Raw genomic sequence first — 227,861 nt, forward strand, 5'->3', positions numbered from 1 at the left:
CAACGGCCAGGCACTGAACTATCCGCGCAGCAGCACCGAGTATCAGGAAGTGCTGGCGTCGAACATGGAAGAGTTCGAACGGCTCAAGCGCATGGCCGAAAACCTGATGTTTCTCGCCCGCGCCGAGCAGGCCGAGCGAGCGCTCGATCTGCGCACGCTGGAACTGCACGAAATCGGCGATGAGTTGTGCGACTACTTCGAAGCCTTGGCCGATGACAGGGGAATTCGCCTGGAAAACACGTTCAGTGGAAAGTTGCTGGCGGATCAGCAACTGCTGCAACGCGCCTTGGGCAACCTGTTGGCCAACGCCGTGCGCCATGCCGACGCCGATTCGGTCATCAGCCTGTGCCGGCGCGATGAACCAGGCATGTGCTGGCTGCAAGTCCAAAACCTCGGCCCGGTCATCGCGGATGAACATCTGGGCAAACTGTTCGACCGCTTCTACCGCGTCGACCCGTCCCGCGCGGAACCGGGAGATTCCGGTGGGTTGGGGTTGGCGATCGTGCAGTCGATCATGCAGTTGCATGGGGGGCGGGTGCGGGTCAGCAGTGATGCAACGGGTACGGTTTTTGAGCTTGGATTTGCAGCGATCTGAATGGCCTCTTCGCGGGCAAGCCCGCTCCCACAGTAATCGAGGTGTGATACAGATTTTTGTACGCCCCAATCCTTGTGGGAGCGGGCTTGCCCGCGAAGAGGTCAGTTAATCCAACCCGAATTGCGGGTCAGTCAGCGCAACTGATCGCGAAACTGCCCCGGTGTCATCCCCGTCCAGCGTTTGAACGCGCGGCTGAAGCTGCTGGTGTCGGCAAATCCCAACAGGTAACTGACCTCGCTCAGCGAGCATTGCGGATCCCGCAGGTGCAGCAGCGCGAGGTTTTCGCGGCTTTCATTCAGCAGGGTGTCGAAGCGACAACCCTCGTCCGCGAGGTGCCGTTGCAGGCTGCGCAGGCTCAGGTGCAGGGCCTGGGCGATGCGTTCGGCGCTGGGTTCGCCTTCGGGCAGTTGTTCTTCGATGGCGTCGCGCACCTTGCGCTCCCAGGTCAGCGGTTGGAGCTGGGCGAGGGTGCGTTTGAGCACCGCTTCGTTGTGCTCGGCCAGTTCCGGGTTGGCGTCGTCGAGGTGGCTGTCAAAGTCGGTGAGGGCGAATTCGATCCGGTCTTCTTCGGCGCAAAAGTGCACCGGCGAGCGGAACACCTTGTGCCATTGATGCGCATCGGCCGGTTCCGGGCGGCGCAGGTACACCGCCAGTGGCGCGTAGTCGCGGCCCAGGCGATTGCGGCAAGTGCGCACGTAGATCGCGGCGAAGGCGTCGATGGCTTCGAAGGCGGGCGCCGGGTTGTCGGCCGGGATCTTCAGGCGAAATCGATAGCGGTCTTCGGTGCGGGTCAGCTCCAGTTCGAGCGCGTCGCTGACCACTTGGTGATAACGCACGATCCGCTCGAACACTTCCCGCAGGCTGCCGCTGGCCACCAATGCGTAGCCCAGCGCGTGAAAGGTCGTGGGGCTGACGAACCGCGACACCCGCAAGCCGATCGCCGGATCGCCGCTGACCTGTACCGCGATTTCCCACAGACGTGTGGTCGCGGACAACGGATAGCGGGCGTTCGGGTCGTCCATCAATTGCGGATCGAGCCCGGCCTGCTGACACAGGGCAGTGCTGTCCAGCCCCATCGCGTCGAGTTGCTTGCGCAGGGCACGGGTCCAGCTGGCGAGAGAAGTCGGTTCCTTCATGCTGATTGGCGCTTCCGGTCAACAGGTTGGCGTTCTCGGCTACCGCGTTTGGAGTCCGCGCGAGGCAGGATACGAACATCAATAACCAGAGGATGGAAGCATGGACCGTACTTCTGCAAGTCCCCAGCGACACAATGCTGCCCAGCGATCAGCGCATATTCGCGAAGTGGTGCTGGCCAAAGGCGTCGAGCTGCGCGAGCGCTACCCGATTCTCAAGCATCAGGATGCTCTTGGTGCGGGGATTCTGGCGTTCGCCCTGGTCGGGATGATCGGATCGGCGGCGCTCTACATCACTGGGCATATGGCGTGGTGGGCATGTCTGTTGCTCAACGCGTTTTTCGCTTCGCTGACCCACGAACTTGAGCATGACCTGATTCACAGCATGTATTTCCGCAAACAGCGGGTGCCGCACAACCTGATGATGGGCCTGGTGTGGCTGGCGCGGCCGAGCACGATCAACCCGTGGATCCGCCGCCATCTGCACCTCAATCACCACAAGGTGTCCGGCACCGAAACCGACATGGAAGAGCGGGCGATCACCAATGGCGAGCCTTGGGGGTTCGCGCGGTTGCTGATGGTCGGCGACAACGTGATGTCGGCGTTTATCCGCATGCTGCGGGCCAAGACCTGGGCGCACAAGTTCAGCATCATCAAACGCACCTTGAAGGTCTACGCACCGCTGGCGCTGGTGCATTGGGGGGCCTGGTATGTGTTTCTCGGGTTTCATGCCGCCAATGGCATCGCTTACTTGATGGGCTCGCCGATTGAATGGTCGGCGACCACGTTGTCGGTGATGCAGGTGATCGACATTGCCGCCGTGGTGATCATCGGCCCGAATGTGCTGCGCACGTTTTGCCTGCACTTCATCAGCTCGAACATGCATTACTACGGGGATGTGGAGCCGGGCAATGTGCTGCAGCAATGTCAGGTGTTGAACCCTTGGTGGCTGTGGCCGTTGCAGGCGTTCTGCTTCAATTTCGGCAGCAGCCACGGGATTCATCATTTTGTGGTGAAGGAGCCGTTTTACATTCGCCAGTTGACGGTGCCGGTGGCGCACAAGGTGATGCGGGAGATGGGGGTTCGGTTCAACGATTTCGGGACGTTTGGGCGGGCGAACAGGTTTGTTCGCAAGGAAGAAGTCCAGCAGAAAGAAGTGCAGACGGCTCAGGCTTGAAGGTATCTGAAGCTATCGCCGGCGAACCGGCGATAGCCCTGCATCAGCCACCCCTCAATCCGGCTGAAACGGCGACTCACTCAAAATCACCCCAGTCTCCTCCACATACCGCTGCCAATGCTCGATCAGCGCTTCAAGCTTCTGCGGCTGACTCGACGCCAGGTCATGAATCTCCCCCGGATCACTCCCCAGGTCGTAAAGCTGCCAGGTTGCCGGCCCCACTGGCCCGGGGATCCACACCGCCTTCCACTGACCCTGCCGGATCGCCCGGCGCCCGAACAATTCCCAACCGGTAACGGTGTGTTCGTCATGCACCTGCGCCGTCTCGCCAGACAAAAAGCCCAGCCACGACTTACCACGTAACGGCGCCACCGGTTTGCCGTGCCATTGCTTGCCGGGATGGCGCACGCCGGCCAGATCGAGGATGGTCGGCGTGATGTCCATCACCGTGCCGAAACCATGGCTGATCTGCCCCTTCAGCGGCAGCTGCGGATAGTGCAACAGTGCCGGAACGCGAATCCCGCCCTCGGTGGTGAACGCCTTGAACAGGCGCGACGGCGCGGTCGCCACCTGCGCCCAGTTCGGCCCGTACCAGACGTAGGAATTGGCGCGGCCGATGTTGTCGAGGCTGTTGTCGTAGTGCTGGCTCAGGTAGGTCACCAGTTCCGGACCGAATTTCGGGAAGGCTTCCAGCAGCGCTCCTTCGGCACCGTTGTCGGACATGAACAGGATGAAGGTGTTGTCGAGCTGGCCCTGCTGGCGCAGGTAATCGACGACGCGACCGATGTTCCAGTCCATGCGCTCGACCATCGCCGCGTAAACTTCCATCGCCCGGGCGGAAATCCGTTTTTGCTCATCGCTCAGCGCGTCCCATTGCGCGGTCAGCTGGATCAGTGGATGCGGTTCGACATCCGGTTCGATCAATCCCAGCGATTTGAGTTTTTCCAGACGCTCGAGGCGCAGCACTCCCGGCCCTGCGTCGTAGCGGCCACGGTATTTTTCGACGATGTCGGCGGGCGCCTGCAGCGGCCAGTGCGGCGCGGAAAACGGCAGATAGGCGAAGAACGGCCGGCTCTGGTCGCGCTCCTTGAGGTACTGCAACAGCTTGTCGCCGAAAGCGTCGGAGGAATAGAAATCCTTGGGCAATTCGTCGATGAACCTGTCGTCCTCGATGTACAGCGCCGGGGTGGATTTCAGCAGGCCGGGTGTGTGTTCGTCGTAGGTCGGTTCGAATCCGTAGTGGTTGGCCGCGCCGGGCAGCAGCGAGAACGAACGCTCGAAGCCTCGGGCGTGGGGCGCCAGTTCGGCGGTCAGGCCCAGATGCCATTTGCCGCTCATCAAGGTTTGGTAACCGGCCTCGCGCAGCAACTCCGGCAACGCGACGACACGATCGTTGAGATAGCCTTCGTAACCCGGTTTGCCGATCAGCTCCGGCGTCAGCGCTTCGGCCATGGTGCCGATGCCGGCGATGTGGTGATCGGTGCCGGTCAGCAGCATCGAGCGGGTCGGCGAGCAGGTTGGTGCAGTGTGGAAATCGGTCAGGCGCAGGCCATTGCTGGCCAGGGCATCGAGGTTCGGCGTGGCGATTTCGCCGCCGAAGGCTCCGATGTCGGAGAAGCCGAGGTCATCGGCCAGAATCACCAGAAAGTTGGGACGTTGCGGCATCGACAGGCTCCTGTTCAGCAGGCAATGAACGACAGCGGCAGATCGCGGATCTGTACCGGTGCGCTCGGTTGGTAATGGTCATCACTGGTCAGCTCGTGCAGCAGTTCTTCACGCAATTGGTGGAAGTCGAAACTGCTGCGCTGGCGCGGATGGGGCAGGGCGATGTCCACCACCTGTTTGATCCGGCCGGGGCGCGGTTCCATCACCACCACGCGGTCGGCGAGGAAAATCGCTTCCTCGACATCGTGGGTGACCAGAATCGTGGTGATCTTTGCCCGCTCGCGAATCGCCAGCAGTTCGTCCTGCATCTGCTGGCGGGTCAGAGCATCGAGGGCGCCGAAGGGTTCGTCGAGCAACAGAATTCGTGGGCTCGCCACCAGGCCGCGAGCAATCGCCACGCGCTGGGCCATGCCGCCGGAGAGTTGGTGCGGATAGGCGCGGGTGAAGTCGCGCAGGCCTACCAGTTCGATGAAATCGTTGACCCGCTGCTGCTTTTCGGAGGCCGCCAGCGGCTCGTTGACCAGGCCCAGGCCGATGTTGTCGGCCACCGTCAGCCACGGGAACAAACGGTGTTCCTGAAACACGATGCCGCGCTCGCCGCCGATGCCGTCGACGGCTTTGCCATCGACTGTGATCTGCCCGCGAAATTGCGTATCGAGGCCCACCAGCAAGCGCAGCAGGGTGGATTTGCCGCAGCCGCTGGAGCCGACGATGGCGACGAATTCGCCCTCCGCAATGTCGAGGTTGAATTCGCGAATCGCCTCCAGTTCGAAACCGTCGACGTCAAAGGATTTGCCTACATGGTTGAAGCTGACAATCGGTGCGTTCATGCGTGTCTCCAGCGGGTGGCGCGGATTTCCAGGCGTTGGCCAATGAGGTTGAGCAGGGCGCCGGTGAGACCGACCAGGAGCATCCCGGCCATGATCAGGTCCATGCGCAGCAGTTGTTGGGCGCCGATCATCTGGCTGCCGATGCCGCCGTTGGACGGCATGAAATATTCGGCGCCGATGGTGCCGAGCCAGGCGTAGATCAGGCTCAGGCGCAGGCCGGCGAAAATCCCCGGCGCGGCGCCCGGCAATACCAGTCGACGCAGCCGTTGAGCGAGGCTCAGTCGCAGGACCTGCGCGGCTTCGTTGAGTTGTGGCGAGAGGTTGGCGACGCTGCGTTGGGTCGCGACAAACAACGGAAAGAAAGCGGCGAGGGCGACGAACACCCATTTCGCGAGTTCGCCCAGACCGAACCACGCGGTGAGCAGCGGCACCCAGGCGAAAATCGCAATCTGGCGCAGGGCGGCGAGGGTCGGGCCGAGCACCCGTTCGCTGGTACGCGACAGACCCAGCAACAAGCCCAGAACGAGGCCGAGGCCGCCGCCAATCAACAAGCCGCCGAGGGTGCGGCCCAGGCTCAGGGCCATGCCCGAGATCAACGTGCCGTCGAGCAATCCGTTTTTCGTCGCCTCAAGCACCACCCACGGGCTGACCAGAATGTTGGCATCGATCCATTGCTGATCGACCGCCAGTTGCCACAGCGCAAACAGTGCCAGCGGCAGCAGCCACGGCTGCACGCGTTGCCAGCCTTCATAGCGTGGACCACGACGAATTTCCGCCGTGGCCGGGTGCGGCCAGTGCACCAGTTTTTTGTCCAGCAGACCGATGCTGCGATCCATCGCCACACCGATCAGGCCGATCACCACGATGCACACAAAGACAATGTCGAGCATGAACAGCTGACGCGCCCAGACCATCAGGTAACCGATGCCTTCGCTGGAGGCCAGCAGCTCGACGGCGAGCAACGAGGTCCAGCCAGCGGCCAGCGCCAGACGCACGCCAGCCATGAACGCCGGGAGGGCGGCGGGCAGCACCAGTCGGCGAATCAACAGGCGTGGCGGCAGGCGCAACACGGCGGCGGCTTCGCGCAGCTTTGGTTGCGCGTCACGCACGCCGACCAGCGTGTGCAGAGTCACCGGCACCACGATGGCCTTGACCAGTACCACCAGCTTCAGCGTTTCGCCGATGCCGAAAAACACCATGAACAGCGGAATCCACGCCAGCGTCGGCACTTGGGCCAGGCTGGCGAACGTCGGGAAGATCAGGCGTTCGAGACAACGGCTGAAACCCAGCGCCGCACCGAGTACCGCGCCGGCGGTAACGCCCGCCAGCAGACCCCAGAACAGCCGTTGCAGGCTGATCCACAAATGGCTCCACAATTCGCCCTGGGACAACTCGATCGCGCTGTTCCACACCAGCGATGGCGCCGGCAGGATCTGTTCGCTCATCCATTGATTGCGCGCCGCCACCCACCACAGGGCGAACAGTCCAAGCGGTAATATCCAGGGTAAAACGCGGTGGCTCAGGCTTGGCCAAGTACGCCGGCTTTTCAACGGCGGTGCGGCCAGTGGCAGGCTGAGCAGAGATTCACGGGCCATGGTGACCTCCGTTGTCGGGTTGGATCGAGTCAGCGGAATTAGCTAAAAACCAATGGCTATAAGCGAGCTATAAATTAATCATTTTGGAGATAAGCAGCGCCATTTAAGGCCTCCAGCCCTGCGCGCATCCAATGCATTCGAAGAATATTTTCGATGCTCTCCATGCATACGGCTCTGCATGTCCCGACTTTGCTGGCTTAGCTTGAAAAGCTATAAAAATGTGCTTTTTAAGTATTTAAGCGTTGATACGGATTGCGCCTACTTTCGGCTCCTCAATGCCCGCCGTGATCAGGAGCCGCACCCATGAACCTTCCCTTCAAACGTGTCATCAGTCTGTTTGCCGCGCCGGCACTGGCGGGTCTGCTGGCGTTCTCTGCCCAGGCCGACGAGTTCAAGGAAATCAGGATTGCCGTGCCTGATCTGAGCGCTGGTACTCAACACAGTGGCGGGGGCATCGTGGACGTGCTGCGCGATCAGCAGATCTTCGAAAAGGCTTTCGCCGATCAGGGCATCAAGATTCAGTGGAGCTTCTTCAAAGGCGCCGGGCCTGTGATCAACGAGGCATTCGCCAACGGCCAGGTGGATCTGGCCTACCTTGGAGATCTGGCGGCCATCATCGGCAAGTCCAACGGACTGGATACGCGCCTGCTCAGCGCCAGCGCCCGGGGCGTGAAGCAATATCTCGGTGTCGTGCCGGGTTCGGGGATCAAGACGCTGCAGGATCTCAAAGGCAAGCGCGTAGCGATCTTCCGGGGAACTGCGACCCAGTTGTCGTTCGATGCGGCGCTGGCCAGCGTCGGTTTGAGCGAGAAGGACGTGAAGGTGATCAACCTCGATTTCAACGCAGCGGTAGCGGCGCTGGCGGCGAAGCAGATCGATGCATCGTGGGGCAGTTCCGGGCTGACCGCGTTGCAGGCCAAAGGACTGGCTGAGCTGCCATTGAATACCAAGGATCTCGGTGGCGCCGGCAGTGTGCAGTCGGTGTTGGTGGGCACCGGCAAGTTTGTCGACGGGCATCCGGAAGCCGTAGCGAAGCTGCTCAAGGCGCAGCAGCAGGCGGTGGAGTGGTTGACGCAGGACAGCAACAAGGACGCCTATGTGCAGCTTGTGTCGGGGCTGGCGAGCTATCCACCGGTGATCCTCACCCAGGATCTGAAGGATCAGAACCTGAGCGAAGTCTTCCCTTCGACACTGGATCCGCTGTTCCTCGAAAACCTGCAGGGCAAGGTCGATCTGGCGGCGCAGCAGAAGCTGATTCGCAAGCCGTTCAAGGTGAACGAGTGGGTAGCGCCTGAGCTGGCGGCTGCAAAGCTCTGAGTCATGCGGTCATTCCCGCGCAAGGCGTGGGAATGACCCTCAAACCGCGACGCTGATCGCCTGTTTATCCACCGCCACCAGCGTCTCGATCATCGCCCGCGCTGCCGGTGACAGCCGGAATCCCGTGCGGCTGACAATCCCGCACCGTGCATTCATGCTCTCCAGGTTCTGCGGCAGATTGCGCCAGTGCAGCAGCGCCAGCGAGCCTTGGGCGATGTCCTCGACAAACGCCTCTTCGGTACCCACGCCGATCGCGTTGGATTGCAGCACCACTTTCACCAGCGCCGGAAAGTGCTCGGTCTCGATGGACGGTGAAAAATCGATCCGGCCGCTGAGATTCGCCAGCAGTTTGCGAATGCCCGGCGGGATCAGCGTGGTCGCCAGCGGATAGTCGAACATGTCGTTTGTCGACAGGCTTTCCTTGGCCAGCAGCGGATGCCCCGGCCGACAGAAAAACACCCCGCGCTTGGGCGTCAGCGGCTGGGTCTGGAAGTTCGGGTCGGACTCGAAATGGCGGATGTCGGCGATGAAGAATTCGATCTCCTCACGGCTCAGGGCACGGCTGAGTTTTTCCCAGTTATCCACCTGAAAACAGGTGCGCACTTTCGGGTGCGCATTGATGAATTGCGCCACCGCGTCCGGCACCAGTTTCACCGCTGGCGCCGGGCCGCAACCGAAGTGCAGTTCGCCGGCATCGAGCTTGGTCATCTGCGTCACTTCGGCGCTGAGCAATGCCGCGCCCTGCACCAGGCTCAGGGCGTGTTGCAGCACCACCTGACCTTCGGGTGTGGGGCGCAGATCCTTGTTGCCGCGATCCACCAGCACACAGCCGAACTCCTGCTCCAGCCCTTGAATGCTGCGGCTGAACGCCGGTTGAGTGATGCCCATGGCGTCGGCCGCGCGGACAAAACTGCGGTGTTCGTTGAGGGCGATGAAGTAGCGCAACTGGCGAAGATCCATATGCTTTTCCGGCATCCTAAAAATAGCTCGAAGGCATTTGCGACGAGGTTGCATGAGGTTTTAAATGCAAGCTCTTATTCCGTCAACGAAGCATGTGAATATCTATTAGATGTAAATGGAATATAGATAGAGCGTTGTTTCGCTGCCGTCCAACCGCAAGCAGTCGATGAGGGTCTACCCATGAGCAATGCCGCACTCGCTGTAAAACCCGCTGTCCACGCGCTGGATATTCATCCGGTGGCCGGCCGTATCGGCGCCGAAATCCGTGGCGTGCAGCTGTCCGGTGAGCTGGATGCCGCGACGGTTGAAGCCATTCAACAGGCGCTGATCCAGTACAAGGTCGTGTTCTTCCGCGAGCAGACCCAGCTCGACGATCAGCGTCAGGAAGCCTTCGCGCACCTGCTCGGCGAGCCCGTGGAGCATCCGACCGTGCCGTCCCGCGAGGGTACCCGTTACCTGCTGGAACTGGACGGCGCCGAAGGGCAACGCGCCAACTCCTGGCACACCGACGTGACCTTCGTCGATGCTTACCCGAAAGCCTCGATTCTGCGCTCGGTGGTGGCCCCGGCGTTCGGTGGCGACACGCTGTGGGCGAACACCGCGACGGCGTACAACGAACTGCCGACCGAGTTGCGCGAGCTGGTAGACAAATTGGTGGCCGTGCACAGCAACGAATACGACTACGCCGCCGTGAAGCCGGACGTGTCGGCGGAGAAGCTTGAGCGCTATCGCAAGATCTTCACCTCGACCGTTTACGAGACCGAGCACCCGGTGGTTCGCGTGCACCCGATCAGCGGTGAAAAGAGCTTGCTGCTGGGGCATTTCGTCAAACGCATCAAGGGCTATTCCCAAGCCGATTCGGCGCACCTGTTTGGCTTGCTGCAAAGTCATGTGATCCGCCAGGAGAACGTCGTGCGCTGGCGCTGGAAGGCCGGTGACGTGGCGATCTGGGATAACCGCTCGACTCAGCATTATGCGATTGATGATTACGGCACTCAGGATCGTGTGGTGCGTCGGGTGACGCTCAAGGGGGAAGTGCCGGTCGGGGCGAATGGGCAGCGTAGCCAGACCATTAAAGGGGCTGAGATCGTCGGCGTCTGATCGGGCCCCATCGCTGGCAAGCCAGCTCCTACAGAATGTGTGTACGCCGCAAACATGTGGGAGCTGGCTTGCCAGCGATGCTTTTAATCACCACACGCCGATCTGAACGAGCTTGTCGGTCTCGGGCTCCCCATAACGAAACCGCTGCCCACGCAAATCAATCTCCTGATGACTGATCGTCGTGCGCCGCTTCAACCCGCGCAGCCACTCGAACAGATACCCCGCATGCTCCTCGCGCACCGCCGCATACGCCGGGTCCGCACCCAGATCCTGCAGCTCTTGCGGGTCATTCAACAGATCGAAAAGCTGCGGCCGGAAGCCGTCGTACGCCAGGTATTTCCAGCGCTCGCTACGCACCATGGTCATGCGGCAACGGTCGATCGGCTGGCCCAGTCGCTCCCGCGCCGGGGCCTGGAAGGCGTAGTCGTATTCGCTGATCGCATAGCGGCGCCAGTCCGGGTTTTCACCGTGCAGCAGTGGAATCAACGAGCGACCTTCCAGGCGATGCTCCGCCCCCGTCACGCCCAGCGCTTCGAGAAAGGTCGGCACGCCGTCGATGGTTTCCGCCAGACGTTCGTCCACCGTGCCCCGGGTGACATCCGCCGCCGCACGCGGGTCGCGCACGATCAATGGCACGCCCACCGCCTGCTCCAGCAAAAACTCCTTCTCGCCCAGCCAGTGATCGCCCAGAAAGTCGCCGTGATCGCTGGTGAACATGATCAGCGTGTCTTCCCAGCGTCCGTTGCTTTGCAGGTAATCGAACAACCGCCCCAACTGATCATCGACCTGTTTGACCAGGCCCATGTACGTCGGGATCACGTTCATTCGTACCGGATCTTTGGAGAAATTCAGGCTTTCCTCATGCTGGCGAAAGGCCTGATAGACCGGGTGGTCGCTTGGAGAGGCATTACGTACCGGGTCGAGAATCGATTTCGTACTGTACAAAGTGTGGTACGGCGCCGGTACGATGTAGGGCCAGTGGGGTTTGATATAGGACAGGTGTAAAAACCACGGTTTTTCACCTTGCTCACCGATGAAGTCGATGGCCCGATTTGTAGTGTAGACAGTCTCTGAATGTTGCTCGGGAATTCGCGCGGGCAAATGGGCATTGCGCATTTTCCAGCCACTGAGGATTTCTCCGTTGTCGCCTTCGGCCGCGTTAGCCCAGTCATGCCAGGGGTTGCGTCCCTCGAAACCCTGCTCGCGCAGGTAATGGGTGTATGGCGCCGATTCGCGTTTGTCATCGAACAACGGGTCGTCGGGGAAGATGCCGTCGTGACGAAAGTACGGCTCGAAGCCGACTTCGTTCAGCACTTCGGCCTGGGCGTTTTCAGGGTTGATCGCCAGCCGCTGCAAGGCGTCCACGTTGGCCGTGGCGTGGGTCTTGCCGACCAGCGCGGTACGAATGCCGTGGGGGCGCAGGTAATCGCCGATGGTCAGTTCTTCCAGCGGCAGCGGCACGGCGTTCCACGCCACTTGATGGCTGCTGACATAGCGCCCGGTATAGGCCGACATCCGCGACGGCCCGCAGATCGTGCCCTGTGTGTAGGCGCGGCTGAAGCGCACGCCGGCGGCGGCCAGTCGATCGATGTTTGGCGTGTGCAAGTGCGGGTGGCCGTAGCAGGACAGGTAATCGCGGCGCAGTTGATCGCACATGATGTAAAGCACGTTGCGCACAGGGTTTTGCAAGTTGGACATAGGGTTCACCAGTCAGAAAGACAGGCGAGGTTTTTCGCTTTCGGCGAGGGTGTTCGGCAAGTGCATTCGGGGAATGCTTTATATGCAGCAAATGCATCGGCGCCTGTACTGACGTCATCGCTGGCAAGCCAGCTCCCACAGGAGTACGCGTTTCAAATGTGGGAGCGGGCTTGCTCGCGAAGGCTGTGCGTCAGACGGCAAAATTTTCCAGTGAACACACCTCCTCATCCACCGCATCAATCGCTTTGATCTGCTCGATCATCGCCTCGGCCAACGGCGACAGGCGATACCCGGCGCGGCTGACAATGCCGTAACGGGTGTAAAGCTCCTCGAGATCATCCGCCAAACCTTCGATCTTCAAGCAGACCAACTCACCCCGGGCCTGATGCAGTGCATCCGAATAGGCACCGACGATGCCGATCGCATCGGAGCGCAGCACCACGCCGAGCAGGCTGGCGCTGTTTTCACATTCCACATTCGGGACGAAATCCGGCCGGCCACTGAGGTCGACGATGACCTTGCGCAGATTCGGCGGGCGAATGCTGACGGCCAGTGGATAACTCATCAATTGCTCGGCGGTGACCCGCTCAAGAGTTGCTAGCGGATGCCCGGCGCGACAGCAGAAATGCCATTTGCGTGGCCGTAACCGGTGGGTCAGATAATCCGGGTCCGCCTCGAAGTGCCGAGTGTCGGCGACGAAGAATTCGAACTCCTCGCTCAGCAGTCTTTTGCTCAGGCTCTGCCAGTCATCGACCTGGTAGTGCACCCGCGCTTTCGGGTAGCGGCCGATGAAGCTGCCGATCGCGCGCGGGATCAATCCTGCCGCCGGCGCCGGGCCGCAACCGAAGCGTAACTCTCCTGCCTCGAGCCCGTTGAACTGGCTGATTTCGTTGGCCATCTGTTGCGCACCGCTGACCAGGCGCCGCGCGTGTTCAAGCAGCACCTGACCCTGTTTGGTCGGCGGCAATTCCTTGCGCCCGCGATCGACCAACTGGCAACCGACGCTGTGTTCCAGCGCCTGAATGCTGCGGCTGAATGCCGACTGCGACAGGTTCACCGCCTGCGCGCCGGCGACGAAGCTGCGTTGTTCGGCAAGGGCAATGAAGTGACGTAGCTGGCGCAAGTCGATATGCATTTTTCACATAAAAAATATCCGGGAAATGCATTGGATATGCATTAGGTCGACTCCTTATAAAGGCAATCTCTTATGCAGTAAATCTTTGTAAAAACATAAATAAATAACTTAAAAGAATATGCGGAACGGAAGATGTCTGCGTGTTTTTTGACCAGGAGCAGCCCCATGAGTCCGTTGAACCTCGCTTCACCGCCGCCGCCACGACGGCTCAAACGCCTGCCTCTGGCCCTGTTGCTGGCGGGGAGTGCCAGTTGGACCCACGGCTACGCTGCGGAAACCGAAACCCCTGTGTCTGCACCGGCAGGCAAGACCGCGACCGCCACTTCGCAACTGGAAACCGTGACCGTCACCACCCGCCGTCGCGAAGAAAGTTCTCAGGACGTGCCGACGCCCATGAGCGTGGTCAGCGGCCAGACTCTGGAGACGCAGCGGGTCTACCGGATCCAGGATCTGCAGCAACTGGTGCCCAGCGTCAACGTCGCCTACATGCATGCGCGCCAGTCCAGCGTGTCGATCCGGGGCCTGGGCAACAACCCGGCCAGTGACGGTCTGGAAGGCAGCGTCGGGCTGTACATCGACAACGTTTATCTGGGTCGCCCGGGGATGGCGGTGTTCGACCTGATGGACATCGAGCAGCTGGAAGTCCTGCGCGGGCCGCAGGGGACGTTGTTCGGCAAGAACACCACCGCCGGCGTGATCAACATCAGCACCCGCGCGCCGAGTTTCACCCCGGAGCGCAGCATCGAAACCTCGGTCGGCGAGGACGGCTATTTCCAGACCAAGGGCACGCTTTCCGGGCCGCTCAACGATCAGTTGGCCGGACGCATATCTGCCTATCGCACCCGCAGCGACGGCGACATCAAGAACGAATTCAATGGCCATGATCTGAACGGTGGTTCCCGCGACGGTTTCCGGGCGCAGTTGCTGTTCAAGCCCAACGAAAACTTCAATCTGCGCTGGATCGGTGACTACAACGAAGAGGATTCCAGCGCCGGCACCCGCGTGCTGTACAACACCGGGCCGACCATTAATGGCGTCAGTCTCTATCAGTCGCGGGCAAATGCCGCCGGCGCGACGCTGGTCAACGGCTCGCACCGCAAGGTCAATCTGGACAACGACCAGCACGTCACCGTGCATCAGGGCGGCACGTCGGTTGAGGCCAACTGGACCCTGCCGAGCGACTTCACCCTGACCTCGGTCAGCTCCTATCGCTTCTGGAATTTCACCCCGCGCAACGACGATGGCCTCAATGTGCCGGCGACCTACAACGCTGGCGTGTCGGTGGAGGACAAACAGTATTCCCAGGAATTTCGTCTGGCGTCGCCCAAAGGCGAGTTCTTCGATTACGTCCTCGGCGCCTACTATTTCGGCTCGGACCTGGACAACAAATCCTTCGCCTATTACGGCCCGCAGGCGGACATCTGGAACGGCACGCCACGGGGCGCGCTGGCCAACGTCAACAGCGTCGGCCGTGGCCATATCAAGACCGACAGTTTCGCGCTGTTCGCCCAAGGCACCTGGCACCTGACCCCGCGTCTGGATTTCACCGCCGGGGTGCGTGGCACCTATGAAGAGAAGAACGCCTGGGTCAATCGTGATGCGCCGGTCGGTGGTGCCGCTGTCACGGGTGCCGCAGCCACCGCGCGACGCGGCCGGACCGGCGCCTACGATTCCGGCGACCTGAACCAGTACAGCTCCAGCCCGTCCGGATTGCTCAACCTCAGCTATCGCTTCACCGATGATCTGCTCGGCTACGCTACGTTGTCTCACGGTGAAAAATCCGGTGGGGTCAACCTTGTGGTCGGCTCGGCCCCGACCGCTGGTGCCGACTCGTTGCTGATCGGCACCGAGCGCGCCAACAACGCCGAACTCGGCTTCAAGAGCACGTTGTGGGATCGGCGTTTGCAGCTCAACGCCAACGTGTTCTGGACCCAGGTCAACGCTTACCAGACCAACGCCTACGACGACGTCAACCGGGTGCAATACTTGACCAACGCCGGTTCAGTGCGCTCGCGCGGGGTGGAGTTCGAAAGCACCGTGATCCCGCTGCGCGGCCTGACCCTGAACTTCAACGGCTCGTACAACGACGTCAGTTACCTCTCGTACAAGGACGCACCGTGCCCGCCGGAAGTCAGCCAGGCACCGGGTGCTCCAGCCTCGTGCGACCTCAGCGGTCATCAGGTGGTCGGCGCCTCGAAATGGATCGGCAACGCCAACAGCAAGTACGAATGGAATCTGGATAACGGCCTGCAGCCTTACGTCACCGGCAGCTACGCGTTCCGCTCCAAAGCGGTGGGCACGGTCGAGGATTCCGACTACGGCCAGATCCCGAGTTACGCGGTGGTCAACCTCTCCACCGGCCTGCGCGGCGATTTCAATCAGGGTCAGTGGGACGTCTCGCTGTGGCTGAAAAACGCCTTCGACAAAACCTACTACACGACCCTGTGGACCGGCGGCAACGGCGGCTATGAAGGTTTGCTCGGAACGCCGCGCACCCTCGGCGTCACTGGTCGCTACGACTTCTGATCGATCCTTCAAGGAGCTGCATCATGTTGCGCATCAAAACCGCTTTACCGGTGTTGTTGTCCGGCGCAGTGCTCAGCGTCGGGGCGCTCGCCGCGCCCAGCGTCTACCCCACCGGCGTCACCCGTTACGACCCGGCCAAGGCCTTCAATCAATATGTGATCTTCAGCGGTGCCGACAAGCAGACGCACCTGATCGACATGAACGGCAACGAGGTCAAGAACTGGCCGCAGTCGGGTTTCCCGTCGGCGATCATCGACCCGCAACTGGTCGGTGGCGAGCGCGGTCATGTGTTGCTGCAACTGAGCGAAAAGGATCCGGGCAAGCTCGGTTCCGCCGGCAATGGCCTCGGCAATCAGAGCGTCGGTGAACTGGACTGGAATGGCAAAGTCGTCTGGCAGTGGGGCGACAAGGCCCCCGGTGGCGCCGCGCAACAGCATCACGATCAGCGTCGCCTGAGCAACGGCAACACCGTGGTGCTGGCGAACAAGGTGCACCAGGTCAAAGGCTTCAAAGTGCCCAAGGTGATCGACGATGTGATCTATGAAGTCAGCCCCGCCGGCGAGGTGAAATGGCAGTGGCTGGCGTCGGATCATTTGCATGAATTCGGCTTCACCGTCGAGCAGTTGAAGCTGGTTCGTGCCAGTGAAAATCCGGATTACCTGCACATCAACAACCTCAGCCTGGTCGGGCCGAACAAATGGTTCGATGCCGGCGACAAGCGCTTCAACCCGGACAACCTGCTGATCGATTCGCGCAACGCCAACTTCATCGCGATCATCGACAAACACAGCGGCAAGGTGGTCTGGCGTCTGGGGCCGAATCTGCCGTTGGCCAATCCGAAAACCGCGCAGAAAATCCCGCGCCCTGTGGACCAGTTCGTCGGCCAGCATGACGCGCACATCATCCCCGCCGGACTACTCGGCGCGGGCAATCTGCTGGTGTTCGACAACCAGGGTTCGGCGGGGTACCCGAACGTCACGCTGGGGCTGATTTCCGGTTCGCGGGTGCTGGAGATCGACCCGGTGAAAAATGAAATCGTCTGGCAGTACAGCGCGGCCAATTCGAAGCAGCCGGGGTGGGCGTTCTACAGCTCATTCATCAGCAGCGCGCGGCGCTTGCCCAACGGCAACACGCTGATCGACGAAGGCATGAACGGGCGGTTTTTCCAGGTAACGGCCAGCGGCGAAAACGTGTGGGAATACGTCAGCCCTTATCTGGGCAAGGCACCGGGCAGTGACGCGATCAGCAACTGGGTCTATCGAGCCCTTCCTGTAAGTTATGACTGGGTGCCGGCGGGCACGCCGCGTTCGGAGACAGCAGTGATTGCGCCGGCCATCGGTGTGCAACAGACCAATGCCAGTCGTTAGTTATCAAGATTGTTCACCGTCGAAACCAGAACCGTTGAGCTTGTGAAGCAATAAGAAATTCAGTCATCGAAGGCCGATGCATTAAACATGCACCGGCCTTTTTTGTTTGTTTATTTCCAAGATCCGATGCCTTGGATGAATACTTTTTATGCCGGGAAAGCATGTCGATTCTGACGAATCGCTGGAAGCCTTGCGGGGCGTGGCTTTGGCGGAAATGATCGCTTCTTATATTCCATAAATGTCTATTCATAACATGAAAGATTACTTTCGGAGATAAGCCGCTGGCTCAATGATGGACCCATCGATCACGCCGTGGGGGATTCAACAAACGGCGAATCGGCTACGCGAAAAAACACAAAGAGACCGCAGGGAGTAAATCAATGGGCAATGTCCAGACCGCCGCCAGTGCACAGGAGGTGCTGTGGCGCCAGGCGCCGAGCGGCGAGTTGGTCGATCTCGGCCGGCCCCATCGCGTGCCGTTGGGCCAGCTGCGTTTGCAGCGCGCGCCCAAGGGCATTTTGAGCCGCCGGGAAACGATTCTGCTCGGCGTTCTGGCGCTGGTGGTGCATGGCGCGGTGATCTACTGGATCAACCAGCATCCGACGCCGGCGCTGCCGATCGTGCCGCCGGAAATTCCACCGATGACCATCGAGTTTTCGCGCCCGGCGCCACCGGCACCACCTGTGGTTGTACCGCCGCCACCGGCACCAGTGGTCGAGCCTCCGCCCCCGGTGGAGGACGAACTGGCAACCAAGCCGCCACCGAAACCAAAGCCGATTCACAAACCGAAACCGGTCGCCAAACCCGTACCGAAACCGGCGCCAAAAGCGGTCGAGCAACCACCGGCTCCGCCACAACCGGCCGCCCCGGTCGCCGCGCCAGCGCCACCTGCACCACCGGCGCCTGCTCCGGTGACGCCGGCTTCGGCCAACGCCGCGTACCTGAAGAACCCGGCGCCGGAGTATCCGTCGCTGGCCCAGCGTCGCGGTTGGGAAGGCACGGTGTTGTTGCGGGTGCACGTGTTGGCCAGCGGCAAACCGGGCGAGATCCAGATTCAGAAAAGCAGTGGCCGGCAACAGCTCGACGACGCGGCGCTGGACGCCGTGAAGCGCTGGAGCTTCGTGCCGGCCAAGCAGGGTGATGTCGCCCAGGACGGCTGGGTCAGCGTACCCATCGATTTCAAGATTCATTAATTGGTAATCAGCCGGCTTTATTCTCGCGGTGTGTCTGTAAACGTCATCGCGAGCAAGCTCGGCTCCCACACACGAGGGAACACATCATGACGTTACTGGCATCTCCACTGGAATCCATCGAAAGCGCGGTGATCTGGCTGCTGGTGGTCTTCTCTGTCGCCACTTGGGGCCTGGCATTGCTCAAGGCGCTGCAGTTCGGCCGTTTGAAGGCGCAGGACCGCAAATTTCACAAGCGCTTCTGGGCGGCGTCGAGTCTGGACTCCGCCGCCGAGATGAGCGAAACCCAGCCCGGCGCCGCTGCGCGGGTGGCACAGGCCGGTTATGCGGCGATTCAGGTGGGTGAGACGCCGCAGGCCAATGACCTGAGCCAGGCGATCAACCATCAGGACCGTCTCGAACGTGCCTTGCGCCAGCAGATCGTCCGCGAGCGGCGTTCGCTGGAAACCGGTCTGGCGGTGGTCGCGAGTATTGGCAGCACCTCGCCGTTCATTGGTCTGTTCGGCACGGTGTGGGGAATCATGGAAGCGCTGAAAGGCATCAGCGCGGCAGGCTCGGCGAGCCTGGAAACGGTCGCCGGTCCCATCGGTGCGGCGCTGGTCGCCACCGGTGTGGGGATCGCGGTCGCGGTGCCGGCGGTGCTGGTTTACAACTACTTTTTGCGCCGTCTGAAACTGACGGCGGCGGACCTGGACGACTTTGCCCACGACTTCTACAGCCTGGCGCAAAAGAGTTCGTTCCGCGTGCTGATCCACCCGACCGCGCACAAGACTGCGGCCCAGGGCAACGCAACAAAAGTGAAGGAGGCGTCCTGATATGGCCTTCTCCACGCAAGACAGCGACGAGGTGCTGAGCGAGATCAACGTGACGCCGCTGGTGGACGTGATGCTGGTGCTGCTGGTGGTGTTCATCGTCACCGCGCCGCTTTTGACCAACGCGATACCGATCAACCTGCCGAAGACCGAAGCGGTGGCGCCGGTCGAGCAGAAAGACCCGTTGGTGGTGAGCATCGACGGTGCTGGAAAACTGTTTATCAACAAGGACGAAATCCAGCCGGATCTGCTGGAGTTCAACCTCAAGTCGGCCAAGGCCAAGGACCCGGAAGTGCGCGTGCAATTGCAGGCCGACGACGGGGTGAATTACGGCGAAGTGGCGCGAGCCATGGCTTCGATTGAGCGGGCAGGCATCACCAAGCTGTCGGTGATCACTGCACGATAAGGGTTTCACGTTTTTCCGGGGCCGTCTCCTTGGCAGGGTGCGGCCCCTTTTTTGTCTGCTGTTTAATATGCATTTCAGGTATTAATAAATAGCTTCTTATTCCTTAACGAATATAAATCCCGTCCCTATACTCGTTCAGGAACAGACACGACGCAGGAGAGCTCCCCCATGCGCAACGAATCAATCCGCTATCTGATTGTGCCGGGCTGGCAAGGATCGCCAGAAGATCATTGGCAAACCCACTGGCAGAACAGCCTGCCCAACAGCGCGCGGGTGGAGCAGGCCGACTGGCTGACGCCGCGTCGTGAAGACTGGGTCGCGGCGCTGGCCGAGGCGATTGCCGCCGACAGCTCGCCGGTGATTCTGATCGCGCACAGCCTGGGCTGCATCACCGTGGCGCACTGGGCGGCTACTGCGCCACTGCATCATTTGCGTCAAGTGCGCGGGGCGCTGCTGGTGGCGCCAGCGGATGTCGAGCGCCCGGCCTGCGTGCCGGCTCTGCGCAATTTCGCACCGATCCCGACCGATCTGCTGCCGTTCCCGAGCCAGGTCGTCAGCTCCGACAACGACGCCGCCGTCAGTGCGCCGCGTGCGCTGGAACTGGCGCGCAACTGGGGCGCCGAGGCGGGGATTCTCGCCGGCGCCGGCCATATCAACGTGAAGTCCGGGCATCAACGCTGGGAGCAGGGATTCGCTTATCTGTATCGCCTGCAAAATCGCATGGAACACCACGCCCGGCGCCGTGCCTGACCACTTTTATTTGTTCAACGCCCCCGTCTCCCGGCGATTTGGGGCGGGAGTCTGCCATGAGTCTTGAAACCTTCGGTCAGCCGTTGCTGACCTTTCCCGATGCGGAAAAAAGTCCCCTGAGCATTCGCGCCAAGGCGCTGGTGTTCGTCGATCCACGTTCGCGCCAGTTGCGCGAGGAAATGGCCCAACTCGCACCGCGCTCGATCTCGGTGTTGATTCGCGGCGAGACCGGCACCGGCAAGGAATTACTCGCTCGCCATATCCATCGCGCCAGTGATCGCAGCGGATTGTTTGTCTCGGTCAATTGCGGCGCGATCAGCCCGACCTACGCCGATGCCGAATTGTTCGGCTACGCCGCCGGCAGTTACAGCGGATCGGCCAGCAGTCGCGCCGGTTGGTTCGGTTCAGCCAACGGCGGCACCTTGTACCTGGACGAGATCGGCGATCTGCCGCTGCCGATCCAGATCAAGTTGCTTTCCGCACTGGAAAACCACGAAGTCACCCGCGTCGGTGCGCATCAACCAAGCCCGGTGGACGTGCGCCTGGTAGCGGCGACCAGCATCGATCTGGCGCAAGCGGTGGCGGCGGGGAAATTCCACGAGCGGCTTTATCACTATCTCAGCGAAGGCCATCTGGAACTGCCGGCATTGCGCGCGCGGGTTGGCGACATTCTGTCGTTGGCCGAGTACTTCCTCGGTATCTACAGCCAGCGCCTGGATCTGCCGGTGCCTTTGATCAGCGAAGCGGCGCAGCAGGTGCTGGAACAACACAGCTGGCCGGGCAACACCCGGGAGCTGGAAAACGTCATACATTTTGCGTTGCTGGTGAGCACCGGCGACGAAATCCTGCCGGAGCACCTGAACCTGCCCGAGGTGTCTGGGCCGCAGGTTCAGATCGAGCGTCAGGTGGCGAGCGCCAGCCTCAACGGCACCGTCGACGAACGTAAGGCATTGAAAGAATGGCTGTTGAGCCTGAGCGAGGCGTTGTAACGATTTTGTTCAACATGAACAAAATGGAATATGAAGCTGAATAAACGTTATTGTCCGGGAATAAAAAATCCCGGTATTGTCCGCTTCACGCCAGCAGTAGCACATCGCTGGCACACGTATTAATGCCGTCGTCGATGACGACCGATTTTCGATAAGGACACTGCATGAAAAAGGTTCTGTTGTTTACCGCATTGGCGGCTGCTCTGACGGCTTCCCTGGCCCAGGCCGGCGAGAAACTGGTGGTGGCCGCGACGCCGGTGCCGCACGCCGAGATCCTCGAGCTGATCAAGCCGACCCTCGCCAAAGAAGGCGTGGATCTGGAAATCAAGGTTTTCACCGACTACGTTCAGCCGAACGTACAGGTGGGCGAGAAGCGTCTGGATGCCAACTACTTCCAGACCAAGCCTTACCTGGACAGCTTCAACGCCGGCAAATACAAGGACGACAAGGCCAAGTACCTGGTGACCGTGCAAGGCGTTCACGTTGAACCGTTCGGTGGCTACTCGAGCAAGTACAAGACCCTGGCCGAACTGCCGGACGGCGCCACCATCGCCATTCCGAACGAAGGCAGCAACAGCGGTCGCGCTCTGATCCTGCTGCAGAAGGCTGGCCTGATCGAACTGAAAGATCCGAAGAACGCCCTGGCCACGCCAAAAGACATCGCCAAGAACCCGCACAACTTCAAGTTCAAGGAACTGGAGTCGGCCCTGCTGCCGCGTGTTCTGAAGGAAGTCGACCTGGACATGATCAACACCAACTACGCGCTGGAAGCCAAGTTGAACCCGACCAAGGATGCCCTGGTGATCGAAGGTGCGGATTCGCCTTACGTGAACTTCCTGGTCGCCCGTGAAGACAACAAGAACAGCGACGCCATCAAGAAACTGGCCGCTGCCCTGACCAGCCCTGAAGTCAAAGCGTTCATCGAGAAGAAGTACAACGGCGCGGTACTGCCGGCGTTCTGATCCGACGCAGCAGCAACCCCCTTCAAGGTTGAAAAAAAACGCCGATGACCAGTGATGGTCATCGGCGTTTTTTATTGCGTGTGGCTGACTCAGGCAGCGCTGGTTTTCAGCGCTCTGCGCAAGGCCACCAGCCATTTCACGAAATCCTGCGGGTCCGGTCGCTGCGGCACTTTTACGTCCATGTTCTCTTCCTTGTTATGGGGTTGGCCGGGGGAGTCTGGCCAAAAGCTGTTCGTCCTTGGAGGGCTTTCATGAAAAAAAGATCCGTCCTACAGCGAAAGGAAAAATAGCCTTCTTATTCTGTCGGGGCAAACCCGCAGGATAGTTTTTTGCGTGATATCAATATGCTTTAACGGTATTTAAATTCTTTTTCTTATGCATTTAAAGTCGGTGCCTGCCGGACAGTTACCCGCTGCCCATGGACTGCACCACCGTCGCTTACCGAGCGGCGTCAGGATGTTTCATGACCTTCGATTACGCATTTATCCTCAGCACCTTGCCGGCGTTTCTCAAGGCCGTGGGCGTGACGCTGCAGGTCGGTTTGATCGCCATTGGCACCTCGCTGCTGGTGGCGTTGCTCAATGCGACGATTCTGGTATTCCGCACGCCATATCTGCAAAAACTGGTCGGGCTGTATGTGGAGCTGGCGCGCAACACGCCGCTGCTGATCCAGCTGTTCTTCGTTTACTTCGCGTTGCCGGCACTGGGGATCAAGGTTTCCGGTTTCACTGCGGCGATCATCACCATGACGTTTCTCGGCGGCGCCTACCTCACCGAAGTGCTGCGCGCCGGCGTCGATGCGGTGCCTCAGGCGCAGCTGGAGTCGGGCCGCTCCATCGGTCTGTCCCACGGCCAGTTGCTGCGCTACGTGATCCTGCCGCAGGCCGGGATTCTCAGCCTGCCGTCGCTGTTCGCCAATTTCATTTTCCTGCTCAAGGAAACCACCGTGGTCTCGGCCGTGGCGGTGCCGGAGATTCTCTACACCACCAAAAGCTACATCGCGCTCTACTACAAGACCTACGAAATGCTCGCCGTGCTGACGCTGATCTGCGTGCTGTTGTTCCTGCCGCTGTCGCTGCTGTTGAGCCGTCTGGAAAGGAGGCTCCAGCATGGCCAGTTCGGGTCTTGAACTGCTCTGGGTGTCGTTGCCGCAACTGGCCAAAGGCGCCGGGCAAACCCTGTCGATCTCGTTCCTCAGTATCGCCATCAGCACCGTCGGCGGCGTGCTTTACGGTGTGCTGCGCACGCTCAACGTACGGTGGCTGAACGCGCTGCTGCGGATCTATCTGGAGCTGTTCCGGGCGATCCCGGTGCTGGTCTGGTTGTACCTGCTGTTTTTCGGCCTGCCGATTTTCTTCGGCCTGAGCCTGCCGAGCTTCTGGTGCGCGGTGCTGGTGCTGTCGCTGTGGGGCGCCAGTGAGGTGGGCGAAGTGGCGCGCGGTGCGCTGCATTCGTTGCCGCGCGGGCAACGTGAGGCGGGGTTGTCGATCGGCCTGAACGCGGCGCAACTCTACGGTTACGTGCTGCTGCCCCAGGCGCTGAAGCGCATGACGCCGCCGACCATCAACGTCTACACGCGGATCATCAAGACCAGTTCGCTGGCGGTGCTGATCGGTGTCGTCGATGTGATCAAGGTCGGCCAGCAGATCATCGAGCGCACCTACGAATCGGTGCTGGTCTACGGCGCGCTGTTTCTGTTTTTCTTTTTCATCTGCTACCCGCTGTCGGCCGCTTCGCGCGTGCTGGAGCGGCGCTGGACGCAAGCATGAGCGCATTGATCGAGTTTCAGGGCTTCAACAAATTCTTCGGTGAACAGCAGGTGCTCAAGGGCATCGACCTGCAAGTGAAATCCGGCGAAGTCATCGTCATCCTCGGCCCCAGCGGCTGCGGCAAAAGCACCCTGCTGCGTTGCCTGAATGGTCTGGAAACCGCCCACAGTGGCTCTCTGAAATTCGCCGGCCGCGAATTGCTGGACAAGGCCACCGACTGGCGCGAAGTGCGTCAGCAGATCGGCATGGTGTTCCAGAGTTATCACCTGTTTCCGCACATGAGCGTGCTCGACAATTTGCTGCTCGGCCCGCTCAAGGTGCAAAAACGCGAACGCCGCGAAGCACAGCAACAAGCCGAAGCGCTACTTGAACGCGTGGGCCTGGCGGACAAGCGCGACGCTTTCCCGCGCCAGCTCTCCGGCGGCCAGCAGCAACGCATCGCCATCGTCCGCTCGCTGTGCATGAACCCGCGGGTCATGCTCTTCGACGAAGTCACCGCCGCCCTTGACCCAGAGATGGTCAAGGAAGTGCTGGAAGTGATTCAGGGCCTGGCCCGCGAAGGCATGACTCTCTTGATCGTCACCCACGAAATGGCCTTCGCCCGCGCGGTGGCCGATCGCATCGTGTTCATGGATGGCGGGCGCATCCTTGAACAGAACCCGCCCGAGCTTTTCTTTACGAACCCGCAAACCGCACGCGCGCAGCAGTTCCTGGAGAAGTTCTCCTACGTCGAAGCGCTGACTTCAACGACTTCGCCCACAACGTCTCAAACCAAGGAACTGGAACTGCCATGAAAACTGCCAAAGCCCTGTTTGCATTACCGCTGATCAGCCTTGCGTTGCTGGCCGGCTGCAACAAGACCGAAGAACCGGCCAAGCCGAAAGTCGCCAGCGAAAGCACCGCACCGGCCGGTTACCTGGACAAGATCAAGGCCCGCGACAAGCTGATCGTCGGCGTATTCACCGACAAGCCGCCGTTCGGTTTCGTCAACGAAGCAGGGCGCTACGTCGGCTTCGATACCGACATCGGCCGTCAATTCGCCAAGGATCTGCTGGGCGACGAAAACAAGGTCGAGTTCGTGGCCGTGGAACCGGCGAGCCGCATTCCATTCCTGCAAAGCGACAAGGTCGACCTGATCCTCGCCAACATGACCGTGACCCCGGAGCGCAAGGAAGCGGTGGAATTCACCAACCCGAACCTCAAGGTCGCGGTGCAGGCGCTGGTGCCTCAGAACAGTGATGTGAAAAAGCTCGGTGATCTGGCGACCCGCACCACCATCGTCACCACCGGCACTACCGCCGATATCTGGCTGACCAAGAACCACCCGGACTGGAAACTGCTGAAGTTCGAGAAAAACTCCGAGTCCCTGCAGGCCCTGGCCAACGGCCGTGGCGATGCCTACGCGCAGGACAATCTGGTGCTGTTCAGCTGGGCCAAGCAGAACCCTGGCTACCGCGTCCTGGATGAAAAACTTGGCGCCGAAGCGCCGATTGCACCGGCAGTGAAGAAGGGCAATATCGAATTGCGCGATTGGGTGAATACGGAGTTGGCCAAGCTGGGGGAAGAGAAATACCTGCTCAAGCTGTATGACCAATATGTGCGCAAAGAGCTGAGCGATGACACCAGGCCTGAGAGTGTGATTGTCGAAGGCGGGAAGTGGCAGGGCTAATCAGGCCAATTCCACGCCGGCTCATCCAGAACCCTCTGCCCGACGATCCCGGTCTGGCCGAGGGTTTTTTCCAGCACGATGCAATTGCATTCCGGGTCTTCCTGCAACGCCGAAATCAATCGTCGGGCATGGGACACCACCCACACCTGACACTGCTCCGACACCCGGATAATCAGACGCGCCAGCGCCGGCAGCAGATCCGGATGCAGGCTGGTTTCCGGCTCGTTCAGGACCATCAGCGACGGCGGGCGTGGCGTCAGCAGCGCGGCGACCAGCAGCAGATAGCGCAACGTGCCATCTGACAATTCCGCCGCCGACAACGGCCGCAGCAATCCTTCCTGAAAAAACTCGATAGCGAAGCGTCCGCCCGCCAGCGGCGCAATATTCAGGCGTGCACCGGGAAACGCATCGCTGATCGCCGCCTGCAACGCCTCGGGATCGCCGATCTCGCGGATGGTCTGCAACGCCGCCGCCAGATCGCGCCCGTCGTGATGCAGCACCGGCGTGCGCGTGCCCAGTTGCGGCTGGCGCACTGGTGCGTCGGCGTCACTGCGAAAGTGATCGTAGAAGCGCCAGCGGCGGATGAACTCGCGCATCTGGAAAACCTCCGGCGAGGTGCGCAGGCTGCCGACCTGATCGAACAGGCTGTCGAAGTTTGGCGTGTGTTGGGCCAGCACGTCCCAGCTGCGACCGTCACGGGTGCGGATCATTGGCCCGTTGCGGTCCACCAGCAGGCTGGCCGGACGATAGAGCGGCCCGGCCCAGATGCATTCCTTTTTGATTTCCGGGTCGAGGGAAAAGTACGAGAGGCTCGGCTCAGGCAATCCCAGGGCGATCGAATAACTGAAATCCTCCCCGGCAAAGCCCAGGCGCAGGCGTTTCACACCCTGGCGCACGGTGGACTGGATCGGTACTTCACCGTTGCGCATGCGCCGACTGATGGTTTCCGGCCCGGCCCAGAACGTTGAGTCGAGCCCGCCCTCACGGGCCAGCGCATTGACCACGCCGCCCTGAGCGGTTTCCGCCAGCAGCCGCAGCGCCCGGTACAGGTTGGACTTGCCGCTGCCGTTGGGGCCGGTGATCAGGTTCAGACGGCCCAGCGGAATCACCAATTTATTGATCGAGCGGTAATTGGCCACCGCGAGGGTCTTGAGCATGAAAATCCTTCCTGGGTGCCCCGAAATCCGGATCAGGATACTCGCTGCACAGAAATGCATATATCGCCCGGACGAAGGTTGAACCCTGTTCTAAGCTCACAGTCGTATCGTCACTTGCACGTTCGTACACAGGAAGGAGTCTGCATGGCGAGTCCCGGATTGAAAACAGCGGTCATGCTCAGTCTGATGGCTTTTTTGAGCGCCTGCGGCGAGAAAAAGGCCCCTGCGGAATACCTGCCCCGGGTCTTCGTGCAGGAGGTGAAACCCGCCAATTACGCCGCCGCCGTGACCCTCACCGGCGATGTTCAGGCACGGGTGCAGACCGAACTGTCGTTCCGGGTCGGCGGCAAGATCATCCAGCGCATGGTCGATGTCGGTGACCGCGTCTCGGCCAAACAAGTGCTGGCCAAGCTCGATCCGAAGGATTTGCAGACCAACGTCGATTCCGCCCAGGCTCAGGTAGTGGCCGAGCAGGCGCGGGTCAAACAGAGCGCCGCCGCGTTCGTCCGCCAGCAGAAACTGTTGCCCAAGGGCTACACCAGCCAGAGCGAATACGATTCCGCGCAGGCTGCATTGCGCAGCAGCCAAAGTGCCTTGAGTGCCGCGCAGGCGCAGTTGGCCAACGCCAGAGATCAACTGAGTTACACCGCGCTGATCGCCGATGCGCCCGGCGTCATCACCGAGCGTCAGGCCGAAGTCGGCCAGGTGGTTCAGGCCACGGCACCGATTTTCAGCCTGGCCCGGGACGGCGACCGCGACGCCGTGTTCAACGTCTACGAATCCCTGCTGGCCGAACGGCCGGCGGAGCGTTCGATTGTCGTCAGCCTGCTCGACAACCCCGCCATCAAGACCACCGGCACCGTGCGCGAAATCACCCCGGCGGTGTCCGCGCAGTCCGGCACGGTGCAGGTCAAGGTCAGCCTCGACAGCCTGCCGCCGGGAATGCAACTGGGCTCGGTGGTGAGCGCCACGGCCAAGGGTACCGGCAAGTCGGCCGTTGAATTACCGTGGTCGGCGCTGACCAAGAACGTCAGCGATCCGGCGGTGTGGATGGTCGACGAAAAAGGTGAAGCGCAGTTGCACAACGTCACCGTCAGCCGTTACCTGATCGGCAAGGTCATCATCAGCGAGGGCCTCAAGGGTGGGGAAAAAGTCATTGTTGCGGGAGGGCAGTTGCTGCATCCGGGCATGAAGGTCGAAATTGCCGAGAACACCTACAAGGATCTGCAACCGGGAGCACAGCCATGAAGCGTCTGGGGCTGTTATCCATTGGCCTGTTGCTGGTCGCCTGCTCGAAAAGCGAGCCACCGCCGGAGCCGGTACGGCCGGTGTTGTCGGTCAAGGTCGAAGCGTTGAGCGAGGAAAACCTCGGGCGTTTCGCCGGCAGCATTCAGGCGCGCTATGAAAGCAATACCGGTTTTCGTGTCGGCGGGCGCATTGCCAGCCGCAACGTCGATGTCGGTACCGAGGTGCAGAAGGGCACGCTGCTCGCCACCCTCGATCCGACCGACCAGCAGAACCAGTTGCGTTCGGCCCAGGGCGACCTGGCGAGGGTTCAGGCACAACTGATCAACGCCCAGGCCAACGCCCGCCGTCAGCAAGCGCTGTTCGACCGTGGCGTGGGTGCGCAGGCGCAACTGGACATTGCCATGACGGATCTGAAGACCACTCAGGCCTCGCTGGATCAGGCGCGCGCGGCGGTCAACCAGAGCAAGGATCAACTCGATTACACCCAGCTACGCTCCGACCACAAGGCAGTGGTCACCGCGTGGAACGCCGAGGCCGGGCAGGTGGTGACGGCGGGCCAGCAGGTGGTGACCCTGGCGCAGCCGGACATCAAGGAAGCGGTGATCGATCTGCCGGACACTCTGGTCGATGAGATACCGTCCGACGTGGTGTTTCTGGTGGCCGGCCAGCTCGACCCGAGCATCAACACCACGGCCACCCTGCGCGAGATCGAACCCCAGGCACAAAGTGCGACGCGCACTCGCCGCGCACGGTTGACCCTGGCCAATACGCCTGACGGCTTCCGCCTCGGCACGGCGATCAGCGTCACCCTCAGCTCGGCGATCAAGCCACGTATCGAATTGCCAGCTACGGCCTTGCAGGAGGCCGATGGCAAACAGCGGATCTGGGTCATCGACACCCAAAGCAAAACCGTCAACCCGCGCGACGTCAGCGTGATCAGCCGCACCGACAGCAGCGTTGTACTTGCGGGTGGCGTGAAGAACGGCGAGCGCGTGGTCAGCGCCGGCGTCAACAGTCTCAAACCCGGACAATCCGTGAAACTTGACGAGGACAGTCAATGAAAGGCTCTTTCAATCTTTCCGAATGGGCCCTCAAGCATCAGTCTTTCGTCTGGTATCTGATGTTCGTCGCATTGCTCATGGGGGTGTTTTCCTACTTCAATCTGGGGCGCGAGGAAGACCCGTCGTTCACCATCAAGACTATGGTGATCCAGACCAAATGGCCGGGCGCGACCCAGGAGGAAACCCTCAAGCAGGTCACCGACCGCATCGAGAAAAAACTCGAAGAACTCGATTCCCTCGACTACGTGAAAAGCTACACGCGCCCCGGCGAATCGACGGTGTACGTGTACCTGCGCGACACCACCAGCGCCAAGGACATTCCGGAAATCTGGTACCAGGTGCGCAAGAAGATCGACGACATTCGCGGGCAGTTTCCTCAAGGCATTCAGGGGCCGGGATTCAACGACGAATTCGGTGACGTGTTCGGCTCGGTGTACGCCTTCACCGCCGACGGCCTGACCATGCGCCAGTTACGCGATTACGTGGAACAGGCGCGGGCCGAGATCCGCAATGTGCCGGGCCTGGGCAAGATCGAAATGATCGGCCAGCAGGACGAAGTGATTTACCTGAACTTCTCGACCCGCAAACTGGCGGCGCTGGGCATCGATCAGCGTCAGGTGGTGCAGAGCCTGCAATCGCAGAACGCCGTGACCCCGGCCGGTGTCATCGAGGCGGGGCCCGAGCGGATTTCCGTGCGGACTTCGGGGCAGTTCGCTTCGGAGAAAGACCTGGCCGAGGTCAATCTCAAGCTCAACGACCGTTTCTATCGCCTGGCAGACGTTGCCGACATCACTCGCGGTTACACCGATCCGGCGACGCCGGAATTCCGTTTCGACGGCAAACCGGCGATTGGCTTGGCGATTGCCATGCAGAAAGGCGGAAACGTTCAGGAGTTCGGCAAGGCCCTGCACAAACGCATCGATGAGCTGACGGCGGATCTGCCGGTTGGCGTGGGTGTGCACACGGTGTCCGATCAGGCCGTGGTGGTGGAGGAGGCCGTTGGCGGCTTCACCAGTGCCTTGTTCGAAGCGGTGGTGATCGTGCTGGTGGTCAGCTTCATCAGCCTCGGCGTGCGCGCCGGGCTGGTGGTGGCGTGCTCGATCCCGCTGGTGCTGGCGATGGTGTTCGTGTTCATGGAATACAGCGGCATCACCATGCAGCGGATTTCCCTCGGCGCTCTGATCATTGCCCTCGGCCTGTTGGTGGACGATGCGATGATCACCGTGGAAATGATGGTCACGCGCCTGGAAATGGGCGAGAGCAAGGAGGAGGCTGCGACGTTCGCCTACACCTCGACCGCGTTCCCGATGCTCACCGGTACGCTGGTGACGGTCGCCGGTTTCGTCCCCATCGGTCTCAACGCCAGTTCTGCCGGCGAGTACACCTACACGCTGTTTGCGGTGATTGCCGTGGCGATGATCGTGTCCTGGATTGTGGCGGTTTTTTTCGCCCCGGTGATCGGCGTACACATTCTGAGCACCAACGTGAAATCCCATGAGGCCGAACCGGGGCGTGTTGGTCGGGCGTTCAATGGCGGTTTGCTGTGGTGCATGCGCAATCGCTGGTGGGCCATCGGCATCACCGTCCTGTTGTTTGTGCTGGCAGTGTTCTGCATGCGGTTTGTGCAGAATCAGTTTTTCCCGTCTTCGGATCGACCGGAAATTCTGGTCGACCTCAACCTGCCGCAAAACGCCTCGATCGACGAAACCCGCAAGGCCGTCGACAAGCTCGAGGCCACGCTCAAGGGCGATGCGGACATCGTGCGCTGGAGCACCTACATCGGTCAGGGTGCGATCCGTTTCTACCTGCCACTCGACCAACAATTGCAGAACCCGTATTACGCGCAACTGGTGATCGTCAGCAAAGACTTCGAAGCCCGCGAGGCCCTGAGTCAGCGCCTGCGCGAACGTCTGCACAAGGACTTCGTCGGCATCGGCAGTTACGTGCAGGCGCTGGAAATGGGGCCGCCGGTGGGGCGCCCGATCCAGTACCGGATCAGCGGCAAGGACATCGACCAGGTGCGCAAGCATGCCATCGACCTGGCGACTGAACTGGACAAGAACCCGCACATCGGCGAGATCATTTACGACTGGAACGAGCCGGGCAAAGTCCTGCGCATCGACATCGCCCAGGACAAGGCGCGCCAGCTCGGGCTGTCGTCCGAAGACGTGGCGAACCTGATGAACAGTATCGTCAGCGGGGCGCCGCTGACCCAGGTCAACGACGACATTTACCTGATCAACGTGGTCGGTCGTGCGGTGAGTTCGGAACGCGGTACGCCGGAAACCCTGCAGAACCTGCAGATCGTCACGCCCAACGGCACGTCGATCCCCTTGCTGGCCTTCGCCACGGTTCGTTATGAGCTGGAGCAGCCGCTGGTGTGGCGTCGCGACCGCTTGCCGACCATCACCATCAAGGCGTCGGTGCGTGACGAGATTCAACCGACCGATCTGGTGAAAATCCTCAAGCCGTCCATTGATGCCTTCGCCGAAAAACTGCCTGTGGGCTACAAGGTCGCCACCGGCGGTACGGTCGAGGAAAGTGGCAAGGCGCAGGGACCGATTGCCAAGGTATTGCCGCTGATGCTGTTCCTGATGGCGACGTTCCTGATGATCCAGCTGCACAGCGTGCAGAAGCTGTTCCTGGTGGCCAGTGTTGCGCCGCTGGGGCTGATCGGCGTGGTGCTGGCGCTGGTGCCGACCGGTACGCCGATGGGCTTCGTGGCGATCCTCGGGATTCTGGCGTTGATCGGCATCATCATCCGCAACTCGGTGATCCTCGTGACCCAGATCGACGAGTTCGAGCGCAAAGGCTACGCGCCATGGGATGCGGTGGTGGAAGCCACTGAGCACCGGCGCCGGCCGATCCTGCTGACCGCCGCCGCGGCGAGCATGGGCATGATTCCGATCGCCCGGGAAGTGTTTTGGGGGCCGATGGCCTACGCGATGATCGGCGGGATCGTGATCGCGACTCTGCTGACGCTGCTGTTTCTGCCGGCGCTGTACGTGGCCTGGTACAAGATTCGCGAGCCGAAGAAAGAGGCGCAGTAAGACGCGCGCCTTGCGTTCATCGCCAACTACACGGCTTTGCGCCAGACACTCGCCAGCCAGGGCTGCTGCTCACGCGGCAGCCCCGCCGGCCGGTAGTAATGTTCCAGCTCGACGAACCCGGCAGCGGTCAACAATCCGCGCCAGGCCTCCAGATCGTGATACGAGCCATAACGCGGCCCGTTCCAGCCTTCGCGGTTATCCCCGCGCGGATTGGAGCTGAACAGCACGCCGCCCGGTTTCAATGTCCCGTGCAGTTGTTTCAGGACTCGGGGCAATTCCTGCAACGGCACATGAAACAGCACTGCGTTGGCGAAGATCCCGTCGAAGCGTTCGTCCGGCAGATCCAGTTTCAGAAAGTCCTGACACCACACCTCGCAACCACTGTCCTCGCGAGCCATCTGCGCGAATTTTTCCGCACCGTCGAGGCCGACGGCGACGTGTCCCATCCGGGTAAATGTCTGTAAGTCCCGCCCCGGCCCGCAGCCGAAATCGAGAAGGGAAAACGGCGCCTCACCCTGGATGTGCCGCAGCAGGGCGTCGATGTTCTGGCTGACATCGTGATCGCGGGTGCCTTCACGAAAATCCTCGGCCACCGCGTTGTAGTGGCCGAGGGTGGTAGAGGTGATCTGTTCCAGATCGATGGGTGTCTGTTTCATGGTCGGACTGCGGTGGCATTCGGGTTTGGTGAATATACGCCATACAGGTTCAGGCGGGTGCGCAGGCAATAACCCTGTACCGCACTGAGCAATCCCGAAACCGATGAAATAGCGCCTGTGCGACAGATGATTGTCGCGATGTCGCCCCGTCTTGGGGGACCTCTTCAGAAACAGGATTTCCTATGGTCATCGGTCGCAAGCCCCACGTCACGCCATCACCTGCCCGTTTTGCGCCGGATGCCACGCGGCCCCGTAAAAGGCCTGGCGATACCCTTTCCATCGAGGCCCCGGCAATCAAGGTTGCGCGAACCTCTCCAGCGCTGGAAAAAGATCCGGCGATGCCGGTTTCTGCTGACGCCGCGGTCACGATTACCGGGATGCCCCTGGCGGAAAATACTTCTATCCGGTCCGTAGTGATGTCGCTTGAAAATTATCGCCTCAGACTGCCGCGTGGCCTCCCGGCTGCCGATACCCAGGGCATCAGGCGTTTCAAGGGCCGCGAGTTTGTCGATATCGCTGCGGGTGAAATCGTGCAGGTCCGGCAGGACGTCGTAACGGGTGAATACCGTGCGACGCTCCCGTCGGAACAGTCCGCCTCGGGGCCGAGACTTGTTCTTGATCAGCGGACGATGATCTGGAAAGCCGAACAACTGTCGATTCTGGCTGACATCGGCAACGCCATGAGCGCGCGATCCGATTCCGAGCTTATCGACCTCAAGCCTTCAATCGGCAGGGATGCAATAGCTGCGCAGGGCCGACTGTATGAAGGCCGGGATGACCGGTTCGAGCGTCAAACCTCTCTCACCGTGACGATCGTTGCCCGTGGACTGAGTCAGTTTGAATCCCGGCACGCAGCCACCCTGCGAACCGAGTTGCACGCCACGCACCAGATATTCTCCGATGCTCGCAATGGGCTCGCGGCGAACTACGCCGAGGTCGCAGGTATTTTTCAGGGATTTTTCGGCACGCAGCATGCGCTGATCAAGGCGAAGTTCGCCGATTGCCTGTCGCGAGGCGAGGCGCTGTCAAAGGAGTATCAGGGGCCATGGGGGGTGGAAAAGTTCGTGGGTGTGGCGTTTGACCAGGATCGCCGGGCGTGGGTGTACCAGTTCGATTTTCATGGCCGTTTATTCATCAGTCTCAATCACCTGCAAACCGGGGATTTTGCGGCCGTTCTGGGTCATGAAATGCTGCACACGAACAGGGTCAACCGGTTCAAGAGCGTTGGGCCGGGCGCGCTGGATTTCTTTTATCTGGACGCGCGCATGGGAAATGCCCTAAGTCGTCCGGTGCCGGTTTACGACATGGCCGAGCGCGGTGTTTCGGAAGTCATCATGCAGGGCGGCATGACGGTGGCATACCTGGATGGGTTCACGAGCGACCACAGCCGTTTCACCGCCGGAGTCAGAGAGGCTCTGGGGCTGGCAGGGACGCTGGATGTCCAGACGGCCGTCGACCTGTTCAATGCCTACCCGACCGTTCGGACATCGCTAGCCTCAAGCAATGCCGACAGCATTATCTACGCCGCCATGAGTCTGCAGGCTCTGCATCTGGCCAGAGTCGCAGACAGCCAACTGCTGGAAAGCCTGTTGGGCCGTTGATGATTTCAGCGCTTGTTCAGCCCCCGTGCCAGACGATCTCCACCCAGCTGAATCAGCGCTACCAGCGCCACCAACAGTACGATGACGGTCAGCATGATTTGGCTGTCGAAGCGCTGATAGCCGTAGCGATAGGCGATGTCACCCAGACCGCCGGCGCCAATCGCTCCGGCCATGGCCGATGAGTTGATCATCGTCACCAGGGTGATGGTGAACCCGCCCACAATCCCCGGCAGGGCCTCGGGCAACAGCACGTGCCAGACGATGTGCCAGCGTCGGCAGCCCATGGCTTGCGCGGCCTCGATCAGGCCGTAGTCGACTTCACGCAGACTCACTTCGGCGATTCGCGCAAAGAACGGTGTGGCCGCGATGGTCAGCGGCACGACGGCTGCCCACACGCCGTAGGTGGTGCCGACGATCAGCCGGGTGAACGGGATCAGCGCGACCATCAGAATCAGGAACGGGATCGAACGAAACAGGTTCACGAAGGCACCCAGCGCACGGTTAAGAACCGGCGCTTCGTAGATCCCGCCCTTGTCGCTGGTGACCAGAATCACCGCCATCGGAATACCCGCCAGCAATGCGATCAGCGAGGACACGCCGACCATCACGAACGTGTCGATGAAACCCTGTAGCAAGCGATCAAACCACATAACCCAGCACCTCCGTGCGTTGTGCCCATTGCCCGGCTCGCTCACGCAATTGCTCGGCATTCAGCTGTGAGCCAGCGACCGCCAGCAGCAGTTGCCCGAGCGCGTGGCCCTGGATCCGTTCCACGCCGCCCTGGAGCAATTTCACCCGGCCACCGAGTGCGGCGAACAGCGCGGCCAGATCCGGCTCATCCTGCTGGCTGCCGGTGAACTGCAAACGCAGCACAACTGACGCATCGGACGACGACGGTTGTGCCTGCAAACGGCTCTGCAATTCTTCGGGCAAAGCGTGCTGCAACGGTGCGAGCAAGGTCTGGCTGACTCCGTGCTGCGGGTTACCGAACACTTCCCAGACCGGGCCCTGCTCGACGATGCGGCCATGTTCCAGTACGACGACGCGGTCGCAGATTTCCCGGATCACCGCCATCTCGTGGGTGATCAGCACGATGGTCAGGCCCAGGCGTTTGTTGATCTCGCGCAGCAGGCCGAGGATTGACTGGGTGGTTTCCGGATCGAGGGCCGAGGTGGCTTCATCACACAGCAGAATGTCCGGGTCGTGCACCAGCGCGCGGGCGATGCCGACCCGCTGTTTCTGCCCGCCGGACAGCTGCGCCGGATACGCCTTGTGCTTGGCTTGCAGGCCCACCAGCTCAAGCAGTTCGCGAACCTTGTTCTCCCTCTGTTCCTTCGGGACGCCAGCGACTTTCAGTGGCAGTTCGACGTTCTGCCACACCGTTTTCGCCGACATCAGGTTGAAGTGCTGGAAGATCATGCCGATCCGCCGGCGCAGGGCGACGAGGCGATCCTCGTCGTACTCGCCGATGTCCACCTGATCGATCAGCACCCGGCCCGAGGTCGGTTGTTCGAGGCGGTTGATGGTGCGGATCAGCGACGACTTGCCGGCGCCGCTGCGGCCGATGATGCCGAACACTTCACCGCGCTGGATCGCCAGGTCGATGCCTTGCAGCGCCGCGACCGGGCCTTGTTTGCCGTCGTAGGTTTTGCCGAGCCCGACGAAACGCACATGAGCGCGGTTCAGTTCCGGATGCAGTTCGGTGCGTTGCGCAAGCGCGGGTGGCTCTGGAAGATCCAGTCGCCGTTGATTGGCCGCAGGCATCCTCAGCTTTCCCAACCGGCCTGGTACAGCTTGCCGTGGGCCTTATCCAGCGCCGCGCGAACGGCCGGCGAATGCTGGTAGATGTCGACGAACTTGATCAGGCGCGGGTCGGTCTTGCTCTTCGGCTGGATCACGAACTGGATCACGTATTCCTTGTGGTCGAGACCGTCGAACAGCAGCGCGGAGCCGGCATCGAAAGTCTTCGCCAGACGGATGTAAGCCGGGTAGCCCTGCACCAGATCGGCGTCATCGTAGGCGCGCACCAGTTGTACCGCTTCGACCTGCAGGATCTTGATCTTCTTTGGATTGGCGACGATATCGTCTTCGGTGGCCTTGTAGCCGACGCCCGGCTTGAGGGTGATCAGGCCGGCCTTGGCCAGCAGTTGCAGGCCGCGTCCGCTGTTGATCGGGTCGTTGGCGATGGCGACGCTGGCGCCTTCCGGCAGTTCGTCGAAGCTTTTGTATTTCTTCGAGTACAGGCCGACGTTGTTGATGATGCCCGGCGCGAATGGCACCAGGTCGAAACCGGAGGCAGCCTTGGCGTTTTCCAGGAACGGAATGTGCTGGAAGTAGTTCACGTCGATGTCACCGGCGGCGAGGCTGACGTTCGGCGCTATCCAGTCGGTGAACTCCACCAGCTCGACTTTAAGACCCTGTTTGGAGGCCTCTTCGACGGCGGCTTCCAGTGGGATCGCGAAGGCGGCGGTAGTGCCGATTTTCAACGGCGCGTCGGCGGCGAAAACCGCCGAGCTGAACAGGCCGAAGGCCAGGGCCAGTGCTTTGACTGGGTGGGACAGGATTTTCTTGGTCATGGTGGTTTTCCAGTCAGTACATAAGGTTTGTGTTGTCTGGTTGGGCCTCATCGCTGGCAAGCCAGCTCTCACGAGGAGGTGTGGTGTTCACGCAACCTGTGGGAGCTGGCTTGCCAGCGATGCTTTTAGCGGCGGTATGAAGAGCCGGTGTGTTGCTGCGGCAGGTGCGCTTCGCCGTGAAACAGTTTTTCCCGCAGGCTGCCGCTGTCGTATGCGGTCTTGTACGAGCCGCGCCGTTGCAGTTCCGGAATCACCAGATCGATGAAATCCACATAGCTTTCCGGGGTGACGATGCGGGTCAGGTTGAAGCCGTCGAGGCCGGTTTCGGCGATCCACGATTCCAGTTCATCCGCCACTTGCTGCGGCGAACCGACCACGGTGATGTAGCGCCCGCCGAGGGCGTGCTGGTCGAGCAACTTGCGCCGGGTCCAGTCGTTGTTCTGCAAGTTCTTGGTGGCGGACTGGATCGCGTTGCTCTTCACGTACTGGATCGGCTCGTCGATTTCGTACTGGGAAAAATCGATCCCGGTGGAGGCCGAAAAATGCGCCACGCCCGCTTCGGCGCTGGCGTAGCTCAGGTATTCGGCGTGCTTGGCCCAGGCCGCTTCCTCGGTCTCGCCGACGATCACGTTGAGGCCCATGAACACCTTGATGTCCTCGGGATTGCGCCCGGCTTCGACGGCGCTGGCACGGACCTTGTCCACCTGCACTTTGGTTGATGGTTTGTTCTGGCCACTGATGAACACGCACTCGGCATGGCGCCCGGCGAACAGCAGACCACGATCCGAACTGCCGGCCTGAAACAGCACTGGCGTGCGCTGCGGTGACGGTTCGCACAGGTGATAACCCTCGACCTGGTAGAACTCGCCCTTGTGTTCGACCTTGTGCACCTTGTCTGGCTGCGCGTAGATCCGCTGCTGCGGATCGTTGAGTACCGCGCCGTTTTCCCAGCTGCCTTCCCAGAGTTTGTAGAGCACTTCGAGGTACTCGTCGGCCTGGTCGTAACGCCGGTCGTGCTCGACCTGTTCGCTCAGGCCCATGGCCTTGGCGGCGCTGTCCAGATAGCCGGTGACGATGTTCCAGCCCACCCGTCCACGGCTCAGGTGATCGAGGGTCGACATGCGTCGGGCGAACAGATACGGCGGCTCGTAGGTGAGGTTGGCGGTCAGGCCGAAACCGAGGTTTTTGGTCACCGCGGACATCGCCGACACCAGCAGCAGCGGGTCGTTGACCGGCAGCTGGATCGACTCTTTCAGCGTGACGTCCACCGAGTTCTGATAGACGTCGTACACGCCGACGATGTCGGCGATGAAAAGCCCGTCGAACAGCCCGCGCTCCAGCAACTGTGCCAGTTCGGTCCAGTATTCGAGGGTCTTGTACCGGGTCGAGGTGTCGCGTGGATGGGTCCACAACCCGTGGTTGATGTGGCCGATGCAGTTCATGTTGAACGCATTGAGCAGGATCTTTTTCTTGCTCATCAGATGGTCCCTCGCAGCGGCGGGTTTTCATCGTTGAGGTAGTAATTGCCCACCGCGTGGTACTTCCAGCGCACCGGGTCGTGCAGGGTGTGAACCCGGGCGTTGCGCCAGTGACGGTCTAGGCCGTGTTCGATCAGGGTGGCCTGGCTGCCGGCCAGTTCGAACAGAGTGCTGCCGGCGACCAGGGAGATTTCGGTGCTGATTGCCCGTGCTTCAGCGACGGCAATCGAGGCCGCCGCAACGGTCTCGGCGTTAGTCTCGGCCTGGGCGGCGTCGAGAAATTCGCCGGCACGTTCGAGCAGGGCTTCGGTGGCGTGCAGGCGAATGCTCAAGTGGCCGAAGCTCTTGAGGGTCAGCGGGTCTTCGGTGGCTTTGTCGTTGCCCGAATCGATCCATGGACGGGTCTTGCTGCGCACGAAGTGCAACGCGTCTTCGTAAGCGGCGCGGGCGATGCCGGTGTCGATGGCGGCGTGAAGGATCTGCGCCAACGGGCCGACCGGGGTCGGGCGCTCGAAAGCGCTCTGGAACGGGATGACATCTTCGGCGGCGACATACACGTCTTCGAACACCACCGAACCGCTGCCGGTGGTGCGCTGGCCGAAGCCGCTCCAGTCGTCGATCACGGTCAGGCCTTTGCTGTCGCGCGGGACGAAGGCCAGTTGCTGCACGCCGTTTTCATCGACCACGGACGTTGGAATCCGTTGGGCGTAAATGGCGCCGGTCGCATAGAACTTGCGACCGTTGATGCGATAACCGCTGCCGTCGCGCTTGAGGCTGGTGACACGGTCGTGGGCGGTCCTGGTGCCCAGTTCTGCCAGGGCATTGCCGAAGCGCTGGCCGGCGAGAACTTCGGCGTACAGACGTTGTTTCTGCTCGTGGCTGCCGTTCACCCGAAGCACTTCCAGGGCATAAAAATGGTTCTGTGGAATCTGCCCGAGCGAGCCATCGGCCTTGGCGATCAAAGCGATGACTCTGGCCAGGGTCACGTTGGACACGCCGGCGCCGCCGTACTCCTTGGGCACGCTGATGCCCCACAGGCCGGAGCGGGAAAACACGTCGAGTTCCGGCAGCGGCAGGCGGCGTTCGCGGTCGCGCAGGTTGCTGTCGCGCTGGAAATCTTCGGCCAGGTCGCTGGCGACGATCAGGGCTTGCTCGTCGCTGGTGATGAGCGCGACGGGATGGGAAAAAGTCATGTATTTCTCCAGAGATCTGGTCAAAAGTGTTCGGGTCGTCAGATCCAGGAATGGCGAGCCGGCAACTTGCCGTTGAGGCGATAAGCGCCGACCGCGTGGTACTTCCAGCGCACCGGGTCGTGCAGGGTGTGCACCCGGGCGTTGCGCCAGTGACGGTCGAGGTTGAATTCGGCGAGGGTCGCGCGGCTGCCGGCCAGTTCGAAGAGTTTTTCGCTGGCCAGCAGCGAGATCTCGGTGGTCAGCACCTTGGCTTCGGCCACGGCAATCGAGGCGCGGGCGGCGGACTCGGCGGTCAGTGGCGCGGCGTGCACCTGATCCAGCACCTGACCGGCCTTGCGCAGCAGCGCTTCGGCGGCGTGCAGTTCAATTTTCAGTTTGCCGATGTCGGCGATGACGTAGAGGTCATCGCTGGCGCGCTCGACGTTGGCGTCGATCCACGGCCGGGCGCGAGTCTTGACGAACTCGATGGCGTCATCGATGGCGCCACGGGCGATGCCGGCGTCGATCGCGGCCTGAATCAGCTGCGACATCGCGCCCTGGGTGTTGGGCTTTTCGTTGATCTTCCAGTTGTCCACCACGAGGCCAGCATCGACCCGCACGTTGTTCAACAGGATCGTGCCGCTGGCGGTGGTGCGCTGGCCGAAACCGGACCAGTCGTCGACGATGCGCAGGCCCGGTGTGCCCCGACGGACGAAGGCCAGGACTTGTTTGCCGTCATCGTTCAGCGCCTTGACCGCGACCCAGTGGGCGAACAGGGCGCCAGTGGAATAGAACTTTTGGCCATTGATCACGTAGTCATCGCCGTCGGCGGTGATGCGCGCTTTCAATTCCAGGGTGTTCCTGGTGCCACGCTCCGGCCCGGCATTACCGATGCGCCAGCCTTCGAGCACGCTCTGTAGCAAATGTTTTTTCTGCGGTTCGGTGGCGCTGCCGAGGATCAGGTTGATGATGCCGAACTGGTTCTGCGGGATCTGCCCCAATGCCGGGTCGGCTGCGGAAATGATCGCGAACACTTCGGCCAGGGTGACGAAGGAAACCTGCGGGCCACCGTACTCGCGCGGAATCGCGATGCTGCCGAGGCCGCTGCGGGTGAACTGTTCGATTTCCGACCATGGCAGCTTGCGCTGGCGATCACGTTTGGCGGCCTGCACGCGGGCGACCTGCGCCAACTCATGGGCGGCCTTGATGGCTTGAGCGTCGTTGCGCAGCACTTGTGCGGGCAACAACAACGGGGCGATGTCCAGGTCACTCTGGACGTTTGCGTCTGCCAGACTGGACATCAGTGCCGCTCCCTGGCTGCACGCAATGCCCTGGCGATCTGCACTGGGGTGATTGTGTTCCGGACCATGTTACCTACCTCACATCTCATGAAAAACGCCGCAAAAGTGCGGCGAACGAAAGAATGTCCGGTGGTCCGGTTCATATACCCTAAGCGCGTATAAAATTTAAATAAACTAACTTTTAGGAATATGTATAGAAGGGGGCGTGGTCCGTCTGGTTAAGCGTGCGGCGGCGAGGGAAGTCGTCCCTCACCGGCCGTCGATGCTCATTTTTTTTGCGGCTCTGCTGCCTTCAGCGTTTCCTTGAGCGGCACCTTGAGGTAGGGATTCACACAACCGATCTTCAGCGTTCGCGGCGGCGCCCAGCGCGAGTTGTTGCCGACCCGGTCGAGGATGCAGTAGGTCACATCCAGCCGCAGGTCTTCGCCGGCCTCGGTGATGATCGCCGGCGGCACCCAGACCTGAATCGGCTGGCCGACATCGGCCGGGGTGATGCGCGCCAGGTCCATCCGCACATCGCCCCAGCGCAGGGTGATGGCATCGCCTTCAGCCATGTTCAGGTACGGCTCGATGGTCAGTGGTACGCCACGCTTGATCTGGTTCGCGTTGACCCCCTGACGGCGAATGGTCTCGGGCAGGGTCACAGGGGCCAGTTGCTGGTTTTCGTCACCACACACCGCGGGGGGCTGCCCGCCGGGGCAGTCGAGTTTCACCGTGACGCGCGCCGCCGCCGACAGCGATGGCCCGTGACCCACCCGCATGACCCGGTAGTGAATGCGTGATGAGCCGCTGACGATAAAGCTCTCGGGCACCCGCAGACTCACCGGGGCTGATAGGTCTTGCGCTGTCAGCAGGTGAGAGGCGACATAGCAGTTGTTCCAGAACAGTTCGATCAGATCGCCGGTGTCCATGTCCGGGTAGGGCGGCACATCGACCAGCAAATGCGCCGCTGCTGCGAGATTGATGCCGTTGTTTTGCGAGGGCGCCACGCTCGGCGCGGTCAGTTCGGGGATAAGCGAAGTGCGGGTCATGAAATCCTCTCCTTGAAGCCTTGCAGCGAAATCCGTTTCTGAAAGTTCAAATGACCAGAATTGCCCGGTAATAAAAACCAGTACTTTCGGCCAATCGTTATAGGGTCTTTTTGATGTAGCGGCTTGCGATGAGTGACTAGATAAAAGTTCACTGAAAGGCATGTCAATGGATGCCGTTAGTTAATTGCAGAATTACGGACTTATCAGAATGCTCCTACGTCGATAAGGCACTCTACCTATCTGGAACGGCGAATTAAGCCACGTTTTTTCCGGGCTTTACCGGCTGTGGCGGCTATTGAACTGCGCAAAGGAGGACGAGTGAGAGGGCGCAATTCAATCATGTCCAGTGTGTTGCAGGACATGGATAAATAGCGCAATTGTTTGATTGAGTTGGTGTCGTGGAATGTTTAAACATAACTTCCATCCATGGAAGTTTGTATTCAGGAAAGTTTGCGGATCAGCCGTTGTTTCTGAACTTGCTGAGGAACTGTCGAGTGCGTTCTTCTTTCGGATTGGCGAACAACGCTTTCGCTTCACCTTGTTCGACGATCACGCCTTTATCGAAAAACACCACGCGGTTGGCTACGTCACGGGCGAATGCCATTTCGTGGGTGACGATCACCATGGTGCGTTTCTCCTCGGCGAGGCCGCGGATGGTCGCCAGCACTTCACCCACCAGTTCCGGATCGAGGGCCGAGGTCGGCTCGTCGAACAGGATCACTTCCGGCTCCATCGCCAGCGCCCGGGCAATCGCCACGCGCTGTTGCTGGCCACCGGACAGGCGCCGTGGGTAGGCGTCTTCCTTGCCCGCCAGGCCAACCTTGGCCAGCAGCTTCTTGCCCAGGGCAATGGCTGCATCGCGAGGCGTCTTCTTGACCACGATCGGGCCTTCGATGACGTTTTCCAGGGCGGTGCGGTGGGGGAACAGGTTGAAGTTCTGGAACACGAAGCCCACGTGCTGGCGCAGGTTGCGCACCAGGCTCTGCTGCTGGTTCAGCGGGCGACCGGTATCGATCTCGATCTCGCCGACCTTGATCCGGCCGCTGGTGGGTTCCTCAAGGAAGTTCAGGCAGCGCAGGAACGTGGTCTTGCCCGAGCCGCTGGGGCCGATGATTGCCACGACCTCGCCTTCCTTCACCTCCAGATCAATGCCGTTGAGCACGACTTGACCCTTGAACTGCTTTGTCAGTTTTTCCACGACAATCATGGGGTCAGGACTCCTGGTCGTGCCGATTGACCCGCTCTTCCAACTTGTTCTGGAAGTGCGACAGCACCGTGGCCAGAATCCAGTAGATCAGCGCGGCGGCAAGATACATGGTGAAGACTTCGAAAGTCCGGGCGGTAATCAGCTGTGCCTGACGGAACAGCTCCGGCACCTGAATGGTGGCGGCCAGTGCGGTGTCCTTGACCAGCGAAATGAAGCTGTTGCCCAGCGGCGGCAACGCCGTGCGCATCGCCTGCGGCAGGATGGCCCGGCGCAGGGTCTGCGCGCGGGTCATGCCGATGCTCGCAGCGGCTTCCCACTGGCCGCGCTCGATCGAACCGATCGCGGCACGCAGGATTTCACAGGCGTAGGCGGCCATGTTCAGCGAGAAGCCGATCAGCGCCGCCGGCAGCGGGTCGAGTTCCATGCCCAATTGCGGCAAGCCGTAATAGATCACGAACAGTTGCACCAGCAACGGGGTGCCGCGAAAGAACGACACGTAGATGCGGGCCAGCCAGCTGACCGACTTGAACCGCGACAGGCGCATCAACGCCAGGCCAAAGCCCAGCAGCAGGCCGAAAAACATGCCGCCGAGGCTGAGGATTACCGTGTAGTACGCGCCCTTCAACAGGAAGGGCGCGGAGTCCAGAGCGAGTTGGAAAGCTTCTTCCATTATTGGGTGACGTCAGCGTTGAAGTATTTCTTGGACAGCTTCTCAAGGGTGCCGTCGGCACGCAGTTCGTCGAGGGCCTTGTTCACGGCGGCCAGCAGTTCAGGTTCGCCTTTGCGCAGGGCCACACCGGCTTCCTGACGGGAGAATGCTTCACCGGCAGCGACGGTTTTTGGCGCTTTCTGGGCGTATTCCAGTGCAGCCAGTCGGTCGATCAGGATCGCGTCGGTACGGCCGTTGTTCAGGTCGGCGAACTTGGTCGGATCATCGTCGTAGGTGCGCACGTCGGCACCCGGCACGTTGGCGCGGACCCACTGTTCATAGTTGGTGCCCAGACCGACGCCGACTTTTTTGCCGGACAGGTCGGCGGCGGATTTGATGTTCAGCGCGGCGGCCTTGTCTTTCAGTACCAGTGCCTGAATCCCGGAAACGGTGTACGGCTCGGAGAAGTCGTACTTCTTCTTACGCTCTTCGGAGATGGTCACCTGATTGACCACCACGTCCAGACGCTTGGATTCCAGGGCCGCGAGGATGCCGTCCCATTTGGTCGGCTGAATCTTGGCCTTCACGCCCAGCTTCTTGGCCAGGGCTTCGGACAGTTCGACTTCGAAACCCGACAGCTTGCCGTCGGCATCGACGAAGCTGAACGGTGGGTAAGTGCCTTCCAGGCCGACGTTGATAACGCCTTTGTCCTTGATCTGTTGCAGTTGCTCACCGGCAACGGCGCTGCTGATCAGACCGGCGCTCAGTGCCAGGCCCAGCGAACCTACCAGCAGATTTCGACGTAGTGCGGAAAGAATCATGACAAGCCCCTGTGTTTTCTTATGGAAGACGCTTAAGGAAAGTTGGCGAATCCGGGAATTGGACGACAGCGCTATCCTGCCTTAAAGCAGCTTATGCGTCTCTCGCGAAATTCGCCTGCGGCGAGACTATAGGGTGGTTCTTTTAGAATGGAAAATAATGAATTTTCCATTTGTTATTCATCTGCGGAATATGTGTTTTTCGTATTCCGGGCTGTGTTCCCACGCAGAGCGTGGGAGCGAGCGCATCAGAGAAAATCCTTGTACGCGAACAACGCCGGAGCGCCGCCGGTGTGCAGGAAGATGATCGGGCCGTCGTCGAAACGCCCGCGACCGATACCGTCGAGCAATCCGGCCATGGCCTTGCCGGTGTAGACCGGATCGAGCAGCACGGCGTCCTGGTTGGCCAGCAGCTTCACCGCCGACAGGGTCCCGGCATTCGGCTCGCCATAGCGCGGGCCGAAGTATTCGTCCCACAACTCGACCTTGAAACTGTCCGGCAGTGCCACGCCCAGCAGGTCGGCGGTGCGTTCGGCGAGGCCCTGGACTTTCGGACGCTGATCTTCTTCGCTGCGCGATACCGTCACGCCAATCACCGGCAGTTGCGGCAGGGCTTCGCTCAAGGCCAGCGCCAGACCGCTGTGAGTGCCGGCACTGCCCGAGGCCAGAACCACGGCGGAAAATTGCAGGCCGGTGTCCTTGATCTGCTCTGCCAGCTCCAGACCGGCGCGCACATAACCCAGCGCACCGAGGGCGTTGGAGCCACCGATCGGCACCAGATACGGCTTCTTGCCGTTGCTGCGCAGGCGCACGGCAAGGGCGGCCAGTTGTTCGTCGGCGTTGTCGAGGTTATCGACCAGCTCGACCTTGGTGTCGAACAGGTCCAGCAGCAGGCGGTTGCCGTTGCCGGTGTAGTTGCTGTCGTCGGTGCCCAGTGGGTTTTCCAGCAGCGCCACGCAGCCCAGGCCCAGCTTCGCGGCCAGCGCGGCAGTCTGGCGAACGTGGTTCGATTGCAGTGCACCGGCGGTGATCAGGGTGTCCGCCCCTTGGGCGAGGGCGTCGGCGGCGAGGTATTCGAGCTTGCGCAGCTTGTTGCCGCCCATGGCCAAAGGCGTCAGGTCATCGCGTTTGATGTAGACATCGCGGCCGAGCCAGGTGGACAGGCGCTCGAGTTTTTCCAGTGGGGTCGGTTGGCCGAGCAGGTCGAGGCGGTTAAAGCGGTCCAGCTGTTGTTTGATCGGTTGTGTGGACATGGTTCCGTACTGATGCAAGGAGATGTCAGGACTATAGGCACGCCGATTTACCGGGGCAACTGCCAATCGCTTATAGCCAAATGTGCTTAGCCCAGCACTATCGGTTCTTAATTCGCCCCGGTGGGGTTGCCGTAAAGTAGTCGCCGTTGACGCGGCCAGACAGTCCGGCCGCCCGTGAGGAGTCTTTACCGTGAGCGAGCGTTCCAGCCATTGGCAATTGCAGACCATCGTCAGCCAGCTGCGTACCGCGCGGGATCAGTGGCGTGCGCAAAACGGGCGCGCGTCCGGCGAGCAGGGCGGGCGTGAATTGCCGTCCCGCGATGCGATGGCGCAGATCCTTGAAGCCCTGTGCGGCGCACTGTTTCCGATGCGACTGGGACCGGTGGATCTGCGTGAAGAGAGCGAGGATTTCTATGTCGGTCACACCCTCGACGTTGCGTTGAATGCATTGCTGGCTCAGGCACGACTCGAACTGCGTTACGTCGCCCGTCACAGCGCCCAGGCCGACACTGAGGTCGAGGCCGAAGCCATCCGGATCATCCAGGATTTCGCCCTCGCACTGCCGGGCCTGCGCAGCCTGCTCGACACCGATGTGCTGGCCGCCTACCACGGCGACCCGGCGGCGCGCAGCGTCGATGAAGTGCTGTTGTGCTATCCGGGGATTCTGGCGGTGATTCACCATCGTCTGGCCCACCATTTGTATCGTGCAGGCCTGCCGCTGCTGGCGCGGATCAGCTCGGAAATCGCCCACTCGGCGACCGGCATCGATATTCACCCGGGCGCGCAGATCGGCCGCAGCTTCTTCATCGACCACGGGACGGGTGTGGTGATCGGCGAGACCGCGATCATCGGCGAGCGCGTCAGGATTTATCAGGCGGTGACCCTCGGCGCCAAACGCTTCCCGGCGGACGAGGACGGCCAGTTGCAGAAAGGCCATCCACGCCATCCGATCGTCGAGGATGACGTGGTGATTTACGCCGGTGCGACGATTCTCGGCCGGATCACCATCGGCAAAGGTTCGACCATCGGCGGCAACGTGTGGCTGACTCGCAGCGTGCCGGCCGGGTGCAACCTGACCCAGGCCAATCTGCAGCATGATGACGGGACGCAGAAGTAATTTTTCTGTCTGATCGTTCCCGCGCAACGCGGGAACGATCGTCCTCGCCACAGCGTCATAACCCCTCTTGAGCTAGCGTACGAAAGGTACCGCTGAGCCCTGCGATTAGTCCTGAGCGTACTATCCATGTTTAACTTGAACGTTCATTCAAGTTAAACCGGCGGTTCGCTGCCCGCTCACAACAGGAGGCTTGCCTTTGCTGAGTCCGATCATTTCAGCCATTTTCCAGTCGTTAGAGGTGCACCGTTCATGAGTGCATCGTCCACCCCCGCCAGCGGTCTGGTACGCATGAATCCGCCGGTGTTCTGGTTCGCCGCGACGGTGATCCTGCTGTTCGGCCTGACGGTCATCGCCATGCCGGAACAGGCCGGCGCCTGGCTTCTCGAAGCGCAAAACTGGGCGGCCAATACGGTCGGCTGGTACTACATGCTCGCGATGACCCTGTATCTGGTCTTCGTGGTGGTCACCGCGTTATCGGGCTACGGCAAGATCAAACTCGGTGCCGACCACGACGAACCCGAATTCAGTTACCTGTCCTGGGCCGGCATGCTGTTCGCCGCCGGGATCAGCATCACGCTGTTTTTCTTCTGCGTGTCCGAACCGCTGACCCACATGCTCCAGCCGCCGCAAGGCGAGGCCGGCACGGCGGAGGCGGCGCGTCAGGCGATGCAGATTCTGTTTCTGCACTGGGGCCTGCACGGCTGGGGCGTGTTCGCCTTTGTCGGCATGGCGCTGGCGTATTTCGCTTATCGGCACAACCTGCCACTGGCCCTGCGTTCGGCGCTGTACCCGCTGATCGGCAAACGCATCAACGGCCCCATCGGCTACGCAGTGGACGGCTTCGGCATCATCGCCACGGTATTCGGCCTCGGTGCGGACATGGGCTTCGGCGTGCTCCATCTCAACTCCGGTCTGGACTATCTGTTCGGCATCGCCCACACCCAGTGGATTCAGGTCGGCCTGATCACGCTGATGATGGGCGCGGCGATCATCGTCGCCGTCTCCGGTGTGGATAAAGGCGTGCGGGTCATGTCCGACATCAACATGCTGCTGGCCTGTGCGCTGCTGCTGTTCGTGTTGTTCGCCGGCCCCACCCAGCATTTGCTCAACACCCTGATCCAGAACCTCGGCGACTACCTCGGCGCCTTGCCGATGAAGAGTTTCGACCTCTACGCCTACGACAAACCGAGCGACTGGCTCGGCGGCTGGACGGTGTTCTACTGGGCCTGGTGGATCGCATGGTCGCCGTTCGTGGGCCTGTTCATCGCACGGATTTCCCGTGGCCGGACCATCCGCGAATTCGTCTTCGGTGTGCTGCTGATTCCACTCGGTTTCACCCTGGCGTGGATGTCGATCTTCGGTAACAGCGCCATCGACCAAGTGCTCAACCACGGTATGTCGGCGCTGGGCATGTCGGCCCTCGACAACCCGTCGATGACCCTCTACCTGCTGCTGGAAACCTATCCGTGGAGCAAGACCGTCATCGCGGTGACGGTGTTCATCAGCTTCGTGTTCTTTGTCACCTCCGCCGACTCCGGCACCGTGGTGCTCTCGACCTTGTCGGCCAAGGGCGGCAACCCGGATGAAGACGGGCCGAAATGGCTGCGGGTGTTCTGGGGCGCGATGACCGCGCTGGTGACCAGCGCGCTGCTGTTCTCCGGCAGTATCGATGCGCTGAAGTCGGCGGTGGTGCTGACCTCGCTGCCGTTCTCGATGATTCTGCTGCTGATGATGTGGGGCCTGCACAAGGCGTTCTATCTGGAGTCGCAGAAGCAGATCGCGCAACTGCATTCGCTGGCGCCGGTCTCCGGTTCACGGCGTGGCAAGGGTGGTTGGCGACAGCGCCTGAGTCAGGCCGTGCACTTCCCGTCGCGGGACGAGGTGTACCGCTTCATGGACACCACGGTGAAGCCGGCCATCGAAGAAGTGACGGCCGTGTTCGCCGAGAAAGGCCTGAACGTGGTCACCCAACCGGATCCGGCGCACGACAGCGTCAGCCTGGAAATCGGTCACGGTGAACAGCATCCGTTCATCTATCAGGTGCAGATGCGCGGCTACTTCACGCCGTCGTTCGCCCGTGGTGGCATGGGTTCCAAGCAGCTCAACAATCGCCGCTACTACCGCGCTGAAGTGCACTTGAGCGAGGGCAGTCAGGACTACGATCTGGTCGGTTACACCAAAGAGCAGATCATCAACGACATCCTCGACCAGTACGAACGGCACATGCAGTTCCTGCATCTGGTGCGTTGATCGGGGCAGGGCGCCGGGACGATTCAGGTCTCGGCGCTCAGCACCATGAACAACACCATCGCCGCCAGCGGCACGCCATACACGGCGCTGCCGATCGCGATCTCCGACCCCAACGGCTGCCCGGCGTGCACCACGCCGACCGCACCATTGATCACCGTCAACGCCAGCCACAAAGCCGCGAAGCCGTAGGCCAGCGTCTGCCGACTGAAGCCGATGCGCTCGCCGATGTAGAACATCAATGCCAGCAGGATCAGGCCGAAGAAGATGATGATTGCGGTGTGCATGGTCGGGATCTGCCTGTGAATGAGTCGTCCTGGCTTTGCTCATGTTGAGCATAGGCCAGCTGTCAGCCTCATGTCGTTCGACACATCTCGGCACGTATCTATCTGTCTATGTGGGCCGCGTGCCAGGCGCGCTCACCGCCGATCTGGCCATTAAACACGTGTCTGCCTGGTAGGCTAATATTTGTCCAAGTGTGTATGGTGTGTATTTGGCGCAGCATCCAGCTCCTAAAGTACGCAGCTCTTGCTGTCGAACAGGACGAAGGAAATGCGTAGTCGGGAAATGATCAGGATGATCGAGGAGGATGGCTGGTATCTGGTCGCCGTCAAAGGCAGTCATCACCAATACAAACATCCGGGCAAGCCAGGGAGGGTGACGATCAAGCATCCGGATTCGGATCTTCCCAAGGGTACGATCAACAGCATCTTGAAACAGGCGGGTTTGAAATGAAGCCCGTGATTGGAAATGAAAGTCCGTTTATGGACATGTCAGAGGAAGGACTCACTTACATGAAATTCCCGGTCGTTCTGCACAAGGATGCCGACTCAGACTACGGAGTGATTATCCCGGATGTACCGGGGTGCTTCTCCGCAGGCACTACGGTAGCCGAAGCTTTTGACAACACTCAGGAGGCACTGGCCTTGCACTATGAGGGCTTGGTCGCTGATGGCGCGCCGTTGCCTCGGATCCAGGACATTGATGCCCATCTGGAGAATCCGGATTACGCTGGCGGTATCTGGGGTGTGGTCGAGTTTGATATCACTCCCTATTTCGGCAAGTCGGTGCGCTTCAACGCTACGCTGCCGGAGCAGTTGCTGGAGCGTATCGATCAGACGGTTCGGCGTGACCAGCGCTACAGTTCCCGCTCCGGATTTTTGGCCGCTGCTGCCTTGCGCGAGTTGTCGGCATAAGGCCGATTTACAGAGTTTTGGGTCAGGTACTTTCCCGCTCAATAACCGTGCACTTCAGCAGATTCAACCGCTGCACCTCATCGCTCGGCAACACGCCCAGGCTTTCCAGCACCCGCGTCGCCGCCAGTACGCCGATCTCCAGCGCCGGAGGTTTGATCGTGCTCAGGCTCGGCAGCAGCATCTCGGCGAACGGGTAGTCGCCGAAGCCGAGGACGGCGCAGTCTTCGGGGATCTTGAGGCCGGCGCGTTGCCCGGCGAGCAGGCCGCCGGCGGCGAGGTTGTCGTTGGCGAAGATGATGGCGTCCGGACGGGGTGAGGCGTTCATCAGCGCTTGCATCGCTTGCTTGCCGGCCTCGAACGGGGCGCGATCGGCGGCGGGTGCGAATACCCAGGGTTCAAGTCCTGACTCACGCACGGTCGCCGCATAACCGTCGCGGCGCTCCAGTGCGCTGAAGTCGCCGGGGGCGCTGTTCTGCACGAAGGCGATTCGCCGATAGCCTTTGTCATGCAGATAACGAGCGGCACTGACCCCCACTTCAAAGTGCGAAAAGCCGATCTGCATCGGTTCGCGATCCGGCTGGTAATCCCAGGTTTCGATCACCGGAATATCCGCTTCGGCGAGCATCTTTTCCGTGCCCACGCTGTGGAAGTGACTGGTGACCACCAGCGCCGCCGGCGACCAGCCGAGGAACGCCCGCACGGCGTTTTCTTCCTGCTCGGTGCTGAAGTAACTCGAGGCCAGCAACAGCTGATAACCGTGACGGCTGAGGGTGTCGCTGAAGCCCTGAATGGTGTTGGCAAAGATCGGCCCGGAAATATTCGGGATCACCATGCCGACGATTTTCCCCCGTGCAGAGGCGAGTCCGCCGGCCACCAGGTTCGGCACATAACCCAGTTCGGCGACCACCGCCGCGATCCGTTCGCGACGCTCGGGCGAGACCTGTTCCGGCTGGTTGAAATAGCGCGACACGGTGATCGCCGAAACACCGGCCTGGCGCGCCACCGCGTTGAGGGTCACGCGACCGGCGCCACGGCGTTTGCGGGGCTTTTCTTCGCTCAAGGCTCGATCCTTCTTAAAAACCAAAACGCATATAAAAGTAATTTTTCAGTATTGGACGGTCTATGTGCGGCTTGCCAATACTGGCGATGTTAGCGCTAACAATGCGCGTTGTCTGCTACTCGCTCGAGCGAATGCCCAAGACACCGAGACAGGCGCTGTCGTCGCAGAACGGCAGCGGTTCAGGGCAACTTTTCGAGCGGGCAAACATGCACAACTTTCCTGGGGCGACACACAAACTGGCGCAATCGATCCGCGCTGCGGGCTGGCTACTCACCGGGCTGGCCGCGCTGCCGCTGCCGGCCGCGTTCGCCGCCGACAGCACCGATCAGGAGCCGACACTCAAGTCCGTCACGGTCACCGCCACCCGCCGCGAAGAGTCGCTGCAAAAGGTGCCGGTGGCGGTGTCGGTGATCGACGGCGAGCAACTGGAACGCGACAACCGCAACAGCGTGGCGAGCATCGTCCAGCAAGTACCGTCGTTGAATTTCCGCACCGGCGCATCGAACAAGGACACCTCGTTGTTCGTGCGTGGCGTGGGGACGATTTCCACCTCGCCGGGCGTCGAGCCGACGGTGGCGACGGTGATTGATGGCGTGGTCTATGCCCGCCCCGGCCAGTCCACTCTGGATCTGCTGGACCTGGAACGCGTTGAAGTCTTGCGCGGCCCGCAAGGCACGCTGTTCGGCAAGAACGCTTCGGCCGGTGTGCTGAACATCACCAGCAAGGCGCCGACCGCCGAGACCCACGGCTACATCGATCAGTCGTACTACAGCGGCAACGAAAGCCGCACCCGTTTCGGCATTGGCGGCAGCCTGATTCCGGACACGCTCAAGGGCTCGATCAGTACCTTGTTCGGCACGTACGACGGCAACGTCGACAACCAGCACAACGGTCAGGAGGTCAACGGGTATAACCATCGCGGCGTGCGCGGCAAACTGGAATTCACCCCGAACGACGACATCACCTTCACCCTGATCGCCGACTACATGCAGTCCCACGATGACGGTCCCAACGGCGTCGTGACCAAGGCTCTGACCCCGGCCTTCGCGAATGCGTTGAGCCCGGTCGGCGCCACCAGCCACAACCGCGACATCAACACCGACACCCGTTCCCACGTCGAGGACACCAACAAGGGCCTGTCCGGCCAGCTCGATTGGCAACTGGGGGATTACACCCTGACCTCGATTACCGCGTGGCGTGGCTGGGACAACACTCAGTATCAGGATGGCGACCGCCTCGGCACAGTGACGGCTGCGTTCCCCGGCACGGCGGACAAGGGCGATCTGGCCTTCGATCAGTACTCGCAGGAGCTGCGGCTGGCGTCGCCGAAAGGCGAGTTCCTCGAATACGTCGGCGGCCTGTTCTACATGCACGGCAAGGACGACGAGACCTATCAGCGCACGCTGACCACCACCACACGAACTGATCGCGGCGTCGCCGATTACAGCACCACCAGCGACAGCTACGCGGTGTTCGGCGAGAGCACGCTGAATTTCACTTCGGATTTGCGTGGCATCGCCGGCCTGCGCTACACCCACGACGATCTGGAATACGATCACCGTCGCGTTTCCACGTCCGCCACCACCGTCAGCGGCATTCAACCGGCCACTCGCAGCTCCGGTTCGGTGGACGAGGACGGCTGGTCCGGTCGGCTCGGTTTGCAGTACGACCTGAGCGATACCGTCACCACCTACCTGACTTATTCGCGCGGCTACAAAGGCCCGGCCTACAACGTGTTCTTCAACATGCAGCCGCGCGATACCGAAGCCTTGAAACCGGAAACCTCCAACACCTGGGAGGCGGGGATCAAAGCCTCAAGCTGGAACAATCGCCTGACCACCAACCTCGCGGTTTTCCACAGCGACTACGACAACTACCAGGCGAACTTTTTCGACACCGTCGCCGGGCAAGTCGTAACGCGCCTGATCAACGCCGGCAGCGTCAGCACCGAGGGCGTGGAACTTGATTTCGCCCTGCAGGCGACCCAGCAACTGAAGTTCTCCGGCGCGCTGGCCTACACCCGCGCCCGCATCGACGAGTTCGCTTGCCCGGCGGGCGCCGCGGCGTCGTGCAACGTCAACGGCAAACCGCTGCCGTTTAGCCCGGACTGGAAAAGCTACGTGCGGGCCGACTACACGATCCCGCTGGATAACGGCCTGGACATCGAACTCGGCACCGACTACAGCTGGCAGAGCGAAGTGCAGTACGACATCAGCCAGAACGCCGACACCCAGCAGGGCGCCTACGGTCTCTGGAATGCCAGCGTGGCCCTGGCCGATTACACCAATGGCTGGCGCGTGGCGTTGCTCGGCAAGAACCTCACCGACAAGTCCTATTCGCCATTGCTCGCCAGCGGTGGCAACTACATCTACCGCGCCGTGCCCCGCGACGACGAGCGCTACTTCGGCGTGCAACTGCGCAAGGACTTCTGAGATGAGCAGACAGCTGAAACTCGGCGCGTTCCTCATGGCCACCGGGCACCACGTTGCCGCATGGCGTCATCCGGACGTACCGGCCAACGCCGGACTGGATTTCGCCCATTACAAACGCCTGGCGCAGATTGCCGAGGCAGCGAAGTTCGACACCTTGTTCGTCGCCGACAGCGTCGCCGCGCCGACCCAGGACATCGCCAGCCGCATGGCCCGTTCGGATCACTTCGAACCGCTGACGTTGCTCTCGGCATTGAGCGCGGTGACCGAACACATCGGCCTGATCGCCACCGCCACCACCAGCTACAACGAGCCGTACCACGTGGCGCGCAAGTTCGCTTCGCTCGATCACCTGTCCGGCGGGCGAGCGGGGTGGAATCTGGTGACCTCGGACAACGCCGCCGAAGCGCAGAATTTCGGCCGCGACGAACACATCGGCCATGCCGAACGCTACAGCCGCGCCCGGGAGTTTCATCAGGTGGTCACCGGTCTCTGGGACAGTTGGCAGGACGACGCCTTCATTCGCGACAAGGCCAGCGGCGCCTATTACGACCCGGAAAAACTGCACGTGCTGAACCACGTTGGCGAGCACTTCCGGGTCAAAGGCCCGCTGAATGTCGCGCGTTCGCCACAGGGTCAGCCGGTGATCGTGCAGGCCGGCTCGTCGGAAACCGGGCGTGAACTGGCGGCGCAGACGGCCGAAGTGGTGTTCACCGCGCAGACCTCGCTGGCCAGCGCCCAGGCCTTCTACGCCGACCTCAAGGGGCGCTTGCCGAAGTACGGACGCAGTGCCGATTCGCTGAAAATCATGCCCGGCGTGTTTGTCGTGGTGGGGCAGACGGAAGCCCAAGCACAGGAAAAATGTGAAACGTTTCAGCAATTGGTCGAACCCGAGGTGGGCATCGCCCTGCTTGGGCGTATGCTGGGCAACTTCGATCTGTCGAAGTACCCGCTGGACGGGCCGCTGCCGGAGTTGCCGCTGACTGACAGCGGCCAGCAAAGCCGACAGAAACTGCTGACCGAACTGGCCGGCCGCGAGCATCTGACTCTGGCCGAACTGGGCCGCAGAATCGCTGGCGGTCGCGGGCATTACAGCGTCGTCGGCACCCCGGCGCAGATTGCCGACCGTTTGCAGGAATGGTTCGAGCAGGGCGCGGCGGACGGCTTCAACGTGCTGGTGCCGCACCTGCCCGGCGGGCTCGAAGACTTCGCCAACAGCGTGGTCCCGGAACTGCAACGGCGCGGGCTGTTCAGAACCGAATACGAGGGCCGGACCTTGCGCCAGAACCTTGGCCTCGCCCGGCCCGGCAACAGATTTGCGTAGCAATCGACACCTGATTCAAGACCGACAAGAGAGGATTCGATGACTTACACCGCTGCCGAAAACCGCTATGACTCCATCCCTTACCGCCGCGTCGGACGCAGCGGCCTGGTGCTGCCGGCGCTGTCCCTGGGGCTGTGGCACAACTTCGGCGACAGCACGCCGATCGACACCCAGCGCTCGTTGCTGCGCACGGCGTTCGACCTGGGCATCAACCACTTCGACCTGGCCAACAACTATGGCCCGCCCTACGGCAGCGCCGAGATCAACTTCGGCCGTTTGCTGCGCGAAGACTTCAAGCAGTACCGCGATGAACTGATCATCTCCAGCAAGGCCGGTTGGGACATGTGGCCCGGCCCTTACGGCCAGGGCGGCGGTTCGCGCAAATACGTGCTGGCCAGCCTCGACCAGAGCCTGCAACGCCTGGGCCTGGACTATGTGGATATCTTCTATTCGCATCGCTTCGACCCGGACACCCCACTGGAAGAAACCGCCAGCGCCCTTGCCACGGCGGTGCAGCAGGGCAAGGCGCTGTACATCGGCATCTCGTCGTACTCCGGGGTGAAAACCCGCGAAATCGCCGCATTGCTCAAAGAGTGGAAAGTGCCGCTGCTGATTCACCAGCCAGCGTACAACCTGCTCAACCGCTGGGTGGAAAAGGACCTGCTCGACACCACCGACGAACTCGGCACCGGCGTGATTGCGTTCACCCCGCTGGCGCAAGGCCTGCTGACCGACAAGTACCTCAACGGCGTGCCGGCGGATGCGCGGGTCAATCGTCCGGGCGGTGGTTCGTTGCAGGCTTCGCATTTGTCCGAGGCGAACATTGCTCATGTGCGGGCGCTGAACGAGATTGCCAAGCGTCGTGGGCAGAGCCTGGCGCAACTGGCATTGGCGTGGACGCTGCGCGATCCGCGAGTGACCTCGGCGCTGATCGGTGCGAGCCGGCCGGAGCAGATTATCGAGAACGTTGGGGCGTTGAAGAATCTGAGCTTCAGTGCGGAGGAACTGGCAGAGATTGACCGGTTTGCCCAGGAAGGTGGGATCAATCTTTGGGAGAAGCCTTCGACAGCTGAATAAGTGACTGGCGCCGGGTTATTCGGCGCCTGCTCTGACGCTTTCGCGGGCAAGCCCGCTCCCACAGGTACTGTGGCGTTCACAGAGTTTGTGTACACCACCGATGCTGTGGGAGCGGGCTTGCCCGCGATGGGGCCGGAACATTCAATTTAAAACTGCGGGCTCAACGAAAAAACGGCACATCCCCCAACACCGTAGCCCGCTGCATCACCCGCCGCGCCGGACGGTAATCATCCACCGCGTAATGTTGCGTCACGCGGTTGTCCCAGAACGCAATGTCGTCCTTCTGCCAGCGCCAGCGAATGGTGAATTCCGGCCGCGTCGCGTGGGCGAACAGAAACTTCAAAATCGCTTCACTCTCGGTTTCCGACAGCTCATTGATCTTCGACGTGAACCCTTCGTTGACGAACAACGAACGCCGTCCGCTCACCGGGTGCGTGCGAATCACCGGATGCGACAGCGGTGGATTCTTGCGCCGCGCCTCTTCCCACTGCGCCAGTGCCTGCGGCGTGTTGCCATAGCGCTCCAGCGGAAACGAGCGGGTGAAGTCGTGAGTCGCGGTCAGCCCTTCGAGCAGCGCTTTCATCGGCGCCGAGAGCGCTTCGTACGCAGCGATCCCGCTGGCCCATAACGTGTCGCCACCAAACTCCGGCAACAGCTTGGCGCTGAGCACCGCACCCATGGCCGGGGTCGGCAGGAAGGTCACGTCGGTGTGCCAGATCGCGTTGTCGCGCACATCGGTGACGGCAGTGTCGAGGATCAGCACTTCCGGCTGTTCCGGCACGTTCGGGTAGATCGGATGAATGTGCAGGTCGCCGAAGTAGGCGGCGAAACGCGCCTGTTGCGGAGGTTCGATCGGCTGAGTGCGAAAGAACAGCACTTGATACTTGAGCAGCGCCTGCTCGATGGCGTCGCGCTGTTCCTGGTTCAGCGGCTGGCTGATGTCGACGCCGCTGATCTGTGCACCGAGGGCTGAGCTTAACGGGGTGATGTTCAGGCTGCTCATGGTGGTTCTCTTCAATTCCGGGGCCCCGAAACTGTCGGGGTAGTCAGTGCTGAAAAATCAGTGGGCCTGGCCGTGCCACGGCACCAGTTTGCGTTGCAGGGCGCGCAGGCCCATCTCCATCGCGAAGGCGATCAGGGCGATGACCAGAATCCCCAGCACCACCACATCGGTGACCAGGAATTGCGCGGCCGACTGCACCATGAAGCCCAGGCCGCTGGTGGCCGCGATCAGTTCGGCGGCGACCAGCGTCGACCAGCCGACACCGAGGCCAATGCGCACACCGGTCAGAATGTCCGGCAGGGCGCTCGGCAAAATCACGTGGCGGATCAATTGTGCGCGAGTGGCGCCCAGCGACTGGGCGGCGCGCAGTTTGGCCGGGTCGACGGTGCGCACGCCGGTGGCGGTGGCAATCGCGATCGGGGCGAAAATCGCCAGATAGATCAGCAGCACTTTCGACAGCTCGCCGATGCCGCACCAGATCACGATCAGCGGCAGATAAGCGAGTGGCGGAATCGGCCGGTAGAACTCGATCAGCGGATCGAGCACGCCACGGGCGATGCGGTTGGCGCCGATGGCAATGCCCACCGGCACGGCAGTCAGAATCGCAAAACCGAGGCCCAGACCTATGCGGCTCAGGCTCGCGCCCAAGTGCTGCCACAACGTCGAATCCATATAGCCCGTGGTCGCCAGCAACCAGCCTTTTTGCAGCACGGCAGACGGGGGCGGCAGAAACAGCGGTTCGATCAGGCCGGTGGCCGTCACCGCCCACCAGATCACCAGCAACGCGAACAGGGTCAGCAGGCTGATCCAGCGGGTGCTGAGGCGACGGCGCACGGGAATCACCACCGACGTGGCGGCGGGTTTCACGGCGGTGGCGGAAACGTCGTAACTGCTCATGCGCGCTCCTGCCGCTGAACGGCGCTGCGTTGCGAAAACACTTTGGCCAGCACGTGTTCGCGGGTTTCGATGAAGCGCGGATCGGACTTGATCGCCCGCGCCGATTCGCCGGCGGCGTAGCGCTGGCCAAAGTCGAGGTGCAGGCGCTCGACGATCTGCCCCGGATTCGGCGCCAGCAGAATCAGGTCAGTGGCGAGGAACACCGCTTCTTCAATGTCGTGGGTAATCAGGAACACCGGTTTGGCGGTGCGTTGCCAGACTTGCAGCAACAGCTCCTGCATCTGTTCGCGGGTGAAGGCATCGAGGGCGCCGAAGGGCTCGTCCATCAGCAACACACGCGGGTCCGCCGCGAGGGCGCGGGCCAGGCCGACACGCTGCTTCTGGCCGCCGGAAAGTTGCCAGATGCGACGGTGTTCAAAACCGGAAAGGTCGACGAGCGCGAGCATTTCCCGGGCGCGCTGTTCGCGTTTGTCCTTGGCCACACCGGCCAGTTCGAGACCGAAGGCAACGTTGGCCAGCACGTCCTGCCAGGGCAGCAGGGCGTCGTCCTGGAACACCACGCCGCGTTCGGCGCTCGGGCCTTTGACCGGTTCATTGTCGAGAGTGATGCGGCCGGCGCTCGGTTCGACGAAGCCGGCAATCAGGTTCAACAGCGAAGTCTTGCCACTGCCGGACGGGCCGAGGGCCACCAGCAATTGCTGAGGGCCGAGGGTCAGGGAAATGTCGGACAGTACCGGTTCCGGGCTGCCGGGATACTGTGCGCTGATGCGCTCCAGCTGTAGCAAGGCCATCGCGATTAACTCCCGATCAGTTGGTGATGTACTTGGCGCTGACGTACGGCGCGTAGTCCGGCAGTACCGCTTCGACCTTGCCTTGCTCCTTGAGGAACGCAGCGGTGTCGGTGATGGCTTTGGTGGTCGGTGCACCGAGGTCACTGACCTGATCCGCCGCCAGCGGGTAGACGTTACCTTGCAGCAGCAATGGGATGTCGCTGGCCTTGGCGCCGGAGAGCTTCACCAGCTTGTCGACGTTGCTCTGGTTGGCGAGCCAGGCTTTCGGATCCTTGCGGTAGTCGGCGTAGGCGTCGAGGGTGACCTTGGCGAACGCGGTGACGATTTCCGGGTGCTTCTCGGCGAAGTCCTTGCGTACGATCCAGGCGTCGAAGGTCGGCGCGCCGAACTTGGCCAGTTCACCAGACGTGATCAGCACTTTGCCGTTTTCCTTGGCCACACCCAGCGCCGGATCCCAAACGTAGGTAGCGTCGATGTCACCGCGTTTCCAGGCAGCAATGATCGCTGGCGGGGCGAGGTTGAGGACGGTGACTTTCGATGGATCGATGTTCCAGTGCTTCAGCGCGGCCAGCAGGCTGTAATGACCGGTGGACACGAACGGCACGGCGATTTTCTTGCCGACCAGATCCTGCGGCGTCTTGATGCCGGAGCCGTCGCGGGCGACCAGTGCTTCGGCGGCGCCGATCTGGGTGGCGATGAGGAAGGTTTCCACCGGAACCTTGCGGGTGATCGCAGCGGTCAGCGGGCTGGAACCGAGGTAACCGATCTGCACATCGCCGGAAGCGATGGCGGCAATGATGTCGGCACCGTTATCGAATTTGCGCCAGTTGATGTCGGCCTTGGTGGCTTTTTCATAGGCGCCGTCGGCCTGGGCGACTTTCGCCGGGTCAACGGTGGTCTGGTAGGCGACGGTGAGGTCGGCGGCCTGAGCCAGGAAACTCGCAGCAGCCAGAGAGGCCACGGCCAGTAGGCGAAGCGGGAAATTCAGTTTCATTCAAGAGCTCCATATCAGGCGACCGAGCGTCGGCGTGAAAGGAGACTAAATGATCTAAGAAACTAAAAATAAATAACTTTTTAGACTTAGCTTATGAGCGGAAAAATCTGAGGCTCGGAGGGATTGGGGGGCGTTTAAGTTTTGGGTATGGCTTGAGAACTTTTCCCCCTCACCCCAGCCCTCCCGAAACGTCGGACCGCCCCCAAGGGGGCGAGGGGAAAGGGAGCCGATTGGGGGCTTTTCAAATTCGGAGTTCGACTGGGAATTTCAGGTCGGCGTAACTCTGATAAACACTGCAGTCAGTCCCCTCTCCCTCCGGAAGGGGGCGAGGGGGAAAGGGAGCTGATTGGGGGGCTTTTCAGATCCTGAGTTCGGCTAGGTATTTCAGGCCGGCGTACCTTGCACCAACAACTTGATCAGTTCCCTCTCCCTCCGGGAGAGGGCTAGGGTGAGGGGCTGCGATCCAAAGCGATCAATCAGTTACTGATCGCCAGAATGCTTGCCTGATACGACCCGACAAACACGTCGAAATCGCCCACCTCGTTCTGCTCCAGCTCAGCCTGCTGCGCCAGCGAAGAGCGCGCCAGTTCTTCGAACTTCGCCTGTTCCTCAGCCGCCAAAGGCTCACTGCGGAAGAACTCGGCGTGGGCCTGGCTCTGACGCAGGGAGAATTGCGCGAAGCTTTCCTTGTGCGTGGCCATCGCCGCCAGCACCTGGGCCGAAGGTGTCAGGGACGAATCCTTGACCTTGGCCAGTTGCGCATCGAGCGCCTTGCTATGGGCATCGCCGCCATGGCTTTGATCCAGCAGCGCTGCCAGCGGAGCGATTTTTTCCAGCAGCTCGGCAGCCCATTCCTTCAGCTCGACCGGTTGGCCGTCGCGCTGCAATTGCAGGCCCGGACGGCGGCCTTCCTTGACCACGCTGAGGAAGTTGGAGGTGGCGTTGCCGCAGGAGTTGTTGGTCAGCAGCGGACTTTCGTTCAGCGCGCAGTACAGCAGGAATGCGTCGAGGAAGCGCGACTCGGTGAGGTCGATGCCCATTGGCAGGAACGGATTGATGTCCAGGCAGCGCACTTCGACGTACTGAATGCCACGGGCCATCAAGGCCTGGATCGGCCGCTCGCCGGTATAGGTCACGCGTTTCGGGCGGATGTTCGAGTAGTACTCGTTTTCGATCTGCAGGATGTTAGTGTTCAGTTGCACCCACTCGCCATCCTGGTGCGTGCCGACTTCGACGTACGGCGCGTACGGCGTGGCCACCGCTTTGCGCAGGCTGTCGGTGTAGCTCGCCAGGTCGTTGTAGCAAGGGGTCAGGCCGGCCTGGGCGTTGCTCTGGTAACCGAGGTCGCTCATGCGCAGGCTGGTGGCGTAGGGCAGGTACAGGGTGTCCGGATCCAGCTGTTCCAACTGATGCGCACGACCGCGCAGGAAACCGGCGTCCAGCGCCGGCGAGGCACCGAACAGGTACATCAGCAACCAGCTGTAGCGCCGGAAGTTGCGGATCAGCGCGATATAGGACGACGACTGGAAATCCCGGTCGGTGCCGACGAAGCCTTCGGCTTCTTTCAGCAGCGGCCAGAGCTTTTCCGGCAGGGAGAAGTTGTAGTGAATCCCGGCGATGCACTGCATGGTCTTGCCGTAACGCAGGGCAAGGCCCTTGCGGTAGACGTACTTGAGCTGACCGATGTTGGAGGTGCCGTAATAGGCGATCGGGATGTCTTCCTCGGCCGGCAACGGGCACGGCATCGATGGACTCCACAGGTACTCGTTGCCGAGCTTGCTGTAGGCAAAGCGATGAATCTTGTCCAGGCTCGCCAAGGTATCGGCAGGGTCTGGCAGGGCGGGCGTGATGAACTCCAGCAGCGACTCGGAATAGTCGGTGGTGATCTGTTCGTTGGTCAGCGCGGAACCCAGGGCTTCAGGGTGCGGCGTTTGGGCCAGGCGGCCTTCGCCGGTCACGCGCAGGCATTCACGTTCGATACCGTGAAGGCACTGCTCAAGCAGAGAGAGGTTAGCGCGCTCGCCGAGCAGAGCCAGGCGGCGGTTGAGAAGTTCGCTCAATTTGGATTCCTTCACGCGTCAGTCGCCCCAATATGGGGGTGGGCAGGACGGTCTACAAGGGTGAAGTTGAAACTGGCGTTTTCGCCTGGTTTTTCGGGCTCTGAAGCCCCCGTTGAAACGCCAACTTCATTCCCTGAATCTGGCCGATGCACGCGAAGATTACGCGGTCCCTGTGGGAGCGGGCTTGCCCGCGAAGGCGTCGTGTCAGGCGAACTGATGCTGCCTGACACTCCCTCTTCGCGGGCAAGCCCGCTCCCACAGAAAAGCTCGACGCTGCGATCACAGCGCCGAAATTAACTCAAAATGATGAACAACATCTACAGGACAGCGAACGTGCCTTGCGCTTTTGCGACCAGTTTGTCGCCCTGCATCACGTCGGCTTCGACCACCAGCGTGCGCCGGCCCGGGTGGATCACCCGCGCCGTGCACATCACCTCGCCTTCGGAGACGGCGCGGATGTAGTTGATCTTGCACTCGATGGTCGCGCTCTGCTGGTCGAAGCCGTGGGTGCTGGAACAGGCCAGCCCCATGGCGATATCCACCAGACTGAACAGAGCGCCACCGTGCAGCTTGCCGCCGCGGTTGCGCAGTTCGGGTTCCAGCGCCAGGGCGACTTGTGCCACCCCGGTTTCCAGACTGTGCAGGCGGCAGCCCAACAGTTTGAAAAACGCGCTCTCGACGAGCCCGGCCGGCATTTCCATCAGCGTTTCTTCAACTGCTTGGCGTTGGCGAACAGCGACGCCATGGCGTTATTGGCTGGAGCCGCCGGGGTGCTTTCCTTGCGCGGAGCCGAACCCTGCGACTGGCGTGGTGCCGAGCCCGGACGCGAGCCCCGGGCGCCGTCGATCTTCTCGCCCGGGGTGTCGCTCATGCGCATCGACAGGCCGACGCGTTTGCGCGGGATGTCGACTTCCATGACCTTCACTTTCACCACGTCACCGGCCTTCACCGCTTCGCGTGGGTCCTTGATGAATTTTTCCGACAGCGCCGAAATATGCACCAGACCGTCCTGATGCACGCCGATGTCGACGAACGCACCGAACGCGGTCACGTTGGTCACCACGCCTTCGAGGATCATCCCCAGTTGCAGGTCCTTCAGGTCCTCGACGCCTTCCTGGAACTCGGCGGTCTTGAACTCCGGACGCGGGTCGCGGCCCGGTTTTTCCAGCTCTTGCAAGATGTCGGTAACGGTTGGCAGACCGAAGGTCTCGTCGGTGAATTTCTTCGGATCCAGACGCTTGAGGAACGCGGCGTCGCCGATCAGCGAGCGAATGTCGCGGTCGGTTTCAGCGGCGATGCGTTGCACCAGTGGATAGGCTTCCGGGTGAACGGCTGAGGAATCCAGCGGGTTGTCGCCATTCATCACACGTAGGAAGCCGGCGGCCTGTTCGAAGGTTTTCTCGCCCAGACGCGCGACTTTCTTCAGCGCCGCGCGAGTCTTGAACGCACCGTGCTCGTCACGGTGGGCCACGATGTTCTGCGCCAGGGTCGCGTTGAGGCCGGAGATCCGCGCCAGCAGCGCCACGGAGGCAGTGTTCACGTCCACGCCCACGGCGTTCACGCAGTCTTCGACCACGGCGTCCAGACCGCGCGCCAGCTTCAGCTGCGACACGTCGTGCTGGTACTGGCCGACACCGATGGATTTCGGATCGATCTTCACCAGCTCGGCCAGTGGATCCTGCAGGCGACGGGCAATTGAAACCGCGCCACGGATCGATACGTCCAGATCCGGGAATTCCTTGGCCGCCAGTTCCGATGCCGAGTACACCGATGCGCCGGCCTCGGAGACCATGACCTTGGTCATTTTCATCGCTGGGTATTTTTTGATCAGTTCGATCGCCAGTTTGTCGGTCTCACGGCTGGCGGTGCCGTTGCCGATGGCGATCAGGTCGACCGAGTGTTTGGCGCACAGGGCGGCCAGAATGGCGATGGTCTGATCCCATTTGTTGTGCGGCACGTGCGGGTAAACCGTGGCGTGATCCAGCAGCTTGCCGGTGGAGTCGACCACCGCGACCTTGCAACCGGTACGCAGGCCCGGGTCCAGGCCCAGGGTGGCGCGCGGGCCAGCAGGGGCGGCCAGCAGCAGGTCGTGCAGGTTGTGGGCGAACACGTTGATCGCCTCGGTTTCTGCGCCGTCGCGCAGCTCGCCGAGCAGGTCGGTTTCCAGGTGGGTGTAGAGCTTGACCTTCCAGGTCCAGCGCACCACTTCGCTCAGCCACTTGTCGGCCGGACGGTTCTGGTTCTGGATGCCGACGTGCTGGCCGATCATGCCTTCGCACGGGTGCAGGGTGCCCGGCAGCTCTTCGCCGACTTTCAGCGCGGAGCTGAGAATGCCTTCGTTGCGGCCACGGAAAATGGCCAGCGCGCGGTGCGACGGCATGCTTTTCAGTGGTTCGTCGTGTTCGAAGTAGTCGCGGAACTTGGCGCCTTCCTCCTCCTTGCCGGCGATCACGCGGGCGCTGAGGGTGGCTTCCTGCTTCAGGTAGGTGCGCAGTTTTTCCAGCAGGTTGGCGTCTTCGGCGAAGCGCTCCATGAGGATGTACTTGGCGCCCTCCAGTGCTGCCTTGGCGTCGGCCACGCCTTTTTCGGCGTTGACGAAGCGCGCGGCTTCGGTTTCCGGGGTCAGCGTCGGGTCGTTGAACAGACCGTCGGCCAGTTCGCCGAGGCCGGCTTCCAGGGCGATCTGGCCCTTGGTGCGGCGCTTCTGCTTGTACGGCAGGTACAAGTCTTCGAGGCGGGTCTTGGTGTCGGCGAGTTTGATTTCGCGCTCCAGCTCAGGGGTGAGTTTGCCCTGCTCCTGGATGCTGGAAAGAATGCTGATGCGCCGTTCGTCGAGTTCTCGCAGGTAGCGCAGACGCTCTTCCAGATGACGCAGTTGAGTGTCATCGAGGCTGCCGGTCACTTCTTTCCGGTAACGGGCGATGAAGGGAACGGTAGAGCCTTCATCGAGTAGCGCGACGGCCGCTTCGACCTGTTGTGGGCGTACGCCGAGTTCCTCGGCGATGCGGCTGTTGATGCTGTCCATAAAACCACCTGACAAATTGTGAAAGCAGGCTCGCAGGCGCGTAAATAAAGGCCCGGAGTCTGGTGGGGCGGCTTGATGCTGGCCGCTGCCTGGGTCAAAAGGCATCCCATTGACCCGTGAAATCGAACAATTACTGCCGTGACCCGGAAAATAAAGGACGGCCACCTGCGGTAACGATTCAGACGTTGCCTGACACAAAAGGCCGCGCATTATAACCAGCGTTCTGTCATTCGGGGGCGACACAGTCTGTAGGCTCAAGCCCCGGTTTTCTGGCAGTGAAGGAAAAATCTGCTAACAATGCACACGGTGCGTATAACGGCAGCTACGCCATAATGCGCGCCGAGCTAAAAGGAGCATCCAATGAGCAGCACTGCACAAACTGCTGAAGGCGAAAAAATTCTCATCGTTGACGACGATCCGGGGCTGAGCAGCCTGCTGGAACGCTTTTTCGTCAGCAAGGGCTACCGTGCCCGCGCCGTACCGAATACCGAGCAGATGGATCGTCTGCTGTCGCGTGAAGTGTTCAACCTGGTCGTCCTCGACCTGATGCTGCCGGGCGAAGACGGCCTGACCGCTTGCCGCCGCCTGCGTGGCGCGAACAATCAGATTCCGATCATCATGCTCACTGCCAAGGGTGACGAGCTGAGCCGTATCAAGGGCCTGGAACTGGGCGCCGACGACTACCTGGCCAAGCCGTTCAACCCGGACGAGCTGATGGCTCGCGTCAAAGCCGTGCTGCGCCGTCAGGCCGCGCCGGTGCCGGGCGCGCCGGGCAGTGAAGAAGAAAACGTCACGTTCGGCGACTACGTGCTGTCCCTGGCCACCCGCGAACTCAAACGCGGCGACGAAGGGCACATGCTCACCACCGGCGAGTTTGCGGTACTTAAGGCCCTGGTGATGAACGCCCGTCAGCCGCTGACCCGCGACAAGCTGATGAACCTGGCCCGTGGCCGTGAGTGGGATGCCCTGGAGCGTTCCATCGACGTGCAGATTTCCCGTCTGCGCCGGATGATCGAGCCCGATCCGTCCAAGCCGCGTTACATCCAGACCGTCTGGGGTGTTGGCTATGTGTTCGTGCCGGATGGCAACTCCACCAAGTGATGGGTGATTTGTAGGAGCGAGTCTGCGGGGGACGGTCGGAAACGCCGTCCGCGCAGACTCGCAATCCGCAATATGCGAGCATTGCTCGCTCCTGCAAGTGTGTAGCGGTTATCCATGAAAACCCCCGTCTGGTTCCCCCAAAGTTTCTTCTCGCGCACCCTGTGGCTGGTGCTGATCGTCGTATTGTTTTCCAAGGCATTGACCCTGGTTTATCTGTTGATGAACGAGGACGTGCTGGTGGATCGGCAATACAGCCACGGCGTCGCCCTGACGCTGCGTGCCTACTGGGCCGCCGACGAAGAGAACCGCGCGAAAATCGCCGATGCCGCGACCTTGATCCGGGTGGTCGGTGCCGGTGTGCCGGAAGGCGAACAGCACTGGCCTTACAGCGAAATCTACCAGCGGCAGATGCAGGCTGAACTGGGTGCCGACACCGAAGTGCGCTTGCGCATGCACTCGCCGCCGGCCTTGTGGGTTCGTGCTCCGAGCCTCGGTGATGGCTGGCTGAAAGTGCCGTTGTATCCGCACCCGTTGCGTGGCCAGAAGATCTGGAACGTGCTCGGCTGGTTCCTGGCAATCGGCTTGCTTTCCACGGCGTCTGCCTGGATTTTCGTCAGTCAGCTCAATCAGCCATTGAAGCGTTTGGTTTACGCCGCCCGGCAACTCGGCCAGGGACGCAGCGTGCGCCTGCCGATCAGTGACACGCCCAGCGAGATGGCCGAGGTTTATCGCGCCTTCAACCAGATGGCCGAAGACGTCGAGCAGGCCGGTCGCGAGCGTGAGCTGATGCTGGCCGGGGTATCCCATGACTTGCGTACACCGCTGACCCGTCTGCGGCTATCACTGGAGTTGATGGGCGACCGCACCGATCTGACCGATGACATGGTGCGCGACATCGAAGACATGGACGCGATTCTCGATCAGTTCCTCGCGTTTATTCGTGATGGGCGGGACGAATCGGTGGAGGAGGTGGACCTCAGCGATCTGGTGCGTGAAGTGGCGGCGCCCTATAACCAGACCGAAGAGAAAGTGCGCCTGCGCCTGGAGCCGATCCAGCCGTTCCCGCTACGTCGGGTGTCGATGAAGCGTCTGCTGAACAACCTGATTGGCAACGCGTTGAATCATGCCGGCGGCAGCGTGGACGTCGCGGCTTACGTGTCCGGTGATACCAGCGCCCCGTACGTGGTGCTGAGCGTGATGGACCGTGGGGCAGGGATCGATCCTTCCGAGCTTGAGGCGATCTTCAACCCGTTCACCCGTGGAGATCGTGCGCGGGGCGGGAAGGGCACCGGGCTGGGCTTGGCGATCGTCAAGCGGATTGCGTCGATGCACGGCGGCAATGTCGAGCTGCGCAACCGATCCGGTGGCGGGCTGGAAGCGCGGGTTCGGTTGCCGCTGGGATTGATGCTGCCAAGAGATGCCGTTTAAGGGCAGCCTCAAGCGGCAAGCTTCAGGCTACAAGCAAAGGCGGCTTTACTCGCCACTTGCAGCTTGTAGCTCGCCGCTGTTTTTTATCCCTTGCCTTTTGTGCGGGTCATGTTCGGCCCGCCATTCTTCTCGAGATGCTCAATGATGATCCCCGCCACGTTCTTGCCCGTGGTGGTTTCGATCCCTTCCAGCCCCGGTGACGAGTTCACTTCCATCACCAGCGGGCCGTGGTTGGAACGCAAAATATCCACGCCCGCCACCGCCAGGCCCATGACCTTGGCTGCACGCAACGCAGTCATGCGCTCTTCCGGGGTGATCTTGATCAGGCTGGCGCTGCCGCCCCGGTGCAGGTTGGAGCGGAACTCGCCGGGCTTGGCCTGACGCTTCATCGCCGCGATCACCTTGTCGCCGACCACGAAGCAGCGGATGTCGGCGCCGCCGGCTTCCTTGATGTATTCCTGCACCATGATGTTCTGTTTCAGGCCCATGAACGCCTCGATCACCGACTCCGCCGCCGTCGCGGTTTCGCACAGCACCACGCCGATACCCTGAGTACCTTCCAGCACCTTGATCACCAGCGGCGCGCCGTTGACCATGTCGATCAGGTCGGGAATGTCGTCCGGCGAGTGGGCGAACCCGGTCACCGGCAAACCGATGCCTCGGCGTGACAGCAATTGCAATGAACGCAGTTTGTCTCGCGAGCGGGCGATGGCCACCGATTCGTTGAGCGGGAACACCCCCATCATTTCGAACTGGCGCAATACCGCGCAGCCATAAAACGTCACCGATGCGCCGATTCGTGGAATCACTGCGTCGAAACCCTCCAGCGGCTTGCCACGGTAATGGATCTGCGGCTTGTGGCTGGCAATGTTCATATAGGCGCGCAAGGTGTCGATCACCACCATTTCATGCCCGCGTTCGGTTCCGGCTTCGACCAGACGGCGGGTGGAATACAGACGCGGGTTCCGCGACAGCACAGCGATCTTCATGCAACACCTGTGGAGGAGGTAGATACCGGGAACACCGGCTTGTCTTGTACATATTTGATGCCCGGATTGACCACCAGCTGGCCGTCGATCAAGGCTTTGGAACCGAGCAACAGGCGATAGCGCATGGACTTGCGGCAAGCGAGGGTGAATTCGATCGGCCAGACCCGGTCACCCAGGGCCAGGGTGGTGCTGATCACGTAGCGCACCTGGGCCTGGCCGTTCGAACTCTTGATGGTCTTGCGGGCAACCAGCGGCGCTTCGCATCGCCGATGGCGCAACTGCACGACAGTGCCCAGGTGTGCGGTGAAACGCACCCACTTCTCGCCGTCGCGTTCGAACGGCTCGATGTCGGTGGCATGCAGGCTGGAGGTGCTGGCGCCGGTGTCGATTTTTGCCCGAAGGCCGGCGACTCCCAGATCCGGAAGCGCCACCCACTCGCGCAGACCGATAACGGTCAAATGGTCAAATGTCTTCAATGGAAAAAACCAACGATTAACGCGTCCACGCTTCAGGGGACACCTGGGCTAACGCTTTGAATGCGGGTCTGGCGAACCAGTAACCCTGCATCAGAAATATTCCGCAGTCCGCCAGGAAATCCCGTTCACCGGCACTCTCTATGCCTTCGGCGATGACTGTAACGCCCAACTCCGCACAGATTGTGACAATCCCCCGAACGATAGCCTGACGTACACGGTCATGGTCGATATCGCGAATCAGCGCCATATCGAGTTTGATCAGATCTGGCTGGAAATCGGCCAGCAGATTGAGCCCCGAATAACCGGCACCGAAATCGTCGATGGCCGTCTTGAAGCCGAATTCGCGGTATTCACGCAGAATATTGGTCAAATGGCGATAGTTATCTACGTGCTCGCTTTCCAGTGTTTCGAAAATCAGCCGGTCGACCGGGAAATTGTGTTTTTTTGCTGCTTCCAGCGTGCTCCGTATGCACAGCTCTGGACGATAGACGGCGTTGGGCATGAAGTTGATCGACAAGTGTGTCTGCATATTGAGTTCGGCCGCGCCTTCGATGGCGCGAGTCCGGCAGAGCTGGTCGAAACGGTAGCGGTTATCTTCTGTAACTTGATCCAGCACGGTTAACGCGCCTTCACCGGCCGTACCACGGACCAGTGCCTCGTAGGCGTACACCGACCTGTCCCGCAGATCCACGATGGGCTGATAGGCGAAGGAAAAATCGAAGCCCAACGGCTCGCTTTGCTGGCAGCCCTGGCACCCGGATTGGGGCGAGGTCAATGAAGACGGAAATTTGGTCACTCGATCACTCCATGCCGTTGAACCGGCGAAGATCACAGTTTATCTGGAGGGCCGAGTTCTTGCGCCCGACAGAATCGGTAGTACAGTTCCGACTACTGGCTGAACGAGGAATTCATATGGCACAAAAAAGCGAAGAAGACGACAAGGTTCGTCTCGACAAGTGGCTGTGGGCCGCGCGTTTTTTCAAGACTCGCGCTTTGGCCAAAACCGCCATCGAGAGTGGCAAGGTGCATTGTCGGGGAGAGCGCTGCAAGCCTGGCAAAGAACCACGCATTGGCGACGAATTCGAGATTCGCGCCGGCTTCGATGAGAAGACCGTGGTGGTTCGGGCCTTGTCGATCGTGCGTCGCGGCGCACCTGAGGCGCAGACGCTGTACGCCGAGACCGAGGCCAGCGTTGCCAAACGTGAAGCGGCTGCGGCGATGCGCAAGGCGGGCGCCTTGGGCGTGACCACCGACGGTAAACCGAGCAAGAAGCAGCGTCGGGATCTGTTTAAATTTCGTGGGAATAGTAGCGGCGAATAAAAAAACGCAGCCTGCCGGTCTGGGTTCAAGACCCGTCGGCGGCTGCGTTTTTTGTTCAGCAATCTTTGATTACTGCGCGGATACCACACTCATTCGCGAAACCACCGGCAGCTTGCCCAGCAGCCGGAACACCGGCGCCGTGACCTTCACCCAGAAATTCGCCGCGTGATAAGCAAACGGCGTGTAGTAACCCCAGCCCAGTGCCCAAATCGCCAGCAGCAGGCCGCCGATGTAATCGTCCTGGCCCCAATGTGCACCGGCGACCAGACGCGGCAACATGAACAGCAGCGCCAGACCCCAGATCACCAGGAACTGACCGACCGTACGGCTGAACACGCCCATGAAAAGAGCCCAGATCAGTAGCACCGAGGCGTGGTCACCGGGGAAGCTCTGGCTCGAGCGGTCCTTCAGCTCCCAGGTCTTTTCCAGATGCGGGAAGTAGTCGCTGATATGCACCGCGCCTTCGAGCACCATCGACGGACTGCTGTGCTGCCAGCCCATGTGATCGGAGAACTTGGAAAACAGCGTGCGGATCACCACCATCAACAGCAGGATCGAAAAAAAACCGAAAAATGCGCGGCGCACATCAATCGCCCTGAACACCCAGTCGCCCTTGATCAGCAGCATCAGCAGAATCACGCCGACGACAATGTCGAACGGTCGCAGACTTGCAATTGCCCAGATGTGGAGCCATATGGGGTTGCTGGCCAGCGGTGCGTTGAGTGAGCGGAACAGCCACTCGTCGAAAATCACACACAGCATCTGACCTGTAGGCCATAACCAGAAAGCCAGCAGTGCCAATGGCACAACGTTGCACAGAACCAGCCGGCCGAGGTTCCACCTTGATTGGAACAAACCCGGATTGTTCATAAAATGCCTCCCGTGGCTGAACATCGGCATCAAAAAGGATGCCAGAAGCGCGGGATTTTCATTCTTTGTAACCATTTTGTCATCACATTCAGATACCCAGACCTATGACCGATTTCCTCGATACCGATTACACCCAACGCTTCATCTTCGATGACAGCGACACGCGCGGCGAACTGGTGTCGCTGGAGCGCAGCTACGCCGAAGTGCTCGCCAAGCACCCGTACCCGGAACCGGTTGCGCAATTGCTGGGCGAACTGATGGCCGCCGCCTCGTTGCTGGTGGGCACCCTGAAATTCGATGGCTTGCTGATTCTGCAGGCCCGCTCCGAAGGCCCGATCCCGCTGCTGATGATCGAGTGCTCCAGCGAGCGCGAGATTCGTGGCCTGGCGCGCTACCACGCCGAGCAGATCCCGGCCGACGCAACCCTTGGCGACCTGATGCCGAACGGTGTCCTTGCCTTGACCGTCGACCCGATCGCCGGCCAGCGTTACCAGGGCATCGTCGACCTCGACGGCGAAACCCTGTCCGACTGCTTCACCAACTATTTCGTCATGTCCCAGCAGGTCGGCACCCGCTTCAAGCTCTGTGCCGACGGCCGCCGTGCCCGTGGTCTGCTGCTGCAACAGTTGCCGGCCGATCGCCTGAAAGACGAAGAAGAACGCGCCGCCAGCTGGCAGCACATCACCGCGCTGGGCAATACCCTGACCGCTGATGAACTGTTGAGCCTGGACAACGAAACGGTCCTGCATCGCCTCTACCATGAAGAGCAGGTTCGTCTGTTCGATGTGCAAAAACTGCGCTTTCACTGCAGCTGCTCCCGCGAGCGTTCGGGCAATGCACTGGTCAGTCTGGGTCTGGAAGATGCGCAGGCACTGGTGGCCGAGCAAGGTGGCCAGGTCGAGATCGATTGCCAGTTCTGCAACCAGCGCTACCTGTTCGACGCGGCGGATATCGCTCAATTGTTCGCTGGCGCGGGCGTCGAGACGCCGTCAGATACCCGGCACTAAAACGGTTCAGCGCAGGTAAATTCACTGCTCAACGACGGAATTACGCCGTTACGACGGGAGGGCCCTACTCTTTTTGGGCTTTTCTGGCATAATCCGGCCCACTTTTTTCGCGGTAGTAGTGCACGACTTTCTACTACAAAACGTTTGGAGCACACTCGGCCACTGGCCGACGGGGAACCTCATGACGCAAGCCAATAACGCCGTGTACACCGATCTGAGTGTTGATGATCTGGTAAAAGAAGCCCTGAACCGCGGTGAAGGCGAGCTTGCCGATACCGGCGCTCTGGTTGTTCGCACCGGTCACCGCACCGGCCGTTCGCCAGTCGACCGTTTCATCGTTGAAGAGCCTTCCACCCAGGCTGCCATCGCCTGGGGCCCGATCAACCGCAAGTTCCCAGCCGACAAGTTCGACGCGCTGTGGGCTCGTGTTGAAGCATTCAACAACGCGCAAGAGCATTTCGTTTCCCACGTGCATGTAGGCGCGGCCGAAGATCACTACCTGGCCGTGAAGATGACCACCCAGACTGCCTGGCAGAACCTGTTCGGTCGTTGCCTGTTCATCAACCCGGCCCAGTACAACCCGGCCGGTCGTGAAGAGTGGCAAGTGCTGAACGTCGCCAACTTCGAGTGCGTGCCTGAGCGTGACGGCACCAACTCCGATGGTTGCGTGATCATCAACTTCGCCCAGAAGAAAGTGCTGATCGCCGGCATGCGTTACGCCGGTGAAATGAAGAAAGCCATGTTCTCCGTGCAGAACTTCCTGCTGCCGGCCGCTGACGTGCTGCCGATGCACTGCGCTGCCAACATCGGCGAAGAAGGCGACGTGACCCTGTTCTTCGGTCTGTCTGGCACCGGCAAGACCACCCTGTCCGCCGACGAAAGCCGTTACCTGATCGGTGACGACGAACACGGCTGGGGCGAAGGCGTTGTCTTCAACATCGAAGGCGGCTGCTACGCCAAGTGCATCGACTTGTCCGAGAAGAACGAGCCGGTCATCTGGAAAGCCATCAAGCACGGCGCAGTGCTGGAAAACGTCGTGATCGACGATGCCAAGCACGCCGACTACGCCGATGTCAGCCTGACCCAGAACAGCCGCGCGGCCTACCCGCTGGAGCACGTTGCCAAGCGTTCCGAGAAGAACCTGGGCGGCGAGCCAAACGCTGTGATCTTCCTGACCTGCGACCTGACCGGCGTCCTGCCGCCAGTGTCGATCCTCAACGAAGAACAGGCGGCCTACCACTTCCTGTCCGGCTACACCGCTCTGGTGGGCTCGACTGAAATGGGCTCGGGCAGCGGTATCAAGTCGACCTTCTCCACCTGCTTCGGCGCACCGTTCTTCCCGCGTCCGGCCGGCGAATACGCTGAACTGCTGATCAAGCGCATCCGCGGCTTCGGCTCCAAGGTCTACCTGGTCAACACCGGCTGGACCGGCGGCGGCTACGGCGTCGGCAAACGCTTCAACATCCCGACCACCCGTGCGGTGATCGCAGCGATCCAGAGCGGCGCGCTGATCGGTGCAGCCACCGAACACCTGGACACCATCAACCTGGACGTGCCACTGGCCGTACCGGGCGTCGAAACCAACCTGCTCAACCCACGCAACACCTGGGCTGACAAGGCTGCGTACGACGAAGCTGCCAAAGCACTGGCCGGTCTGTTCATCGAGAACTTCAAGAAGTTCGAAGTGAGCGACGCGATCAAGGCTGCCGGGCCTAAGTTGTAAGACTGGGTTTTGGTGAATGAAAAAGCCGCCTCTTGAGGGCGGCTTTTTTGTGCGCATTCATTTTCTCAATGGGCCAATGCATTCAAAACATGAACCGGGTCGTTATGAATGGCCTTCAGCAGAGCTTTTGCCGGCCCGGTTGGCTCGCGACGACCCTGTTCCCAATTTCGTAGAGTGCCGAGTTGGACGTCGATCAGTGCCGCAAATTTGGTTTGGGTCAAACCGGTAGCTTTACGAATTTCTTTGACCTGCAATGCATCAACGTGGAATTCGCGAGAAGGTGCGCGCTCGCCTCGTATGATCTCGTCCATCTCTTGCACACTTTCCATCAGCTCATCAAAAAATTTGCTCATGGGCATCTCCATTTTTCGATCAAGACCTTGAGTGCTTTACGCTCATCGCTGGACAGATCGTGTTGTTCATTTTTAGGGTAGATCATCAATAACCCGATTTGTGACGCCGAAACGAAGTGGTAGTAGATCACCCGTGCTCCGCCTCGCTTGCCGTGTCCTTTCGCTGCGATTCGGGTTTTGCGGATCCCGCCTGTGCCTTCAATTACATCGCCAATCGAAGGACTTACAACCAGTTGCTTCTGAAAAGCGGCATACGTGTCATCGTCCAGCAGCTCTTTTACTCGACGGGTAAAGATCCGAGTCTCAACAAAAATCATCGTAAATGTACGCCATTGGCTTACCTTCCAGCAATGCTGAAGGGATTTGAGTAGATGACTGGTAAGTGATCGTTCTCATGTCGAACATGGGAACGATCTGATCACTCAACCTCAGACTGGAGCTTTCCAGTTGAGCATTCGTTGCTGGGCGACCTGCAACAGGTCAAACCCGTCTTTGGTCAGCAGGTAAAGGGCGTGGGTGATGTGGGGAATGTCTTCTACATCGGCGTGTTTGAAGCAGAGGCAGTAGAGGGTTTGCAGCAGGTCGCTTGAGGCGCGCAGGCGCTGGACGGCGCATTCGAGAATATCTTGCGGATTGGCATAGGTGTCGATGACCAATGGCTTGGTGTCGGTGAGGTTGGTATCAAGTGGGCTGTAGCGATCGTTGGGGAACTGGTTCCATGATTTCATTGGTTAGACTCTCTCAAGTATCCGAAGAACCGCCAACATCATGACCAAACGATAGGAGGCGGACTGTGTTCGGGTTGGTCAACCAGAGAGAGAGAACTCCAGGTACGCCGAAGCGTCCCAAACACAGCCGCCATAAAGCGTGCCGCGTGAATCAGGCGGCAAGCATACAAGGGCATGCGAAGTTTCTCTCTCATTTTCAGGTGACCAAACCCGAGTCGCTGATTTGGCAGCGACAGTCACGACTATAGATTTGAGCTAACAAACGGTGATAGCCGATAAGGCATCACTCCATGTAGGACGTGGATGAATATTTAATAGGGTCGTTCCTACGAATTCTTGCGTGTTCTCAACAGTTCACGTTTCGCTGCCATCAAGCGTCTCGACTCTTCATCGGGGATGCTTGGCCGTGGATCATCGATGCTTTTCTGAACTTGCCGAGTAACCCACTCTTTGTAGGTCTCTTCGTCGCAGTGAGGTTCAATTCCGTCAGTGGATCTATCCATCGTTCAATTCTCCCGTGATTGTGTTGACGTCTGTTACAAGTCCCGCCTCAACGAATCGCCCGATACGCCTCAACATCCAGCACACTCGTCGTCAACCCGGTCGCCGGGGTGTAGATCCCGCCTTTCACCGTCGAGAACGGCACGCCTTTGCTGCCCAGCGATACGTAGCGTTCGCCTTGATCCAGCTCGGTGAACCAGGTGTAGGAGCACTTCTCCATGGCTTTGTATTTCGCTGCCGCGTTGACGATGGCGGCGGTGTGGTTGCGAAGGTCGGCGTCGGTGAGGTTGAGGTTTTTGTCGAGTACGGTGCCCCAGCGTTTCAGGCAGACCTCGGCAAAGTGGCGGACGATGAGGCCGGGTTCGGCCAGCACTTTGGGACCACTGTTGCCATCGGCGGAGGCGTTACCGACCAGGGTGGCGTGACGGCCAGGCATCGGGAAGATGCTGGTCTTGGTGCCGGTCGCGGTTTGCGGGATGACGCAGCTGAAACCCTTGGAGCGCTCGTCCCGTGCATAAAAGCCCACGTATTCCTTTACGTTGTAATTGAGTTTAACCCTGTGCTCCTGAAAGTTACCGATACCGGGTACCGGATCAATGGCGAAGATATTAACCGGAATGTTTGTCAGCATGCTGTCATTGAACATGGCGTTGGCCAGCATATGGCAACTGATACCGCCACGGCTCCAGCCCACCAGATTGACTTTTGTTGGAATAACGCCGTCCTTGCGGAAGGTTTTAATGATTTGTTCCTGCAATTTCTGTTGGGTGACGCTGCGGTCGCCATAGTTATATTTGCGCCATAGCCAGGAACCTTCGACCTTTACATCTTCAATCGGGATACCGGCGGCTTTGAGGCGGTTGTATTCCGCTTCGGTCAATTGCTCGCGCTGCCAGTCACACTTGCCTTTGATGATGTTTATCGCGTGCTGGACGTTTTCCTCCCAGCCCTTGCCGAACAGGGTTCCGCTGAGGCCGTAGTCTTTTGATTGGGTGAACAGTTCATCGGCTTGCAGGTTACTGGTACCGGGGCCGTCGACCACGATCCATTCGGCGAACTCGCGACCCGCGTGATGTGAGGCGAGTGTGGATACCAATTCACCATTCCAATAATTTTCGTGGGCGTTATCAAACTTTGTCGAACCTGTACCGCAAAAGAAAATAGTTAACGTAGTCATGTTATTGCTCCTGGTTGATGTAAGAGCAAACAGGCTAGTTCTCAAATTTGCAGTAATGGAAGCGATGGGTTGTTGCGAACTTTGTAAGTTTTGGATCTGGCGTTAATTATTTATTCGTTGCCTGGCAACTTCCAGCAAGTCACAACCGTCTTGGGTCAATAAATAAAGCGCATTGACGATGTTGGGGATGTCTTTCACATCGGCCTGTTTGAAACACAAGCAGTAAAGAGTTTCCAGCAGATCGCTGGCGGCACGCAGACGTTGATCGGCGGCATTGAGCAGGTCTCCCGGTTCTGCCTCGGTGTCGATAACCAATACCGGTTTTTCCCTGTCGCAAGTCTTGAGAGGGCGAAAACGGGTATTCAGCGGTTTGTACATATTCATGATCAAGGTGTGTCCCTTACGGAGTCGCTTCGGTGAGCCGACACAGAGTTTTCAGTCGCGCCAGCCACTATAGAAGGGCGCTGACCGGAGGGACAAGACGGCCGCAATGGACAGATTTCGTAAGGGTTTTTTCCATGATATGAGCATTTGCCCTACATGTTTTTTCGGTTTTTCAAAGCCAAACCCTTATTGGCGAATTTTCCGACGTGATTATCAGGTGTTTCAGAGTAAACCTCTGTATGGTGCGCGCCAGAATCCGTAGGGCGTTTCCAAGCGTCCTGCACAGACTTAAAGGGAATTAGGTATGCGGTGGCTACGAATGGCCTCGATCGTTTTGCTGTGGGTTAGTGGTTGTCGTCTGGCGTTGGCCTCCGACGCGGGCAGCGGGTTGGTGCTTGCCAACCTGGAGCGCACCGGTTGGCCCGACGCGCTCGCCACTCAGGCCGACATCGACACGGCTGCCCGCGCGCAGGTGCTGGTTTTCGCCAAGGCTCTGCTGGCAAGCGAAACCCTGGACGAGCCGCAACTCACACAACGACTGGGCGTGCAGCAAATGCAGCTCAAGTCGATCAGACAAGTACGCGACGGACTGTGGGATCGCCTGCTCAACACCTACCGCAATGCCAGCACTCACTGCGACGAGCAAGCATTTTGCCCCCGTGTCCGCAGTATTGCCGACTTGCGTCAACTGGCGGCAGCCTTCACCGGCGATATCAGCCCGGCTCATGCACGATGGGCGAGCAAGAGCCTCGATGTGCATGAACGGGTACTGGATGAGCAACTGCGGGTAGCCGTATTGCGGCCCTGACACAGCGCTTGCGGGGGTTAAGTCGATGGCGCTTCGGTGACGGTCACAACGCTGGCCAGGATCGGCGGAAAGTCGTCTGGAGAGGGCGTGCAGCCTCCCAGCAGCAGGGAGGCAAAGATCAGGGCGAGAGGCAATTTCAAGTTGTTCGACATATTCACTCCTTGGTAAAAATCCATGCACATGGGCCGTCCTGGCTCAAGGCGTGACGGACATTACCCTCGGGTCGTTCCACACGGCGATGAACAAAGTGTTTCATTTGATTGATCCCTTGACCGAGCCGTCGACCCTGTATCATCCCGTTTCGATTTGACCCCCGACCTATTCTCGACTCGCTGCAATTGCCCGCTAGGCTGTTGGCATCACAGCGGTCAACGGAGTGACAGCGAATGCACAACACCCTGGAACAGGTTTTCGGTTATCCACAGTTTCGACCCGGCCAGGAAGCGGCGATCAGCGCTGTGCTCGCCGGGCGCTCGGCAGCCGCGATATTTCCCACCGGCTCCGGCAAATCCCTTTGTTACCAGGTCCCGGCACTCTTGCTGCCACACCTGACGCTGGTGGTCTCACCGTTGCTGGCGCTGATGCAGGATCAGCTCGAGTTCTTGCGCCGGCACGGGATATCCGCAGGCAGCATCGATTCGGCGCAGAGCCGCGAAGACGCCAACGATGTGATGGCCCGCGCCCGTTCGGGCGAACTGAAGATCCTGATGATTTCCGTGGAGCGTTTGAAGAACGAGCGCTTTCGCAACTTTTTGCAGCAGGTGCCGATCTCGCTGCTGGTGGTGGACGAGGCGCACTGCATCTCCGAATGGGGCCACAACTTTCGCCCTGACTACCTCAAGCTGCCGGACTACCAGCGTCAGTTCAACATCCCGCAAACCCTGCTGCTGACCGCCACGGCAACGCCGAAGGTCATCGCCGACATGCAGGCGAAATTCTCCATTGCTGAAGACGATGTGGTGACCACTGGTTTCTATCGGCCCAACCTTAATCTGCTGGTCGAGCCGGTGCGTGGACAGGACAAGCGCCGACGGCTGGTGGAGTGGATGAGCGCGCGCGCGGGTCAGCCGAGCATCGTCTACGTCACCCTGCAGAAAACTGCCGAGCAGATTGCCGAACATCTGGAGCGCAATGGCATTCAGGCCGAGGCTTACCACGCCGGGTTGCCCCATGAGCAACGGGACGCGATCCAGAAACGCTTCATGGGCGGGCAGTCCAATTGCATCGTCGCCACCATCGCCTTCGGCATGGGCATCGACAAGAGCGACATCCGCAACGTGGTGCATTTCGACCTGCCCAAATCCATCGAGAACTACAGCCAGGAAATCGGCCGTGCGGGGCGTGACGGGCAGCCGTCCGACTGCCTGGTACTGGCCAACCGCGACAGCCTCAACGTGCTGGAAAACTTCGTGTATGGCGACACGCCGGAACAGGACGGCATTCGCCATGTGCTGGACGAGATGCAGGCCGCCGCATCGGAGGGCCAATGGGAGTTTCTGCTCGGGCCGCTGGCGGATCAGAGCAACATTCGTGCATTGCCCTTGAAGACGCTGTTGGTGCAATTGGAGTTGCGAGGACTGATTGCCCCGCGCTACGCGTACTACGCCGAGTACCGTTTCAAATATCTGCTTGAGCCCGAGGCTTTGCTCGAGCGATTCGAAGGTGAGCGCAGGGATTTTGTCGCCGCAATCATACACACGTCGAGCCGCGCGCGCACTTGGGCCACAGTGAATTTCGAGGCGATGTACGAGCAGTATTCCGCCGATCGAAACCGGGTGGTGAAGGCACTGGATTATTTCCAGGAGAAGGGCTGGGTCGAGCTTGAGAGCAAGCAGATGACCGAGGTCTACAACGTCCTGCGTGGTGATTGCGACGGCCAGGCCTTGAGCGCTGAACTGCATGAGTACTTCTCCCGCCATGAGCAAACCGAAGTGGCGCGGATTCACGCCATGCTTGAGCTGTTCGCCACCGAGCGATGTCTCGGTTATCGGCTGGCCGAATATTTTGGCGATCACAATGCGCCTCAGCGGTGCGGACATTGTTCCGTGTGCCATGGGCAAGTCGCCCGGCTGCCGGCGCCGCCGGAATTGCCGGCGCTTGTGGATAAAAACTTTACGGAGTTGTGTGGGGAATTTATCCACAGGCATCAGCAGCACGCTGGCAGTGCTCCGTCGGCCGAGCGGCTGACCCGGTTCCTCTGCGGAATCAGTGTGCCGCTGTTTACCAAACTCAAGGCTCGGGCCATTTCCGGGTTTGCGGCACTGGAGGAGTATCCCTACGCCGAGGTTCGGGCCTGGGCTCAGGCGCATCTTTGAGGTCTCGAATCCATCTGCTGAATGTCGATCATCACGGCAATGAACTTCAAAAATGCCCGGCGGCTGACTATGGTGATGGCTGTCTTCGGATCGCCAACAAGAGAACAACATGAGCCAGACATCCTCCACTATTCAGCAGGCCGCCGTGATCGGCGCCGGAACCATGGGCCGCGGCATTGTCATGTGCCTGGCCAATGCCGGCGTGTCAGTGCAGTGGGTCGATAACAATCCACAGATGCTCGAGCAGGCGCTGTCCAGCGTGGCCGAGACTTATGCACACAACGTGCGGCAGGGACGGATCGATCAGGCCGAAGCCGATGCACGGATCGCCCGTGTCAGCACGGCGGCCGACTATGTGGCGATCCGCAACGTGGATCTGGTGATCGAAGCGGTGTACGAGAATCTTGAGCTCAAGCAGAAGATCTTCCGCGAGCTCGATGGCGTGCTGAAGCCCGAGGCGCTGTTGGCGAGCAATACTTCGGCGCTGGACATCGACGCCATTGCGGCCGCGACACGGCGGCCGACTCAAGTGCTGGGCCTGCATTTCTTCAGCCCGGCGCACATCATGAAGTTGCTGGAAATAGTCCGTGGCGCGCAGACCGCACCGGCTGTGCTGGAGGCTGCGCTGGACCTGGGCAAGCGCATGGGCAAGGTCAGCGTGGTATCGGGCAACTGCCACGGCTTTATCGGCAATCGCATGCTCCATCCGTACGTGCTCGAAGCGCGCAAGATGTTGCTCGAAGGGGCGTACCCGCATCAGGTCGATGCGGCGTTGCAGAGCTTCGGTTTTGCCATGGGGCCGTTTCGCATGTACGACGTGGTCGGCATCAATCTCGAGTGGCGTGCCCGTGAACTGGCGGGCAAGGGGCAGGACGCGCCAGAGGTTCAGGTGGATAACCGTTTGTGCGAACTGGGTCGGTTCGGTCAGAAGTCCGGCAACGGTTATTACCATTACGAGCCGGGCAGCCGTCAGGCCGAGCATGATCCCGAGGTCGATGCGCTGGTGTTGAGTGTCAGCGAAGGGTTGGGGTTTCATCGGCGGGATATCGGCTCGGAGGAGATCCTCGAGCGGTGTCTGCTGGCGTTGGTCAACGAGGGCGCGAAGATCCTGCAGGAAGGGATTGCCGAGTCGGCGCATGACATCGATCAGGTCTATCTGAATGGCTATGGCTTCCCGGCGGAGCGGGGCGGGCCGATGGCCTGGGCGGACGATCAGGGGCTGGCCGATATTCACAAGCGATTGCTGGCGCTGGAGACCCGGCAGGGCGATCACTGGCGGCCGGCGCCATTGATCGGCGAGCTGGCGGCGCGAGGCAAGGGTTTTTACCTTTAGACTGGGCAGATCACTCCAGGAATCAACACTGATGTCCAACCCGATGCCGCAACGCAGCGAATACCCGCATTTCCAGCCGATCACTACGCGCTGGCACGACAATGACGCCTACGGCCACGTCAACAACGTCACCTATTACAGCTTCTTCGACACGGCGGTGAACACCTACCTGATCCAGGTTGGAGGGTTGGATATTCATGACGGCGAGGTGGTGGGGTTTGTGGTGAGTTCGTCTTGCGACTACTTCGCGTCGATCGCTTTTCCGGATCGAATCGAGATTGGCCTGCGGGTCGGGAAACTGGGCAACAGTTCAGTGCAATACGAACTGGCGGTGTTCAAAGAGGGAGAACAGGAAGCCAGTGCCGCCGGGCGCTTCGTGCATGTATTCGTCGACCGGGCGTCCAATCAGCCGGTGTCGATCCCGGCCCCATTGCGTGAAGCGCTGGAGCGCCTGACGGTGTAACGGGCAAAAAAAATCGCAGCCCGGGGGAGCTGCGATCTGGGTGTATCGGCTAACGAGGCCAAGCCTCAGTCGCGATAGTAGCGGTGGTGCTTGCGATGGCCATAGGCATGACCACGACCTGGGTGACGGTCACGGTAATAGCGACGATCATCATGGCGACGATCGTAACGACGATCATCGTCATCGCTCTTGTTGCCCATGTAGTTGCCCAGCGCGCCACCCGCGCCGCCGCCGGCTGCTGCGCCGATCAGGCTGCCGGTGGTGCCGCCCATGCTGCGGCCGACCACGTTGCCGCCGGCTGCGCCCAGCGCACCGCCGATGGCTGCTTCGCCACGGCTGCGCTTGTCGGCGCCCACCGCACTACCACCCGCGCCGCCCAGGGCCGCGCCAATGGTTGAACCTGTACTGCCGCCTAAGGATTGACCGACGACCGAGCCAAGAACCCCGCCCAATGCGCCGCCCACACCTGCTTCGGTGGTGCCTCCGGCAGAAGCGAAGCCACTGACCAGGCCAAGGGACAACAAGAGAATCGAGGAGAACTTCATAGAGGAGCCTCAAAGGGATGACGGCGCGATCCTGAGGCTCTGCGATGGGCGTGACAATCGAAATCCGACGAATAGCACGACCTGTATACAATTCTGCAAGTTGCTGATTTTTGGGCGGAACTTAACGGTTTTTCGCCGGTCTTTAGCTACTTCGGACAGGCCGCTTTGATCACAAGGCGGCCTTTTTTGTGGGCGTTCGAAAAGTATCTGCGAGATGTATCGAGTCTGACTTTCGGACGCGGAGCGTCCACGGCTGCGCTCCCACGCAGAGCGTGGGAGCAATCAGAATCAGGCCGACTTGGCCATGATCAGCCCCGTCTCACTCGCCGCTTCCAGCCGGATAGCGATGAACTTCGACGTCGGCGTATGGCTGCCATCGCCGGTGCTTTCCAGCGGCACCAACGGGTTCACCTCAGGGTAATAAGCCGCCGCCTGCCCCGCAGGGATATCGAACGCCAGCAGCGTGAAGCCCTTCACCCGACGCTCGCGGCCATCGTCCCACAGCGACACGATGTCAGCCTTCTGCCCCGGCTTGAAGCCCAGGCGAATGATGTCCGCCTCGTTGGCGAACAGCACGTCACGCTGTCCCTTCACCCCGCGATAACGGTCGTCGAGACCGTAGATCGTGGTGTTGTACTGATCGTGAGAACGCATCGATTGCAGGATCAGGTCCGGCAGTTTGCCGGTGGCGCGGGTGCGTTCGTGGATCAAGTCTTTGGGCAGCAGGTTCGGCTTGAAGTTGGCCCGGCCGGATGTGGTGTTCCACTTGCGCGCGCCGGCGCTGTTGCCGAGGTAGAAGCCGCCCGGGTTCTTGACCTTCTCGTTGAAGTCCTTGAAGCCCGGAATGGTGTCGGCGATCAGTTCGCGGATGCGTCGGTAGTCGGCCACCAGCCAGTTCCAGTCCACCGGTTTGCTGCCCAGGGTCGCGGCGGCGATGCCGGCGATGATCGACGGCTCCGAGCGCATCTGGTTCGACAGCGGCTGCAACTGACCGTTGGAGGCGTGCACCATGCTGAACGAGTCTTCCACGGTGACGGCCTGCGGGCCTTCGGTCTGGATGTCGATGTCGGTACGGCCCAGGCACGGCAGGATCAGCGCGTCCTTGCCGTGGGCCAGGTGGCTGCGGTTGAGCTTGGTGCTGATCTGCACGGTCAGGTCACAGTTGCTCAGGGCCTGGAACGTGCGCGGGCTGTCCGGCGTGGCCTGGGCGAAGTTGCCACCCAGCCCGATGAACACCTTGGCCCGACCTTCGGCCATCGCGTGAATCGCCTCGACCACGTTGTGCCCGTTGTGGCGCGGCACCTTGAACTGGAAGCGACGCTCCAGAGAATCGAGGAACGCCACCGGCGGACGTTCGTTGATGCCCATGGTGCGGTCGCCCTGCACGTTACTGTGGCCACGCACCGGGCACAGACCGGCGCCGGGCTTGCCGATGTTGCCGCGCAGCAGCATCAGGTTGGCGATTTCCTGGATGGTCGGCACCGAGTGACGATGCTGAGTGATGCCCATCGCCCAGCACATGATCACGTTCTTGCCTTTGGCGTACATGCGCGCCGCCTGTTCGATTTCCACCAGGGTCAGGCCGGACTGCTCGACGATCTGCTCCCACGGCGTGTCATCGACGACGCCGAGGTATTCCAGCACGTTGACGCTGTGCTCATTGAGAAAGTCGTGATCGAACACCGCCGGCGCGCCAGCCTTCTGCGCATCGCGCTCCCATTGCAGCAGGAACTTGGCCATGCCGCGCAACACCGCCATGTCGCCGCCCAGTGCCGGGCGGAAATATGCGGTATTTGTCGGTTTGTCGCCGTTGGTGAGCATCTCCAGCGGATGCTGTGGATGCTGGAAACGCTCCAGACCGCGTTCTTTCAGCGGGTTGACACACACCACCTGGGCGCCGCGTTTGACTGCTTCACGCAGCGGTTCGAGCATGCGCGGGTGGTTGGTGCCAGGGTTCTGGCCCCAGACGAAAATCGCATCGGCGTGTTCGAAGTCGTCGAAGGTCACGGTGCCTTTGCCGACACCGACACTCTGCGCCAGCGCCACGCCGCTGGCCTCGTGGCACATGTTCGAGCAGTCGGGGAAGTTGTTGGTGCCAAAGGCGCGCACGAACAGTTGATACAGGTACGCCGCTTCGTTGCTGGCGCGGCCCGAAGTATAGAACTCGGCCTGATCCGGACTCGACAGCGCTTGAAGGTGTTTGCCGATCAGCGCGTAGGCATCGTCCCAGCTGATGGGTTTGTAGCGATCGGTTTCGGCGTCATACACCAGCGGTTCGGTCAGACGACCTTGATATTCAAGCCAGTAGTCGCTCTGCTCCAGCAGCGAGGTGACGCTGTGTTTGGCGAAGAATTTGCCATCGACCCGGCGCTTGGTCGCTTCCCAGTTCACCGCTTTGGCGCCGTTCTCGCAGAACTTGACCATGCCGCTTTCCGGCGAATCGCCCCAGGCGCAGCCCGGGCAGTCGAAGCCGCCGTTCTGGTTGGTCTTGAGCATCATGCGCAGATTTTTCAGCGCGTTGTCGCTGGTCAGCCAGGCCTGCGCCACGCTGATCAGTGCGCCCCAGCCACCGGCCGGGCCCTTGTAAGGCTTGTAGCGCGGAACGGGTTTCTGGTCGGCTTGATGATGTTGGCTCACGGGTGTTTCTCCATTTCTGGGCTATACACCCGCGGCGCGTTTTTCTGCGGCAGGTGGATGAGATTGAGGTTGTGGCGCCGGGCCCATTGCACGGCAAGGCCGGTGGGCGCGGACAGGCTGACCAGGGTCTGAATCCCGGCCCGCAAAACTTTCTGGATCAATTCGAGGCTGCAACGGCTGGTGACAATCGCCAGGCCACCGACTGTGGATATCTTTTGCCGGATCAGGCCGCCGATCAGTTTGTCGAGGGCGTTGTGCCGGCCGATGTCTTCGCGGCCCAGCAGCAATTCACCGCTGGCGTTCATGAACACCGCCGCGTGCACTGCGCCACAATGCTGGCCCAGCGGCTGGAACGCACCGATACGCTGGCGCAATCCATCGAGCCATTCGGCGGGCGGCAACGGTGCGCCGGGCAAAACCTTGAGCTCAGGCAGCGCCTGCTCCACCGCTTCCACGCCGCACAACCCGCAACCGCTGGTGCCGGCCAGTTGCCGGCGCTGCTGTTTAAGGTTCCAGAAGGCGCGGTTGGCGATGGTCACTTGCGCGTATTGCGCCGAGCCCGAACCGCTCAGTTGCAGATCGTAAATGTCCGAGGCGTCTTCGATGATGCCGCTGCCGAGGCTGAAGCCGACGATGAAGTCTTCAAGGTCGGTCGGCGTGACCAGCATGACGGCCTGGCTGATGCCGTTGTAGGCAATCGCCAACGCGACTTCTTCGGCCAGCGCGGTGCTGGCCGATTCCGCGAGGGGGAGATCGCTGTAGCTGTAGGTCTGACTGGCGGCAGGCGCGGGTGTTTCGAGAGCAGGCGCCGCGCAGGCCGGGCGCTTGGCGTTCATGGCATCACCGATGGATTGATCAACGTTAAGACTAGGCGCGGCAAGATGTCGCGTCTAATCGCTAGTGTCGATCCTTCGATAGATGCCGTCGATCAAGCGTCCGTGGGTGATTTTTGATAGAGCGCGAAACAGGCCTCGGCGAGCGCCGAGCGTGGGGCGCCGCGACGCATGATCAGGCCCAGGCGGGCGAGGGTCTGGGCGTTTTCGATGGGTTGCAGGCGCAGGTTATCCGTGAGGTTTTCCAGACCGCCGTCCAATGGCATCACCGCGCAGCACAGCCCGCCGTGCACAGCTTGCAACAATTGGTGAACGGCGTCGGTTTGCAGCAACGGTTGTGGCGTCAGGCCACGGCTGTGGAAGTTATGGTCGATGGATTGGCGAAAATGCATGCCGCTGGTGAGCATGCCCAGTGGCAGTTCGATCAGCGATTCCCAACTCAACGGTGCCTCACCAAAGTTGAAGAACCGCTGGTCGTAGAGCAGGCCCATCTGCGTTTCGCTGAAGGCCAGGGATTCAAACCGCTCGCCGTCGAGGCGGTCCAGGTAAGACACGCCAATGTCGATGCGGTTGTTCGCCAGTTGCTCCAGAACCTGTTCCGAGCTCAGCGAAGACAGTTCGAAGCGCAGGTTCGGGTGTTGCGCGTGCAGGCGTTGCATCAGGGGCAGCGCATCGAAACTCGACAACGGCACCACGCCCAGCCGCAGGGTGCCGATCAGATTGCCGCGACAGGCCGCCGCTTCCGCCTGCAGACCGTCATAGGCGGCCAGCACCGTGCGCGCCCAGGCCAGCACCCGTTCGCCTGGTGCGGTGAACCCTTCGAAGCGCTGGCCACGGTTGACCAGTGGCAGGTCGAGTTCTTCTTCGAGGCTGCGCAGGCGCATCGACAACGTCGGTTGGGTGATGTGGCAGCGGGCGGCGGCCTGGCCGAAATGGCGGGTTTCGTCGAGGGCGATGAGGAATTTCAGCTGCTTGATGTCCATCTTCGCTCCGGGGCGCTGGCAAGGGTGGGCGATTCTACCGCTTGCACGGGGGCAGGGTCATTGGTCGGGCCGCAACCGGGTTTGTCCGGCGTGGTCTAGGCTTGGGCGTCTGGAACTTTAATCAAGGAGTGTGCGCGATGAGTCTTTTGAGCTTTGTGAAAGAGGCCGGTGAGAAGTTGCTCGACCTGTTGACCCCCGGCAATGCCAATGCCAGCGAGCAATTGAAGGAACATATCAGCAAGGTCGGGTTGGGTAACCCCAATGTCCAGGCGACCGTGGACGGTGACAAGGTGACGGTTACCGGTGAGGTGGCGAGCCAGGAAGAAAAAGAGAAGATTCTGCTGGCGGTGGGCAACATTGCCGGCGTCGGCAGCGTCGACGATCAGATCACCGTGACCGGTCCGGTTGTGGCGGCGGCGCGTTTTGTGGTCGTGAAGAAGGGCGACACCCTCAGCGCGATTTCCCTGGCGGTGTATGGCAACGCCAACCAGTACAACAAGATTTTCGAGGCCAACAAGCCACTGCTTTCACACCCGGACAAGATCTATCCGGGGCAGACGCTGCGTATTCCCGAGTAACAACACGCCTGCGGGAGCAGCCTTTGGCGGCTCCCGCAGTCTTCAGAGTCCTGCTATCAAATCCCGATAATCCTCGACCGCTGCAAACTCCCCGGTGTCCTTCGGCCCTTTGCGGCTGTCCGGTTCCCTGACGGCCAACAGATGCGCCACGCCGAAATTTCGGGCACTGCGCAGGATCGGCAAGGTGTCGTCGATGAACAGGCTGCGCGCCGGGTCGAAGTCGATGTCGGCCTGCAACGCCTCCCAGAATTGCGGGTTCTCCTTGGGATAACCGTAATCGTGGGAACTGATCAGTCGCTCGAAGTACGGCGCCAGTTCGATGCGTTCGAGTTTCAGCGACAGGGAATCGCGGTGGGCGTTGGTGATCATCACCACCCGTTTGCCGGCGCGTTTGATCGCCCCCAGAAAAGTGTCGGCGTCCGGGCGCAAGGCGATCAGGTGGGCGGTTTCCAGTTTCAACTCACGCACCGACAGCTTCAGTTCCGCGCTCCAGAAGTCCAGGCAGTACCACTGCAACTGACCGGCATGGCGCTCGAACAACGGCTGCAGTTCCATTTCCGCCATCGCCCGGCTCACGCCGTGCAGTTCGGCGTAGCGCTGCGGCAGGTGTTCCAGCCAGAAGTGGTTGTCAAAATGCAGGTCGAGCAACGTGCCGTCCATGTCCAGCAGAACGGTATCGATGTCGGACCACGGTAATGAAGGCATGGCAACGTCTCGAACGGTAGAAAGATATCCGACGCAAACAATCGGAAAAGCCGCGTTATAGTAGCGCGTTCACGCCAAGGAGCTTTGCATGCGCCAGAAACCCACCGTACTTGCCCGCGAGATCGTCGCCACCAGCCGGCTGTTCTGCGTCGAAGAGCTGAAGCTGCGTTTCTCCAACGGCGTGGAACGTACCTACGAGCGACTGGTCGGCAAGGGCGCCGGCTATGGCGCGGTGATGATCGTGGCGATGCTCGATGCCGAGCACGCGGTGCTGGTCGAGGAATACTGCGGCGGCACCGACGAATATGAACTGTCGCTGCCCAAAGGCCTGATCGAACCCGGCGAAGACGTGCTGGCTGCCGCCGAACGCGAGCTCAAGGAAGAAGCCGGTTATGGCGCGCGACAACTGGAGCATCTGACCGAGCTGTCGTTGTCCCCCGGTTACATGAGCCAGAAGATCCAGGTGGTGCTGGCCACCGATTTGTACGAAGAACGCCTCGAAGGCGATGAGCCCGAGCCGATGCGTGTGGACAAGGTCAATCTGCGGGAGCTGTCGGCACTGGCGCAGAATCCGAACTTCAGTGAGGGACGCGCCCTGGCGGCGTTGTACCTGACCCGCGATTTGCTGACCCAGCGCGGATTTTTCCAGTCATGAGTGAGATGCCGATGAATTTTCCCCATCCGTTGATGGCGCCGGTGGTTGAGCTGGCATTGCGGGCCGGTGAGGCGATCCTGCCGTTCTGGCGTGCCGATGTGGCCGTCACCGCCAAGTCCGATGATTCGCCGGTGACGGCGGCGGACATGGCCGCGCATCACGTGATCGTGGCCGGCCTGACAGCGCTGGATCCGAGCATTCCGGTGCTGTCCGAAGAGGACGCCAATATTCCGCAAAGCGTGCGCGCCGGCTGGCAGCGCTGGTGGCTGGTGGATCCGCTGGATGGCACCAAGGAGTTCATCAGCGGCAGCGAAGAATTCACCGTCAATATCGCGTTGATCGAGAATGGCCGGGTGGTGTTCGGTGTGGTGTCGATGCCGACCAACGGACGGTTCTACGTTGGCGGCGCGGGACTCGGTGCCTGGCGCGGCGACACGGGCGGTTCGCCGGTAGCGATTCAGGTGCGTGATGTACCGGGTCCTGGCGAAGCGTTCACGGTGGTTGCCAGCCGCCGCCATTCGAGCCCGGAGCAGGAACGCTTGCTGTCCGGTCTGAGCGCCAGCCTTGGGGAGTTGCAACTGGCCAATATCGGCAGTTCGCTGAAGTTCTGTCTGCTGGCCGAAGGTGCTGCCGACTGTTACCCGCGTCTGGCGCCGACTTCGCAGTGGGACACCGCAGCCGCGCAGGGCGTTCTGGAAGGGGCGGGTGGCGAGGTGCTGGACCTGAGTGGCGAAGCGTTCTGTTACCCACCACGGGAGTCGTTGTTGAACGGTTTCTTCCTGGCGTTGCCGGCGAAAGCCGCATGGCGGACGAAGCTGCTCGAACTCGCCCGCTCGTAAGCGCGTTTTGTCTTCAGCGGTGCAGGACGTACTGCCCGCTGAACGTCACCGCATCTTCATTGCTTCCTGTATTGACGACTCGCGTATGCAGCGTCAGTCGCGCCCGTCCGTAGCGTTGATACATCGCCAGAAATTTCTTCCACACCGCCGCGCTCGGTGACGGGCAGATCGCAATGGCATCGCCGGTGACCGGCAGTGGATAACTGATCTGTCCTTCCTGAATCACGATGTGCCCGTCTTCGATGCCTTCTTCTTTCAAACGCAAATGCAGCCAGCCCCAACCCGCCAGCACCGCGCCGCAGTACAGGCTGCCGCCGAACATGGTGCTCTTGTGGTTGACGTTGGCGTCCAGCGGCAGGTGCAGACGCAATTGCTGCTCGTGCCAGTCGAGCACCTTGAGGCCCATGTCCCGTGTCAGCGGGATGTCGTGGTGAAGGACGGATTCCAGATAACGACTGTCGTGCTTCATGCCCGAACCTCTTGCGGCAGAAAGGTGTATTGAGTGAAGTTCATTCGGATTCGTCTGACTGGCCGCCGCTGCCGGCGAAATTCAGCCCGTGCTTGCGCAATTTGTCGTGCAGGGTCTTGCGCGGAATGCCCAGGGCTTCGGCGAGACTGCGCACGGAACTGTGAGAGCGGGCCAGTTCGGCGGCGATCAGGGATTTCTCGAAGTTTTCCACTTGTTCGCTGAGCCCTCCTGCAGTGATCTCGACGGTGGTGCCGGAGCTGCCATCGGGCTGTGTGTTGTCCAGCGCCAGCTCCAGACCGAGGGCAAAACGCTCCGCCGCGTTCTGCAATTCCCGCACATTGCCCGGCCATGAATGGCGCAACAGCAACGCCCGTTGTGCCGGTTGCAGTTCGTGAGGTGGCAGTCCGTGGCGGGCGCTGGCTTCGTCGGCGTAATGCTGGAACAACATCAACGCGTCTTCGCCCCGTTCGCGCAGTGGCGGAATGCGCAGCGGTGCCACGTTGAGGCGGTAATACAGGTCGGCACGGAAACGTCCCTGATCGGCAGCCTGGCGCAGGTCTTCCTTGGTGGCGGCGATGACGCGGATGTCCAGCGGGATCAACTGATTGCCGCCCAGTCGTTCGACCACGCGCTCCTGCAGCATGCGCAGCAGTTTGACCTGCACGTCCATGCTCATGCTCTCGATTTCGTCGAGGAACAGCGTGCCGCCATTGGCGAATTCGAACTTGCCGATCCGGCGCTTTTGCGCGCCGGTGAAGGCGCCGGGCTCATGGCCGAACAATTCGCTTTCGACCACCGATTCGGCCAGCGCGCCGGCGTTGATCGCCACGAACGGGCCGTTACGCCGACTCGACAGATCATGCAGGGCGCGGGCGACGACTTCTTTACCCGCGCCGGTTTCGCCGAGGATCAAGACATCGGCCTTGGTCGCCGCCAGTGCGCCGATCTGCTCGCGCAGGCGCAACATCGGCGCGGATTGACCGACCAGACGCGCGCTCAACTCGTTGCGATCGCTCAGGGCCATGCGCAGGCTGCGGTTGTCCAGCACCAGACGCCGCAGGGCCAGGGCGCGGCGCACGCTGTCGAGCAGGGCGTCGCTGGCGAAGGGTTTTTCCAGAAAGTCATAGGCACCGGCGCGCATGGCCTGCACGGCCAGTGGCACGTCGCCGTGGCCGGTGATCAGCAGCACCGGCAGTTCCGGATCCTGAGCGTGCAGTTCGCTCAACAGCTCCAGGCCATCCATGCCGGGCATGCGGATGTCGCTGACCACGACGCCCGGCCAGTCTCGCTCCAGTTGCGCGGCCAGGCCCTTGGCCTCGGACAGCGGAAGAATTTTCAGGCCGGCCAGATCCAGGGTCTGGCCGAGGGCCTGACGCAGGTGCGGATCGTCGTCGATCAGCACCACCTGGATGCGGTTGTCGATGGTCATGCGCTTCGATCCTCGGACGGTTGCAGGCTGACCCCGGGCGCGCCGGCGCGCAGCCGCAGGGTGATCAGGGCGCCACCTTGCTTGTGGTTGGCGAACGACAGTTCACCACCGAAGGCGCGCATCAGGGTTTCGCAAATGGCCAACCCCAGACCCAGGCCCTGAGTGCGGGTCTTGGTCGTGTAAAACGGTTCGCTGGCACGGCCCAGTGCTTCCATGCAGAAGCCCGGGCCATTGTCGCGAATGTACAGGTTGACGCCTTCGTCGGTGGATTCGGCACTCAGCCACAATTTACGCGGCGGGCCTTTTTCGGTCAGGGCGTCGAGGGCGTTGGCCAGCAGGTTGCCCAGCACCTGACGCAGACGGGTTTCCCCGGCCTCGACCCACAGGGTGGCGGCCGGCAGGTCGCGGATCAGTTCGACGTCCATGCTGCGGCGACGTTTGGCCAGCAACGCCAGGGCGTCGTCCAGCGCCGGTTGCAGGGCGACGCTTTCCGGGGCGTGGCGATCTCTGCGGGCGAAGGCGCGCAGGTGAGCGATGATCGAAGCCATGCGCCCGGTCAGCTCGCTGATCAGCTTGAGGTTACCTCGGGCATCTTCGGTGCGCTCGTGGTCGAGCAGCACTTCGGCGTTCTCGGCGTAGCTGCGGATCGCCGCCAGCGGCTGGTTGAGTTCGTGGCTGATGCTCGCTGACATGGTCCCCAGCGCCGAGAGTTTGCCGGCCTGTACCAGATCGTCCTGGGCCCGCACCAGTTCCTGCTGGGCCTGTTCGCGTTCAAGCACTTCCTGTTTCAGTCGGCGGTTGAGGCCTTCGAGATCACTGGTGCGCTCGGCAACCCGGCCTTCGAGTTCCCGCCGGGCCTTGGCTTCAAAGGCGATCCGTTCCAGGTAATGACGACGACGCTGCATCATCAGGCCCAGCAACAGCATCACCACCAGCAAGGTGGCGCCGCCGATTGCCACTACCGTGCGCACCGGTCGGTCGATCAACGTGCGCGGGGCGAGGATGCTGACGCTCCAGCCGGTTTCCGCGATCTCCTGTGTCTGCGGCAGCCACGCGGTCGGGCTCAGGTTCAGGGGGCGCGGCTCGCGGGTCGGGTAGGGCTGGATCGCGGTGATCGCCGCGCGTTCGGCCTCACTGAGGGTGCGGGTCGCGCGAAAGCGCCATTCCGGGCGCGAGGTGAGGATGACGACACCGTTGTGGTCGGTCACCAGCAGTTGTTCCGGGGTTTTGCCCCACAGGCTTTCGGTATGGTCGAGGTCAACCTTGATCACCAGCACGCCGATGATTTTTTCGCCGTTACGCACCGCCGCCGCAAAGAAATAACCGCGCTTGGCCGAAGTGGTGCCGAGGCCGAAGAAGCGTCCAAGGCGTCCGGCCATGGCCTCGCTGAAATACGGACGGAAAGCGAAATTGCGTCCGACGAAGCTGTCATGTTTGTCCCAGTTCGACGCCGCCAGGGTCTGTCCGCTGGTGTCCATCAGGTACATGACTTCGGCGCCGGTCTGCGCGGCAATGTTTTTCAACAGGCGGTTGGCGTTGCCCTGGGTCACGCCGTCGTCCGGCGCCCCGAGCACCGCGCGCAGGGCCGGCAGGTCGCCGAGGATTTGCGGCAGCACTTCATAGCGATGCAGCGTGCCCAGCAGGTTGGCGACGTAGAGGTCGAGGGTCTGACGGTTCTGGCCGGCCAGTTCGCTGCGGTAATAGCGCTCGGCCAGATGTTCCAGCGGCCACAGCAGCGGTGCCAGGCACAGGGCCAGCAGGGCGAGACTGCGCCAGCGGGGGCGGCGGGGTAGGGTCGGAGTCATGAGCATCGAGCGCCTGTGAGTACAGGCGCATTATGCCTAGGCTTGCCGGCGCAGTCTGCGCACCCGTGGCCGGGTCTGCAGCGGCGCTGAAGATTCACACAGGACTTCAGGAAAAGACGTCGGCGTCCTTGAGGAAGGCGGCTGCCTGATCCTTGGCCGACAGTTTTGGCGCTTCGTCCAGCTGCCAGTCGATGCCCAGATCCGGGTCGTCCCAACGAATGCTGCGCTCGGAAGACGGGTTGTAGTAGTCGGTGGTCTTGTAGAGGAATTCGGCGAACTCGCTCAGCACTACGAAACCGTGGGCGAAACCTTCCGGCACCCATAGTTGGCGATGGTTGTCGGCGGACAGACGCACGGCCACCCACTTGCCGAAATGCGGCGAGCTGCGACGGATATCCACGGCGACATCGAGGACTTCGCCGACGGTGACGCGGACCAGTTTGCCCTGGGTGTTTTCCAGTTGGTAATGCAGCCCGCGCAGAACGCCTTTCTGCGAGCGCGAATGGTTGTCCTGCACAAAATGCGTTTCGAGGCCGGTCGCGTCCTGAAAGGCCTTCGCATTGAAGCTTTCGTAAAAGAACCCGCGTTCGTCACCAAATACCTTGGGTTCGATGATCAAGACACCAGGCAGGTCGGTGTTGATTACATTCATGTAGATTTTCCAGTGGCAGGTGTGAATGGCCGACATTCTTGCGCAAAGCTTCGACAGGTGCGAGGGGCGCTTGCAAATCCGCCGGTCTCGCAGCGTGTCGGGGATGGATGGTCGGGGGTTGCTTATCGCCCGAAGCAATGGCGATATAGGCGCCTAATAAAATTTCAGGGGTCGTTCCATGTCGTTCGCCACGTTGATTCATCGCGCCAGTTTGCCCAGCCCGCAGGTTTCGGTGGAGCAGGCCCGGCATCTGCTGGTGCAGCATTACGGCTTGAACGGCACGTTGCAGGCCCTGGGCAGTCAGCAGGACCTCAATTACCGGATCGACAGCGAGCGTGGTCGGTTCGTGTTGAAGATCTGCCGGGGCGACTATGCGCTGGTTGAACTGCAAGCCCAGCATGCGGGCCTGAAATACCTGGCCGAGAAGGGTGGCGTTAAGGTTCCTCGGGTGATGGCGGCCACTAACGGCGCTGACCTGCTGACCCTGGACGTCGGTGGAGAATCGGTGCATGTGCGACTGCTCGATTACATCGACGGACAACCCCTGACGGCCCTCGATCACCTTGGCCACGAAGTCGTCGCCGGTTTTGGCCGGCTCTGCGGCGAGATGGATCTGGCCCTCGTCGGTTTCGACCATCCGGGGCTCGAACGCACGTTGCAATGGGACGCGCGCCACGCCAGCGCACTGATCGAGCACCTGCTGCCGGTGATCGAAGACGAACGCCAGCGCACGCTGATCGCCGAGGTTGCCGAGCAGGCCAGACTTCGTTTGCAGCCGCTGGTGGAAAAGCTACCGGTGCAGGCAATCCACATGGACATCACCGACGACAACGTGGTCTGGCAGCGTGACGCCCGGCGGCACTGGCAGTTGCAGGGCGTCATCGATTTCGGCGATCTGGTGCGCACCTGGCGCATCACCGATCTGTCGGTCACCTGTGCCGCGCTGCTGCATCACGCCGCCGGCGATCCGTTCGTGATCCTGCCGGCCGTGCAGGCCTATCACGCGGTCAATCCGCTGCAACACGAAGAACTGCTGGCGCTGTGGCCGCTGATCGTGGCGCGCGCGGCGGTGCTGGTGCTCAGTGGCGAGCAACAGGTCAGCATCGATCCGGGCAATACCTACAGCCGCGACAACCTGACCCACGAATGGGAGATCTTCCGGGTCGCCACCTCGGTGCCGCTGGCATTGATGGAGGCGGCGATTCTCACGGCGGTCGGCCAGACATTGCCGGACATCGACAGTGAAGGCTTTGCGCCGTTGCTGCCCGGCCTGGTCGGGCGCGAATTCGCGTTGATCGATCTGGGGGTGTTGAGCGCACACTTCGAGGCGGGCAACTGGGAGCAGCCAGGCATTGATCAGCGTCTGTTGAGCGAAGCCGCCGCCATCCATGGTCTGGCGGCCAGTCGATACGGGCAATACCGGTTGTCGCGTACCCGGCCTGACAGCGCCGATGAGCCAGAGACGTTCCCGCTGCACGTCGAATTGCATGTGCCGAAAGGTTCGGCGGTGGAAGCGCCGTTTGCTGGCGTACTGCACCTGTCGGCCGACGGCGCGCTGCGACTCGACGGCCCGCAACTGAGCCTGCGTTTGTGGGGTGTGAATCCCTCGCTGCACGGCGGCGCAGCGCTGGTCAAAGGCCAGGTGCTCGGTTCGGTGGACGGTCCGTTGATCGTGCAATTGATTCGCGGCGCACAGCTTGAAGCGCCGCTGTTCTGCACGCCGAGCCGTGCGGCGGCATGGCAGGCCTTGTCCCCATCACCGGCCGCACTGCTGGGCCTGGCCTGCGACGCCGAACCCGAGTTGGACGCAGCTACCCTGCTGGCGCGCCGTGACGCCAGTTTCGCCCGCACCCAGAAGCACTATTACGTCGACCCGCCGCGTATCGAGCGCGGTTGGCGCAATCACCTGATTGACATGCAGGGCCGTTCCTACCTCGACATGCTCAATAACGTCGCGGTGCTTGGCCACGGTCACCCGCGCATGGCAGCGGTGGCGAGCCGACAGTGGTCGCTGCTCAATACCAACTCGCGGTTCAACTATGCAGCAGTCGCCGAGTTTTCCGAACGCTTGCTGAAGCTGGCGCCGGAGGGCATGGATCGGGTGTTCCTGGTCAACAGCGGCAGCGAGGCCAATGACCTGGCGATTCGCCTGGCATGGGCCGCCAGCGGTGGGCGCGACATGATCAGCGTGCTGGAGGCCTATCACGGCTGGACGGTCGGCGCGGACGCGGTCTCGACCTCGATTGCCGATAACCCGCAGGCCCTGAGCAGTCGCCCGGACTGGGTGCACGCGGTGACGGCTCCCAACACCTATCGCGGCGAATTTCGCGGCGCGGATTCGGCCCCGGATTACGTGCGCAGCGTCGAGCAACATCTGGCGAAGCTTGATGAGCAGAAACGCCAACTGGCGGGGTTTATCTGCGAGCCGGTCTACGGCAACGCGGGCGGGATCTCACTGCCGCCGGGTTACCTGAAAAAAGTCTATGAAATGGTGCGTGCCCGTGGCGGCGTGTGCATCGCCGATGAGGTGCAGGTCGGTTACGGGCGCATGGGCCACTTCTTCTGGGGCTTTGAAGAGCAAGGCGTGGTGCCGGACATCATCACCATGGCCAAAGGCATGGGCAACGGCCAGCCGCTGGGCGCGGTGATCACCCGCCGGGAAATCGCCGAAGCGCTGGAAGCCGAGGGCTATTTCTTCTCGTCCGCCGGCGGCAGTCCGGTGAGCTGCCAGATCGGCATGGCGGTGCTCGATGTCATGGAAGAAGAAAAGCTCTGGGAAAACGCCCAGGTGGTCGGCGCCCACTTCAAGGCCCGGCTGGACGCGCTGATCGATCAATATCCGTTGGTCGGCGCGGTGCACGGTTCCGGGTTCTATCTGGGGGTCGAGCTGATCCGCAATCGGGCAACGCTGGAGCCGGCAACCGCGGAAACCACGCTGTTGTGTGATCGCCTGCGAGAGCTGGGGATTTTCATGCAGCCGACCGGCGATTACCTGAACGTCCTGAAGATCAAACCGCCGATGGTCACCTCGCGGCAGAGCGTGGATTTCTTCGTCGATATGCTGGCGAAGGTGTTGGAAGAAGGGCTTTAAAGCGATCCGCAACTGACAAATACCGATTTGTATCGGTATTTGTCCGGATAAATTGGGATTGTTTTTTCTTTATGGCTTCTAAAGCCGATATTTATCGTTTATAAAGTCGCCATAGTCCGTCGTCCAACCCTGTACGGCGCGTTGAACAACCTCGACGGTTCCCTGGAGTCCTGATCGACATGACCACATTGAAAAGCACACCACGCGCCGATGGCTTCTACATGCCGGCCGAATGGGCACCGCAAACCCAGATCTGGATGATCTGGCCCGAGCGTCCGGACAACTGGCGTCTGGGCGGCAAACCGGCGCAGGCCGCTCACGCCGCTGTGGCCAAGGCCATCGCGCGTTTCGAACCGGTGACCGTGGCGGTGTCCGCCGGCCAATACGAAAACGCCCGTGCTCGTCTCGACGTGCCGAATATCCGCGTGGTCGAGATGTCCAGCGATGACGCCTGGGTTCGCGATAGCGGCCCGACGTTTGTGATCAACAACAGCGGCGAAGTGCGCGGTGTGAACTGGGATTTCAACGCCTGGGGCGGTTTTGATGGCGGCCTGTATTCGCCGTGGAACCGTGATTCCCAGGTCGGTGGCAAGATCCTCGAGATCGAGCGCAGCCCGCGCTACCGCACCGAAGGCTTTGTGCTCGAAGGCGGCTCGATTCACGTCGACGGCGAAGGCACCCTGATTACCACCGAAGAATGCCTGCTCAACCGCAATCGCAACCCGCACCTGGGCCGCGAAGAAATCGAAGCGGTACTTAGCGAAAACCTGTCGGTGGACAAGATCATCTGGCTGCCGGACGGCCTGTTCAACGACGAAACCGACGGCCATGTGGATAACTTCTGCTGCTACGTGCGTCCGGGCGAAGTGCTGCTGGCCTGGACTGACGATCCGCAGGATCCGAACTACCCGCGCTGCCAGGCCGCGATGAAAGTGCTGGAAAGCAGCACTGACGCCAAGGGCCGCCCGTTCACGGTGCACAAGATGCCGATTCCGGGGCCGCTGTTTGCCACCGAAGAAGAATGCGCGGGCGTAGACCCGGTGGACGGCACCCAGGAGCGAAACCCGAGCGTGCGCCTGGCCGGTTCCTACGTGAACTTCCTGATCGTCAACGGCGGCATCATCGCGCCAAGCTTCGACGACCCGATGGACGCCCCGGCCCGCGAAATCCTGCAGAACCTGTTCCCGCAACACGAAGTGGTGATGGTGCCGGGTCGCGAACTGTTACTGGGGGGCGGCAATATTCACTGCCTTACCCAACAGCAACCCGCGCCGCACAAAGAGTGAGTGCGGATGTAACAGCTTGAGTTGATTGAAAAAACGACCGGGCAGTCATCTGTTGCCCTCGTATGAAGAGAAACCCGCAGCCCGTCAGGACTGCGGGTTTCTTTATATCCGCCTGTCGACAGTTTCCAGACATTGGCATAGCTCTTGTATCGCTCATGACGCACTAGGGAGGGGGGAGAACTTCAACAGTTCTGTCATAAACCTTGGATAACGTAGCCGCTCATGAACGGGGAGAGAGCGCTGAAATGAACGCCGAAGTGAACGTAATCAGCGAGCGGACGATGCATCCCATGGCTGTAAATAGTGAGTCGCTCCAGATTGTCGCGCACTGGTTGAAGTCCAATGGAACGCGTCAGATCAGGGAACCTGATCCGCGCCGGATGATGATCGAGCGTTACCCCGCTGGCCTGTTCAGCGAGGCCGAACTGGAAGCGCTCTGGGATGTGTTGGAAGGATAAGAAGAACAGACAGGGATTGTAAAAAGCGCTGCCCGGATGGCAGCGCTTTTTTTATGGGCGCGATATCAGAAGCTGTAGGTGCCAATGCCCACCAGGTTGTCTGCCTGATCTGGAAGTGGCGGCTGCCGGTCCCGATTTGACCGATTGCCGAAACACACTGAAAGCCATTCCGGCGTTTTTCCGCAACGACCGAGGGACTAATGTGCCGACATCATTCCCCCACCTTCCAGCCGGAGCATTTCGATGACCCTTCACTACATTTACGACCCGTTGTGCGGCTGGTGCTATGGCGCCAAACCACTGGTGCAGGCCGCGCAACAAGTGCTGCCGGTGATCGCCCACGCCGGCGGCATGATGACCGGTGCCAACCGCCAGAGCGTTTCGCCGCAACTGCGCAATTACGTAATGCCCCATGATCGCCGCATTGCCGAATACACCGGTCAGCCGTTTGGCGAAGCCTATTTCGAAGGCCTGTTGCGCGACCATACGGCGGTGTTTGATTCGGCACCGCCGATTGCCGCTGTGATGGCGGCGCAAAAAATCGACGGCCGTGGCCTGGAACTGCTAGGGCGTTTGCAGACGGCGCACTACGTCGAGGGGCGTCGAATTGCAGACCAAAGCGTGCTGTTGGAATTTGCCGTGGAGCAGGGCTACGACGCCGATACATTCTTGAATGCACTGCAATCAGTCGACACTCTGCAACATATAAAGAGCAGCCGCGCCTTATTGGCGAAACTCGGTGGCCAAGGTTTTCCGACCTTTGCGCTGGAGCAGGATGGTCAGTTCACCTTGGTGGATATCGGCCCTTGGCTCGGCAAACCAGAAGCCTTCGCCCAATGGTTGAGCGGGTCGTTTACGTCTGTGCCAGGGACTGAAACCCTGCCGGTCTGTGAACTCGGTAGTTGCGCGTAATCCGGCATCAAAATCCCTGATTGCGGGCAATTCCGTGCACGAACCCATCGCAAAATTTACTTTTTTTAGACGTTTTTCGCCTATTTAAAGACGATTCTTGAAATTGACACATTGTTGAGGGCGCGGCTACGATTCGGCCCAACGCCTGTGGCTAACCGCCATGACTCAAAATCAGGAGCAGGCCCGCCATGACATTGTCTTGAGCGGGTCTTTTTGTTTCGGGGTGAATAAAAGAGTGCAATAAGCGCCGTTTCAGCCGTTCGACACAGCGCGTTTCAACCCGTAATAAGGAAAACAAAATGTTGAACAAGCGAATCAGTTTGATCGCACTGGGGATGTTGAGTGCCACTTCGGCCATGGCTAACGACCAGGCCGAGTCCAAGGGTTTTGTAGAAGACAGCAGCCTCAAAGTGCTGCTGCGCAATGCCTACATCAATCGTGACTACAAAGATGGCAACCAGGACAAAGCCGAATGGGGCCAAGCGGCCATCGGTACGTTCTCGTCCGGTTTCACTCAAGGCACCGTCGGTGTCGGTGTGGATGCCTTCGGTCTGTACGCTCTGCGTCTGGACGGCGGCAAGGGCCGCAGCGGTGCCGGTGGTATCGACTTCTTCAAACAGGGTGACAGCGGCAACGCGGCTGACGACCTGTCGAAGGGTGGTGCGGCGGTCAAATTCCGTATCTCCAACACCGTACTGACTTACGGCGACCAGATGCCGGCCCTGCCGGTGCTGAGCTACGACAACGTGCGTCTGCTGCCGGAAAGCTACACCGGTACCTTGATCACTTCCAAAGAGATCAAAGGCCTGCAACTGGATGCCGGTCGTTTTACTGCCGAATCGCGCAAGAGCGCTGAAGGTCGTGACAGCGGTGGTCTGAAGTCGATCAACGTGTTGGGCGGTAGCTACCAGTTCACCGAACAGTTCAAGGCTGCGCTGTACGCTTCCGACGTCGAAGACGTGCTGAAAAAACAGTACGTGAACGCCAACTACGTGTTCCCGATTGACAAGGATCAGTCCCTGACCCTGGACTTCAACGGTTACCGCACCAAGCTGGACAACTCCTACGTCCGCGAAAACGGTGTGACCGGCGATGACAACAAGATCTGGAGCCTGGCAGCGACCTTCGCCACCGGCCCGCACTCGTTTACCGTGGCGCACCAGCGCTCCACCGGCGACAGCAACCTGGGTTACGCCTACGGCGGTTACCAGAAAGGTCAGGGGCGCGTGGGTGACGGTGGCAACACCATCTACCTGGCCAACTCCTACTGGTCCGACTTCAACGCTGAAGACGAGCGCAGCTGGCAGTTGGGCTACGGCCTGGACTTCAGCGCATTCGGCGTACCGGGTCTGAGCTACAACTTCGCGTACGTGCGTGGCGACAACATCACCACGTCCACCAGCGAAGGCGGCACCGAGCGCGAGATCTTCAACCAGTTCAAGTACGTCGTGCAAAGTGGCCCGGCCAAAGACCTGAGCATCAAGCTGCGCAGCTCGATCCTGCGTGTTTCGCAGAAATCCAGCGAGTACAACGTCAGCGGCAACGAACTGCGTGTGTTCGTGGACTACCCGATCAACATCTTCTGATAATCGGTTGACCCGCCAAACGCGTCAGAAAAACCCCGACTGGTTCGGGGTTTTTTTTTGACGTTTTTCGCGAAAACAGCATAAAAACCCGTGTTTTTGTCATTTGAAATGCACTTTCAAGCCGTTTCAAATCGCGTTTCAAACAGGGCTTTAAATGCCTGAAATTCTTTCTCATGGACGCAAATTCTCCACCTAATAGATTAGGCCGCTCAATGCAGCGGAGAATTTGGTAATGATCGTTTTAACCAGAGAAGTGGGCGAATCGCTACGGCGCGACAAGTACGCCAATGTGCAGGGTGCTGACTTCAATCTCTACGGTCATTTCGCCGACTTCGTCAGACTGACCAAAAGTTGGGAAAACATGGAGCCTGACAGTTACTACGGTCAGGCCGAAGCCGGCATGCGTTACCGTCGTTACAGCGACTTTGAATACAACCCCAAGACTCGCGAACTCAAGCAACTGGAACATCGCGCGTACGTACAGTCCAAGGCCAACAACAGCTATGTGGGCGGCGTGGTGCGGCACTTCCAGGACTTCTCGGACGAAGTCATCAGCTCGCCGGTGATGCGCAGCCTGATCGACACCGATTTCGAAGTGTACAAAAGCGTGTTGCCGGAAGAGCTGCACGATGAAATCTGGCAGTGCCAGATCCATCAGATCCGTATCGAGATCAAACCCGGCAAACAACTGGAAATCACTCCGGAAGGGATTCACTGCGACGGTTATCCGTTCAGCGGTGTGCACTTCTGGGGCCGCAACAATGTCGAGGGTGCCGAGAGTCGTCTGTACGACATTCACGAGCAGCAACTGGCGTCGACCACCTACCAGGAAATCCTCGACACCACCTACTTCCTCGACCGTGACATGCGTCACTACGTGACACCGGCACGCAACACTCACTCTCACGCCATGGCGTACCGGCAGATCCTGGCGATTTCCTTCTCGCGGCCCGGGACCGCTTTCGACATTGTTCGCTAATCAGATCACCCCAATCGACGGCGTCGAGTGCTCGACGCCGGTGGTGCTGCGGCGCGCGACGGCCAAGGACGCGCAGCGCATGGAGCGCTTCTTCCGCCAGTTCGACGAGGTGTCGTTCTGTGAATGGCAGGATGCCAAATGCCTGCGCGGCGTGCTGATCCAGAAAACCACCACGGCCTATCTCGCCTTCGACGTCGAAGGCGAGATCGTCGGCGCGGTGCTGGGCGGCATGCTCGGCAGTCGCGGCACGATCAACCATCTGGCGGTCAGCCTGCGCTATCGCAGCCAGGGCGTGGGCCAGCGGCTGGTGGAGGCGGCGTCGGCCGACATGAAACGGGTCGGTGTGCTGCGGATGTTCCTGTTCGTCGATGATGCTAACCTCGCGGGCAAGCGTTTCTGGACGGCCCAGGGTTTTTGCGAACCTCACGGCGAGCGGACATTTGAGAGGGATCTATGAATGAAACATCCGGCAGTGCGCCGCTGATGGTCGACCGTCAGCCGTCGCGCACCTTTGCCGAAGCCAGCCCGGTGGTGGCCGGTTACTTCACCGTGTCGTTCGTGTTCGGGCTGATGGCCGTCAACGCCGGGCTGCCGTTGTGGCTGCCGGTGGCGATGTGTCTGTTCGTGTATGCCGGGGCTTCGCAATTTGCGGCGCTGGCGCTGATCAGCAGTGGGGCGTCGCTGACCACCATCGTGCTGACCACGTTTCTGATCAACGCGCGGCACATGCTGATGTCGGTCTACATGGCGAAAGCCCTGCGGGCGCTGGGCCTGAGTCGCATGGAACGCTGGTGTTACGCCGGCGGCCTGACCGATGAATCGTTCGCCTTCCACAGCGTCAAACTGGGCACCGGGGCGCCGGTGAACGTCCGTTATCTGATTGGCTTCAACCTGTTCTGCCACACCTCGTGGGTGATCGGCGGATTGCTGGGCGCCCTGTGCGCGCAGTACGCCTCGCACCTGATCAAATACCAGCTCGACTATGCGCTGACCGCGATGATGCTCTACGTCCTGGTCTCACTGTGCAACACCCGCAACAAACTCATCGCCGCCCTGGCCGCAGTGGTCTGCATGGGCGCACTGAGCCTGGTGGGCAACTCGCCATTCAACGTTTTCATCGCCACGTTTGTGGGCTGCGGAGTGGGTGTATGCCTGACCAAACGTTCCTGATTCTGGTGGTCGCGCTGATGATGGCCGTGACCTTTCTGCCACGGGCCCTGCCGTTGCAGGTCAACACCGAGCACTGGCCGCCCTTCGTCGCGCGCGCGCTGGAATACCTGCCGGTGGCGATCGTCGCTGCGATCAGCCTGACACCCTTGTTGATCAAGGATCAGCACATACAGCTCGATCGCCCGGAATTCTATGCAGCGATTCCGACGCTGTTATGTGCGTATTTCAGCAAAAACCTCTTTCTCAGTGTGGCGGTTGGGACGGCTGCGTACATTGCGCTCGGCTCGCTCATGTAGCGGCAGATCGACCACGTCGTTCAACGCCTGGCCGGACAGATCCGGGTTGTTCACCGCCAGGCGCACTTCGAGGAAATCCTCGAACCCGGGGAAGATTGTCAGGCCGTTCTTCTGCGCAGCCTCGCGGGAGACCATGCCGACCGCATCCATCTGCGTGATGAGCGACAGGGTCAGCGTTTCGCTGCAGGAGTAGATCGTCCGCTGGCTGTTCTCGTGATTGCCCAGCCCGGCGTCGAGAAAACGCAAAAAGCTGTGGGAATACGGACAGTCTTCTGCGGGACGCACCTGAAACTTGTTGCCGAGCAACGTCAGCGGATCGTTCTCCTGACCGCAGTGCGCGCCGACCACCTGCACCTGCACTTCCGGCAGGACAATGCTCGGCAGACCTGGTCGTTGCGGGCCGATCAGCACCGCAAGGTCGAAGTCCTCGTTCTTCAGCTTGCTGAGGTTTTCCATCGACTCGGCGTAGCTGAATTCCATCTGGTAATCGGGAAACACCTCGATCAGGCGCCCGATCAATCGCCGGTTGAAATCCGGCGCCAGTGTGGTGTTCAACGCCACTTTCAACGTGCGCTGTCCCGGCACCTTCAAGGCTTCGACTTTCTCTTCCATTTGCCGCGTGGCAATCAGCACTCTGTCCATATAAGGCGTCAGCTCTGTGCCTTGCGGCGTCAGCGTCAGCCCCTTGTTGGATCGTCTAAACAAGCGGAAACCGAACTGCTCTTCGACCTTGTTCAGCTGTGCGGCCAGGGCCTGCACAGTCAGGCACGAATGCTCGGCTGCGGCCGACAACGAGCCGGTCTGCACGATGCGCATGAGGTTGCGTAAGGTTCTGCTATCCATGGGTAATGCCCTCTGAAGTGGGCTGGGTATTGTTGTGTACGTGACGACCTGAACGGCGCCATTTGCCGGCTATATTCCTGCACCTGAGCATAGTTGTCGCGCAATTAGTAGCGAATTGATGTCCCTGCCGATGGCTGGAGGCTGACACAGGATCGGGGTTTTTGGTGACGTGGGGGTGATTGGGGTCAAAAAAAGTGCCCGACTCGAAGGAGCCGGGCACTTTTTTTGTGCGGTGGGGGTTACAGCGGCTGGGACAATTTCGTACAGCCATCTCGCGCTGTTCAGCGTTGATGCCGGAAGCCTCCTATTGAAAGACAAGAACGGGCTGATTTATTACCGCAGCACAAGTGGCTGAAATATCAGGCAGTTAATTTCGGGACATTTTCCGTCCGAGGCCATTGGATATCCAGGCAATGCCGGCATCCTCAAAGCTAGCGAGAGGATGCCAATGAGTGTGCCTGGGAGCAGGGCGTTACCTGAACAAAAGAATTGGAAGGATCTTGGTTTACCGGACATTCGGGACATTGATCCCGAGTTGCTGACCTCTGCGATCAGAGAACGTCCGGGTGCCGAGAGTCTGGAGGCTGCATGGGCGCAAGTTGCCAAAGGCTTCGGGCTTCATGACGGCCTCAATTCAATTGTGATTGAGACATCCATTTGCCCAGTTCTGGTGAAGCGCGAGCACTTGTTGCACATTGTGGAAAAACGCCCGAATGCTCGGGAGCGCTTCACAGACTTCGCGCAAGACACCCTGAAAAAGCCGTTAGAGATTTGGAAGATTTCCTACGATGACGACTCTTTCCGGCTCTCATATATCGGTGCCTACAACACGAAATACCAGATGCTGGTCGTGATCCATATCGATCATGGCAACGTACTCTGGAACTTCATGAACTGTGACAAAAAGGGACTGAACAAGCATCGGCATGGAGAGCTGCTGTTCCAACGTTACCGATGGCCCAAACAAAAAGGGCAGCCTTAACAGGCTACCCTTCACGAAAAAGTTGCTTGATATTGTGCTCCCTCAAGCAGGGGAGAAGAGGTCTCACCCGAACGCTGATTTTCAGGTCATCAACGGGGTTCCTAACGCCGACTATCGCCACCTGATGGCAGTCGGTTTCGCGCTCTTGGGGCCGATTCTCGGCCACTGAATCTGATGTGTCAACCTACGACTTCTATGGGTACGCGGTAGTGACATAGGCGTATCAATTCATTACACCACCTCACAAATGAAGTACCCCACCCCTACTTTTTCCTCTCCTACCGCACGCCTACATTGAGCTCCAACACCTGACCATCATCCCGAGGCCAGGTCACTGGAGTCGTCGTCATGCCATTTGTCAGCGTACGCATCACCCGCGACGGTGTTACCCGTGAGCAGAAAGCTCAGGTGATCGCCGAAATTACTGAAACCCTGGAACGCGTCCTCAACAAACGCCCGGACCTGACCCACATCGTGATCGAAGAAGTCGACACCGATAACTGGGGCTACGCCGGCATCACCACCACCGAGTACCGCCGGCAACTGGCGGAGCGGGGCCAGTCATGACCCCGACCGTGACCATCGATTTCGTTTCCGACGTGGTGTGCCCCTGGTGCGCGCTCGGGGCGACAGCGCTGGAGCAGGCGATCGGCAATCTGGCCGGCGAGGTTTCGGTGGAGCTGACTTACAAGCCCTTCGAACTCAACCCGGACATGCCCGCCGAAGGTGAACCGGCTGTGCAGCACCTGATGCGCAAATACGGCCGCACCGCCGAAGACGTCGCCGCCGGCAAGAAGATGCAGATCGAGCGCGGCAAGGCCATCGGTTTCGAGTTCAACCTGGAGAAACGCACGCACTTCCACAACACCTTCGACGCCCATCGATTGCTGATGTTGGCAGCGCAGGAAGGGCGGCAAGTCGCACTGAAAAAGATCCTGCTGCGCGCTTACTTTCGCGACGGCGACAACCCCAACGATCACCCGACGCTGATCCGTCTGGCGACCGAAGCGGGACTGGATGCAGCGAGGGCCCGCAAGGTGCTGGCCAGTGACGAATTCGCCAGCGAAGTGCGGCAACTGCAAGCGTTCTACCGGCAGCACGGAATCAACTCGGTGCCCGCGCTGATCCTGAACGGCAAGCACCTCGTCTCCGGTTCGCAATCGGTCGAGTACTACGAACAAATGCTGAAACAACTGGCTGCGGCCTGATTCAACACCTACTTATTGATTGAGGATTTCATCATGAGCAATTCGAAAAAAACCGTCGTCATCACTGGCGCCTCCCAAGGTCTGGGCGAAGGCATGGTCAAGGCCTTCCGTGAGCTGGGCTACAACATCGTCGCCACCTCGCGTTCGATCAAACCGTCGAACGACCCGCAGATCCTGACCATCGCCGGCGACATCGGCGACCCCGCCACCGCACAGCGTGTGATCAGCGAAGGTGTGGCATGCTTCGGCCGCATCGACACCCTGGTCAACAACGCCGGCATCTTTGTCGCCAAACCGTTCACCGCCTATACCCCGGAAGACTACGCGGCGGTGCTGTCGGTCAACCTCAACGGCTTCTTCTACATCACCCAACTGGCCATCGCCGAGATGGAAAAACAGGGCAAGGGCCACGTGGTCAACATCACCACCAGCCTGACCGACCACGCGCTCGACGGCGTGCCCTCGGTCCTCGCCTCACTGACCAAGGGCGGCCTCAATGCCGCCACCAAATCCCTGGCCATCGAATACGCCAAACGCGGAATCCGGGTGAACGCGGTATCGCCGGGCATCATCAAGACGCCAATGCATGGCGAAGAGACTCACGCGGCACTGGGCGCGCTGCACCCGGTTGGGCACATGGGCGAGATCGACGACATTGCGCAGGCGGTGGTGTATCTCGATAACGCGAATTTTGTGACAGGCGAGATTCTGCATGTGGACGGCGGGCAGAGCGCTGGGCACTGATTGATCCGGTAACACAAAGCCCTCGCCGCGATGCGAGGGCTTTTTTGTGCGAGGTGGTTTTTGACGTATTTGCATACCCAAAATACAACCTTCTCCATATAGGAATTTACATCTTGAAAGAGAATTTTTCGGGAGTTCTGAGAAGGCGAACTACTGTTAGGAGTGGTGGCAATTGGTTACTCAGTTCTTTTGGGGATTTAAATGGAGCGATACAGAAACTTAGGTGGTGATTCGAATGTGGTCGCCTATGAGCTGGGTCAGGGTTCAATTACCGTTCAGTTCGCAACAGGCACTCATAGGACGTATGTATATGATTCGAATCGGCCGGGCGCTTTGGTCGTGGCAGAGATGCAGCGTTTGGCTGTAGCAGGGAGAGGTCTAAATAGTTATATCGGCCGAGTTGTGAGAGACAGCTATGCAAGCAAGCATTAAGGTCGGCGTCTAGAAACAACAAAGCCCCTGCATTTCTGCAGGGGCTTCGTTTTGTATGGTGCCGGCACCAGGAATCGAACCCGGGACCTACTGATTACAAGTCAGTTGCTCTACCATCTGAGCTATACCGGCGTGTGGGCGACGATTATAGCGACTCGGGGGCTTCTGTAAACCCCTGAATTCAGACTATTTTTGCGCCCTCTGCGAATCACGCCCGGCGCAGGACGTTGCGCAGTTTTTGTACAGCGCGCCAGGTGCGGCTGTTTTGCATGGCGCGCAGTTGGGCTTCGGCTTGTTCGGCGCGTTGCAGGGCGGTTTCCAGTGCCGGGTTTACCGGGTGGGCGAGGTTGTGGCCTTTGCACAGCTGGAAGTTGTCGAGATTGCACGGTGGCAGGTCGAACGCGGGCTTGAGGTTGATGTGTTCGTTGGCCAGGAAGAAGCTGTTGAGGCCGTCGAACAGGACGTTGGTGTAGCCGGCGTCGGTCACCAAGTGTTCCCAGGTGTGGTCGCGTTCCCATGGGGTTTCGATGAGGATGATCCAGGGGCGGAAGCGGCTGAAGTCCATGCCGCGCAGGACGGTTTCTTCGTGGCCCTCGACGTCGATTTTCAGGAAGTGGATCGGCCGCTCGGCGGCGTGTTCTTCGCAGATCGAGGTCAGTGTGCGTGCGTTGACGGTGAGGCTTTGCACGTCCATGCCGAGGTTTTTGCGTTCTTGCGCGACGCCCGGGTCAGCGGTGGACAGGCCGGTGTCGGGAATGCCGTAGAAAGTCAGTTCGCCCGGCTGGTCGCTGGCCACGCATTGCAGCGTGGTGTCGCGGGGGCGATACTGGCGGAGGGCGTCGTAGTAGTTCTGCATCGGTTCGACATTGATGCCCTGCCAGCCGCGATCGTAAAAGGCCTTGGTGACCGAGTCGTGGATCGGGTCATTGGCGCCGACGTCGATATAAAAACCGTTTTCAAAATACTGCAGGGCGCGCCAGAGGCGAACGTCCTCGAAATTCTGTGCGTAAGAAATGAACGTCACGGTCGCTTCCTGTCGGTCAGATTTTTCTTGTTCGGGTGCGCGCTACCTGCACGGCACAGGTCTGTATAGCAAGGGCGGATGGCGGGCGCAATTTTCCATTGCCCGCGTCCGCGATTCGGCGGTTATGTCCTTTTGGTCGAGGGCTTATGCACAACAGGCTTTGAAGAGGGCGGGCTTAGGCGGGTTTTTGTGGACGGGTTCTCATTTGAGTCGCAAATCTCTGTTTTGCCGGTTATTTATTTGTGTGAACAAAAAATGACCAGCGCTGTTAGTGGCCTGAGACAGCCGTGGATATTGGATCCACGATAAATCCATCAACAGAGTTATCCACAGGCTGCGAAAGATTAGACGCGTTCGGCCAGCAGCAGGAAATTGCGCGGTGTGAGCGGTGCCTCGCAGAAGGTGCCGAGACGTACGACGTATCCCTGTTCGGTGAGGAAAAGTGCCCGATCCAGATTCAGCCAAAGCTCCAGCGGCCGTCGGAACAGTCCACGCAGCAGTTCCAGGTTGCGAACTTCGGCCAATCGCTGCCAACCGGCGGCTTCCAGTGCTACCCAATCTGGCGAGCGGATTGTGGATAACTCTTTCAACGCTGCCAGATCGTGGCAGTAATCGGCGAACGGTTTGTCCAGCCAGACGCTCGGCAGGGACGGCGTCGGCAGGTATTCGTCGGTGCCGCGTACCTGCCGTTGCAGAAGATCGAAAGCGAGGCGGCGGGCCATGGATGTATCACGCTGACGTCGGACGCGGGCACCGGCGGTGACGGTTTCGCTCATCGGCAGGGACAGATCTTCCAGCGAGAGCTGTAGGACGGAGCGTGAACCTGCGGAGGACAACGCCTGATATTCGGTGCGACTGATCCGGTTGTAACAGCACGGTGCAATTGCCAGTTGTCGGCAGCCAGCGGCGGAGGCCAGTTGCATCAGCCGCACATGCAAATCACCGCAAGCGTGCAGGGCGACAGGGGTGTGTTCGGTGTTCAGCAATAAAGCCGTGTCCGCTGCGAGCACATCCTGCTCGACATGCAGCGCATGCAAGTGATGCCGCTGACTCAGCGCCTGACCGCTGGCAACCAGCGCCGGGTCGTATTCCAGACAGGTGAGTTGCTGATCGGCACCGAGCAGACGCCGGCCCAAATGGCCTTTGCCCGAACACCAATCCAGCCAGTGCTTCGGTTGCGCGGCAAACGACAAGCGGCTGGCGAAGGCCTCGATCTGCTGCCATTTGCGTCCCGGCACATCGACATTGAGACGATGCCCGGCGGCTTCCAGCGAATGTGCAGGCAACTCACCCACTGCACTCAGTTCAAGCGACAACGCCGCCAGTGAAGCAAAGGGCTCCGGCGCTTCCGAAAGATCGGCAGGGTGGTTATGGGCGTTTTCCGCATCTTCCAGCGAACGTCCGCGCAGCCACGAGGCCAGTTCCGGGTAGGACGCTTCCCAAGGCAGTTGCAGATGAGTGAAAGGGCGGGGTTTCCACAATCCCTGATGGGCCGTGAGAAATGCATCCAGTGCCGTGAAACGGGCGAGCAGGGCCTCGCCCGTCAGCACGCCGGAAGAATCAGCGCCCTTGGCACGCATCGACGCGCAACCACCGCTCCAGCTGCTTGAACGCCTGAACGAGCACAAACGACATCAGCAGGTAAATGACGCCTGCGGTGAAGAACATATCCACTGTCAGGTAGTTGCGGGCAATGATGGTGCGGGTGATGCCAGTGAGTTCGAGCAAGGTCACCGTGCTCGCCAGAGAACTGGCCTTCAGCATCAGAATAACTTCGTTGCTGTAGGCCGGCAGAGCGATGCGCGCGGCGCGGGGCAGGACGATATAGAACAATGCCTTGGCCTTGGACATGCCCAGTGCGCGTGCGGCTTCGATCTCACCCGGCGGGATGGCTTGGATGGCGCCACGCAGGATCTCGGCGATGTAAGCGGCTGTATGCAACGTCATCGTGGCGGTGGCACACCAGAATGGGTCGCGCAGGTACTGCCACATGAAGCTGCCGCGTACGGCGTCGAACTGAGCCAGGCCGTAGTAGACCAGGAACAGTTGCACGAGCAACGGAGTGCCACGGAAGAAAAAGATGTAAGCGTAAGGAAATGCGCGGACAAACCAGAGTTTGGAGGAACGAGCGATGCCCAGAGGAATCGCCAGCAACAACCCGAGAATAACGGCAATACCCACGAGTTCGAGTGTCAGCAGGGCGCCCTGAAAGAACTTCGGCAGCCACTTATAGATGACTTCCCATTCCATTACGTCGTCCTCACGAAGCCACGAGCGGCGCGTTTTTCCAGGAAGTGCATAGTGATCATCGCCAGTATGGTCAGGACCAGATACATGAAGGCTGCAACCAGATAGAAAGTGAATGGATGCTTGGCGAAGGTTACGGCGTTCTGCGCATTGCGCATGATTTCTTCCAGTCCTATGACCGACACCAGCGCGGTGTCTTTCATCAGAATCATGAACAGGTTGCCAAGGCCAGGCAGGGCGATACGCCACATCTGCGGCATGATCAGCCGGGTGAAGATCCGCCATTTTGACAGGCCCAGGGCCTGGCCGGCCTCACGGTGACCTTTGGGAATAGCCAGGAGCGCGCCACGAAAGACTTCCGTGGCATAGGCGCCGAAGCACAGTCCGAGGGCGGTTACGCCTGCCACGAAAGGGCTCAGTGCCAGGTCGGGATTACCAAAGTATTCGCCAATGGCATTCATCGTCTTGACGGTGCCGAGGTAGATCAGCAGAACCCATAGCAGTTCCGGCACACCGCGTACGAGGGTCGAGTAGGTTTCGCCAAGCCACTGCAGCGGCTTGTACGGGGAAGTCTTGGCCAAGGCACCGAGCAGACCGAGCACCAGCCCGACGCACAGGGCCGAGAGTGCCAGTTTGACGGTCATCAGCGCGCCGGCGAGTAGCACCGGGCCGAATCCGTGGAGATCGATAATCATGGATTTCTTTTCAAATCGCGGCAGGCAAGGTCGGGAGCCTGCACCGTCGGATCACGGCGCAGGTCCCGCAGGTCAGGATCAATAGATGCTGAACGGGAAGTACTTGTCGTTGATCTTTTTGTAGGTACCGTCGGCGACGATTTCCTTCAATGCGGCGTTCAGCTTCTCGCGCAATGGGTCACCTTTGCGCACGGCGATGCCGATCTTGTCGCTTTCCACGACCGGGTCACCCTTGAACTCGTAGTTCTTGCCGGCGTCGGTTTTCAGCCAGTCATAGTTGGCGTACTTGTCGGCGAGGATGGCATCGACACGACCGGAGGTCAGGTCCAGGTAGGCGTTTTCCTGGGTGTCATAAAGTTTGACCTGGATATCGCTACCGTAAGTGTCTTCAAGCCAGGTGCCTGCCAGGGTTGCGCGTTGCGTACCGATGATCTTGCCCTTGAGCGCGTCCTTGTCGGTTTTGAAATCGACGTTTTTCGGCGCGATGAACTGCAGTTTGTTCGAGTAGTACGGGTCGGTGAAGTCCACCGCGCCCTTGCGCTCGTCGGTGATCGACAGCGAGGAAATCAGGAAGTCGAACTTCTTGGCGTTCAGGGCCGGGATGATGCCGTCCCAGTCGGAGGTGACCACGGAGCATTCAACTTTCATCTTGGCGCACAGGGCGTCGCCGATGTCTTTGTCGAAGCCGACGACGTTGCCGCTGGCGTCTTTGTTGTTGAACGGCGGGTAAGCCGCTTCGATGCCCATCTTCAGGGTCTCGGCCATGGCACCGGCGCTGAACGCGAGGGTGACGGCGGCGGCCAGGAAGACCTTTTTGTAGTTCTGCATGCGGGTAGCTCCGTTAGCGGTTGCTGGACATGAATTGTTTGCAGCGCGCCGAAAGCGGGTTTTCGAACACCTGCTGTGGCGATCCTTGCTCTTCTACCAGGCCCTGGTGGAGGAACACCACTTCGCTGGAGACCTGACGGGCGAAGCCCATTTCATGGGTCACGAGCAGCATGGTGCGGCCTTCTTCGGCCAATGCGCGGATGACATTAAGTACTTCCTGGACCATTTCCGGGTCAAGGGCGGAGGTGGGCTCGTCGAACAGGATCACCTTGGGTTGCATCGCCAGCGTACGGGCAATCGCCGCGCGCTGTTGCTGGCCGCCGGACAGTTGCGCCGGGTAGGCGTGGCGCTTGTCGGCGATGCCGACCTTGGCCAGCAGCGCTTCGGCGACTTCGATGGCTTCGGCTTTGCTCTGGCCGAGCACGCGGCGTGGGGCTTCGATGATGTTGTCGAGCACGCTCATGTGCGGCCACAGATTAAAGTTTTGAAATACAAAACCAATCTCGGAGCGCAGGCGATTGATCTGCTTGCCGTCGGCGGCAACCAGTTCGCCATTCTTGGCGGCCTTGAGCTTGAGTTCTTCCCCGGCGACCAGGATCTGGCCCTGATGCGGGTTTTCCAACAGGTTGATGCAACGCAGGAACGTGGACTTGCCGGAACCGGAGGAACCCAGGATCGAGATCACATCGCCGTCGCGGGCGGTCAGCGAGATGCCTTTGAGCACCTCAAGCTGTCCGTAGCGTTTGTGCAAGTTGCGGATTTCAAGCGCGGGCGTGGCCTCAGCCATGTGCGTTCCTCATATATGTTGCGCTCCTGCTGTTGGCTGGCCTTCCTGGCGAGGCGGCCAAGCTAGCATAGCGTTTCAATGGCAGCCAACAGCGCTACGAGCGGTAAACGGATGGCCTGTGGCAGGTTGTCGCATCGGCGCAGCAGACTGTCGCCCCATCAACAACCGAACGGGTGTTTGAACGTGAATTCCCGTGGGTGTCGCGTAAAAAAAGGCGCGATGTTGCCACCTTTGGCGGGGTGTTGGAAGCGCTATCCGGCCGAACGTTCCTCATTCGCCCTTTTATTGTGCATCCCATGCTTTTTCAGTGTGTTTCTGGTGCGCCGATTCGTTTGAAAAGTGAGTCGCAGGGTAACGCTTTGGCGAAATGCCATTATTCTCAAGGACTTGCGATGACTGTCCGGTCGCGCTGAAAACCGCAGCCCAGAAGAGTTTGAAACATTTTGGCGCATTTATTGCGTGCAGAATCCGGAACGCCCCGTTGGATTCTTTTTACGAGAAGGAACACCAGACGGGCCGGACGCAATCGCTTTCCTCGCAAAGGTAGTTCCAATGAGCAGTACCCAAAGCTCCAATGGCCTCGAACAGGGGCTCAAACCGCGTCATGTGACCATGCTGTCGATCGCCGGGGTGATCGGTGCAGGTCTGTTCGTCGGCTCCGGCCACGCCATCGCCGCCGCAGGTCCCGCTGTTCTGCTGGCTTACGCTGCTGCTGGCGCGCTGGTTGTGCTGGTCATGCGCATGCTCGGCGAAATGGCGGTTGCCTCGCCTGACACTGGCTCCTTCTCGACTTACGCCGACCGCGCTATCGGTCACTGGGCCGGTTTCACCATCGGCTGGCTGTACTGGTGGTTCTGGGTCTTGGTGATTCCGCTGGAAGCCAACGCCGCCGCGACCATCCTGCACGCGTGGTTCCCGGGTGTGGAAATCTGGGCCTTCGCCCTGATCATCACCATGCTGCTGACCGTGACCAACCTGTTCAGCGTGAAAAACTACGGTGAGTTCGAATTCTGGTTCGCGCTGCTCAAAGTCGTGGCGATCATCGGTTTCATCATTCTTGGCGTCGCCGCCATTTTCGGTTTCCTGCCGAACAGCCAGGTCAGCGGCGTTTCGCACATCTTCGACACCCAGGGCTTCCTGCCAAACGGCATGGGCGCGGTGCTGGGCGCGATCCTGACCACCATGTTCTCCTTCATGGGTACCGAGATCGTGACCATCGCGGCCGCCGAATCGAAGAACCCGGGCAAGCAGATCTCCAAGGCCACCAACTCGGTGATCTGGCGGATCGGCCTGTTCTACCTCGTGTCGATCTTCATCGTAGTGGCACTGGTGCCATGGAACGACCCGGTTCTGGCCAGCCTCGGTTCCTACCAGACTGTGCTTGAGCGCATGGGCATCCCGAACGCCAAGATGATCGTCGATATCGTGGTTCTGGTTGCTGTAACCAGCTGCCTGAACTCGGCGCTGTACACCTCGTCGCGCATGCTGTTCTCCCTCGGCAAGCGCGGCGACGCCCCGGCCATGTCGACCCGCACCAACAAGAGCGGCACCCCTTACTGGGCGGTAATGCTGTCCACTGGCGCGGCCTTCCTGTGCACCTTCGCCAACTACGTGGCCCCGGCTGCGGTGTTCGAGTTCCTGCTGGCCAGCTCTGGCGCCATCGCGCTGCTGGTGTATCTGGTGATCGCGATTTCGCAACTGCGCATGCGTAAACAACGCATGGCTCGCGGCGAGAAAATCGTCTTCAGCATGTGGCTGTTCCCGGGCCTGACCTACGCCGTGATCGTATTTATCGTGGCGGCCCTGACCATCATGCTGTTCCAGGATGCCCACCGCGTGGAAATCCTCGCAACCGGTCTGCTGAGTCTGGTGGTTGTGGCGACCGGCCTGTTGGTGGCTCGTCGTCGGAAAATGGAAAACCGTGGTGCGGCAGTTCTGAACTGATCCACAACGCGTAATGCAAAACGGCCGCTGTCAGTGATGACAAGCGGCCGTTTTTGTTACTGCCAGCGATTATTCGCTCTTCTCTTCCTGCGCTTCCACCGACTGACCGTAGGTGTCCAGCGCAATCCCGAAATCGCTGATGAACTGCGGTTCGCTAAGCCAGGCCTGGGCGGTCTCGCGATCCATGCCGTCGGCCCACATGCGGTAGTCGATCAGCATGTCGGCGGCCAGGTGAGTGGCGGCCATGCCTTCGTTCTCGGCGTTTTCCATGTCCAGCAGTTCAGGATGATCGACGATGATGAACGCCAGCTCACGCAGCAGCGTCAGCAGCATTTCATTGCGGCTGACGGCTTCGGCGTCGCGCATCTTGCTGAACATCGCCAAGGTGTATTCCGGGATCGGCTCGGCCAGATGGCCAAGGTCATCGTCCTGCGCCAGGGGTTTGCGACCGACCATGCGGATCTGCTTGGCTTTGGCCTTGGCGCGTTTGGCGCGTTTCTGTTGCTTGTTCAGGGATGCCATGGGAACTCAGTTTTTCTGTTGGGTTTGTGCGGCGATTGCGTCGGACGCGGCCACATAGTCTTTCTGGAAATCCGGCGATTCGATCCACGCCAGAGCGCCAGCCTCGTCAGTCTCGGTGGACCACTGGCGGTACTCGATCAGCGCCGCGAGGATGAAATCCATCGCGCCCTCTTCGCCTTCCTGTTCGTACACCAGCTCCAGCAACGGGTCTTCGAGGAATGCCGTGCACATGGCCTGCTGGCTGATCTTCTCGGCGTCGATCATTTTCTTGAACAGTTCGGTCAGGTCTACCGACTCGAAATCGATGCGGTCGTCGTTCGGGTCCAGCTCGACCGGCGCTTCGGCACGTTTGGTGCGGTTCTGCTTGGCCTTGGTCTTGGCCCGGGCGGCGCGTTTTTGCTGCTTGTTGGCAGAAGCCATGGTGTGTGTTCCGTGGTGCGTTAAAGGGCTTGGCTGCGTGGGATCTTGCGCCCCGGTGTGTCGGAGGCCAGTTCGCCGGTCTGCAGCCAGGTCAGAGCGATGGGCCATAGTGTGGCTTGGTATGCGCTGCGAAAAAAGGCGAAATGTCCGACTTGCTGTTCGCCGATGTCCTGCGGCTCGATTCGCAGGTGGGTCTTTTGGGCGTTGTGGAAGTAAGCGAGCAGGCGTTCGATGGCGGGAATCGTGCCGTAGGGATCGTCACTGATGCTGATTGCCAAGGCTTTGGCCCGGACGTTGGCGAAGGGCAAGTCCGCCATCGTTCTCCCGCTCGGGCGCCGCTCATAACGTGCGGCTGGCGTGCTCCAGTCGCGCACCACGCCGGCGGGCGTGTCCTCCAGCCAGCCAAGTCGTTTGCCCGGAAAATATCCACAGAGCAACGTTACCAGCGGCATCAGCAGATGCCATTTGCCGAACATCCGCCATCGGTGCTCGGGCGCGTAATCGCGCCAGTAAGCGAATTGTGCGCCGACCGTCACCAGACGTCGGATTATCTTCCCGGACGCCACCAGGCCTGCTGCGCAGCCACCGAAGCTGTGCCCGACCACATCGATCGGCTGGCCGGGAAACTCCCGCTGCGCGCGTTTGAGCATCGCCTCGAAATCCAGCGCGCCCCAGTCCGTCCACGAAGCCTGCAAATGCTTCATCGACTTTGGCCGCGACTCACCAATGCCCCGGTAGTCGTAAATGATCACGTCGAAGCCGTTGGCGAACAGGTACGCCGCGAAGCGCGAGTAGTGACGGCAGCGCACGGACGTGGCGGCGTTGATGATGACCACCGGGCGTTGTGGATCGGGCGAAGCGTGGCGCCAGGTGAAGCCACCGAGCAGATAGCCGTCGGCGGCGGGCTCGTGGAAGGGCTCGCTTTCAATGTCGGATGCTTGGCCAAGTGGAGGTGGCGCACTTTGTAGGTTCATGGGTTTCGAGCCTGGCTAGGACGGGTCGAGAATGAACTTCAGGCGGGATGTAGCGCAATGATTTGGCACGCAGTGCATACCGGATGGAAGGTTCGATAAGGCGCTCGCCAATTCGTGACGCAGTGCGTCATGAATTGGCTGGGAAATACTTCAGTAGTCCTTTTCGCATTCAAAACAACTCCCAATTGTTCTAAAACCCACCCCGCAAGACAAAATCTAAAAAGAGGTAACGATTGGGTTCCGCGAGAGCCCGGGAGTCGTCCTCATGAAACGCGTTCTTTCATTCGTGCTGCCCGTTGCCGCTGCGGCGGTGCTGCTGTTTCCGATCATGGCGCAGGCTGCAAGCCTGGAGCCGATCGACAGTTCCGCCGTGCAGGTTCAGCAGCAAGAGCAAAACGGCGTTCGCTATCTGGCCGGCGGGATTGGTGAAGATGAGTCGAAAGCCATTCAGCAATCCGCGGGCTACAACCTGCACATGACGTTCGCCGTCGGCATGCAAAACCAATACACCGCCGATGTTGACGTGATGATTCAAAAAGTACCCGGCCAGACCGTGCTGACGCTGAATCAGACCGGGCCATTGGTCTACGTGCAGTTACCGCCCGGCAAATATACGGTCGTCGCGACCCGCAATGGTGAAACGCGCCGGGATGCGGCGGAAATTGGCGGCGGTGCTGCGCGCAATCTGGTGTTCCACTGGAACGACAACACCTAGCGCTGCTGACGGTCGCGCCGGGATGGCGCGACCGTTGCCGTGCGGCCCAGCCAGATCAATAACCACGAGGCGCCCGACAGGAAGAGGGCGAGGAGGCAATGCGCGGCGACGGCAAACCAGAAGCTGCTGGGTTGTGTGCTCAACGAATACACGGCGAAGCGTTTGCCGCGTGCCATGTTGCCGATGCGCCCCTGAATCAGGCCGTCCACGGTTTCATAGGCGATCAGGCCGATGCACAGGATCAGCACCAGGCCGAGCGCGATCATCATCCAGTCGGTGCGTTTTACGGGCGGCGCGGGATGGGGCAGGGGAACGCGGGTTCTTTTCTGGTTCATCGCGGGATGACCCTCTTCCATAAGGGTTGAGCAACGTATCGCGAATTCCGGCCTGCAAGAAGGGCGGATCCGGTCGCCATCAAATCGCAGGCATAAAAAAACCCTGAATCTTGCGATTCAGGGTTTTCGGTATTTGGTGCCCAGAGACGGAATCGAACCGCCGACACGGGGATTTTCAATCCCCTGCTCTACCGACTGAGCTATCTGGGCAACGGGGCGCATTAAAAGGGTTTTTCGGATTTACGTCAACGACTTTTTTAAAATTTCTTAAATTAATTCCGTCGCTTACGAAATCCGGGGGTTATTCGGCTGGCGGAACGTAGCCTTCGGCCTGAGCGTATTCCTCGCCGGAGAAGTACTTGTCCATTTCGCCCTGAAGAAATTTGCGGTCTTCGGCGTTCATCATGTTCAGGCGTTTTTCGTTGATCAGCAGGGTCTGGTGTTTCTGCCAGTCCGCCCAAGCCTTGGCCGAGACGTGTTCGAAAATATCCTGGCCCTTGGCGCCCGGGTACGGTGGGCGCTCCAGACCTTCGAGTTGTTCTTTGTACTTGCGGCACATTACGGTGCGGGTCATGTCGACTCTCCTGCATTCAAGACGGCGGCCGCGCGTTCGAGCAAGGTCTTGACCGGGGCGGCGAGGCCCAGGCGCGGCGGGGTGGCGAGGTTATACCAGAGCCAGTCGGCCTCGGCCACGTGACCGCCGGCCTCCTGCACCTGAACCAGCCAGGGTTCGATGGACAGCTGGAAGTGGCTGAAGGTGTGGACAAGGCTCGGCAGCGCCTGCTGCTCGCCCAGTTCCAGCGAGTGCTGCGCGGCGAGGTGTTGCAGGTCGTCGAGGTCGTCGAGTTCCGGCAGGCTCCACAAACCGCCCCACAATCCGCTGGACGGGCGGCGATAAAGCAAAATCGCGCCGTCCTCGTTGGCCAGCAGCGGCATCAGCGTGCGTTTCTGCGGGATGGCCTTGCGCGGTTTGGGAATCGGGTAGCGCGTCTCCAGGCCGAGCATGTGCGCTTCGCAACCCTTTTTCAGCGGACACAGCAAACAGCTCGGCTTGCTGCGGGTGCAGAGCGTGGCGCCCAGGTCCATCATCGCCTGGGTGTAGGCGTTGACCCGATCCTGCGGCGTGAAGCGCTCGGCGTTGGCCCACAGCTGTTTGGCGACCTTTGGCTCGCCGGGGTAGCCCTCCTGCGCGGTAAAGCGCGCCAGCACCCGTTTGACGTTGCCGTCGAGGATCGGCGCACGCAGGCCCATGCTGATGCTGGCGATCGCACCGGCGGTGGACAGGCCGATGCCCGGCAGCTCCGTGAGCTTCTCGACATCCCGGGGAAACTCGCCACCGTACTGGCTGACGACGATCTTCGCAGTCTTCTGCAGATTGCGCGCGCGGGTGTAGTAACCCAGGCCCGTCCACAGGTGCAGCACTTCGTCTTCCGGCGCTGCGGCCAGGGCTTCGACCGTCGGCAGTGCGGCCATGAACCGGTCGAAGTAAATGAGCACGGTGCTGACCTGAGTCTGCTGCAACATGATCTCGGACACCCACACCCGGTACGGGTTGATGTTCTGTTGCCAGGGCAAGTCATGGCGGCCGTGGCGGTCGAACCATTCCAGCACCGCCGTGGAAAACTGCTCCGCTCTCATCGCTTGAACAGCCCCTTCAATGCGTTTTTCAGTTCCGGGCTGACTTTGTCGCCCAGTTTTTCGTCGATCTTTTCGCTGAGCTTGTCGCCGGCCAGTTTGCTCGCGACCTGGCCCATGCGCTCGTTGTCCACGCGGCAGGCCTTGGCGCCCAGTTCCAGCGGGCCACGGCAACGCAGCGGCCATTCGATGCCGACGAATTTGTCGCCGACCTGGCAGGCCGGGTCCGGCATGGCACTGGTGTCGCCTTCGACGATGATGCCGACGCGGTAGTCCATGCCCAGCACCTTGAGGTCGATATCGCCGTCACCGTTGACGCTCATGCCGGGGATGCGCACTTTCAGGTCCGGGTTGCTGGCCACGCCGTTGCGGAAGGTCAGGTTGCCCTTGAGTTCCTGAAATGGTGTGTCCTTGCCCCGCGGCTCGCCGCTCAGGGATTTACGGTTGAGGGTGGCGATGCCCTTGCACAGTTGCTGCTCAAGGTTGGCGTTGAGCAGCACGCCGTTGTTGATCACGAAACTGGCGTTGCCGTTGAGGGTTTCGATCAGCGCCTGCTGACTGTTGCCACTGCCGGTGACGGTGCTGGTGAGATTGACCAGACCCTTGACCGGCGGATTCTTGCCCTGGCTTTCGAGGATTTTCTCCACTGGCACCCGGTTGATCCGGGTTTGCAGGTTCAGCACCGGCGTGGTCTGGCGCACATCCAGCGTCCCCTTGGCTTCAAAGTCGCCGTTGTACAGCTCGCCGCGCAGGTTCTCCAGAGTCAGCAGGCCGCCCTGGCCGGTCGCTTTCAGTGCGGCGTTCTGGATCGGCAATTTGTCGAGGGTCAACTGGCCGAAGGTCAGGTCAGCGTTCACGTCGAGCTTGCTCAGGCGCTCGACCGGGAACAGGCGCTCGGTGCTCCAGGCGCTTTTGCTCGGTTTTTCCGGCAGCGGCGTGCTGCCGGCACCCGCCATCGCATCGGCCTCGGTGCTGGCGACTTCGGCCTGGCGGACCTGGGTAGCGTTGTTGGCTTTTTCCGATTTCGGCGGCAGGTAACGGTCGACGTTGAAGGTGTCGGCCTTGAGGACCGCTCGCAGCGATTGCTTGGCGAAATCTTCGACGGCGATGCGGCCGCTGAAGCTGCTGTCGTCGAGTTTCAGGTTGATGTTGTCCAGCGCCACGCTGGTTGGCGTGGCGGCGACACGGCTGACCAGTTCAACCTTGCTCAGGCTGCCTTCGGCCATGGCCGGCAGAGTCTGGCCGATGCTGTCGACGAATTTCGCCAGGTCGAACTGGGCAACGGAAATCCCGCCGCTGATCTGTGGGGTCTTGTCCAGGTCGTTTGCCTTCAGCTCGCCGAGGGCACGCAACTGATTGACCGACAGTTTGATGCCGGTCCATTCGGCGACGTTGGCGGCCTTGTCCAGCAACAATTGGCCTTGGGCGGCAAAGGTTACGGTTTTGCCCTGCAGCGGATCGCCGGCGACTTCGCCGGACAGCTTCAGGTCTTCGAACTTGTAGCGTTGCAGGGCGCGCTCGAAGCGCAGCTCGCCGTTGAGCTCGGTGCGCACCCGCAGCACTGGCTGGTTGGTACCGAGGAACGCGGTGGCCTTGACCGGGATGTTGGTCGAATCGTGAACCGCGCCGGTACTCAGCTGGATGCTTTCGGCGCTGAATTGCTTGCCGGTCAGCTCGTCGTTGTATTCCACGCGGGCGTTGTTGACGGTCAGGCTGTCGATGTCCAGGCGGATCGGCTGGGCCGGTTTTTCCACCGGGGCCGGTGTTGCTGGAGACGCTTCCCCGGCGGTCGCAGGCGGTGTGCTGCCGGCGGGAGCCGGCACCTTGCCGATGTCTTCCCAGTTGCCATGACCATTCTTGTCACGGTTCAGACGCAGGTTCAGGCCTTCGACGCGCACGTCGCTCATCTGCACTTCGCGGCGCAGCAGCGGCAGCACGCGCACGGACAGGCCGAGCATCTGCAGGTCGGCGAACGGTTCGGCCGGCTTGGCCAGGGTCGCGACGCTGGCCTCGTGCAGTTCCAGGCCGAGCCACGGGAACAGGCTCCAGCCGATGTCGCCATTGAGCGTCAGCTCGATGTGGGCCTTGTCGCGGGCAATCTGACGGATCTCGTCTTTGTAGTCGTTGGGATCAAACAGGTGGGTCAGGGCGAAGCCCGCCGCCACAATGATCAGCAACAGCCCGAGAAGTACCAGACCCAGGATTTTGCCGAACGCTTTCATGGGCGAGTCCTTGTAAGTAGTCGATTTCGTAATTTAGCCGGGGAGTATAGCGCTGCATCAACCCTCGCTGTCGCGGTGCCCCGTGAAGGCTGTTGAACCGCGATGTACAGCGCTTCGACAACGGTCGGCATCGGGGTTCCCCGGCGTCATGAGATCAGATGACTCAAAAAAGGTGATATCAGTTTGGTTTTTCTGTCACGTGCAAATGGTAACCTTCGCCCGTTCGTCCGCCCATCTGCGACTTAACGTCGCGCTTTCAAGGAGCTTCACCCGCAAAAAACGGTCATGCCTGCGTGCATAAAGGCCGGGGTGGGCAGTGGCTGGCGAACCATACTAATAATTGGGGGATACACAATGAGCACGACCATTACGGCGGACGGCTTCAAAGCCGATCAGCCCGGGTTCCTGTCCAAGGAACGCATCATCGCCAAGCCCGGTTTCAACCGTTGGCTGGTTCCACCGGCCGCTCTGGCCATTCACCTGTGCATCGGCATGGCCTACGGCTTCTCGGTGTTCTGGTTGCCGCTGTCCAAGGCGCTGGGCGTGACCGCTCCGGTGGCTTGCGCACCGGACATGAGCTTCATCGCACAAGTCTTCTCGTCGCAATGCGACTGGCCGATCTCCATGCTCGGCTGGATCTACACCCTGTTCTTCATCTTCCTCGGCTGCTCGGCAGCGATCTGGGGTGGCTGGCTTGAACACGCAGGACCACGCAAGGCCGGCGTTGTATCGGCATTGTGCTGGTGCGGCGGTCTGCTGATTTCTGCGCTGGGTATCTATACCCACCAGATCTGGCTGATGTGGATCGGCTCCGGCGTGATCGGCGGTATCGGTCTGGGTCTGGGCTACATCTCGCCGGTCTCGACCCTGATCAAATGGTTCCCGGACAAGCGCGGCATGGCGACCGGCATGGCGATCATGGGCTTCGGTGGTGGCGCGATGGTTGGTGCACCACTGGCGACCGCTCTGATGAGCCATTTCGCTTCGCCGACTGGCGTGGGCGTGTGGCAGAGCTTCGTCGCCATGGCTGCGATCTACTTCGTGTTCATGATCGGTGGCGCGCTGGCTTACCGCGTACCGCCAACCGGCTGGAAGCCTGAAGGCTGGACCGCGCCAGCGAAAAAAGCGTCGAACGCGATGATCACCCACCGTCACGTTCACGTGAATGTGGCGTGGAAAACCCCGCAATTCCGCCTGGTGTGGCTGGTGCTGTGCCTGAACGTGTCGGCCGGTATCGGCATCCTCGGCATGGCTTCGCCACTGTTGCAGGAAGTGTTCGGTGGCAAGCTGCTGGGCAATGATCTGCCGTTCGGTCAGCTGGATGCCGGTCAACTGGCTTCCATCGCAGCGATTGCGGCCGGTTTCACCGGTCTGCTGAGCCTGTTCAACATCGGCGGTCGTTTCTTCTGGGCGTCGTTCTCGGACTACCTGGGCCGCAAGAACACTTACTTCGTGTTCTTCGCACTGGGCTTTGCGCTGTACGCACTGATCCCGAACCTTGGTCACCTGGGCAACGTTGCGCTGTTCGTGGCGGCGTTCTGCATCATCCTGTCGATGTACGGCGGTGGTTTCGCCACCGTTCCGGCGTATCTGGCCGACCTGTTCGGTACGCAAATGGTTGGCGCGATCCACGGTCGTCTGCTGACTGCCTGGGCTGCCGCTGGCGTGCTGGGTCCGGTACTGGTGAACTACCTGCGTGAGTATCAGCTGAGCATCGGCGTCGAACGCGCCGCCGCTTACGACATCACTCTGTACATCCTCGCCGGCCTGCTGGTGCTGGGTTTCCTGTGCAACCTGCTGGTACGCCCGGTGGCCGACAAGTACTTCATGACCGACGCTGAACTGGCAGCTGAACAGGCGCTGGGCCACGACAAGGGTGCTGACGGCAGCACCGTGCTGGAGTGGAAAGCCGCGCCGGGCAGCAAGCCATTGGCGATCGCTGCGTGGCTGGTGGTGGGGATTCCGTTGGCGTGGGGTGTGTGGGTGACCCTGCAGAAGACGGCGGTTCTGTTCCACTAAGTAACCGTTAAAACGCAGAACCCCTGTGGGAGCGGGCTTGCCCGCGATGGCGTCCGGTCAGTCGACATCACTGTTGGCTGACCCACCGCTTTCGCGAGCAAGCCCGCTCCCACATTTGTTTCCGGGTGCCTGTAATGGCTTGTATGGACATGTCTACCCGCGACAGCCGGGGCTTCTATCCGTCTGCCATATCACCTCTCGTGTTTCTGTTTCGGCCCCGCGCCCCTATAATGGCTGCCTTTTTCGCCCAATGATTTTGCGGAGCTGGTGATGGCCGAACGTAAGGCGTCTGTCGAGCGCGACACTCTGGAAACCCAGATCAAAGCCTCGATCAACCTTGATGGCACCGGAAAGGCCCGATTCGATATCGGTGTTCCTTTTCTTGAGCACATGCTGGATCAGATCGCCCGTCACGGGTTGATCGACCTGGATATCCAATGCAAGGGCGATCTGCATATCGACGACCACCATACGGTGGAAGACGTCGGTATCACCCTCGGCCAGGCCTTCGCGCAAGCCATTGGCGACAAGAAAGGCATCCGTCGCTACGGCCACGCCTACGTGCCGCTCGATGAAGCGCTGTCGCGCGTGGTGATCGACTTCTCCGGCCGCCCAGGCCTGCAGATGCACGTGCCGTACACCCGCGCCACCGTTGGCGGCTTCGACGTCGACCTGTTCCAGGAATTCTTCCAGGGCTTCGTCAACCACGCGCTGGTCAGCCTGCACATCGACAACCTGCGCGGCACCAACACTCACCACCAGATCGAAACCGTGTTCAAGGCTTTCGGCCGCGCGCTGCGCATGGCCGTCGAGCTGGACGAGCGCATGGCCGGCCAGATGCCTTCGACCAAGGGCGTCCTGTAATGCAGACGGTTGCAGTTATCGATTACGGCATGGGCAACCTGCACTCGGTGGCCAAGGCCCTCGAGCACGTCGGTGCCGGCAAGGTGCTGATCACCAGCGATGCGGCAGTGATCCGCGAAGCCGACCGCGTGGTGTTCCCCGGTGTCGGCGCGATTCGCGATTGCATGGCGGAGATCCGTCGCCTCGGTTTCGATTCGCTGGTGCGTGAAGTCAGCCAGGACCGTCCGTTTCTCGGCATCTGCGTCGGCATGCAAGCCTTGCTCGACTCCAGCGAAGAGAACGACGGCGTCGACTGCATCGGCCTGTTCCCGGGCGCGGTGAAGTTCTTCGGCAAAGACCTGCATGAAGACGGCGAGCACCTGAAAGTCCCGCACATGGGCTGGAACGAAGTGAAGCAGGCGGTGGATCATCCGCTGTGGCACAACATTCCGGACCTGGCGCGTTTCTACTTCGTGCACAGCTACTACATCGCCGCCGGCAACCCGCGGCAGGTGGTCGGCAGCGGTCATTACGGCGTCGATTTCGCCGCGGCGCTGGCCGAAGGTTCGCGTTTCGCCGTGCAGTTCCACCCGGAGAAGAGCCATACCCATGGCCTGCAATTGCTGCAGAACTTCGCGGCGTGGGACGGTCGCTGGTAAATGGCCGTCAAGAAATCCAAGCCGCCGATACTGACCCTCACTCCCGAGCAGGAGAGCGAGGCCAACCGCAAGATTCAGCGGTTCATGGAGGATCGTTTCGAACTGGACCTGGGTTCGTTCGAGGCGGCGGAAATTCTTGAGCTGTTTACCCGCGAAATTGCTCCGCACTATTACAACAGGGCGATTTTCGATGTGCAGACCCACCTCAAGGAGCGGTTTGAAAGCATCGAAAGCGACCTGTGGGCGCTCGAGAAGAATTAGGGCAGCGGCAAGCTTCAAGCTGCAAGCTGCAAGAAGTACACACGCGTGCGCGCTTGCAGCTTATGGCTTGCAGCTTGCAGCTCTTTTGACGAAGGAAAAAGCATGCTGATTATTCCCGCTATCGATCTTAAAGACGGTGCCTGCGTACGTCTGCGCCAGGGCCGCATGGAAGATTCCACAGTGTTCTCCGATGACCCGGTGAGCATGGCTGCCAAGTGGGTGGAGGGCGGCTGCCGTCGTCTGCATCTGGTCGATCTGAACGGCGCTTTCGAAGGCCAGCCGGTCAACGGCGAAGTGGTGACCGCGATCGCCAAGCGCTACCCGACCCTGCCGATCCAGATCGGCGGCGGCATTCGTTCGCTGGAAACCATCGAGCACTACGTCAAGGCCGGCGTCAGCTACGTGATCATCGGCACCAAAGCGGTGAAGGATCCGGCGTTCGTCGCTGAAGCCTGCCGCGCGTTCCCGGGCAAGATCATCGTCGGCCTCGACGCCAAGGACGGTTTTGTCGCCACCGATGGCTGGGCTGAGATCAGCACCGTGCAGGTCATCGACCTGGCCAAGCAGTTCGAAGCCGACGGCGTGTCCTCGATCGTTTATACCGACATCGCCAAAGACGGCATGATGCAGGGCTGCAACGTACCGTTCACCGCTGCGCTGGCGGCTGCCACGAAGATCCCGGTGATCGCCTCCGGCGGCATTCACAACCTCGGTGACATCAAGTCGCTGCTCGACGCCAAGGCGCCAGGCATCATCGGCGCCATCACAGGGCGCGCGATTTACGAGGGCACTCTGGATGTTGCAGAGGCTCAGGCTTTTTGTGATGGCTACGCGGCCAGCTCCAAGCCATAAGCTTCGAGCTGCAAGTCAGAAGCGCGACCGCAATCTGCTCTTTCTTGCAGCTAGCAGCTTGAAGCTTGCAACTCTTAATCGGAGATTAAGCCAATGGCGTTAGCCAAACGCATCATCCCTTGCCTGGACGTGGACAACGGCCGGGTCGTCAAAGGTGTGAAGTTCGAGAACATCCGTGACGCCGGCGACCCGGTGGAAATCGCCCGTCGCTACGACGAGCAGGGTGCCGACGAGATTACCTTTCTCGACATCACCGCCAGCGTCGATGGCCGTGACACCACGCTGCACACCGTCGAGCGCATGGCCAGCCAGGTGTTTATCCCGCTGACCGTCGGCGGTGGTGTGCGTACCGTGCAGGACATTCGCAACCTGCTCAATGCCGGTGCGGACAAGGTGTCGATCAACACCGCTGCCGTGTTCAACCCGGAGTTCGTCGGCGAAGCGGCGCAGCATTTCGGCTCGCAATGCATCGTCGTCGCCATCGACGCGAAGAAGGTCTCCGGCCCGGGCGAAACCCCGCGCTGGGAGATCTTCACCCACGGCGGCCGCAAGCCGACCGGCCTCGACGCAGTCGAGTGGGCGAAGAAAATGGAAGGCCTGGGTGCCGGTGAAATCCTCCTGACCAGCATGGATCAGGACGGCATGAAAAACGGTTTCGACCTCGGCGTGACCCGCGCCATCAGCGATGCGCTGGGCATTCCGGTGATCGCTTCCGGCGGCGTCGGCAACCTGCAGCATCTGGCTGACGGCATCCTTGAAGGCCACGCCAGTGCAGTACTGGCGGCGAGTATTTTCCACTTCGGCGAATACACCGTTCAGGAAGCCAAGGCCTACATGGCTCACCGCGGCATCGTAATGCGCTAAACATCCATACAGGCCAGTGGACAGCATGGCGTACCCAAGGCACTCTTGGGCACGCCATGGATTTCGGTAGCCCGACATGATCAAACGCCTGCTTCTCGCCCTCGCCAGTGCCTCCGTGTTGTTGATCAACACCGGCCACGCCGAGGAAAGTCCCGACACCGATCTGGTGCTCCTCACCGAAAACTTCCCGCCGTACAACATGGCGAAGAACGGCAAGAATTTCGCCCAGGATGAAAACATCAATGGCATCGCCACGGACATCGTGCGCGAGATGTTCAAGCGTGCCGGCATCACTTACAGCCTGACCCTGCGCTTCCCCTGGGAGCGGGTCTACAAGCTGGCGCTGGAGAATCCCGGTTACGGAGCGTTCGTCATGGCGCGGCTGCCGGATCGCGAAAAACTCTTCAAGTGGGTCGGCCCGATCGGCCCGGACGACTGGGTCATGCTGGCCAGGGCCGACAGCAAAATCACCCTCGAAACCCTAAATGACGCGCGCAAATACAAGATCGGCGCCTACAAGGGCGATGCGATTGCCGAGACGTTGACCAAACAGGGCCTGAAGCCGGTGGTGGTGCTGCGCGATCAGGACAACGCCAAAAAACTCGTCAGCGGTCAGATCGATCTGTGGGCCACCGGCGATCCTGCCGGCCGTTATCTGGCGCGGCAGGATGGGGTGACCGGGTTGAAAACCGTACTGCGCTTCAACAGTGCCGAACTGTATCTGGCACTGAACAAGGACGTGCCCGATGCAACGGTTGCCCGGTTGCAGGCCGAGCTGGATCAGATGCGCAAGGACGGTGTGGTCGACGAGATCATGGGACGGTATTTGTAGCGACTTCTTCCTCTGTCGTCGGCTGAGGGGCGAAATCGATATTGTCACTGTCTGAACGGCTTTCGCTTGCAGGTGGTTCTGTCGCCAGTTGCGGAGTGAAGGTCAGCGTGCTGTCGCTTTCTGGCGGATACTCGGTCAGGTAAAGGCTTTCATCATCGGTGTAACCCACGCTCACTGCTACATGAGTGCCGTCTGCGCGCCTCAACGTATAGATACTTTGTATTTGATAGATCGCCACGGCCTTGTGTTTGGCAGCCATGGCGACGATGTCCAGTGGGCGCGATTCATCCCAGCCGCTGGCTGATGTCTCGCAGTAGGTAAAGTCCTTGTACAGATGTGCCGAGAAACGGATGGCAGGGGGTGCGCTCGAAGGCAGCGCTGACCACGCTGTCGAGAACTCGATAGCGGTGAGGCGACTGAAAATCTGCTGCATCTGCGAGTTCTGGGCGCGAACCGCTTTCCATTTGAAAGGCCGCGGCAGATCAGTGGTGTTGTGGCCGTGCCCCACCAGGACATATTGATCCGAGCGTTCCAGACGGTAGAACGGGGAAGTGGACAACTGCTCGCCCGCAGACAGTTGATCGTTTACCGCGAACCATGGAATTCGCACGGTCTGTGTGACCTTGGCCGGTGCCAGTTCCGGAGGGGCTCCATACCCCGACAGTTCAGGCGCCTCGGGTGCAGGTATGGACTGTCGGGGAAGCTGCATTCGCAACGCATGGACGGTGGCATTCACAGGTTTGGAGTGGCTCTGGACTCCGAAGAACGTGCCCGCTGCAAAGTGGATTTCACCCGCAGCAGCCTGCGCAGGTTCAATGTCCCAGGCGCTGAAGTTCTGCCTGGCACCACTGCCTTTGTCATCCCAGATCAAATCGCCAACGGTTGCGGGCATGACCAGATCTTCGCGGATACAGCGGATCGCATTGAGTAATGGCTTGTCGCGACCATTGGAGCAGACAAACCCCATGGCCACATAGCCGGGAGGAGGGATCGGGCGCCATACCGTGCAGTCGGCGGCGGCTCCGGAGTTGGCGTCCTTCCAGACTCTTTCGTAGTCCGTGGGCGGGCTGAGTGCGTTGCTCCGGGAGGGGCCACCGCCTTGCGGCTCGCCTTCACGGACGACAGCCACGATTCTGTTTCCATTGACGTTTTCGTACCCGGTCACGGCCACATCCCCCAACGGGAAATACCCCGGTAGCAGATCGGGGGCGGGAGCCGGGCGCCAAAAACTGCCAACCGCGGAACCGGAGCCGCGGCTGTCCCAGATCCGGTGGAATTCGCTGGTGAAATTGATCAGCAGATTGCCGAACCGGATCGGTTCCATTCGCTGCGCAGATAATGTGTTGCTGTCGATGCCTGTCATAGTCAGTCCTGAAGTTTGCAAGGCGACCCACAAGAGTCGCTAACCATTACAGGGGTGACTATCCAGACGCGGGCGAGTCGTCAGGCAATAACTATGTGTAGCGGTTGTATCAGGGCATTTATCGGTAGACACCGTTTTTGCCGTGTGCGGCCGTGGCGCGATTGCTGCGCACGCTGATCATCTGCTTGATGTCGATCCACTCGATGCCTTGGGCTTTCAACTTTGGCAGCTCCCGTTCCAGCACCGCGAGTGTCTGTGGATAAGGGTGCCCGATCATCACGGCTGAACCCTGTTTGTGGGCCAGGCTGATTGCCGCCTGCAATTGAGTCAGGATCGCCGCTTCGGTGCGCTCGTCATCGAGAAATACATCCCGCGAAACACTTGCCAGATCGATCTTCTGTGCCTGCTGCGCGGCGACAGTCTGGGCGCTGGTCCGGCTGTCGACGAAGAACTTGTGGCGGCGCTGCAACTCGCCCATCAACCACGCCATGGCCACCGGCTGCGCAGTCATGCGACTGCCCATATGGTTGTTGATGCCGGCGGTGTAGGGGACCATTTTGAACGCGGCGTTCAGCCGTTTCTCGAGTTCTTCGATGGGCAGTTCGGGATGCCAGGCGAACGGGCCTGTGGCCGGGTCCATCGGCATGTGCAGGATCACGATCTTGCCGGCGCGATGGGCTTCGCGGGCGAATTCGGTGGCGTGCGGGGTGTCGGGCATGATCGCCGTGGTGACCGGCCCGGGCAGGGCCAGCACCCGGCGATCCCGGGGCAGGTTCTGCCCCAGGTCATCGATGATCAGTGTCAGGTAGGCTTTTTGAGGTGTGGGTCTGGCAGGTTCTGCGTGAGCAGCGCCCGCCAGACAGCACAGCAGGACAAAGACCAGACGCAAAGACATCCTCAACGGCCGGACGTGATGCTCAAGCCTTTGAGCAGGCTCAGTGCCTGGGCCAGCTGGTAATCGTCATCCTGCGGCATCGCCTTGGCCTTGCCGCCCGAGCCGGTCGGTTTGTCCGCGCCACCGTTGCCGTTGCCCAGGTGACCTTGCAGGTCCGCTTCCTTGAAGTAGTCGCCGTCCGCTTCGTTGGTGATCTTGGCCTTGCGTACTTCGATGTCCGGAACAATGCCCTGGGCCTGGATCGAGCGACCGTTCGGCGTGAAGTACAGTGCAGTGGTGATCTTCAGTGCGCGGTCGTTGTTCAGCGGCAGCACGGTCTGTACCGAGCCCTTGCCGAAACTGGTGGTGCCCATGACCACGGCGCGTTTCTGATCCTGCAGGGCGCCGGCGACGATTTCCGAGGCCGAGGCACTGCCACCGTTGATCAGCACGACCATCGGCACGGCTTCGCTTTCGTCCTTGCCGGTGGCGGAGAAGCGAAGTTCGGAGTTGGCGATCCGGCCCTTGGTGTAGACGATCAGGCCTTTGGTGATGAAGTGGTCGACCACCTCCACCGCCGCCTGCAGCACGCCGCCCGGGTTGTTGCGCAGGTCGAGGATGATGCCGTTGAGCTTCTTGCCATTGTCCTTGCGCAGCTTGGCCAGGGCCTTGGAGACCTCTTCGCCGGTCTTGACCTGGAACTGAGTGATGCGGATCAGGCCGTAGCCCGACTCCAGCAGTTGCGCCTTGACGCTCTTCACCTGGATCACGGCGCGAGCCAGGGTTACATCGAACGGCGTGCCGCCGTCGCGCACCAGGGTCAGGGTGATCTTCTGGCCGATCTTGCCGCGCATCTTGTCCACGGCTTCGGTCATGGTCTGGCCGCGGGTCGGTGCGCCGTTGATCTTGACGATGAAGTCGCCGGCCTGGATGCCGGCCTTCGACGCCGGAGTGTCATCGATCGGCGACACGACCTTGATGAAGCCGTCCTCGGCGCCGACTTCGATGCCCAGGCCACCGAATTCACCGCTGGTGCTTTCCTGCAACTCGGCAAAGTCTTCAGGGCCCAGGTAGGCGGAGTGCGGATCAAGGTTGCTGAGCATGCCCTTGATCGCGTTTTCCAGCAGGGTCTTGTCGTCCACGGGCTCGACATAGGCGGCCTTGATCCGGTCCATGACCTCGGCAAAGGTGCGCAGCTCTTCCAGCGGCAACGGCGCCTTGGAAGTCGCGGCAGTACCTGCCGGAGCGACGGCCGGAGCCGGTTGAGCGGCAAACGCCAGAGGCGCGCCGATCACCAGGGCGATCGTCAGGGCCAGCGAGGTAAGGCGGGACAAATGCAGCATGTCGAACGAACTCCTGAATTAGATGGCGTGCTTATCCTTGCGCACGGCACCATTGCGCCGGATCACTCGGGTGACCCTGCTGACGAATTGCGAAATACAGCGCTGGTGTGTCCTGGCCGCCACTGTTACCCACAGTGGAGATGGACTCACCGGCTTTTACCACGTCACCTGCGGACTTCAGTAGCGTCTGGTTGTGACCGTAAAGACTCAGAAAACCGTTGCCGTGATCGAGGATCACCAGCAGCCCGGCACCGCGCAGCCAGTCGGCAAACACCACGCGCCCACCGTGAACGGCATGCACCTGGCTGCCGGCGGAGGCGCTGATCATCACGCCATCCCACTTGGTGCGCGCATCGTCGCCACGGGTTTCGCCAAAGCGTGCCAGCAGTCGACCATCAACCGGCCATGGAAGTTTTCCCCGACTTGACGCAAAAGGGCCACCGAAGGTCTCGCCGCCGCTGGACACCAGGGCGCCAGGCGTCGATCTGACCGGTTTGCGTGGGGCGTCGGTGTTTTCCGCCTCGGCCTCACGCAAACGCTTTTTTTCGGCTTCCTGCTGGGCGATGAGCGCTTTCTGTCGCGCTTCTTCTGCCTCACGGGCCTGGCGGGCCAGGGTTTCTTCAATGGTTTTAAGGACTTTAGACAGGTCTGCCTGATCCTGCTCGCGGGCGGCCAGTTTCTGGTCCCGGGCTTTCACGTCTTCGTTCAACTTGGCGAGGGCCTGCTGGCGCTCCTTGCGGACCTTGTCGAGCGCTTCGCGCTGAGTGTCGAGATCACTTTGCTGCGCCAGCAACTGAGCCTGCTGCAAGCCGATGTCCTTTTCGACATTGGCCAACTGGCGCAGGGTTTCGTTGAAGCTCTTCAGCTGCTCCAGGCGGGCCTGGCTCAGGTAGTCGTAATAGGTGAGGGTGCGGGCGAATTTTTCGGGATTCTGCTGGTTGAGCAGCAGTTTGAGGTATTCCTGGCGACCGTTCTGGTAGGCGGCGCGGGCCTGGATGGCGATCAGTCGCTGCTGTTCAGTGCGCGCGCTCTGGAGTTTTTTTTTCTCCGCATCGAGCCGCTGAAGCTCGGATTCGCTCTTCTTCAGCTCTTTCTGCAAGGCTTCGACCTGCTTCTCGAGCTTGCCCATCTCGGTTTCGGTGCCCTTGAGCTCCTTTTGCACCCCGGATTTTTCTTCCTGGAGCTTGCCCAGCAGTTTTTTCAGCTCGGCAATGTCCTGGCGCGTGGCGTCCAGTTGCTGTTGGGTTTGCGCGCGCTCATCCGCGAAGGCCGGTTGGAGCAGGCATGTCAGAGCGAGGGCGATCAGGACGCGAAGCATAGAGGCGGGCGGCACCAGGGTAAGGGACGGCCTAGTATGCCCGCCCGACGCAGCAAAAAAAACGCCCAATTGGGACTGTGTGATAACTGGGGCAAGCGACAGGCCGAATTCCATTTCAAAATCTCCATAAACCACTGTGGGAGCTGGCTTGCCCGCGATGGCGTCTGAACATTCAACAGGGTTGTTGGCTGTCAGATTGCTATCGCTGGCAAGCCAGCTCCCACAGGGTTTTGCGGTGTTTTTGACGGGCGATCACACCAGAATCGAAGTGCCAGTCATTTCCGCCGGTTTTTCCAGACCCAGCAGTTTCAGCATGGTCGGCGCCACGTCCGCCAGCACGCCGCCTTCGCGGACTTTCAGGTCGCGCTTGCCGACATAGATGAACGGCACCGGCTCGGTGGTGTGTGCGGTGTGCGCCTGGCCGGTGGCTTCGTCAGCCATCTGCTCGACGTTGCCGTGGTCGGCGGTGATCAGCGCTTCGCCGCCGACTTTTTCCAGAGCGTCGATGATGCGGCCGACGCAGGTGTCCAGGCATTCCACGGCTTTGACCGCGGCTTCGAACACGCCGCTATGGCCGACCATGTCGCCATTGGCGTAGTTGACCACGATCACGTCGTAACGCTGGTTCTCGATGGCCTCGACGATGCGGTCGGTGACTTCCGGCGCGCTCATCTCCGGCTGCAAGTCATAGGTGGCGACTTTCGGCGACGGGATCAGGATGCGCTCTTCGCCCGGGAACGGCTCTTCGCGGCCACCGGAGAAGAAGAAGGTCACGTGGGCGTATTTCTCGGTTTCGGCGATGCGCAGCTGGGTCTTGCCGTTTTTCGCCAGGTAGTCGCCGAGCACGTTTTCCAGGCTGCCCGGCGCGAAGGCGGCGGGGGCCGGGATGCTGGCGGCGTACTGGGTCAGGCCCACGTACTGCACTTTTGGCTGGCGTGCGCGCTCGAACTCCTTGAAACCATCTTCTACAAATACGCGGCTCAGCTCGCGGGCGCGGTCGGCGCGGAAGTTCATGAACACCACGGCGTCGCCGTCTTCGACTTTTACCGGCTCGCCGATGCTGGTGGCTTTGACGAATTCGTCGCTCTCGCCACGGGCGTAGGCGGCTTCCAGACCTTCCTGGGCGGTGGCGGCGTTGAATTCGCCCTTGCCATCAACGATCAGGTTGTAGGCCTGGGCCACGCGATCCCAACGGTTGTCGCGATCCATGGCGTAGTAGCGACCAATCAGGCTGGCGATACGACCTTTGCCGAGGGCCTGGAAGGTCGCGTCGAGCAGTTCGATCGACGAGGCAGCGCTCTTCGGCGGGGTGTCACGGCCGTCGAGGAAGGCGTGCAGGTAGATTTTTTCGGCGCCGCGCTTGAAGGCCAGTTCGGCCATGGCGATCAGGTGATCCTGGTGGCTGTGAACGCCGCCGTCCGACAGCAGCCCCATGAAATGCACAGCCTTGCCGGCGGCCACTGCCTTGTCCACGGCGGCGCAGATGGTCGGGTTCTCGAAGAACTCGCCGTCGCGGATCGCTTTGGTCACACGGGTGAAGTCCTGATACACCACGCGCCCGGCGCCGAGGTTCATATGGCCGACTTCGGAGTTGCCCATCTGGCCGTCCGGCAGACCGACGTCCATGCCGCTGCCCGAGATCAAGCCGTTCGGCACGGTGGCCCACAGGCGATCCAGCACAGGCTTCTTGGCCGCATAGACGGCGTTGGACTCGGGGCTGTCGCTGTGACCGAAGCCGTCGAGAATCATCAGGACCAAAGGTTTAGGCGTGGTAGTCATGGAATCCACTCGTGGCTAATAAGAAGAGGGCGATGGAAAAGGGAGTTGGAGTTTAAAGCGAAGTTCCGGCGGCGTCACCGCCGGACGGGGTTTGGCCGACCATAGTGGCTGTGTATACTGGCCGACATTTTAACGCCCTGGAACCTCCTTCGATGGTTGCTCACCTGATTGAATTTGCCACTAACCACTACATTCTTGTCGGTATCTTCGTCGTACTGCTGGCTTTGCTGCTGGCGCATACGGTGCAGGGCGGCGGTAAAAGCCTGAGCACGGGCGAGCTGACCGCACTGGTCAACAAGGAAGCCGGCGTGGTGGTGGACATCCGTCCGAGCAAGGACTACGCCGCCGGTCACATCGTTGGTGCGGTGAACATTCCCCAGGACAAACTGGCCGCCCGCATCGGCGAGCTGGAAAAACACAAGGCCAAGACCATCATTCTGGTCGACGCCCTGGGCCAGACCGCCGGCACCCACGCCCGCGAGCTGATGAAGGCCGGCTTCACCGCCGCCAAGCTGTCCGGCGGGATTTCCAGCTGGAAAGGCGACAACCTGCCGTTGGTGAAGTGACATGAGCGACGTCATCGTCTACTCCAGCGATTACTGCCCTTACTGCTCGCGCGCCAAGTACCTGCTCGCGAACAAAGGCGTGGCCTTCGAAGAGATCAAGGTCGATGGCAAGCCGCAGGTGCGCGCCGCCATGGCCCAGAAGGCCGGACGCACGTCCGTGCCGCAGATCTGGATCGGCGACACCCACGTCGGCGGATGTGATGATTTGTATGCCCTGGAGCGTGCCGGCAAGCTCGACGCGCTGCTCAAGGCCTGACCTGCTGCACACGTAAAGAACCCTAAAAGACCCAAGATCAGAAAGGATCTGAGATGACTGACCAACAGAACACTGCAGCCAGCGAAGAAGAAACCGCACCGCAATTCTCCTTGCAGCGCATCTACGTACGCGACCTGTCCTTCGAAGCCCCGAAAAGCCCGGCGATCTTCCGCCAGCAGTGGGACCCGACCGTCGGTCTGGATCTGAACACCCGTCAGAAGGCGCTGGAAGGCGATTTCTACGAAGTCGTGCTGACCCTGTCCGTCACTGTGAAAAACGGTGAAGAAGTGGCCTTCATCGCTGAAGTGCAACAGGCTGGTATCTTCCTGATCAAGAACCTGGACGCGGCTTCGATGAGCCACACCCTGGGTGCGTTCTGCCCGAACATCCTGTTCCCTTACGCTCGCGAAACCCTGGACAGCCTGGTGACCCGCGGTTCGTTCCCGGCCCTGATGCTGGCCCCGGTGAACTTCGACGCCTTGTACGCGCAAGAGCTGCAGCGCATGCAGGAATCCGGCGAGACTCCGACCGTTCAGTAAGCGGTCGATGCAACAACGAAAAAAGCGCCGTTACCGGCGCTTTTTTCTTGGGCGATCGAATGGCGTTACTTGAAGTCGTTCTGCCGCCACGCTTCGTACACGGCCACCGCCACGGTGTTGGACAGGTTCAGGCTGCGGCAGCCTTCGCGCATCGGCATGCGCAGGCGCTGTTCGCCGGGCAGGGCATCGAGCACTTCCGGCGGCAGGCCACGGCTCTCCGGGCCGAAGATGAACGCATCGCCGGGGACGAACGCGGCGTCGTGAAACGGCCTCGAACCCTTGGTGGTGAAGGCGAACAGCCGTGGATGACCGAGGCTTTCCAGGCAACTGGCGAGGTCGGCGTGGCGCTGCAAAGTGGCATACTCGTGGTAGTCGAGACCGGCGCGGCGCAGGCGCTTGTCGTCCATCTCGAAACCCAGCGGTTCGATCAAATGCAGGTGGCAGCCGCTGTTGGCGCACAGCCTGATAACGTTGCCGGTGTTCGGCGGAATTTCCGGTTGAAAAAGGATGACGTGAAACATGCACGGCTCCGAAGGTAAAGATGACGCGCATTCTACGCCGCAAGCGGATCCGCGTTCGAAACTATTCCCGCGGGTGATGGCATCGCTGGCGATCGTCGGTGTGATGGTCGGGATGATGATCGGCCGTTTGACCACGCCTGACCCAACCGTCTTGCAGCAGGTCGATGTGATCGATGGCGGTCTGGCGGTCTGGTTCAACAACGAGCCGAAGCTGCACGGCGAGATCGTCGATGGCAGCGTTGCGCTGTTGTTCGGGGCTGAAGGCAAGGCGCAGAAAGGCCAGCTCAAGCTCAACGGCAAGGACGTGAACTGGCGGACGCGGTTGAGTGACGGGGGATTGTTGCTGACGCTGGTGGCGGCGCGGCCGCTGCAGGGCGACTGGGCCGGCCAGGCGGTCGATGACCGCTGGCGGCTGGAGATCCATCTCCGGGAGCAATAAAAGAGGGAATCCCCGGCCTGCCTGTACCAAGGTTCCCGAAACGGGCGGGCTCATCGCATCGCGTTCTGAGCCGGTGTAAAGAAGGAACCCCTGACCTGCCTGTATCAAGGGCCCCAAAAGGGTGGACTCGCTGAGTCCGGTGTAAAGAGGGGAATCCCCGGCCTGCCTGTACCAAGGCCCCCGAAAGGGTGGGTGAATCGAATCACCTGAAGGAGTTATTGCAGGGGGCGTGCCAGTTTTTCTCGTTTTGAAACAAAAAAGCCCGGCACAATGACGAAGGCCCCGTAATACGGGGCCTTCGTCTTTTTTCAGGATGGGATTTTTAGCGGTTTACAGTGCAAGCCTGAGCCAGTTGCCGTGCCCGATTAAGGGTCACGGTGCCTTGCGGCGGTGCAGGCTGGCGCTGAGTCTCAGCCTTCATCGCCCTCATCGTCATCCCCGCCATCGACCTTCATGCCGAGTTCCTTGATCTTGCGGGTCAAGGTGTTGCGGCCCCAGCCCAGCAGCACGGCCGCATCGCGACGACGTCCGGCGGTGTGCTTCAACGCGGTCTCGATCATGATTCGCTCGAACGCCGGCACCGCGCTGTCGAGCAGGCTCGACTGGCCGCGCGCCAGGGCCTGATCGGCCCACTGACGCAGCGCCTGTTCCCAGTTGGTCACTGGCGCCGAGTCCTGCGGCAGGCTCAGCAGTTCCGGCGGCAGGTCGCTGATGTGCACCTCGCGCCCGGACGCCATCACGGTAATCCAGCGGCAGGTGTTTTCCAGCTGCCGCACGTTGCCTGGCCACGGCAGGTTTTTCAGGTATTCCTCGGTCTCGCTTTTCAGCAGCTTCGGCTCAACCGCCAGCTCTTGCGCGGCGCGGCTGAGGAAGTGCTTGGCCAGGGTCGGGATGTCTTCGCGACGGTCCGACAGGCGCGGGATGTGGATGCGGATCACGTTGAGGCGGTGGAACAAGTCCTCACGGAATTTCCCGGCGTGAACCAGGGTTTCCAGATTCTGGTGAGTCGCGGCGATGATTCGTACATCAACCTTGACCGGCACGTGCCCGCCAACGCGATAGAACTCGCCATCGGCCAGCACCCGCAGCAGACGGGTCTGGGTGTCCGCCGGCATGTCGCCGATTTCATCGAGGAACAGCGTACCGCCGTCGGCCTGCTCGAAACGGCCGCGACGCAGGTTGGCCGCGCCGGTGAACGCGCCTTTCTCGTGGCCGAACAGCTCGGATTCCATCAGGTCTTTCGGGATCGCCGCCATGTTCAGCGCGATGAACGGCGAGGCCGCGCGCGGGCTGTGGCGGTGCAGGGCGTGGGCCACCAGTTCTTTACCGGTCCCGGATTCGCCGTTGATCAGCACGGTGATGTTGGAGTGGCTCAAGCGCCCGATGGCACGAAACACTTCCTGCATTGCCGGCGCTTCGCCGATGATTTCCGGGGTGCGGGTCAGGGTCGGGGCGACTTCCAGGCCTTGCTGTTCCTGGGCGTGCTGGTTGGCGCGCTTGACCAGCGACACCGCTTCGTCGACGTCGAACGGCTTGGGCAGGTACTCGAACGCGCCGCCCTGATAGGAGGCGACAGCGCTGTCCAGATCGGAGTGGGCGGTCATGATGATCACCGGCAGCCGCGGGTGCTGCTCGCGGATCCGCGCCAGCAGGTCCAGGCCGCTCGCACCTGGCATGCGGATGTCAGAGATGATCACGTCCGGCTGCTGGCGTGCGAGGCGGCTCATCACGCCATCGGCACTGTCGAAGCTCTGGGTGGTCATGCCTTCCTGTTGCAGGGCTTTTTCCAGAACCCAACGGATAGAACGGTCGTCATCGACGATCCACACGGTTTCACTACGGCTCATGTCGATGTGGCTCCTTGTTCCAGTGGCAGAAAGATCGAGAACGTGGTGTGGCCTGGATGGCTGTCACACTCGATCAGGCCCTGGTGCTGGCTGATGATGTTCTGGGTGATGGCCAGGCCCAGCCCGGTACCGTCCGGACGGCCGCTGACCATGGGAAAGAAGATGGTTTCCTGGAGCTCCGCCGGAATGCCCGGACCGTTGTCGATAATCTCGATCTTGGTCACCAGGCGATGGCGGACGTGGCCGATGGTGAACTGGCGCATGGCGCGGGTGCGCAGGCTGATGCGGCCCAGGCGCAGCTCGTTCTGGCTGCTGATGGCCTGCATCGCGTTGCGCACGATGTTCAGCACCGCCTGAATCATTTGTTCACGATCGATCAGGACGTCGGGAATGCTCGGGTCGTAATCGCGCACCAGCGTGATGCAGCCCTGGCTTTCGGCCTCGACCAGTTGGCAGACGCGCTCCAGCACTTCGTGGACGTTGCACAGGGCCAGCGACGGCAGTTTGTTCGAGCCGAGCATGCGGTCGACCAGATTGCGCAGGCGGTCGGCCTCTTCGATGATCACGTTGGTGTAGTCGCGCAGGCTGTCTTCCGGCAGTTCCCGGGCCAGCAACTGCGCGGCACCACGGATGCCGCCCAGCGGATTCTTGATCTCGTGGGCCAGACCGCGCACCAGCATCTTGCTGGTTTCCTGTTTCGACAGTTGCGCCTCTTCCTTGGTGATCCGCAGCAGGCGGTCACGGGGATGGACTTCCAGCAGGAGCAGGGTCGCGCCGTTGCTGAGAATCGGCGTCACCGCGTAATCCACGGTCAGGGTCTGGCCGGTGAGGGCGGTGAGCATCGCTTCGCGCTTGGTGAACGGGTGCGCCTGCTCCACCGCCTGGCGCAACGAGTTGAGCGCCTCGGTGGACTCGGTGAACAGCTCGCTGATGAACTGCCCATGGCTGCGCTGACCGCTGATGGCCAGCAGCATCTCCGCCGCCGGGTTCATGTACTCGAGGCGCAATTCGCTGTCGAGCAGGATGGTGGCGGTGGTCAGGTTGTCGAGTAGCAAGCGATGCAGTGCGTCACTGATGGTCATGAGGACCTCTTTTGGAGCATGGCGCGCGCAGGGATACAGCGCTGATGCGAGGAAAATGCAAAAACCAAACCAAGGCTCCGAAAAGAAGCGTTCAACCCCTGAAACGGGCGTTTGACGCTCGTTTGCGTGGCAGTCAAACCGCTCTGGCGGGTACTTTCGAACCAAAATGGGTTGGAATGTGAGTACGGTGCAGCGTATTGCACCAATATAGTGCGCAAAGCTGAACGGCGTCAGAAGAAACGCAGGAAAGGATTTTTCGGTTCGGCGGGTTTGTCTTTCAGCGGGCATTCCGGGCGCACGCCATAGTCGGCGCTGACGCACGGTTTGACCTGACGCTTCTGTGCCAGGGAAATGCGCTGCATGTGGAACGGCTGGTTCGCGGTTTTCTCCACGGTGCGGCCCTCGGCATCAAGGATCTCGACCGACAGGTTGTGGCTGCCACGATCGATGTTGCTCAGCGGGAACACCGGGCTCAGGCCGGGTTCGCCGACGGCCTGGCCATCCAGCAGCAGGCGATACCGATGACCTCTTTGCAGGCCCGGCTCGCTGGTGACGCTGACGATCAGCTCCCCGGCGCTGCTGCGAATGGTCGCGTCCGGCTCGGGGATTAGCACCCGCAGCATGTCGTAGTGGAACAGCGGCGGCTCTGCTGATTGCTTCGACGGCTTGACCGGTGCAGTGGCGGTCGGATTCGAGGCCATGCGATTGCTGGTGGCCAGCGGCACACGCTTGGCGTTGCCGCGCGGTTGATCGGTGTAGACGCGATTGCCTTGGGCGTCGATGTAAGTGAACACCTCGGCCGATGCGCCAAACGCGATCAGCGACAGGCACAAGGCAATCAATCCTCGCGTCATGGCTTGTGCACCCGCTGTACGGTGAACACCACCGCAGGACTCTGCTGAATGATCGTCTCGCCATTGATCACCTGCACCGCCAGCCGATGCTCACCCCGGTCGACGTTCACCAGCTGCAGGATCGGCACATTGCTCGGCTGGCCATAAGGCGCGTCGTCCAGCAGCAGGCGCAGTTGATGCGGCGGTTGCAGGCGCGGCTTGATCAGCACGCTGACCGTGAAGGTGCCGTTGTTGGCGCGCAGGGCCTCCTCGGTGGGCAGGCCGGTCAGCTCCAGCACTTCGTAGGCATTGCGCGCTGGCGCAGGGCTGGGGGTGTCTGAAGGAGGGGCGCTCGGTGCCTGAGGCTGGACGCTGTTGAGCGGCGGCAACTCCACCGGCTGCGCCCGCACGCCGTCCGGGGCGTGATCGCTGTACACCGTGTTGCCGCTGGCGTCGGTGTACTTGTAGATCTGCGCGTTGGCGGGCAGGGCGATCAGCAGCAGGATGTAGAAAAAGGCGCGAGCCATGAAATCGACCGATAAAGAAAGCGATGAGGTGCAGCATAGGACAGTCGCGGCGGTTGACCCAGCTCACTTCACATCCAGAGATGTATTCAAGCCCCACAAGCCCCTGTGGGAGCGGGCATGTGTGCGAGCGCGGTGGATCATTGGGGGGGACGGTGACTGATACGTAGTGCCAGTACCTTCAGCAGGTCGCTTTTGAGCAACAGCGCAGAGCCGGCCAGCAGTACCGCGTCCTTGAACAGAAACGATGTGGCGCCGCCCATGGCCGGAAAGCCACCCGCCGAGGCTTCCCAGTTGTCGGGCGTGGTGAAGATCAGGGTAAGGGTCGTCATATAGGTGACACAGGACGCCGCAGCGGCAATCACGCTGACCCGTGGCATCCAAGTCCCCAGTATCAACCCGAGTCCGATGGCCCATTCCGCCACGCCCAGTGCGTAACTGGCACCCTGAATGCCGAAGGTGGGGTACATCCAGGCAAACAGAGGGCTGTTGCTGAGCAGTGGCAGCAGCGCCTGGGCCTCGTAGGGGAACCACTTGCTATAGCCGAAAAGGACGAATATCAGCACCAGCGTCAAGCGCATGAATGCGATGTCGAAATCCTTGCGCAGAAAGTGCAGGACGGCGTGTGGGGGCATGGGGTGTTTCCTCTCGATAGATAGTCAGGCCTATCGAGTGCTGCACGGCGAGGCTGTTACAGGCGTTACGCCGCTTTACGTAACCAGAAAATACAAACGCCCCGGCAAGCCGGGGCGTTTGTATTCAGCCGGTGCGGGCGATGCAGGAGCACCGCCCGGTGGGGCTTAGCAGCTGTAGTACAGCTCATATTCCAGTGGGTGTACGAAGGTGCGGACCTTGATTTCTTCTTCGGATTTCAGCGCGATGTAAGCGTCGATGAAGTCGTCGGAGAACACGCCGCCCTTGGTCAGGAACGCACGGCCCTTGTCCAGCTCTTCCAGGGCTTCTTTCAGGCTGCCGCAAACTTGCGGGATTTCTTTCGCCTCTTCAGGCGGCAGGTCGTACAGGTTCTTGTCGGCAGCATCGCCTGGGTGGATCTTGTTCTGGATACCGTCCAGACCGGCCATCAGCAGCGCTGCGAAGGCCAGGTACGGGTTGGCAGCCGGATCCGGGAAGCGGGCTTCGATACGACGGCCTTTCGGGCTGTTGACGTAAGGAATACGGATCGAGGCGGAACGGTTGCGAGCCGAGTAGGCCAGCATGACCGGCGCTTCGAAGCCTGGCACCAGACGCTTGTAGGAGTTGGTGGCCGGGTTGGTGAAGCCGTTCAGGGCCTTACCGTGCTTGATGATGCCGCCGATGAAGTACAGGGCGGTGTCGGACAGGCCGGCATAACCTTCACCCGCGAAGGTGTTCTTGCCATCTTTGGAGATGGACATGTGAACGTGCATGCCCGACCCGTTGTCGCCGTACAGAGGCTTCGGCATGAAGGTCGCGGTACGGCCGTAAGCGTCGGCAACGTTGTGCACAACGTATTTCAGGGTCTGGGTTTCGTCGGCTTTCTTCACCAGGGTGTTGAACTTGACGCCGATTTCGTTCTGGCCGGCAGTTGCCACTTCGTGGTGGTGAACTTCAACGGTCAGGCCCATTTCTTCCAGTGCGTTGCACATGGAGGTACGGATTTCGTGGTCGTGGTCGAACGGCGGAACCGGGAAGTAGCCACCTTTCACGCCTGGACGGTGGCCTTTGTTGCCGCCTTCCACGTCCTGGTCGGACATCCACGAGCCTTGCTCGGAGTAGATCTTGAACATCGAACCGGAAATGTCGGACTTGAACTTCACTTCGTCGAAGATGAAGAACTCAGGCTCGGGACCTGCGAATACGGTGTCACCGATACCGGTAGTCTTCAGGTATTCCTCGGCGCGGCGGGCGATGGCGCGCGGGTCGCGATCGTATCCTTGCATGGTCGAAGGTTCGATGATGTCGCAGACCAGGATCAGGGTCGGCTCTTCGGTGAACGGGTCCAGAACGGCGGTTTCGTCGTCCGGCAGCAGGATCATGTCGGAGGCTTCGATGCCTTTCCAGCCAGCGATGGAGGAACCGTCGAACATCTTGCCAACTTCGAAGAAGTCGTCTTCCAGCGCATCGCGAGCCGGCATGGTCACGTGGTGCTGAGTGCCTTTGGTGTCCGTGAAGCGCAGATCAATCCACTTGACGTCATGATCTTTGATGAGTTGAACCGACTTCGACATAGTGTCCTCCGGGTGAATTAGGGCGGGTAGTGGATGCCCTTAATAGTGGTGATGCCGGCGCGAATACTCTGCCAAGGCAACCTGCCTCACAAGGGAGCAAATTGCATGCCAGTGCCCCAGCATGGGTTTTTTGCCCCAAATTCACGCTTCTGAAGGTCGAATGCGCCTTAAAGCTAGAAATCTCGCCCTTTAATGTAGCGCTCAAACTGAAAATTGACCCGTTTTGGTGCGCGCAAAACCTTCTGCACATTAACTGGTTAAACCTTGAGCAATTTCCGCTATAATCCGCGCCCCCCTTTTTCGGCTGGCCCTGCGCGCGCTGTTTTCATGAAACTAATCGTAAAAGTCTTCCCCGAGATCACCATCAAAAGCCGACCTGTCCGGACGAAATTCATCCGCCAGCTGGCCAAGAACATCCGCACCGTGCTCCGCGACCTGGACCCGGCCGTGGTGGTGAACGGTGTGTGGGACAACCTCGAGCTGGAAACCCGCGTCACCGACCCCAAGGCCCTGAAAGAGATGGGCGAACGCCTGACCTGCATGCCGGGCATCGCGCACTTTCTGCAGATCGACGAGTACCCGCTGGGCGACTTCGACGACATCACCGAGAAGTGCAAGCAGCACTACGGCGATGCGCTGGCCGGGAAGATCTTTTCGGTGCGCTGCAAGCGTGCGGGCAAGCATGCGTTCAGCTCGATGGACGTCGAAAAATACGTCGGCAGCAAGCTGCGCCGTGAGTGCGGTGCCGCCGGAATCGACCTGAAAGCGCCTGAAATCGAAGTCCGCATCGAAGTTCGCGACAAACGGTTGTTCGTAATCCACAGCCAGCACAATGGCATCGGCGGCTATCCGCTCGGTGCGCTGGAGCAGACGCTGGTGCTGATGTCCGGCGGGTTTGACTCGACGGTGGCCGCGTACCAGATCCTGCGTCGCGGCCTGATGACGCACTTCTGCTTCTTCAATCTGGGCGGTCGTGCCCACGAATTGGGCGTGATGGAAGTCGCGCATTTCATCTGGAAGAAGTACGGCAGCTCGCAACGCGTGCTATTTGTCAGTGTTCCGTTCGAAGAAGTGCTGGGCGAAATTCTCGGCAAGGTCGACGACAGTCATATGGGCGTCGTGTTGAAGCGTATGATGTTGCGCGCAGCGTCGAGCATTGCCGAACGCCTGCACATCGATGCGCTGGTCACCGGCGAAGCGATTTCCCAGGTATCGAGCCAGACGTTGCCGAACCTGTCGGTCATCGATTGCGTCACCGACAAACTGGTGCTGCGACCGCTGATCGTCGCCCACAAGCAGGACATCATCGACACGGCCGACCAGATCGGTACCGGTGACTTCGCCCGGCACATGCCGGAATACTGCGGCGTCATCTCGGTCAACCCGAAGACCGCCGCCAAGCGTGGCCGGGTCGAGCACGAAGAGCAGGAATTCGACATGGCGGTGCTCGAGCGTGCGCTCGCAAACGCCAGACTGGTGCCGATCGATCGGGTGATCGACGAATTGGGCCAGGATTTGCAGATCGAAGAAGTCAGCGAAGCGCTGGCCGGTCAGATCGTCATCGACATCCGTCACCCGGATGCCGCCGAGGATGACCCGCTGGAACTCGCCGGCATAGAGGTACAGACGATGCCGTTCTACGCAGTGAACGCTCGTTTCAAGGAACTGGACCCTACTCGCCAGTACCTGCTGTATTGCGACAAAGGCGTGATGAGTCGCCTGCATGCCCACCATTTGCTCAGTGAGGGGCATGCCAATGTGCGCGTTTATCGACCGAGCTAAGTGCCCGGGGCTGTTTGCCTGTGGCCTGCGTCACCGGCCCCCCGACACCGCCGTCAAGCTGTAACGGCCATGCCGGACACTACTGTCAATCGCTGCCAAGACTTGTCAGCAAACCGAATCCTCTGATCGAGATACACAAGTGATCGAAAATCTACGCAACATCGCCATCATTGCCCACGTTGACCATGGTAAGACCACCCTGGTAGACAAACTCCTGCGTCAATCCGGCACCCTGGAGCGCAACGAGCTCAATGACGAGCGCGTGATGGACTCCAACGACCAGGAAAAAGAGCGCGGCATTACCATTCTGGCGAAAAACACCGCCATCAACTGGAACGGCTACCACATCAACATCGTGGACACCCCGGGCCACGCCGACTTCGGCGGCGAAGTTGAGCGCGTTATGTCCATGGTTGACTCCGTGCTGCTGCTGGTCGACGCTCAAGACGGCCCTATGCCGCAAACCCGTTTCGTGACCAAGAAGGCTTTCGAAGCCGGCCTGCGTCCAATCGTGGTCATCAACAAGGTTGACCGTCCGGGCGCGCGTCCTGACTGGGTTCTGGACCAGATCTTCGATCTGTTCGACAACCTGGGCGCCACCGAAGAACAACTGGACTTCCAGGTTGTTTACGCTTCGGCCCTGAACGGCATCGCCGGTCTGGACCACACCGCCATGGGCGAAGACATGACCGCGCTGTACCAGGCGGTAGTCGACCACGTTCCGCCTCCGGCTGTTGACCGTGACGGCCCGTTCCAGATGCAGATCTCCGCTCTGGACTACAACAGCTTCCTGGGTGTTATCGGTGTTGGCCGTATCGCTCGTGGTCGCGTCAAGCCGAACACTCCGGTTGTCGCTATCAGCGCCGACGGCAAGCGCCGCAACGGTCGTATCCTGAAGCTGATGGGTCACCACGGTCTGCACCGCGTTGACGTTGAAGAAGCAGCGGCCGGCGACATCGTCTGCATCAGCGGTTTCGACGAGCTGTTCATCTCCGACACCCTGTGCGACATCAACAACGTCGAGGCGATGAAGCCTCTGACCGTTGACGAGCCAACCGTTTCCATGACCTTCCAGGTAAACGACTCGCCATTCTGCGGTAAAGAAGGCAAGTTCGTGACCTCCCGTAACATCAAGGATCGTCTGGACAAAGAGCTGCTGTACAACGTTGCACTGCGCGTTGAAGAAGGCGACTCGGCTGACAAGTTCAAGGTATCCGGCCGTGGTGAGCTGCACCTCTCGGTACTGATCGAAACCATGCGTCGCGAAGGCTTCGAGCTGGCCCTGGGCCGTCCTGAAGTGATCATCCGTGAAGTTGACGGCGTGAAGCAGGAACCGTTCGAAAACGTAACCATCGACATCCCTGAAGAATCCCAGGGCAAGGTCATGGAAGAAATGGGTCTGCGTAAAGGCGACCTGAGCAACATGGTGCCGGATGGCAAGGGCCGTGTTCGTCTGGAATACAACATCCCTGCTCGCGGTCTGATCGGTTTCCGTAACCAGTTCCTGACCCTGACCAACGGTGCTGGCATCCTGACCTCGATCTTCGACCGTTACGCTCCAGTGAAGTCGGGCCACATGTCCGGCCGTCAGAACGGCGTTCTGGTTTCGGTTGAAACCGGCAAGGCACTGACCTACTCCCTGGAAACCCTGCAGGCTCGTGGCAAGCTGTTCGTAGAACACGGCCAGGAGATCTACAACGGTCAGATCGTTGGTCAGAACTCCCGCGACAACGACCTGGGTGTGAACCCGACCAAAGGCAAGAAGCTCGACAACATGCGTGCTTCGGGTAAAGACGAAACCATCGCTCTGGTCCCACCTGTTCGCTTCACCCTGGAACAGGCTCTGGAATACATCCAGGAAGACGAGCTGTGCGAAGTTACTCCTAAGTCCATCCGTCTTCGCAAGAAGATCCTGGACGAAAGCGAGCGTACCCGCGCTGCCAAGAAAGCCAAGGCGTAAGATTTAGCCAAGGCTGAAAAAAAACGCCCCCGGTCGAGAGACCGGGGGCGTTTTTGTTTGTCCGGGATTTATGCGGTGTTTGTGCGGGCCCCATCGCTGGCAAGCCAGCTCCCACAGGGTTTTGGAAGGGAACACAAGTTACTTGATCACCAGTAACCTTTGTGGGAGCTGGCTTGCCAGCGAAGGCGGCCGATCAGCCGCCGAACATCTCAGGGCCGATCAGAACTTCTCGATCGACCGCGAATTCTGCACCCGTTCCACTTCCTTCGGCTTGTACGCGCAATAGCCAGGGCGCGGGCCGATTTTCGGGTGGTTGCGGCAGGTGTCCGGCCGCTTGTCATAAATGGTGCACAGGCGGCTCTTGCGATCCAGGTAGTAGCAATCGTTGTTGCTCATGCGCTGCAGGGTGAAGATCCCGGACTTCTGGTTGAAGCGCTCGACCAGCCCTTCCTTTTGCAGACGCTTGGCGATGTTCTTCGGCGGGTCGCCCAGTTCGAACTCGTCGACCACGCCGATGCGTACCAGGTCCTTGATCTTGACCTCGACCGGCAGCGTGCAGCAGCTGGAAACGCACGAGCCGCACATCGGGGCCGAATATTTGGCCCAGGTATCGAGACGGTCGATCTCGGCGGCGGCGATCAGGTTGGGCTTCATCATCGGTGTTTACCAGGCGTGTGCGTCAGGGCGCGCGATCATACCGGGACTGGTGGATTTTTGAACAACCTTTCGCCAGATTTTTTCTTCATGTACCCGCATCGTCCGACAATTCGGCACGGCCCCTGCATTCATTGAGGCATTCGCCAGAGTATTGCCGGTCGATCTCACACTCTCGGTAAAAACTGCCGAACCAGAGCCCTTACCGTCGGTCAGACCGTCTAGGCTCTGACAACTCCCCGCTCGCTCGAGGTCCTATCGATGACTCAAGAACCACTAGTTCGCGAAGCAGAGGTGGCCGCATTCCGCGACGCCGTCCTGACCAAACTCACCTACGCGGTGGGCAAAGACCCGGATCACGCCTTCGACCATGACTGGTTCGAAGCCATCGCCCTGGCGGCGCGCGATCACATGGTCGAGCACTGGATGGACCACACCCGGCAGATCTACCGCAAAGGCCAGAAGCGGGTGTATTACCTCTCGCTGGAATTTCTCATCGGCCGCTTGCTCTACGACAGTCTGAGCAACCTTGGTCTGCTGGACGTCGCCCGTGAAGCCTTGACCGAACTGGGCGTCGATCTGGAGCGCATCCGCATCCTGGAGCCGGATGCGGCGCTGGGCAACGGTGGCCTCGGACGGTTGGCGGCGTGCTTCATGGAAAGCATGTCGACCCTCGGCATCGCCGGCCACGGCTACGGTATTCGTTATGAACACGGGTTGTTCCGTCAGGCCATCGTCGACGGTTGGCAACAGGAGCAGACCGAGCACTGGCTGGATTTCGGCAACCCTTGGGAGTTCGAGCGGCCGGAGGTGGTCTATCCGATCGGCTTTGGCGGCAGCGTCGAGACCGTCACCGACGCCAATGGCAAGTCCCGGCAGGTCTGGCACCCGGCGGAAACCGTCCGGGCGATTGCCTACGACACCCCGGTTGTCGGCTGGCGCGGGGCGAGCGTCAACACCTTGCGCCTGTGGCGGGCCCGAGCGATGGAAGATTTGCACCTGGAGCGCTTCAACGCCGGTGACCACCTGGGCGCCGTCGCCGAAGTGGCCCGGGCCGAAAGTATCTCCCGCGTGCTCTACCCGGCGGACAGCACCGAAGCGGGCCAGGAACTGCGCCTGCGTCAGGAGTATTTCTTCGTCGCTGCCTCGCTGCAGGATTTGCTGCGCCGTCATCGCAACATGCACACCTCGGTGCTGACCCTCGGCGATCACGCGGCGATCCAGCTCAACGACACGCACCCCTCGATTGCCGTTGCCGAACTGATGCGCCAATTGGTCGATGTCTATGACGTGGCCTGGGATGCGGCGTGGCAAGTCACCGTCGATACGCTGTCGTACACCAACCACACGCTGCTGCCCGAAGCGCTGGAAACCTGGCCGGTGGGGCTGATGGAACGCATGCTGCCGCGGCACATGCAGATCATTTACTTGATCAACGCCCAGCACATCGATTCGCTGCGGGCCAAGGGCATCCACGATTTCGACGTGCTGCGCGCGGTGTCGCTGATCGAGGAAGACAACGGCCGACGGGTGCGCATGGGCAACCTCGCGTTCCTCGGCTCGCACAGCGTCAACGGCGTGTCCGGGCTGCACACGCAGCTGATGCGCAAAACCGTGTTCGCTGAACTGCACAAGCTGTATCCGGAGCGGATCAACAACAAGACCAACGGCATCACCTTCCGCCGCTGGCTGTACCAGGCCAACCCGGAACTGACGTCGATGCTGGTCGATGCCCTTGGCCCGGACGTTCTGGATAACCCCGAAGAGCGGCTGCTCGATCTTGAACCGTTCGCCGAGAAACCCGCCTTCCGTAAAGCCTTCGCCGAGCAGCGGCTGCACAGCAAAAAAGCCCTCGCCTATCTGATCCACGAACGGCTGGGGATCGCGGTCAACCCGGCGGCCATGTTCGACGTGCAGGTCAAACGAATCCACGAATACAAGCGACAGTTGCTCAACCTGATGCACACGGTCGCGCTGTATCAGGCGATCCGCGCCGAGCCGGAAATCGACTGGGTGCCACGGGTGAAAATCTTCGCCGGCAAAGCCGCGGCGAGTTATCACCAGGCCAAGCTGATCATCAAGTTGACCAACGACATCGCCCGGGTGGTGAACAACGACCCGACCGTGCGTGGCCTGCTCAAAGTGGTGTTCCTGCCCAACTACAACGTCAGCCTGGCGGAAAGCATCATTCCGGCGGCGGACCTGTCGGAGCAGATCTCCACCGCCGGTTTCGAGGCCTCGGGCACCAGCAACATGAAGTTCGGCCTGAACGGTGCGCTGACCATCGGCACCCTCGACGGTGCCAACGTGGAAATGTGCGAAAGCATCGGCGCCGAGCACATGTTCATCTTCGGCCTCAGTGCCCAGCAGGTCGAAGCGCGCAAGCAGAACCACGAGTTCAGCGCGGTGCCGGACATCGCGGCGTCCCATCGTTTGAACGATGTGTTGCAGGCGATCCGCAGCGGGGTGTTCTCGCCGGACGACACGTCGCGCTACACCGGGTTGATCGATTCGCTGGTGGACTACGACCGCTTCCTGGTCTGTGCCGATTTCGACTCCTACTGGGAGGCGCAAATGCGCGTCGATGCGCTCTGGCACGACGCCAATAACTGGTGGCGTTCGGCGGTGTTGAATACTTCGCGCATGGGCTGGTTCTCCTCCGACCGGACGATCCGCGAGTACGCCACGGATATCTGGAAGGCACTGGAGTAACTTTTAGCGACAAATGTGCGCCCGGCCCCACGCTTGTTGGGCCGGGCCGATATACTGAGCCTTGGTTCCGCCCCGTTCCGGGGCTGCTCAGGGATATCGACCATGCAATGGATGTTCATGTTGATCGGGCTGCTGCTCGGTTGGCTGCTCGACGAGTCGTTCAGCGATGCGCTGTTGGGCGCCTTGCTCGGGCTTGCCATCGGCCAGGCGATGCGTATCGCGCGGCTCGGTTCACAGGCTGCCGAGCAACAGCGTCAGCTGGATCACGCGAAGATTGCGTTGCAGGGCGTCGAACAGCGTCTGTTTCTTCTGGAGGGCGCTCCGACGCATTCGCCAGCGTCGCCGAGCGTCGCGCCGGTCAGCGAAACGATCGTTGAACCCGTCACGGTATTTGAACAACCCGCTGCCGCAGAACCCGAGCTGGTCTGGGAACTGCCTCCCGAACTCGAACCTGTTGCTGTCGCCGCCAGCGCATCCAGCCAGCCGCTGCCGGTCGATGTCTGGCGTCTGGACGCCGTTACGCCTGAACCTGAACCCCGACGCCCCGCCGAACCCCGTGGCCCGAACCTCATCGAGCGCGGTATCAGCGCTGCGCGCAACTGGCTGTTCGGTGGCAACACTGTGCTGCGGGTCGGCGTGGTGTTGTTGTTTTTCGGTCTGGCGTTCCTGCTGCGCTACGCCACCGAAGGCATGGTGGTGCCGATCGAATTGCGTTACGCCGGGGTTGCAGCGGCAGCGTTGGGCTTGCTGGCGCTGGGCTGGTGGTTGCGTCATCGCAACAACAGCTACGCCTTGATGCTGCAAGGCACCGGGATCGCGGTGTTGTACCTGACGGTGTTTGCGGCGATGCGTTTGCATCCGCTGCTCGATCCGTCTGCCGCGCTGGGCTTGCTGGTGGCAGTGACGGTGTTTTCGGCCATTCTGGCGATCACTCAGGACTCCCTGGCCCTGGCCTGTGTCGCCGCACTGGGCGGTTTCGCCGCGCCGATTCTGACCTCCACCGGCGCCGGCAACCATGTCGCGCTGTTCAGTTATTTCGCGCTGCTCAACGCCGGCATTCTGGCCATCGCCTGGTTCAAGGCCTGGCGTCTGCTCAACCTGATCGGCTTCGTTGGGACCTTCGGCATCGGTTTCGCCTGGGGCCTGCGTTCGTACACGCCGGAACTGCTGTGGAGCACCGAGCCGTTCCTGATGCTGTTCTTCCTGATGTACCTCGCCATCGGCCTGCTGTTCGCCCGACGCAAGTTGCTGGACATGCCGGACGCACCGGCAGAGAGCGATCGCGAGGCGTTGCTGCACTGGTCAGCGCGCAAGGGCGACTACGTCGACGGGACGATGCTGTTCGGCCCTCCGCTGGTGGGTTTCGGCCTGCAATTCGCGCTGGTCCAGCATCTGGAATTCGCTGCCGCGTTCAGTGCGCTGGCGCTGGGCATGATCTACATGGCCCTTGCAAAACTGCTGATGGGCGGCCGGGCGATGTTACTGGGCGAGACTTGCCTGGCGCTCGGGGTGATTTTCGCCAGCCTGGCGATTCCGCTGGGGCTGGATGCGCGCTGGACCTCCGCCGCTTGGGCGGTGGAGGGCGCGGGGATTTTCTGGCTCGGTTTGCGTCAGCAACGGCCGTTGGCCCGGGCCTTCGCATTGCTGCTGCAACTGGGTTCGGCGCTGGCGTTTATCAGCCAGTTGCGCGTTGGCGAAAGCAGCCTGCTCGACGCTGCGCCGCTGGGCGCATTGATGCTCGGCGTGGCGTTGCTGTTCAGCTTCTATCAATTGCGCAAGGCGTTACCGGAGCAAACCTCGCTGTGGGTGCGTCAGGGCTTGCCGGTGTTGGCGTGCCTGGGGCTGACCTTCCTGTATCTGCTGGCGCCGCTGTTCTTCTTCACTCAGGGCACGGCGATCAGTTGGGCATTGGCCGGGCTGGTGACGTTGTTCGTTGGCTTGCGCCTGCAATCGCACACGTTCCTGTTCACCGCGTTTGCCGTGCAGTTGCTTGGCGGGGTGTTGTTCTTGTTGCGCCTGCAAGGGGCGGGCGAGGATTCGGCGGCCGTGTTCAGCGCCGGCTGGAGCGGTTTGCTCAGCGCCTCGTTGATCGGTCTGGCGTTGATCGCCGGCATGCTGCTGGCAGCGCGTGACGAGATGGTGCGCAGCGATGTTCGTCTGCTGCGCGGTTTGTCAGTGGTGCTGCTGGCGGGTCTGGTGCTGATCAATCTGGCGGTGTTGTTCGTGCTGCCGTGGCAAACCGCGAGCGCCGTTTGGGCGACCAGTGGCTTGCTGATCATCTGGCTCAGTCTGTACCTCAAGCAGCGTGTGAGTTTTGTCTTCGGCCTGCTGTTGCAACTGATCGGCGGCGCAGCGTTTTTGCTCGCCGGCCCCGAGTTGCTCGGGCCGCTGGCCAGCGAAGGTCTGCGGCCACTGGCCCATGGCGGATTCTGGACGCCGCTGGTGCTGGGTCTGGCGGCGATGATCGGGGCGTGGCGCCTGCAACTGGGCAATCACGCTTCCGCGTTCGATGTGCTGAGTTTGCAGCGACTGTCCGACGTGTTGCTGGTGTGGGGCGCCGGTTGGTGGGCGTTGGCGTGGGTCAGCGAAGTGCTGCGGTTTGCGCCGCTGAACCTGCAGGCGACGCTGTTGCTGCTGGTCGCCGCGCTGAGCGTCGCATTGTGGGCGCTGTTGGCCTTGCGCCTGAAATGGCCGTCGCTCGGGCTGCTCTGCACCTTGCTGATTCCGGCAGCTGGACTGGTGTTGCTAGGCGCGTGGCACTCGCGTTATCACCCGGCGGCGGATTTCGGCTGGCTGGCGTGGGCGGCGGTGGTCGTTGTGCATTTCATCAGCCTGCGACGTCTGGCACCGATGCTGCCGGCGCGGGCCTTGAGCACGGCGCATGTGCTCGGTTGCTGGCTGCTGATCGGCGTGCTGGCGCTGGAGCTGCGCTACGGCCTGCTGCTGTTGTCCGAGCAGTACAACGCCTGGCGCTGGCTGGGCTGGGCGATTCTGCCGAGCGTGTATCTGTTGCTGATGGCGGCACCGCGTCAGTGGCCGTGGCCGGTGGCGGCGTTCCCTCGCGAATATCGCCTGTACGCGGCCGCGCCGCTGGCGGTATTGATGCTGGTCTGGTTCTGGCTGGCCAATGGCATCAGCGATGGCAATGCCGAGCCGTTGCCTTATGTGCCGCTGCTCAATCCGTTGGAGTTGGGACTGCTGTTTGCGCTGTTCGGTGTCTACGTCTGGTCGCGCAGCGCCGTCGCCGAGCTGTCGATCCGCCAGGATTACGCGGCTTACGCGACGCAGCTGATTGCCGGTGTTTCGCTGTTTGCGTTCTGCACTGCGCTGGTCACCCGTGCTGCGCACCATTGGGCGGGGATTCCGTTCGAGCTGGATCTGCTGCTCGAATCGATGCTGGTGCAGGCGGGGTTGTCGATCGTCTGGACGCTGATGGCGCTGGGGCTGATGATCGGCGGGCACCTGCGCCATCGCCGCGAAGTGTGGCTGATCGGCGCGGCGCTGATTGCGCTGGTGGTGGCCAAACTGATTTTTGTCGAATTGAGCAACCGTGGCGGACTGGCCCGGATTGTCTCGTTCATCGGCGTCGGCGTGTTGCTGCTGGTGGTGGGCTACTTCGCGCCGCTGCCGCCCAAACGCGTCGAAGCTGCACCGGCGGCGGACCAACCGGCCCCGGAAACCGAAGGAGTGTCGTCTTGAGTCGCAAGCTTAATCTCGGGTGGTTGTTGCTGGGCGTGGCCATGACGGCCGGCGCCCAGGAAAAACCGGCGGACTTCGCCGCGCAGGTGCCGTTGTCGGTCAGCGGCGCAGGCCCGTGGTATCGCCTTGAACTGCCGCTGAGCGTGCAGTTGCAGGCGCGGCAGACTGATCTCAGCGACCTGCGTGTGTTCAACGCCGCCGGAGAGCCGCAGGCCTATGCGCTGGCCCGGGAGTCGGCGCAGACCCGCGACGATGGCCAGTTGCATGAGGTGAAGTGGTTCCCGCTGTACAACTCGGCGGATGCCATCGAACGCGCGCCAAGCGTTCGCGTGCAATCCACCACTACGGGCACGCTGGTGGAAGTGCAGCCGTCCAGTCAGCTTGAAGCCGGTGAAGAAGTGCTGCGCGGCTGGCTGCTCGACGCCAGTGCGATCAAGGCGCCGTTGCAGCAACTGATCCTCGACTGGACCAGCGAGCGCGACGGCTTCCAGCGTTTCAGCATCGAGGCCAGCGATGATTTGCAGCACTGGCAACCCTGGGGTGAAGGTCAGGTCGCGCGCCTGACCTTTGCCGACGAACGGGTCGAGCAACATGAAGTCGCGCTGCCGGGGCATTCGGCGCGTTATCTGCGTCTGCTGTGGGATTCGCCGGCCTCGGCGCCGGTCCTGACGTCGGCGCAACTGAAAAGCAGCGACCCGCGCAACCTGCCGTTGCCACTGGTCTGGTCGTCAGCGCTGGCCGGCAGCAGCGGCAAGGCCGGGGAATACACCTGGCAGTTGCCGATGGGGCTGAACATCGAGCGGGTGCAGGTCGAACTGAAGCAGGCCAACAGCCTGGCGCCGGTGACCCTCTCGGGGCGTCGCGCCAGCAGTCTGCCTTGGCAACCGCTGAGCAGCGGCTTGCTTTATCGCCTGACCCAGAATGGCCAGGACGTGGTGCAGAACGAATTGCAGCTCTACGGGCAGACCGTGCAGCAGTTGAAACTCACGGTCGACGAACGCGGCGGCGGTCTCGGCGAGCAGGCACCGAGCGTGAAATACGCGGTGCGCGCCACCCAGGTCATTTTCCTCGCGCGCGGCGACGGGCCTTACAGCCTGGCGCTGGGCAATCCGACGGTGAAGACGGCGAACCTGCCGCTGACCACGCTGATCCCCGATTTCAAACCGGAGAAACTGGCCACGCTGGGCAAGGCCACGGTGCAAGGCGAAGCGCTGGCGACTCAGACCTCGACGGCCACCACCTCGGCAACGGCGGACACCAACTGGAAGAAGTTCGGCCTGTGGGCAGTGTTGCTGCTCAGTGTGCTGTTTCTGGCGGCGATGGCCTTCAGTCTGCTGCGCAAGCCGCCGGCCAAGTCCTGAATATGACGGGTGTGGCCTCTACACCCGTCGGGTTTGCAACTACGCTGAATCCGGTGCCTGAACTCTCTGGGTTCGATCACGTCTGATAGCAGGAATTGCACCCGACGCACGTTACCGGGCGTCATTGCTCGCTACGGTTTCAGACTCCCTGTAAACTGCGCGGGTTTTTAGCCCCCCATTCCACCGGAGCCGTCCATGTCCCGCGTTACCCTGAGTCGCTATTTGATTGAGCAGACCCGCAGCAACAACACTCCTGCCGATCTGCGCTTCCTGATCGAAGTGGTGGCGCGTGCCTGCAAGGAGATCAGCCACGCCGTGTCCAAAGGCGCCCTGGGCGGCGTTCTGGGCAGCATGGGCACAGAAAACGTGCAAGGCGAAGTGCAGAAGAAGCTCGACGTGCTGTCGAACGAAATCCTGCTCGAAGCCAACGAATGGGGCGGTCACCTGGCCGGCATGGCGTCCGAAGAAATGGACAACGCCTACCAGATCCCGGGCAAATACCCGAAAGGCGCCTACCTGCTGGTATTCGACCCGCTGGACGGTTCGTCGAACATCGACATCAACGCCCCGGTCGGCACCATCTTCTCCGTGCTGCGTTGCCCGAACGAATACCTGAGCCAGAACGAAGCGCTGGATGAGAAGGCCTTCCTGCAGCCAGGTACTCAGCAAGTTGCCGCCGGTTACGCCATCTACGGCCCGCAAACCATGCTGGTGCTGACCTTGGGCCACGGCGTCAAAGGTTTCACCCTGGACCGCGAAATGGGCAGCTTCGTCCTGACCCACGAAGACATCACCATTCCTGAATCCACCCAGGAATTCGCCATCAACATGTCCAACCAGCGTCACTGGGAAGCTCCGGTACAGCGCTACGTTTCGGAACTGCTGGCCGGTGAAGAAGGCCCGCTGAAAAAGAACTACAACATGCGCTGGGTCGCGGCGATGGTTGCCGACGTGCACCGCATCCTGACCCGTGGCGGTCTGTTCATGTACCCGCGCGACAGCCGCGAGCCGTCCAAGCCGGGCAAACTGCGCCTGATGTACGAAGCCAACCCGATGTCGTTCCTGGTGGAACAGGCGGGCGGCGCTTCCACCGACGGTCACCAGCGCATCCTCGACATCAAGCCTGAAGGCCTGCACCAGCGCGTAGCGGTGTTCCTCGGCTCGAAAGAAGAAGTCGCCCGCGCTACGGCCTACCACAAGGAATAAACCATGAACGCGCCCTGGCAGCCGTTGCTCGATTGGTGGTTCGGTCATGCCGAATCTGCCAGTGAAGTTTCGGCGCAACAGGGCAAGTTGTGGTTCGGCAAGAAAGACAGCCAGGACCTCGAAGCGCGTGAGCGTTTCGGGGTCTTTGTCGATCAGGCCCTCGCTGGCGAATTGACCGAGTGGACGCAACGTCCCGAAGGCTGGCTGGCGGTGGTGCTGTTGCTCGACCAACTCCCGCGAATGATCTTTCGCGATACGCCCAAGGCTTTTTCCGGTGATCTACGGGCCCAGAAGCTGGTCGCTCAGGGGATTGCCGCAGACTTCGATCGGCAGTTGAAACCGATCCAGCGCCTCTTCATCTACCTCGTCTTCGAACACTGCGAAAACCTCGCGGTGCAGAATGAAGCCGTCTCGCGATTCATCGAGCTGGTGGCTGAGCAGCCAGAGGCGGAGCGCGGGGTGTTTGCCGACAATCTGGATTATGCCGAGCGGCATCAGAAGGTGATTGCGCGGTTTGGACGGTTTCCGCATCGCAATGCGGTGTTGGGGCGGGAGTCTACGGTTGAGGAGCTGGAGTTTTTGAAAGAGCCGGGTTCGCGGTTTTAGGGCGATTTTCGGCAATCTCAAAAACCAGCCCTCACCCTAACCCTCTCCCGGAGGGAGAGGGGACTGACCGAGTTGGATGTTCGAGTTACGCTGACTTGAAATACCGAGTTGAACTCAGGTCTGGAAAGCGACAGAGATCGGCTCCCTTTCCCCTCGCCCCCTTGGGGGAGAGGGATGGGCGGGCGGCGTTCCGATGAGGGGGTTGCTCTTGATCTTCAGATTCTGAAGCTACCCACCAACTGCTTCAACCGCGCAGCCTGCTGCTCCAGATCCGCACAAGCCCGCAACGTCGCCTGCAGGTTCTCCACACCTTCCTGGTTCAGCGTGTTGATCTCGTTGATATCGACGTTGATCGACTCGACCACCGCTGTCTGTTCTTCCGTCGCGGTCGCTACCGACTGGTTCATGCCGTCGATCTCGCCGATGCGCTGGGTCACGCTACCCAGGCGTTCGCCGGCCTGGTTGGCGATGCCGACGCTGCTTTCGCTCTCACGCTGGCTCTCGGTCATGATGCCGACCGCCTGACGCGCGCCGACTTGCAGCTCTTCAATCATCTTCTGCACTTGCTGCGCCGAATCCTGGGTGCGGTGCGCCAGGTTGCGGACTTCGTCGGCCACCACGGCGAAACCACGACCAGCCTCACCGGCACGGGCCGCTTCGATGGCCGCATTGAGCGCCAGCAGGTTGGTCTGCTGGGAGATGCTGGTGATCACTTCCAGAATCTGCCCGATGTTCACGGTGTTGCTGTTCAGGGTTTCGATGTTGCCGCAGGAATCGCTGATCTTCGCCGACAGCTGTTGCATCGCGTGGATGGTTTTATCCACCACCTGCTGGCCGTCTTCGGCCAGGCTGCGCGCATCGCTTGAGTGCTGCGAGGCGAGGGCGGCGTTCTGGGCGATTTCCTGGGCGGCGGCGCCGAGCTGGTTGATCGCGGCGGCCACGCTGTTGGTGCGCGAGGCCTGCTGGTCGGAGTTGAACATCGACGAGTTCGACGCCGCGACCACGCGCAGGGCGACTTCGTTGACTTGCCCGGTGGCCGACGACACTTCGCGGATCGAGGTGTGGATGCGCTCGACGAAACGGTTGAACGACAGCCCCAGCGCGCCGAATTCATCGTGGCCGTGGATGGTCAGGCGTTTGGTCAGGTCACCTTCGCCTTCGGCGATGTCGTGCATGGCGCGGCCCATGGTCAGCAGCGGCTGCATCAACACGCGGATCAGCATGCCGAGCAGGGCAATGATGATCACCACGGCAATGACCATGGCGATCAGCGCCGAGGTGCGGAATTCGCTGAGCATCGAGAACGCAGTGTCCTTGTCCAGCACCAGCGCCACGTACCAATCGGCTGACGGCACGCCGTTGACGCGGGTGAAGGAAATCAACTGGGTCTTGCCGTCGGACTCGACTTCTTTCAGGCCTGGGGTGACTTTCGGAGCGCCGTTGGGGTAGGCCTCGGCCAGGGTCTTGAGCACCAGCTTGCTGTCCGGGTGGATCAGGATCTTGCCGTCGGCGCTGACGATGAACGCATGGCCGTGGCCGCCGAAGTTCAGCGAGTTGATGATCGCGCTGACGCTGGACAGATCAATGTCGGCGCCGGCCACACCGATCATCTGGCCCTGGCGCTGCACCGGGGTGGCGACCGTGATGACCAGTTTGCCCGACGAGGCGGCGATGTACGGTTCGGTGACGATGGTCTGTTGCGCAGCGTTGGCGGCCTTGTACCAGCCACGGGCGCGCGGGTCGTAATCCGGCGCGCGGTTGCCGGCCGGGACCGAGAACATCACACCGTCGGCGCCGCCGAAGTAGCTGAGCTGAAAATTGCCGGTGTAGGCGGGCAGGTCGATGATGCGTTTCAGGCTGGCCGGGGCGTTGCCGTCGGCGACAACCTGCTGCGCCATCGATTGCAGCAACTGGATGCGGCTTTCCAGCCAGGTCTGGATGTTGCTGGTGGTCAGGCTGCCCAGTTCCTGCATCGACGCTTCGGTGCTGCTTTGCAGGGCTTCGCGCTGGCGATAGTCGTTGAACAAAATGAAACAGGCGAACGCAATGGCCACCACGAGGGCGGCAGCCAACAAGATCTTGTGGCTGAATTTCATGTTTCTGGTCATTAAGTGAGCTACCGCGAAGGGGCTGGTCAAGAAAGGGCGGCAATTTGCCACACTCTGGGGCTTTGCGCTGCTCTTATTTCGACCGCCGCGCGCCAAAGATTAGGCGCCTTTTGCTAAAAGCGACGAAATGCTCGATAGCCTTACAAACTGTCTGATTTATCGGCAAAAGCCGGACGAGCGGGTTAACAAATAGCCAGGTTCCCAGGGAACCAGACAGGGGTTTTCTCTTCTAAGCTTCTGGTTGGCGCCATGCCATCCCCTTTCCGTTCCAGGAGTTACACCATGTCGCTGCGATCTATCGCCCTTCTGTCGTTTTGCGTGCTGTTGGCCGCATGCAGCAAGGTCAATCAGGAAAACTATTCGAAGCTCTCGGCCGGCATGGCCAAGGCCGAAGTCGAGACGCTGCTCGGCAAGCCTACCGATTGCTCGGGCGCGCTCGGCATGTCCAGTTGCACCTGGGGCGACAAGAACAGCTTTATCAGCGTGCAGTACGCCGGTGACAAAGTGCTGATGTTTTCCGGCCAAGGCCTGAAGTAAACCGGGGCCACGTGCCCACGGGAGAAAAACAATGAAGCGGTTATTGCTTATCCTTTTTGCCGGCCTGGTATTGGCCGGCTGCGCCACGTCCGGTGAAGATCCGCTGGCGCCGAAGACGGTCAACAGTGTCAATCTCAAGCGTTATCAGGGCACCTGGTACGAACTGGCGCGTCTACCGATGTATTTCCAGCGCAATTGCGCGCAATCCGAAGCCCGTTATTCCCTCAAGCCCGACGGTAATGTTGCGGTGTACAACCGCTGCCTGACGGAAGACTGGAAGTGGGAAGAGGTCAAAGGCACGGCTTATCCACAAGTGCCGGGCAAGACCGACAAGCTCTGGGTCGAGTTCGATACCTGGTTCTCGCGCCTGATTCCGGGTGTGGCGAAGGGTCAATACTGGGTGCTGTATGTCAGCGATGACTACAAGACCGCCCTCGTCGGTGACCCGAGTCGTCGCTACCTGTGGCTGTTGTCGCGCACGCCGACCGTCAACGGTGTGGTGCGTGAGGAACTGCTGAGCAAGGCGCGTCAGCAGGGTTACGACACCACACGCCTGATCTGGCGTACGTCGGATCAGCAGATGGCCAAGACGTCCAACTGACGCACAACAAAAAACCTGTGGAGGTTGCCCTCCACAGGTTTTTTTGTGTCAGCCCAAAAGCTCTCGCAGGACCTGGGTGAAGGCGCGATTGCTGTCCTCCTCCCCGGCATGTCGCCCCTCGCGCACGACCCACTGACCGTTGACCAGGACGTCGCGCACCTGACGGTCGCCACCGGCAAACAGCCAGCGATTGAGAATCCCGTCACCGTTGGCCGTGGCCAGATACGGATCGTTGCCATCGAGTACGATCCAGTCGGCACGCTTGCCGACTTCCAGCGCACCGATCGGCTGGCCCAGCGCCTGAGCACCACCGTCCAGCGCCGCGTCATACAGCGTACGGCCAACCATCGGCTGATCCGCGCCATACAAGCGGTTGCGCCGCTGATCGCGCAGACGCTGGCCGTATTCCAGCCAGCGCAATTCTTCCACCACGCTCAATGACACATGGCTGTCGGAGCCGATCCCCATGCGCCCGCCCTGAGCGAGGAAATCCACCGCCGGGAAAATCCCGTCGCCGAGGTTGGCCTCGGTGGTCAGGCACAGGCCGGCGATGGCTCGGCTCTTGGCCATCAGCGTGACTTCTTCCGGATTGGCGTGGGTCGCGTGGACCAGGCACCAGCGCTGATCGACTTCGGTGTTTTCGTACAGCCATTGCAGCGGACGGCGACCGCTCCAGCTCAGGCAGTCGTCGACTTCCTTCTGCTGCTCGGCAATGTGGATGTGCACCGGGCATTGCTGGTCGCTGGCCGCCAGTACTTCGCTGATCTGCTGTGGCGTGACTGCGCGCAACGAGTGGAAGCACAGGCCCAGCGACTGCACTTTTTGCTGTGCCAGCAGCGGTTGCAGACGTGATTGCAGCTTCAGGTAGTTTTCGGTGCTGTTGATGAAACGGCGCTGGCCTTCGTTCGGCGTCTGGCCACCGAAACCGCTGTGGCTGTAGAGCACAGGAAGCAAGGTCAGACCGATGCCGGCGGAACTGGCCGCCTGGCTGATGCGCAATGCCAGTTCCGCCGGATCGGCGTATGGCTGCCCGTTGTTATCGTGGTGGACGTAATGGAATTCGGCGACCGAGGTGTAACCGGCCTTGAGCATTTCGATGTACAGCTGACGGGCAATCACGCCGAGCTGGTCGGGGCTGATTTTTCCGACGAGCCGATACATCAGGTCGCGCCAGGTCCAGAAACTGTCGTTGGGATTGCCGGCCACTTCCGCCAGTCCCGCCATCGCTCGCTGGAACGCGTGGGAGTGCAGATTCGGCATCCCCGGCAGCAGCGGACCGCTCAGCCGTTCGGCGCCATCTGCGGTGGAATCGGCCTGGATTCGGGTCAACACGCCATCGGCGCTGACCTCGAGACGTACATGGTTGGCCCATCCGTTAGGCAGCAGCGCGCGTTCGGCAAAGAAGGCGGACATGGTTCAGCACCCCATCGTGTGTTATTTGTATATACATATACAGACGTTTGCCTGCCCGGTAAACTCCGGCAAGCTAGCAACTTTCATCCAATGAACAGGGATCCACCGTGCCGACTCCGCCTCCAGTCTCCCCGTTGGCCGCGAACATGGGCGACAGTCCGGCGCCCTTGTACGCCCGCGTCAAGCAGATGATCACCCAGCAGATCGACAGCGGTAACTGGCCGCCGCATTACCGCGTGCCGTCGGAAAGCGAGCTGGTCAGCCAGTTGGGCTTCAGCCGCATGACCATCAACCGCGCGTTGCGGGAAATGACCGCCGACGGTCTGCTGGTGCGCATGCAAGGCGTCGGCACGTTTGTCGCCGAACCGAAGAGCCAGTCCGCGCTGTTCGAAGTGCACAACATCGCCGATGAAATCGCCTCCCGTGGTCATCGCCACACCTGCCAGGTGATCACCCTGGAAGAAGAGGCCGCCGGCTCCGAGCGCGCGCTGGCGCTGGACATGCGCGAAGGGCAGAAGGTCTTTCACTCGCTGATCGTGCATTACGAAAACGATGTTCCGGTGCAAATCGAAGACCGTTTCGTCAATGCGCTGGTCGCCCCGGAATACCTCAAGCAGGACTTCACCCTGCAAACGCCTTACGCCTATCTGAACCAGGTGGCGCCGCTGACCGAAGGCGAGCACGTGGTCGAAGCGATCCTCGCCGAAGCGTCCGAATGCAAATTGCTGCAGATCGAAAAAGGCGAGCCTTGCCTGCTGATCCGCCGTCGTACGTGGTCGGGGCGTCAGCCGGTGACGGCGGCGCGCCTGATTCACCCCGGTTCTCGTCATCGTCTGGAAGGTCGGTTCCATAAATGAAAGAGTTGAAGGTATTACGCGCCGAAGGCTACCCGCGCATGCCGTGGAAGAACGGCGGCGGCAGCACCGAGGAAATCACCCGTGACGCCGGCGCCGGCCTCGACGGTTTTGGCTGGCGTCTGTCGATTGCCGACATCGCCGAATCCGGCGGTTTCTCGACCTTCGCCGGTTATCAGCGGGTGATCACGGTGTTGCAGGGCGACGGCATGACCCTGTGTGTCGACGGCGACGACACCCGGCCGTTGTTACCCCTCGACCCGTTTGCCTTCAGCGGCGAAAGCCAGGTGTCCTGCACCTTGCTCGGCGGCGCGATCCGCGACTTCAACCTGATCTACTCGCCCCAGCGTTACCGTGCGCGCCTGCAATGGCTGGACGGCGAACAGCGGTTTTTCAGTTCGGCGAGCACCGTACTGGTCTTCAGCGTCAGCGAACTGCTGAAGGTCACGGTCGGTGACAGTGCATCGCAACTCGGCCGCCATGACTGTCTGCAACTGGACGGTAACACCGGGCTGACCGAGATCGCCGTCAATGCCGGCTGCTGCGTGATCGAACTGTCCCCGCGCTGATTCCTTCACATGCTCTTCGTGGGAAACGATCAAAAACCGCTGCTTTGAAAGCAGCGGTTTTTTTTTCGTCCCGACGTTCCCGAAATGCGCACCAACTTGTTACCGAACGCCCCAGCGTGGCGCAAAACCACGCTTTCGTAACAACCTCTCGCTACCCTCAATTCACCCCGCGAAAAATTTCATGAGCGCCTGAACCCTTGATTCAGGCGCTTTGCAGCCCTGTCCGGGATTTTTGTTGAACGCTCCTCCAACAAGTTGGCCGCTTGATTGCATATGCTTGTATGTACAAGTAAAGACGTATGCGTATGAGTCGAACGAGACTCTCCGCAGCGTCCACTGATTCGCTTGTCGCGCACTGAGGCGCACAGGCTGCTTGCCCACTGCCAGGGTTGGTTTGAATTGATCGCTGAGGAGTCTTTTTCGTGACTGACAATAAGCCCACTAAGTACCGCAACGTCGAAATCCGCGCCGCCCGCGGCAACAAGCTGACCGCCAAGAGCTGGCTGACCGAAGCGCCGCTGCGCATGTTGATGAACAACCTCGACCCGGAAGTCGCCGAGAACCCGAAAGAGCTGGTGGTCTACGGTGGCATCGGCCGCGCGGCGCGTAACTGGGAGTGCTACGACAAGATCGTCGAGAGCCTGACCAACCTCAACGAAGACGAAACCCTGCTGGTGCAATCGGGCAAGCCGGTCGGCGTGTTCAAGACCCACAGCAACGCCCCGCGCGTACTGATCGCCAACTCCAACCTGGTGCCACACTGGGCGACCTGGGAACACTTCAACGAACTCGACGCCAAAGGCCTGGCCATGTACGGCCAGATGACCGCCGGCAGCTGGATCTACATCGGCAGCCAGGGCATCGTCCAGGGCACCTACGAAACCTTCGTTGAAGCCGGTCGCCAGCACTACAACGACAACCTCACCGGCAAGTGGGTCCTGACCGCCGGTCTCGGCGGCATGGGCGGCGCCCAGCCACTGGCCGCAACCCTCGCCGGTGCCTGCTCGCTGAACATCGAATGCCAGCAGATCAGCATCGATTTCCGCCTCAAGACCCGCTATGTCGACGAGCAGGCCAAAGACCTCGACGACGCGCTGGCCCGCATCGCCAAATACACCTCCGAAGGCAAGGCGGTTTCCATCGCCCTGTGCGGCAACGCCGCTGAAATCCTCCCGGAACTGGTCAAGCGCGGCGTGCGCCCGGACATGGTCACCGACCAGACCAGCGCCCACGACCCGCTCAACGGTTACCTGCCGGCCGGCTGGACCTGGGACGAATACCGCGCCCGCGCCAAGACCGAGCCAGCCGCTGTGGTCAAGGCCGCCAAGCAATCGATGGCCGTGCACGTCAAAGCCATGCTCGACTTCCAGAAAATGGGCGTGCCGACCTTCGACTACGGGAACAACATCCGTCAGATGGCTCAGGAAGAAGGCGTCGAAAACGCATTCGATTTCCCGGGCTTCGTACCGGCCTACATCCGTCCACTGTTCTGCCGTGGCATCGGCCCGTTCCGCTGGGCCGCGCTGTCCGGTGACCCGCAGGACATCTACAAGACCGACGCCAAAGTCAAAGAGCTGATCCCGGACGACGCCCACCTGCACAACTGGCTGGACATGGCGCGCGAGCGCATCAGCTTCCAGGGTCTGCCGGCGCGTATCTGCTGGGTCGGCCTGGGACTGCGCGCCAAGCTCGGTCTGGCGTTCAACGAAATGGTGCGCAGCGGCGAGCTCTCGGCCCCGATCGTGATCGGTCGCGACCACCTCGACTCCGGCTCCGTATCCAGCCCGAACCGTGAAACCGAATCGATGCAGGACGGTTCCGATGCCGTCTCCGACTGGCCGCTGCTCAACGCGCTGCTGAACACCGCGAGCGGTGCGACCTGGGTGTCCCTGCACCACGGCGGCGGCGTCGGCATGGGCTTCTCCCAGCACTCGGGCATGGTGATTGTCTGCGACGGTACTGACGAAGCGGCCGAGCGTATCGCTCGCGTGCTGCACAACGACCCGGGCACCGGTGTCATGCGTCACGCCGATGCCGGTTACCAGATCGCCATCGACTGCGCCAAGGAACAAGGGCTGAACCTGCCGATGATTACCGGCAAATAAAGAATCTGTGGGAGCTGGCTTGCCAGCGATGGCGGCGGCACTGCCGGAATTGATGTTGCAGGTGCCGACGTCATCGCGGGCAAGGCGAATCGTCGCACCGTCGCTCCCACAGGAATCGCGTAAACCGGACAGAGCAATTAAAACAATCCACAGAGGTTGAATCATGGCGGGCAACACCGATCGTGCAGGCAGTAAACCGTTGATCGAAAGGCGTTCGATCGACTACATCCCGGAAGCGGAAAGACACGGTCGTCTGTTCAGTCAGTTCACCCTGTGGATGGGTGCCAACCTGCAAATCACCGCGATTGTCACCGGGGCCCTGGCCGTGGTGCTGGGCGGCGATGTGTTCTGGTCGTTGATCGGTCTGTTGATCGGGCAACTGCTGGGCGGCGGGGTGATGGCGCTGCATGCGGCGCAAGGGCCCAAGCTTGGCCTGCCGCAGATGATTTCCAGCCGGGTGCAGTTCGGCGTCTACGGCGCGGCGATTCCGATCGTGCTGGTGTGCCTGATGTACCTCGGCTTCACCGCCACCGGAACCGTGTTGTCCGGTCAGGCACTGGGCCAGTTGTTCGGCGTCAGCGACACCGTCGGCATCCTGCTTTTCGCCAGCGTCATCGTGGTGGTCACGGTGCTCGGCTATCGGGTGATTCACTGGATCGGCCGGATCGCCAGTGCCATTGGCGTGATTGCTTTCGTGTACCTGTTCAGCCGTCTGATGAGCCAGGTGGACGTCGGCGCACTTCTGCAAATCCGCCACTTCAGCTGGAGCAGTTTCCTGCTGGCGGTGTCGCTCGCGGCCTCCTGGCAGATCGCTTTCGGCCCGTACGTGGCGGACTACTCGCGCTACCTGCCGAGCCAGGTGTCTTCGGTGAAAACCTTCTTCGCCGCCGGTGCCGGTTCGGTAATCGGTGCGCAGGTGGCGATGATCCTCGGTGTGTTCGCGGCCGCTTCGGCCAACGGGCAATTCGCCGGTCATGAAGTCGCCTACATCGTCGGTCTGGGCGGGACCGGTGCCACCGCCGCGCTGCTGTATTTCAGCATCGCGTTCGGCAAGGTCACTATCTCCACCCTGAACTCCTACGGCAGCTTCATGTGCATCGCGACCATCATCAGCGGCTTCCGTGGCCACCTGACGGTGACCCGCATGCAGCGTCTGGTGTTCGTGCTGGTGATCGTCGGCGCGGCGACCCTGATCGCGCTGCTCGGCCAGCACTCGTTCCTCGGTGCGTTCAAGTCCTTCATCCTGTTCCTGCTGGCGTTCTTCACGCCGTGGAGCGCGATCAACCTGGTCGACTACTACTGCATCACCCGCGAGCGCTACGACGTTCCGGCGCTGGCGGATCCGAACGGTCGCTACGGCCGCTGGAACCTCCTCGGTATCAGCATTTATGTGTTCGGGGTGCTGGTGCAACTGCCGTTCATTTCCACCAAGTTCTATACCGGCCCATTGGTAGCGGCCCTGGGGGATGTGGATATTTCCTGGATCATCGGTCTCGTGCTGCCCGCAGCGCTGTACTACGTCTGCGCGAAAAAATGGCACGGCACCGTACCCGATCGACTGATTCTGCCCGTCGAGCAGGACAGCGTTGTACAACCTAAAACAAGCGGGGCCGGTCGCGCTGCGGCGCAGGCCTGATTTGGACGTGGACAGGGCTGGATGCCTCTTGACTGCCGTAAGCCAATTCATGATTAGGAGCGTCACAACAATGAAATCGAACAAGACCCTGCTGACCACCTTGCTTTCCATGGGCCTGCTGGCCAGCGCCGGCGCGACCCAGGCCGCCGGCTGGTGCGAGTCCGGCAAACCGGTGAAATTCGCCGGACTGAACTGGGAAAGCGGCATGCTGCTGACCGACGTTCTGCAAGTGGTGCTGGAGAAAGGTTACGACTGCAAGACCGACAGCCTGCCGGGCAACTCCATCACCATGGAAAACGCCCTGAGCAGCAACGACATTCAGATATTCGCCGAAGAATGGGTCGGCCGCAGCGAGGTCTGGAACAAGGCCGAGAAGGCCGGCAAGGTCGTGGGTGTCGGCGCGCCGGTGGTCGGTGCGGTGGAAGGCTGGTACGTGCCGCGCTACGTGATCGAAGGCGACGCCAAACGCAAACTCGAAGCCAAGGCGCCAGACCTGAAAAACATCGCCGACCTGGGCAAATACGCCGCCGTCTTCAAGGACGCCGAAGAACCGTCCAAGGGCCGCTTCTACAACTGCCCGGCCGGCTGGACCTGCGAGCTGGACAACAGCGAAATGCTGAAAAGCTACGGTCTGGAAAACAGCTACACCAACTTCCGTCCGGGCACAGGTCCAGCGTTGGATGCGGCCGTGCTGTCGAGCTACAAACGTGGCGAGCCGATCCTGTTCTACTACTGGACGCCAACCCCGCTGATGGGCCAGATCGACGCAGTCAAACTGGAAGAGAAACCGGGCGTCGACAAGACCGTGACCATCAAGGTCGGTCTGTCCAAGGCCTTCCACGAGCAAGCGCCGGAACTGGTGGCCGTGCTGGAAAAGGTCAACCTGCCGATCGACCTGCTGAACCAGAACCTGGGCCGCATGGCGAAGGAACGTATCGAGTCGCCAAAACTGGCGAAAATCTTCCTCAAGGAACATCCTGAAGTCTGGCATGCGTGGGTGAGTGAAGACGCTGCCAAGAAAATCGACGCGGCGCTGTAGGTCGAATTCCTCCCGGCCAACCGAGAGGCTGGCCGGGGTGTTCGCCGCAATCGCTTGATTGAGTTTCCTGATTGAGAGCCGCTTATGTTTCCCGAGAGTTTTACCTTTTCCATCGCCGACTGGGTCAACGGTTGGGTCGATGCGCTGGTCACCAACTACGGCGACGTATTCCGCCATATCTCCGACACCCTGCTGTGGGCCATCGTCAATCTTGAAGGCCTGCTGCGCGCCGCGCCGTGGTGGTTGATGCTGGCCATCGTCGGCGTCGTGGCCTGGCATGCGACGCGCAAAGTCGTGACCACCGCCGTGATCGTCGGTCTGTTGTTCCTGGTCGGCGCCGTCGGCCTGTGGGACAAGTTGATGCAGACCCTCGCGCTGATGATGGTGGCGACGGTCATTTCGGTGCTGATCGGCGTACCGCTGGGGATTCTCTCGGCGCGCAGCAATCGCCTGCGTTCGGTGCTGATGCCGCTGCTCGACATCATGCAGACCATGCCCAGCTTCGTTTACCTGATTCCGGTGCTGATGCTGTTCGGCCTGGGCAAGGTGCCGGCGATTTTCGCCACCGTGATCTACGCCGCGCCGCCGCTGATCCGCCTGACCGATCTGGGCATCCGCCAGGTCGACGGCGAAGTGATGGAAGCGATCAACGCCTTCGGCGCCAACCGCTGGCAGCAACTGTTCGGCGTGCAGTTGCCGCTGGCCCTGCCGAGCATCATGGCCGGGATCAACCAGACCACCATGATGGCCCTGTCGATGGTGGTGATCGCCTCGATGATCGGCGCCCGTGGCCTGGGTGAAGATGTGCTGGTGGGCATTCAGACCCTCAACGTCGGACGCGGTCTCGAGGCCGGTCTGGCGATCGTGATTCTCGCAGTGGTCATCGACCGCATTACCCAGGCGTATGGTCGGCCACGGCATGAGGTGAGCAAATGAGCAATGCAACCGTGAGCAAGATCGAAGTCAAAAACGTCTTCAAGATTTTCGGCAACCGCGCCAAGGACGCTTTGGCGATGGTCGGCCAGGGCAAGACCAAGGATCAGGTGCTGAACGAAACCGGTTGCGTGGTCGGGGTCAACGACTTGTCCCTGAGCATCGGCACCGGCGAGATCTTCGTGATCATGGGCCTGTCCGGCTCCGGCAAATCGACGCTGGTGCGCCACTTCAACCGCCTGATCGACCCGACCAGCGGAGCGATCCTGGTGGACGGCGTGGACATCCTGCAATACGACATGGACGCCTTGCGCGAATTTCGTCGGCACAAGATCAGCATGGTGTTCCAGAGCTTCGGCCTGCTGCCGCACAAGACCGTGCTCGACAACGTCGCCTACGGCCTGAAAGTGCGCGGCGAGAGCAAGCAACTGTGCGCCGAACGCGCGCTGCACTGGATCAACACCGTGGGCCTCAAGGGCTACGAAAACAAATACCCGCACCAGCTCTCCGGCGGCATGCGCCAGCGTGTGGGCCTGGCCCGCGCCCTGGCGGCGGACACGGACATCATCCTGATGGACGAAGCCTTCAGTGCGCTGGATCCGCTGATCCGCGCCGAGATGCAGGACCAATTGCTGGAGCTGCAAAAGACTCTGCACAAGACCATCGTCTTCATCACCCACGACCTGGACGAGGCCGTGCGCATCGGCAACCGCATCGCGATCCTCAAGGACGGCCGCCTGATCCAGGTCGGCACGCCGAAAGAGATCCTGCATTCGCCGGCGGACGAATATGTCGACCGCTTCGTGCAGCGCCGGGCGGCGGTGGTCTGATCTGAGTTTTGCAGTGCACAGACTGGCCTCATCGCGGGCAAGCCCGCTCCCACAGGGATTGTGTGAGCAGCGGAGATTCTGTGGGAGCTGGCTTGCCAGCGATGAGGCCGGTGAAGCTGCATCAAAATTACGGTTGAGGTTAGTGATGTCCCAGGCTGAAAAAATCGTTATCGCCGACGCTCCGATGCGTTGGCAGGATGTGGTCGCAGTCGCCCGTCACGGCGCGCAGCTCGAGCTGTCGGCGCAGACCTGGGCGCGCATTGAAAACGCGCAGGGCATCGTCCAGCGCATTGTTGCCAGCGGCGAACGCGCCTACGGCGTGAACACCGGGCTCGGTGCGCTGTGCAACGTTTCACTGAAAGACGAACAGCTCAGCCAGCTGTCGCGCAATACTTTGCTCAGCCATGCCTGCGGCGTTGGTCCGGTCCTGGCCGATGAGCAGACGCGCGCGATCATGTGCTCGGCGATCCGCAACTACAGCCACGGCAAATCCGGCATTCATCGCCGGGTGGTCGAAGCGCTGCTGGCGCTGCTCAATCGCGGCATCACCCCGCAAGTGCCATCGCAGGGTTCGGTGGGTTACCTGACCCACATGGCGCACATCGGCATCGCGCTGCTGGGTGTGGGCAATGTCAGCTATCGCGGGCAAGTGGTTTGCGCGCAGCAGGCGCTGGCCGAAGAGGGCCTGCAACCGGTGCAGCTCGGGGCGAAGGACGGTCTGTGTCTGGTCAACGGTACGCCGTGCATGACCGGCCTCGGTTGCCTGGCGATTGCCGACGCCACGCGTCTGCTGCAATGGGCGGACGTGATCGGTGCCATGAGCTTCGAGGCCCAGCGTGGCCAGATCGCCGCCTTCGATGCCGAAATCATCGCGCTCAAGCCACATCCAGGCATGCAGCAGGTGGGCGTCAATTTGCGTGCGCTGCTCGATGGCAGTGAAGTGATCGCAGCGAGCAAAGGCATTCGCACTCAAGATGCCTTGAGCATCCGCTCGATCCCGCAGGTGCACGGTGCCGCCCGCGATCAACTGGAACACGCGATCAATCAGATCGAAACCGAACTCAACGGCTGCACCGACAACCCGTTGCTGCTGGGCACGCCGGACGATTTCCGGGTGATGTCCCAGGCCAACCCGCACGGGCAATCGGTGGCGCTGGCGGCGGATCTGCTGGCGATTGCCATGGCCGAAATCGGCTCGATTGCCGAGCGGCGCCTGGATCGCCTGATCAACCCGCACGTCAGCGGCCTGCCGGCATTTCTGGTGGCCAATCCTGGGGTGAACTCCGGGATGATGATCGTGCAATACGTCGCCGCGTCGCTGTGCGCGGAAAACCGCCAGTTGGCGCAACCGGCGGTGCTCGACAACTACGTCACCTCGGGCTTGCAGGAAGATCACTTGAGCATGGGCACCAACGCCGCGCTGAAGCTGCATCGCGCGCTGGAAAACTGCACGCAGATTCTCGCCATCGAGTACCTGCTGGCGGCCCAGGCGTTTGAATTTCTCAAGGAACAGCGCTTTGGCGCCGGCACCGATACCGCCTGGCGACTGCTGCGCGAAAAAGTCCCGGCCTACGATCAGGACCGCTGGCTGGCGCCGGATATCGCCGCTGCCGCAAGCGTTCTGAAAGACCCGGATCTGCTGCACAACGCATTACCGAATCTGCACTGACAACTACCCATACCAGCGTGCCAAGGCGCGGATCGTCCAAAAGACGAGAGGCGACGGATAACGGAATGCTCCGGAGCGACTGGTAGTTAATAACAATGCCTCAAAAGGAGCATTTAAATGACTGCGCTGAACCTGATCCCCGGCCAACTGAGCCTGGCCCAACTGCGTGACGTTTATCAGAACCCGGTCAAGCTGACCCTCGACAACAGCGCCAGTGCGCAGATCGAGGCCAGCGTGGCCTGCGTCGAGCAGATCCTCGCCGAGAACCGCACCGCCTACGGCATCAACACCGGTTTCGGCCTGCTGGCCTCGACCCGCATCGCCAGCGAAGACCTGGAAAACCTCCAGCGCTCGCTGGTGCTGTCCCACGCCGCCGGCGTCGGCCAGCCGATCAGCGATGAGCTGGTGCGCCTGATCATGGTGCTCAAGGTCAACAGCCTGAGCCGTGGTTTCTCCGGCATCCGACGCGTGGTGATCGATGCGCTGATCGCGCTGATCAATGCCGAGGTCTATCCGCACATCCCGTTGAAAGGTTCGGTCGGCGCTTCCGGCGACCTCGCACCATTGGCGCACATGTCGCTGGTACTGCTGGGCGAGGGCAAGGCGCGTTACAAGGGCGAGTGGATGGAAGCCACCGAGGCACTGAAAGTCGCCGGTCTGACCCCGCTGACACTGGCGGCGAAAGAAGGTCTGGCGCTGCTCAACGGTACTCAGGTGTCCACCGCATTCGCGCTGCGTGGTCTGTTCGAAGGTGAAGACCTGTTCGCCGGCGCACTGGCGCTGGGCGGTCTTACTGTTGAAGCAGTGCTCGGTTCGCGCTCGCCGTTCGACGCACGCATCCACGCTGCCCGTGGCCAGAAAGGCCAGATCGACGCCGCTGCCGCTTACCGCGATCTGCTGGGCGAGCGCAGCGAAGTCTCCGACTCGCACCAGAACTGCGAAAAGGTTCAGGATCCGTACTCGCTGCGTTGCCAGCCGCAAGTCATGGGCGCGTGTCTGACTCAGTTCCGCCAGGCCGCCGAGGTGCTGGCCATCGAAGCCAACGCCGTATCCGACAACCCGCTGGTGTTCGCGGCCGAAGGCGACGTGATTTCCGGCGGCAACTTCCACGCCGAGCCGGTGGCCATGGCCGCTGACAACATGGCGTTGGCCATTGCCGAAATCGGCTCCCTCAGCGAGCGTCGTATCTCGCTGATGATGGACAAGCACATGTCGCAACTGCCGCCGTTCCTGGTGGCCAACGGTGGCGTGAACTCCGGTTTCATGATCGCCCAAGTGACCGCTGCGGCCCTGGCCAGCGAAAACAAGGCGTTGTCCCATCCGCACTCGGTGGACAGCCTGCCGACTTCTGCCAACCAGGAAGACCACGTGTCGATGGCCCCGGCTGCCGGCAAGCGCCTGTGGGAAATGGCCGAGAACACCCGCGGGATCCTCGCGGTGGAATGGCTGGCGGCGGTGCAGGGGCTGGACCTGCGCAACGGCCTGAAGACCTCGGCGAAACTGGAACAGGCCCGGGGGATTCTGCGTCGCGAAGTGCCGTTCTACGAGAAGGACCGCTTCTTCGCGCCGGACATCAATGCGGCGACCGAACTGCTGGCTTCGCGGGTTCTGACTGAACTGGTTCCGGCGAAGTTGCTGCCTAGTTTGTAAGCGTTTTTTCAGGGGGATTTTTGTCGTCCGGGAAACCGTTCCCCCTCACCCCAGCCCTCTCCCCCAGGGGGAGAGGGGAAAGGGAGCCGATCTTCATCGTTTTCAGAACCTGAGTTCGACTCAGGAATTTCTGGTCGATGTACCTCGAAAGAACAACGCGGTCAGTCCCCTCTCCCTCTGGGGGAGGGTTAGGCGGGCGGCGTTCCGATGAGGGGGCTTTTGACGGCTCCCCACCAAATAGAATCCAACGGAGGCCTAAAGTGAAAACCCTCTGGCAACACTGCCACGTCGCAACCATGGCGCAAGGCGTCTACTCGATCATCGAGGATGCGGCCATCGTGACGTCCGGTGCACTCATCGAGTGGATCGGCCCGCGCAGCCAATTGCCGTCAGGCGAATACCCGGCGGTCAATGACCTGCAAGGCGCGTGGGTCACCCCCGGCCTGATCGATTGCCACACCCACACCGTGTTCGGCGGCAACCGCAGCGGCGAATTCGAGAAGCGCCTGCAAGGCGTCAGCTACGCCGAGATCGCAGCAGCCGGCGGCGGCATCGCCAGCACCGTGCGTGCCACGCGTGAGGCCTCGGAAGACGAGCTGTTCGCCAGCGCCGCCAAACGTCTGAAAAGCCTGATGCGCGACGGCGTGACCACGGTCGAAATGAAATCCGGCTACGGTCTCGATCTGGCCAGCGAGCGCAAGATCCTGCGGGTCATCCGTCGCCTCGCCGCCGAGCTGCCGATCAGCGTGCGCAGCACCTGCCTGGCCGCCCACGCCTTGCCGCCGGAATACAAGGATCGCGCCGACGCTTACATCGATCACATCTGTGCCGAGATGCTCCCGGCGCTGGCCGCCGAAGGGCTGGTGGATGCGGTGGATGCGTTCTGCGAATACTTGGCGTTTTCGCCGGAGCAGGTCGAGCGTGTGTTCATCGCCGCGCAAAAACTCGGTCTGCCGGTGAAGCTGCACGCCGAGCAATTGTCGTCGCTGCACGGCTCCAGCTTGGCCGCGCGCTACCACGCATTGTCCGCCGATCACCTGGAGTTCATGGACGAAGCCGACGCCATCGCCATGGCCGAATCCGACACCGTCGCGGTGTTGTTGCCGGGCGCGTTCTACTTCCTGCGCGAAACCCAGTTGCCGCCGATGGAAGCCCTGCGCAAACACAAAGTGAAAATCGCCATCGCCAGTGACCTCAACCCCGGCACCTCGCCAGCGCTGTCGTTGCGCTTGATGCTGAACATGGCCTGCACCTGCTTCCGCATGACCCCGGAAGAAGCCCTGGCTGGCGCCACGATTCATGCGGCACAAGCCCTGGGCATGGCCGAGACCCACGGTTCGCTGGAAGCCGGCAAGGTCGCGGATTTTGTCGCCTGGCAGATCGACCGCCCGGCGGATCTGGCGTACTGGCTGGGTGGTGAACTGGACAAACGCGTCGTGCGTCACGGCGTTGAATCAAGTCTGTAGGAGAGCGGTTGTGGATAAGGTTCTGAACTTCAAACAAGGTCGCGTGCCGCTGCTGATCAGCATGCCCCACGCCGGTGTGCGCCTGACCCCGGCGGTCGAGGCCGGATTGATCCCGGACGCGAAAAGCCTGCCGGACACCGACTGGCACATTCCGCAGCTTTACGACTTCGCCGCCGAACTGGGCGCCAGCACTCTGGCGGCCGAGTACTCCCGGTTTGTCATCGACCTGAACCGGCCGTCCGACGACAAACCGCTGTACGCCGGCGCCACCACCGGTCTGTACCCGGCGACGCTGTTCGATGGCATTCCGCTGTTCAAGGAAGGCCAGGAGCCATCGAAAGAAGAACGCGCGACGTACCTGGAGCAAATCTGGACGCCGTACCACCGCACCTTGCAGGAAGAGCTGGCGCGGCTGAAGGCCGAGTTCGGTTACGCGCTGCTGTTCGATGCGCACTCGATCCGTTCGGTGATCCCGCACCTGTTCGATGGCAAGCTGCCGGACTTCAACCTCGGCACCTTCAATGGCGCCAGTTGCGATCCACAGCTGGCCACGCAACTGGAAGCGATCTGCGCACGCCATGGCGATTACAGCCATGTGCTGAACGGACGCTTCAAGGGCGGCCACATTACCCGTCACTACGGCAACCCGGCCGAGAACATCCACGCCGTGCAACTGGAGCTGGGCCAGTGCACTTACATGGAAGAGTTCGAGCCGTTCCGCTATCGCGCCGATTTGGCGGAGCCGACGCGGGTGGTGTTGAAGGAACTGCTGCAAGGGCTGATTGCCTGGGGCAAAACCCGCTACACCGCATAAAACCCTGTGGGAGCGAGCTCGCTCCCACAGTTTTTGTGGTGACCACAGGATTGTGTACGGCTTGGGTCGCCCCTGTGCAAATCCCGGTCGCCACAGTTCGCTTTTCCCGCTCGTCCGCTGCGTAATGTTTCGACCACGGTGCAAGAAGACGCCGATCCGAACAATAACCCGCTGCCGCACGAGACGATCCCTCATGAAAAGACTGTTCACTCGTTGTGCGTTAATCCTTACCGGCAGTGCGCTGCTCAGCGCCGGCGCCATGGCTTCCGACGATGCCTCCTGCAAAACCGTGCGCATGGGCGTGGTCAACTGGACCGACGTGATCGCCACCAGCGGCATGGCCGACGTGCTGCTCAACGGCCTCGGCTACGAAAGCAAACAGACCAGCGCCGTGCAGCAAATCATCTTCGCCGGCATCCGCGACAAACGTCTGGATATCTTCCTCGGCTACTGGAAACCGGCGATGGACAAGAACATCGCGCCGTTCCTCGCCGCCAATCAGGTCAAGGTCATGGACAAGCCCAGCCTGGCCGACGCCCAGGCAACGCTGGCGGTTCCGGACTATGTAGCGGCGGCAGGGCTGAAGACCTTCGGCGACATCGCGAAATTCAAGGATCAGCTCGGCGGCAAGATCTACGGCATCGAGCCCGGCAGCGGCGCCAACACCACGATCAAGACGATGATCGAAACCAACCATTTCGGCCTGAAGGATTTCAAGATCATCGAATCCGGTGAGGCCGGCATGCTCGCCGCCGTGCAGCGGGCGGTGAACCGCAAAGAGTTCGTGGTGTTCGTCGGCTGGACCCCGCACCCGATGAACATCAACATGAAAATCACCTACCTGACCGGCAGCGAAGACGTCTACGGCCCTAACGAAGGCGCCGCCACCGTTTCCACGGTCACCGCGCCGGACTACGCCGAGCGCTGCCCGAACGTCCATCGACTGCTGGAAAATCTGACCTTCACCGCCGCCCAGGAAAGCCAGTTGATGGTGCCGATCATGGAGCGCAAGACACCGCAGGACGTGGCGAAAACCTGGCTGCGTGAACATCCCGAAGATCTGCAACGCTGGCTGGCGGGAGTCAGCAGTTTCGACGGCAAGGACGGCGTGGCCACGGTTCAGGCCAGCCTGAAAAACTGATGGGCACTTATCCACTCTCGCCGTCGATGGCGGCGTTCGTCGCCAGCACCGAAGGCTTTGCCAGCGATGACAGCAGCCTCGGCGGATTGCGCAAATCCTACGACGACATGTGCCGCGCCTTCACGCCCGAACGGCCGGCGGGTCTGGAAGTGGTGGATTTCCAGTTGAGCGGAGTGGCGGTGCGTTCGTATCGCCCGCCTGTCCGGCCATCGGCCAGTGGCTGGCCGTGCGTGTTGTATCTGCATGGCGGCGGTTGGGTGGTCGGCGGGCTGGATTCCCACGATTTCATCTGCTGCGAGCTGGCCATGGCGCTCGTGGCAATGGTGGTGGCGGTGGATTACCGGCTGGCGCCGGAACATCCGTTCCCGGCCGGTTTCGAGGATTGCCTGAGCGTCTGGCGCGCGTTGCGCAGCGGACCGTTCTGGTTCGATCCCGGACGGATGCTGGTGGCGGGCGACAGCGCCGGTGGCAATCTGGCGGCGGCGCTGTGCCTGGCGTTGCGCGATGCCGGCGAGCCGCTGCCGGGCGCGCAGGTTTTGATCTATCCGGGGCTTGGAGGCGACGAGAAGTTACCGTCACGCAGTGAATGTGCCGATGCGCCGCTGCTCGCCAGCAGCGATGTCGATTGTTATCACGCCCTGTACCTGCGTGGCACCGCGAAGCCGAACGCCTATGCGATGCCGTTGCTGGCCGGGGATTTCAGCGGTCTGCCCCCGGCCTGGATTGCCGTGGCGCAGTTCGATCCGTTGCGTGACGACGGCGTGTGCTACGCCGAACGGCTTAACGCGGCGGGCGTCGACGCGGCGCTGTATTACGGCGAAGGGCTGGTTCACGGCTGCCTGCGGGCGCGACATCAGGTCGCCGAGGTCGATCGTCTCTTTGAGAACTTGCTGGGGTTCATGGCTGACAAAATGTGACAGCGCGCGGGCATGCTCATTGACGTAAATCGGGTTTATGATGCCGGACGGCAGAATAATAGAAGTCCCCCCAGGGATGACCTCGACCCCTTACGGAGCGCGCAATGCAGACTTTGTTTCCGCAGATCAAACCTCACGCACGGCACGATCTGGCCGTCGATGACACCCATACGCTGTACGTCGACGAAAGCGGTTCACCGGAAGGTTTGCCGGTAGTGTTCATCCACGGAGGTCCCGGCGCCGGATGCGACGCCCAGAGTCGCCGTTATTTCGATCCGAACCTGTATCGCATTGTCACCTTCGACCAGCGCGGTTGCGGTCGCTCCACGCCCCACGCCAGTCTGGAAAACAACACCACCTGGGATCTGGTCGAAGACCTTGAGCGTATTCGTAAACACCTGGGCATCGACAAATGGGTGCTGTTCGGCGGTTCGTGGGGCTCGACCCTGGCGCTGGCCTACGCGCAGACCCACCCGGAGCGCGTGCACGGTCTGATCCTGCGCGGGATCTTTCTCTGCCGTCCGCAGGAAATCGAATGGTTCTACCAGGCCGGCGCCAGCCGTCTGTTCCCCGATTACTGGCAGGACTACCTCGCGCCGATCCCGCTGGACGAGCGCGACGACCTGCTCAGCGCTTTCCACAAACGCCTGACCGGCAACGACCAGATCGCCCAGATGCACGCGGCCAAGGCCTGGTCGACCTGGGAAGGGCGTACCGCGACCCTGCGGCCGAATCCGCTGGTGGTCGACCGTTTCTCCGAGCCGCAGCGCGCCTTGTCGATCGCGCGGATCGAATGCCACTACTTCACCAACAATGCATTCCTTGAGCCGAACCAGCTGATCCGCGACATGGGCAAGATCGCCCATCTGCCGGGCGTGATCATCCATGGCCGCTACGACGTGATCTGCCCGCTCGACAACGCCTGGGAACTGCATCAGGCCTGGCCGAACAGCGAGCTGCAGGTGATCCGCGATGCCGGCCACGCTGCGTCCGAACCGGGCATCACCGATGCACTGGTGCGCGCCGCCAGCAAAATGGCCCGGCGCCTGCTCGACCTGCCGCCCGAAGAAGCATGAAGGGGCTGTTGCAGCGCGTGAAAGGCGCGCGGGTCGAAGTGGCGGGCGAGGTGGTTGGCAGTGTCGATCAGGGTTTATTGGTGCTGGTGGCGGTAGAACCCGACGACACGCCGGCCAGCGCCGACAAACTTCTGCATAAGCTGCTTAACTATCGAGTGTTCAGTGACGCCGAGGGCAAGATGAATCTGTCCCTGGCGGAGGTGGGCGGCGGGTTGCTGCTGGTCTCTCAGTTCACCCTCGCTGCCGACACCAAAAGCGGGTTGCGCCCGAGTTTCTCGACCGCCGCCCCTCCGGCGCTGGGCGAAGAATTATTCGACTATCTATTAAGCAGAGCGAAACAGATGCATGGCACAGTGGCATCAGGTAGATTCGGCGCGGATATGCAGGTGCACCTGGTCAACGATGGCCCGGTAACCTTCCTGTTACAGACATGAAAGCGCTTGAAACATCTTTTTAAGGGCTTTTCGACTGAAAACAGGGAATTTTCGCGATAAATACTTTGTTACCCCTGATGCGTTGTCACGCGGGCTACTAGATAATCGCGCGCTACGGGGATCAGCGTTCGTTGGTCCATTTTGACTTAGGTAGAGACTTGTCCGGATCCGATTGGGGAATCATTTTGACCCAGCGGAGTCGGAACAATGCTCGCCAACTTGGCAAGGGTGTCCTGCAAGGTCGGTTTTTTTGTACCGAATTCCTCACAGGCACTTTATCTGGCCGTTGGTTTATTGATCTGTTTTCGGCGAGGGTTGCTCGTGATTGTTAGTCCCTGTAATGCAGCAAAATTGTCTGCCAAACGCTTGCGCAGCGCTCTGGTAGCGGGCTCGGCAGTACTCTGCCTGCTCAGCGCCGGCCAGCTCTGGGCATTCAATCTTGACGATGTGTCGGCCAAGGCCAAAGAGCTGGCCGGGCAGAAGTTCGAAGCCCCGCGCAGCAACCTGCCGAACGAATTCCGTGAAATGAAATTCGCGGACTATCAGAAGATTCGTTTCCGCACCGAAAAAGCCGAATGGGCCGACCAGAAGACCCCGTTCAAGCTGTCCTTCTATCACCAGGGCATGCACTTCGATACGCCGGTGAAAATCAACGAAATCACCGCGAACACCGTCGAAGAGATCAAATACGATCCAAGCCGTTTCGATTTCGGCGACCTGCAGTTCGATCCGAAGGCCACCGAACAACTGGGCTACGCCGGTTTCCGTGTCCTGTACCCGATCAACAAGGCGGACAAGCAAGACGAAATCATGACCATGCTGGGCGCGAGCTACTTCCGCGTGGTCGGCAAGGGTCACACCTATGGTCTGTCGGCCCGTGGTCTGGCAATCGACACCGCTTTGCCGTCCGGCGAAGAATTTCCGCGTTTTCGCGAGTTCTGGATTCAGCAGCCGAAGCCGGGCGACAAGCACCTGGTGATCTTCGCGTTGCTGGATTCGCCACGTGCGACCGGCGCCTACCGTCTGATCCTGCGTCCGGGCAGCGACACCATCGTCGACGTCAAGGGCCAGATGTACCTGCGTGACAAGGTCGGCAAGCTCGGCATCGCGCCGCTGACCAGCATGTTCCTGTTCGGCGCCAACCAGCCGTCGAAAGTGCTCAACTACCGTCGTGAACTGCACGACTCCAGCGGTCTGTCGATCCATGCCGGCAATGGCGAGTGGATCTGGCGTCCGCTGAACAACCCGAAACACTTGGCTGTCAGCCAGTTCAGTGTCGAGAACCCGCGTGGTTTCGGTCTGCTGCAACGTGGCCGTGACTTCAGCCACTACGAAGACCTCGACGACCGCTACGACAAGCGCCCAAGCGCCTGGATCGAGCCGAAGGGCGACTGGGGCAAGGGCACCGTCGATCTGGTCGAGATCCCGACCGCCGACGAAACCAACGACAACATCGTTGCGTTCTGGAACCCGGAAAAACTGCCGGAGCCAGGCCAGCCGCTGGACTTCGCCTACCGCATGCACTGGACCATCGACGAAGCCGCGCTGCACGCGCCGGACAGCGCCTGGGTCAACCAGACCCTGCGTTCGACCGGTGACGTCAAGCAATCGAACCTGGTCCGTCAGCCGGATGGCAGCGTTGCCTACCTGGTCGACTTCGAAGGCCCGTCCCTGGCCGCTTTGGCCCCGGATGCGGACGTTCGCAGCCAGGTCAGCGTCGGCGACAACGCCGAACTGGTCGAAAACAGCGTGCGCTACAACCCGGAAACCAAGGGCTGGCGCCTGACCCTGCGGATGAAGATCAAGGATCCGAGCAAGTCCACCGAGATGCGCGCGGCCCTGGTACAGCCAGTGGTCACCGCTGATCTGGCCAAATCTTCGGTGCCGACGTCCAACTCGTCGGTGGCCAAGGCCGACAAGGTTGCCGCCAAGCAACAAGAGAAAGCCGACAAGGAAGCCAAGGCCGCCGAGGCCAAGCAGGCCGACGCCAAGCCGGTTGCAGATGCCAAGGACAAGGCCAACAAAGACGCCAAGCAGCCAGCCGCTGCGGACGCGGCCCCAGCCACACCGGAATCGGCACCGACTGAAGAAGTCCTGACCGAGACCTGGAGCTATCAGTTGCCTGCCGATGAGTAACTCTCAAGTACAGCCAGAGACTCTGTCCGAGTACCTGGCGCATCTGCCGATGACCGACGAGCAGCGCGCGGAACTCGCGGGCTGCCAGTCCTTCAGCGAATTGCATGAACGCCTGTCGTCCAAGACCTTTGACGCGCCGACCGAAGCCGCCCAGGCTTCGGTGGGCCAGCGCCTGATCCTGAGCACCGCCGAAGAGCTGCAAGACGCGGAAATGCTGGTGCTGGATGCCAGCGGCCGGGTCAGCATGAAGGCCACGCCGCCGATCCGTCGGACCAAGGTCGTGCCGGAGCCGTGGCGCACCAACATTCTGGTGCGTGGCTGGCGCCGCCTGACCGGCCGGACCAACCCGCCGCAACCGCCGAAGGACGCGAACGTGTTGCCAGCGGCGCGCTGGCGCACGGTCGGTTCGATCCGTCGCTACATTCTGCTGGTACTGATGCTGGGCCAGACCATCGTCGCCGGCTGGTACATGAAAGGCATCATGCCGTACCAGGGCTGGTCGTTCGTCGATCTGGAAGAAGTCCTGCACCAACCGCTGCTGCAAACCGCCACGCAAGTGCTGCCGTATGCGCTGCAAACCAGCATCCTGATCATGTTCGGGATTCTGTTCTGCTGGGTGTCGGCCGGTTTCTGGACCGCGCTGATGGGCTTCCTCGAGTTGCTCACCGGCCACGATAAGTACCGGATCTCCGGTAAAAGTGCCGGTAACGAGCCGATTCCGAAAGACGCGCGCACCGCACTGGTAATGCCGATCTGCAACGAAGACGTGCCTCGGGTGTTCGCAGGTCTGCGTGCGACGTTCGAGTCGGTTGCGGCTACCGGTGACCTGGACCGTTTCGACTTCTTCGTCCTCAGCGACAGTAACGACACTGACATCTGCGTTGCCGAGCAGCAGGCCTGGCTGGACGTCTGCCGCGAAGCCAAGGGCTTCGGCAAGATCTTCTATCGCCGCCGTCGCCGTCGCGTCAAACGCAAGAGCGGCAACCTCGACGACTTCTGCCGTCGCTGGGGCGGTGACTACAAGTACATGGTCGTGCTCGACGCCGACTCGGTGATGAGCGGCGAGTGCCTGACCAGTCTGGTGCGCCTGATGGAGGCCACGCCGGACGCCGGCATCATCCAGACCGCGCCGCGCGCCTCGGGCATGGACACGCTGTATGCGCGCATGCAGCAGTTTGCCACCCGGGTTTACGGTCCGCTGTTCACGGCCGGTCTGCACTTCTGGCAGCTGGGTGAATCCCACTACTGGGGTCACAACGCGATCATCCGCATGAAGCCGTTCATCGACCACTGCGCCCTGGCGCCGTTGCCGGGCAAGGGTGCGTTCTCCGGTGCGATCCTCTCTCACGACTTCGTTGAAGCGGCGTTGATGCGTCGTGCCGGCTGGGGCGTGTGGATTGCCTACGATCTGCCGGGCAGCTACGAGGAACTGCCGCCGAACCTGCTCGACGAACTCAAGCGCGACCGTCGCTGGTGCCACGGCAACTTGATGAACTTCCGTCTGTTCCTGGTAAAAGGCATGCACCCGGTGCACCGTGCGGTGTTCCTGACCGGTGTGATGTCTTACCTGTCGGCGCCGCTGTGGTTCTTCTTCCTGGTGCTGTCGACCGCGCTGCTGGCGGTGAACACGCTGATGGAGCCGCAGTACTTCCTTGAACCGCGCCAGCTCTATCCGCTGTGGCCACAATGGCACCCGGACAAGGCGATCGCACTGTTCTCGACGACTATCGTGCTGCTGTTCCTGCCGAAGCTGTTGAGCATCATCCTGATCTGGGCCAAGGGCGCGAAAGAGTTCGGCGGCAAGTTCAAGGTGACCCTGTCCATGCTGCTGGAGATGCTGTTCTCCATGCTGCTGGCGCCGGTGCGGATGATTTTCCACACCCGTTTCGTTCTGGCCGCGTTCCTCGGCTGGGCCGCGACCTGGAACTCGCCGCAGCGTGACGATGACTCGACGCCATGGAGCGAAGCGGTCAAGCGTCACGGTCCGCAGACCCTGCTGGGCTTCTTCTGGGCGCTGCTGGTGATCTGGCTCAACCCGAGCTTCCTGTGGTGGCTGGTGCCGATCGTCGGTTCGCTGATGCTTTCGATTCCGGTGTCGGTGATTTCCAGCCGCGTCGGTCTGGGCCTCAAATCCCGTGACGAGAGCCTGTTCCTTATCCCCGAGGAATACAATCCGCCACAGGCGCTGCTGGCCACCGATCAGTACACCCACGAAAACCGCTGGCACGCGCTGAACCACGGCTTTGTCCGCGCCGTGGTCGATCCGCAGCAGAACGCCCTGGCGTGCTCGCTGGCGACCTCGCGTCACGGTCAGGCCGAGCCGATCGAATGGCTGCGCCAGGAACGTGTGCGTCACGCGATCAAGGTCGGCCCGGCTGGGCTGAACAACCATGATCGCCTGCAACTGCTGAGCGATCCGGTGGCCCTGGCCCGTCTGCACGAGCAGGTGTGGGCCGAAGGTCACGCCGAGTGGCTGGACGCCTGGCGGGCCTCGGTGAAAGCCGATCCCCACGCGCCGCTGCTGCCGCTCAAGCCGGTGAGCTTGCAGGCGCAACCGGCCTGATGAAGAAACCCCGCTTAGATAGCGGGGTTTTTTTGCCTGCTGAAAAGCCCCTCATCGGAACGCCGCCCGCCTAACCCTCTCCCAAAGGGAGAGGGGACTGACCGAGTTGGATGTTCGAGTTACGCCGACGTGAGATACCGAGTTGAACTCCAGCCTGGAAGACGACGGAGATCTGCTCCCTCTCCCTACGGGCGGTCCGACGTTTCGGGAGGGCTGGGGTGAGGGTCGGCCTTTGAATGTTAAACAAATCGTCCATTAAACCTTGTGCAAAAAATCGAGTGCGTTAGCATCCGTCCCCGAATTGGCGCACCCGGACAATCTTGTCCATTTCTGTCGGTTTTCGCGCCGCAAACGCAATGGTTTTGGGGACTTGAAGATGAAGAAGTATCTGTCGATGCTGCTGGTCGGCGTCACGGCACTGGTTGCAGTCAATGCGGCGCAGGCCGGCGCAATCGACGACGCGGTCAAGCGCGGCTCGTTGAAAGTCGGCATGGATCCGACCTACATGCCGTTCGAGATGACCAACAAGCGCGGCGAAATCATCGGTTTCGAAGTCGACATCCTCAAAGCCATGACCAAGGCCATGGGCGTCAAGCTGGAGCTGGTCTCCACCGGTTACGACGGGATCATCCCGGCGCTGATGACCGACAAGTTCGACATGATCGGCAGCGGCATGACCCTCACCCAGGAACGCAACCTGCGCCTGAACTTCAGCGAACCGTTCATCGTGGTCGGCCAGACCCTGCTGATCCGTAAAGAGCTGGAAGGCACCATCAAGTCCTACAAAGACCTGAACACCGCCGACTACCGCATCACCTCCAAGCTCGGCACCACCGGCGAGATGGTCGCCAAAAAGCTGATCTCCAAAGCCAAGTACCACGGCTACGACAACGAGCAGGAAGCCGTGCTCGACGTGGTCAACGGCAAGGCTGACGCCTTCATCTACGACGCGCCGTACAACGTGGTCGCGGTGAACAAGGTCGGCGCCGGCAAACTGGTGTTCCTCGACAAGCCGTTCACCTACGAGCCACTGGCGTTCGGTCTGAAAAAGGGTGACTACGACAGCCTCAACTTCATCAACAACTTCCTGCACCAGATCCACGAAGACGGCACCTACGATCGCATCCATGACAAGTGGTTCAAGAGCACCGAGTGGCTCAAGGACATGGAATAACTCGGTCATAAAGACCGAGTTGCCCCAATCGCTGGCAAGCCAGCTCCCACGTTGGAATGCGTTCCCCTGTGGGAGCTGGCTTGCCAGCGATGGCGGCCTCCCAGGCGACACAGAATTCGGAACCTGCAAATCCAATGAAACAGAAAAAAGCCCAATGGCCCTGGCACGTCCTGACCGTGCTGGTGCTGGTCGGCCTGGCTGGCGCGTTGTATTACGCCACGTCGCTGATGTCCTACGAATGGCGCTGGAACCGCGTGCCGCAGTACTTCGCCTATCAGGCCGAGGAAACCCAGCGCGCGACCGACATTTCCACCGTCAGCGAACTGGTGCGCAAGGGTGGCAGCGCGCAGGTCACCCTGCGCAACGATGCCGGTGACGAGCAGCACCTGACCGTCGACGAAAACAGCCTGCAATTCGCTCAGGGCGACGATGTGGCCGAAGGCGACGTCGTGGGCGTGACCCGGCATTGGGCGGCGGGCCCGCTGCTGTGGGGCCTGTGGACCACGCTTTGGCTGTCGGTGGTGTCCGGCGTGCTGGGCCTGCTGATCGGTCTGGCCACCGGGCTGTGCCGGCTGTCGAGCAACCCGACCCTGCGCGACCTGTCGACGATCTATGTCGAACTGGTGCGCGGTACGCCGCTGCTGGTGCAGATCTTTATTTTCTATTTCTTCATCGGCACGGTAATGAACCTGTCCCGGGAGTTCGCCGGGATCGCCGCGCTGTCGCTGTTCACTGGCGCCTACGTGGCGGAAATCATCCGTTCCGGTGTGCAGTCGATTGCCCGTGGCCAGAACGAAGCCGCCCGCTCGCTGGGCCTGAGCGCCGGCCAGTCGATGCGTCATGTGGTGCTGCCGCAAGCATTCAAGCGGGTGCTGCCACCGCTGGCCGGGCAGTTCATCAGTCTGGTCAAAGACACCTCGCTGGTGTCGGTGATCGCCATCACTGAGCTGCTGAAAAGCGGCCGTGAAGTCATCACCACGTCGTTCTCGCCGTTCGAGATCCTGTTCTGCGTCGCCGGCCTGTACCTGTTGATCAACCTGCCGCTGTCGAAAATCGCCAGCCGGCTTGAGCGGAGGCTCGCGCAAAGTGATTGAAGTCCGCGATCTGGTAAAAGTCTTCGACACCCGTGGGCAAGTGGTGCGCGCGGTAGATAACGTCAGCACGTCCGTGGCCAAGGGCGAAGTGCTGGTGGTGATCGGCCCGTCCGGTTCCGGCAAGTCGACGTTCCTGCGTTGCCTCAATGGTCTGGAAGAATTCGATTCCGGCTCGGTGAGCATCGACGGCCTGCAACTGGCCGACCCGAAAACCGACGTCAACGCCTACCGCCGCGAAGTCGGTATGGTGTTCCAGCATTTCAATCTGTTCCCGCACATGACCGTGCTGGAAAACCTCTGTCTGGCACAGAAAGTCGTGCGCAAGCGCGGCCAGAAGGAAAGCGAAGCCAAGGCTTTGGCATTGCTGGAGAAGGTCGGCATCGCCCAGAAGGCCCGCGAATATCCGTCGCGCCTGTCAGGTGGTCAGCAACAGCGGGTGGCGATTGCCCGGGCGCTGGCGATGGACCCCAAGGTCATGCTGTTCGACGAACCGACCTCGGCCCTCGACCCGGAAATGGTCGGTGAAGTGCTGGACGTGATGAAAAACCTGGCCGTGGAAGGCATGACCATGGTCTGCGTGACCCACGAAATGGGCTTCGCCCGGGAAGTGGCGGATCGGGTGCTGTTCTTCGATCACGGCAAACTGCTGGAAGACGCCTCGCCGTCAGAGTTCTTCGATGCACCGAAGGATCCGCGAGCTCAGGCGTTCCTTCGACAGGTTCTGTAACTGCGGCGTCCGCTCGGACGTCATCGCTGGCAAGCCAGCTCCCACAGTTAATGGGGCTGAACACAAACTTCGTGGTCGACTACAAACCCTGTGGGAGCTGCGGTGCGACGATTCGACTTGCCAGCGATAGCATCACCTCGGTCCCAAGCGAACCGAGGTGGGTGAATTACCTCAAACCTTGAACCGGCCCACCAGCGTTTGCAGATGAGTCCCCAGGCGCGCCAGCTCGACGCTGGAGGCCGCCGTCTCTTCACTGGCCGCCGAGGTCTGGTCCGAGACATCCCGCACGTTCAGCACGCTGCGGTTGATCTCTTCGGCCACGGCGCTCTGCTGTTCGGCCGCCGCGGCGATCTGCTGGTTCATCGCCTGAATCGCCGAGACGGTGCGGGTGATGCTTTCCAGCGAGCCACCGGCACGTCGGGTCAGCTCGACGCTGCTGTCGGTCAGGGTGCGGCTGTTGTCCATGATCGTCGCCACTTGTTGGGTGCCGTTCTGCAGACCCACGATCAGCTCTTCGATCTCTTCGGTGGACTTCTGGGTGCGCTGGGCCAGGCTGCGGACTTCATCGGCGACCACCGCGAAACCACGTCCGGCTTCACCGGCACGGGCGGCCTCGATGGCGGCGTTGAGGGCTAGCAGGTTGGTTTGCTGGGCCACGGACTTGATCACGTCGAGCACGCTGCCGATCTTGTCGCTTTCGCGCTTGAGCTCGCCCATGGCCTCGGTGGAATGGCCGACTTCAGCGGCCAGACGTTCGATCTGGGCAATGGCTTCGCCAACCACCTTGTCGCCTTCACGGGCCTGCTGGTCAGCAGCGACCGCGGCTTCCGAAGCTTCCTCGGCGTTGCGTGCGACTTCCTGCACGGTGGCGGCCATTTCGTTCATGGCGGTCGCGACCTGGTCGGTTTCGACTTTCTGATTGTTGACTCCGGCGCTGGTCTGCTCGGTCACCGCGGACAATTCTTCGGCGGCGCTGGCGATCTGGGTCACGCCGTCGCTGATCCCGCCGATCAATTCGCGCAGGCCCTGGGTCATGCTCTGCATCGAGCGTTGCAGTTGGCCAAGTTCGTCACGGCGCAGAGATACCAGATTGTGGGTCAGGTCACCGGCGGCCACGCGCTCGGCGACTTTCAGGGTCTGCTCCAGCGGGATGATGATCTGCCGGGTGATCGCCCAGGCCGCCAGCAGACCAAAGGCCAGGGCCAGCAGGGTGGCGATCATCAGCATGTTTTTGGCGTGCGCGGCATCGGTGTCGCGGACGATGGTCTGGGATTCGGTGAGCTTCTTGCTGACGTCGAGCAGGATGTCGCCCTGAGCGGTCATTCGCGCCATGGCCTTCGCGTTGTTCACTTGGGAGTCGCGGAACTGGCTGACGGCGGCGCGGTAAGCCTTCAGCGATTCGGTGGCCTGTTGCAGGTTGGCGATGTGTTGCTCGGGCAGTTTGCTCGGCAGGCTTTCCAGATTGTTCAGGGCGGCGGCGATGGCATCCAGCGCCGGTTGTTCGGCCTCGGCCTTGCCGCTGTAGGTGTAGCCGCGCACCTGATAGCGCGCCTGCTGCAGCAGTTTGCTCAGTTCGATCACGCTGTTGAATTGCGCAACGCTGTCGCCTTGCAGCAGGGATTTCTCGACTTCGCTGACCTTGGCCACGGCGTTATCGGCGCTGGCACCGAGTTTGCTGCGGGCGTCTTCACGCTGCACGGTGGCTTGGGTCATGTCGCCAAAGGCGCGTTTGTACTCGGCGACTGCCGCCAGTTGCTGATCGATCATGGCTACGTCGGACGGTTGCTCGATCATGCCGCGCGCGCTTTGCAGGCCGCTGTCGAGTTTGCCGAGCAGGTCGTTGACCGCGCCAGGGCCCTGTTCGCCACGGCGGGCTTCATAGTCCAGGCGTGCCAGGCGCAGGTCTTTGGTCAGCTCGTTGAGGCTGGAGATGAAGCCGAGCTTGTCGCCCCGGCTGATGATCCCGCTCATGCCGGTCCAGCCGGTGAAGGTGATCAACAGGGTCAGCAGCAGCACCAGGCCGAAACCGATTCCAAGCTTACGTTTGACGCTGACGTTTCCAAGACTCTCGGCTAACCAACGGTACATGCGACGACTCCCTCGGACCACTAATTGGACTTATGGGGAGGGTATCGGCCGCATGATGGCAATCTGTAACGCCTTTTGTCTGGCGAAGACTTCAGAACAGTCGGGCCAGCAGCGCGGTGACGGCCGTTTCGACCCGCAGAATGCGCTCGCCCAGTTGCACCGGTTGCAGCCCGGCCTTGGCCAGCAGATCGATTTCGTAAGGAATCCAGCCACCCTCGGGGCCGATGGCCAGGGTTACCGGTTCGCTGAGGGCGCGGGGGCAGGGCGGGAAGTTGCCCGGATGGCCGACCAGACCGAGGGTGCCGTTGGTGATGGCTGGCAGCCGATCTTCGACGAACGGCTTGAAGCGCTTCTCGATGATGATTTCCGGCAGCACGGTATCGCGGGCCTGTTCGAGGCCGAGGATCAATTGTTCGCGGATCGCGTCCGGTTCAAGGAATGGCGTCTGCCAGAAGCTTTTCTCGACCCGGTAGCTGTTGACCAGAATCACCTTCGACACGCCCATGGTCGCCACGGTCTGGAACACCCGGCGCAGCATCTTCGGGCGGGGCAGGGCGAGTACCAGGGTCAGCGGCAGTTTGGCCGGTGGCGGTTGATCGAGGGTGACCCGAAGCTCGGCTTCACCCGCGTCCAGGCGCAGCAGCTCGGCCGAGCCCATCAACCCGTTGATACGCCCGACCCGCAGGCTGTCGCCGACTTCCGAGCGATGGACTTCCTGCATGTGGGTCAGGCGCCGATCACGCAGCACGACGCGGTCGGCCGCGATGAAGTCGGCCTCTTCGAGCAGCAGCAGGTTCATGGCTGAGTCGCTGGCGGCTGGTCGTTGTGATCGTCGGCGGTTTCTTCCGGGCGCTCGCGCTTGCTGACCAGGCTGCCGAACAGGATGCCGACTTCAAACAGCATCCACATCGGCACGGCCAGCAGGGTCTGGGAGAAGATGTCCGGTGGGGTCAGGATCATGCCGACCACGAAGCAGCCGATGATCACGTACGGACGGATCTTCTTCAGGTATTTGACGTCGACCACGCCGATCCACACCAGCAGCACCACGGCCACCGGGATTTCGAACGCCACGCCGAAAGCGAAGAACAGGGTCATGACGAAATCGAGGTAACTGGTGATGTCGGTCATCATTTCCACGCCGGCCGGGGTGGCCGAGGCGAAGAACTTGAAGATCAGCGGGAACACAAAGAAGTAGGCGAACGCCATGCCGGTGTAGAACAGCAGGATGCTGGAAATCAGCAACGGCACCGCAACACGCTTCTCGTGCTTGTACAGGCCCGGTGCGATGAAGCCCCAGATCTGATGCAGGATCACCGGAATCGCCAGGAACAGTGAGACCATCATCGTCAGCTTCAGCGGCGTCAGGAACGGTGACGACACGTCGGTGGCGATCATCGTCGCGCCGGCCGGCAGGTATTCGCGCAACGGCGTCGAGACGAAGGTGTAGATCTGCTGGGTGAAGGCAAACAGCCCGGCGAAGATGATGAAGATCGCCGCGACGCAACGCAGCAGGCGGGTGCGCAACTCGGTGAGGTGCGAAACCAGCGGCATGTGCTGGTCGTTTTCGGGGAGATCGCTCATGGGGCTCGCGGCGGCTGAGTGGTGTCGTTTGGCGCTGGTGGAGTCGGCGCGGCGGTTGGGGCTACGTGTTCAACCGAGTTTTCTGCAACAGCGGGCACTGGCTGGGTTGGCGCTACGACAGGTGCTGGTGGCGTCGCGGCGGCAGGCGCATGAATCGTCTGCTCACCCACAGGCTCGACCGGCGTCGGTTCCTGCTGAACCGGCGTGAAAATCTTCCGCGCCTCCTGTTCCAGCGACAGGATGTGCTCGTTGTGCAGTTGCCGACGGATTTCGTCGGCACCGATTTCACGCTCAACTTCCTGTTTGATCGCGTTGAAGCTGCGCTTCAGCCGTCCGACCCACAGGCCGGCGGTGCGTGCAGCGCCCGGCAGACGCTCGGGGCCCAGCACCAGCAGGGCAACGAGGCCGACGAGCAGCAGTTCAGAGAAGCTGATACCAAACATTAGTCAGTGCTCACACGTCTTTGCGGATCGGCTCTTCGACTTTCTGCGCCTGCACGTCGATGGTGTGCGGCGGGTTGGCCTGAGCAGTGGCTTGCGGCTGTACCGGTGGCACCGGTTGCGCAGGCGTTACGGTCGGATCGGCCGGTTTTTCGTCGTCGTTCATGGCCTTGCGAAAGCCCTTGATCGACTCGCCGACATCGGTGCCGAGGTTTTTCAGTTTCTTGGTGCCGAATACCAGTACCACGACCACCAGGATGACGATCCAGTGTTTCCAGTCAAAAATGCCCATGTTGCTGTTCCTCTCTTGAAGTTGTTCAGGCGGACGGACGCGAGGCTTTCTCGACGTGTCCGGACAGGCCGAAGCGGCGATCCAGCTCATCCAGCACTGCCTGCGGATGCTGCCCCAGCTGGGCAAGCATGACCATGCTGTGGAACCACAGGTCGGCGGTCTCATAGATCACGTCGCTGCAGTCGCCGCTGACGGCGGCGTCCTTGGCGGCGATGATCGTTTCGACCGATTCTTCGCCGACTTTCTCCAGAATCTTGTTCAGACCCTTGTGATACAGGCTGGCGACATACGAGCTGTCGGCGGCTGCGCCTTTGCGCTCTTCCAGCACCTGAGCAAGGCGGGTCAGGGTGTCACTCATGTTTGTGTCCTGCGGAATAGATGGCGTGCGGGTCTTTCAGGACCGGGTCGACCGTTTTCCAGTCGCCGTTTTCGAAGACGCGGTAGAAGCAGCTTTGACGGCCGGTATGGCAAGCGATGTCGCCGATCTGTTCGACCATCAGGATGATGACGTCGGCGTCGCAGTCCAGACGCATCTCATGCAGCGTCTGTACGTGGCCGGACTCTTCGCCCTTGCGCCACAGCTTGCCACGGGAACGTGACCAATAGATGGCACGGTTTTCCGCCGCGGTCAGCTCCAGGGCTTCGCGGTTCATCCAGGCCATCATCAATACGCGTCCGGTCTTGTGATCCTGGGCAATCGCCGGCACCAGGCCATCGGCGTCCCACTTGATCTCGTCCAGCCAGTTTTTCATCTTCGACTCCGACAGCGAACCCACACTTCAATAGTCGGGCTCAGGCGTTGAAACAGTGTGCCAGCCGATCACGGAACTGGCTATCGGCGAACGACCAGATACAAGCCGACTGCCACCATGATTCCGGCGGGCCAATGCCCCAGTTCGTGCAACGGGCCCCCGGCGGCGAGGATCGTACCGCCCGCCAGATGGGCGCTGCCGAGCAGGCGCAGGAACCAGTCGTCCTTGCGCTTTTTCCACGGTGGCGGCGGGTCGTTGGCGTGGGGCTGGGACATGCGTTCGAGCAGATCGCGGGCCATGTTGGCCAGATGCGGCAGCTGCTCGAACTGGCTGTGGACGTTGCCGAGCAAGGCTTTCGGGCTGACGCGCTCGCGCATCCAGCGTTCGAGGAACGGCTGCGCGGTGTTCCACAGATCCAGATCCGGGTACAGCTGACGGCCCAGGCCTTCGATGTTCAGCAGGGTCTTTTGCAGCAATACGAGTTGCGGCTGCACTTCCATGTTGAAGCGGCGCGCGGTCTGGAACAGGCGCATCAGCACCTGGCCAAATGAAATATCTTTTAATGGTTTTTCGAAGATCGGCTCGCACACGGTACGGATCGCCGCTTCGAATTCGTTGAGCTTGGTTTCCGCCGGCACCCAGCCCGAATCGATGTGCAATTGCGCCACGCGGCGGTAGTCGCGCTTGAAGAAGGCGAACAGGTTGCGCGCCAGATAGTCCTGGTCTTCCGGGGTCAGGCTGCCGACGATGCCGCAGTCGATCGCGATGTACTGCGGGCTCCACGGATTGACGGTGCTGACGAAGATGTTGCCCGGGTGCATGTCGGCGTGGAAGAAGCTGTCGCGGAACACCTGGGTGAAGAAGATCTCCACGCCGCGTTCGGCGAGCATTTTCATGTCGGTGCGCTGGTCGGCGAGGGTTGCCAGATCCGTCACCTGGATCCCGTAGATGCGCTCCATCACCAGCACTTTCGGCCGGCACCAGTCCCAATAGACTTGTGGCACATACAACAGCGGCGAGCCCTCGAAGTTGCGCTTCAACTGGCTGGCGTTGGCCGCCTCGCGCAACAGGTCGAGTTCGTCGTAGATGGTTTTTTCGTAGTCGCTGACCACGTCCACCGGGTGCAGCAGGCGGGCGTCGGCGGAGACCTTTTCGGCGGCGCGGGCGAGGATGAACAGCCACGCCAGATCCTGGGCGATCACCGGTTTCAGGCCCGGGCGGATCACCTTGACCACCACTTCTTCGCCGGTCTTCAGTTGCGCGGCGTGTACCTGCGCCACCGATGCCGAGGCCAGCGGTTCGACGTCGAAGCGACTGAACACTTCGCTGATCTTCTTGCCCAGTTGCTCTTCGATCAGCTTGACCGACAGCTGCGAATCGAATGGCGGCACGCGGTCCTGCAACCGCATCAGCTCATCGGCGATGTCTTCCGGCAGCAGGTCGCGGCGGGTCGAGAGGATCTGCCCGAACTTGATGAAGATCGGTCCGAGGTCCTGCAGTGCCAGGCGCAGACGTGCGCCACGGCTGAGCTCCAGTGGCTTGCGCGGGAACCAGCGCCACGGCAGGACGTAGCGCAGCGCCAGCAGGAACCACGGCAAAGGCAGATCGAACAGCAGGTCATCGAGGCGGTAGCGGATCACGACGCGCTGGATGCGCAACAGACGGCGGACGGCGAGCAGCTTCATGCGTTATCGCTTGGGTCGAGGGATCGGGAAAGGCGCTCGAAGCGCGCCTCGAGACGTTCCAGATCGAGTTTGATCCGGTCCAGTTCGCTGAAACGGGCTTCGGCTTCGCGCTGCCCGACGAGGGTGCGCGATTCTTCGGCCAGGTATTCGGCGAGGTTCTGGTTGAGGCTGGCAAATCCTTGTTGATACCAGCGGGCGCGACTGCGCAGGTGACCGCCGACCAGTTGCGTGGCGACCGGGCCCAGCCAGCGCGAGAGTTCGTACTCCCAGTCCAGCTCGAGGTCCTGTAGTACGCCGGCCAGTTCCAGCAGCACGCCGCTGTCACCGTCGAGTTCGACTTCCGGCGCGTGCAGCACCGCGGTCTTGTCCTTGCTCAGGGCCAGTTTCACCAGGCTCGAGGCCGGGGCGCGCAGGGTGCAGTCGATGCCGGTTTCCCAGTGGGATGCGAGCATCAGGCCTTCATCGCTCGGCAGGATGAACAGTTGCAGCGCCGGGCTGCGGCAATCCACGGCAATCACTTTGCCGGTCAGATGCGCCAGTCGCGGCAGCGCCGTGCTGTCGAGACGCAGCACACGGTTGAGGCCGAGTTCGACGCTGGCGAGCAGCCCGGTCAGCAGCATCAGGGTTTGATGCCGCGGTGCAGGGCGACGATGCCTGCGGTCATGTTGTGATAGGTCACGCGGTCGAAACCGGCGTCGACCATCATCGACTTCAGGGTTTCCTGATTCGGGTGCATGCGGATCGATTCGGCCAGGTAGCGATAGCTTTCCGAGTCGTTGGTGATCAGCTTGCCCATCAGCGGCATGAAGGCGAACGAATAAGCGTCGTAGGCCTTGGACATCAGCGCGTTGGTCGGCTTGGAGAATTCCAGTACCAGCAGGCGACCGCCCGGCTTGAGGACGCGCAGCATCGAGCGCAGGGCGTCTTCCTTGTGCGTCACGTTGCGCAGGCCGAAGGCGATGGTCACGCAGTCGAAATGGTTGTCCGGGAACGGCAGTTTTTCAGCATCGGCCTGAACGAACTCGACGTTGCCTGACACACCGACATCCAGCAGGCGGTCACGGCCGACCTTGAGCATGGATTCGTTGATGTCGGCCAGCACCACCTGACCGGTCGGGCCGACCAGGTGCGAGAACTTCTTGGTCAGATCGCCCGTGCCACCGGCGATGTCCAGCACGCGGTTGCCGGTGCGCACGCCCGACAGTTCGATCGCGAAACGCTTCCACAGACGGTGCATGCCGCCCGACAGAAGGTCGTTCATCAGGTCGTACTTGGCGGCCACGGAGTGGAAAACCTCAGCGACTTTTTCCGCTTTCTGGCTTTCCGGAACGTTTTTGAAGCCGAAGTGAGTGGTGGGTTCGGCATCGCTGCCTTTGCGCTGATCAGTCATATCGCTGTCACCAAAAGAGAATGCGCGACATTCTAATCCCCAAGCCATGCTTTGTCTTGGAATGGCTAAAGGTAAGATGGGCAACCTTCGGGACGATTTGCCGCAGTGGCGGTCAAGATTCGTTGCAGGCATTCATAGCCCCTTTCAAAAAGCAGGAGTCATTCAATGGCCCATATCAGTGTTGAGCGTGCCCACAGCCTGGGCAAGGAAGCAGCCCGCGAGAAAGCCGACAAACTGGCGCAGAAACTCTCCGATCAATATGGCCTGGAGCCGCAGTGGTCGGGCGATGTCCTGAACCTCAAGCGTTCGGGCGTGAAGGGCGCGGTGCATGTGGCCGAGGATTCGATCCGGGTCGACGTCGAACTGGGCCTGATGATGTCGGCCATGAGCGGCATGATCAAAGCCGAGATCGAAAAGGCGCTGGATAAGGCGCTGGTCTGATCAGGACACAACGGGGAGCTTCGGGCTCCCCGTTTTTTTCCTGAGCACCTGCCTTTTATGTCAGTTGTTAGGGTGCCGTTTCTAATTTTTCTCCCTACTTTGTGCCTGAGCCCGACACTCGTCAGGGCAGTTCCTCAAACCTTCTGCGCGTGAGGTGCACCATGGCCAAAGTCATTTTGAAGAAAAAAATCGACGCTTCGACTTCCGCTCTGAGCGACGTCAAATCCTATGCCCGCAAGATCTGGCTGGCAGGCCTGGGTGCCTACACCAAGGTCGGTCAGGAGGGCAGCGAGTACTTTCAGGAGTTGATCAAGGCTGGTCAAACTGTTGAAAAGAAAGGCAAAAAAGCCGTCACCGAAAAACTCGAAGCCGCCAACGCCGAGATCGATGACGCCAAGAGCGAAGTCAGCTCTTTCAAAGGCCGGGTCGAAGTTCAGCTCGACAAGGTCGAGAAGGCGTTCGACACACGTGTCGCCAGTGCCTTGAATCGTATCGGCATTCCGTCTAAACATGACGTTGAGTCACTCTCTGCTAAGCTCGATGAGCTGACGGCATTGCTCGAACGCGTCGCGCGTAAATCTTAAGGAGAACGGGATGGCTGGTAAAAAGAACACCGATAAAGAAGGCAGCTCGTGGATCGGAAAAGTCGAAGACTATTCCCGCAAGATCTGGCTGGCTGGTTTAGGCGTGTACTCGAAGATCGACACTGACGGCAGCAAACTCTTCGATACATTGGTCAAAGACGGCGAGAAAGCCGAGAAGCTCACCAAGGCTGCAGTCGGCAAGAAAGTCGATGCTGCCAAGGACTCTGCGAGCTCGGCGAAATCGCGCATCAGCGGCGTGAAAGATCGCGCACTGGGCACCTGGGATCAGCTGGAAGGGGCTTTCGACAAGCGCCTGAACAGTGCGATTTCGCGCCTGGGCGTACCGAGCCGCAACGAGGTGAAGGATCTGCACAAGAAGGTCGATACCCTGACCAGGCAGATCGAAAAACTCACCGGCCTGAAAGCTCAGCCTGTCGCGGCCAAAACCGCAGCAGCCAAGCCTGCGGCCAAAACCGCAGCCAAGCCACTGGCTAAAGCCGCCGCCAAACCAGCCGCAAAAGCAGCAGCCAAAACCGCTGCCGCCAAGCCTGCAGCGAAAGCCGCGGCCAAACCGGTTGCCGCCAAGGCCGCCGCCAAGCCAGCTGCAAAAACGGCAGCAAAACCAGCTGCCAAACCGGCGGCCAAGCCAGCAGCGAAAACGGCTGCCGCCAAACCCGCTGCCAAGCCTGCCGCCAAGCCGGCTGCGGCGAAAAAGCCTGCAGTGAAAAAACCGGCCGCGGCGAAAGCCGCTGCGCCGAAAGCTGCAGCACCAAAACCGGTGACCACACCGCAAGCACTGGCAAGCACGTCGAACTCCGCCTCGGCTCCAACTCCGGCGCCTGCTCCGACTGCTGCATCGACGCCGTCGACGCCAACCAGTCAGTCCTGATTTTTCAGGGCTCAAAAAAACGCCCGGCCTGTGAAGGTCGGGCGTTTTTTATGTCTGATCCAAGAGCCCCTCACCCCAGCCCTCCCGAAACGTCGGACCGCCCGGAGGGAGAGGGGGCCGATTGGGGGATGCTTCAGTCTTACGTCGGCCTGAAAGTGAAGCATTGAATCCATAATCGATGAGGTCTTTCAGGTCGATGTCTAGCGTAAGACAACTCCGTAGGTTCCCTCTCCCTACGGGCGGTCCGACGTTTCGGGAGGGCTAGGGTGAGGGCAGCGATCTACCTGACTCACTCGTGATCTTCGAGGTACTGCAAAGCCATCCTCTCCGTCGCCACCTTCACCGGCGGCAACAGATGCGGCGCCACCAGCATCATGATCTGGTACACCACCAGCCGCACTTCCCCTTCGCGATCAAGAATCCGTTGATAGTCCAGCGAGAACAGCAAGGTCATGGTGATCTGCTCCACCAGTTGCCCCAGCGCCTGGGTGTCGCTGACCAGTTGCCCCGACGCTTTCAAGCGCGCCAGCAATGACGCGAGCGTACGCTTGAGCACGTTGAGGAACTGGCGAATGCCCTTGGCCAGTTTCGGCAGGCGCCCGGCCAGGTTCGACAGGTCCTGGAACAGGAAGCGGTACTGCGCCAGCCGTTCGACGATCAGATGCAGGAACAGCCAGTAATCCTCCGGCGCCAGTTCAACATCGGCGGGCGGGTCGAGCAATGGCGCGAGATCGTTCTGGAAGCGCTCGAACAGTCCGAGAATCAGCGGTTCCTTGCCGTGGAAGTGGTAGTAGAGGTTGCCGGGGCTGATCCCCATTTCATTGGCAACCTCCATGGTGGAGACGTTCGGCTCGCCCTTTTCATTGAACAACTGCAGGGCACATTCGAGGATCCGTTCGCTTGTTTTCATCCAGTCTTCTTAAAAGGGCTTGAGTCAGTCAGCGCACACGCACATAGGTGCCGGGTGCTGCTTCCATTGGTGGGTAATTGGCGTTGCCGAGGGGCATCCGGGTTTCGTGCAGGGTGCCGGAGCGCTGCTGCACCCACTCCAGCCATTGTGGCCACCAACTGCCGTCGACTTTCTTGGCGTCGTAGTACCAGGCGCGCGGATCGCTGCTGAGCTTTCCGTTCTCGACGTAATGGGCTTTCGGGTTGCCCGGCGGGTTGAGGATGCTCTGCACGTGGCCGCTGTTGGACAGCACGAAGCGCCGCTCGCCGCCCAGCAACAGTGTCGAGCGATACACCGCGTCCCACGGCGTGATGTGGTCGTTCATGCCGGCCACGCTGAAGCTGTCGACCGTGACCTTCTGCAGATCGATCGGCGTGCCGCACACTTCCAGCCCACCCGGATGGGTCAGCGGGTTGTGCTTGAAGAAGTCCAGAATGTCGCCGTGGAAGGCGGCGGGCAGGCGGGTGCTGTCGTTGTTCCAGTAGAGGATATCGAACGCCGGCGGCTCCTTGCCCAGCAGGTAGTTATTGACGAAATAACTCCAGATCAGATCGTTGGGGCGCATCCAGGCGAACACCTTGGCCATGTCGCGACCGTCCAGCACGCCTTTCTGATAGGAGCGCCGCTTGGCCGCTTCGAGCGTTTGCTCATCGGCGAACAGGGTGGCCGGGGTGTTCATTTCACTGTCGAGCAGGCTCACCAGATAGGTGGCGCTGGAGACCCGCCGTAACTGCCGCTTGGCCTGCAGATGCCCTTGCAGCGCGGCGATGGTCAGCCCGCCGGCGCAGGCGCCCATCAGGTTGACCTCACGGGCGCCGGTGATCGCCCGGCAGATGTTCATCGCTTCTTCCACGGCTTCGACGTAGGTCGAGAGGCCCCATTCGCGATGGCGCACATCCGGGTTGCGCCAGCTGATCATGAAGGTCTGCAAGCCGTTCTTCAGCGCAAACTGGACGAAGCTGTTACTCGGGCTGAGGTCGAAAATGTAGAACTTGTTGATTTGCGGCGGCACCACCAGCAACGGTTTCGAATACTGCTTTTCGCTCATCGGCCGGTACTGGATCAGCTCGAGCATTTCGTTGCGAAACACCACCGAGCCGGTGGTGGTGGCGACGGTCTTACCGACCTCGAAAGCTTGTTTGGTGACCTGGCGTGGCAGGCCGTCGTTGTGCAGCAGATCATCAATCAGATGGCTGAGACCGCGCACCAGACTGTGGCCGCCGGAGTTGAACAGCTCCTTGACCGCCAGCGGATTGAGCAGGGTGTTGGAAGGCGCCACGGCGTCGTTGAGCAGGGTGAAGGCGAAATGCGCGCGGGCGCGGTCGTCGTCACTCATGCTGCTCTCGTCGATCCAGCTCTTGACCTGTTTCTGCCAGGCCAGATAAGCCTGCAGGCTGCGCCGGTAGAACGGGTTCAGGCTCCACGCCGGATCGGCGAAGCGGCTGTCCTGCGGGTTGGTCGGGTGCAGGGTTTCGCCGAGCAGCACGCGTCCGAGCGCACCTCCCAGCTTCAAGGCGTGTTTTGCACTGTGGATCGGATTGCGCAAGCCGTGGGCTGCCACGCTGCGCAAGGTCGAGATCAGGTCGCGGCCACGCAGACCGGTCATGGCACTCTGTGCATTGATGAACACGGCGGGGCTGGGCACGACGCCCGTCGCTGGTTTGTCACGCATGACTCAACACTCCTTCGTCTTCAGGCCAAAAACAAACACACCGAACCAGAACACCATAGACGCTGTTGCGGGTTGCTGCCTGCGCGGCCTCCTGCCACGCACCTGTCCAGACGCGTTGCAAAACGCTGTCCAGAAATCCGTGCCGGGACGGTTATCCGCCCAGCGGTGTCGGGTGCGGATGCATCACCGCACGCTGACGTTCCTCCTGGAGGAATTTCATGATGATCGGCGCCACCGCCTCGGCCCGGGTAATCAGGAACAGATGGCCGTCGTCGATGATGTGCAGCTGCGCGTTGGGGATGCGCCAGGCGAGCATGCGCATGTTGATCAGCGGGATCAGCGGGTCGTCATCACCGGCCAGTACCAGCGTTGGCTGGTGGATCTTGTGCAGCCAGTGGATGCTGGTCCAGCCCAGGCCCGCGAACAGTTGCCAGTAGTAGCCGAGCTTGCCCGCCGAACGCACCTTGGCCGCATGGCTGGCGGCGAGTGTCGGGTCGCGGCGGAACGAGCCACCGTAAATCATCGGGGCGATGCGGATCACATGGGACGGCTGGATGTAGCGCCGTGGGCTGGCCATCATCCACAGCACTTTCGGTTTGCCCGGCACCATCACCGCACCGGCAGCGGTCGCCGCCAGCACCAGCTTCTTGCAGCGCTCGGGATAGTCGTAGGCGAACTGTTGCGCCAGCGCGCCACCCCAGGACACGCCGATCACGTTGACCTGTCCGTAGTCGAGGTAATCGAGCATCCGCGCGGTGAGTTTCGCCAGCCCCGGAAAGCGATACGGCCGGCTCGGCGTCGAGGAACCGCCGACACCGGGCACGTCGAAGGCGATCACTTCCAGGTCCGGATCCAGCGCCGCGACAAAAGGAAACACCAGCTCCAGGTTGGCGCCGATGCCGTTGAATATCAGCAAGGGCGTCAAGTGAGGCTTGCCGGGGCGGACTGCCGTGCGGATGGTCTGGCCATCCAGCTCGACGGTTCGAAAGATGAACGGGTGCGGCATGCTTCAAGGCCCTGTGGGTCGCAAATTCTATGTTCCACCTCGAACCCTGTGGGAGCGGGCTTGCCCGCGATGACGGTGGCAGCTTCAGCCAATGTGTCGACTGATATACCGCTATCGCGGCAAGTCGAATCGTCGAACCGCCGCTCCCACAGTTTCTTCAGGTGTCGGTTACCGCTCGTGTACGTAAGTGCCCGGTGAAGCTTCGCCTGCCGGATACGCTTTGTTGCCCAGCTTGGCTGGCGCTTTCTTCAATTCGCCCGACCGCGCGGCCTGCCACGCCTGCCAGTACAGCCACCAGGAGTCGGCGTGCTTGGTCGAGTTCTCCTGCCAGTCATCGGCATTGGCGGTCATTTCATCGCTGGTCATGTAGCGCGATTTCGGGTTGCCCGGCGGGTTCAGAATGCTCTGGATATGCCCGCTGCTCGACAGCACGAATTCCACCTTGCCACCGAACAGCTGCGCCGACTTGTAGCAGGACTTCCACGGGGTAATGTGGTCGTTGGTGCCAGCCAGCGAGAAGATGTCGGCGGTCACCTGCTTGAGGTCGATCGGCGTGCCGCACACTTCCAGTGCATTGGGGCGGATCAGTGGGTTGTTTTTGAACATCTCGATCAGGTCGCCGTGGAACGCGGCCGGCAGTCGAGTCGTATCGTTGTTCCAGAACAGGATGTCGAACACCGGCGGCTCGTTGCCGAGCAGGTAGTTGTTGACCCAGTAGTTCCAGATCAGATCGTTGGGGCGCATCCAGGCAAAGACCTTGGCCATGTCTTTGCCTTCGAGCACGCCGGCCTGATAGGAGTGTCGCTTGGCCATTTCCAGTGTCTGCTCGTCGACGAACAGTGCGACATCACTGTCGAGGGTGGTGTCGAGCACGCTGACCAGCAGGGTCAGGGCATTGACCTTGTTTTCGCCGGTGGCGGCGTAATGGCCGAGCAGGGCGGTGCAGGTGATGCCGCCGGAGCAGGCGCCGAGCATGTTGACGTCCTTGCTGCCGGTGATCGCAGTGACTACGTCGACCGCTTCCTTCAAGGCTTCGATGTAGGTCGAGAGGCCCCACTCGCGCTGTTCCTTGGTCGGGTTGCGCCAGCTGACGATGAAGGTCTGCACATTGTTGCGCAGGCAGAAACGCGCCAGGCTCTTGTCCGGGCTCAGGTCGAATACATAGAACTTGTTGATCTGCGGCGGCACCACCAGCAGCGGGCGCTCGTGCACTTGCTCGGTGATCGGCTTGTACTGGATCAGTTCCAGCACGTCGTTGCGAAACACCACCGCGCCTTCGGTCACGCCCAGGCTCTTGCCGACCTCGAACGCGCCCATGTTGACCTGGCTCGGCATGCCGCCGTTGTGCACCAGATCCTTGGCCAGGTGCGAGAGGCCGTCGAGCAGGCTCTTGCCGCCGGTCTCGAAGAAGCGTTTGACCGCCGCCGGGTTGGCCGCCGTGTTGGTCGGGGCCATGGCCTCGGTCATCAGGTTGATCACGAAGTGGCCGCGCGCGATGTCCTTGGGCGAGAGGCTGCTGTCGTCGATCCAGGCATGGAGTTCCTTGCGCCATGCCAGGTAGGTTTGCAGATAACGTTTGTACAGCGGGTTCTGACTCCACGCCGGATCGACGAAGCGACGGTCATCGCCCGCCGGTTGCAGGTCGGATTTGCCGAACAGCACGTTCGTCAGTTCGAGGCCGAACTGGGTGACGTGTTTGACACTATGGATCGGTTGTTTGATGGCCTGGGTCAGCACCATTCGAGCAGAGGCCAGCAGATCCTTTCCGCGTAGCCCAACGACAGGATTCAACCCCAGGGTGTTTTCCGAGGCCTGGTACTTCAAATCATCGTTATTCTTGTTACTCATCTACGACGCTCCATTGTCCTGAGACGAGTACCCGGTTTTCTGCTGTGCAGTTCCACAGCCAATGCCAGGTACTACTGCTCGGGTGACCGTTGATTCTGCATAGCTGCTTTACAGTCGTAGAGCACTGCAGGGAACTTGCCAGTTCCATTGGTTACCCGAGATTGATTTTTTTCGCAAGCAGCCGATCCCGGGCCGCTTCAGCGGAGCATTCAAACAGATGAATCTAGAAAATGCCCTCTAAACAGTCCGAGGCGCGGACTAGAGCATCAGCTTGACGACGGACTGGTCGGGGTCGCGGGTTTTGCCCGCGGCTTTGAGTTCGGCCAGATAATCGGCCCAGAGTGCGTCATGACGTCGCCCCAGCTCGTACAGGTAATCCCAGGTGAACAGACCGCTGTCGTGACCGTCGTCGAAGGTCAGTTTCAGTGCGTACTGACCGGCGGGTTCTACCTTGGTCAGGCCGACGTGCAGTTTGCCGAATTGCAGGATCGGCTTGCCGTGGCCCTGGACCTCGGCGGAGGGGGAATGCACGCGCAGGAATTCGGCGGGCAGGGTGTACTCCTCGCCGGACGCGTATTTGAGCGACAGGGTTTTCGAGGCTTTGTGCAGTTTGATGTCGGTGGGAAGCATAGAAAAAAGCCTTTAGCTGCAAGCTACAAGCGGCAAGCTTAACTCAGCTTGCCGCTTGTAGCTCGGAGCTGGCAGCTCTACAGAATATAACGGGACAGGTCTTCGTTCTGCGCCAGTTCGCCCAGGTGGCTGTTGACGTACTCGGCGTCGATCTGGATCGCCTTGTCGTCGTGGGCGCTGGCCAGATCGCCGGCACTGAACGACACCTCTTCCAGCAGACGCTCGAGCAGCGTGTGCAGGCGACGGGCACCGATGTTCTCGGTCTTCTCGTTGACCTGCCAGGCGATCTCCGCCAGACGCTTGATGCCTTCCGGCTGGAACTGGATGTTCAGGCCTTCGGTTTTCAGCAGCGCGCAGTATTGCTCGGTGAGCGAGGCATGCGGTTCGCTGAGGATGCGTTCGAAGTCCTGCGGGCTCAGGGCCTTGAGCTCAACGCGGATCGGCAGACGGCCTTGCAGTTCCGGCACCAGATCGCTCGGCTTGCTCAGGTGGAACGCACCGGAGGCGATGAACAGGATGTGGTCGGTCTTGACCATGCCCAGCTTGGTGTTGACGGTGCAGCCTTCGATCAGCGGCAGCAGGTCACGTTGCACGCCTTCGCGGGACACGTCAGCGCCGCCGACATTGCCGCGCTTGGCGACCTTGTCGATCTCGTCGATGAATACGATGCCGTGCTGCTCGACTGCTTCCAGGGCCTTGGCCTTCAACTCTTCTTCGTTGACCAGGCGACCGGCTTCTTCATCGCGTACCAGTTTCAGCGCTTCCTTGACCTTGAGCTTGCGGGCCTTCTTCTTGCCCTTGCCCATGTTGGCGAACAGGTTCTGCAACTGGTTGGTCATTTCTTCCATGCCCGGAGGCGTGGCGATTTCGATGCCGGCCATTTCGGCGACTTCGATCTCGATTTCCTTGTCGTCCAGCTGACCTTCGCGCAGGCGCTTGCGGAACAGTTGGCGAGTATTGGAATCCTGGGTCGGCGCTTCTTCATTGCTGAAACCCATGCGTGCCGGCGGCAGCAGAGCGTCGAGGATACGGTCTTCGGCGGCGTCTTCGGCACGGTGGCGCACGCGGGTCATTTCCTGCTCGCGCAGCATCTTGATCGCGGCATCGGCCAGATCGCGGATGATCGACTCGACGTCACGGCCGACGTAGCCGACCTCGGTGAACTTGGTCGCTTCGACCTTGATGAACGGTGCGTTGGCCAGCTTGGCCAGGCGACGGGCAATCTCGGTTTTACCGACACCGGTCGGGCCGATCATCAGGATGTTCTTCGGGGTCACTTCAACGCGCAGCTCTTCAGGCAGCTGCATGCGGCGCCAGCGGTTGCGCAGGGCAATCGCGACGGCGCGCTTGGCATCGTCCTGGCCGATGATGTGGCGGTTGAGTTCGTGGACGATTTCGCGGGGAGTCATGGACATAATAATTGACGGTCCTCAAGCAGAAACAAGCCGTGGCACAGGGGCCGCGTCAGGCTTATTCAGCGAGATCCTGCTCCTCAATGGTCTGGGTGTGGTTGGTGAATACACAGATGTCGCCGGCGATGCCGAGAGCGGTCTCGACGATTTCGCGGGCCGACAGGTCGGTTTTCTTCAGCAGGGCGCTGGCGGCGGCTTGCGCATAGGCGCCACCGGAACCCATGGCGATCAGGCCGTCTTCGGGTTCGACCACGTCACCGTTGCCGGTAATGATCAAGGATGCGTCCTTGTTGGCGACCGCGAGCATCGCTTCGAGGCGGCTCAGGGAACGGTCGGTGCGCCATTCTTTGGCGAGTTCGACGGCGGCGCGGATCAGGTGACCCTGGTGTTTTTCAAGCTGGCCTTCGAAACGTTCGAACAGGGTAAAGGCGTCGGCGGTGGCACCGGCGAAACCGGCGATGACTTCGCCGTGGTACAGGCGACGAACTTTCTTCGCGTTGCCTTTCATCACGGTATTGCCGAGAGAAACCTGGCCGTCGCCGCCCATGACGACTTTGCCGTGGCGGCGGACTGAAACGATGGTGGTCAAGGGAAGAGTCTCCACACTGCGGGGCGAAAATGCCTTATGCCCATTCATATGGGGGTGGTGGAGAGGATTTCAACTGCGGGGCGGGAGAGGGGACGAGCGGTGGTGTTGCGCTGATCCTCCCCGCACAGGGCGCGGGGAGGATCATTCGGGGAAAATCAGCGGCTCTGGCGTTGTTGTAACAACAGGTTGCTGAAGCCGGCGCCCGCCAGTTGTTTCTGGGCGGTGGTCAGCTGTTCACGGTTGCTGAAGGGGCCGACCAGTACGCGATACCAGGTTTCATCCTTCACTGTCCCGGACTCAACCGCGACCGCCTGGCCGAGCAGAATGATCTGCGCCCGTACCTTGTCGGCATCCGTCTCTTTGCGGAACGAGCCGGCTTGCAGGAAGAACTTGGTCACCGGTGCAGCCTTGGTCACCGGTGGCGCCGGCGGCGGGGTGATCCCGGCCAGTGCAGCCTGTGCGCGCGCCGTGTCGATCTTCGCCGCTTCGGCCGGGGTCACCGGCGTGGTCGGGATCGCCGGCACCTGTGGCGTCGGCAGGGTTTTCTCAGGCACCGCGTCCGGCGGCACGATCACTTCCGATTCAGGCAGCAGTGTGTAGAAGTCGTACTTCGGCTTCACCGGTTGTGTCGGGCTCGGCGGGGTCTTGTTGGCCTCGGCGATCTTGGTGGCTTTCTGTTGTTGCTGTTGCTCGACCTTCTCGCGCTTGACCGTGTCGCTGCCCTTGCCTGGCTCCAGTTTCATCAGAAACACGATGAACGCGCCGACCGTCAGGCCGATGGCCATCCACAGCCAGCCCGGGATCGGTTGCTTCGCTGGAGCTTGGTAACGGCTGGCGCCACGCTTGGGTGCAGGTTTTTTCTTGGCAGCCAACTTACATGCGCTCCAGGGTTTCCAGGCCGAGCAGTTCCAGGCCTTGCTTGAGGGTACGGCCGGTCAGCGCGGCAAGGCGCAGACGGCTTTGCATTTGTGCCGGGGTCTCGGCGGCGAGGATCGGGCAGTTCTCGTAGAAGCTGGAGAACAGGCCGGCAACGTCGTACAGGTAAGTGCACAGGGTGTGTGGCGTGCCCTTTTCCGCGACGTTGTTCAGCACTTCACCGAACTGTGCCAGTTTGGCCGCCAGTTCCTGCTCGTGCGCCGCTTCGAGGACGATCTGGCCGTCGACTTCGCTGAAGTCCTTGCCCAGTTTGCGGAACACGCCGGCCACGCGGGTGTAGGCGTACAGCAGGTATGGCGCGGTGTTGCCTTCGAAGTTGAGCATCAGGTCGAAGTTGAAGCTGTAGTCGCTGGTGCGGTGCTTCGACAGATCGGCGTATTTCACCGCGCCGATGCCCACAACTTTGGCGATGCTGCGCAGTTCGTCGTCGGCCAGTGTCGGGTTTTTCTCTTTTACCAATGCGTAGGCACGTTCCTGCGCTTCGGTCAGCAGGTCGATCAGCTTCACGGTGCCGCCGTCACGGGTCTTGAACGGACGGCCGTCGGCGCCGTTCATGGTGCCGAAACCCATGTGTTCCATCTCCATCGGATGGGTCACGAAGCCGGCCTTGCGCGCCACGGCGAACACTTGCTGGAAGTGCAGGGCCTGACGCTGGTCGACGAAGTACAACGCACGGTCGGCCTTCAGTTTGCCGCTGCGATAGCGCACGGCTGCCAGGTCGGTGGTGGCGTACAGGTAGCCGCCGTCGGCCTTGACGATGATCACCGGCAGCGGCTCGCCTTCGGCGTTCTTGAATTCGTCGAGGAACACGCACTGGGCGCCGTTGCTTTCGACCAGCATGCCGGCGGCTTTCAGGTCGTTGACCACGTTGATCAGGTCGTCGTTGTAGGCGCTTTCGCCCATCACGTCGGCCATGGTCAGTTTGACGTTGAGCAGTTCGTAGATCTTCTGGCAGTGCGACAGCGAGATGTCCTTGAACTTGGTCCACAGCGCCAGGCACTCGGCATCGCCGGCCTGCAACTTGACCACCAGACCACGGGCGCGATCGGCGAATTCCGGGGATTCGTCGAAGCGTTGCTTGGCGGCGCGGTAGAAGTTTTCCAGGTCCGACAGCTCGTCGCTGGTGATCGGGTTTTCCTGCAGGTACGCCATCAGCATGCCGAACTGGGTGCCCCAGTCACCCACATGGTTCTGGCGGATGACATCGTCGCCGAGGAATTCCAGGACCCGGGCCACACCGTCGCCAATGATGGTCGAGCGCAGGTGGCCGACGTGCATCTCTTTGGCCAGGTTCGGTGCCGACAGGTCGACCACGGTGCGTTGTGCCGGGCCGGCCTTGCGCACGCCGACGTGAGCGTCGGCCAGAGCCGCGTCGAGGCGCGAGGCCAGCGCCTGGGTGTTCTGGAAGAAATTGATGAAGCCAGGACCGGCGATTTCGGCCTTGGTGACGTTCTCGTCAGCCGGCAGGGCGGCGATGATTTTCTCCGCCAGGTCGCGTGGCTTCATGCCCGCAGGCTTGGCCAGCATCATCGCGATGTTGCTGGCGAAGTCGCCGTGGGTCTTGTCCCGGGCGTTTTCCACCTGGATCGCCGGCGTCAGGCCTTCAGGCAACACACCTTCGTTGACGAGTTGGGTGAGGGCTTGTTGGATCAGCTGGCGAATGGTGTCTTTCATGGTCTTCTCTTTCGACCGCAAGCGCGGCGGCGCATCGATGCGCGGGTGGAAAAACTGGGCATTATCCGTTGCGAAGACGGGCTTGCCAACCTTAGCAGGCAGGATGTGGATGTGTGGTGACAATTCGGCCGGTTTTGCCCGGTCAGTACAGATCCACCGGGTCGACATCCAGCGACCAGCGCACCGCCCGACCGCTCGGCATCTGTTCCAGCACCAGCAGCCAGCTCGCCAGCAATCGGTGCAGCGGCGCTCGGGCCGTGGCCTGCAACAGCAGCTGCGCACGGAAGCGTCCGGCCCGACGCTCCATCGGCGCCGGCACCGGTCCCAGCAGTTCGATGCCGGTCAGGTTCTGTTCGGCCAGCAAACGCTCGGCCTCGCTGCACGCTTCATCCAGAAAACCTTCGGCCTGTCCCGGTTTGTGCGCTTCGGCGCGCAGCAGGGCGAGATGGGCGAACGGCGGCAGGCCGGCGGCGCGGCGTTCGCTCAGGGCCTGTTCGGCGAAGGCGAAGTAACCCTGCTCGGTCAGTTGCACCAATAACGGATGGTCGGCCAGATGCGTCTGGATGATCACCTTGCCCGGTTCCTCCGCACGCCCGGCACGCCCGGCAACCTGCACGATCAGCTGCGCCATGCGCTCGCTGGCGCGGAAGTCGCCGGAGAACAAACCGCCGTCGGCATCGAGGATCGACACCAGCGTCACCCGAGGGAAGTGGTGCCCCTTGGCCAACATCTGGGTGCCGACCAGAATGCACGGCTGGCCTTTCTGAATCGTGGCGAACAACTGGTTCATCGCATCCTTGCGCGACGTGCTGTCCCGGTCGACGCGCAGCACCGGATAGTCCGGGAACAGAATCGCCAGCCGTTCTTCGGCCCGCTCGGTGCCGGCGCCCACCGGCCGCAGATCGACCTTGTTGCACTTCGGGCACTGGCGCGGCACGCGCTCGACGTAACCGCAGTGGTGGCAGCGCAGTTCGCCGTAGCGCTGGTGCACGGTCATCCGCGCATCGCAGCGCTGGCATTCGGACATCCAGCCGCAATCGTGGCACAGCAGCGTCGGGGCAAAACCCCGGCGGTTGAGGAACACCAATACCTGCTGGCCGGCGGCGAGGGTCTGGCCGATGGCTTGCTGCATCGGCCCGGAAATGCCGCTGTCCAGTGGACGACTTTTCACATCCAGGCGCAGGAAACGTGGCTGCTTGGCGCCACCGGCCCGTTCGGTCAGGCGTAGAAGCCCGTAGCGGCCGGTGTAGGCGTTGTGCAGGCTTTCCAGCGATGGGGTCGCGGAACCGAGCACGATCGGGATGTTTTCCTGCCGCGCCCGCACCAGCGCCAGATCCCGCGCGTGGTAGCGCAGGCCTTCCTGCTGTTTATAGGAGCCGTCGTGTTCTTCGTCGATGATGATCAGCCCCGGATTCTTCATCGGGGTGAACAGCGCCGAACGGGTGCCGATAATAATGTCGGCCTCGCCGTCACGGGCGGCGAGCCAGGCATCCAGACGATCACGGTCGTTGACCGCCGAGTGCAGCAGGGCGATGCGGGCGTTGAAGCGTTGTTCGAAGCGGGCGAGGGTCTGCGGGCCGAGATTGATCTCCGGAATCAGCACCAGCGCCTGTTTGCCGGCCTCGAGGGTTTCGCGGATCAGCTGCAAATAGACTTCGGTCTTGCCGCTGCCGGTGACCCCGGCCAGCAGGAACGCGTGATAACTGTCGAACCCGGCGCGAATCGCTTCATAGGCGGCGCGCTGCTCGCTGTTGAGCGGCAGTTCCGGCTGGGCCAGCCAGTGTTCATGGCGTGCGCCGGGGGCGTGGCGGCGCACTTCGACCTGCACCAGATCCTTGGCCAACAGCAGATCAAGGCTGTCCTTGCTCAGCATCAGTTTGCTCAGCAACTGATGGGCCACGCCGTGAGGGTGCTGGGCCAAAGTCGCCAGGGCTTCACGCTGGCGCGGGGCGCGGGCGATGCGCGGGTCATCGAGGCTGGCGCCGGGAGCGGCGGACCAGAAGCGTTCCTGCCGAACTTCGGCCAGTTCGCCCTGGCGCAACAGCACGGGCAACGCCCAGCTCAGAGTGTCGCCGAGGCTGTGCTGATAATACTGCGCAGTCCACAGGCACAGCTTGAACAGCGCCGGCGGTAGCGGAGCGGTGGCGTCGAGCAGCGCCAGTGCCGGTTTGAGCTTCTCCACCGGCACTTCGCTGGTGTCAGTGACCTCCACCAGAATCCCGATCATCTCCCGTCGGCCGAACGGCACCCGCAGGCGCATGCCCGGTTGCAACTGCGAACGCAGCACGCCGGCCGGGGCCCGATAGTCGAACAGGCGGCGCAGGGGCGAAGGCAGGGCGAGGCGCAGAATGGCGTCGGGCACGCGGGATCTCGATTAGAAGCTAACAAGCAGCGGGGATGATGTTTGGGCCGGGAGCCTAGCAGACGGTCGGTCTCAGTGACAGCTTGCGTGATTGGCATTGTCTGGTAGAATCCGCGGCCTAATTACGTGCGGTATTCAACAATCGTGTTGGATGGCGGCACGCCAGCTGAGGAAAACACCATGAAAGCCGATATCCACCCGAATTACCCAGAAGTTGCAGTAACCTGCAGCTGCGGCAACAAGTTCGAAACCCGTTCGACCTTCGGCAAAGCCCTGGCGATCGACGTTTGCAACGAGTGCCACCCGTTCTACACCGGTAAGCAGAAGACTCTGGACACCGGTGGTCGCGTTCAGAAGTTCGCCGACCGTTTCGGTGCTTTCGGCGCGAAAAAGGCCTAAGGCCCTTCATTCTGGAAAACCTCAGCGGCTTTTCCGGTTTGATGAAAAAGGCGTCCCTTGCGGGCGCCTTTTTTGTGTCCGCGATTTGGCTCTCCGCCGCCCAGGCCTTCTGCCCCGCGCCGGCCAGGCTGGACAGCGCCACGGTGCAGCGGGTGGTCGACGGCGACACCCTGCGCCTGAGCGACGGGCGCAATGTGCGGATGATCGGCCTCAATACGCCCGAACTCGGCAAGCAGGGTCGTAGCGACGAGCCGTTTGCGGTAGCGGCGCGCAAGCGTCTGGAAGCCCTGATCGCCGAGAGCGACGGGCGGGTTGGTCTGCGACTCGGCGCCGAGTCCAAGGACCGTTACGGCCGAACCCTGGCCCATGTGTTCAGCGCCAAGGGTGAGAACATCGAAGCGCAGATGCTCGCCGATGGCCTCGGTTTCCAGGTCGCGGTGGCGCCGAATGTCGATCTGGTCGATTGTCAGCAAGCCGCTGAACGCCGCGCGCGACAGGCCGGGCTCGGCCTGTGGAAGCGCTCACCTGTACTGAAAGCGGAGCAGATCGAGCGCTCGGGTTTCGCGCTGGTCAGCGGTCGTGTGAGCAAGGTTCAACGCAATCGCGGCGGAATCTGGATCGAGTTGCAGGACAAGCTTGTACTGCGCGTTGCACCCAATCTGCTGGACCGCTTCGACGCCGCCTCTCTGCAGGCGTTGAAGGGCAAGCAGATCGAGGCCCGTGGCTGGGTGGTCGACCGTTCCCGGCGCGGTGGACTGAAATCAGGTCAGGCGCGCTGGTTGTTGCCGCTGACCGATCCTTCGATGCTCCAGCCGTCCCGTTGAATAAAAAATTGTAGACATTTTTTCTGTCGATTGTGAACAGTCTAGCCCTTGTGCGCCGTGGCTCTTGGCCCAAAGTCGTAGGGCAGGGCGCTTGACAGGGGTGACCGGTCAGTCTTGTGGGGACTTTGCGAGGCGCGTATCCTCGCTGACCAGTCTGTCCAACAGTAAAAAGCGGAATGCCAAAATGTCTGATCTGAAAACTGCCGCTCTCGAATATCATGCCAATCCTCGTCCAGGAAAGCTGAGTGTCGAGCTCACCAAGGCCACTGCTACCGCCCGCGACCTGTCGCTGGCCTACAGCCCCGGCGTAGCTGAACCAGTGCGCGAGATCGCCCGCGATCCTGAACTGGCCTACAAGTACACCGGCAAGGGCAACCTGGTTGCAGTCATTTCCGATGGCACCGCGATTCTGGGCCTGGGTAACCTCGGCCCACTGGCTTCCAAACCAGTGATGGAAGGTAAAGGCGTGCTGTTCAAGCGCTTCGCCGGTATCGACGTCTTCGACATCGAAGTCGACTCCGAGAGCCCGCAAGCCTTCATCGACACCGTAAAACGCATTTCCATCACCTTCGGTGGCATCAACCTGGAAGACATCAAGGCACCTGAGTGCTTTGAGATCGAACGCGCTCTGATCGAGCAGTGCGACATTCCGGTTTTCCACGATGACCAGCACGGCACCGCGATCGTGACCGCTGCGGGCATGATCAACGCCCTGGAAATCGCTGGCAAAACCCTGGCCGACGCCAAGATCGTCTGCCTGGGCGCTGGTGCCGCCGCCATCTCCTGCATGAAATTGCTGGTGAGCATGGGCGCCAAGGTCGAGAACATCTTCATGGTTGACCGTACCGGCGTGATCCACGCTGGCCGTGACGACCTGAACCAGTACAAGGCTGTGTTCGCTCACCCTACCGAGAAACGCACCCTGGACGACGCCATCGAAGGCGCTGACGTATTCGTCGGCCTGTCGGGTCCGAACCTGCTGAGCGCCGAGCAACTCAAGCGCATGGCAGCCAACCCGATCGTCTTCGCCTGCTCCAACCCGGATCCGGAAATCTCCCCGGAGCTGGCTCATGCCACCCGTAACGACGTGATCATGGCCACCGGCCGTTCGGACTACCCGAACCAGGTTAACAACGTACTGGGCTTCCCGTTCATCTTCCGCGGTGCCCTGGACGTTCGCGCCAAGCGCATCAACGAAGAAATGAAGATCGCTGCCGCCAACGCCCTGCGCGAACTGGCCAAGCTGCCGGTTCCTCAGGAAGTGTGCGACGCCTACGGCGGTATCTCCCTGGAATTCGGTCGTGAGTACATCATTCCGAAGCCTATGGACCAGCGCCTGATCACCGTGATCTCCGACGCCGTGGCCAAGGCCGCGATCGAGACCGGTGTGGCGACCCTGCCGTATCCGAAGAACTACCCGCTGAAAAGCGTGGATGACGTGTTCAACGGCTAAGCCGTTGTAGCGCTTCAACCCAAAGCCCCGGCTCGTGAGAGTCGGGGCTTTTTTGTGTCTGTTGATTTTGGGGGTGATCTTAAGGGCCTCTTCGCGGGCAAGCCCGCGCCCACAGGGTTTTGTGGCGTTCACAAATGGAACGTACACCCGGTTACTGTGGGAGCGGGCTTGCCCGCGAAGAGGCCGGCTCAGAAAACACAAAATGAACAGGCAATAAAAAGCCCCGCACTTCAATCGAAGGCGGGGCTTTTTGGCGGATCAGGATCAGAACAAATCGATCGGCGCCTGCTCATCCGCCGGCAGCGGGCTGCCCGGCACGGCACCATTGCCGATCTCGTTGACCGACGGTGGCGTGTCTTCGGCCTTGAACAGCTCGAAGTACGCGCCCGGTGTGCTCGGCGATGCCGCGCGACCGCTGACCGGGTCCACCCGCAGGCTGAGGATGCCTTCCGGCTCCGGCTGGACATGCGGTGGCTTGTCCTTGAGCGCGGCGGCCATGTAATTCATCCAGATCGGCAGTGCTACGGTGCCCCCGAATTCCCGGCGACCGAGGCTTTCCGGCTGGTCGAAACCGGTCCACACGGTGGTCACGTAATCGGCGTTGTAGCCGGAGAACCAAGCGTCCTTGGATTCGTTGGTGGTACCGGTCTTGCCAGCGATGTCGCTGCGGCCCAGAGCCAGTGCGCGACGGCCTGTGCCGAGTTTGATCACGTCCTGCAGCATGCTGTTGAGGATGTAGGTGGTACGGCCATCGACGATGCGCTCGGCGACGGCTGGTGCTTGGGGCACGGCAGCGTTGCCCGGCGCTTCACCTGGAACCGGCGCTGCATTGACCGTGAACGCCTGGGTGGCGGGTGCGGCAATGCCGTCGGTAGCTGCGGCGCCCTGCGGTACGGTCGGCGGGTTGGCGACGAACAACGTGTCGCCGTTGCGACTTTCGATCTTGTCGATGATGTACGGGGTGATCTTGTAGCCGCCGTTGGCAAAGGTGCTCCATCCAGTGGCGATTTCCATCGGCGTCAGGGTCGCGGTGCCCAGCGCCAGCGACAGGTTTGGCGGCAGGTCCTGCTTGTTGAAGCCGAAGCGGGTGATGTAGTCGATGGTCTTGCCTACGCCCATCGCCTGCAACAGGCGGATCGATACCAGGTTGCGCGACTTGTACAGCGCCTCACGCAGGCGGATCGGGCCGAGGAAGGTGTTGGTGTCGTTCTTCGGACGCCAGACCTTGTCCAGGTACTCGTCGACAAACACGATCGGTGCGTCGTTGACCAGGCTGGCGGCGGTGTAGCCGTTATCCAGCGCGGCGCTGTAGACGAACGGCTTGAAGCTCGAGCCCGGCTGACGCTTGGCCTGCATCGCGCGGTTGTAGTTGCTTTGTTCGAAGGCGAAGCCGCCGACCAGCGAACGGATCGCGCCGTTCTGCGGATCCAGCGACACCAGCGCGCCCTGGGCCTGCGGAATCTGGCTGAACTTCAGCGAATTGTTCGGCTGGCGCTGCACGCGAATCAGGTCGCCGATCTGTGCCACATCCGACGGCTGACGCGGCGCGGCACCCATGCTGTTGGTATTGAGGAACGGTCGTGCCCATTTCATGGTGTCCCATGCCACGTGCTCTTCGCCGGTGCGGGTCAGCACTTGCAGGCCGTTCTTGTCGACCTGGGTGACGATGGCCGGTTCGAGGCTGCTGATGGTGCGTTGTTTGGTCAGTTCGGTGGCCCAGGCTTCGCGGGTCTTGCCCGGCAGGCGCGATTCAGGACCACGGTAGCCGTGACGCTGGTCGTAGGTCATCAGGCCTTCGTGCAGCGCGGTGTTGGCCATTTCCTGGAGGTTGCTCGGCACCGTGGTGGTAACGCGGAAACCTTCGGTATAGGCGTCGCTGCCGTAGCGGCCGACCATTTCCGCACGGGCCATCTCGGCGATGTACGGCGCGTTCACTTCCGGGGTCGGCACGTGATAGCTGGCATTCAGCGGCTCGTTGATCGCGGCGGTGTAGTCGGCTTCGGTGATCTTGCCGAGCTTGTACATGCGGCCAAGGATCCAGTCACGACGCTCCTTGCTGCGCGCCGGGTTGGCCAACGGGTTGAAGCGCGACGGGGCTTTCGGCAGGCCGGCGATCATCGCCATCTGCGCGAGGCTGACTTCGCGGATCGACTTGCCGTAATACACCTGCGCCGCCGCCTCGATCCCGTAGGCGCGGTTGCCCAGATAGATCTTGTTCACGTAGAGCTCAAGGATCTCGTCCTTGGTCAATTGCCGCTCGATCTGCAGGGCCAGCAGGATTTCCGTGGTCTTGCGCGAGAAGCTGCGTTCGCTGGTCAGGAAGAAGTTCTTCGCCACCTGCATGGTGATGGTGCTGCCGCCGGACTGGATGTGCCCGCTCTTGACCAGTTGGGTCGCGGCACGCATCAGGCTGCTCGGATCGACGCCGTAGTGGTTGGCGAAGTTGTCGTCTTCAGCACTTAGTAACGCATTGATGAAATTGGGGGGAATGTCGGCGAAACGGATCGGTGTGCGGCGCATTTCGCCAAATTCTGCGATCAACTTGTTGTCGCTGCTGTAGACCCGGAGCGGAATCTGCAACTGAATGCTTCTCAGCGCCTCCACAGATGGCAAACCCGGACTAAGGTAAAGAAACGCGCCGCTGAGACCTAAAAGCAGTCCGCAGAAAACGGCGACGATGGACCAACCGAAAAATTTCAGCAGACGAATCAAGGCTTTTGGACATCCACGGCAAAGAATGAATTGGGCGACAGGGTCCCGGCTAACACACAGAACGACCCGCGCCGGCAGTACAAAGCGGAAAAAATCGCTGGGCATTATAAGCACTTTTCCGCTGGGGGCGTCATTTGCGCTTCTGTCAAGACGGGGCGAGGGAACGCAATGCGCATTACAGAGTCCGTAACTCACGGAAAGTCATAGGGAATTGGTAGTGCTAGGACTCTTCAATAAAAAGGCCAATACGTTACTGGGGATCGACATCAGCTCCACGTCGGTGAAGCTGCTGGAGCTGAGCCGTCAGGGGGAGCGCTACCGGGTCGAGGCGTATGCGGTGGAGCCGTTGCCGGCGAACGCCGTGGTCGAAAAGAACATCGCCGAACTCGAGGGCGTCGGCCAGGCACTGTCCCGGGTGCTGGTCAAGGCGCGTACCGGGCTGAAAACCGTGGCGGTGGCGGTGGCTGGATCTGCGGTGATCACCAAGGTCATCGAGATGGACGCCGGACTGTCCGACGACGAGCTGGAAAACCAGCTCAAGATCGAAGCCGATCAATACATTCCCTATCCGCTGGACGAGGTCGCCATCGACTTCGAAGTCCAGGGCGTTTCGCCGCGCAACCCCGAGCGGGTCAACGTGCTGCTGGCCGCCTGTCGCAAGGAAAACGTCGAAGTCCGCGAAGCGGCGCTCGCTCTCGCCGGGCTGACCGCGCGGGTGGTGGATGTCGAAGCCTACGCACTGGAACGTTCGTTCGGCCTGCTGGCCACGCAACTGGCCGCGTCCCAGGATCGGTTGACGGTGGCGGTGGTCGACATCGGCGCCACCATGACCACCCTCAGCGTCCTGCACAATGGCCGGATCATCTATACCCGCGAACAACTGTTCGGCGGCCGACAGCTGACCGAGGAAATCCAGCGCCGTTACGGCCTGACCCTTGAGCAGGCGGGGCTCGCCAAGAAGCAGGGCGGCCTGCCGGACGACTACGTCAGCGAGGTGCTGCAACCGTTTCGCGAGGCGCTGGTGCAGCAGGTGTCGCGCTCCCTGCAGTTCTTTTTCGCCTCCGGCCAGTACAACGCCGTCGACCACATTCTGCTGGCCGGCGGCACGGCGTCGGTGCCCGGCCTCGACCGGCTGATCGAAGAGCGCCTGAACACTCCGACCCAGGTTGCCAACCCGTTTTCCGACATGGCCTTGAGCAGCAAGGTCAACGCCGGGGCCCTGGCGAGCGACGCGCCGGCCCTGATGATTGCCTGCGGGCTCGCGCTCAGGAGTTTCGACTGATGGCGCGGATCAACCTTTTACCCTGGCGCGAGGAGCGTCGCGAAGAACGGCGCAAACGCTTCCTGCTGGCCTTGACCGGTGTGGTGGTCGGTTCGGTGGGGGCGGTACTCATTGCCGACCAGATCATCAGCGCCGCCATCGCCCGGCAGGTCGCGCGCAATGACTACATCGGCAAGCAGATCGCCGTGGTCGACGAGCGGATCAAACAGATCAGCGAGCTCAAGGCCCATCGCCAGCAACTGGTGGAGCGCATGCGCATCATCCAGGACTTGCAGGGCAACCGGCAGATCAGCGGGCGGATCTTCGATCAGCTGGCGCGCACCTTGCCCGACGGGGTGTATTTCACCGACGTGAAAATGGTCGGCAAGACCCTGTCGATCAGCGGCGCGGCGGAGTCCAACAATCGGGTGTCCGACCTGATGCGCAACCTCGATGCCTCCGACTGGTTCGACGCGCCCAACCTCAATGAAGTGAAAGCCACCACCGCTGGCCAGGTGGATCAGGCCAACGTCTTTCAGCTGACCGTTCGCCAGACTCGACCCCGGCTCGAGGAGGACGACCAATGAAGCCGTCAGAGTGGCTGGACAGCCTGCGCAATGTCGATTTCAACGACCTCGACACCAGCAACATCGGCTCCTGGCCGCCAGTGGTCAAAGGTCTGGCCGGCGGGCTGTTGATGGTGCTGGTCCTGGCGCTTGGCTATAACTTTTACATCAGTGACCTGGAGAGCCAGCTCGAGCTCAAGCGTGAGGAGGAGGTCACCCTCAAGGAGCAATTCGCGAGCAAGGCGCACATGGCGGCCAATCTGGAGCTGTACACCCAGCAGATGAAAGAGATGGAAAACTCGTTCGGCGTGCTGTTGCGGCAACTGCCCAGTGACACCGAGGTGCCAGGGTTGCTGGAAGACATCACCCGTACCGGGTTGGGCAGCGGTCTTGAATTCGAAGAGATCAAACTGCTGCCGGAGGTCACCCAGCAGTTCTACATCGAGCTGCCCATCCAGATCACCGTGACCGGGGCCTATCACGACCTTGCCACCTTCGTCAGCGGCGTGGCCGGGCTGCCACGGATCGTCACCCTGCACGATTTCGAGCTGGCGCCGGCCAATCCCGAAGGCGGGCCGAAGTTGCGCATGAGCATTCTCGCCAAGACCTACCGCTATAACGACAAGGGGCTGCAGAAATGAGCCCGATCCGTTTTATCGCCTTGTCGGCATTGTTATTGGTGCTCGGTGGCTGCGGCGGCGATGACTTCAGCGACCTCGACGCCTACATGAATGAAGTGCGCCTGCGTCCACCGGGCAAGATCGAGCCGACTCCGACCTTCCGCTCCTACCCGACGTTCACCTACAGCGCCGCCAATCTGCGCAGTCCGTTTTCGCGCCAGTTGCGGGTCGATCTGGCCGGGCAGAAACACGGTTCGCGCGACGTGAAACCCGATCCCAACCGGGTCAAGCAATACCTCGAAGGTTTCAACATCGAGCAGTTTGAAATGGTCGGCACGATTGCCAACGCCTCCGGTTCCTTCGCTTTGCTGCGGGGGGCGGGCGGGGTTCATCGGCTCAAGGTTGGTGACTACCTGGGCCGCAACGACGGGCGCATCGTTGCAATCAGCGCTTCACAGGTCGATGTGGTGGAAATCGTTCCGGATGGCCAGGGCGCCTGGCTTGAGCGGCCGCGCACCATTCCTTTGAAAGAGCACTCATAAGTGGAAGTCGAACAATGAACAGGATTTTCTCCACCCTCGGTTTCTCGCTATGGATAGCGCTGCTTTCGCCGATGGTACAGGCAGCCAATCTGAAGGCGCTGGACGTCGCGGCGCTGCCGGGCGACCGGGTCGAGCTGAAGCTGTCGTTCGACGGCCCACCTCCGCAGCCCAAAGGCTACACCACCGATTCGCCGGCGCGGATCGCCCTCGATCTGCCGGGTGTTGCCAGTCAGCTGGCGAGCAAGACTCGTGACCTGGGCAGTGGCAATGCCCGTACGGCCACGGTGGTCGAGGCGAATAACCGGACGCGGCTGATCATCAGCCTGACGCAACTGGCGCCGTACGACACCCGGGTCGAAGGCAATACGGTGTTTGTGGTGGTCGGGCAGGGCAGCAAAATCGCGGCACCGCGTACGGCGGCTCGTGCACCGCGTGCGGCACCGGCGGCAGCGCCGGTCCGCACGTTTGCGCCGACCGCCAGAGCCATTCGCGGCGTGGATTTCCAGCGTGGCACGGCGGGTGAGGGCAATGTGGTCATCGACTTGTCCGACCCGGCTATCGCCCCGGACATTCAGGAGCACGACGGCAAGATCATCCTCAATTTCGCCCGTACCCAACTGCCCGAACCGCTGCGGGTGCGCCTTGATGTCAAGGATTTCGCCACCCCGGTGCAGTTCGTCAATGCCGGCGTCAGCGGTGATCGGGCGACGATCACCGTCGAACCCAGCGGTACGTTCGACTATTCCACCTACCAGACCGACAACAAGCTGACCGTCAGCATCCGGCCGTTGACCGTCGATGACCTGCAAAAGCGCAACGCCGACCGCAACAGCTATAACGGCGAAAAGCTCTCTCTCAACTTTCAGGACATCGATGTGCGTTCGGTGCTGCAACTGATCGCCGACTTCACCAACCTCAATCTGGTGGCCAGCGATACGGTGCAGGGCGGGATCACCTTGCGCCTGCAGAACGTGCCGTGGGATCAGGCGCTGGATCTGGTGCTCAAGACCAAAGGCCTGGACAAGCGCAAGGTCGGCAATGTGTTGCTGGTGGCGCCGGCCGATGAAATCGCCGCCCGCGAACGGCAGGAACTGGAATCGCAGAAACAGATCGCCGAACTGGCCCCGCTGCGCCGCGAGCTGCTGCAAGTGAACTACGCCAAGGCTGCGGACATCGCCAAGCTGTTCCAGTCGGTCACCAGTGCCGAGGCCAAGGTCGACGAGCGGGGTTCGATCACCGTCGATGAGCGGACCAACAACATCATTGCCTACCAGACTCAGGATCGCCTCGACGAACTGCGGCGGATTGTGGCGCAGCTGGATATTCCGGTGCGTCAGGTGATGATCGAGGCGCGGATCGTCGAGGCCAACGTCGATTACGACAAGAGCCTGGGCGTGCGCTGGGGCGGCTCGATCCAGAACAAGGGCAACTGGAACACTTCCGGGGTCAGCAACGGTTCCTCGACCACCATCGGCACGCCGGGCAGCACCAGCACCAACTCGCCGTTCGTCGACATGGGTACGGTCAACAACACCTCCGGGATCGGCATCGCGTTCATCACCGATAACGTCTTGCTCGACCTTGAGCTGACCGCGATGGAGAAGACCGGCAACGGCGAAATCGTCTCGCAGCCCAAGGTGGTCACCTCCGACAAGGAAACCGCGAAGATCCTCAAGGGCACCGAGATTCCGTATCAGGAAGCCAGCTCCAGCGGCGCTACGTCGGTGTCCTTCAAGGAGGCGTCGCTGTCGCTGGAAGTGACGCCACAGATCACCCCGGACAACCGCATCATCATGGAGGTCAAGGTCACCAAGGACGAACCGGACTACCTGAACAAAGTGCAGGATGTACCGCCGATCAAGAAAAACGAGGTCAATGCCAAGGTGCTGGTGAACGACGGCGAGACCATCGTGATCGGGGGCGTTTTCTCAAATACTCAAAGCAAGGTCGTAGATAAGGTGCCATTTCTTGGCGATGTGCCGTATCTTGGCCGCCTTTTCCGGCGTGATGTGGTTTCGGAGAAAAAATCCGAGCTGCTGGTATTTCTCACTCCGCGTATCATGAATAACCAGGCGATTGCTGTGAGTCGTTGATTCTGTGCGAAATTTGATTCTTGTAGGACCGATGGGGGCTGGAAAAAGCACCATCGGCCGATTACTGGCCAAAGAGCTGCGCCTGCCGTTCAAGGATTCCGACAAGGAAATTGAACTGCGCACGGGCGCCAATATTCCGTGGATCTTCGACAAGGAAGGCGAACCCGGCTTTCGTGACCGTGAGCAGGCGATGATCGCCGAGCTGTGCGCGTTCGACGGCGTGGTGCTGGCGACCGGCGGCGGCGCGGTGATGCGTGATGCCAACCGCAAGGCCCTGCACGAGGGCGGGCGGGTGGTGTATTTGCACGCCTCCGTCGAACAGCAAGTCGGCCGCACCTCTCGCGACCGCAACCGGCCGTTGCTGCGCACCGCCAATCCGGAAAAAACCTTGCGCGATCTGCTGGCGATCCGTGATCCGCTCTATCGGGAAATCGCCGATCTGGTGGTGGAAACCGACGAGCGGCCACCGCGCATGGTCGTGCTCGATATTCTCGACCGCCTGGCGCAGCTTCCGCCCCGTTAAAGCATCGCTCGAAATGCGCTATCCTCGGCGTCCTGTTACAGCCCGCCGAGGTTGTGGCGGATGGCGAGCGAGCGGCGTCATACCCGCTATAGGCCGCAGACAACCAATAATTCAGGGCAGGACGCCTGCTTCCATCTTCACTGTGGGGACACATGCAGACACTCAAGGTCGACCTAGGCGAGCGCAGCTACCCGATTCACATTGGCGAGGGACTGCTGGACCAGCCAGAACTGCTGGCCCCGCATATCCATGGGCGGCAAGTGGCAATCATCTCCAACGAGACCGTTGCGCCGCTCTACCTCGAACGTCTGACCCGCAGCCTGGCGCAGTTTTCGGTGGTTTCCGTGGTGCTACCCGACGGCGAAGCCTTCAAGAACTGGGAAACCCTGCAATTGATCTTCGACGGCCTGCTGACCGCCCGTCATGACCGCCGCACCACGGTGATCGCCCTCGGTGGCGGTGTGATCGGCGACATGGCCGGTTTCGCGGCCGCCTGCTACCAGCGCGGCGTCGATTTCATCCAGATCCCTACCACGCTGCTGTCCCAGGTCGATTCTTCGGTGGGCGGCAAGACCGGGATCAACCATCCGCTGGGCAAGAACATGGTTGGCGCGTTCTATCAGCCGAATGTGGTGCTGATCGATACCGCGTCCCTGAAAACCCTGCCATCGCGCGAGCTGTCGGCCGGCCTGGCGGAGGTCATCAAGTACGGTCTGATCTGCGATGAGCCGTTCCTGACCTGGCTCGAAGACAACGTCGACGCCCTGCGTGCGCTGGATCAAGCGGCCCTGACCTATGCCATCGAACGCTCCTGCGCCGCCAAGGCTGCGGTGGTCGGGGCCGACGAGAAGGAAACCGGCGTACGGGCCACGCTCAACCTCGGCCACACCTTTGGCCACGCCATCGAAACCCACATGGGCTATGGTGTCTGGTTGCATGGTGAAGCGGTCGCCGCTGGCACTGTGATGGCGCTGGAAATGTCCGCGCGCCTGGGCTGGATCAGTGAGCAGGAGCGTGATCGCGGCATCCGTCTTTTCCAGCGTGCCGGTCTGCCGGTGATTCCGCCGGAAGAGATGACCGAAGCCGATTTTCTTGAACACATGGCAATTGACAAAAAAGTGATCGACGGTCGCTTGCGCCTGGTGCTGCTGCGCCGGATGGGCGAAGCGGTGGTGACCGACGATTATCCGAAAGAGGTTCTACAGGCCACGCTGGGAGCGGATTACCGCGCTCTGGCTCAGCTTAAAGGTTAATAAGATTCCGATGACTAGTTTGCATGCCGACGAGGCGTTCCTCGGCCATTTCCAGTTAAGTCACGACCCTTTCGCACCGCGGGTGCCGGGCTTCAAATTCTTCCCGGCCCAGCGCAAGCCGGTGCTGGGTCAACTGCATCACTTGGCTCGTTACAGTCAGTTGCTGCTGGTGGTCACTGGCCCGCAGGGCAGCGGCAAGACCCTGCTGCGCCAGGCGCTGGTTGCCAGTACCAACAAGCAATCGGTGCAGAGCGTCGTCGTTTCCGCCCGTGGCGCCGGCGATGCAGCCGGTGTGCTGCGCCAGATCGCCCAGGCGCTGGACGTAGCGCAGGCCGAGGTCGGGGCGATCCTTGATCAGGTCGTACAGTTGGCGCTGACGGGGCAGGAAGTCTATCTGTTGGTGGACGATGCCGAGCAGCTCGACGAATCCGCGCTTGAAGCCCTGATGGCGCTGGGTGCCGGGGCGCCGGAGGGTCGTCCGCATGTGTTCCTGTTCGGTGAGTCGTCGCTGATCGCCCAGCTCGAGGCTTTGCACCTTGAGGAAGAGCGCTTCCACGTCATCGAATTGCAGCCGTACACCGAAGAAGAAACCCGCGAGTATCTCGACCAGCGGCTTGAAGGCGCCGGCCGGGGTGTCGAACTTTTCACCGCGGATCAGATCTCTGATATTCACGAAAGCTCCGAGGGTTGGCCGGGCAACATCAACCAGGTTGCTCGCGATGCTCTGATCGAAGTCATGATTGCCAGCCGCTCAGCGGTCAAGCGTCCAAGTATGGGGTTCAACATGCCGAAGAAACACGTATTGGCGATTTCCGCCGTCGTTGTGGTCGCGGTCGCTGCCGCCTGGCTGATGCCGGGTCGCAACAAGGCACCGACCACCGGTGCGCCGGCCAACGAGCAGGCGCAACTGCCCTTGGGCCAGGGTACGCCGCAGGCGGGGGGCGCGCCGTCCGTCGAATTCAACGGCAATACCCAGCCGATGCCGCTGCCGCTGGTCGGCAACTCGCAGCCGGTGATGCGCGGTCCGTTGGCTGAAGCCGCTGGGGGCATCACTGAAGGCGACGACGGTGTGCCGGTCGAAGGCTCCAGCAGCACGCCACCGACCGTAACCACTACCGCGCCACCCGCGGGCGTTCAGGCCGGTCCGGCTCCTACGCCAGTTCCGGTTCCTGTCCCGGCGGCCAAGCCGACCCCGGCGCCGACCCAGGTCGCTACCGCCAAGCCTGCTCCGGCAGCTCCAGCGGCCAAACCGGCTCCGGCGCCTGCCAAGCCTGTTGCCGCCGCCAAGCCGGCCGAGAAGCCGGTCACCGTCGCCAAGGCTGCCGGTGGCAGCTGGTACGCCGGTCAGCCGACCAGCAACTACGTGGTGCAGATCCTCGGTACCAGCTCCGAAGCGACCGCGCAAAACTTCGTCAAGGAGCAGGGCGGCGAGTACCGTTATTTCAAGAAAGTCCTCAACGGCAAGCCTCTCTACGTGATCACCTACGGCAACTTCGCCAATCGTGATGCAGCCGTTTCTGCCATCAAGGCCTTGCCAGCGAAGGTTCAGGCTGGTAAACCTTGGCCTCGCACTGTCGCCAGCGTCCAACAGGAACTGGCAACAACTCGCTGAAGATTCGGCGGCCTTACCCAGGCCGCCTCTCCAAGCACCTCAAAATTTCTACAAGTGCGCGCCGCCCTTACGGGCCGCGTGCCTTGTGGTGTCTGCGTCACAGTAGTCTTTGAGTCGTTGCGGTCAAAATTAAAAAAGTTTTGACTAGCACAGCAGATCGCTTTAAACCTTTCACAAATGCGACATGAATTTGCGACATTTCGTCGTCAAATTTGTGAGCCTCTGTGTCGCTGTGTACAATGACCACCCTTTTGCCCCCGCAAAGCCGGCGTACGTTCGGCGCGGCAAGCAAGTGGTTGAATTGAAAAGAAATTTGCCTCGGTAAGAGGCAGCCTGGTGAGAAAGTGTCTATGAAAGCAGGTCTGTACCAACCAGATGAATTCAAGGATAACTGCGGTTTCGGCCTGATAGCCCATATGCAGGGCGAGCCCAGTCATACCCTTTTGCAAACGGCCATCGAGGCCCTGACCTGCATGACCCACCGCGGTGGGATTAATGCCGACGGCAAGACCGGTGACGGTTGCGGTCTGCTGATTCAAAAGCCCGACGCGTTCCTGCGTGCCATTGCCCGGGAAACCTTCAGCGTCGAGCTGCCCAAGCAATATGCCGTGGGCATGGTCTTCTTCAATCAGGATCCGGCCAAGGCCGAAGCCGCTCGCGAGAACATGAACCGCGAGATCCTGGCCGAAGGCCTGCAACTGATCGGCTGGCGCAAAGTGCCGATCGACACCAGCGTCCTCGGCCGCCTGGCCCTTGAGCGCCTGCCGCAGATCGAGCAGGTGTACATCGGCGGCGAAGGCCTGAGCGATCAGGACATGGCGGTCAAGCTGTTCAGCGCCCGTCGTCGTTCGTCGGTGGCCAACGCCGCTGACACCGACCACTACATCTGCAGCTTTTCCCACAAGACCATCATCTATAAAGGCCTGATGATGCCGGCCGACCTGGCCGCGTTCTATCCGGACCTGGGTGACCAGCGCCTGCAAACCGCGATCTGCGTGTTCCACCAGCGCTTCTCCACCAACACCCTGCCGAAATGGCCGCTGGCTCAGCCATTCCGCTTCCTCGCCCACAACGGCGAGATCAACACCATCACCGGCAACCGCAACTGGGCCCAGGCCCGTCGGACCAAGTTCACCAACGATCTGATGGATCTGGAAGAGCTCGGCCCGCTGGTCAACCGTGTCGGTTCCGACTCCTCGAGCATGGACAACATGCTCGAACTGATGGTCACCGGCGGCATCGACCTGTTCCGTGGCGTGCGGATGATCATTCCGCCAGCGTGGCAGAACGTCGAAACCATGGACCCGGATCTGCGTGCGTTCTACGAGTACAACTCGATGCACATGGAGCCGTGGGACGGTCCGGCCGGCGTGGTCATGACCGACGGTCGCTACGCGGTGTGCCTGCTCGACCGTAACGGTCTGCGCCCGGCACGCTGGGTCACCACCAAGAACGGTTTCATCACCCTGGCGTCGGAAATCGGCGTCTGGAACTACCAGCCTGAAGACGTGATTGCCAAGGGCCGTGTCGGCCCGGGCCAGATCTTCGCCGTGGACACCGAAACCGGGCAGATCCTCGACACCGACGCGATCGACAACCGTCTCAAATCCCGTCATCCGTACAAGCAATGGCTGCGCAAGAATGCCCTGCGCATCCAGGCGACCATGGAAGACAACGATCACGGTTCGGCTTTCTACGACGTCGATCAGCTCAAGCAGTACATGAAGATGTATCAGGTCACGTTCGAAGAGCGCGATCAGGTACTGCGTCCGCTTGGCGAGCAAGGCTACGAAGCTGTTGGCTCGATGGGCGACGACACGCCGATGGCCGTGCTGTCCCAGCGCGTGCGCACGCCGTACGACTATTTCCGTCAGCAGTTCGCGCAGGTGACCAACCCGCCGATCGACCCGCTGCGTGAAGCGATCGTGATGTCGCTGGAGATCTGCCTCGGTGCCGAGCGCAACATCTTCCAGGAATCGCCGGAGCACGCTTCGCGCGTGATCCTCAGCTCGCCGGTCATTTCCCCGGCCAAGTGGCGTTCGCTGATGAACCTCGATCGCCCGGGTTTCGAGCGGCAGATCATCGACCTCAACTACGACGAAAGCGTCGGCCTCGAAGCGGCGATCCGCAACGTCGCCGATCAGGCTGAAGAAGCCGTGCGTGCCGGTCGTACCCAGATCGTCCTGAGCGACCGCCATATCGCCCCGGGCAAACTGCCGATCCACGCCTCGCTGGCCACCGGTGCGGTGCACCACCGCCTGACCGAAAAAGGCCTGCGCTGCGACTCCAACATCCTGGTGGAAACCGCCACCGCACGCGATCCGCATCACTTCGCGGTGCTGATCGGTTTCGGCGCCTCGGCGGTCTATCCGTTCCTGGCCTACGAAGTGCTGGGCGACCTGATCCGGACCGGTGAAGTGCTGGGCGACCTCTACGAGGTGTTCAAGAACTACCGCAAAGGCATCACCAAAGGTCTGTTGAAGATTCTGTCGAAGATGGGCATCTCGACCATCGCCTCGTACCGCGGTGCGCAACTGTTCGAAGCCATCGGCCTGTCCGAAGAAGTCTGCGACCTGAGCTTCCGCGGCGTGCCGAGCCGCATCAAGGGTGCGCGTTTCGTCGACATCGAAGCCGAACAGAAAGCCCTGGCCACCGAAGCCTGGAGTCCGCGCAAGCCGATCCAGCAGGGCGGTCTGCTGAAGTTCGTCCACGGTGGCGAATATCACGCGTACAACCCGGACGTGGTCAACACCCTGCAAGCCGCCGTGCAGCAGGGCGACTACGCCAAATTCAAGGAATACACCTCGCTGGTGGACAACCGTCCGGTGTCGATGATCCGCGACCTGTTCAAGGTCAAGACTCTCGACACGCCGCTGGACATCAGTGAAGTCGAGCCGCTGGAATCGGTGCTCAAGCGCTTCGACTCCG

General features: G+C 61.1%; 208 protein-coding genes and 2 tRNA genes (2 of these 210 cut by a window edge). 109 read left to right on the forward strand and 101 right to left on the reverse strand.

Annotated features, from left to right (window positions below; translation table 11 throughout):
• Nucleotides 1–595 carry the end of a heavy metal sensor histidine kinase gene (locus tag QLG12_RS26070; protein ID WP_282475475.1) on the forward strand. 791 nt of this gene lie to the left of the window's left edge, so the window shows 595 of its 1,386 coding nt (coding positions 792–1,386); the start codon falls outside the window, past its left edge; its stop codon occupies nt 593–595.
• Nucleotides 596–726: 131 nt separating this feature from the next.
• On the opposite strand, the gene QLG12_RS26075 is transcribed toward QLG12_RS26070, so the two are convergent.
• On the reverse strand, nt 727–1,731 hold the full coding sequence (locus tag QLG12_RS26075; protein ID WP_282475476.1) for an AraC family transcriptional regulator: 1,005 nt from the start codon (nt 1,729–1,731) through the stop codon (nt 727–729).
• Nucleotides 1,732–1,831: 100 nt separating this feature from the next.
• Here QLG12_RS26075 and QLG12_RS26080 point away from each other — a divergent pair, with 100 nt between their 5' ends.
• Nucleotides 1,832–2,905: a fatty acid desaturase gene (locus QLG12_RS26080; protein ID WP_197870207.1), complete on the forward strand. Its 1,074-nt coding sequence runs from the start codon at nt 1,832–1,834 to the stop codon at nt 2,903–2,905.
• A gap of 54 nt (nt 2,906–2,959) precedes the next feature.
• Here the strand turns inward: QLG12_RS26080 and QLG12_RS26085 are convergent, their stop codons facing one another.
• Genes QLG12_RS26085 through QLG12_RS26095 form a run of 3 tightly spaced genes read right to left on the reverse strand, consistent with a single transcriptional unit; the run spans nt 2,960 to nt 6,995 of the window.
• Nucleotides 2,960–4,570, reverse strand: coding sequence for an arylsulfatase (locus QLG12_RS26085; protein ID WP_197870205.1), 1,611 nt, complete (start codon nt 4,568–4,570; stop codon nt 2,960–2,962).
• A 14-nt stretch (nt 4,571–4,584) separates the two neighbouring features.
• A complete protein-coding gene (locus tag QLG12_RS26090) occupies nt 4,585–5,400 on the reverse strand; it encodes an ABC transporter ATP-binding protein (protein WP_197870203.1) in 816 nt (271 codons plus the stop codon).
• Entirely contained in the window at nt 5,397–6,995 is a 1,599-nt protein-coding gene (locus QLG12_RS26095; protein WP_282475477.1) for an ABC transporter permease, read from the reverse strand. The genes QLG12_RS26090 and QLG12_RS26095 overlap by 4 nt, the downstream gene beginning before the upstream one ends.
• 303 nt (nt 6,996–7,298) lie before the next feature.
• On the opposite strand from QLG12_RS26095, the gene QLG12_RS26100 reads away from it, so the two are divergent.
• Nucleotides 7,299–8,312 (forward strand): ABC transporter substrate-binding protein, encoded by a 1,014-nt coding sequence (locus QLG12_RS26100; protein ID WP_197870199.1) that lies wholly within the window; start codon nt 7,299–7,301, stop codon nt 8,310–8,312.
• Between the two features lie 39 nt (nt 8,313–8,351).
• Here the strand turns inward: QLG12_RS26100 and QLG12_RS26105 are convergent, their stop codons facing one another.
• The gene (locus QLG12_RS26105; RefSeq protein ID WP_236193007.1) at nt 8,352–9,272 is read right to left on the reverse strand and encodes a LysR family transcriptional regulator; all 921 of its coding nucleotides are present in this window, start codon (nt 9,270–9,272) and stop codon (nt 8,352–8,354) included.
• Between the two features lie 180 nt (nt 9,273–9,452).
• On the opposite strand from QLG12_RS26105, the gene QLG12_RS26110 reads away from it, so the two are divergent.
• Nucleotides 9,453–10,373: a TauD/TfdA family dioxygenase gene (locus tag QLG12_RS26110; RefSeq protein ID WP_282475478.1), complete on the forward strand. Its 921-nt coding sequence runs from the start codon at nt 9,453–9,455 to the stop codon at nt 10,371–10,373.
• 87 nt (nt 10,374–10,460) lie between these two features.
• Here QLG12_RS26110 and QLG12_RS26115 read toward each other — a convergent pair whose 3' ends face one another.
• The gene (locus QLG12_RS26115) at nt 10,461–12,071 is read right to left on the reverse strand and encodes an alkaline phosphatase family protein (RefSeq protein ID WP_282475479.1); all 1,611 of its coding nucleotides are present in this window, start codon (nt 12,069–12,071) and stop codon (nt 10,461–10,463) included.
• A 190-nt stretch (nt 12,072–12,261) separates the two neighbouring features.
• Nucleotides 12,262–13,206 (reverse strand): LysR family transcriptional regulator, encoded by a 945-nt coding sequence (locus QLG12_RS26120; protein WP_282475480.1) that lies wholly within the window; start codon nt 13,204–13,206, stop codon nt 12,262–12,264.
• Nucleotides 13,207–13,371: 165 nt separating this feature from the next.
• On the opposite strand from QLG12_RS26120, the gene QLG12_RS26125 reads away from it, so the two are divergent.
• The 12 genes from QLG12_RS26125 (at nt 13,372) to QLG12_RS26180 (ending at nt 25,646) form a co-directional block, all read left to right on the forward strand.
• Nucleotides 13,372–15,732, forward strand: a complete 2,361-nt coding sequence (locus QLG12_RS26125; protein ID WP_282475481.1) for a TonB-dependent receptor — start codon at nt 13,372–13,374, stop codon at nt 15,730–15,732.
• Between the two features lie 23 nt (nt 15,733–15,755).
• Nucleotides 15,756–17,099, forward strand: coding sequence for an aryl-sulfate sulfotransferase (locus QLG12_RS26130; protein ID WP_282475482.1), 1,344 nt, complete (start codon nt 15,756–15,758; stop codon nt 17,097–17,099).
• 380 nt (nt 17,100–17,479) lie between these two features.
• Nucleotides 17,480–18,292 carry an energy transducer TonB gene (locus QLG12_RS26135; RefSeq protein WP_282475483.1) on the forward strand — a complete coding sequence of 271 codons (813 nt, stop codon included), beginning with the start codon at nt 17,480–17,482 and terminating at the stop codon, nt 18,290–18,292.
• An 86-nt stretch (nt 18,293–18,378) separates the two neighbouring features.
• Nucleotides 18,379–19,104: a MotA/TolQ/ExbB proton channel family protein gene (locus QLG12_RS26140; protein WP_282475484.1), complete on the forward strand. Its 726-nt coding sequence runs from the start codon at nt 18,379–18,381 to the stop codon at nt 19,102–19,104.
• A 1-nt stretch (nt 19,105) separates the two neighbouring features.
• The gene (locus tag QLG12_RS26145) at nt 19,106–19,507 is read left to right on the forward strand and encodes a biopolymer transporter ExbD (protein ID WP_003220570.1); all 402 of its coding nucleotides are present in this window, start codon (nt 19,106–19,108) and stop codon (nt 19,505–19,507) included.
• 168 nt (nt 19,508–19,675) lie between these two features.
• Nucleotides 19,676–20,257, forward strand: coding sequence for an alpha/beta hydrolase (locus tag QLG12_RS26150; RefSeq protein ID WP_007952774.1), 582 nt, complete (start codon nt 19,676–19,678; stop codon nt 20,255–20,257).
• A 56-nt stretch (nt 20,258–20,313) separates the two neighbouring features.
• Nucleotides 20,314–21,246, forward strand: coding sequence for a sigma 54-interacting transcriptional regulator (locus QLG12_RS26155; RefSeq protein WP_236193014.1), 933 nt, complete (start codon nt 20,314–20,316; stop codon nt 21,244–21,246).
• Between the two features lie 164 nt (nt 21,247–21,410).
• Nucleotides 21,411–22,208, forward strand: a complete 798-nt coding sequence (locus QLG12_RS26160) for a MetQ/NlpA family ABC transporter substrate-binding protein (RefSeq protein WP_011331930.1) — start codon at nt 21,411–21,413, stop codon at nt 22,206–22,208.
• Nucleotides 22,209–22,671: 463 nt separating this feature from the next.
• Nucleotides 22,672–23,337: an amino acid ABC transporter permease gene (locus QLG12_RS26165; protein ID WP_007918712.1), complete on the forward strand. Its 666-nt coding sequence runs from the start codon at nt 22,672–22,674 to the stop codon at nt 23,335–23,337.
• Nucleotides 23,318–23,977, forward strand: coding sequence for an amino acid ABC transporter permease (locus QLG12_RS26170; RefSeq protein ID WP_282475485.1), 660 nt, complete (start codon nt 23,318–23,320; stop codon nt 23,975–23,977). The genes QLG12_RS26165 and QLG12_RS26170 overlap by 20 nt, the downstream gene beginning before the upstream one ends.
• Entirely contained in the window at nt 23,974–24,771 is a 798-nt protein-coding gene (locus tag QLG12_RS26175; protein ID WP_085684224.1) for an amino acid ABC transporter ATP-binding protein, read from the forward strand. Before QLG12_RS26170 ends, QLG12_RS26175 begins: the two co-directional genes overlap by 4 nt.
• The gene (locus tag QLG12_RS26180; protein ID WP_282475486.1) at nt 24,768–25,646 is read left to right on the forward strand and encodes a transporter substrate-binding domain-containing protein; all 879 of its coding nucleotides are present in this window, start codon (nt 24,768–24,770) and stop codon (nt 25,644–25,646) included. Before QLG12_RS26175 ends, QLG12_RS26180 begins: the two co-directional genes overlap by 4 nt.
• On the opposite strand, the gene QLG12_RS26185 is transcribed toward QLG12_RS26180, so the two are convergent.
• Nucleotides 25,643–26,803 (reverse strand): AAA family ATPase, encoded by a 1,161-nt coding sequence (locus tag QLG12_RS26185; protein ID WP_197870176.1) that lies wholly within the window; start codon nt 26,801–26,803, stop codon nt 25,643–25,645. The genes QLG12_RS26180 and QLG12_RS26185 overlap by 4 nt on opposite strands.
• Nucleotides 26,804–26,947: 144 nt before the next feature.
• Here QLG12_RS26185 and QLG12_RS26190 point away from each other — a divergent pair, with 144 nt between their 5' ends.
• The 3 genes from QLG12_RS26190 to QLG12_RS26200 are packed head-to-tail and all read left to right on the forward strand — an operon-like array spanning nt 26,948 to nt 32,162.
• Nucleotides 26,948–28,051 carry an efflux RND transporter periplasmic adaptor subunit gene (locus QLG12_RS26190; protein ID WP_236193018.1) on the forward strand — a complete coding sequence of 368 codons (1,104 nt, stop codon included), beginning with the start codon at nt 26,948–26,950 and terminating at the stop codon, nt 28,049–28,051.
• The gene (locus tag QLG12_RS26195; protein ID WP_236193019.1) at nt 28,048–29,112 is read left to right on the forward strand and encodes an efflux RND transporter periplasmic adaptor subunit; all 1,065 of its coding nucleotides are present in this window, start codon (nt 28,048–28,050) and stop codon (nt 29,110–29,112) included. Before QLG12_RS26190 ends, QLG12_RS26195 begins: the two co-directional genes overlap by 4 nt.
• Nucleotides 29,109–32,162 (forward strand): efflux RND transporter permease subunit, encoded by a 3,054-nt coding sequence (locus tag QLG12_RS26200; protein ID WP_197870170.1) that lies wholly within the window; start codon nt 29,109–29,111, stop codon nt 32,160–32,162. Before QLG12_RS26195 ends, QLG12_RS26200 begins: the two co-directional genes overlap by 4 nt.
• Before the next feature lie 26 nt (nt 32,163–32,188).
• Here QLG12_RS26200 and QLG12_RS26205 read toward each other — a convergent pair whose 3' ends face one another.
• A complete protein-coding gene (locus QLG12_RS26205) occupies nt 32,189–32,818 on the reverse strand; it encodes a class I SAM-dependent methyltransferase (protein ID WP_236193020.1) in 630 nt (209 codons plus the stop codon).
• A gap of 182 nt (nt 32,819–33,000) precedes the next feature.
• On the opposite strand from QLG12_RS26205, the gene QLG12_RS26210 reads away from it, so the two are divergent.
• A complete protein-coding gene (locus QLG12_RS26210; protein ID WP_282475487.1) occupies nt 33,001–34,419 on the forward strand; it encodes a hypothetical protein in 1,419 nt (472 codons plus the stop codon).
• Nucleotides 34,420–34,424: 5 nt separating this feature from the next.
• Here QLG12_RS26210 and QLG12_RS26215 read toward each other — a convergent pair whose 3' ends face one another.
• From QLG12_RS26215 to QLG12_RS26265, 11 genes are all read right to left on the reverse strand, one after another.
• The gene (locus tag QLG12_RS26215; protein ID WP_197870164.1) at nt 34,425–35,069 is read right to left on the reverse strand and encodes a methionine ABC transporter permease; all 645 of its coding nucleotides are present in this window, start codon (nt 35,067–35,069) and stop codon (nt 34,425–34,427) included.
• Nucleotides 35,059–36,183 carry an ATP-binding cassette domain-containing protein gene (locus QLG12_RS26220; RefSeq protein ID WP_282475488.1) on the reverse strand — a complete coding sequence of 375 codons (1,125 nt, stop codon included), beginning with the start codon at nt 36,181–36,183 and terminating at the stop codon, nt 35,059–35,061. The genes QLG12_RS26215 and QLG12_RS26220 overlap by 11 nt, the downstream gene beginning before the upstream one ends.
• A gap of 2 nt (nt 36,184–36,185) precedes the next feature.
• Entirely contained in the window at nt 36,186–36,995 is an 810-nt protein-coding gene (locus QLG12_RS26225; protein WP_102687484.1) for a MetQ/NlpA family ABC transporter substrate-binding protein, read from the reverse strand.
• A gap of 125 nt (nt 36,996–37,120) precedes the next feature.
• On the reverse strand, nt 37,121–38,473 hold the full coding sequence (locus tag QLG12_RS26230) for an LLM class flavin-dependent oxidoreductase (RefSeq protein ID WP_282475489.1): 1,353 nt from the start codon (nt 38,471–38,473) through the stop codon (nt 37,121–37,123).
• Nucleotides 38,473–39,666 (reverse strand): SfnB family sulfur acquisition oxidoreductase, encoded by a 1,194-nt coding sequence (locus QLG12_RS26235; protein ID WP_282475490.1) that lies wholly within the window; start codon nt 39,664–39,666, stop codon nt 38,473–38,475. The genes QLG12_RS26230 and QLG12_RS26235 overlap by 1 nt, the downstream gene beginning before the upstream one ends.
• Nucleotides 39,667–39,704: 38 nt before the next feature.
• Complete coding sequence (locus tag QLG12_RS26240) at nt 39,705–40,946, reverse strand: SfnB family sulfur acquisition oxidoreductase (RefSeq protein ID WP_282475491.1); 1,242 nt, start codon at nt 40,944–40,946, stop codon at nt 39,705–39,707.
• Nucleotides 40,947–41,212: 266 nt separating this feature from the next.
• A complete protein-coding gene (locus QLG12_RS26245; protein WP_282475492.1) occupies nt 41,213–41,977 on the reverse strand; it encodes a hypothetical protein in 765 nt (254 codons plus the stop codon).
• Nucleotides 41,978–42,434: 457 nt separating this feature from the next.
• Nucleotides 42,435–43,184, reverse strand: coding sequence for an L-cystine ABC transporter ATP-binding protein TcyN (gene tcyN, locus QLG12_RS26250; RefSeq protein ID WP_197870143.1), 750 nt, complete (start codon nt 43,182–43,184; stop codon nt 42,435–42,437).
• A 4-nt stretch (nt 43,185–43,188) separates the two neighbouring features.
• A complete protein-coding gene (tcyL, locus tag QLG12_RS26255) occupies nt 43,189–43,854 on the reverse strand; it encodes a cystine ABC transporter permease (RefSeq protein ID WP_011331947.1) in 666 nt (221 codons plus the stop codon).
• A complete protein-coding gene (tcyJ, locus tag QLG12_RS26260; RefSeq protein ID WP_197870142.1) occupies nt 43,854–44,654 on the reverse strand; it encodes a cystine ABC transporter substrate-binding protein in 801 nt (266 codons plus the stop codon). The genes tcyL and tcyJ overlap by 1 nt, the downstream gene beginning before the upstream one ends.
• Nucleotides 44,655–44,899: 245 nt before the next feature.
• The gene (locus QLG12_RS26265; RefSeq protein WP_197870141.1) at nt 44,900–45,904 is read right to left on the reverse strand and encodes a D-cysteine desulfhydrase; all 1,005 of its coding nucleotides are present in this window, start codon (nt 45,902–45,904) and stop codon (nt 44,900–44,902) included.
• A 190-nt stretch (nt 45,905–46,094) separates the two neighbouring features.
• Between QLG12_RS26265 and epsC the strand changes: the two genes are divergently transcribed.
• Both epsC and betT read left to right on the forward strand, forming a co-directional pair.
• Entirely contained in the window at nt 46,095–47,021 is a 927-nt protein-coding gene (epsC, locus tag QLG12_RS26270) for a serine O-acetyltransferase EpsC (protein WP_064382732.1), read from the forward strand.
• Between the two features lie 288 nt (nt 47,022–47,309).
• Complete coding sequence (gene betT, locus QLG12_RS26275) at nt 47,310–49,271, forward strand: choline BCCT transporter BetT (protein WP_197870331.1); 1,962 nt, start codon at nt 47,310–47,312, stop codon at nt 49,269–49,271.
• 23 nt (nt 49,272–49,294) lie between these two features.
• On the opposite strand, the gene QLG12_RS26280 is transcribed toward betT, so the two are convergent.
• Nucleotides 49,295–49,555, reverse strand: a complete 261-nt coding sequence (locus QLG12_RS26280; RefSeq protein WP_007952727.1) for a hypothetical protein — start codon at nt 49,553–49,555, stop codon at nt 49,295–49,297.
• A gap of 265 nt (nt 49,556–49,820) precedes the next feature.
• On the opposite strand from QLG12_RS26280, the gene QLG12_RS26285 reads away from it, so the two are divergent.
• Complete coding sequence (locus tag QLG12_RS26285; protein WP_065261145.1) at nt 49,821–50,003, forward strand: type II toxin-antitoxin system HicA family toxin; 183 nt, start codon at nt 49,821–49,823, stop codon at nt 50,001–50,003.
• Between the two features lie 59 nt (nt 50,004–50,062).
• Nucleotides 50,063–50,464 (forward strand): type II toxin-antitoxin system HicB family antitoxin, encoded by a 402-nt coding sequence (locus QLG12_RS26290; protein WP_065261166.1) that lies wholly within the window; start codon nt 50,063–50,065, stop codon nt 50,462–50,464.
• 22 nt (nt 50,465–50,486) lie between these two features.
• Here the strand turns inward: QLG12_RS26290 and QLG12_RS26295 are convergent, their stop codons facing one another.
• The gene (locus tag QLG12_RS26295; RefSeq protein WP_282475493.1) at nt 50,487–51,524 is read right to left on the reverse strand and encodes a LacI family DNA-binding transcriptional regulator; all 1,038 of its coding nucleotides are present in this window, start codon (nt 51,522–51,524) and stop codon (nt 50,487–50,489) included.
• A gap of 206 nt (nt 51,525–51,730) precedes the next feature.
• On the opposite strand from QLG12_RS26295, the gene QLG12_RS26300 reads away from it, so the two are divergent.
• The 3 genes from QLG12_RS26300 to mgrA are packed head-to-tail and all read left to right on the forward strand — an operon-like array spanning nt 51,731 to nt 56,354.
• Nucleotides 51,731–53,956 carry a TonB-dependent receptor gene (locus QLG12_RS26300; RefSeq protein WP_282475494.1) on the forward strand — a complete coding sequence of 742 codons (2,226 nt, stop codon included), beginning with the start codon at nt 51,731–51,733 and terminating at the stop codon, nt 53,954–53,956.
• Nucleotide 53,957: 1 nt separating this feature from the next.
• The gene (locus QLG12_RS26305) at nt 53,958–55,277 is read left to right on the forward strand and encodes an LLM class flavin-dependent oxidoreductase (RefSeq protein WP_282475495.1); all 1,320 of its coding nucleotides are present in this window, start codon (nt 53,958–53,960) and stop codon (nt 55,275–55,277) included.
• Between the two features lie 39 nt (nt 55,278–55,316).
• Nucleotides 55,317–56,354, forward strand: a complete 1,038-nt coding sequence (mgrA, locus tag QLG12_RS26310) for an L-glyceraldehyde 3-phosphate reductase (protein WP_008087334.1) — start codon at nt 55,317–55,319, stop codon at nt 56,352–56,354.
• 160 nt (nt 56,355–56,514) lie between these two features.
• Here mgrA and tauD read toward each other — a convergent pair whose 3' ends face one another.
• The 7 genes from tauD to QLG12_RS26345 all read right to left on the reverse strand — a co-directional run bounded on the left by tauD (nt 56,515) and on the right by QLG12_RS26345 (nt 65,124).
• Nucleotides 56,515–57,357 carry a taurine dioxygenase gene (tauD, locus tag QLG12_RS26315; RefSeq protein ID WP_282475496.1) on the reverse strand — a complete coding sequence of 281 codons (843 nt, stop codon included), beginning with the start codon at nt 57,355–57,357 and terminating at the stop codon, nt 56,515–56,517.
• Nucleotides 57,358–57,414: 57 nt separating this feature from the next.
• Nucleotides 57,415–58,254, reverse strand: coding sequence for a taurine ABC transporter permease TauC (tauC, locus tag QLG12_RS26320; RefSeq protein ID WP_085647943.1), 840 nt, complete (start codon nt 58,252–58,254; stop codon nt 57,415–57,417).
• A complete protein-coding gene (tauB, locus tag QLG12_RS26325) occupies nt 58,251–59,045 on the reverse strand; it encodes a taurine ABC transporter ATP-binding subunit (protein WP_197870136.1) in 795 nt (264 codons plus the stop codon). Before tauB ends, tauC begins: the two co-directional genes overlap by 4 nt.
• A gap of 16 nt (nt 59,046–59,061) precedes the next feature.
• Nucleotides 59,062–60,039, reverse strand: coding sequence for a taurine ABC transporter substrate-binding protein (tauA, locus tag QLG12_RS26330; RefSeq protein ID WP_007952702.1), 978 nt, complete (start codon nt 60,037–60,039; stop codon nt 59,062–59,064).
• Between the two features lie 476 nt (nt 60,040–60,515).
• On the reverse strand, nt 60,516–62,099 hold the full coding sequence (gene gshA, locus QLG12_RS26335; RefSeq protein ID WP_115076177.1) for a glutamate--cysteine ligase: 1,584 nt from the start codon (nt 62,097–62,099) through the stop codon (nt 60,516–60,518).
• 317 nt (nt 62,100–62,416) lie between these two features.
• Nucleotides 62,417–62,800, reverse strand: coding sequence for a PaaI family thioesterase (locus QLG12_RS26340; protein WP_064382742.1), 384 nt, complete (start codon nt 62,798–62,800; stop codon nt 62,417–62,419).
• A complete protein-coding gene (locus QLG12_RS26345; RefSeq protein WP_282475497.1) occupies nt 62,800–65,124 on the reverse strand; it encodes a Tex family protein in 2,325 nt (774 codons plus the stop codon). The genes QLG12_RS26340 and QLG12_RS26345 overlap by 1 nt, the downstream gene beginning before the upstream one ends.
• A gap of 360 nt (nt 65,125–65,484) precedes the next feature.
• Between QLG12_RS26345 and ompR the strand changes: the two genes are divergently transcribed.
• On the forward strand, nt 65,485–66,225 hold the full coding sequence (gene ompR, locus QLG12_RS26350) for a two-component system response regulator OmpR (protein ID WP_197870134.1): 741 nt from the start codon (nt 65,485–65,487) through the stop codon (nt 66,223–66,225).
• A 114-nt stretch (nt 66,226–66,339) separates the two neighbouring features.
• Nucleotides 66,340–67,653, forward strand: coding sequence for an ATP-binding protein (locus QLG12_RS26355; RefSeq protein ID WP_007952691.1), 1,314 nt, complete (start codon nt 66,340–66,342; stop codon nt 67,651–67,653).
• A gap of 83 nt (nt 67,654–67,736) precedes the next feature.
• Here the strand turns inward: QLG12_RS26355 and rimK are convergent, their stop codons facing one another.
• Genes rimK through QLG12_RS26370 form a run of 3 tightly spaced genes read right to left on the reverse strand, consistent with a single transcriptional unit; the run spans nt 67,737 to nt 69,914 of the window.
• A complete protein-coding gene (gene rimK, locus QLG12_RS26360; RefSeq protein ID WP_007949201.1) occupies nt 67,737–68,642 on the reverse strand; it encodes a 30S ribosomal protein S6--L-glutamate ligase in 906 nt (301 codons plus the stop codon).
• Nucleotides 68,639–69,085 (reverse strand): ATP-dependent zinc protease, encoded by a 447-nt coding sequence (locus tag QLG12_RS26365; protein ID WP_170844915.1) that lies wholly within the window; start codon nt 69,083–69,085, stop codon nt 68,639–68,641. Before QLG12_RS26365 ends, rimK begins: the two co-directional genes overlap by 4 nt.
• A 49-nt stretch (nt 69,086–69,134) precedes the next feature.
• Complete coding sequence (locus QLG12_RS26370) at nt 69,135–69,914, reverse strand: EAL domain-containing protein (RefSeq protein ID WP_197870133.1); 780 nt, start codon at nt 69,912–69,914, stop codon at nt 69,135–69,137.
• Between the two features lie 116 nt (nt 69,915–70,030).
• Between QLG12_RS26370 and QLG12_RS26375 the strand changes: the two genes are divergently transcribed.
• On the forward strand, nt 70,031–70,438 hold the full coding sequence (locus tag QLG12_RS26375) for a S4 domain-containing protein (RefSeq protein WP_282475498.1): 408 nt from the start codon (nt 70,031–70,033) through the stop codon (nt 70,436–70,438).
• A 69-nt stretch (nt 70,439–70,507) separates the two neighbouring features.
• On the opposite strand, the gene QLG12_RS26380 is transcribed toward QLG12_RS26375, so the two are convergent.
• Nucleotides 70,508–71,308, reverse strand: coding sequence for a phosphatase PAP2 family protein (locus QLG12_RS26380; RefSeq protein ID WP_197870131.1), 801 nt, complete (start codon nt 71,306–71,308; stop codon nt 70,508–70,510).
• Nucleotides 71,309–71,412: 104 nt separating this feature from the next.
• Between QLG12_RS26380 and hslO the strand changes: the two genes are divergently transcribed.
• Together hslO and QLG12_RS26390 are read left to right on the forward strand one after the other, a co-directional pair.
• The gene (gene hslO, locus QLG12_RS26385; protein ID WP_011331968.1) at nt 71,413–72,315 is read left to right on the forward strand and encodes an Hsp33 family molecular chaperone HslO; all 903 of its coding nucleotides are present in this window, start codon (nt 71,413–71,415) and stop codon (nt 72,313–72,315) included.
• Nucleotides 72,316–72,496: 181 nt separating this feature from the next.
• The gene (locus QLG12_RS26390) at nt 72,497–74,038 is read left to right on the forward strand and encodes a phosphoenolpyruvate carboxykinase (RefSeq protein ID WP_007952682.1); all 1,542 of its coding nucleotides are present in this window, start codon (nt 72,497–72,499) and stop codon (nt 74,036–74,038) included.
• Between the two features lie 65 nt (nt 74,039–74,103).
• Here QLG12_RS26390 and nadS read toward each other — a convergent pair whose 3' ends face one another.
• The 6 genes from nadS to QLG12_RS26415 all read right to left on the reverse strand — a co-directional run bounded on the left by nadS (nt 74,104) and on the right by QLG12_RS26415 (nt 77,181).
• Nucleotides 74,104–74,391 carry a NadS family protein gene (gene nadS, locus QLG12_RS26395; protein ID WP_197870130.1) on the reverse strand — a complete coding sequence of 96 codons (288 nt, stop codon included), beginning with the start codon at nt 74,389–74,391 and terminating at the stop codon, nt 74,104–74,106.
• On the reverse strand, nt 74,388–74,708 hold the full coding sequence (locus QLG12_RS26400; protein ID WP_197870129.1) for a type II toxin-antitoxin system RelE/ParE family toxin: 321 nt from the start codon (nt 74,706–74,708) through the stop codon (nt 74,388–74,390). The genes nadS and QLG12_RS26400 overlap by 4 nt, the downstream gene beginning before the upstream one ends.
• Before the next feature lie 111 nt (nt 74,709–74,819).
• Nucleotides 74,820–75,119: a hypothetical protein gene (locus QLG12_RS26405; protein WP_197870128.1), complete on the reverse strand. Its 300-nt coding sequence runs from the start codon at nt 75,117–75,119 to the stop codon at nt 74,820–74,822.
• 326 nt (nt 75,120–75,445) lie between these two features.
• A complete protein-coding gene (locus QLG12_RS28705) occupies nt 75,446–75,622 on the reverse strand; it encodes a hypothetical protein (protein WP_332264226.1) in 177 nt (58 codons plus the stop codon).
• A gap of 47 nt (nt 75,623–75,669) precedes the next feature.
• Nucleotides 75,670–76,797, reverse strand: a complete 1,128-nt coding sequence (locus tag QLG12_RS26410; protein WP_197870127.1) for a hypothetical protein — start codon at nt 76,795–76,797, stop codon at nt 75,670–75,672.
• 102 nt (nt 76,798–76,899) lie between these two features.
• The gene (locus tag QLG12_RS26415) at nt 76,900–77,181 is read right to left on the reverse strand and encodes a hypothetical protein (RefSeq protein WP_197870126.1); all 282 of its coding nucleotides are present in this window, start codon (nt 77,179–77,181) and stop codon (nt 76,900–76,902) included.
• A 304-nt stretch (nt 77,182–77,485) separates the two neighbouring features.
• Between QLG12_RS26415 and QLG12_RS26420 the strand changes: the two genes are divergently transcribed.
• A complete protein-coding gene (locus QLG12_RS26420) occupies nt 77,486–77,989 on the forward strand; it encodes a polysaccharide deacetylase (protein ID WP_197870125.1) in 504 nt (167 codons plus the stop codon).
• A gap of 17 nt (nt 77,990–78,006) precedes the next feature.
• Here the strand turns inward: QLG12_RS26420 and QLG12_RS26425 are convergent, their stop codons facing one another.
• A complete protein-coding gene (locus QLG12_RS26425) occupies nt 78,007–78,141 on the reverse strand; it encodes a hypothetical protein (RefSeq protein ID WP_267895892.1) in 135 nt (44 codons plus the stop codon).
• A gap of 234 nt (nt 78,142–78,375) precedes the next feature.
• Between QLG12_RS26425 and QLG12_RS26430 the strand changes: the two genes are divergently transcribed.
• From QLG12_RS26430 to QLG12_RS26440, 3 genes are all read left to right on the forward strand, one after another.
• Nucleotides 78,376–80,304 (forward strand): ATP-dependent DNA helicase RecQ, encoded by a 1,929-nt coding sequence (locus QLG12_RS26430; RefSeq protein WP_282475499.1) that lies wholly within the window; start codon nt 78,376–78,378, stop codon nt 80,302–80,304.
• 109 nt (nt 80,305–80,413) lie between these two features.
• The gene (locus tag QLG12_RS26435; protein WP_282475500.1) at nt 80,414–81,637 is read left to right on the forward strand and encodes a 3-hydroxyacyl-CoA dehydrogenase; all 1,224 of its coding nucleotides are present in this window, start codon (nt 80,414–80,416) and stop codon (nt 81,635–81,637) included.
• Nucleotides 81,638–81,668: 31 nt separating this feature from the next.
• The gene (locus QLG12_RS26440) at nt 81,669–82,100 is read left to right on the forward strand and encodes a thioesterase family protein (RefSeq protein WP_236193043.1); all 432 of its coding nucleotides are present in this window, start codon (nt 81,669–81,671) and stop codon (nt 82,098–82,100) included.
• A 65-nt stretch (nt 82,101–82,165) separates the two neighbouring features.
• On the opposite strand, the gene QLG12_RS26445 is transcribed toward QLG12_RS26440, so the two are convergent.
• The 4 genes from QLG12_RS26445 to QLG12_RS26460 form a co-directional block, all read right to left on the reverse strand.
• Nucleotides 82,166–82,645, reverse strand: coding sequence for a YMGG-like glycine zipper-containing protein (locus tag QLG12_RS26445; protein WP_085698021.1), 480 nt, complete (start codon nt 82,643–82,645; stop codon nt 82,166–82,168).
• Between the two features lie 288 nt (nt 82,646–82,933).
• On the reverse strand, nt 82,934–85,282 hold the full coding sequence (locus QLG12_RS26450; protein ID WP_197869412.1) for an FdhF/YdeP family oxidoreductase: 2,349 nt from the start codon (nt 85,280–85,282) through the stop codon (nt 82,934–82,936).
• A complete protein-coding gene (fdhD, locus tag QLG12_RS26455) occupies nt 85,279–86,118 on the reverse strand; it encodes a formate dehydrogenase accessory sulfurtransferase FdhD (RefSeq protein WP_282475501.1) in 840 nt (279 codons plus the stop codon). Before fdhD ends, QLG12_RS26450 begins: the two co-directional genes overlap by 4 nt.
• Before the next feature lie 92 nt (nt 86,119–86,210).
• Nucleotides 86,211–87,098, reverse strand: a complete 888-nt coding sequence (locus QLG12_RS26460) for a LysR family transcriptional regulator (RefSeq protein ID WP_074689469.1) — start codon at nt 87,096–87,098, stop codon at nt 86,211–86,213.
• 137 nt (nt 87,099–87,235) lie between these two features.
• Here QLG12_RS26460 and lysM point away from each other — a divergent pair, with 137 nt between their 5' ends.
• Nucleotides 87,236–87,676 (forward strand): peptidoglycan-binding protein LysM, encoded by a 441-nt coding sequence (lysM, locus tag QLG12_RS26465; protein WP_039764611.1) that lies wholly within the window; start codon nt 87,236–87,238, stop codon nt 87,674–87,676.
• A 42-nt stretch (nt 87,677–87,718) separates the two neighbouring features.
• Here lysM and yrfG read toward each other — a convergent pair whose 3' ends face one another.
• Complete coding sequence (gene yrfG, locus QLG12_RS26470) at nt 87,719–88,381, reverse strand: GMP/IMP nucleotidase (RefSeq protein ID WP_197869410.1); 663 nt, start codon at nt 88,379–88,381, stop codon at nt 87,719–87,721.
• 88 nt (nt 88,382–88,469) lie between these two features.
• Between yrfG and nudE the strand changes: the two genes are divergently transcribed.
• A complete protein-coding gene (gene nudE, locus QLG12_RS26475; protein ID WP_064382762.1) occupies nt 88,470–89,036 on the forward strand; it encodes an ADP compounds hydrolase NudE in 567 nt (188 codons plus the stop codon).
• A gap of 5 nt (nt 89,037–89,041) precedes the next feature.
• Entirely contained in the window at nt 89,042–89,875 is an 834-nt protein-coding gene (cysQ, locus tag QLG12_RS26480; protein WP_197869414.1) for a 3'(2'),5'-bisphosphate nucleotidase CysQ, read from the forward strand.
• A gap of 13 nt (nt 89,876–89,888) precedes the next feature.
• On the opposite strand, the gene QLG12_RS26485 is transcribed toward cysQ, so the two are convergent.
• The 4 genes from QLG12_RS26485 to rfbC form a co-directional block, all read right to left on the reverse strand.
• On the reverse strand, nt 89,889–90,344 hold the full coding sequence (locus QLG12_RS26485; RefSeq protein WP_197869409.1) for a YiiD C-terminal domain-containing protein: 456 nt from the start codon (nt 90,342–90,344) through the stop codon (nt 89,889–89,891).
• A gap of 40 nt (nt 90,345–90,384) precedes the next feature.
• Nucleotides 90,385–91,773 carry a sigma-54 dependent transcriptional regulator gene (locus tag QLG12_RS26490; protein WP_197869408.1) on the reverse strand — a complete coding sequence of 463 codons (1,389 nt, stop codon included), beginning with the start codon at nt 91,771–91,773 and terminating at the stop codon, nt 90,385–90,387.
• Nucleotides 91,770–93,578 carry an ATP-binding protein gene (locus QLG12_RS26495; protein ID WP_197869407.1) on the reverse strand — a complete coding sequence of 603 codons (1,809 nt, stop codon included), beginning with the start codon at nt 93,576–93,578 and terminating at the stop codon, nt 91,770–91,772. The genes QLG12_RS26490 and QLG12_RS26495 overlap by 4 nt, the downstream gene beginning before the upstream one ends.
• 106 nt (nt 93,579–93,684) lie before the next feature.
• Complete coding sequence (rfbC, locus tag QLG12_RS26500; protein ID WP_197869406.1) at nt 93,685–94,230, reverse strand: dTDP-4-dehydrorhamnose 3,5-epimerase; 546 nt, start codon at nt 94,228–94,230, stop codon at nt 93,685–93,687.
• A gap of 178 nt (nt 94,231–94,408) precedes the next feature.
• Between rfbC and QLG12_RS26505 the strand changes: the two genes are divergently transcribed.
• The 9 genes from QLG12_RS26505 (at nt 94,409) to QLG12_RS26545 (ending at nt 104,008) form a co-directional block, all read left to right on the forward strand.
• The gene (locus QLG12_RS26505; protein ID WP_282475502.1) at nt 94,409–97,321 is read left to right on the forward strand and encodes an aminotransferase; all 2,913 of its coding nucleotides are present in this window, start codon (nt 94,409–94,411) and stop codon (nt 97,319–97,321) included.
• Between the two features lie 179 nt (nt 97,322–97,500).
• Nucleotides 97,501–98,607, forward strand: coding sequence for an agmatine deiminase (gene aguA / locus QLG12_RS26510; protein ID WP_064382768.1), 1,107 nt, complete (start codon nt 97,501–97,503; stop codon nt 98,605–98,607).
• Between the two features lie 245 nt (nt 98,608–98,852).
• The gene (locus QLG12_RS26515; RefSeq protein WP_064382769.1) at nt 98,853–99,065 is read left to right on the forward strand and encodes a hypothetical protein; all 213 of its coding nucleotides are present in this window, start codon (nt 98,853–98,855) and stop codon (nt 99,063–99,065) included.
• A 243-nt stretch (nt 99,066–99,308) separates the two neighbouring features.
• Entirely contained in the window at nt 99,309–99,977 is a 669-nt protein-coding gene (locus QLG12_RS26520; RefSeq protein ID WP_282475503.1) for a DsbA family protein, read from the forward strand.
• A gap of 299 nt (nt 99,978–100,276) precedes the next feature.
• Nucleotides 100,277–101,563, forward strand: coding sequence for an OprD family porin (locus QLG12_RS26525; RefSeq protein WP_197869402.1), 1,287 nt, complete (start codon nt 100,277–100,279; stop codon nt 101,561–101,563).
• A gap of 232 nt (nt 101,564–101,795) precedes the next feature.
• Complete coding sequence (locus tag QLG12_RS26530; RefSeq protein ID WP_011331995.1) at nt 101,796–102,542, forward strand: 2OG-Fe dioxygenase family protein; 747 nt, start codon at nt 101,796–101,798, stop codon at nt 102,540–102,542.
• Nucleotides 102,543–102,621: 79 nt separating this feature from the next.
• Nucleotides 102,622–102,999, forward strand: coding sequence for a GNAT family N-acetyltransferase (locus QLG12_RS26535; RefSeq protein WP_007952618.1), 378 nt, complete (start codon nt 102,622–102,624; stop codon nt 102,997–102,999).
• Nucleotides 102,996–103,712 (forward strand): AzlC family ABC transporter permease, encoded by a 717-nt coding sequence (locus QLG12_RS26540; protein WP_282475504.1) that lies wholly within the window; start codon nt 102,996–102,998, stop codon nt 103,710–103,712. Before QLG12_RS26535 ends, QLG12_RS26540 begins: the two co-directional genes overlap by 4 nt.
• Nucleotides 103,691–104,008 (forward strand): AzlD domain-containing protein, encoded by a 318-nt coding sequence (locus QLG12_RS26545; RefSeq protein WP_041475112.1) that lies wholly within the window; start codon nt 103,691–103,693, stop codon nt 104,006–104,008. Before QLG12_RS26540 ends, QLG12_RS26545 begins: the two co-directional genes overlap by 22 nt.
• On the opposite strand, the gene QLG12_RS26550 is transcribed toward QLG12_RS26545, so the two are convergent.
• Nucleotides 103,925–104,851 carry a LysR family transcriptional regulator gene (locus tag QLG12_RS26550; RefSeq protein WP_011331998.1) on the reverse strand — a complete coding sequence of 309 codons (927 nt, stop codon included), beginning with the start codon at nt 104,849–104,851 and terminating at the stop codon, nt 103,925–103,927. The two genes, QLG12_RS26545 and QLG12_RS26550, sit on opposite strands and share 84 nt — an antisense overlap.
• Before the next feature lie 448 nt (nt 104,852–105,299).
• Between QLG12_RS26550 and QLG12_RS26555 the strand changes: the two genes are divergently transcribed.
• The 4 genes from QLG12_RS26555 (at nt 105,300) to QLG12_RS26570 (ending at nt 107,785) form a co-directional block, all read left to right on the forward strand.
• On the forward strand, nt 105,300–105,833 hold the full coding sequence (locus QLG12_RS26555; RefSeq protein ID WP_197869401.1) for a PBECR2 nuclease fold domain-containing protein: 534 nt from the start codon (nt 105,300–105,302) through the stop codon (nt 105,831–105,833).
• A gap of 348 nt (nt 105,834–106,181) precedes the next feature.
• Complete coding sequence (locus QLG12_RS26560) at nt 106,182–106,400, forward strand: 4-oxalocrotonate tautomerase family protein (protein ID WP_007952610.1); 219 nt, start codon at nt 106,182–106,184, stop codon at nt 106,398–106,400.
• Nucleotides 106,397–107,041, forward strand: coding sequence for a DsbA family oxidoreductase (locus QLG12_RS26565; protein WP_282475505.1), 645 nt, complete (start codon nt 106,397–106,399; stop codon nt 107,039–107,041). The genes QLG12_RS26560 and QLG12_RS26565 overlap by 4 nt, the downstream gene beginning before the upstream one ends.
• A 33-nt stretch (nt 107,042–107,074) precedes the next feature.
• Entirely contained in the window at nt 107,075–107,785 is a 711-nt protein-coding gene (locus tag QLG12_RS26570) for an SDR family NAD(P)-dependent oxidoreductase (RefSeq protein WP_282475506.1), read from the forward strand.
• A gap of 488 nt (nt 107,786–108,273) precedes the next feature.
• Here QLG12_RS26570 and QLG12_RS26575 read toward each other — a convergent pair.
• From QLG12_RS26575 to QLG12_RS26605, 7 genes are all read right to left on the reverse strand, one after another.
• Nucleotides 108,274–108,349, reverse strand: a tRNA-Thr gene (locus QLG12_RS26575).
• 76 nt (nt 108,350–108,425) lie between these two features.
• On the reverse strand, nt 108,426–109,241 hold the full coding sequence (locus QLG12_RS26580) for an FkbM family methyltransferase (protein WP_282475507.1): 816 nt from the start codon (nt 109,239–109,241) through the stop codon (nt 108,426–108,428).
• Nucleotides 109,242–109,585: 344 nt separating this feature from the next.
• The gene (locus QLG12_RS26585) at nt 109,586–110,821 is read right to left on the reverse strand and encodes a methyltransferase (RefSeq protein WP_282475508.1); all 1,236 of its coding nucleotides are present in this window, start codon (nt 110,819–110,821) and stop codon (nt 109,586–109,588) included.
• The gene (locus QLG12_RS26590; protein ID WP_134825167.1) at nt 110,802–111,491 is read right to left on the reverse strand and encodes an ABC transporter permease; all 690 of its coding nucleotides are present in this window, start codon (nt 111,489–111,491) and stop codon (nt 110,802–110,804) included. The genes QLG12_RS26585 and QLG12_RS26590 overlap by 20 nt, the downstream gene beginning before the upstream one ends.
• Nucleotides 111,491–112,183, reverse strand: coding sequence for an ABC transporter permease (locus QLG12_RS26595; protein WP_102687857.1), 693 nt, complete (start codon nt 112,181–112,183; stop codon nt 111,491–111,493). Before QLG12_RS26595 ends, QLG12_RS26590 begins: the two co-directional genes overlap by 1 nt.
• A 78-nt stretch (nt 112,184–112,261) precedes the next feature.
• Complete coding sequence (locus tag QLG12_RS26600; protein WP_102687858.1) at nt 112,262–113,011, reverse strand: ABC transporter substrate-binding protein; 750 nt, start codon at nt 113,009–113,011, stop codon at nt 112,262–112,264.
• Between the two features lie 13 nt (nt 113,012–113,024).
• Nucleotides 113,025–113,798: an ABC transporter ATP-binding protein gene (locus tag QLG12_RS26605; protein WP_007897462.1), complete on the reverse strand. Its 774-nt coding sequence runs from the start codon at nt 113,796–113,798 to the stop codon at nt 113,025–113,027.
• 552 nt (nt 113,799–114,350) lie between these two features.
• On the opposite strand from QLG12_RS26605, the gene gabP reads away from it, so the two are divergent.
• Nucleotides 114,351–115,742 (forward strand): GABA permease, encoded by a 1,392-nt coding sequence (gene gabP / locus QLG12_RS26610; RefSeq protein WP_236193056.1) that lies wholly within the window; start codon nt 114,351–114,353, stop codon nt 115,740–115,742.
• 69 nt (nt 115,743–115,811) lie between these two features.
• Here gabP and QLG12_RS26615 read toward each other — a convergent pair whose 3' ends face one another.
• From QLG12_RS26615 to QLG12_RS26625, 3 genes are read right to left on the reverse strand one after another with little or no spacing between them, the layout of a single operon-like run.
• A complete protein-coding gene (locus QLG12_RS26615; RefSeq protein WP_039764661.1) occupies nt 115,812–116,264 on the reverse strand; it encodes a hypothetical protein in 453 nt (150 codons plus the stop codon).
• Between the two features lie 6 nt (nt 116,265–116,270).
• On the reverse strand, nt 116,271–116,684 hold the full coding sequence (locus tag QLG12_RS26620; protein ID WP_197869358.1) for a hypothetical protein: 414 nt from the start codon (nt 116,682–116,684) through the stop codon (nt 116,271–116,273).
• Between the two features lie 20 nt (nt 116,685–116,704).
• Nucleotides 116,705–117,658 carry an alpha/beta fold hydrolase gene (locus tag QLG12_RS26625; protein ID WP_282475509.1) on the reverse strand — a complete coding sequence of 318 codons (954 nt, stop codon included), beginning with the start codon at nt 117,656–117,658 and terminating at the stop codon, nt 116,705–116,707.
• 265 nt (nt 117,659–117,923) lie between these two features.
• On the opposite strand from QLG12_RS26625, the gene QLG12_RS26630 reads away from it, so the two are divergent.
• The gene (locus tag QLG12_RS26630; RefSeq protein WP_282475510.1) at nt 117,924–118,373 is read left to right on the forward strand and encodes a carboxypeptidase regulatory-like domain-containing protein; all 450 of its coding nucleotides are present in this window, start codon (nt 117,924–117,926) and stop codon (nt 118,371–118,373) included.
• Here QLG12_RS26630 and QLG12_RS26635 read toward each other — a convergent pair.
• The 5 genes from QLG12_RS26635 to QLG12_RS26655 all read right to left on the reverse strand — a co-directional run bounded on the left by QLG12_RS26635 (nt 118,370) and on the right by QLG12_RS26655 (nt 122,565).
• On the reverse strand, nt 118,370–118,708 hold the full coding sequence (locus tag QLG12_RS26635; protein ID WP_282475511.1) for a hypothetical protein: 339 nt from the start codon (nt 118,706–118,708) through the stop codon (nt 118,370–118,372). The two genes, QLG12_RS26630 and QLG12_RS26635, sit on opposite strands and share 4 nt — an antisense overlap.
• Nucleotides 118,709–118,842: 134 nt before the next feature.
• Nucleotides 118,843–118,918: transfer RNA gene (locus tag QLG12_RS26640), tRNA-Phe, on the reverse strand.
• Between the two features lie 91 nt (nt 118,919–119,009).
• Entirely contained in the window at nt 119,010–119,282 is a 273-nt protein-coding gene (locus QLG12_RS26645; protein ID WP_007952551.1) for an oxidative damage protection protein, read from the reverse strand.
• A complete protein-coding gene (gene mutY, locus QLG12_RS26650) occupies nt 119,279–120,346 on the reverse strand; it encodes an A/G-specific adenine glycosylase (RefSeq protein ID WP_282475512.1) in 1,068 nt (355 codons plus the stop codon). The genes QLG12_RS26645 and mutY overlap by 4 nt, the downstream gene beginning before the upstream one ends.
• Entirely contained in the window at nt 120,343–122,565 is a 2,223-nt protein-coding gene (locus QLG12_RS26655) for an AsmA family protein (protein WP_282475513.1), read from the reverse strand. Before QLG12_RS26655 ends, mutY begins: the two co-directional genes overlap by 4 nt.
• 354 nt (nt 122,566–122,919) lie before the next feature.
• Between QLG12_RS26655 and QLG12_RS26660 the strand changes: the two genes are divergently transcribed.
• The 7 genes from QLG12_RS26660 (at nt 122,920) to QLG12_RS26690 (ending at nt 128,895) form a co-directional block, all read left to right on the forward strand.
• Nucleotides 122,920–124,584, forward strand: a complete 1,665-nt coding sequence (locus QLG12_RS26660; protein ID WP_039764668.1) for an OFA family MFS transporter — start codon at nt 122,920–122,922, stop codon at nt 124,582–124,584.
• Nucleotides 124,585–124,854: 270 nt separating this feature from the next.
• On the forward strand, nt 124,855–125,448 hold the full coding sequence (gene hisB, locus QLG12_RS26665; RefSeq protein WP_039764670.1) for an imidazoleglycerol-phosphate dehydratase HisB: 594 nt from the start codon (nt 124,855–124,857) through the stop codon (nt 125,446–125,448).
• Nucleotides 125,448–126,086: an imidazole glycerol phosphate synthase subunit HisH gene (gene hisH, locus QLG12_RS26670; protein WP_007952546.1), complete on the forward strand. Its 639-nt coding sequence runs from the start codon at nt 125,448–125,450 to the stop codon at nt 126,084–126,086. The genes hisB and hisH overlap by 1 nt, the downstream gene beginning before the upstream one ends.
• Nucleotides 126,087–126,347, forward strand: a complete 261-nt coding sequence (locus tag QLG12_RS26675) for a DUF2164 domain-containing protein (RefSeq protein ID WP_011332018.1) — start codon at nt 126,087–126,089, stop codon at nt 126,345–126,347.
• Nucleotides 126,348–126,449: 102 nt separating this feature from the next.
• On the forward strand, nt 126,450–127,199 hold the full coding sequence (hisA, locus tag QLG12_RS26680) for a 1-(5-phosphoribosyl)-5-[(5-phosphoribosylamino)methylideneamino]imidazole-4-carboxamide isomerase (RefSeq protein ID WP_197869353.1): 750 nt from the start codon (nt 126,450–126,452) through the stop codon (nt 127,197–127,199).
• 93 nt (nt 127,200–127,292) lie between these two features.
• Nucleotides 127,293–128,063 (forward strand): imidazole glycerol phosphate synthase subunit HisF, encoded by a 771-nt coding sequence (hisF, locus tag QLG12_RS26685; protein WP_007897430.1) that lies wholly within the window; start codon nt 127,293–127,295, stop codon nt 128,061–128,063.
• A 76-nt stretch (nt 128,064–128,139) separates the two neighbouring features.
• A complete protein-coding gene (locus QLG12_RS26690; protein WP_197869352.1) occupies nt 128,140–128,895 on the forward strand; it encodes an ABC transporter substrate-binding protein in 756 nt (251 codons plus the stop codon).
• On the opposite strand, the gene QLG12_RS26695 is transcribed toward QLG12_RS26690, so the two are convergent.
• The 5 genes from QLG12_RS26695 to gpmI all read right to left on the reverse strand — a co-directional run bounded on the left by QLG12_RS26695 (nt 128,876) and on the right by gpmI (nt 135,572).
• Nucleotides 128,876–130,258: a Vps62-related protein gene (locus QLG12_RS26695; protein ID WP_282475514.1), complete on the reverse strand. Its 1,383-nt coding sequence runs from the start codon at nt 130,256–130,258 to the stop codon at nt 128,876–128,878. The two genes, QLG12_RS26690 and QLG12_RS26695, sit on opposite strands and share 20 nt — an antisense overlap.
• A gap of 118 nt (nt 130,259–130,376) precedes the next feature.
• Nucleotides 130,377–131,153 (reverse strand): divergent polysaccharide deacetylase family protein, encoded by a 777-nt coding sequence (locus tag QLG12_RS26700; protein WP_236193061.1) that lies wholly within the window; start codon nt 131,151–131,153, stop codon nt 130,377–130,379.
• Between the two features lie 2 nt (nt 131,154–131,155).
• Nucleotides 131,156–132,475, reverse strand: a complete 1,320-nt coding sequence (locus QLG12_RS26705; protein WP_085654441.1) for a S41 family peptidase — start codon at nt 132,473–132,475, stop codon at nt 131,156–131,158.
• A gap of 31 nt (nt 132,476–132,506) precedes the next feature.
• Entirely contained in the window at nt 132,507–133,793 is a 1,287-nt protein-coding gene (locus tag QLG12_RS26710) for a murein hydrolase activator EnvC (protein WP_085698061.1), read from the reverse strand.
• Between the two features lie 252 nt (nt 133,794–134,045).
• Nucleotides 134,046–135,572 carry a 2,3-bisphosphoglycerate-independent phosphoglycerate mutase gene (gene gpmI, locus QLG12_RS26715; RefSeq protein ID WP_236193063.1) on the reverse strand — a complete coding sequence of 509 codons (1,527 nt, stop codon included), beginning with the start codon at nt 135,570–135,572 and terminating at the stop codon, nt 134,046–134,048.
• A gap of 152 nt (nt 135,573–135,724) precedes the next feature.
• Here gpmI and QLG12_RS26720 point away from each other — a divergent pair, with 152 nt between their 5' ends.
• Genes QLG12_RS26720 through secB form a run of 3 tightly spaced genes read left to right on the forward strand, consistent with a single transcriptional unit; the run spans nt 135,725 to nt 136,933 of the window.
• Nucleotides 135,725–136,138, forward strand: coding sequence for a rhodanese-like domain-containing protein (locus QLG12_RS26720; RefSeq protein ID WP_007952524.1), 414 nt, complete (start codon nt 135,725–135,727; stop codon nt 136,136–136,138).
• Between the two features lies 1 nt (nt 136,139).
• Nucleotides 136,140–136,394 (forward strand): glutaredoxin 3, encoded by a 255-nt coding sequence (grxC, locus tag QLG12_RS26725; RefSeq protein ID WP_007952522.1) that lies wholly within the window; start codon nt 136,140–136,142, stop codon nt 136,392–136,394.
• A 53-nt stretch (nt 136,395–136,447) separates the two neighbouring features.
• On the forward strand, nt 136,448–136,933 hold the full coding sequence (gene secB / locus QLG12_RS26730) for a protein-export chaperone SecB (protein WP_197869348.1): 486 nt from the start codon (nt 136,448–136,450) through the stop codon (nt 136,931–136,933).
• Nucleotides 136,934–136,998: 65 nt separating this feature from the next.
• On the opposite strand, the gene QLG12_RS26735 is transcribed toward secB, so the two are convergent.
• Entirely contained in the window at nt 136,999–137,454 is a 456-nt protein-coding gene (locus tag QLG12_RS26735; RefSeq protein ID WP_282475515.1) for a tRNA (cytidine(34)-2'-O)-methyltransferase, read from the reverse strand.
• Here QLG12_RS26735 and QLG12_RS26740 point away from each other — a divergent pair.
• Nucleotides 137,453–137,893, forward strand: a complete 441-nt coding sequence (locus tag QLG12_RS26740; RefSeq protein ID WP_197869347.1) for a hypothetical protein — start codon at nt 137,453–137,455, stop codon at nt 137,891–137,893. The genes QLG12_RS26735 and QLG12_RS26740 overlap by 2 nt on opposite strands.
• Before the next feature lie 410 nt (nt 137,894–138,303).
• Here the strand turns inward: QLG12_RS26740 and ntrC are convergent, their stop codons facing one another.
• The 6 genes from ntrC to glnA all read right to left on the reverse strand — a co-directional run bounded on the left by ntrC (nt 138,304) and on the right by glnA (nt 144,386).
• Entirely contained in the window at nt 138,304–139,740 is a 1,437-nt protein-coding gene (gene ntrC / locus QLG12_RS26745) for a nitrogen regulation protein NR(I) (RefSeq protein WP_007952518.1), read from the reverse strand.
• A complete protein-coding gene (gene glnL, locus QLG12_RS26750; protein WP_007952516.1) occupies nt 139,737–140,822 on the reverse strand; it encodes a nitrogen regulation protein NR(II) in 1,086 nt (361 codons plus the stop codon). Before glnL ends, ntrC begins: the two co-directional genes overlap by 4 nt.
• A 230-nt stretch (nt 140,823–141,052) precedes the next feature.
• On the reverse strand, nt 141,053–141,676 hold the full coding sequence (locus tag QLG12_RS26755; RefSeq protein WP_197869346.1) for a DUF4124 domain-containing protein: 624 nt from the start codon (nt 141,674–141,676) through the stop codon (nt 141,053–141,055).
• Nucleotides 141,673–142,182 (reverse strand): DUF4124 domain-containing protein, encoded by a 510-nt coding sequence (locus QLG12_RS26760; protein WP_282475516.1) that lies wholly within the window; start codon nt 142,180–142,182, stop codon nt 141,673–141,675. The genes QLG12_RS26755 and QLG12_RS26760 overlap by 4 nt, the downstream gene beginning before the upstream one ends.
• Nucleotides 142,183–142,319: 137 nt before the next feature.
• Nucleotides 142,320–142,814, reverse strand: a complete 495-nt coding sequence (locus QLG12_RS26765; RefSeq protein WP_282475517.1) for a DUF417 family protein — start codon at nt 142,812–142,814, stop codon at nt 142,320–142,322.
• Nucleotides 142,815–142,979: 165 nt separating this feature from the next.
• Nucleotides 142,980–144,386 carry a glutamate--ammonia ligase gene (gene glnA, locus QLG12_RS26770; RefSeq protein WP_011332032.1) on the reverse strand — a complete coding sequence of 469 codons (1,407 nt, stop codon included), beginning with the start codon at nt 144,384–144,386 and terminating at the stop codon, nt 142,980–142,982.
• 327 nt (nt 144,387–144,713) lie between these two features.
• On the opposite strand from glnA, the gene thiI reads away from it, so the two are divergent.
• Both thiI and typA read left to right on the forward strand, forming a co-directional pair.
• Nucleotides 144,714–146,168 (forward strand): tRNA uracil 4-sulfurtransferase ThiI, encoded by a 1,455-nt coding sequence (thiI, locus tag QLG12_RS26775; RefSeq protein ID WP_085684040.1) that lies wholly within the window; start codon nt 144,714–144,716, stop codon nt 146,166–146,168.
• 139 nt (nt 146,169–146,307) lie between these two features.
• The gene (typA, locus tag QLG12_RS26780) at nt 146,308–148,128 is read left to right on the forward strand and encodes a translational GTPase TypA (protein WP_007952502.1); all 1,821 of its coding nucleotides are present in this window, start codon (nt 146,308–146,310) and stop codon (nt 148,126–148,128) included.
• A gap of 219 nt (nt 148,129–148,347) precedes the next feature.
• Here the strand turns inward: typA and QLG12_RS26785 are convergent, their stop codons facing one another.
• Nucleotides 148,348–148,785, reverse strand: coding sequence for a YkgJ family cysteine cluster protein (locus tag QLG12_RS26785; protein WP_007961740.1), 438 nt, complete (start codon nt 148,783–148,785; stop codon nt 148,348–148,350).
• Nucleotides 148,786–149,043: 258 nt separating this feature from the next.
• On the opposite strand from QLG12_RS26785, the gene QLG12_RS26790 reads away from it, so the two are divergent.
• From QLG12_RS26790 to QLG12_RS26810, 5 genes are all read left to right on the forward strand, one after another.
• Nucleotides 149,044–151,494 carry a glycogen/starch/alpha-glucan phosphorylase gene (locus tag QLG12_RS26790; RefSeq protein ID WP_282475518.1) on the forward strand — a complete coding sequence of 817 codons (2,451 nt, stop codon included), beginning with the start codon at nt 149,044–149,046 and terminating at the stop codon, nt 151,492–151,494.
• A gap of 102 nt (nt 151,495–151,596) precedes the next feature.
• Nucleotides 151,597–155,193: a DUF2339 domain-containing protein gene (locus tag QLG12_RS26795; RefSeq protein ID WP_282475519.1), complete on the forward strand. Its 3,597-nt coding sequence runs from the start codon at nt 151,597–151,599 to the stop codon at nt 155,191–155,193.
• Nucleotides 155,190–156,554, forward strand: a complete 1,365-nt coding sequence (locus QLG12_RS26800; protein ID WP_282475520.1) for a DUF3999 domain-containing protein — start codon at nt 155,190–155,192, stop codon at nt 156,552–156,554. Before QLG12_RS26795 ends, QLG12_RS26800 begins: the two co-directional genes overlap by 4 nt.
• Before the next feature lie 195 nt (nt 156,555–156,749).
• Nucleotides 156,750–157,760 (forward strand): class 1 fructose-bisphosphatase, encoded by a 1,011-nt coding sequence (locus tag QLG12_RS26805; RefSeq protein ID WP_007952492.1) that lies wholly within the window; start codon nt 156,750–156,752, stop codon nt 157,758–157,760.
• 3 nt (nt 157,761–157,763) lie between these two features.
• Entirely contained in the window at nt 157,764–158,366 is a 603-nt protein-coding gene (locus QLG12_RS26810; protein WP_282475521.1) for a DUF924 family protein, read from the forward strand.
• A 215-nt stretch (nt 158,367–158,581) separates the two neighbouring features.
• On the opposite strand, the gene QLG12_RS26815 is transcribed toward QLG12_RS26810, so the two are convergent.
• Complete coding sequence (locus QLG12_RS26815) at nt 158,582–160,474, reverse strand: methyl-accepting chemotaxis protein (RefSeq protein WP_282475522.1); 1,893 nt, start codon at nt 160,472–160,474, stop codon at nt 158,582–158,584.
• Between the two features lie 282 nt (nt 160,475–160,756).
• Between QLG12_RS26815 and QLG12_RS26820 the strand changes: the two genes are divergently transcribed.
• The gene (locus tag QLG12_RS26820; protein ID WP_007952486.1) at nt 160,757–161,011 is read left to right on the forward strand and encodes a hypothetical protein; all 255 of its coding nucleotides are present in this window, start codon (nt 160,757–160,759) and stop codon (nt 161,009–161,011) included.
• A 31-nt stretch (nt 161,012–161,042) separates the two neighbouring features.
• Entirely contained in the window at nt 161,043–161,612 is a 570-nt protein-coding gene (locus QLG12_RS26825) for a lipocalin family protein (RefSeq protein ID WP_197869337.1), read from the forward strand.
• 48 nt (nt 161,613–161,660) lie between these two features.
• On the opposite strand, the gene QLG12_RS26830 is transcribed toward QLG12_RS26825, so the two are convergent.
• Nucleotides 161,661–163,025, reverse strand: coding sequence for a formimidoylglutamate deiminase (locus QLG12_RS26830; protein ID WP_282475523.1), 1,365 nt, complete (start codon nt 163,023–163,025; stop codon nt 161,661–161,663).
• Between the two features lie 146 nt (nt 163,026–163,171).
• Between QLG12_RS26830 and hutC the strand changes: the two genes are divergently transcribed.
• The 20 genes from hutC to QLG12_RS26930 all read left to right on the forward strand — a co-directional run bounded on the left by hutC (nt 163,172) and on the right by QLG12_RS26930 (nt 187,852).
• Nucleotides 163,172–163,882, forward strand: a complete 711-nt coding sequence (gene hutC, locus QLG12_RS26835; RefSeq protein ID WP_170928949.1) for a histidine utilization repressor — start codon at nt 163,172–163,174, stop codon at nt 163,880–163,882.
• Nucleotides 163,879–164,448 carry a HutD family protein gene (locus QLG12_RS26840; protein WP_197869335.1) on the forward strand — a complete coding sequence of 190 codons (570 nt, stop codon included), beginning with the start codon at nt 163,879–163,881 and terminating at the stop codon, nt 164,446–164,448. Before hutC ends, QLG12_RS26840 begins: the two co-directional genes overlap by 4 nt.
• Before the next feature lie 422 nt (nt 164,449–164,870).
• Nucleotides 164,871–166,553 carry a urocanate hydratase gene (gene hutU / locus QLG12_RS26845; RefSeq protein ID WP_282475524.1) on the forward strand — a complete coding sequence of 561 codons (1,683 nt, stop codon included), beginning with the start codon at nt 164,871–164,873 and terminating at the stop codon, nt 166,551–166,553.
• Nucleotides 166,554–166,716: 163 nt separating this feature from the next.
• A complete protein-coding gene (locus tag QLG12_RS26850; RefSeq protein WP_197869333.1) occupies nt 166,717–168,189 on the forward strand; it encodes a cytosine permease in 1,473 nt (490 codons plus the stop codon).
• A 70-nt stretch (nt 168,190–168,259) separates the two neighbouring features.
• Entirely contained in the window at nt 168,260–169,228 is a 969-nt protein-coding gene (locus tag QLG12_RS26855; protein WP_236193071.1) for an ABC transporter substrate-binding protein, read from the forward strand.
• An 84-nt stretch (nt 169,229–169,312) separates the two neighbouring features.
• The gene (locus QLG12_RS26860) at nt 169,313–170,164 is read left to right on the forward strand and encodes a proline/glycine betaine ABC transporter permease (protein ID WP_007952475.1); all 852 of its coding nucleotides are present in this window, start codon (nt 169,313–169,315) and stop codon (nt 170,162–170,164) included.
• Nucleotides 170,161–170,991, forward strand: a complete 831-nt coding sequence (locus QLG12_RS26865) for a glycine betaine/L-proline ABC transporter ATP-binding protein (protein WP_011332047.1) — start codon at nt 170,161–170,163, stop codon at nt 170,989–170,991. Before QLG12_RS26860 ends, QLG12_RS26865 begins: the two co-directional genes overlap by 4 nt.
• Nucleotides 170,992–171,136: 145 nt before the next feature.
• Nucleotides 171,137–172,660, forward strand: a complete 1,524-nt coding sequence (gene hutH, locus QLG12_RS26870) for a histidine ammonia-lyase (RefSeq protein WP_282475525.1) — start codon at nt 171,137–171,139, stop codon at nt 172,658–172,660.
• A gap of 117 nt (nt 172,661–172,777) precedes the next feature.
• Nucleotides 172,778–174,310, forward strand: coding sequence for a histidine ammonia-lyase (gene hutH, locus QLG12_RS26875; protein WP_039764727.1), 1,533 nt, complete (start codon nt 172,778–172,780; stop codon nt 174,308–174,310).
• A 260-nt stretch (nt 174,311–174,570) separates the two neighbouring features.
• A complete protein-coding gene (gene hutI, locus QLG12_RS26880) occupies nt 174,571–175,776 on the forward strand; it encodes an imidazolonepropionase (RefSeq protein WP_197869329.1) in 1,206 nt (401 codons plus the stop codon).
• A gap of 10 nt (nt 175,777–175,786) precedes the next feature.
• Nucleotides 175,787–176,590: an N-formylglutamate deformylase gene (hutG, locus tag QLG12_RS26885; protein WP_236193074.1), complete on the forward strand. Its 804-nt coding sequence runs from the start codon at nt 175,787–175,789 to the stop codon at nt 176,588–176,590.
• Between the two features lie 193 nt (nt 176,591–176,783).
• Nucleotides 176,784–177,731: a choline ABC transporter substrate-binding protein gene (locus tag QLG12_RS26890; RefSeq protein ID WP_282475526.1), complete on the forward strand. Its 948-nt coding sequence runs from the start codon at nt 176,784–176,786 to the stop codon at nt 177,729–177,731.
• A complete protein-coding gene (locus tag QLG12_RS26895; RefSeq protein ID WP_197869326.1) occupies nt 177,731–178,648 on the forward strand; it encodes an alpha/beta hydrolase in 918 nt (305 codons plus the stop codon). Before QLG12_RS26890 ends, QLG12_RS26895 begins: the two co-directional genes overlap by 1 nt.
• Before the next feature lie 104 nt (nt 178,649–178,752).
• Nucleotides 178,753–179,724 (forward strand): prolyl aminopeptidase, encoded by a 972-nt coding sequence (gene pip, locus QLG12_RS26900; RefSeq protein WP_007952436.1) that lies wholly within the window; start codon nt 178,753–178,755, stop codon nt 179,722–179,724.
• A complete protein-coding gene (gene dtd, locus QLG12_RS26905) occupies nt 179,721–180,158 on the forward strand; it encodes a D-aminoacyl-tRNA deacylase (protein WP_197869325.1) in 438 nt (145 codons plus the stop codon). Before pip ends, dtd begins: the two co-directional genes overlap by 4 nt.
• 321 nt (nt 180,159–180,479) lie before the next feature.
• Nucleotides 180,480–182,294, forward strand: a complete 1,815-nt coding sequence (locus QLG12_RS26910) for a glucan biosynthesis protein G (RefSeq protein WP_197869324.1) — start codon at nt 180,480–180,482, stop codon at nt 182,292–182,294.
• On the forward strand, nt 182,287–184,857 hold the full coding sequence (gene mdoH, locus QLG12_RS26915) for a glucans biosynthesis glucosyltransferase MdoH (protein ID WP_197869323.1): 2,571 nt from the start codon (nt 182,287–182,289) through the stop codon (nt 184,855–184,857). The genes QLG12_RS26910 and mdoH overlap by 8 nt, the downstream gene beginning before the upstream one ends.
• 376 nt (nt 184,858–185,233) lie before the next feature.
• Nucleotides 185,234–186,031 carry a transporter substrate-binding domain-containing protein gene (locus QLG12_RS26920; RefSeq protein ID WP_011332057.1) on the forward strand — a complete coding sequence of 266 codons (798 nt, stop codon included), beginning with the start codon at nt 185,234–185,236 and terminating at the stop codon, nt 186,029–186,031.
• A 134-nt stretch (nt 186,032–186,165) separates the two neighbouring features.
• Nucleotides 186,166–187,125: an amino acid ABC transporter permease gene (locus tag QLG12_RS26925; RefSeq protein WP_007952431.1), complete on the forward strand. Its 960-nt coding sequence runs from the start codon at nt 186,166–186,168 to the stop codon at nt 187,123–187,125.
• Complete coding sequence (locus QLG12_RS26930) at nt 187,118–187,852, forward strand: amino acid ABC transporter ATP-binding protein (RefSeq protein WP_085608399.1); 735 nt, start codon at nt 187,118–187,120, stop codon at nt 187,850–187,852. The genes QLG12_RS26925 and QLG12_RS26930 overlap by 8 nt, the downstream gene beginning before the upstream one ends.
• A 171-nt stretch (nt 187,853–188,023) precedes the next feature.
• Here the strand turns inward: QLG12_RS26930 and QLG12_RS26935 are convergent, their stop codons facing one another.
• From QLG12_RS26935 to ubiE, 10 genes are all read right to left on the reverse strand, one after another.
• Nucleotides 188,024–189,940, reverse strand: a complete 1,917-nt coding sequence (locus QLG12_RS26935) for a methyl-accepting chemotaxis protein (RefSeq protein ID WP_197869321.1) — start codon at nt 189,938–189,940, stop codon at nt 188,024–188,026.
• Between the two features lie 91 nt (nt 189,941–190,031).
• Nucleotides 190,032–190,739, reverse strand: a complete 708-nt coding sequence (locus QLG12_RS26940; protein ID WP_282475527.1) for a 16S rRNA (uracil(1498)-N(3))-methyltransferase — start codon at nt 190,737–190,739, stop codon at nt 190,032–190,034.
• Nucleotides 190,736–191,524 carry a twin-arginine translocase subunit TatC gene (gene tatC / locus QLG12_RS26945; RefSeq protein WP_007952425.1) on the reverse strand — a complete coding sequence of 263 codons (789 nt, stop codon included), beginning with the start codon at nt 191,522–191,524 and terminating at the stop codon, nt 190,736–190,738. Before tatC ends, QLG12_RS26940 begins: the two co-directional genes overlap by 4 nt.
• A complete protein-coding gene (tatB, locus tag QLG12_RS26950) occupies nt 191,521–191,967 on the reverse strand; it encodes a Sec-independent protein translocase protein TatB (RefSeq protein ID WP_282475528.1) in 447 nt (148 codons plus the stop codon). Before tatB ends, tatC begins: the two co-directional genes overlap by 4 nt.
• A gap of 10 nt (nt 191,968–191,977) precedes the next feature.
• The gene (locus QLG12_RS26955; protein ID WP_007952423.1) at nt 191,978–192,256 is read right to left on the reverse strand and encodes a twin-arginine translocase TatA/TatE family subunit; all 279 of its coding nucleotides are present in this window, start codon (nt 192,254–192,256) and stop codon (nt 191,978–191,980) included.
• A 25-nt stretch (nt 192,257–192,281) separates the two neighbouring features.
• Entirely contained in the window at nt 192,282–192,614 is a 333-nt protein-coding gene (locus QLG12_RS26960) for a phosphoribosyl-ATP diphosphatase (RefSeq protein WP_007952422.1), read from the reverse strand.
• Entirely contained in the window at nt 192,607–193,008 is a 402-nt protein-coding gene (gene hisI, locus QLG12_RS26965) for a phosphoribosyl-AMP cyclohydrolase (protein ID WP_007909357.1), read from the reverse strand. The genes QLG12_RS26960 and hisI overlap by 8 nt, the downstream gene beginning before the upstream one ends.
• A gap of 80 nt (nt 193,009–193,088) precedes the next feature.
• Nucleotides 193,089–194,693, reverse strand: a complete 1,605-nt coding sequence (ubiB, locus tag QLG12_RS26970) for a ubiquinone biosynthesis regulatory protein kinase UbiB (RefSeq protein ID WP_282475529.1) — start codon at nt 194,691–194,693, stop codon at nt 193,089–193,091.
• Nucleotides 194,690–195,313 carry an SCP2 domain-containing protein gene (locus QLG12_RS26975; RefSeq protein ID WP_282475530.1) on the reverse strand — a complete coding sequence of 208 codons (624 nt, stop codon included), beginning with the start codon at nt 195,311–195,313 and terminating at the stop codon, nt 194,690–194,692. The genes ubiB and QLG12_RS26975 overlap by 4 nt, the downstream gene beginning before the upstream one ends.
• The gene (gene ubiE / locus QLG12_RS26980; RefSeq protein WP_282475531.1) at nt 195,313–196,083 is read right to left on the reverse strand and encodes a bifunctional demethylmenaquinone methyltransferase/2-methoxy-6-polyprenyl-1,4-benzoquinol methylase UbiE; all 771 of its coding nucleotides are present in this window, start codon (nt 196,081–196,083) and stop codon (nt 195,313–195,315) included. The genes QLG12_RS26975 and ubiE overlap by 1 nt, the downstream gene beginning before the upstream one ends.
• A 165-nt stretch (nt 196,084–196,248) precedes the next feature.
• On the opposite strand from ubiE, the gene QLG12_RS26985 reads away from it, so the two are divergent.
• The 3 genes from QLG12_RS26985 to QLG12_RS26995 all read left to right on the forward strand — a co-directional run bounded on the left by QLG12_RS26985 (nt 196,249) and on the right by QLG12_RS26995 (nt 197,997).
• Nucleotides 196,249–196,524 (forward strand): polyhydroxyalkanoic acid system family protein, encoded by a 276-nt coding sequence (locus QLG12_RS26985; RefSeq protein WP_007952417.1) that lies wholly within the window; start codon nt 196,249–196,251, stop codon nt 196,522–196,524.
• Between the two features lie 161 nt (nt 196,525–196,685).
• Complete coding sequence (locus tag QLG12_RS26990; RefSeq protein ID WP_197869317.1) at nt 196,686–197,108, forward strand: phasin family protein; 423 nt, start codon at nt 196,686–196,688, stop codon at nt 197,106–197,108.
• A gap of 10 nt (nt 197,109–197,118) precedes the next feature.
• Entirely contained in the window at nt 197,119–197,997 is an 879-nt protein-coding gene (locus QLG12_RS26995) for a phasin family protein (RefSeq protein WP_197869316.1), read from the forward strand.
• 289 nt (nt 197,998–198,286) lie between these two features.
• Here the strand turns inward: QLG12_RS26995 and QLG12_RS27000 are convergent, their stop codons facing one another.
• From QLG12_RS27000 to QLG12_RS27045, 10 genes are all read right to left on the reverse strand, one after another.
• The gene (locus QLG12_RS27000; protein WP_007952414.1) at nt 198,287–198,907 is read right to left on the reverse strand and encodes a TetR/AcrR family transcriptional regulator; all 621 of its coding nucleotides are present in this window, start codon (nt 198,905–198,907) and stop codon (nt 198,287–198,289) included.
• A gap of 28 nt (nt 198,908–198,935) precedes the next feature.
• On the reverse strand, nt 198,936–200,618 hold the full coding sequence (phaC, locus tag QLG12_RS27005; RefSeq protein WP_282475532.1) for a class II poly(R)-hydroxyalkanoic acid synthase: 1,683 nt from the start codon (nt 200,616–200,618) through the stop codon (nt 198,936–198,938).
• A gap of 151 nt (nt 200,619–200,769) precedes the next feature.
• Nucleotides 200,770–201,624 carry a poly(3-hydroxyalkanoate) depolymerase gene (phaZ, locus tag QLG12_RS27010; RefSeq protein ID WP_007952412.1) on the reverse strand — a complete coding sequence of 285 codons (855 nt, stop codon included), beginning with the start codon at nt 201,622–201,624 and terminating at the stop codon, nt 200,770–200,772.
• A 168-nt stretch (nt 201,625–201,792) separates the two neighbouring features.
• Complete coding sequence (gene phaC, locus QLG12_RS27015; RefSeq protein ID WP_197869315.1) at nt 201,793–203,472, reverse strand: class II poly(R)-hydroxyalkanoic acid synthase; 1,680 nt, start codon at nt 203,470–203,472, stop codon at nt 201,793–201,795.
• A gap of 258 nt (nt 203,473–203,730) precedes the next feature.
• Nucleotides 203,731–204,102, reverse strand: coding sequence for a DUF971 domain-containing protein (locus QLG12_RS27020; RefSeq protein WP_039772444.1), 372 nt, complete (start codon nt 204,100–204,102; stop codon nt 203,731–203,733).
• A 77-nt stretch (nt 204,103–204,179) separates the two neighbouring features.
• Nucleotides 204,180–205,517 (reverse strand): ATP-dependent protease ATPase subunit HslU, encoded by a 1,338-nt coding sequence (gene hslU / locus QLG12_RS27025; protein WP_007952406.1) that lies wholly within the window; start codon nt 205,515–205,517, stop codon nt 204,180–204,182.
• 55 nt (nt 205,518–205,572) lie between these two features.
• Complete coding sequence (gene hslV / locus QLG12_RS27030; protein ID WP_039772440.1) at nt 205,573–206,103, reverse strand: ATP-dependent protease subunit HslV; 531 nt, start codon at nt 206,101–206,103, stop codon at nt 205,573–205,575.
• A 155-nt stretch (nt 206,104–206,258) separates the two neighbouring features.
• Nucleotides 206,259–206,975, reverse strand: a complete 717-nt coding sequence (locus QLG12_RS27035) for an SPOR domain-containing protein (protein ID WP_115076257.1) — start codon at nt 206,973–206,975, stop codon at nt 206,259–206,261.
• A gap of 1 nt (nt 206,976) precedes the next feature.
• The gene (gene argS / locus QLG12_RS27040) at nt 206,977–208,713 is read right to left on the reverse strand and encodes an arginine--tRNA ligase (protein ID WP_197869313.1); all 1,737 of its coding nucleotides are present in this window, start codon (nt 208,711–208,713) and stop codon (nt 206,977–206,979) included.
• A 142-nt stretch (nt 208,714–208,855) separates the two neighbouring features.
• Nucleotides 208,856–211,075 carry a primosomal protein N' gene (locus QLG12_RS27045; protein ID WP_282475533.1) on the reverse strand — a complete coding sequence of 740 codons (2,220 nt, stop codon included), beginning with the start codon at nt 211,073–211,075 and terminating at the stop codon, nt 208,856–208,858.
• A 180-nt stretch (nt 211,076–211,255) separates the two neighbouring features.
• Here QLG12_RS27045 and rpmE point away from each other — a divergent pair, with 180 nt between their 5' ends.
• From rpmE to QLG12_RS27060, 3 genes are all read left to right on the forward strand, one after another.
• Complete coding sequence (gene rpmE, locus QLG12_RS27050; RefSeq protein ID WP_007952398.1) at nt 211,256–211,474, forward strand: 50S ribosomal protein L31; 219 nt, start codon at nt 211,256–211,258, stop codon at nt 211,472–211,474.
• A gap of 41 nt (nt 211,475–211,515) precedes the next feature.
• Nucleotides 211,516–212,298, forward strand: a complete 783-nt coding sequence (locus tag QLG12_RS27055; RefSeq protein ID WP_282475534.1) for a thermonuclease family protein — start codon at nt 211,516–211,518, stop codon at nt 212,296–212,298.
• A gap of 184 nt (nt 212,299–212,482) precedes the next feature.
• Nucleotides 212,483–213,751: a malic enzyme-like NAD(P)-binding protein gene (locus tag QLG12_RS27060; protein ID WP_197869310.1), complete on the forward strand. Its 1,269-nt coding sequence runs from the start codon at nt 212,483–212,485 to the stop codon at nt 213,749–213,751.
• Nucleotides 213,752–214,015: 264 nt separating this feature from the next.
• On the opposite strand, the gene QLG12_RS27065 is transcribed toward QLG12_RS27060, so the two are convergent.
• A complete protein-coding gene (locus QLG12_RS27065; RefSeq protein WP_064382834.1) occupies nt 214,016–216,463 on the reverse strand; it encodes a penicillin-binding protein 1A in 2,448 nt (815 codons plus the stop codon).
• Nucleotides 216,464–216,680: 217 nt separating this feature from the next.
• Here QLG12_RS27065 and QLG12_RS27070 point away from each other — a divergent pair, with 217 nt between their 5' ends.
• From QLG12_RS27070 to gltB, 9 genes are all read left to right on the forward strand, one after another.
• Nucleotides 216,681–217,745 carry a pilus assembly protein PilM gene (locus QLG12_RS27070; protein WP_085746416.1) on the forward strand — a complete coding sequence of 355 codons (1,065 nt, stop codon included), beginning with the start codon at nt 216,681–216,683 and terminating at the stop codon, nt 217,743–217,745.
• Nucleotides 217,745–218,311: a PilN domain-containing protein gene (locus QLG12_RS27075; RefSeq protein ID WP_011332077.1), complete on the forward strand. Its 567-nt coding sequence runs from the start codon at nt 217,745–217,747 to the stop codon at nt 218,309–218,311. The genes QLG12_RS27070 and QLG12_RS27075 overlap by 1 nt, the downstream gene beginning before the upstream one ends.
• Nucleotides 218,308–218,931, forward strand: coding sequence for a type 4a pilus biogenesis protein PilO (gene pilO, locus QLG12_RS27080; RefSeq protein WP_282475535.1), 624 nt, complete (start codon nt 218,308–218,310; stop codon nt 218,929–218,931). The genes QLG12_RS27075 and pilO overlap by 4 nt, the downstream gene beginning before the upstream one ends.
• Entirely contained in the window at nt 218,928–219,452 is a 525-nt protein-coding gene (locus QLG12_RS27085; protein ID WP_197869308.1) for a pilus assembly protein PilP, read from the forward strand. The genes pilO and QLG12_RS27085 overlap by 4 nt, the downstream gene beginning before the upstream one ends.
• A gap of 14 nt (nt 219,453–219,466) precedes the next feature.
• Nucleotides 219,467–221,545 (forward strand): type IV pilus secretin PilQ, encoded by a 2,079-nt coding sequence (pilQ, locus tag QLG12_RS27090; RefSeq protein ID WP_197869307.1) that lies wholly within the window; start codon nt 219,467–219,469, stop codon nt 221,543–221,545.
• Nucleotides 221,546–221,549: 4 nt separating this feature from the next.
• Nucleotides 221,550–222,068: a shikimate kinase AroK gene (aroK, locus tag QLG12_RS27095; RefSeq protein WP_011332081.1), complete on the forward strand. Its 519-nt coding sequence runs from the start codon at nt 221,550–221,552 to the stop codon at nt 222,066–222,068.
• 152 nt (nt 222,069–222,220) lie between these two features.
• The gene (gene aroB / locus QLG12_RS27100) at nt 222,221–223,321 is read left to right on the forward strand and encodes a 3-dehydroquinate synthase (RefSeq protein WP_282475536.1); all 1,101 of its coding nucleotides are present in this window, start codon (nt 222,221–222,223) and stop codon (nt 223,319–223,321) included.
• Nucleotides 223,322–223,331: 10 nt separating this feature from the next.
• Nucleotides 223,332–224,933, forward strand: coding sequence for an AAA family ATPase (locus QLG12_RS27105; RefSeq protein ID WP_197869306.1), 1,602 nt, complete (start codon nt 223,332–223,334; stop codon nt 224,931–224,933).
• A gap of 350 nt (nt 224,934–225,283) precedes the next feature.
• Nucleotides 225,284–227,861: the 5' portion of a glutamate synthase large subunit gene (gene gltB, locus QLG12_RS27110; RefSeq protein WP_282475537.1), read on the forward strand. 1,868 nt of this gene lie beyond the right edge of the window; the window shows 2,578 of its 4,446 coding nt (coding positions 1–2,578); the start codon lies at nt 225,284–225,286; its stop codon lies beyond the right edge, outside the window.

The organism is Pseudomonas sp. V88_4 (assembly GCF_029967985.1).
In the GTDB taxonomy this organism is placed as follows: Bacteria; Pseudomonadota; Gammaproteobacteria; order Pseudomonadales; family Pseudomonadaceae; genus Aquipseudomonas; species Aquipseudomonas glycinae.

Excerpts from the sequence above, each read along its gene's own strand:
- yrfG (WP_197869410.1), bottom strand. The coding sequence starts at position 88,381 with ATGCCTTCATTACCGTGGTCCGACATCGATACCGTTCTGCTGGACATG.
- ntrC (WP_007952518.1), bottom strand. The coding sequence starts at position 139,740 with ATGAGCCGTAGTGAAACCGTGTGGATCGTCGATGACGACCGTTCTATC.
- QLG12_RS26765 (WP_282475517.1), bottom strand. The coding sequence starts at position 142,814 with ATGCCCCCACACGCCGTCCTGCACTTTCTGCGCAAGGATTTCGACATC.
- hutH (WP_282475525.1), top strand. The coding sequence starts at position 171,137 with ATGTCCCAGGCTGAAAAAATCGTTATCGCCGACGCTCCGATGCGTTGG.
- QLG12_RS26995 (WP_197869316.1), top strand. The coding sequence starts at position 197,119 with ATGGCTGGTAAAAAGAACACCGATAAAGAAGGCAGCTCGTGGATCGGA.
- tauC (WP_085647943.1), bottom strand. The coding sequence starts at position 58,254 with ATGAGCAGTTACGACGTTTCCGCCACCGCCGTGAAACCCGCCGCCACG.
- gabP (WP_236193056.1), top strand. The coding sequence starts at position 114,351 with ATGAGCAGTACCCAAAGCTCCAATGGCCTCGAACAGGGGCTCAAACCG.
- QLG12_RS26185 (WP_197870176.1), bottom strand. The coding sequence starts at position 26,803 with ATGCTCAAGACCCTCGCGGTGGCCAATTACCGCTCGATCAATAAATTG.
- QLG12_RS26940 (WP_282475527.1), bottom strand. The coding sequence starts at position 190,739 with ATGAACCTGCTGCTGCTCGAAGAGGCCGACTTCATCGCGGCCGACCGC.
- QLG12_RS26245 (WP_282475492.1), bottom strand. The coding sequence starts at position 41,977 with ATGACCCGCACTTCGCTTATCCCCGAACTGACCGCGCCGAGCGTGGCG.
- mgrA (WP_008087334.1), top strand. The coding sequence starts at position 55,317 with ATGACTTACACCGCTGCCGAAAACCGCTATGACTCCATCCCTTACCGC.
- QLG12_RS26615 (WP_039764661.1), bottom strand. The coding sequence starts at position 116,264 with ATGGCATCCCTGAACAAGCAACAGAAACGCGCCAAACGCGCCAAGGCC.
- pilO (WP_282475535.1), top strand. The coding sequence starts at position 218,308 with ATGAAGCCGTCAGAGTGGCTGGACAGCCTGCGCAATGTCGATTTCAAC.
- QLG12_RS26355 (WP_007952691.1), top strand. The coding sequence starts at position 66,340 with ATGAAAACCCCCGTCTGGTTCCCCCAAAGTTTCTTCTCGCGCACCCTG.
- QLG12_RS26490 (WP_197869408.1), bottom strand. The coding sequence starts at position 91,773 with ATGACCATCGACAACCGCATCCAGGTGGTGCTGATCGACGACGATCCG.
- QLG12_RS26305 (WP_282475495.1), top strand. The coding sequence starts at position 53,958 with ATGAGCAGACAGCTGAAACTCGGCGCGTTCCTCATGGCCACCGGGCAC.
- QLG12_RS26840 (WP_197869335.1), top strand. The coding sequence starts at position 163,879 with ATGAAAGAGTTGAAGGTATTACGCGCCGAAGGCTACCCGCGCATGCCG.
- QLG12_RS26675 (WP_011332018.1), top strand. The coding sequence starts at position 126,087 with ATGGCCGTCAAGAAATCCAAGCCGCCGATACTGACCCTCACTCCCGAG.
- QLG12_RS27060 (WP_197869310.1), top strand. The coding sequence starts at position 212,483 with ATGTCTGATCTGAAAACTGCCGCTCTCGAATATCATGCCAATCCTCGT.
- tatB (WP_282475528.1), bottom strand. The coding sequence starts at position 191,967 with ATGTTTGGTATCAGCTTCTCTGAACTGCTGCTCGTCGGCCTCGTTGCC.
- QLG12_RS26590 (WP_134825167.1), bottom strand. The coding sequence starts at position 111,491 with ATGGAATGGGAAGTCATCTATAAGTGGCTGCCGAAGTTCTTTCAGGGC.
- grxC (WP_007952522.1), top strand. The coding sequence starts at position 136,140 with ATGAGCGACGTCATCGTCTACTCCAGCGATTACTGCCCTTACTGCTCG.
- QLG12_RS27105 (WP_197869306.1), top strand. The coding sequence starts at position 223,332 with ATGACTAGTTTGCATGCCGACGAGGCGTTCCTCGGCCATTTCCAGTTA.
- QLG12_RS26445 (WP_085698021.1), bottom strand. The coding sequence starts at position 82,645 with ATGAAGTTCTCCTCGATTCTCTTGTTGTCCCTTGGCCTGGTCAGTGGC.
- QLG12_RS26300 (WP_282475494.1), top strand. The coding sequence starts at position 51,731 with ATGCACAACTTTCCTGGGGCGACACACAAACTGGCGCAATCGATCCGC.
- QLG12_RS26095 (WP_282475477.1), bottom strand. The coding sequence starts at position 6,995 with ATGGCCCGTGAATCTCTGCTCAGCCTGCCACTGGCCGCACCGCCGTTG.
- QLG12_RS26210 (WP_282475487.1), top strand. The coding sequence starts at position 33,001 with ATGGTCATCGGTCGCAAGCCCCACGTCACGCCATCACCTGCCCGTTTT.
- QLG12_RS26400 (WP_197870129.1), bottom strand. The coding sequence starts at position 74,708 with ATGATTTTTGTTGAGACTCGGATCTTTACCCGTCGAGTAAAAGAGCTG.
- betT (WP_197870331.1), top strand. The coding sequence starts at position 47,310 with ATGAATCCGCCGGTGTTCTGGTTCGCCGCGACGGTGATCCTGCTGTTC.
- QLG12_RS26990 (WP_197869317.1), top strand. The coding sequence starts at position 196,686 with ATGGCCAAAGTCATTTTGAAGAAAAAAATCGACGCTTCGACTTCCGCT.
- QLG12_RS26595 (WP_102687857.1), bottom strand. The coding sequence starts at position 112,183 with ATGATTATCGATCTCCACGGATTCGGCCCGGTGCTACTCGCCGGCGCG.
- QLG12_RS28705 (WP_332264226.1), bottom strand. The coding sequence starts at position 75,622 with ATGGATAGATCCACTGACGGAATTGAACCTCACTGCGACGAAGAGACC.
- tauB (WP_197870136.1), bottom strand. The coding sequence starts at position 59,045 with ATGGCCTTGCTACAGCTGGAGCGCATCAGCGCACAGTATCCCGGCAGC.
- QLG12_RS26460 (WP_074689469.1), bottom strand. The coding sequence starts at position 87,098 with ATGGACATCAAGCAGCTGAAATTCCTCATCGCCCTCGACGAAACCCGC.
- QLG12_RS26955 (WP_007952423.1), bottom strand. The coding sequence starts at position 192,256 with ATGGGCATTTTTGACTGGAAACACTGGATCGTCATCCTGGTGGTCGTG.
- aroB (WP_282475536.1), top strand. The coding sequence starts at position 222,221 with ATGCAGACACTCAAGGTCGACCTAGGCGAGCGCAGCTACCCGATTCAC.
- QLG12_RS26175 (WP_085684224.1), top strand. The coding sequence starts at position 23,974 with ATGAGCGCATTGATCGAGTTTCAGGGCTTCAACAAATTCTTCGGTGAA.
- QLG12_RS26625 (WP_282475509.1), bottom strand. The coding sequence starts at position 117,658 with ATGAACCTACAAAGTGCGCCACCTCCACTTGGCCAAGCATCCGACATT.
- QLG12_RS26560 (WP_007952610.1), top strand. The coding sequence starts at position 106,182 with ATGCCATTTGTCAGCGTACGCATCACCCGCGACGGTGTTACCCGTGAG.
- ompR (WP_197870134.1), top strand. The coding sequence starts at position 65,485 with ATGAGCAGCACTGCACAAACTGCTGAAGGCGAAAAAATTCTCATCGTT.
- aguA (WP_064382768.1), top strand. The coding sequence starts at position 97,501 with ATGACCACATTGAAAAGCACACCACGCGCCGATGGCTTCTACATGCCG.
- nudE (WP_064382762.1), top strand. The coding sequence starts at position 88,470 with ATGCGCCAGAAACCCACCGTACTTGCCCGCGAGATCGTCGCCACCAGC.
- QLG12_RS26165 (WP_007918712.1), top strand. The coding sequence starts at position 22,672 with ATGACCTTCGATTACGCATTTATCCTCAGCACCTTGCCGGCGTTTCTC.
- QLG12_RS26075 (WP_282475476.1), bottom strand. The coding sequence starts at position 1,731 with ATGAAGGAACCGACTTCTCTCGCCAGCTGGACCCGTGCCCTGCGCAAG.
- QLG12_RS26830 (WP_282475523.1), bottom strand. The coding sequence starts at position 163,025 with ATGTCCGCCTTCTTTGCCGAACGCGCGCTGCTGCCTAACGGATGGGCC.
- QLG12_RS26155 (WP_236193014.1), top strand. The coding sequence starts at position 20,314 with ATGAGTCTTGAAACCTTCGGTCAGCCGTTGCTGACCTTTCCCGATGCG.
- QLG12_RS26815 (WP_282475522.1), bottom strand. The coding sequence starts at position 160,474 with ATGACCAGAAACATGAAATTCAGCCACAAGATCTTGTTGGCTGCCGCC.
- tcyN (WP_197870143.1), bottom strand. The coding sequence starts at position 43,184 with ATGATTGTCGTGGAAAAACTGACAAAGCAGTTCAAGGGTCAAGTCGTG.
- QLG12_RS26080 (WP_197870207.1), top strand. The coding sequence starts at position 1,832 with ATGGACCGTACTTCTGCAAGTCCCCAGCGACACAATGCTGCCCAGCGA.
- QLG12_RS26135 (WP_282475483.1), top strand. The coding sequence starts at position 17,480 with ATGGGCAATGTCCAGACCGCCGCCAGTGCACAGGAGGTGCTGTGGCGC.
- hutH (WP_039764727.1), top strand. The coding sequence starts at position 172,778 with ATGACTGCGCTGAACCTGATCCCCGGCCAACTGAGCCTGGCCCAACTG.
- QLG12_RS26890 (WP_282475526.1), top strand. The coding sequence starts at position 176,784 with ATGAAAAGACTGTTCACTCGTTGTGCGTTAATCCTTACCGGCAGTGCG.
- QLG12_RS26920 (WP_011332057.1), top strand. The coding sequence starts at position 185,234 with ATGAAGAAGTATCTGTCGATGCTGCTGGTCGGCGTCACGGCACTGGTT.
- rimK (WP_007949201.1), bottom strand. The coding sequence starts at position 68,642 with ATGAAGATCGCTGTGCTGTCGCGGAACCCGCGTCTGTATTCCACCCGC.
- QLG12_RS26090 (WP_197870203.1), bottom strand. The coding sequence starts at position 5,400 with ATGAACGCACCGATTGTCAGCTTCAACCATGTAGGCAAATCCTTTGAC.
- QLG12_RS26410 (WP_197870127.1), bottom strand. The coding sequence starts at position 76,797 with ATGACTACGTTAACTATTTTCTTTTGCGGTACAGGTTCGACAAAGTTT.
- hisH (WP_007952546.1), top strand. The coding sequence starts at position 125,448 with ATGCAGACGGTTGCAGTTATCGATTACGGCATGGGCAACCTGCACTCG.
- QLG12_RS26220 (WP_282475488.1), bottom strand. The coding sequence starts at position 36,183 with ATGCCTGCGGCCAATCAACGGCGACTGGATCTTCCAGAGCCACCCGCG.
- QLG12_RS26205 (WP_236193020.1), bottom strand. The coding sequence starts at position 32,818 with ATGAAACAGACACCCATCGATCTGGAACAGATCACCTCTACCACCCTC.
- QLG12_RS26530 (WP_011331995.1), top strand. The coding sequence starts at position 101,796 with ATGATCGTTTTAACCAGAGAAGTGGGCGAATCGCTACGGCGCGACAAG.
- QLG12_RS26700 (WP_236193061.1), bottom strand. The coding sequence starts at position 131,153 with ATGTCTTTGCGTCTGGTCTTTGTCCTGCTGTGCTGTCTGGCGGGCGCT.
- QLG12_RS26170 (WP_282475485.1), top strand. The coding sequence starts at position 23,318 with ATGGCCAGTTCGGGTCTTGAACTGCTCTGGGTGTCGTTGCCGCAACTG.
- QLG12_RS26620 (WP_197869358.1), bottom strand. The coding sequence starts at position 116,684 with ATGGCTTCTGCCAACAAGCAGCAAAAACGCGCCGCCCGGGCCAAGACC.
- QLG12_RS26690 (WP_197869352.1), top strand. The coding sequence starts at position 128,140 with ATGATCAAACGCCTGCTTCTCGCCCTCGCCAGTGCCTCCGTGTTGTTG.
- QLG12_RS26600 (WP_102687858.1), bottom strand. The coding sequence starts at position 113,011 with ATGCAGAACTACAAAAAGGTCTTCCTGGCCGCCGCCGTCACCCTCGCG.
- QLG12_RS26430 (WP_282475499.1), top strand. The coding sequence starts at position 78,376 with ATGCACAACACCCTGGAACAGGTTTTCGGTTATCCACAGTTTCGACCC.
- QLG12_RS26935 (WP_197869321.1), bottom strand. The coding sequence starts at position 189,940 with ATGTACCGTTGGTTAGCCGAGAGTCTTGGAAACGTCAGCGTCAAACGT.
- QLG12_RS26520 (WP_282475503.1), top strand. The coding sequence starts at position 99,309 with ATGACCCTTCACTACATTTACGACCCGTTGTGCGGCTGGTGCTATGGC.
- QLG12_RS26440 (WP_236193043.1), top strand. The coding sequence starts at position 81,669 with ATGTCCAACCCGATGCCGCAACGCAGCGAATACCCGCATTTCCAGCCG.
- pip (WP_007952436.1), top strand. The coding sequence starts at position 178,753 with ATGCAGACTTTGTTTCCGCAGATCAAACCTCACGCACGGCACGATCTG.
- phaC (WP_197869315.1), bottom strand. The coding sequence starts at position 203,472 with ATGAGTAACAAGAATAACGATGATTTGAAGTACCAGGCCTCGGAAAAC.
- QLG12_RS26985 (WP_007952417.1), top strand. The coding sequence starts at position 196,249 with ATGGCCCATATCAGTGTTGAGCGTGCCCACAGCCTGGGCAAGGAAGCA.
- pilQ (WP_197869307.1), top strand. The coding sequence starts at position 219,467 with ATGAACAGGATTTTCTCCACCCTCGGTTTCTCGCTATGGATAGCGCTG.
- QLG12_RS26230 (WP_282475489.1), bottom strand. The coding sequence starts at position 38,473 with ATGAGCAAGAAAAAGATCCTGCTCAATGCGTTCAACATGAACTGCATC.
- QLG12_RS26565 (WP_282475505.1), top strand. The coding sequence starts at position 106,397 with ATGACCCCGACCGTGACCATCGATTTCGTTTCCGACGTGGTGTGCCCC.
- glnA (WP_011332032.1), bottom strand. The coding sequence starts at position 144,386 with ATGTCGAAGTCGGTTCAACTCATCAAAGATCATGACGTCAAGTGGATT.
- QLG12_RS26495 (WP_197869407.1), bottom strand. The coding sequence starts at position 93,578 with ATGACTCCGACCCTACCCCGCCGCCCCCGCTGGCGCAGTCTCGCCCTG.
- fdhD (WP_282475501.1), bottom strand. The coding sequence starts at position 86,118 with ATGAACGCCAAGCGCCCGGCCTGCGCGGCGCCTGCTCTCGAAACACCC.
- QLG12_RS26655 (WP_282475513.1), bottom strand. The coding sequence starts at position 122,565 with ATGAAAGCGTTCGGCAAAATCCTGGGTCTGGTACTTCTCGGGCTGTTG.
- QLG12_RS26705 (WP_085654441.1), bottom strand. The coding sequence starts at position 132,475 with ATGCTGCATTTGTCCCGCCTTACCTCGCTGGCCCTGACGATCGCCCTG.
- thiI (WP_085684040.1), top strand. The coding sequence starts at position 144,714 with ATGAAACTAATCGTAAAAGTCTTCCCCGAGATCACCATCAAAAGCCGA.
- QLG12_RS26850 (WP_197869333.1), top strand. The coding sequence starts at position 166,717 with ATGGCGGGCAACACCGATCGTGCAGGCAGTAAACCGTTGATCGAAAGG.
- QLG12_RS26340 (WP_064382742.1), bottom strand. The coding sequence starts at position 62,800 with ATGGAAATGCCGGCCGGGCTCGTCGAGAGCGCGTTTTTCAAACTGTTG.
- QLG12_RS26605 (WP_007897462.1), bottom strand. The coding sequence starts at position 113,798 with ATGGCTGAGGCCACGCCCGCGCTTGAAATCCGCAACTTGCACAAACGC.
- QLG12_RS26735 (WP_282475515.1), bottom strand. The coding sequence starts at position 137,454 with ATGTTTCACGTCATCCTTTTTCAACCGGAAATTCCGCCGAACACCGGC.
- QLG12_RS26130 (WP_282475482.1), top strand. The coding sequence starts at position 15,756 with ATGTTGCGCATCAAAACCGCTTTACCGGTGTTGTTGTCCGGCGCAGTG.
- QLG12_RS26975 (WP_282475530.1), bottom strand. The coding sequence starts at position 195,313 with ATGCTGCTGACCGGGCTGCTCGCCAGCGTCGAACTCGGCCTCAACCGT.
- QLG12_RS26235 (WP_282475490.1), bottom strand. The coding sequence starts at position 39,666 with ATGACTTTTTCCCATCCCGTCGCGCTCATCACCAGCGACGAGCAAGCC.
- rfbC (WP_197869406.1), bottom strand. The coding sequence starts at position 94,230 with ATGAATGTAATCAACACCGACCTGCCTGGTGTCTTGATCATCGAACCC.
- QLG12_RS26710 (WP_085698061.1), bottom strand. The coding sequence starts at position 133,793 with ATGCTTCGCGTCCTGATCGCCCTCGCTCTGACATGCCTGCTCCAACCG.
- phaC (WP_282475532.1), bottom strand. The coding sequence starts at position 200,618 with ATGCGTGACAAACCAGCGACGGGCGTCGTGCCCAGCCCCGCCGTGTTC.
- QLG12_RS26820 (WP_007952486.1), top strand. The coding sequence starts at position 160,757 with ATGTCGCTGCGATCTATCGCCCTTCTGTCGTTTTGCGTGCTGTTGGCC.
- QLG12_RS26785 (WP_007961740.1), bottom strand. The coding sequence starts at position 148,785 with ATGATGAAGCCCAACCTGATCGCCGCCGCCGAGATCGACCGTCTCGAT.
- QLG12_RS27020 (WP_039772444.1), bottom strand. The coding sequence starts at position 204,102 with ATGCTTCCCACCGACATCAAACTGCACAAAGCCTCGAAAACCCTGTCG.
- QLG12_RS26290 (WP_065261166.1), top strand. The coding sequence starts at position 50,063 with ATGAAATTCCCGGTCGTTCTGCACAAGGATGCCGACTCAGACTACGGA.
- QLG12_RS26145 (WP_003220570.1), top strand. The coding sequence starts at position 19,106 with ATGGCCTTCTCCACGCAAGACAGCGACGAGGTGCTGAGCGAGATCAAC.
- QLG12_RS26550 (WP_011331998.1), bottom strand. The coding sequence starts at position 104,851 with ATGGATAGCAGAACCTTACGCAACCTCATGCGCATCGTGCAGACCGGC.
- QLG12_RS26375 (WP_282475498.1), top strand. The coding sequence starts at position 70,031 with ATGGCACAAAAAAGCGAAGAAGACGACAAGGTTCGTCTCGACAAGTGG.
- glnL (WP_007952516.1), bottom strand. The coding sequence starts at position 140,822 with ATGACCATCAGTGACGCACTGCATCGCTTGCTACTCGACAACCTGACC.
- QLG12_RS27055 (WP_282475534.1), top strand. The coding sequence starts at position 211,516 with ATGAAAAAGGCGTCCCTTGCGGGCGCCTTTTTTGTGTCCGCGATTTGG.
- secB (WP_197869348.1), top strand. The coding sequence starts at position 136,448 with ATGACTGACCAACAGAACACTGCAGCCAGCGAAGAAGAAACCGCACCG.
- QLG12_RS26195 (WP_236193019.1), top strand. The coding sequence starts at position 28,048 with ATGAAGCGTCTGGGGCTGTTATCCATTGGCCTGTTGCTGGTCGCCTGC.
- dtd (WP_197869325.1), top strand. The coding sequence starts at position 179,721 with ATGAAGGGGCTGTTGCAGCGCGTGAAAGGCGCGCGGGTCGAAGTGGCG.
- QLG12_RS26860 (WP_007952475.1), top strand. The coding sequence starts at position 169,313 with ATGTTTCCCGAGAGTTTTACCTTTTCCATCGCCGACTGGGTCAACGGT.
- hisB (WP_039764670.1), top strand. The coding sequence starts at position 124,855 with ATGGCCGAACGTAAGGCGTCTGTCGAGCGCGACACTCTGGAAACCCAG.
- hutC (WP_170928949.1), top strand. The coding sequence starts at position 163,172 with ATGGGCGACAGTCCGGCGCCCTTGTACGCCCGCGTCAAGCAGATGATC.
- QLG12_RS26100 (WP_197870199.1), top strand. The coding sequence starts at position 7,299 with ATGAACCTTCCCTTCAAACGTGTCATCAGTCTGTTTGCCGCGCCGGCA.
- QLG12_RS26635 (WP_282475511.1), bottom strand. The coding sequence starts at position 118,708 with ATGAACCAGAAAAGAACCCGCGTTCCCCTGCCCCATCCCGCGCCGCCC.
- QLG12_RS26115 (WP_282475479.1), bottom strand. The coding sequence starts at position 12,071 with ATGTCCAACTTGCAAAACCCTGTGCGCAACGTGCTTTACATCATGTGC.
- QLG12_RS27000 (WP_007952414.1), bottom strand. The coding sequence starts at position 198,907 with ATGAAAACAAGCGAACGGATCCTCGAATGTGCCCTGCAGTTGTTCAAT.
- QLG12_RS26280 (WP_007952727.1), bottom strand. The coding sequence starts at position 49,555 with ATGCACACCGCAATCATCATCTTCTTCGGCCTGATCCTGCTGGCATTG.
- QLG12_RS26755 (WP_197869346.1), bottom strand. The coding sequence starts at position 141,676 with ATGACGCGAGGATTGATTGCCTTGTGCCTGTCGCTGATCGCGTTTGGC.
- tauD (WP_282475496.1), bottom strand. The coding sequence starts at position 57,357 with ATGAGCAGCCTGAACATCACCCCGTTAAGCTCAGCCCTCGGTGCACAG.
- QLG12_RS26585 (WP_282475508.1), bottom strand. The coding sequence starts at position 110,821 with ATGCGTGCCAAGGGCGCTGATTCTTCCGGCGTGCTGACGGGCGAGGCC.
- QLG12_RS26790 (WP_282475518.1), top strand. The coding sequence starts at position 149,044 with ATGACTCAAGAACCACTAGTTCGCGAAGCAGAGGTGGCCGCATTCCGC.
- QLG12_RS26105 (WP_236193007.1), bottom strand. The coding sequence starts at position 9,272 with ATGGATCTTCGCCAGTTGCGCTACTTCATCGCCCTCAACGAACACCGC.
- ubiE (WP_282475531.1), bottom strand. The coding sequence starts at position 196,083 with ATGACTGATCAGCGCAAAGGCAGCGATGCCGAACCCACCACTCACTTC.
- QLG12_RS26505 (WP_282475502.1), top strand. The coding sequence starts at position 94,409 with ATGTCGTTCGCCACGTTGATTCATCGCGCCAGTTTGCCCAGCCCGCAG.
- QLG12_RS26540 (WP_282475504.1), top strand. The coding sequence starts at position 102,996 with ATGAATGAAACATCCGGCAGTGCGCCGCTGATGGTCGACCGTCAGCCG.
- argS (WP_197869313.1), bottom strand. The coding sequence starts at position 208,713 with ATGAAAGACACCATTCGCCAGCTGATCCAACAAGCCCTCACCCAACTC.
- tatC (WP_007952425.1), bottom strand. The coding sequence starts at position 191,524 with ATGAGCGATCTCCCCGAAAACGACCAGCACATGCCGCTGGTTTCGCAC.
- QLG12_RS26660 (WP_039764668.1), top strand. The coding sequence starts at position 122,920 with ATGAGCACGACCATTACGGCGGACGGCTTCAAAGCCGATCAGCCCGGG.
- QLG12_RS26570 (WP_282475506.1), top strand. The coding sequence starts at position 107,075 with ATGAGCAATTCGAAAAAAACCGTCGTCATCACTGGCGCCTCCCAAGGT.
- QLG12_RS26425 (WP_267895892.1), bottom strand. The coding sequence starts at position 78,141 with ATGTCGAACAACTTGAAATTGCCTCTCGCCCTGATCTTTGCCTCCCTG.
- QLG12_RS26345 (WP_282475497.1), bottom strand. The coding sequence starts at position 65,124 with ATGGACAGCATCAACAGCCGCATCGCCGAGGAACTCGGCGTACGCCCA.
- hslO (WP_011331968.1), top strand. The coding sequence starts at position 71,413 with ATGACCGATTTCCTCGATACCGATTACACCCAACGCTTCATCTTCGAT.
- QLG12_RS27085 (WP_197869308.1), top strand. The coding sequence starts at position 218,928 with ATGAGCCCGATCCGTTTTATCGCCTTGTCGGCATTGTTATTGGTGCTC.
- tcyL (WP_011331947.1), bottom strand. The coding sequence starts at position 43,854 with ATGGAAGAAGCTTTCCAACTCGCTCTGGACTCCGCGCCCTTCCTGTTG.
- QLG12_RS26535 (WP_007952618.1), top strand. The coding sequence starts at position 102,622 with ATGGAGCGCTTCTTCCGCCAGTTCGACGAGGTGTCGTTCTGTGAATGG.
- QLG12_RS26240 (WP_282475491.1), bottom strand. The coding sequence starts at position 40,946 with ATGTCCAGTCTGGCAGACGCAAACGTCCAGAGTGACCTGGACATCGCC.
- hslU (WP_007952406.1), bottom strand. The coding sequence starts at position 205,517 with ATGTCCATGACTCCCCGCGAAATCGTCCACGAACTCAACCGCCACATC.
- QLG12_RS26545 (WP_041475112.1), top strand. The coding sequence starts at position 103,691 with ATGCCTGACCAAACGTTCCTGATTCTGGTGGTCGCGCTGATGATGGCC.
- QLG12_RS26485 (WP_197869409.1), bottom strand. The coding sequence starts at position 90,344 with ATGAAGCACGACAGTCGTTATCTGGAATCCGTCCTTCACCACGACATC.
- QLG12_RS26225 (WP_102687484.1), bottom strand. The coding sequence starts at position 36,995 with ATGACCAAGAAAATCCTGTCCCACCCAGTCAAAGCACTGGCCCTGGCC.
- QLG12_RS26810 (WP_282475521.1), top strand. The coding sequence starts at position 157,764 with ATGAACGCGCCCTGGCAGCCGTTGCTCGATTGGTGGTTCGGTCATGCC.
- QLG12_RS26760 (WP_282475516.1), bottom strand. The coding sequence starts at position 142,182 with ATGGCTCGCGCCTTTTTCTACATCCTGCTGCTGATCGCCCTGCCCGCC.
- gpmI (WP_236193063.1), bottom strand. The coding sequence starts at position 135,572 with ATGACTACCACGCCTAAACCTTTGGTCCTGATGATTCTCGACGGCTTC.
- phaZ (WP_007952412.1), bottom strand. The coding sequence starts at position 201,624 with ATGCCGCACCCGTTCATCTTTCGAACCGTCGAGCTGGATGGCCAGACC.
- QLG12_RS26435 (WP_282475500.1), top strand. The coding sequence starts at position 80,414 with ATGAGCCAGACATCCTCCACTATTCAGCAGGCCGCCGTGATCGGCGCC.
- QLG12_RS26085 (WP_197870205.1), bottom strand. The coding sequence starts at position 4,570 with ATGCCGCAACGTCCCAACTTTCTGGTGATTCTGGCCGATGACCTCGGC.
- QLG12_RS26405 (WP_197870128.1), bottom strand. The coding sequence starts at position 75,119 with ATGAAATCATGGAACCAGTTCCCCAACGATCGCTACAGCCCACTTGAT.
- QLG12_RS26695 (WP_282475514.1), bottom strand. The coding sequence starts at position 130,258 with ATGACAGGCATCGACAGCAACACATTATCTGCGCAGCGAATGGAACCG.
- QLG12_RS26140 (WP_282475484.1), top strand. The coding sequence starts at position 18,379 with ATGACGTTACTGGCATCTCCACTGGAATCCATCGAAAGCGCGGTGATC.
- QLG12_RS26740 (WP_197869347.1), top strand. The coding sequence starts at position 137,453 with ATGCACGGCTCCGAAGGTAAAGATGACGCGCATTCTACGCCGCAAGCG.
- QLG12_RS26380 (WP_197870131.1), bottom strand. The coding sequence starts at position 71,308 with ATGAACAATCCGGGTTTGTTCCAATCAAGGTGGAACCTCGGCCGGCTG.
- QLG12_RS26855 (WP_236193071.1), top strand. The coding sequence starts at position 168,260 with ATGAAATCGAACAAGACCCTGCTGACCACCTTGCTTTCCATGGGCCTG.
- cysQ (WP_197869414.1), top strand. The coding sequence starts at position 89,042 with ATGCCGATGAATTTTCCCCATCCGTTGATGGCGCCGGTGGTTGAGCTG.
- QLG12_RS26180 (WP_282475486.1), top strand. The coding sequence starts at position 24,768 with ATGAAAACTGCCAAAGCCCTGTTTGCATTACCGCTGATCAGCCTTGCG.
- QLG12_RS26110 (WP_282475478.1), top strand. The coding sequence starts at position 9,453 with ATGAGCAATGCCGCACTCGCTGTAAAACCCGCTGTCCACGCGCTGGAT.
- QLG12_RS26925 (WP_007952431.1), top strand. The coding sequence starts at position 186,166 with ATGAAACAGAAAAAAGCCCAATGGCCCTGGCACGTCCTGACCGTGCTG.
- tauA (WP_007952702.1), bottom strand. The coding sequence starts at position 60,039 with ATGAAACTGAATTTCCCGCTTCGCCTACTGGCCGTGGCCTCTCTGGCT.
- rpmE (WP_007952398.1), top strand. The coding sequence starts at position 211,256 with ATGAAAGCCGATATCCACCCGAATTACCCAGAAGTTGCAGTAACCTGC.
- ubiB (WP_282475529.1), bottom strand. The coding sequence starts at position 194,693 with ATGAAGCTGCTCGCCGTCCGCCGTCTGTTGCGCATCCAGCGCGTCGTG.
- QLG12_RS26960 (WP_007952422.1), bottom strand. The coding sequence starts at position 192,614 with ATGAGTGACACCCTGACCCGCCTTGCTCAGGTGCTGGAAGAGCGCAAA.
- QLG12_RS26555 (WP_197869401.1), top strand. The coding sequence starts at position 105,300 with ATGAGTGTGCCTGGGAGCAGGGCGTTACCTGAACAAAAGAATTGGAAG.
- QLG12_RS26265 (WP_197870141.1), bottom strand. The coding sequence starts at position 45,904 with ATGTCCACACAACCGATCAAACAACAGCTGGACCGCTTTAACCGCCTC.
- QLG12_RS26285 (WP_065261145.1), top strand. The coding sequence starts at position 49,821 with ATGCGTAGTCGGGAAATGATCAGGATGATCGAGGAGGATGGCTGGTAT.
- QLG12_RS26390 (WP_007952682.1), top strand. The coding sequence starts at position 72,497 with ATGACGCAAGCCAATAACGCCGTGTACACCGATCTGAGTGTTGATGAT.
- QLG12_RS26515 (WP_064382769.1), top strand. The coding sequence starts at position 98,853 with ATGAACGCCGAAGTGAACGTAATCAGCGAGCGGACGATGCATCCCATG.
- QLG12_RS26895 (WP_197869326.1), top strand. The coding sequence starts at position 177,731 with ATGGGCACTTATCCACTCTCGCCGTCGATGGCGGCGTTCGTCGCCAGC.
- mdoH (WP_197869323.1), top strand. The coding sequence starts at position 182,287 with ATGAGTAACTCTCAAGTACAGCCAGAGACTCTGTCCGAGTACCTGGCG.
- QLG12_RS26865 (WP_011332047.1), top strand. The coding sequence starts at position 170,161 with ATGAGCAATGCAACCGTGAGCAAGATCGAAGTCAAAAACGTCTTCAAG.
- QLG12_RS26525 (WP_197869402.1), top strand. The coding sequence starts at position 100,277 with ATGTTGAACAAGCGAATCAGTTTGATCGCACTGGGGATGTTGAGTGCC.
- lysM (WP_039764611.1), top strand. The coding sequence starts at position 87,236 with ATGAGTCTTTTGAGCTTTGTGAAAGAGGCCGGTGAGAAGTTGCTCGAC.
- QLG12_RS26160 (WP_011331930.1), top strand. The coding sequence starts at position 21,411 with ATGAAAAAGGTTCTGTTGTTTACCGCATTGGCGGCTGCTCTGACGGCT.
- tcyJ (WP_197870142.1), bottom strand. The coding sequence starts at position 44,654 with ATGATTCTTTCCGCACTACGTCGAAATCTGCTGGTAGGTTCGCTGGGC.
- QLG12_RS26200 (WP_197870170.1), top strand. The coding sequence starts at position 29,109 with ATGAAAGGCTCTTTCAATCTTTCCGAATGGGCCCTCAAGCATCAGTCT.
- hisI (WP_007909357.1), bottom strand. The coding sequence starts at position 193,008 with ATGAAAAACTGGCTGGACGAGATCAAGTGGGACGCCGATGGCCTGGTG.
- nadS (WP_197870130.1), bottom strand. The coding sequence starts at position 74,391 with ATGAGCAAATTTTTTGATGAGCTGATGGAAAGTGTGCAAGAGATGGAC.
- mutY (WP_282475512.1), bottom strand. The coding sequence starts at position 120,346 with ATGAGAGCGGAGCAGTTTTCCACGGCGGTGCTGGAATGGTTCGACCGC.
- QLG12_RS26795 (WP_282475519.1), top strand. The coding sequence starts at position 151,597 with ATGCAATGGATGTTCATGTTGATCGGGCTGCTGCTCGGTTGGCTGCTC.
- hisA (WP_197869353.1), top strand. The coding sequence starts at position 126,450 with ATGCTGATTATTCCCGCTATCGATCTTAAAGACGGTGCCTGCGTACGT.
- QLG12_RS27075 (WP_011332077.1), top strand. The coding sequence starts at position 217,745 with ATGGCGCGGATCAACCTTTTACCCTGGCGCGAGGAGCGTCGCGAAGAA.
- QLG12_RS26720 (WP_007952524.1), top strand. The coding sequence starts at position 135,725 with ATGGTTGCTCACCTGATTGAATTTGCCACTAACCACTACATTCTTGTC.
- QLG12_RS26215 (WP_197870164.1), bottom strand. The coding sequence starts at position 35,069 with ATGTGGTTTGATCGCTTGCTACAGGGTTTCATCGACACGTTCGTGATG.
- QLG12_RS26645 (WP_007952551.1), bottom strand. The coding sequence starts at position 119,282 with ATGACCCGCACCGTAATGTGCCGCAAGTACAAAGAACAACTCGAAGGT.
- hisF (WP_007897430.1), top strand. The coding sequence starts at position 127,293 with ATGGCGTTAGCCAAACGCATCATCCCTTGCCTGGACGTGGACAACGGC.
- QLG12_RS26120 (WP_282475480.1), bottom strand. The coding sequence starts at position 13,206 with ATGCATATCGACTTGCGCCAGCTACGTCACTTCATTGCCCTTGCCGAA.
- QLG12_RS26415 (WP_197870126.1), bottom strand. The coding sequence starts at position 77,181 with ATGAATATGTACAAACCGCTGAATACCCGTTTTCGCCCTCTCAAGACT.
- QLG12_RS26190 (WP_236193018.1), top strand. The coding sequence starts at position 26,948 with ATGGCGAGTCCCGGATTGAAAACAGCGGTCATGCTCAGTCTGATGGCT.
- QLG12_RS26805 (WP_007952492.1), top strand. The coding sequence starts at position 156,750 with ATGTCCCGCGTTACCCTGAGTCGCTATTTGATTGAGCAGACCCGCAGC.
- QLG12_RS26150 (WP_007952774.1), top strand. The coding sequence starts at position 19,676 with ATGCGCAACGAATCAATCCGCTATCTGATTGTGCCGGGCTGGCAAGGA.
- QLG12_RS26125 (WP_282475481.1), top strand. The coding sequence starts at position 13,372 with ATGAGTCCGTTGAACCTCGCTTCACCGCCGCCGCCACGACGGCTCAAA.
- QLG12_RS26420 (WP_197870125.1), top strand. The coding sequence starts at position 77,486 with ATGCGGTGGCTACGAATGGCCTCGATCGTTTTGCTGTGGGTTAGTGGT.
- QLG12_RS26825 (WP_197869337.1), top strand. The coding sequence starts at position 161,043 with ATGAAGCGGTTATTGCTTATCCTTTTTGCCGGCCTGGTATTGGCCGGC.
- QLG12_RS26630 (WP_282475510.1), top strand. The coding sequence starts at position 117,924 with ATGAAACGCGTTCTTTCATTCGTGCTGCCCGTTGCCGCTGCGGCGGTG.